Annotated in this window: 140 protein-coding genes; 35 read left to right on the forward strand and 105 right to left on the reverse strand. The window is 69.1% G+C overall.

Annotated elements, in window-relative coordinates:
• Positions 1–68: 68 nt before the first annotated feature.
• The 6 genes from AB0B96_RS26520 to AB0B96_RS26545 all read right to left on the reverse strand — a co-directional run bounded on the left by AB0B96_RS26520 (position 69) and on the right by AB0B96_RS26545 (position 7,154).
• On the reverse strand, positions 69–1,172 hold the full coding sequence (locus AB0B96_RS26520; RefSeq protein ID WP_362902791.1) for a lytic polysaccharide monooxygenase: 1,104 nt from the start codon (positions 1,170–1,172) through the stop codon (positions 69–71).
• A 460-nt stretch (positions 1,173–1,632) separates the two neighbouring features.
• The gene (locus AB0B96_RS26525) at positions 1,633–1,929 is read right to left on the reverse strand and encodes a DUF6204 family protein (protein ID WP_362902793.1); all 297 of its coding nucleotides are present in this window, start codon (positions 1,927–1,929) and stop codon (positions 1,633–1,635) included.
• A 4-nt stretch (positions 1,930–1,933) separates the two neighbouring features.
• Positions 1,934–2,572, reverse strand: coding sequence for a TetR/AcrR family transcriptional regulator (locus AB0B96_RS26530; protein ID WP_362902795.1), 639 nt, complete (start codon positions 2,570–2,572; stop codon positions 1,934–1,936).
• Positions 2,573–2,905: 333 nt separating this feature from the next.
• The gene (locus AB0B96_RS26535; protein ID WP_362902797.1) at positions 2,906–3,379 is read right to left on the reverse strand and encodes a hypothetical protein; all 474 of its coding nucleotides are present in this window, start codon (positions 3,377–3,379) and stop codon (positions 2,906–2,908) included.
• 313 nt (positions 3,380–3,692) lie between these two features.
• A complete protein-coding gene (gene rph, locus AB0B96_RS26540; protein ID WP_362902799.1) occupies positions 3,693–6,314 on the reverse strand; it encodes a rifamycin-inactivating phosphotransferase in 2,622 nt (873 codons plus the stop codon).
• Between the two features lie 171 nt (positions 6,315–6,485).
• Complete coding sequence (locus tag AB0B96_RS26545; protein WP_362902801.1) at positions 6,486–7,154, reverse strand: DUF998 domain-containing protein; 669 nt, start codon at positions 7,152–7,154, stop codon at positions 6,486–6,488.
• Positions 7,155–7,402: 248 nt separating this feature from the next.
• On the opposite strand from AB0B96_RS26545, the gene AB0B96_RS26550 reads away from it, so the two are divergent.
• Positions 7,403–7,591: a hypothetical protein gene (locus AB0B96_RS26550; protein WP_362902803.1), complete on the forward strand. Its 189-nt coding sequence runs from the start codon at positions 7,403–7,405 to the stop codon at positions 7,589–7,591.
• A gap of 74 nt (positions 7,592–7,665) precedes the next feature.
• Here AB0B96_RS26550 and AB0B96_RS26555 read toward each other — a convergent pair whose 3' ends face one another.
• A complete protein-coding gene (locus AB0B96_RS26555) occupies positions 7,666–9,795 on the reverse strand; it encodes an NACHT domain-containing protein (RefSeq protein WP_362902805.1) in 2,130 nt (709 codons plus the stop codon).
• Between the two features lie 371 nt (positions 9,796–10,166).
• On the opposite strand from AB0B96_RS26555, the gene AB0B96_RS26560 reads away from it, so the two are divergent.
• Positions 10,167–11,522, forward strand: a complete 1,356-nt coding sequence (locus AB0B96_RS26560; protein ID WP_362902807.1) for a hypothetical protein — start codon at positions 10,167–10,169, stop codon at positions 11,520–11,522.
• 153 nt (positions 11,523–11,675) lie between these two features.
• Here AB0B96_RS26560 and AB0B96_RS26565 read toward each other — a convergent pair whose 3' ends face one another.
• Positions 11,676–12,428 (reverse strand): SDR family oxidoreductase, encoded by a 753-nt coding sequence (locus AB0B96_RS26565; protein WP_362902809.1) that lies wholly within the window; start codon positions 12,426–12,428, stop codon positions 11,676–11,678.
• A 122-nt stretch (positions 12,429–12,550) separates the two neighbouring features.
• Here AB0B96_RS26565 and AB0B96_RS26570 point away from each other — a divergent pair, with 122 nt between their 5' ends.
• Together AB0B96_RS26570 and AB0B96_RS26575 are read left to right on the forward strand one after the other, a co-directional pair.
• Entirely contained in the window at positions 12,551–13,501 is a 951-nt protein-coding gene (locus AB0B96_RS26570) for an AraC family transcriptional regulator (protein ID WP_362902811.1), read from the forward strand.
• 693 nt (positions 13,502–14,194) lie between these two features.
• Positions 14,195–14,938 carry an LmbU family transcriptional regulator gene (locus tag AB0B96_RS26575; protein ID WP_362902813.1) on the forward strand — a complete coding sequence of 248 codons (744 nt, stop codon included), beginning with the start codon at positions 14,195–14,197 and terminating at the stop codon, positions 14,936–14,938.
• Positions 14,939–15,018: 80 nt separating this feature from the next.
• Here AB0B96_RS26575 and AB0B96_RS26580 read toward each other — a convergent pair whose 3' ends face one another.
• The 15 genes from AB0B96_RS26580 to AB0B96_RS26650 form a co-directional block, all read right to left on the reverse strand.
• Positions 15,019–16,494 carry a condensation domain-containing protein gene (locus tag AB0B96_RS26580; protein ID WP_362902815.1) on the reverse strand — a complete coding sequence of 492 codons (1,476 nt, stop codon included), beginning with the start codon at positions 16,492–16,494 and terminating at the stop codon, positions 15,019–15,021.
• A complete protein-coding gene (locus AB0B96_RS26585) occupies positions 16,491–16,733 on the reverse strand; it encodes a phosphopantetheine-binding protein (protein ID WP_362902817.1) in 243 nt (80 codons plus the stop codon). The genes AB0B96_RS26580 and AB0B96_RS26585 overlap by 4 nt, the downstream gene beginning before the upstream one ends.
• A gap of 63 nt (positions 16,734–16,796) precedes the next feature.
• Positions 16,797–18,563 (reverse strand): carbamoyltransferase C-terminal domain-containing protein, encoded by a 1,767-nt coding sequence (locus AB0B96_RS26590; RefSeq protein WP_362902819.1) that lies wholly within the window; start codon positions 18,561–18,563, stop codon positions 16,797–16,799.
• Positions 18,564–18,690: 127 nt separating this feature from the next.
• Positions 18,691–19,602 carry a TauD/TfdA family dioxygenase gene (locus AB0B96_RS26595; RefSeq protein ID WP_362902821.1) on the reverse strand — a complete coding sequence of 304 codons (912 nt, stop codon included), beginning with the start codon at positions 19,600–19,602 and terminating at the stop codon, positions 18,691–18,693.
• An 8-nt stretch (positions 19,603–19,610) separates the two neighbouring features.
• Positions 19,611–21,071, reverse strand: coding sequence for an AMP-binding protein (locus AB0B96_RS26600; protein WP_362902823.1), 1,461 nt, complete (start codon positions 21,069–21,071; stop codon positions 19,611–19,613).
• On the reverse strand, positions 21,068–21,997 hold the full coding sequence (locus AB0B96_RS26605) for a TauD/TfdA family dioxygenase (RefSeq protein WP_362902825.1): 930 nt from the start codon (positions 21,995–21,997) through the stop codon (positions 21,068–21,070). The genes AB0B96_RS26600 and AB0B96_RS26605 overlap by 4 nt, the downstream gene beginning before the upstream one ends.
• A complete protein-coding gene (locus AB0B96_RS26610; protein WP_362902827.1) occupies positions 21,984–23,174 on the reverse strand; it encodes a hypothetical protein in 1,191 nt (396 codons plus the stop codon). The genes AB0B96_RS26605 and AB0B96_RS26610 overlap by 14 nt, the downstream gene beginning before the upstream one ends.
• A gap of 1 nt (position 23,175) precedes the next feature.
• The gene (locus AB0B96_RS26615; protein WP_350948748.1) at positions 23,176–23,418 is read right to left on the reverse strand and encodes an acyl carrier protein; all 243 of its coding nucleotides are present in this window, start codon (positions 23,416–23,418) and stop codon (positions 23,176–23,178) included.
• Between the two features lie 5 nt (positions 23,419–23,423).
• Entirely contained in the window at positions 23,424–24,974 is a 1,551-nt protein-coding gene (locus AB0B96_RS26620) for a histidine ammonia-lyase (protein ID WP_362902830.1), read from the reverse strand.
• Positions 24,946–28,107, reverse strand: coding sequence for an AMP-binding protein (locus AB0B96_RS26625; protein WP_362902832.1), 3,162 nt, complete (start codon positions 28,105–28,107; stop codon positions 24,946–24,948). Before AB0B96_RS26625 ends, AB0B96_RS26620 begins: the two co-directional genes overlap by 29 nt.
• A complete protein-coding gene (locus AB0B96_RS26630; protein ID WP_350948751.1) occupies positions 28,073–28,291 on the reverse strand; it encodes a phosphopantetheine-binding protein in 219 nt (72 codons plus the stop codon). The genes AB0B96_RS26625 and AB0B96_RS26630 overlap by 35 nt, the downstream gene beginning before the upstream one ends.
• Positions 28,269–29,426: a hypothetical protein gene (locus tag AB0B96_RS26635; protein ID WP_362902834.1), complete on the reverse strand. Its 1,158-nt coding sequence runs from the start codon at positions 29,424–29,426 to the stop codon at positions 28,269–28,271. Before AB0B96_RS26635 ends, AB0B96_RS26630 begins: the two co-directional genes overlap by 23 nt.
• Positions 29,423–30,025 carry a class I SAM-dependent methyltransferase gene (locus AB0B96_RS26640; RefSeq protein WP_350948753.1) on the reverse strand — a complete coding sequence of 201 codons (603 nt, stop codon included), beginning with the start codon at positions 30,023–30,025 and terminating at the stop codon, positions 29,423–29,425. The genes AB0B96_RS26635 and AB0B96_RS26640 overlap by 4 nt, the downstream gene beginning before the upstream one ends.
• Before the next feature lie 294 nt (positions 30,026–30,319).
• Positions 30,320–31,009 carry a class I SAM-dependent methyltransferase gene (locus AB0B96_RS26645; protein WP_362902837.1) on the reverse strand — a complete coding sequence of 230 codons (690 nt, stop codon included), beginning with the start codon at positions 31,007–31,009 and terminating at the stop codon, positions 30,320–30,322.
• Positions 31,010–31,245: 236 nt separating this feature from the next.
• The gene (locus AB0B96_RS26650; protein ID WP_362902839.1) at positions 31,246–32,493 is read right to left on the reverse strand and encodes an MFS transporter; all 1,248 of its coding nucleotides are present in this window, start codon (positions 32,491–32,493) and stop codon (positions 31,246–31,248) included.
• A gap of 185 nt (positions 32,494–32,678) precedes the next feature.
• Here AB0B96_RS26650 and AB0B96_RS26655 point away from each other — a divergent pair, with 185 nt between their 5' ends.
• Positions 32,679–34,502 carry a condensation domain-containing protein gene (locus AB0B96_RS26655; protein ID WP_362902841.1) on the forward strand — a complete coding sequence of 608 codons (1,824 nt, stop codon included), beginning with the start codon at positions 32,679–32,681 and terminating at the stop codon, positions 34,500–34,502.
• A gap of 222 nt (positions 34,503–34,724) precedes the next feature.
• Here the strand turns inward: AB0B96_RS26655 and AB0B96_RS26660 are convergent, their stop codons facing one another.
• The 7 genes from AB0B96_RS26660 to AB0B96_RS26690 all read right to left on the reverse strand — a co-directional run bounded on the left by AB0B96_RS26660 (position 34,725) and on the right by AB0B96_RS26690 (position 39,911).
• Complete coding sequence (locus tag AB0B96_RS26660; protein ID WP_362902843.1) at positions 34,725–35,705, reverse strand: AfsR/SARP family transcriptional regulator; 981 nt, start codon at positions 35,703–35,705, stop codon at positions 34,725–34,727.
• A 12-nt stretch (positions 35,706–35,717) separates the two neighbouring features.
• Entirely contained in the window at positions 35,718–36,062 is a 345-nt protein-coding gene (locus AB0B96_RS26665; RefSeq protein ID WP_362902845.1) for a hypothetical protein, read from the reverse strand.
• Between the two features lie 685 nt (positions 36,063–36,747).
• The gene (locus AB0B96_RS26670) at positions 36,748–37,410 is read right to left on the reverse strand and encodes a hypothetical protein (RefSeq protein ID WP_362902847.1); all 663 of its coding nucleotides are present in this window, start codon (positions 37,408–37,410) and stop codon (positions 36,748–36,750) included.
• Positions 37,411–37,422: 12 nt separating this feature from the next.
• Positions 37,423–37,878, reverse strand: coding sequence for a DUF5615 family PIN-like protein (locus AB0B96_RS26675; RefSeq protein ID WP_362902849.1), 456 nt, complete (start codon positions 37,876–37,878; stop codon positions 37,423–37,425).
• Entirely contained in the window at positions 37,859–38,512 is a 654-nt protein-coding gene (locus AB0B96_RS26680; protein ID WP_362902851.1) for a DUF433 domain-containing protein, read from the reverse strand. The genes AB0B96_RS26675 and AB0B96_RS26680 overlap by 20 nt, the downstream gene beginning before the upstream one ends.
• 305 nt (positions 38,513–38,817) lie before the next feature.
• Positions 38,818–39,036: a DUF397 domain-containing protein gene (locus AB0B96_RS26685; RefSeq protein ID WP_362902853.1), complete on the reverse strand. Its 219-nt coding sequence runs from the start codon at positions 39,034–39,036 to the stop codon at positions 38,818–38,820.
• Positions 39,037–39,053: 17 nt separating this feature from the next.
• On the reverse strand, positions 39,054–39,911 hold the full coding sequence (locus AB0B96_RS26690; protein ID WP_362902855.1) for a helix-turn-helix transcriptional regulator: 858 nt from the start codon (positions 39,909–39,911) through the stop codon (positions 39,054–39,056).
• 229 nt (positions 39,912–40,140) lie between these two features.
• Between AB0B96_RS26690 and AB0B96_RS26695 the strand changes: the two genes are divergently transcribed.
• A complete protein-coding gene (locus AB0B96_RS26695; RefSeq protein ID WP_362902857.1) occupies positions 40,141–40,419 on the forward strand; it encodes a hypothetical protein in 279 nt (92 codons plus the stop codon).
• Positions 40,416–40,823 (forward strand): ATP-binding protein, encoded by a 408-nt coding sequence (locus AB0B96_RS26700; RefSeq protein ID WP_362902859.1) that lies wholly within the window; start codon positions 40,416–40,418, stop codon positions 40,821–40,823. Before AB0B96_RS26695 ends, AB0B96_RS26700 begins: the two co-directional genes overlap by 4 nt.
• A 415-nt stretch (positions 40,824–41,238) precedes the next feature.
• Here the strand turns inward: AB0B96_RS26700 and metH are convergent, their stop codons facing one another.
• A complete protein-coding gene (gene metH, locus AB0B96_RS26705) occupies positions 41,239–44,943 on the reverse strand; it encodes a methionine synthase (protein WP_362902861.1) in 3,705 nt (1,234 codons plus the stop codon).
• Positions 44,944–45,392: 449 nt separating this feature from the next.
• On the opposite strand from metH, the gene AB0B96_RS26710 reads away from it, so the two are divergent.
• Both AB0B96_RS26710 and AB0B96_RS26715 read left to right on the forward strand, forming a co-directional pair.
• Positions 45,393–46,433, forward strand: coding sequence for a hypothetical protein (locus tag AB0B96_RS26710; RefSeq protein ID WP_362902863.1), 1,041 nt, complete (start codon positions 45,393–45,395; stop codon positions 46,431–46,433).
• Positions 46,434–46,521: 88 nt separating this feature from the next.
• Positions 46,522–46,701: a hypothetical protein gene (locus AB0B96_RS26715; protein WP_362902865.1), complete on the forward strand. Its 180-nt coding sequence runs from the start codon at positions 46,522–46,524 to the stop codon at positions 46,699–46,701.
• Between the two features lie 22 nt (positions 46,702–46,723).
• On the opposite strand, the gene AB0B96_RS26720 is transcribed toward AB0B96_RS26715, so the two are convergent.
• Together AB0B96_RS26720 and AB0B96_RS26725 are read right to left on the reverse strand one after the other, a co-directional pair.
• Positions 46,724–47,887 (reverse strand): ThuA domain-containing protein, encoded by a 1,164-nt coding sequence (locus tag AB0B96_RS26720; protein WP_362902867.1) that lies wholly within the window; start codon positions 47,885–47,887, stop codon positions 46,724–46,726.
• A gap of 60 nt (positions 47,888–47,947) precedes the next feature.
• Positions 47,948–50,806: a carbohydrate-binding protein gene (locus tag AB0B96_RS26725; protein ID WP_362902869.1), complete on the reverse strand. Its 2,859-nt coding sequence runs from the start codon at positions 50,804–50,806 to the stop codon at positions 47,948–47,950.
• A 135-nt stretch (positions 50,807–50,941) separates the two neighbouring features.
• Here AB0B96_RS26725 and AB0B96_RS26730 point away from each other — a divergent pair, with 135 nt between their 5' ends.
• Entirely contained in the window at positions 50,942–51,214 is a 273-nt protein-coding gene (locus AB0B96_RS26730) for a hypothetical protein (RefSeq protein WP_362902871.1), read from the forward strand.
• 120 nt (positions 51,215–51,334) lie between these two features.
• Here the strand turns inward: AB0B96_RS26730 and AB0B96_RS26735 are convergent, their stop codons facing one another.
• The 24 genes from AB0B96_RS26735 to AB0B96_RS26850 form a co-directional block, all read right to left on the reverse strand.
• Positions 51,335–52,372: a hypothetical protein gene (locus tag AB0B96_RS26735; RefSeq protein WP_362902873.1), complete on the reverse strand. Its 1,038-nt coding sequence runs from the start codon at positions 52,370–52,372 to the stop codon at positions 51,335–51,337.
• 435 nt (positions 52,373–52,807) lie between these two features.
• Positions 52,808–53,533, reverse strand: a complete 726-nt coding sequence (locus tag AB0B96_RS26740) for a nitroreductase (RefSeq protein ID WP_362902875.1) — start codon at positions 53,531–53,533, stop codon at positions 52,808–52,810.
• A 22-nt stretch (positions 53,534–53,555) separates the two neighbouring features.
• The gene (locus AB0B96_RS26745; protein ID WP_362902877.1) at positions 53,556–54,752 is read right to left on the reverse strand and encodes an acyl-CoA dehydrogenase family protein; all 1,197 of its coding nucleotides are present in this window, start codon (positions 54,750–54,752) and stop codon (positions 53,556–53,558) included.
• A gap of 11 nt (positions 54,753–54,763) precedes the next feature.
• Positions 54,764–55,894 (reverse strand): acyl-CoA dehydrogenase family protein, encoded by a 1,131-nt coding sequence (locus tag AB0B96_RS26750; protein WP_362902879.1) that lies wholly within the window; start codon positions 55,892–55,894, stop codon positions 54,764–54,766.
• Positions 55,891–57,087 (reverse strand): acyl-CoA dehydrogenase, encoded by a 1,197-nt coding sequence (locus tag AB0B96_RS26755; protein WP_362902881.1) that lies wholly within the window; start codon positions 57,085–57,087, stop codon positions 55,891–55,893. The genes AB0B96_RS26750 and AB0B96_RS26755 overlap by 4 nt, the downstream gene beginning before the upstream one ends.
• Before the next feature lie 60 nt (positions 57,088–57,147).
• Positions 57,148–58,266, reverse strand: a complete 1,119-nt coding sequence (locus AB0B96_RS26760; RefSeq protein ID WP_362902883.1) for an acyl-CoA dehydrogenase — start codon at positions 58,264–58,266, stop codon at positions 57,148–57,150.
• Positions 58,267–58,337: 71 nt separating this feature from the next.
• Positions 58,338–59,654: an aromatic ring-hydroxylating dioxygenase subunit alpha gene (locus AB0B96_RS26765; RefSeq protein WP_362902885.1), complete on the reverse strand. Its 1,317-nt coding sequence runs from the start codon at positions 59,652–59,654 to the stop codon at positions 58,338–58,340.
• A gap of 41 nt (positions 59,655–59,695) precedes the next feature.
• A complete protein-coding gene (locus AB0B96_RS26770; RefSeq protein ID WP_362902887.1) occupies positions 59,696–60,412 on the reverse strand; it encodes a hypothetical protein in 717 nt (238 codons plus the stop codon).
• 223 nt (positions 60,413–60,635) lie between these two features.
• Entirely contained in the window at positions 60,636–61,442 is an 807-nt protein-coding gene (locus tag AB0B96_RS26775; RefSeq protein WP_362902889.1) for an SDR family oxidoreductase, read from the reverse strand.
• A complete protein-coding gene (locus AB0B96_RS26780) occupies positions 61,439–61,963 on the reverse strand; it encodes an aromatic-ring-hydroxylating dioxygenase subunit beta (protein ID WP_362902891.1) in 525 nt (174 codons plus the stop codon). The genes AB0B96_RS26775 and AB0B96_RS26780 overlap by 4 nt, the downstream gene beginning before the upstream one ends.
• 15 nt (positions 61,964–61,978) lie before the next feature.
• A complete protein-coding gene (locus AB0B96_RS26785) occupies positions 61,979–63,046 on the reverse strand; it encodes a hypothetical protein (protein ID WP_362902893.1) in 1,068 nt (355 codons plus the stop codon).
• Positions 63,047–63,180: 134 nt separating this feature from the next.
• The gene (locus tag AB0B96_RS26790; RefSeq protein ID WP_362902895.1) at positions 63,181–64,137 is read right to left on the reverse strand and encodes a hypothetical protein; all 957 of its coding nucleotides are present in this window, start codon (positions 64,135–64,137) and stop codon (positions 63,181–63,183) included.
• A 4-nt stretch (positions 64,138–64,141) separates the two neighbouring features.
• Positions 64,142–65,263, reverse strand: a complete 1,122-nt coding sequence (locus tag AB0B96_RS26795; protein ID WP_362902897.1) for a phosphotransferase — start codon at positions 65,261–65,263, stop codon at positions 64,142–64,144.
• A complete protein-coding gene (locus AB0B96_RS26800) occupies positions 65,263–66,165 on the reverse strand; it encodes an ABC transporter permease (RefSeq protein WP_362902899.1) in 903 nt (300 codons plus the stop codon). The genes AB0B96_RS26795 and AB0B96_RS26800 overlap by 1 nt, the downstream gene beginning before the upstream one ends.
• Entirely contained in the window at positions 66,162–67,004 is an 843-nt protein-coding gene (locus AB0B96_RS26805; protein ID WP_362902901.1) for an ABC transporter ATP-binding protein, read from the reverse strand. Before AB0B96_RS26805 ends, AB0B96_RS26800 begins: the two co-directional genes overlap by 4 nt.
• 3 nt (positions 67,005–67,007) lie before the next feature.
• Positions 67,008–68,003 (reverse strand): ABC transporter substrate-binding protein, encoded by a 996-nt coding sequence (locus AB0B96_RS26810; protein ID WP_362903035.1) that lies wholly within the window; start codon positions 68,001–68,003, stop codon positions 67,008–67,010.
• A gap of 399 nt (positions 68,004–68,402) precedes the next feature.
• Positions 68,403–69,383, reverse strand: a complete 981-nt coding sequence (locus AB0B96_RS26815) for a hypothetical protein (protein WP_350948786.1) — start codon at positions 69,381–69,383, stop codon at positions 68,403–68,405.
• Between the two features lie 48 nt (positions 69,384–69,431).
• Complete coding sequence (locus AB0B96_RS26820; protein ID WP_362902903.1) at positions 69,432–70,511, reverse strand: phosphotransferase; 1,080 nt, start codon at positions 70,509–70,511, stop codon at positions 69,432–69,434.
• Between the two features lie 159 nt (positions 70,512–70,670).
• Complete coding sequence (locus tag AB0B96_RS26825; protein WP_362902905.1) at positions 70,671–71,423, reverse strand: enoyl-CoA hydratase; 753 nt, start codon at positions 71,421–71,423, stop codon at positions 70,671–70,673.
• Positions 71,420–73,030, reverse strand: a complete 1,611-nt coding sequence (locus AB0B96_RS26830) for an enoyl-CoA hydratase-related protein (RefSeq protein WP_362902907.1) — start codon at positions 73,028–73,030, stop codon at positions 71,420–71,422. Before AB0B96_RS26830 ends, AB0B96_RS26825 begins: the two co-directional genes overlap by 4 nt.
• A 101-nt stretch (positions 73,031–73,131) precedes the next feature.
• A complete protein-coding gene (locus tag AB0B96_RS26835; protein ID WP_362902909.1) occupies positions 73,132–74,106 on the reverse strand; it encodes an alpha/beta hydrolase in 975 nt (324 codons plus the stop codon).
• Positions 74,107–74,225: 119 nt separating this feature from the next.
• Positions 74,226–75,410, reverse strand: coding sequence for an FAD-dependent oxidoreductase (locus AB0B96_RS26840; protein ID WP_362902911.1), 1,185 nt, complete (start codon positions 75,408–75,410; stop codon positions 74,226–74,228).
• Between the two features lie 61 nt (positions 75,411–75,471).
• On the reverse strand, positions 75,472–75,786 hold the full coding sequence (locus tag AB0B96_RS26845) for a non-heme iron oxygenase ferredoxin subunit (RefSeq protein ID WP_362902913.1): 315 nt from the start codon (positions 75,784–75,786) through the stop codon (positions 75,472–75,474).
• A gap of 125 nt (positions 75,787–75,911) precedes the next feature.
• Positions 75,912–76,715 (reverse strand): IclR family transcriptional regulator, encoded by an 804-nt coding sequence (locus tag AB0B96_RS26850; RefSeq protein WP_350948862.1) that lies wholly within the window; start codon positions 76,713–76,715, stop codon positions 75,912–75,914.
• Positions 76,716–77,024: 309 nt separating this feature from the next.
• On the opposite strand from AB0B96_RS26850, the gene AB0B96_RS26855 reads away from it, so the two are divergent.
• Both AB0B96_RS26855 and AB0B96_RS26860 read left to right on the forward strand, forming a co-directional pair.
• Positions 77,025–78,095 carry an amidohydrolase family protein gene (locus AB0B96_RS26855; RefSeq protein ID WP_362902915.1) on the forward strand — a complete coding sequence of 357 codons (1,071 nt, stop codon included), beginning with the start codon at positions 77,025–77,027 and terminating at the stop codon, positions 78,093–78,095.
• Positions 78,082–79,266, forward strand: a complete 1,185-nt coding sequence (locus AB0B96_RS26860) for an NAD(P)/FAD-dependent oxidoreductase (RefSeq protein WP_362517119.1) — start codon at positions 78,082–78,084, stop codon at positions 79,264–79,266. Before AB0B96_RS26855 ends, AB0B96_RS26860 begins: the two co-directional genes overlap by 14 nt.
• A 67-nt stretch (positions 79,267–79,333) precedes the next feature.
• Here AB0B96_RS26860 and AB0B96_RS26865 read toward each other — a convergent pair whose 3' ends face one another.
• The 3 genes from AB0B96_RS26865 to AB0B96_RS26875 are packed head-to-tail and all read right to left on the reverse strand — an operon-like array spanning position 79,334 to position 82,699.
• Positions 79,334–80,527 carry an acyl-CoA dehydrogenase family protein gene (locus AB0B96_RS26865; protein ID WP_362902917.1) on the reverse strand — a complete coding sequence of 398 codons (1,194 nt, stop codon included), beginning with the start codon at positions 80,525–80,527 and terminating at the stop codon, positions 79,334–79,336.
• A 12-nt stretch (positions 80,528–80,539) separates the two neighbouring features.
• On the reverse strand, positions 80,540–81,655 hold the full coding sequence (locus AB0B96_RS26870; protein WP_362902919.1) for an acyl-CoA dehydrogenase family protein: 1,116 nt from the start codon (positions 81,653–81,655) through the stop codon (positions 80,540–80,542).
• 39 nt (positions 81,656–81,694) lie between these two features.
• Positions 81,695–82,699 (reverse strand): LLM class flavin-dependent oxidoreductase, encoded by a 1,005-nt coding sequence (locus AB0B96_RS26875; protein WP_362902921.1) that lies wholly within the window; start codon positions 82,697–82,699, stop codon positions 81,695–81,697.
• Positions 82,700–82,993: 294 nt separating this feature from the next.
• Between AB0B96_RS26875 and AB0B96_RS26880 the strand changes: the two genes are divergently transcribed.
• Positions 82,994–83,887 carry a LysR substrate-binding domain-containing protein gene (locus AB0B96_RS26880; protein ID WP_362902923.1) on the forward strand — a complete coding sequence of 298 codons (894 nt, stop codon included), beginning with the start codon at positions 82,994–82,996 and terminating at the stop codon, positions 83,885–83,887.
• On the opposite strand, the gene AB0B96_RS26885 is transcribed toward AB0B96_RS26880, so the two are convergent.
• The 5 genes from AB0B96_RS26885 to AB0B96_RS26905 all read right to left on the reverse strand — a co-directional run bounded on the left by AB0B96_RS26885 (position 83,832) and on the right by AB0B96_RS26905 (position 89,482).
• A complete protein-coding gene (locus AB0B96_RS26885) occupies positions 83,832–84,734 on the reverse strand; it encodes a LysR family transcriptional regulator (protein WP_362902925.1) in 903 nt (300 codons plus the stop codon). The two genes, AB0B96_RS26880 and AB0B96_RS26885, sit on opposite strands and share 56 nt — an antisense overlap.
• Positions 84,735–84,784: 50 nt before the next feature.
• Positions 84,785–85,549 carry an SDR family NAD(P)-dependent oxidoreductase gene (locus tag AB0B96_RS26890; protein ID WP_362902927.1) on the reverse strand — a complete coding sequence of 255 codons (765 nt, stop codon included), beginning with the start codon at positions 85,547–85,549 and terminating at the stop codon, positions 84,785–84,787.
• Positions 85,550–85,568: 19 nt separating this feature from the next.
• Entirely contained in the window at positions 85,569–86,714 is a 1,146-nt protein-coding gene (locus AB0B96_RS26895; protein ID WP_362902929.1) for an acyl-CoA dehydrogenase family protein, read from the reverse strand.
• Positions 86,715–86,737: 23 nt separating this feature from the next.
• Positions 86,738–87,871, reverse strand: coding sequence for an acetyl-CoA C-acyltransferase (locus AB0B96_RS26900; protein ID WP_362902931.1), 1,134 nt, complete (start codon positions 87,869–87,871; stop codon positions 86,738–86,740).
• A 63-nt stretch (positions 87,872–87,934) separates the two neighbouring features.
• On the reverse strand, positions 87,935–89,482 hold the full coding sequence (locus tag AB0B96_RS26905) for an AMP-binding protein (RefSeq protein ID WP_362902933.1): 1,548 nt from the start codon (positions 89,480–89,482) through the stop codon (positions 87,935–87,937).
• Positions 89,483–89,834: 352 nt separating this feature from the next.
• Here AB0B96_RS26905 and AB0B96_RS26910 point away from each other — a divergent pair, with 352 nt between their 5' ends.
• Genes AB0B96_RS26910 through AB0B96_RS26920 form a run of 3 tightly spaced genes read left to right on the forward strand, consistent with a single transcriptional unit; the run spans position 89,835 to position 93,230 of the window.
• A complete protein-coding gene (locus tag AB0B96_RS26910; RefSeq protein ID WP_362902935.1) occupies positions 89,835–90,935 on the forward strand; it encodes an acyl-CoA dehydrogenase family protein in 1,101 nt (366 codons plus the stop codon).
• Positions 90,935–91,963 (forward strand): acyl-CoA dehydrogenase family protein, encoded by a 1,029-nt coding sequence (locus AB0B96_RS26915; RefSeq protein ID WP_362902937.1) that lies wholly within the window; start codon positions 90,935–90,937, stop codon positions 91,961–91,963. Before AB0B96_RS26910 ends, AB0B96_RS26915 begins: the two co-directional genes overlap by 1 nt.
• 10 nt (positions 91,964–91,973) lie before the next feature.
• The gene (locus AB0B96_RS26920; RefSeq protein ID WP_362902939.1) at positions 91,974–93,230 is read left to right on the forward strand and encodes an MFS transporter; all 1,257 of its coding nucleotides are present in this window, start codon (positions 91,974–91,976) and stop codon (positions 93,228–93,230) included.
• Between the two features lie 63 nt (positions 93,231–93,293).
• On the opposite strand, the gene AB0B96_RS26925 is transcribed toward AB0B96_RS26920, so the two are convergent.
• On the reverse strand, positions 93,294–94,496 hold the full coding sequence (locus AB0B96_RS26925; protein ID WP_350948808.1) for a CoA transferase: 1,203 nt from the start codon (positions 94,494–94,496) through the stop codon (positions 93,294–93,296).
• A 517-nt stretch (positions 94,497–95,013) separates the two neighbouring features.
• Here AB0B96_RS26925 and AB0B96_RS26930 point away from each other — a divergent pair.
• Positions 95,014–96,258 (forward strand): ROK family transcriptional regulator, encoded by a 1,245-nt coding sequence (locus tag AB0B96_RS26930; RefSeq protein WP_362902941.1) that lies wholly within the window; start codon positions 95,014–95,016, stop codon positions 96,256–96,258.
• Positions 96,259–96,445: 187 nt separating this feature from the next.
• Here AB0B96_RS26930 and AB0B96_RS26935 read toward each other — a convergent pair whose 3' ends face one another.
• From AB0B96_RS26935 to AB0B96_RS26950, 4 genes are all read right to left on the reverse strand, one after another.
• Positions 96,446–98,611: a prolyl oligopeptidase family serine peptidase gene (locus AB0B96_RS26935; protein WP_362902943.1), complete on the reverse strand. Its 2,166-nt coding sequence runs from the start codon at positions 98,609–98,611 to the stop codon at positions 96,446–96,448.
• Positions 98,611–100,398 (reverse strand): N-acetylglutaminylglutamine amidotransferase, encoded by a 1,788-nt coding sequence (locus AB0B96_RS26940; protein WP_362902945.1) that lies wholly within the window; start codon positions 100,396–100,398, stop codon positions 98,611–98,613. Before AB0B96_RS26940 ends, AB0B96_RS26935 begins: the two co-directional genes overlap by 1 nt.
• Before the next feature lie 79 nt (positions 100,399–100,477).
• Positions 100,478–103,015 (reverse strand): carboxylate--amine ligase/circularly permuted type 2 ATP-grasp protein, encoded by a 2,538-nt coding sequence (locus AB0B96_RS26945; RefSeq protein WP_362902947.1) that lies wholly within the window; start codon positions 103,013–103,015, stop codon positions 100,478–100,480.
• 406 nt (positions 103,016–103,421) lie between these two features.
• Positions 103,422–103,982 (reverse strand): hypothetical protein, encoded by a 561-nt coding sequence (locus AB0B96_RS26950; protein WP_362902949.1) that lies wholly within the window; start codon positions 103,980–103,982, stop codon positions 103,422–103,424.
• A gap of 287 nt (positions 103,983–104,269) precedes the next feature.
• On the opposite strand from AB0B96_RS26950, the gene AB0B96_RS26955 reads away from it, so the two are divergent.
• Entirely contained in the window at positions 104,270–104,875 is a 606-nt protein-coding gene (locus AB0B96_RS26955; protein WP_350948814.1) for a methyltransferase domain-containing protein, read from the forward strand.
• Between the two features lie 202 nt (positions 104,876–105,077).
• Here AB0B96_RS26955 and AB0B96_RS26960 read toward each other — a convergent pair whose 3' ends face one another.
• The 8 genes from AB0B96_RS26960 to AB0B96_RS26995 form a co-directional block, all read right to left on the reverse strand.
• On the reverse strand, positions 105,078–105,539 hold the full coding sequence (locus AB0B96_RS26960; protein ID WP_362902951.1) for a cupin domain-containing protein: 462 nt from the start codon (positions 105,537–105,539) through the stop codon (positions 105,078–105,080).
• Entirely contained in the window at positions 105,539–106,057 is a 519-nt protein-coding gene (locus tag AB0B96_RS26965; protein ID WP_362902953.1) for a flavin reductase family protein, read from the reverse strand. The genes AB0B96_RS26960 and AB0B96_RS26965 overlap by 1 nt, the downstream gene beginning before the upstream one ends.
• A gap of 119 nt (positions 106,058–106,176) precedes the next feature.
• Positions 106,177–107,268 (reverse strand): LLM class flavin-dependent oxidoreductase, encoded by a 1,092-nt coding sequence (locus tag AB0B96_RS26970; protein ID WP_350948817.1) that lies wholly within the window; start codon positions 107,266–107,268, stop codon positions 106,177–106,179.
• Positions 107,269–107,279: 11 nt separating this feature from the next.
• Positions 107,280–108,602 carry an oligopeptide/dipeptide ABC transporter ATP-binding protein gene (locus AB0B96_RS26975; RefSeq protein WP_362902955.1) on the reverse strand — a complete coding sequence of 441 codons (1,323 nt, stop codon included), beginning with the start codon at positions 108,600–108,602 and terminating at the stop codon, positions 107,280–107,282.
• On the reverse strand, positions 108,599–109,618 hold the full coding sequence (locus tag AB0B96_RS26980; protein WP_362902957.1) for an ABC transporter ATP-binding protein: 1,020 nt from the start codon (positions 109,616–109,618) through the stop codon (positions 108,599–108,601). The genes AB0B96_RS26975 and AB0B96_RS26980 overlap by 4 nt, the downstream gene beginning before the upstream one ends.
• The gene (locus AB0B96_RS26985) at positions 109,608–110,471 is read right to left on the reverse strand and encodes an ABC transporter permease (protein ID WP_350948820.1); all 864 of its coding nucleotides are present in this window, start codon (positions 110,469–110,471) and stop codon (positions 109,608–109,610) included. The genes AB0B96_RS26980 and AB0B96_RS26985 overlap by 11 nt, the downstream gene beginning before the upstream one ends.
• Positions 110,468–111,391, reverse strand: a complete 924-nt coding sequence (locus AB0B96_RS26990) for an ABC transporter permease (RefSeq protein WP_362902959.1) — start codon at positions 111,389–111,391, stop codon at positions 110,468–110,470. The genes AB0B96_RS26985 and AB0B96_RS26990 overlap by 4 nt, the downstream gene beginning before the upstream one ends.
• A gap of 173 nt (positions 111,392–111,564) precedes the next feature.
• Positions 111,565–113,097 (reverse strand): ABC transporter substrate-binding protein, encoded by a 1,533-nt coding sequence (locus tag AB0B96_RS26995; RefSeq protein WP_362902961.1) that lies wholly within the window; start codon positions 113,095–113,097, stop codon positions 111,565–111,567.
• A 133-nt stretch (positions 113,098–113,230) separates the two neighbouring features.
• Here AB0B96_RS26995 and AB0B96_RS27000 point away from each other — a divergent pair, with 133 nt between their 5' ends.
• The 9 genes from AB0B96_RS27000 to AB0B96_RS27040 all read left to right on the forward strand — a co-directional run bounded on the left by AB0B96_RS27000 (position 113,231) and on the right by AB0B96_RS27040 (position 122,660).
• Positions 113,231–114,034: an IclR family transcriptional regulator gene (locus AB0B96_RS27000; RefSeq protein ID WP_362767626.1), complete on the forward strand. Its 804-nt coding sequence runs from the start codon at positions 113,231–113,233 to the stop codon at positions 114,032–114,034.
• A gap of 765 nt (positions 114,035–114,799) precedes the next feature.
• A complete protein-coding gene (locus AB0B96_RS27005) occupies positions 114,800–116,389 on the forward strand; it encodes a pyridoxal-dependent decarboxylase (protein WP_362902963.1) in 1,590 nt (529 codons plus the stop codon).
• A complete protein-coding gene (locus AB0B96_RS27010; protein WP_350948825.1) occupies positions 116,386–117,927 on the forward strand; it encodes a hypothetical protein in 1,542 nt (513 codons plus the stop codon). Before AB0B96_RS27005 ends, AB0B96_RS27010 begins: the two co-directional genes overlap by 4 nt.
• Positions 117,928–117,971: 44 nt before the next feature.
• Positions 117,972–118,472 (forward strand): hypothetical protein, encoded by a 501-nt coding sequence (locus AB0B96_RS27015; protein ID WP_350948826.1) that lies wholly within the window; start codon positions 117,972–117,974, stop codon positions 118,470–118,472.
• A 25-nt stretch (positions 118,473–118,497) separates the two neighbouring features.
• A complete protein-coding gene (locus AB0B96_RS27020; protein ID WP_350948827.1) occupies positions 118,498–119,280 on the forward strand; it encodes a hypothetical protein in 783 nt (260 codons plus the stop codon).
• Between the two features lie 37 nt (positions 119,281–119,317).
• The gene (locus AB0B96_RS27025) at positions 119,318–119,785 is read left to right on the forward strand and encodes a hypothetical protein (protein ID WP_362902966.1); all 468 of its coding nucleotides are present in this window, start codon (positions 119,318–119,320) and stop codon (positions 119,783–119,785) included.
• The gene (locus tag AB0B96_RS27030) at positions 119,782–120,330 is read left to right on the forward strand and encodes a hypothetical protein (protein ID WP_362902968.1); all 549 of its coding nucleotides are present in this window, start codon (positions 119,782–119,784) and stop codon (positions 120,328–120,330) included. Before AB0B96_RS27025 ends, AB0B96_RS27030 begins: the two co-directional genes overlap by 4 nt.
• A 251-nt stretch (positions 120,331–120,581) precedes the next feature.
• Positions 120,582–121,358 carry an MBL fold metallo-hydrolase gene (locus AB0B96_RS27035; RefSeq protein ID WP_362902970.1) on the forward strand — a complete coding sequence of 259 codons (777 nt, stop codon included), beginning with the start codon at positions 120,582–120,584 and terminating at the stop codon, positions 121,356–121,358.
• Between the two features lie 243 nt (positions 121,359–121,601).
• On the forward strand, positions 121,602–122,660 hold the full coding sequence (locus AB0B96_RS27040; protein ID WP_362902972.1) for an LLM class flavin-dependent oxidoreductase: 1,059 nt from the start codon (positions 121,602–121,604) through the stop codon (positions 122,658–122,660).
• Here AB0B96_RS27040 and AB0B96_RS27045 read toward each other — a convergent pair.
• The 6 genes from AB0B96_RS27045 to AB0B96_RS27070 form a co-directional block, all read right to left on the reverse strand.
• On the reverse strand, positions 122,644–124,326 hold the full coding sequence (locus AB0B96_RS27045) for an ATP-binding cassette domain-containing protein (protein WP_362902974.1): 1,683 nt from the start codon (positions 124,324–124,326) through the stop codon (positions 122,644–122,646). The genes AB0B96_RS27040 and AB0B96_RS27045 overlap by 17 nt on opposite strands.
• Positions 124,323–125,099 carry an ABC transporter permease gene (locus tag AB0B96_RS27050; protein WP_362902976.1) on the reverse strand — a complete coding sequence of 259 codons (777 nt, stop codon included), beginning with the start codon at positions 125,097–125,099 and terminating at the stop codon, positions 124,323–124,325. Before AB0B96_RS27050 ends, AB0B96_RS27045 begins: the two co-directional genes overlap by 4 nt.
• A gap of 20 nt (positions 125,100–125,119) precedes the next feature.
• Positions 125,120–126,121 (reverse strand): ABC transporter permease, encoded by a 1,002-nt coding sequence (locus AB0B96_RS27055; RefSeq protein ID WP_362902978.1) that lies wholly within the window; start codon positions 126,119–126,121, stop codon positions 125,120–125,122.
• Positions 126,118–127,659, reverse strand: coding sequence for an ABC transporter substrate-binding protein (locus AB0B96_RS27060; RefSeq protein ID WP_362902980.1), 1,542 nt, complete (start codon positions 127,657–127,659; stop codon positions 126,118–126,120). Before AB0B96_RS27060 ends, AB0B96_RS27055 begins: the two co-directional genes overlap by 4 nt.
• 146 nt (positions 127,660–127,805) lie before the next feature.
• Complete coding sequence (locus AB0B96_RS27065; RefSeq protein ID WP_362902982.1) at positions 127,806–129,011, reverse strand: MFS transporter; 1,206 nt, start codon at positions 129,009–129,011, stop codon at positions 127,806–127,808.
• Complete coding sequence (locus AB0B96_RS27070; RefSeq protein WP_362902984.1) at positions 129,008–129,142, reverse strand: hypothetical protein; 135 nt, start codon at positions 129,140–129,142, stop codon at positions 129,008–129,010. Before AB0B96_RS27070 ends, AB0B96_RS27065 begins: the two co-directional genes overlap by 4 nt.
• 159 nt (positions 129,143–129,301) lie before the next feature.
• On the opposite strand from AB0B96_RS27070, the gene AB0B96_RS27075 reads away from it, so the two are divergent.
• Positions 129,302–130,261 (forward strand): endonuclease/exonuclease/phosphatase family protein, encoded by a 960-nt coding sequence (locus tag AB0B96_RS27075; protein WP_362902986.1) that lies wholly within the window; start codon positions 129,302–129,304, stop codon positions 130,259–130,261.
• 144 nt (positions 130,262–130,405) lie between these two features.
• Here AB0B96_RS27075 and AB0B96_RS27080 read toward each other — a convergent pair whose 3' ends face one another.
• Both AB0B96_RS27080 and AB0B96_RS27085 read right to left on the reverse strand, forming a co-directional pair.
• The gene (locus tag AB0B96_RS27080) at positions 130,406–131,665 is read right to left on the reverse strand and encodes an MFS transporter (RefSeq protein WP_362902988.1); all 1,260 of its coding nucleotides are present in this window, start codon (positions 131,663–131,665) and stop codon (positions 130,406–130,408) included.
• A 277-nt stretch (positions 131,666–131,942) separates the two neighbouring features.
• Entirely contained in the window at positions 131,943–132,749 is an 807-nt protein-coding gene (locus tag AB0B96_RS27085; protein WP_362902990.1) for a UTRA domain-containing protein, read from the reverse strand.
• A gap of 365 nt (positions 132,750–133,114) precedes the next feature.
• Here AB0B96_RS27085 and AB0B96_RS27090 point away from each other — a divergent pair, with 365 nt between their 5' ends.
• From AB0B96_RS27090 to AB0B96_RS27110, 5 genes are all read left to right on the forward strand, one after another.
• Positions 133,115–134,971, forward strand: coding sequence for an ABC transporter ATP-binding protein (locus AB0B96_RS27090; RefSeq protein WP_362902992.1), 1,857 nt, complete (start codon positions 133,115–133,117; stop codon positions 134,969–134,971).
• Positions 134,968–136,866 (forward strand): ABC transporter ATP-binding protein, encoded by a 1,899-nt coding sequence (locus AB0B96_RS27095; RefSeq protein WP_362902994.1) that lies wholly within the window; start codon positions 134,968–134,970, stop codon positions 136,864–136,866. Before AB0B96_RS27090 ends, AB0B96_RS27095 begins: the two co-directional genes overlap by 4 nt.
• 211 nt (positions 136,867–137,077) lie before the next feature.
• Complete coding sequence (locus AB0B96_RS27100; protein WP_362902996.1) at positions 137,078–137,662, forward strand: DUF305 domain-containing protein; 585 nt, start codon at positions 137,078–137,080, stop codon at positions 137,660–137,662.
• A 248-nt stretch (positions 137,663–137,910) separates the two neighbouring features.
• Positions 137,911–138,981: an S-methyl-5-thioribose-1-phosphate isomerase gene (locus AB0B96_RS27105; protein WP_362902998.1), complete on the forward strand. Its 1,071-nt coding sequence runs from the start codon at positions 137,911–137,913 to the stop codon at positions 138,979–138,981.
• Between the two features lie 169 nt (positions 138,982–139,150).
• Positions 139,151–140,578, forward strand: a complete 1,428-nt coding sequence (locus AB0B96_RS27110) for an Ig-like domain-containing protein (protein ID WP_362903000.1) — start codon at positions 139,151–139,153, stop codon at positions 140,576–140,578.
• A gap of 182 nt (positions 140,579–140,760) precedes the next feature.
• Here the strand turns inward: AB0B96_RS27110 and AB0B96_RS27115 are convergent, their stop codons facing one another.
• The 10 genes from AB0B96_RS27115 to AB0B96_RS27160 all read right to left on the reverse strand — a co-directional run bounded on the left by AB0B96_RS27115 (position 140,761) and on the right by AB0B96_RS27160 (position 152,581).
• On the reverse strand, positions 140,761–141,708 hold the full coding sequence (locus AB0B96_RS27115; RefSeq protein ID WP_362903002.1) for a sulfite exporter TauE/SafE family protein: 948 nt from the start codon (positions 141,706–141,708) through the stop codon (positions 140,761–140,763).
• Between the two features lie 127 nt (positions 141,709–141,835).
• Entirely contained in the window at positions 141,836–142,264 is a 429-nt protein-coding gene (locus tag AB0B96_RS27120; protein WP_350948842.1) for an Rrf2 family transcriptional regulator, read from the reverse strand.
• Between the two features lie 199 nt (positions 142,265–142,463).
• Positions 142,464–143,300: an aldo/keto reductase gene (locus AB0B96_RS27125; protein WP_362903005.1), complete on the reverse strand. Its 837-nt coding sequence runs from the start codon at positions 143,298–143,300 to the stop codon at positions 142,464–142,466.
• 140 nt (positions 143,301–143,440) lie between these two features.
• A complete protein-coding gene (locus AB0B96_RS27130) occupies positions 143,441–146,002 on the reverse strand; it encodes a DUF4118 domain-containing protein (protein WP_362903007.1) in 2,562 nt (853 codons plus the stop codon).
• Positions 145,999–146,853: a potassium-transporting ATPase subunit C gene (locus AB0B96_RS27135; RefSeq protein ID WP_362903009.1), complete on the reverse strand. Its 855-nt coding sequence runs from the start codon at positions 146,851–146,853 to the stop codon at positions 145,999–146,001. The genes AB0B96_RS27130 and AB0B96_RS27135 overlap by 4 nt, the downstream gene beginning before the upstream one ends.
• Complete coding sequence (gene kdpB, locus AB0B96_RS27140; RefSeq protein ID WP_362903011.1) at positions 146,854–148,983, reverse strand: potassium-transporting ATPase subunit KdpB; 2,130 nt, start codon at positions 148,981–148,983, stop codon at positions 146,854–146,856. It lies immediately after the preceding gene.
• Positions 148,984–149,036: 53 nt separating this feature from the next.
• Positions 149,037–150,698 carry a potassium-transporting ATPase subunit KdpA gene (kdpA, locus tag AB0B96_RS27145; RefSeq protein ID WP_362903013.1) on the reverse strand — a complete coding sequence of 554 codons (1,662 nt, stop codon included), beginning with the start codon at positions 150,696–150,698 and terminating at the stop codon, positions 149,037–149,039.
• Positions 150,699–150,714: 16 nt separating this feature from the next.
• Positions 150,715–150,804 (reverse strand): K(+)-transporting ATPase subunit F, encoded by a 90-nt coding sequence (gene kdpF, locus AB0B96_RS27150; protein ID WP_350948848.1) that lies wholly within the window; start codon positions 150,802–150,804, stop codon positions 150,715–150,717.
• Between the two features lie 368 nt (positions 150,805–151,172).
• Entirely contained in the window at positions 151,173–151,457 is a 285-nt protein-coding gene (locus AB0B96_RS27155; protein WP_362903015.1) for a MoaD/ThiS family protein, read from the reverse strand.
• Positions 151,458–151,465: 8 nt separating this feature from the next.
• The gene (locus AB0B96_RS27160; RefSeq protein WP_362903017.1) at positions 151,466–152,581 is read right to left on the reverse strand and encodes an exo-alpha-sialidase; all 1,116 of its coding nucleotides are present in this window, start codon (positions 152,579–152,581) and stop codon (positions 151,466–151,468) included.
• A gap of 449 nt (positions 152,582–153,030) precedes the next feature.
• Between AB0B96_RS27160 and AB0B96_RS27165 the strand changes: the two genes are divergently transcribed.
• Positions 153,031–154,185 carry a cellulose binding domain-containing protein gene (locus tag AB0B96_RS27165; protein WP_362903019.1) on the forward strand — a complete coding sequence of 385 codons (1,155 nt, stop codon included), beginning with the start codon at positions 153,031–153,033 and terminating at the stop codon, positions 154,183–154,185.
• An 81-nt stretch (positions 154,186–154,266) separates the two neighbouring features.
• Here the strand turns inward: AB0B96_RS27165 and AB0B96_RS27170 are convergent, their stop codons facing one another.
• The gene (locus tag AB0B96_RS27170) at positions 154,267–154,677 is read right to left on the reverse strand and encodes a nuclear transport factor 2 family protein (protein WP_362903021.1); all 411 of its coding nucleotides are present in this window, start codon (positions 154,675–154,677) and stop codon (positions 154,267–154,269) included.
• A 57-nt stretch (positions 154,678–154,734) separates the two neighbouring features.
• Here AB0B96_RS27170 and AB0B96_RS27175 point away from each other — a divergent pair, with 57 nt between their 5' ends.
• A complete protein-coding gene (locus AB0B96_RS27175; protein WP_362903023.1) occupies positions 154,735–155,331 on the forward strand; it encodes an ABATE domain-containing protein in 597 nt (198 codons plus the stop codon).
• 79 nt (positions 155,332–155,410) lie between these two features.
• Here AB0B96_RS27175 and AB0B96_RS27180 read toward each other — a convergent pair whose 3' ends face one another.
• From AB0B96_RS27180 to AB0B96_RS27215, 8 genes are all read right to left on the reverse strand, one after another.
• Complete coding sequence (locus AB0B96_RS27180; RefSeq protein ID WP_362903025.1) at positions 155,411–156,787, reverse strand: nucleotide pyrophosphatase/phosphodiesterase family protein; 1,377 nt, start codon at positions 156,785–156,787, stop codon at positions 155,411–155,413.
• A complete protein-coding gene (gene eboE / locus AB0B96_RS27185) occupies positions 156,784–157,911 on the reverse strand; it encodes a metabolite traffic protein EboE (RefSeq protein ID WP_350948856.1) in 1,128 nt (375 codons plus the stop codon). Before eboE ends, AB0B96_RS27180 begins: the two co-directional genes overlap by 4 nt.
• Entirely contained in the window at positions 157,911–158,765 is an 855-nt protein-coding gene (locus AB0B96_RS27190) for a TatD family hydrolase (protein ID WP_362903027.1), read from the reverse strand. Before AB0B96_RS27190 ends, eboE begins: the two co-directional genes overlap by 1 nt.
• Positions 158,765–159,376 carry an EboA domain-containing protein gene (locus tag AB0B96_RS27195; RefSeq protein ID WP_362903029.1) on the reverse strand — a complete coding sequence of 204 codons (612 nt, stop codon included), beginning with the start codon at positions 159,374–159,376 and terminating at the stop codon, positions 158,765–158,767. The genes AB0B96_RS27190 and AB0B96_RS27195 overlap by 1 nt, the downstream gene beginning before the upstream one ends.
• Entirely contained in the window at positions 159,373–160,266 is an 894-nt protein-coding gene (locus AB0B96_RS27200) for a sugar phosphate isomerase/epimerase family protein (protein ID WP_362903031.1), read from the reverse strand. Before AB0B96_RS27200 ends, AB0B96_RS27195 begins: the two co-directional genes overlap by 4 nt.
• A complete protein-coding gene (locus tag AB0B96_RS27205) occupies positions 160,263–161,156 on the reverse strand; it encodes an SCO3242 family prenyltransferase (RefSeq protein ID WP_350948859.1) in 894 nt (297 codons plus the stop codon). Before AB0B96_RS27205 ends, AB0B96_RS27200 begins: the two co-directional genes overlap by 4 nt.
• On the reverse strand, positions 161,156–162,304 hold the full coding sequence (locus AB0B96_RS27210) for an inositol-3-phosphate synthase (RefSeq protein ID WP_362903033.1): 1,149 nt from the start codon (positions 162,302–162,304) through the stop codon (positions 161,156–161,158). The genes AB0B96_RS27205 and AB0B96_RS27210 overlap by 1 nt, the downstream gene beginning before the upstream one ends.
• A gap of 473 nt (positions 162,305–162,777) precedes the next feature.
• The gene (locus AB0B96_RS27215) at positions 162,778–163,785 is read right to left on the reverse strand and encodes a sugar phosphate isomerase/epimerase family protein (protein WP_362517310.1); all 1,008 of its coding nucleotides are present in this window, start codon (positions 163,783–163,785) and stop codon (positions 162,778–162,780) included.
• Positions 163,786–163,901 lie beyond the last annotated feature (116 nt).

Below are 163,901 nucleotides of genomic sequence, written 5' to 3' on the forward strand. Positions count from 1 at the left end.
TTACGGGGCTGCGTCGGCGCGCGGCGTTGGGGGGGGGCGCCGACGTGTGCCCGCTCGGCGGGAGAGGGTCAGGTCGCCGTGCAGGTGAGGGTTGGGGCGTTACCGGAGCCGGAGCCGATGAATCCGAAGGTGGTGGAGGCGCCGGCGCCCAGCGAGCCGTTGTAGGCGGCGTTGCGGGCGGTGACCGCGGATCCGTTCGCGGTCACGGTCGCGCTCCAGGACGAGCTGATCCTCTCGCCGTTGGCGAAGGTCCAGTTCACCGTCCAGCCGGTGATCGCCCTGGAGCCGGCGGTCACGCTCACGTCGGCCTGGAAGCCACCGGACCACTGGGAGGTGACGCGGTAGGTGGCCGAGCAGCCGCCCGTACCCGGAGTCGGAGTCGGGGTGGGAGTGGGAGTGGGGGTCGGCGTGGGCGTGGGAGTGGGAGTCGGGGTCGGGTTGGGGTTCGTGCCGCCGGTGAAGTTGACGTCACTGCAGAAGTAGTACGACTGGTCGAGGTGGCTCGCCTGCCAGACGGTGTAGACGATGTGGTGACCGGTACGGCCCGGCGCGTTCACCGGGATGGCCGTGGTGGTGCCCGTCGGCCTCCTGCCCAGCTCGTTGACGAGTTCCAGGTCACTCCACTTCAGCGCCTGGGTCTTGGGGTTGAAGCCCTGTTTGGTGACGTAGACGCGGATGTAGTCCGCGCCGTGCGAGGCCTGGTCCAGCAGGTTCATCGTGAACGAGGAGGGACGGTCCACGGTCTTCCACGCGCCCACCGTGTCCATGGTCCGGTAACGGCCGTTCTCGGTCCGGCCGCCGCTGCACAGCTGTCCGTCGGGGATCGCGCCCTGGTGGTTGCCGCCGACGTTCTCGCGGAACAGCCCGTTCCAGTTCCACATCGCGTTGGGGTTGTCCTGCCATGCCTGCCAGCACATCGGGTCCTGCTGGGCCATGGCCGGGTTCTGGAAGTCACCTCCCCAGCGCTCCCAGCAGCCGTAGTTGCGCGAAGGCGGGTCGCTGATCGAGCCGTGCGCCGAGGCGGGGCCCGCCAGCACGGTGGTGAACATGAGCGCGGTCGCGAGCGCGACGGCGGCCGCGACGACCATCCGCCAGACCGGGACTCGGTGGACGGTGACGCCGTCGGACACGTGCACTTGGTCGCGCAGAAGTCGGAGCGTACGTGGCCTCATCGTGTGAAGGTCTCCTTTTGAAGGCCGGGATTTCGAATGCCGGGATGACGAGTCCTGGCGCGCCGAGTGAGGGCGGAGTCCTCACGCCAGAGGGTCACCACCGTCGCCCACCCCCCGGCCCCGGAGCAACCGTGGCGCACACTCCCCGGACGGCGACCGCCCGGGAACTGGCCATACGCTACAAAACGGATGAAAGGTTCATTTCCCACGACTTTTCCCGGAGGCGGCCCCGGTATCCGTTCCCGACGTCCGCCCGGAGGCGGCGCTCTCACCCCGTCCGCCGAAAGCGATCGGCAATCGCGACGAGCGACAAGCCCGCTGAGCGTGGACACCGTCATGACTTGCCCGAAGGCCCCGGCCCGAGGGCGCGGCCGTCAACGTAGCCGGCGATGTCACCGTCAAGCGGCAGCGCTGTTGGTTTCGTACCGGGACGTGATCCATGCCGAGGCCGGCTCGGCGGTCACATCCGACGCCCCTTGGGGCGAATCTTGATCTCGCGCATGTCGGTCACCGCGAGCTGCAGGATCTCGTGCGAATGCCCGTGCGCCTCCAGCGCGGCCATCGCGCCGAGCGCCGCCTCGTCCTGGCCGTCGTCCGGACCTGCCGGCACCTGGCAGCGGAAGGTGAAGGCCGTCATGCTTTGATCGTGGGTGAACGTCCCGGCCTCGGTGTAGGCGAGGTCGCCCGCGGCCAGGACGGCCACCCGCCCCGCGTCGTCGAGCCCGGTGAACTTCCCTCTGATCGTCACTCTGAACAACTGCTCATCCCTCTCGTACGGCATAGCCGAGCAGGCGCTCCCCCATGAGGCCCTCCGCGGCGTCGATCAGCTTCAGCACGTCCGTGGCGATGACGTCCGGCCGCTCGCCGGCCGTGGTCCGCCTGCCGATCTCCGACAGGACCATGCTGTGCAGGCTCCCAAGCTGCCAGGCGACAGCCTGCGGCACCGGGTCGCCGGACTCGGCACCGGTCTCCTGGACCAACCGATCGGCCAGCTCGGCGGTCATCTGGTGGGCAAGCCGCTCAAGCCGGGCGGTCAGCGTGGGCGCGGCTCGCATCATCTCCAGCACGCGGCCGAATCCCTCGCTCAGCCCGACCTTGCGCTCATGCCCGCTCACCTCCTGCCGCAGCCGCGCCAGGACCGCGTCGGCCGCCGACTGGCCGGGCTCACGCCCGCGCACCATGTCGGCCAGTCGCTGCGGGGATGCCTCCTCCGGGGGCAGGACGAGGTCCTCCTTGGTGTGGAAGTAGTTGTAGACGGTGTTGACCGACACCTCGGCAGCCGCAGCGATCTCGGCGATCGTGACGTTGTCGAAGCCACGCGCGACGAACAGGCCGAGGGCCACATCGGAGACACGTTGCCGGGTCTGTCGCTTCTTGCGTTCGCGCAGGCCCTCAGACATATTTGGAGCCTACTGAAAATTTGGGGTCGATTGCAATTTTGTGTCTTCCGCATCATCTTGGCGCCCAGGCCGTCAAGCCACGCCTCACGCACCTCGACGTGACGCGCGCCTGGGATCGAGCGCGAGCAGTCGGACACCGTCAAAGAAACCGTCGAACAAACCGGCAACCGGCCGCCAAGACCCCCGGCGGCCCCTCGGAGGGAGCCGCACGTGATGCCGATGATCCCGGATGCCCGCTCCGGGAAGCTCGCTCACCGGCCTGGGAGTCCTCACTCACCTCGCCCGGCTCCGGCCTGAGCGCAGACGCGCGGACTCGCCGGAACCGAATGAGATCTAGCTGAACGACACCGACCGCAGGGAGCAGTTGGTCATCCACGGGCCAGGGTTGACCGGTGCCGTGGAGCACCTCCAACTCGCGGTGATGCTGGTTGTCCCGGCGGGAATGCTGGTGTACTCGGACGTTCCGTCGAAGTCGCCATACGGGGAGTGGCCGCTGCTGCACAGGGCCCTGACCCCCATGCCTGTGGCCCCGGCGGGCAGCGCCTGGGTGAACTGGAACGCGTACGTGCCTGGAACGGTGACCAGGCCGGGGACTATCTGGGACGATCCGGTGGAGAGCCTCACGTTCAAGGGATACCAGTTGCTGACATTTCCATAGTGGTTGGAATTGGTGCACTCCACCCTGCCGTACAGTACGGCGCTGGTCGCGGCGGCGGGTTGCGCCACGCTCACGACACCCAACGCGCAGGTGACGATGAGCGCGGATCCGAGCGCCAGCCCTCGACGAAGCAGTTTCGCGGCGAGCATCTCCGTTCCTCCTTAATACTTCTGACATCGGCCACCGCGAATTCAGCATCCTCACCCGGCACGGTCAACGGTCGAGCGATTTCAACAGAGCCGCAACCATTACGGCGAGGTGATCTCGAAGTCCGAATCCATCGCCGGTCGATTCGTCGTCTTGCAGGGAAACGACCGCGCGGGAGAACGTGCAACCAGCGACGTTGATGAAATTTCCATGGACGCCGACACTGAAGGCGTATGTCTGATGTTTCGGTCCGCCGATCGCGAGTCGCGTCCGGCACCCTTGAAAGATTCAAGGGTGCCGGGACGCCGCGTCGGCTCAGTCGAGGATCTGGACGTACCCGTCGGTTCCGTGCACGCGGATCCGCTGCCCGTCCCGGATCAGCCGGGTGGCCTGCTCCACCCCCACGACGGCCGGCAGGCCGTACTCCCGCGCGATCACCGCCCCGTGCGTCATCAGGCCGCCCACCTCCGTCACCAGTCCGGCGACGGTGACGAACAGGGGGGTCCAGCCAGGGTCGGTGTAGGCGGTGACCAGGATGTCGCCCGCCTCCAGGTCGGCCCGCGCCATGTCCGTGACGACCCGGGCACGGCCTTCGACGGTCCCGGCCGAGACCGGGAGACCGGCCAGCGCGCCGGACGGGGCGTCCTCACGCCGATACCGGCCGGTGATGACCTCGCCGTCCGAGGTGAGGACCCGGGGCGGCGTGAGCGCCTCGTACGACCGGAACGCCTCCCGCCTTTCGAGAATGAGCTCGGCGTCCGCGTCGTTGGTGCGCACGACTTCCCGCAACTCAGGAAAACGAAGGAAGAAGATGTCTTCTTTCTCGCGCAGGACGCCGGAGCGGACGAGGCGGTCGGCCTCCCTCAGCAACGCCTGCTTGTAGACGAAGTAGCGGCTGACCTTGCCGTACTTGGGATACTCCCGATATCCGGCGAAGGTGCGGACGCGGTCGATCATCCGCTTGGTCTCCTCGGCCTTCCGCTCCCCGAGGGGCAGGGCGCGCAGTCGCGTCAGAAGTTCCTGCTCTTTCGCTCGTGACTGCAGGAGTCCCTGTTCGAAGTGTCGTTTGCCGGCGCCCGGCTCGAAGTTCCTGATGTTGCCGAGGATGGTGGGCACGAGCGTGGCGGGTTGCTCGCTCCAGCGCGTCCTGGTGATGTCGATCTCGCCCGTGCAGCGCATGCCGTAGTCGTCGAGGTAGCCCCGGATGGCGTCACGTGCCTCCTGCCCGCCGGCGAGCCCGGCCAGCTCGTTCAGGAAGCCGTCGCCCTCCCGGCCTTCGTCCACGACGCGCTGCAGGAACGTCACGACGTCGGCGTACGGTCTGATCGTGTCCGCCACGTCGAGGAGCGCCAGCCCCATCTCGGAGGTGACGTTGTGCGGGACGGACTGCGTGAGCGCGTCGGCCGCGTTCTTCTCCCCCAGCCACGCCTCGAGGTGGTCGTTGAGCCACCAGGCCGCCTCCATCCCCGCCATGATCACCTGAAGGCTCCGCGGATCGAACAGGATGCGCTGCAGCTCCGCGATGTCGGCCTGGATGAAGTCGAGCAGCGCCGTCCCCGACAAGAGCTGGATCTCGCTCCGCAGGGTGGCGACGGACTCCTGACTGTGTCGGATCAGCTCGGTGACGACGGCCGGATCGGTCTCGATCGGAGCGGGTGGGGCACCGGCCGGTGCGGCGACGGAGTCCTCGTCGGGAACCGAGCGGATGAAGTCGCCGCGGTCGAGGACGGTCTGCAGCGCGTCCCGGATCAGCGGGTCGGATTTCCCCAGGGTCCCGAGGATGCTCGCGCGTCCCGCGGGCGTCGCCAGGGCAGGGGCCACGTCGACGAACAACCGTCCGCCCGCCTCGGGCATCGGCCTCGGGGTCGTCATCTGCCACACGGAGAGTCCCAGCGGCTTCATCGCGTCGGTCATCATCTGCTGGTGGCCGACGGAGACGTAGAGGTGGTTGTCCTGGTCGTCGGTCTCCGGGACGGGGAACAGGGTGGTGATCGCCCGGCTCTGGACGATGTGGAAGTCGTCGCCGACCAGGCACCACTCGATGTCCTGTGGCCTGCCGAAGTGCGCTTCGATGCGCCGGCCCAGCCGCACCAGACGCACGACCTGTGCGTCCGTCAGGGCCGGCTGCGTCTGACGCCCCGGCTCGACGGGTGCCTCCTGGGTGCCGCCTGCCTGCGACGCCTGGACGAACCGCGACTTGGTCGCGACCGCCGTGGTGACGATCCGGTCGTCGCGCACCGCGTAGACGTCCCCGGCGACCAGGCCGGAGACCAGCGCCTCGCCGAGCCCCCAGCCGGCCTCCACGGTGGCGATCTTCCGGTTCGAGGTCACGGGATCGGCGGTGAAGAGGATCCCTGCCGCGTCGGGGAACACCATCCGCTGTACGACCACGGCCATCCGCACCCTGCGGTCGTCGAAGCCGTTACGGCGCCGGTAGGTCACCGCCCGCTCGGTGAACAGCGAGGCCCAGCACATTCGGATGTGCGCAAGGATCTCCGGCAGGCCCACGATGTTCAGGTACGAGTCCTGCTGGCCGGCGAAGGACGCGGTCGGCAGGTCCTCGGCCGTCGCGCTGGAACGCACCGCGCAGGATTCCTGCTCCCCGAGCCGGGCGAGCGACTCACCGATCGCCGCCACGAGATCGGCGGGAATCGTCACGCCTTCGACGACGCGGCGGATCTCGGCGCTCAGGGTGCGGATCGCCGCGTGGTCGTCCGGTTTCACGCGCGACAGCAGATCAAGCTGAGCGTTGATCGACGGTGCCTCGGCGACGACCCGCTGGAAGGCCTCCGTCGTGACGCAGAAGCCGTCCGGCACGCGAATGCCGTTGATTCGCGAGAGCTCGCCCAGGTGCGCCCCCTTTCCTCCGACGTCCGCGATATCCGTCGAGTCGATCTCCTCGAAACCCCGTACGTAACCCAATTCCGTTGCCCCCATCGTTCGTCGGGTCGGTTCGCAACGGGCAGTATGAAGTACTTTTTGATGTCTCATGAGGCGCGCGAATCTGGTACAAAATGAAAAGGGCGAGGTGCGGCGCGTCCCCAGTCCTCGGAACGCGAAGAGCCCGGCCCCCTCGCGACGCGAGAAGACCGGGTCGTACGGATCCCACTACCTGAGCGCGAGCCACCGATCCGCCGCCACCACCGCGATCCACGCCATCCCGGTGAGCGCGCCGATCGCCAGGGTCAGCGATCCGGCCGTTCCGCCCGTCATCGCCCACCCGTTGCCGAGGGCGAAGACCAGACCGCTGAGCCGCGAGGCGGCGGCGAAGCCGGGGCGGCCCGCCCGGGAGAAGTGGCGGCCCAGCACGAAGCAGGCCACGATGTACGCGGTGAACGCGATGGACCCGGCGACCATGTGCATGAGGCCGCTCGCGCTCAACGTGCCCGTCTGACCCAGCGGAGTGCCCGCGGGGAAGCCGTCGCCCGGATCCATGACGAACACCCCGGCCGCGGCCATCGCGATCCCCGCGACCAGGACCAGCCGGGGCGCCCAGGTGCCACCGGGCGTACCCCGCAGCGCGCGGCCCAGGCCGATCGCGCCGGCCACCGTCAGAACCCCGCTGACCAGGAAATTGGTGATCTGCAGCCAGCCCAGGTGACCGGTGCTCAGCATGCTCAGAGGATGACGCGTCAGATCGAAGCCCTCGCGGGTGAACACCTGCGCCAGCGACACGGCCGCGAAGAGAGGCGCGGCGGCGACGGCGCAGGTGAGCAGCACACGCGTCGCCGGGGTGGCGGAACGGGTGGCGGTGGGTCCGGGGTGCAAGGCGGTCATGACGGTTTCCTCTCTGCCGCGACGGGAATCCGTCGCCGTACTCGTTCCGCCGGTCTCACCCGGCCTCGCTGACGCGTCGAACGAGAAGGCCGGGATTCGACGCCGTCACGCCATCACACCCCTGAACTGCGCCGATGCCGATCCGACCGCATTCCCTGTCACATCGGACCGTGCCCCTGGCGGCTCCTCCCCCGATCGCAGGCGCGAACAGACGCGAAAAAGGCCACCGCCGTCATCGACGAGTCGCCGTGACCGTGGAACGCAGGTCAGGCAACCGGGCGGATCTTCCCCCCGGCCACCCGACGCAGCGTCGCCGCCAACCGGTCGCGCGCCTCGATCTGGACGGCGATGCGCTCGTCAGGGACGGCGAGGCGATCCAGCGCGATCTGAACGCCCCTGTCCGGTGGTGGTGCGGCCACCACTGGCGAAGCCGCTGATCTGGGAGGTGTCAGGTTGATCTGAACGATCCGGGGTGGGGGTGTTCGAATTCAGGTGGCATTCCCGGTGAATCTCAGCGCTGTGGCCGCGCCATCGGTGAGGGCAGGGCGGCGAGGTGGTCTTGGAGTTCGGCGTGGCGGAACTGGTAGATCGGGCCGACGGTGCGGAGCAGCCCGAGGCGGTGGGCGTCGTCGAGAAACGCCATCAGCTTGCGGGGTAGATGCTTTTTCTTGGCCAGTCGCCAGACAGCGATGGTGTAGGCCAGCCAGGCATGGTGGTTTCCCTTCGCGATCCCGAACGCGATCCCGACAGCGATCCCGATCGCGATTCCGACTGTGAGCCCGTCCGCGAGCCCGCCTGCGAGCCCACCCGCGAGCCCGAACGGGAGCCCGAACGTTATGGTTCGTAGCAGTGTCAGGGTTCTGTCGGCTTTCCAGCTCGTCAGCGGTGTGGTTGCGACCGTGGAGGACGCGGGCTGTTCCGCCCACTCCACCGCTCCGGCCGCGAACACGGCCGCGAACACGGCCGTGAGCGCAACCATGAGCCCGACCGTAAGCCCGACCGTGAGCCCGTCCGCGAGCACGACCACGAGCACGACCGCGAAGACGACCGCGAAGACGACCGTGAGCACGCCCCCGATCCCGCCCGCGAGCACGTTTCGCACGTGTTTGATGAGGTCGGCTGTTCTTCCTGGCAGATACAGGTTGGCATATCCGGGGGTCTCACTGAACCATGTACCACCCGCGAACCCGGCCGCGATACCGAACCCGAGTCCGACCGCGACACCCTCCACGATCCCGCCCGCGACTCCGACCACGAGCCCGACCGCGATACCGCTCAGAAGTCCGACTCGCCAGATGACGCGGCGGCGTTCGCTGTGAGGGATGGTGTTTTGGGCGAGGTGCCACCAGGCCAAGTCGTAGGTGTCATGGTCTTGTAGCACGCGGGCCAGGTAAGTCAGGTGCTCGCGAGCGCAGTCGGGTTTCCAGGCGATGCGGGGCCGGAAATGGTCGGCGGGGTTACGGCTGGGGAGACGGTCGTTGATGACAGCGACGACGAGACGGTCCAGCAGATGAGCCCGCAGCGTCGCGTCCTGCTGGGCCAAGGGACCGGTCAGCGGGACGGGGTCGGCGGCAGTGGTGATGTAGACGGTGCGAATCAGCCACAGTCCCAGCGCGGTTTCTGCCAGCCGACTCAGGCCTGGGCAGGAACCGTCACGCAGCGCGACCCAGATTGGGGCCCAGTCATGGCGAGGCGTCGGTGGCAGGGTGGTGCGCAGGTAGGTTTCGGCGGCGTCAGGAGTGATGGCGGCCGGGGCGATGACCGCGGTGGCGGTCAGTACATCCCCGGCCTGCCTGACCGCTTGGTCGTATTCGGTGGTGCGGCTGGTGAGAATGAACTGATCGCCGGAGGCCAGCCACCGATTCAACGCCGAGATCACCGCGATGCGGGCTTGCGGAGGAATTTCGTCCAAGCCGTCCAGGATGGGCAGGATGTGGCCGCGATCGAGCAGAGCCTTGGCGGCGCCTGTCCCGAACTGCGGGGCGGTCAGCGCCGGATAGTCCAAAGGCAGGCGCATGGCAAGCCAGTCGTGCAGCCGCGGGTGGAGGTCGATGTCCCAGCCGTTGACCGGCACCAGCACCGGCACCGGGTCGGCCGCGTCACGCCCCGGGGCCACCAGGTGCAGCAGTAGCTGGATGGCCAGGGTGGTCTTGCCACTGCCGGGTCCCCCGGTGATGACCAACCGCCGACGCCGCAACCCTTGAAAAGCATGAACCAGCTTGGGGATCTGGTCGCTGGATCCGCTGAACATCAACAGGTTCTCACCGACCAGCCGGGGATGGTCCATCACCCCGGCGTCGGTGACCAGGTGCCAGGAGATCCGGATCGGTTCGGGATCATCCAAGGACCGGATGGCCGCCTCGGTACGCCACTGCTGGAAGACCAGGCCGGTCAGCGCCTTCTTGGCCGCAGCGATGGTCTCTTCGGGGCTGGCCGGCGTCGAGGGTGAGCGGGCAAAGCGGTCGGTGAGCATCCCGTAGAGCGTCAGGGCAAGACTGCTCAGCGCGATGAACACACCGATCACACTCGCCGACTGGTCGGCCTCTTCCAGCATGTCCCGGGTGAACAGATAGAAGCCCATCGCACTCACCGTGCCGATGAACACGATGATGCCCGCCCATTTCAGAACGCGTCCCGACATAATCTCATCATTCCGTGACCGCAAGATCACATGAAGCGATACGAAGTGTGCGGGCACGGTGTGATCGGAATCGTTAGGCTGCCGTCACCCACCGTGGAACGGATTGAGACGGCGGTCGCCCCCGACATCCCCCGCACACGCCGCCGTGCTCGGGCAGCCTGCTCGGAACACGCCGGTGAACAGCGCCTCCACCGGTCGGTCGCCTCCACCGGCAGATGAACGCCCCCCGTCGACGGCGCATTGGATCAGCACCCGCCTCAAGCGTCCTCAGGATCTCGATGGCCGCTGTACGGCCTTGTCCGGATAACTCCGAACGCGTTCCCAGACGGCCTGCGCGTCGCCGATCGTCGATCCGACGAAAGGAGCACAACGTGCTGGCAATCGGCCGTACATCACGGTGGGCCGCGGGCATCGCCGTGGCACTCACACTGGTTCTGGCGTTTCCCACCGGCGCGCAGGCGGCGGTGGGCGATATCGGCTTCGTCCGGACGATCTCCTACAACGTGCCCGGAGCCGTACACATCGGCCCGGTCAACCCCCTCGACTGGGCGTCCGCGGCGACGATGCGGCCCACCGGCGACACCGTCTACGTCGTGGCCGGCGGCGACGGGGGGTCGGGCACGGCCAAACCGGCGATCTCCTCCTTCCGCCGGGCCGCAGATGACACCCTGACCTTCACCGAATGCATGGGCGGTGTCACGGGCTGCCGGCCGACGAGGGTGGGCGGCGTGGTGCTGCCCGACCGCCTGTACGCCGCCGGCTCCGTGGTGGCCGCCGGCTCCCACGTGTACGCCTCCACCCCCGCGGCGGTGGTCGGGTTCCGGACGTTGACCAACGGCGACCTCGACACCGACTTCTGCGCCTGGGACCACGACTGCGGTGGCGTCGCCGCCCTGCCCGGACTCGCCCCCTGGTCCACGGCCGACCACGCGCTGACCGCGACCGCCGACGGCCGCGACCTGTACCTGTACGCGGCGGGATCCGGCAAGGGCGCGGTCTACCACCTGCGCCACGACAACGGAACCGGCCGCCTGGCCTTCCACGGCTGCATCGGCGAGGCGATGCCCGGCTGCACCACGATCGGCCGCACCGGCGTGATGACCTCCGCGGGCGACGCGGTGCTGAGCGCCGACGGGCGCAGCCTCTACATCGTGGCCAGGAATCCCGGCTCGGTGACGCACTTCCGCCGGGACCTGGCCACCGGCTCGCTGGCAGAGACGGGCTGCCTCTCCGAGGCGGGGACGAGCGGCTGCAACGTCCCCACCACCGACGGCCTGCTCGGCATCACCAGGGGCGCCATCACCCCGGCCGGCGACAGCCTGTACGTCTCCGGCCCGGGCGGCGTCAGCCATCTGCGCCGCCTTACGGGCAACGGGGACCTCGCCTACCAGGGATGCATCGGCTTCGCCGCCGGGTGCAGGCCCACCGGCCCCCAGGGAGCGTACGTGGACGTGGCCGTCTCCGCCGACGGCGCGAGCGTCTACGGCAGCACCCAGGGCCCGTCGTTCACGTGGGGCGCGGCCACTCACCTGCGCCGCTCCTCCAACGGCGACCTCACATACGCGGGATGCGTCGGAGAAGGTCTGCCCGCCATGTGCAGGGAGATCGGGCCGACAGGCGTGATGAACCACGCCGGCCCGCTCCTCGCCCCCGACTCACGCGTGCTCTACAGCCTGGGCGTGCACTGGCGCGGGGCCTTGACCCAGCTCACGCGCCAGACCTCGTAGGCACGGCGTAGCCCCGCCGCAGCCGGCGCATTCCGGAGTCGGCGGTGAGAAGCATGGCGAGACGCTCGGCCGGGGACGCCTGGCCGAGCGTCGTTCGCGGTCGGGCAGGTGGAAAACGAACGCTTCAGATGCCACCCACCGCGTGGTGCCTGCTCAGATCTGGTTCGCGCCACCGTCGACGTGGATGTTCGCGCCGACGACGTAGCTGCTCTGCTCCGAGGCCAGGAAGGCCACGACCGCGGCGGCCTCCTCGGGCTGACCCATGCGGCCCTTGGCCACGGTCGCGGCGACATTCTCCTTGACGGCCCGGGCGGTCTCCTCGTCACCGAAAATGGCGGTGCCCCCGGGAGTCTCGATCCATGCCGGCGAGACCACGTTGACCCGGATGCCACGGCCCTTGAGCTCGTTGGACCACGTCCGCGCGAAGGACCTGACGGCCGCCTTCGACGCCGCGTACGCGCCGAACGCCTCCACTCCACGGTCGCCGGCCGTCGAACCGACCAGGACGATCGAGGCTCCGTCGTTGAGCAGCGGCAACGCCTTCTGCACGGTGAACAGCGTGCCTCGGACGTTGACCGCGAAGGTCTGGTCGAAGTGCTCCTCGGTGGTCTGCTCCAGCGTCACGAACGCACCGATCGCCGCGTTCGCCACGAGCACGTCCAAACCCCCGCCTCGCGCCCGGACCGCCTCGTAGAGCCGGTCCAGGTCCTCCGGCTTCGAGATGTCGCCGACGACCGCGGCGGCCCGATCCGCTCCGATGGTCTTGACGGCGGCCTCCAGTTCGGGCTCGCGCCGGCCGGTGACGAACACGTACGCGCCCTCGTCCGCCAGCCGTACGGCGGTGGCCAGACCGATACCGGTGCTGCCCCCGGTGACCACCGACGTCTTGCCTTCCAGCTGTCCCATGCGGGTATCTCCATCACTCTCTCGATGCCGATCCGTTCGACATCGATACTGCGAGAGATCGGGGATACCATCCATAATGCAAAATCCGGCATTCTTTACGTATCGTCCAGGAGGTGTCGCCGGTGCTCGGATTTGGGGATCCAGTGGCCGACGCGATCGGCCTGCTCCGGCCCCACACGGTGATCGGGCCCAGTCTCCGGGCCGCGGGAGAGTGGGCCTTGCGCTTCGACACGTTCCTGCACGTGCGGATCGGCGGCCTCGTACGCGGCACGTGCTGGTTGATCCTCGAAGGGCACGAGCCGGTGCTCCTGCGGGAGGGTGACACCTTCATGCTGGGCAACCCGCCGCCCTACGTGCTGGCCGGCACGCTCGACGCGAGCCCGCGCCCCGCGGAGCCGGTGTTGGCGGGTGCCGAAGACGGGTTCGTGCGGATCGGCCCGGAGTCCGAGGAGGACTTCTACCTCTGCGTCGGGCACATCGCGTTCGACGACGGGAACGCGGCCCTGCTGACCGATCTTCTGCCGCCGCTCGTGATCGTCCGCAGGGCCGATCCTCACGGCAGGCGGCTCGCGCAGCTGATCGATCTCCTCGCCACCGAGATCGGGATCGCCGCCGCCGGCGGCCCGCTGGTGCAGAACCACCTCGCACAGATCCTGCTCGTACACATGCTGCGTGCTCACGCCGGTCAGACAGACCGGCCAACCGGCTGGCTGGGTGCCCTGAACGAGGACGGCATCGGTGCCGCTCTGCGTGCCGTACACGCGGACGTGGCCCACTCCTGGAGCCTCAAGGAACTCGCCGAGATCAGCCACATGTCGCGTTCCGCGTTCGCCCAGGCCTTCAAGAACCACGTCGGGATCCCGCCGTTGGAGTACCTGATCCAATGGCGCATGAGCCTCGCGCGCGACGCCCTCGCCCGCGACACCCTGTCGATCTCCGAGCTCTCACGGGCCACGGGCTACCTGTCCGAGAGCGCGTTCAGCACCGCGTTCCGCCGCGTGGTCGGCTCATCGCCCGCACAGTTCCGGAACCAGGCCCGGCAGCCACCGTACTCGGCCGCGAACGAAAGCTGAAGCAGTCGTCCCGTGCTCAGCCGCGCCGCTCACATCGGCGACGAAGACACCGGCACACCGCCCGCCTGCCGCTGTCGAACGCCCTCTTGAACCATCTCGCCGACCTGATGCGCGGCACTCGAAGAAAATCGGCTCGCGGTGGCAGTGCCTGCAGTGCTGCGCTGTGACCAGCGGCCAGGCGACCTGGGTCACGTCTATCGGGGATGATGGCACGCGAATATCGCGTGGACGCGAGAGGAGTCCGATAAGAGCGCCGTGAGAGTGAAGAAGGACCGGCGCCATCCATGGTCGGATGTGTAAGCCAGGTGGCCGGAAGGGTCGGCTCTCGATTCATGATTACAAGGAGGGTTGAATCTCGTCGTGAGCGTCTCTGTCCGGGTCATTAACGGCATCCAGGAAAGGCCAGCCGCCGGACTTACGGTTAGCCTCAGTCGAGAGGTAGATGGTGAATTTTTGCAGCGATGGACCGGGCAAGCAGACGAAAGTGGGCAGGTCTTGAGCTTGTAGGAACTTTCACTGCCACCTGGAGCGTACAGGCTTGAATTCGATCTTGTTGACTACTTCTGCGCGCCGGCACGCGCCCTATAATTCGGCGATTGGGGTGTACTTCTTCATGGCCAACCGTGGCCATGTTTATAGGATCACGCTGCTGGCGACTCCCGCTAACTGCACCGTATTCAGGGAGGATGGGTAATGAAAGCTAAGCCAGGAGTGCCTTCGCAGTTCCTGCCCCTGCCCGCAGGTCATATCACAGCCGGTGTCGCCGTTCTGCCCTCAACAGGACTGCGCCTTGACAGTGGGATACCATTTGATAATTGGCTTGGAATTGGCCAGGGGTTGGCCGAGGCCGTGAGCAACTCGGCATGGTGCCTAGGCGACTGGCTGATTTACGGTGAAACTCGCTTCACCGGGCGTTACCGCAATGCTATCGAGCAAACCTCGCTTGATTACAAGACGCTTCGCAATTATGCGTGGGTCGCCAGGAAGTTCGCGCACGCAAGGCGAAGAGCGGGATTGAGCTTCGAGCATCACGCCGCAGTCGCCAGTCTCCCCGAACCGGAGCAGGACTATTGGCTTCGGAAGGCAGAGTTGTTTGGTTGGTCGAGGAACGACCTGCGGCGCGAGGTGCGCGCCAGCCTCGCCGCGCGCGGCGAGGACCTGGCTGACCGAGGTATCGCGGCTGGGGCAACCGCTGATGATCACGCCAGGGGTCACGATCATGCCAGGCATGAAGGTGCCGGTATCGGCGACAGCGCCATGGCCTTGAAACTGCACCTGGATGTCACCGACGATCAGCTTGCCATGATCACGGAGGCGGCCAGCAAGTCTCAGCTCTCCGTTGGAACGTGGGCGCAGCTGATGCTTGAGCAGGCCGCTCGCGCGGCTCTGGCATTCGCTTCGCGGGACCCGAACCCGGTGACGCGAGCCATCGGCTGACACTTGGCGGCGGACAGCGACACGGTGCCTGCCGGCAGCTCGGGCCTGGTGAATAACAAGTGAGGCCGCCCTGCTCCCCCTCACCAATCAAGCTGGGCGAACCGCTGAACGGCGTCGCGGTACGCCGCAGTCGCATCGGCGCGCGTATGCGAGGAGCCCTCGGAGTAGAGCAGAATGCGGATTTGCTCGCCTATCTCTTCGCTTCGATTGAAGCTGGCCTCGAACGGGAAGTCCGTGTGGGACCAGTCTTCGACCGCCTCCAGCGTGTCTAGGCCGAGCCGTAGCGCGGCGCCGGCGATGCTGTGGAAGCTGTTGAAACCAAACAGAGAAGCTGGCACTACTGCCCTGCCAACGGTGCGGGCCAATTGGGCCAGCGGAGTCCGGCCGCGCATGGTGACCTTCATCAGCTCCCGATGCGCCCGGGCAACGGCCTCCTTACCAGGTGCTGCGACGTCGATTCGCAGCGGGGCGACGTTGAGGAACATCCCCCGCGCATCCACGCCGTTCGGTACCGCGAGCCGGGTATTGACAGGGACGCCGGTCAGGATGCTCCGCCCGCCGACCAATCGCGCCTGCGCCTCAAGGTGGATCGCGAGAAGCACGGACTTCAACCCGGAGGAGGAACTCGCCGCAAGTCGGCTCAGCATCCGATTCTCCTGGCCTGCGATCTCCACCGAGTCCTGCCAGGTGTGGCAGTCGCGAGTGGTCTCGGCACTCGACTGCGTTTCCAGTCCGTCCAGGTACCGGCTCCACCACTGTGAGTCGGCGAGCGTGAGCGACTGGAAGAGCTGCTGCGCGCTATGCTCGCGGAGTCTGAAGCGGGGCGAGGCGTTCGAGGCAGATGACGTCGGCTGCTCGGGGGGCTGCCCGGTAAGTTCCGCGACGTAGCGCTCCAGGAATTCCACTAGGTTCAGATGGGTGCTCCACCCGTCAGCAATCGCATGCGGCTCGGTAAGGGTCAAGGTGATCGCCGTCTCGCTCAGGAGGTGGACCGTGATCGTCACGAGGGGCGGATCCTTCAGATCGATGGTCCGCGTGTTCTCGGCGTCAGCGAACTCGGCCAACCGTTGTTGCTGTTCACCCTCGTGGAGCCCCCGCAAGTCGCAAACTTTCACCAATGGCCGGTCGACATGGCTCAGTACGATTTGCATCGGGCGCGAGTAGCGATCCAAGTCCAGCAGCGAGCGGAACATTTCGTGCTCCCGCACCAAGCCAAGCCCTGCCGCCTCGAAGGCTGCGGGCTCCACGCGAGGTACGGTCAGACGCGAGGTCGCGACGTTGTGATAGGCCGGGACACCGATGGCGCCGCGGTCTCGGAGGGCAGCGGCCATGAGCATCCGGGTGGCCATCACGGCCTGTTGCTCGCTCATCGGGAAGGCATCCACGGCACTGGCCGGCAGCCGTCGGCGATCATCCGGCGAGACCAGACCCAGCGCGGGTATCTGCGCCCATCGGTCGTCTGGGACCTCGAATGCCTCCACCTCGCTGGCTCCGGCTGCCGCGTAGAGCGTCGCGCGGACAGACTCGGAGATGGTGTCGCGGCCCCGACCTGTCACGATCGCTCCCCCGTTGGACGTGCTCGGGCCGCGAGGGACTCGAGCTCGTCATCTTCTAGTACGTCGCGAATGGTGAGTTCGACACCCCGTGTGCGCGCGATGGCGACAAAGCGCACACACAAGATTGAGTCGCCGCCAACGGCGAAGAAGCGCGCCGAGCGGTCAGGCGGTGCATCAAGGCCGAGAAGCTCAACCCAGATGCTCCCGATCAGCTCTTGAGTTTCATCGATGGTTCTCACGGCTGCCTCCTGAGGTCCGAGAGCCTTCCTTGGCTACGGGGATCCACGGATCCGCTGGCCCTTCTATCGCGACACCAGATGGTCTCCCATGACCATCGCGTCGATGTCTATCCGAGAGAACGTCGCCACCGCGTCCTCGGGTGAGCAGACGATCGGCTCCCCGCGCGAGTTGAACGAGGTGTTGAGCAGGACCGGAATGCCGGTGATTGCCCGGAAGGCATCGATCAACCGCCAGTAGAGCTCGTTGTCCTCGCGTCGCACCACCTGGATCCGGGCAGTGCCGTCGACGTGCGTCACCGCCCCAAGTCTCGGACGCCAAGCCTCACGAACATCGACGGTTTCGATCATCCACAGATACTCGTCAGGATCGTCGATCTCGAAGCACTGCTCTGCGTACTCGTGCAAGACCGCCGGCGCGAGCGGCCGGAATTCCTCCCGTTGCTTGACCATTGAGTTGATCCGGTCCCTCATCTCGACGGTTCGTGGATCGGCGAGAATGCTACGGTTCCCCAGCGCTCGCGGGCCGTATTCCATCCGGCCCTGGAAGAGCGCGACGACCTTTCCGTCACTCAGAAGCCCAGCAACCTCAGCGACGAGGTCGTTGAGTTCGCATCGCCGCCATCGCAGGTCGGTGCGCTCCAGCGTGGCCTGGATGCGCTCGGAGGTGAATGCCGGACCGAGGTAGGGCAGCCCGATGCGCGGGCGAACCCGCTTCCTGGGCACCTCGGCGCCCTCCTCCTCCATCACCACCAGCGCCGCACCCAGCGCCGTTCCGTCGTCGCCGGCCGCTGGCTGGGCGAACTGTCGCCGGTACATCCCGCTCTTGCGGATGGCCTGGTTGACGACGCAGTTCAGGGCCACGCCGCCGGCCAGGCATAGATTCTCGCTGGACTGCTCATCCCGGTGCGCCGCCAGGAAGCCGACGACGGTCTCCTCGGTCACGGCCTGCAGCGCCGCGGCGATGTCGAGGTGACGCTGCTCAAGGTTCGCACCCGGTTCCCGGGGCGGGCCGAGAACCGAGGCGAGATGTTCCAATGACCTCTGGTAAGTAGCGCGTTCCTGTGCTGTTTCGTTCAAGTATGTTAGAGGCGTGGTGTAACGGCCGTCGTTTTGACGGACGATAAGGGTGTCGAACGCCGGACGAAGTCGCTGCGGGTCCCCGTAAGGTGCCAGCCCCATGACCTTGTACTCGTCGAAGTTCATCCAAAATCCCAAATGCATGGTAACCAGCCCGTAGACGAGTCCCACGGAGTGCAGTCCGCGCACCTGGCCGCGCAACCGCAGTCCCTGCGATCCGCCTTTGTAAAGCGACGTGCTCTCGAACTCCCCAATCCCGTCGGCGACCAGGACATCGGCAGAGCCGAAGCCGGAACAGTGCAACGCGCTAGCGGCGTGGGCCTGGTGGTGCAATATCGGGATGACCTTCAGGTCATCGCTCCAGAGTTCCCTTGGAAATGCTGCGAATAGATCGCGGTGTATGACCTCTGGCGCGTACACATGCTTGTATTCTTCGATCGCCCCTTCGGATTCGAAGTATGTCTGGTACCGGCCGAAGTCAAAGTTGTGCGCGACCGCGCTCACGTCACGCGGAGTGATGCCGGCCGCTCCGAGCACATACTCGATCGCGGCCTGCGGGAATTCTCCGGTGCCCTTGCGCCGCACGAAACGCTCCTCGGCCGCGGCGGCCACGATGCCATCCTCGGTGACGAGAGCCGCCGCCGAGTCCGCCCCCTGGGCGAGCCGATATACGCGCTCACCCAACCCCGGAAACGACCGCCGCATGTATGGCTGGCTCTGGCCCAGCCCGCTAATTCCCAGGACATACCGCACGATTGCTGATCCTCTCTTGTCGACACTGCCGGTTCGCATCGGTTTCTTCGATCTCGATGAACCTTGGGCAGGTGTTTCGTCGGCGGCTCCAGCCCGGCCGGGCCTGGCCTGGTCAGGTCAGGTCAGGTCAGGTCATCGCCACCGCGATCCGTCGCTCCCCTTCGTACGGTTCGCGTCCGTGGGCCGTCAGCATGTTGTCGATCATCAGCAGGTCGCCTTGCCGGTAGTCGAACCGTGTCGCTGCCTCACGATATTTCTCGCGGATGTGTGCGCATACCTCCGCTGGAATTTCCGCCCCGTCACCATAGACGGTGTTATTGGGAAGGCCGGACCTTCCGAAAAGCTCCTCAAGGACTCCGATGACACGCTCGGGAAGAGTTGTCCAGTGGAAGAAGGCTATGTGGTTGAACCATAGTTCATCGCCGTTTTCTGGATGGCGATGAAGAGCCACTCGATCGGCTACGGTGCGGAGAGTCCCGTCGCTGTTCCAGTGCGTTTGTATGCCGTTGTTTCCGCAGTAGAGATCCACGGCTTCGCGGCTTGTGGTTCCAAATACCTCGCTCCACGGCAGGCCGATCTGTGGATGGTAATTTCGGATGTGCCGCCAGCCGCGCCTGCGGAACTCCTCGACGAGGTCGACGTCAAGCGAGGCGGTGACCTGACGCACGTCGGCTAGTGGCGTTGCCCCGCCTGAAGTGGGCGGCCGCTGGCAGAAGAAGAAGAGCCTGCCCGGCCAGGTCGCCTGGTAAGAGTTTTCATTGTGGAAGAATATTTCCTCCTCCCGGGTGTACTCGGTCGACGTGTAGATTCCGGACTCGAGTTGCTTTCGCGGTGTGGAGCGCTCCGTATATGGCAACGGATCGCCGCCCAGTGCCTGAACCGCCTTCGCGAAGTCGGCTGTGCTTTCGAGGGGAAATCCTCGGAACAGGACACGGCCCGCTGACATCAGCCGCTCGTTGATATACCGGGACTGCTCGTCGTTCAGCCTGGCGGTCAGGTCACCGTTCAGGTCGGTTGGCGTGATCGGGGTGTCCGGCATCTTTCCTGTCACTCCCATGACGCGCTCGACTTTCCACGTTCTGTGACGTTGATCTGTGTGTTGATCCGAATGAAACGCGGCAGCGCATAGGACGGAAATGTCTGGCGCAGGTGCGCGAGAAGATCGCTTTGGGTCGTCCCGCCGTCCCGAGTCACCACGGCCGAGTGGAGGCCGTGCACCTCGTCCGCCTGGACGGCGGCGCTCACCACCCCTGGAAAGGCATTGAGGCAAGACTCAAGAGCGGCCAGGTTGATCCGAAAGCCGGCGACCTTCGCCTCCCGTCCCAGCCGGCCGACGTAGGTGTAGGTTCCGTCGTGGTCGCGCCGCACGCGATCTCCGCTGTGGTAGCTGCGCTTGCCTGCGGAACCGGGGAAAGGTCGCAACTGCCCGCGGCCATCCGCGGCGTCGTCCGAGTTCGAGGCGGTGAGGTAACCAGTCGCCACCTGCACCCCGGCGATTACCAGCTCACCCTCCTCAAGCTCGTCTCCGGCCTGGGGCGGCTGTCCCTCGATACTCAACTCCACACCTGGCGGGGCGGTCCCGATCGGAATCTCGTGACCGGTGAAGCCGGCCGGCACGGTGTAGCGGCAGCAGCCCACAGTCGCCTCGGAAGGGCCGTACTCGTTGACCACCAGCGTGTCGGGGAGGCTGTGCCGCCAGCGGGCAATACTTTGCCCGTAGAGGGCCTCACCTCCGACAACCAGGAGTGGCATCGAGCACCGGGCTCCACGCGCCTCCAGCAGCTCACACAGCATGTTGACCTGGCTTGGCGTCATCTTGACGAAACTGGAGCCCTGGAGGATGCCGGGGTCGGTGGCGACCTGAAGCGGCCAACGCAAGGGATCGAGAACCTGTACCCGTCTGCCGTTCAGGAGCGGTCCGAGGAGGCTGGTGATCGTCAGGTCGAAGCCCAGCGAGGTAAACAGCGGTGCCCCCCATCCTCGGGTGCAGTCGTACTCGCGCATCGACCAGTCGAGGTAGGCCCGCACGGCAGGCTCGGGTACGACGACTCCCTTCGGATCGCCGCTGGTGCCTGAGGTGAAGATCACGTACACGGTGTCCTGCGGGACGGTTGGTATGAGGCGGTTGGCGCCTGGATCGTTGGCCACGTCTCCAGGGCTGAACCAGACGACGCCGTCGGTCGTCCCGCCGGCGTCCCCGAGGATGAAGGCGGCACCGCACAGACGGGCGATCCTGGCGGCAGTGCGTGGCGGCACGCGGAGATCGATCGGAGCAAAGGCGGCTCCGGTCATCAGGATGGCCACGATCTGAACGAGGGCGGTCGTGCTCGGGGCCGCCTGGATAGGCACGATCGCCCCGGGTCCGGCCCCGCGTCGGCGCAAATGGATGGCGACCTCGCGTGCGTGCGAGAGTAGCTGCGCATGGGTGGTGACCGCGCCCTGCTCGATGACCGCGGCGGCGGTGGAACCGGTCAGTTCGCCGACAAGGCTGTGCGCGCGCGTGGTCACGGCCTTGCCAATTCTGCGCAGTCGACGAGGTCGCCGACGGCGACCAGCAAACGACGCACGCCCGTATAGGGGTTACGAGCGTGGCTGCGGCGCAGATTGTCAACGACTATCGTGCGGTCCGCCTTCCAGGGCACGACTTCCTCCAGGTCGGAGCAGGTTTCTACAAGTTCGTCGATGACGGCGTCGGGGATCGGCCTGCCGTCCCCGCGTCGGCACCCTTTGGGAAACTCGTGAGGCTCGTAAAGCAGACTGAGCGAATCGTGAATATCCTCGTCCAGTGCCCGAGGATGCCAGTGCAGGATTTGTGCTGTCAGCGAGGGTCGGCCGGTGGCCGGGTCGAGGATGACAGCCGGCCGCCGCTGCTCGGTGGTAAGGATGCCGCCGCGCTCATCCCACCTCCAGGTGGCGCCCTCCCGTTCGCAGGCGCGCTCGACAACGGTTGGATCAGTGGTGCGGTAGACCTGGCGCCAGTCGAGCCCGAGGTCCATCCCCAGTCGGCGAACGTAGGTGACGCCGGTGGCGAGGACGTCCTTGGCCGAGCTGCTAAGCCGCTCGTAGACGGCCGTCATGTCCGCAGTCGGTGTCTGCCCACCGTCCCCGATCTCCTGGCAGCCGAAGATGATTCGCCTGGGCCACATGCGCGCAAACGTGTTCTCGTTGTGCCACAGCAGCTTCCTGGTCCGTGAGTAGGGGGTCGGACTGTTGATCGTGCCCGTGGGGTCATCGTCGATGCTGTTGTGCTCCGGGTTGTCTTTGGCGAGCGGCCCGCAAGCCGCGGCGGCGAGTCGCTGGAAAGTCGCTACGTCCTGGCACAACCCATCGCCGTCGATGACAACCGCACCGTTACGGCGAAGGTGCTCCGCAACCGCCGTGGCGTTGGCGAGCCACCACACTTCCGGTGGGCCGTCGAGCCTAAGGTGCTGCATCGGGGGCCGCCCTTTCACCGTATGCCGCTGCCGAGATCAGGTGCTGGCGTGCCAGCTGCGCCAAACGAGCGATACCAGTGCTGTCAGCGGTGCCGCGTCGTGCGGTCACCGTCACTTCAAGGCTGGTATCGGTGACCGTCACGCCTACTGACAGCTGGTTACGTGCCACCGGCAAGCGGATGTCGACGGGCCGCAGGTGACGCAGACGACGCCGATGCCGGATGTCACGGAAATAGAACTTGCAGGGGTGACCGCCGTGGCCGGCGGCTTCGCTGACCGGGCGGATCTCCTGCCGCATGGCGGCGGCCAGCCGACGCATCACAGCCGTGTGGACGGCGGCGGCCGCGGCCGGACCGGACGTGCCGCGGTCGACGGTGGCGATTTCCAGTTGAGACAGGTGGAATCCCATCGTGTCCTGGGACGTGCCGGCCAGCGGACGGAGGTCCACGTCGATGTACGCCATGACCGTCGCCGGCTCCGACCAAGCCGCTGCGGCAGCCGCCAGGTGCCCGACTGTCCAGGCGAACGGGGTGACTCCGGCCCTCCGCGCCGCGGCCGCAAGTTGCTCCCAGACACGGTCGCCATTCGAGATCGCCAGGTGCCGTTGCAGGTCGGTCACGAGCGGGGCATGGTCTCGCGTGGCAATGCGGTGCACGGAAGGACCGCAGCCGGGATGGTGATGTCCCGCGTCGCCTGCCCCGGGTCCGGTAAGCCGGCGGTCGACCTCGGTCCAGAAGATCTCCTCGGAATGTGCGTCCCAGACGATGTGGTGGGCCAGAACGAACAGCCGCGTGGCGTTTCCCCTGCAATCGGCCTGTGCGGCCAGGTGGATCAGCGGCCCGGTCGCGAGGGGGGTCGGCAGCCCTGCCAGGTGGGAGACGACGTCCGTGCGCCGCCATTCCGCCGGGAACACAAGGACCTCCGCGGGCAGCGAAGCCGCAGGCGACTCGAGAAACTTGTGAAGTATGCCTTGCTCGTCGACCGCGAACCGTGCCAGCGCCTCGGGATGGCAGGCCAGGGCAGCGGTCATGGCGCCGGCCGCGTCGCGAAGGCTCACCTGCGACCCGGGGCATGGCTCCGCGGCCGCCAGGCACAGGTAACGCCCTCGCAGTTCGGCCGCCTGCTCCTGATACCACAGGCCGAACTCGGCTGCGGTGGCAGGCAGAACCATCGCCATCTCAGCGTCGCCTCGCTGCGATAACGCAACGCGTTATGGTGGCCAGCTGCGGAGCCTCAAAGACCTCGAGCATCGGCAGCGTGACATCGCACGCGGCTTCAACCGATCGCACCAGCCGGATGAAGGTGAAGGAGTCGGCGCCGCTTTCGAAGAGGTCGTCGTGCGGGGCCGGCTTCATCGCGGACTCCGGCGCGATATCACGCCAGCAGGCTTCAACCTCTTCCAGGACCCGTGGGTAATCCATTGGCCTCATCGACCCGCCTCTTCTCGAGCACCGGCTGCGGCGGTCTGTTCCGCGACAAGGTCGCCGGCCAGGTCGTGCCGGAGGAATTGGCGGGTTTGCTCGATGTCGCCGGCCAAGACGCGGTCGTCCTTGAGCCGGGGCACTCGTGTGCGGTAACGCTCGTGTGCGCCGCGGACCGCGGGGGAAAGGACCAGCCCGGCTTTGAGATCGGCGGCCTGGCATGCGGTCATCAACTCGATGGCCAGCACGTTCTCCAGGTTGTCCACGATCTGCCGCAGCTTCAGCACGGAGGTGCCACCCATGCTCACGTGATCTTCCTGCAGTTGGCAGGTTGGAATCGAGTCGACGCTGCCGGGGTGCGCCAGGGTCTTGGCTTCGCTTACCAGCGCCGCAGCGGAGTACTGGCTGATCATGAGCCCGGAGTTGACGCCGGGATCCTCGGTGAGGAAGTCCGGGAGACCGCGGCGTCCGGACAGTAGCTGGTAGGTCCGGCGCTCGGAGATGGCGGCAAGCTCGGTGGCGACGATGCCGAGCATGTCCGCGGCCATGGCGACCGACTCGCCGTGCAGGTTGCCGCCCATGAGCACCAGGTCGTCATCCACGAAGAACAGCGGGTTGTCGGCGGTCGTGTTGATCTCGTTGAGGATCGAGTTCTGGGCGTATGCGATGTGCTCGCGCACGGCCCCGTGGACCTGAGGAGTGCATCGGAACGAGTAGGGGTCTTGCATCGACGGTGCAGCGGAGTCCAGGGCTGCGTGGTTTCCGCCGCGGGTGTAGTGGGAGAGGTTCTTGGCGACCACCGCCCGCCACCGGTTCCCCGAATCGCGGTGGTATCGCTCGTGGAAGAACCTGTCGGCGCAACTGAATGCCTGGGTGCTGATCGCCGCGATCAGGTCGGCCGAGCGCGCGAGCTCAAGGAGGCGCCGCAGTTCGATCACCGCGACGGCCGAGATGTACTGGGTCCCGTTGGTCAGCGCGAGACCGTCCTTGGGACCGAGCTCTACCCGGCCGAGGCCCAGCTGCTCCTCGACGTCCCTGGTGTCGCACACCTGGCCGTCCAGGACGATCTGGCCGAGGCCCAGGAGGGGAAGCGCCAGGTGGGACAGGGGTGCGAGGTCTCCGCTCGCACCGACGGTGCCGCGCTCGGGTACCACGGGGTGGATGCCGTTGTTGAGCATCCTCAGCAGGCTTTCCGCGACCTCCAGGGACACGCCGGTGTAGCCGCCGCGGAAGGTCAGCAGCTTGATCAGAAGCATCATCCGGACGACTTCAACGGGAGCACCGAGCCCGATGCCGCATGCGTGGGAAAGGATGTGGCGACGCTGGAGTTCCGCTTCTTCACCGGGCCGGACGCGGACGTTGGCCAGCGCGCCGAAGCCGGAGTTGACGCCGTACAGCAACTCGGGTCTCGCGGCGAGCGAATCGACCCACTTGGACGAACGTCTGATCGCCTCGGTGACCTCATCCGCCAGGACCACTGTGTTGCCGGGATCGATCCCGGCCATCAGCTGCTCGAGTTCCCAGCGTTCATCGGGCCGAATCACGACGTTGGCCATCGCCGAACCTCCTCATTGAGAACTGTTTTGTCATGGTGGTGAGAGTGGCGTCGGCCTCAGCACACAGTGCACGTGCCATTTCACCGTCGGAGCGGCCCGTGACGACGCAGGTGATGTCCTCGGCCAGTGCGTCGGCCCGGAAGTAGCACGCGAGGGCATGGCGCGGGGGCGAGCCGATGAGCTGCGTAGCCGAACTCGCCACGCCGTCGATCTCGACAGCCGGCGCAGGCACGTGATCCTCCAGGACGACGACGACGTCGCCGACGGGTGCCCACCCTTGTCCCGGCCGTACGCTGCCGAATCCCGGGACCAGCGCGGCGAAGTCGACAGCCGCCAACAGGTCGCGGTTAACCGCTTCGATGACGCGGGTAGTGTCCTGACCGGCAGCATCGACCAGCAGGGGCACGTCGACCACGTAATTGCCGATCGAGCGGACCTCATCCGGAGTCCGTGTTGAGACCGGTGTCTCGACAACAACCTGGCCCCGGTCCAGCACCCGGCCGACCGCCCTGGCGATCAACGTGATGAGGACAGCCGCCCGGCTCACTGACAGGCGGTCCGCGAGTTCCCTGATCGGCTGCGTCGGCAGCCGCCAATCGACCACCGACGCTCCTGCGGCGGCATCGTTCGGGCGCAGCCGCTCGTCGTAAGGCTGAGCCTTCAGCCCACGCCTGACCGTGGACCAGTGCCCTGCCGCAGACTGGACGAGACGGGCATCCGGTCTTGCTGGGGGCAGCACGCACAGCGAAGACAGCGATGTCCGGCGTTCCGGTGTGCTAAGGCGGTGCTGCAGCTCCGCTACGAGCAGTCCCATGCTCACTCCGTCGCATACCAGGTGGTGGGCGATCAGATAGACGCCCACCGGTGCGGGCTCCGTGCGCGAGCGGACCAATATGGCCCGGACCAGCTGATCCGCCCCGACGTCAAACGGCTGGTACGCACTGCTGTCCACCTCCGGTTGGGGGAAGGTGTCGGCAGATGCGGAGATCTGGAGTACGTCGACCCGCGCAACGCCTGCTGCGTGCAAAACCCGTCGCGGGCGATCGCGGCCCAGGACGTACCGGACTCTCAGCTGGGCTACGTCCTTGAGCAGGTCCGACAGCGCTTGCCGGAGGCGCTGCTCGGTGATGGCCGCATGCGTGGTGAATCCCCCGACGACGTTCAGTGCACCGTCGCCAGGAAACATCTGACTCCACACCCAGATCGGCCGTTCAGTGGAGGTCAGCTCCTCACCGAGGGTTGCTGGGGCAGCGGTCGATACGGATCGCGGAGTCTGACGACGGTTGCGGTCCACCACGTCGGCGAGCCCGGCGACCGTGGGGTGGGCCAGGTAGTCACGAATCGTCAGCCTGACTCCTAGGTCGCGCTCCAGGTGAGCGCTCAGCTCGAGCGCCAGGAGGGAGTGTCCGCCGCTGGCGAAAAAGTCGGTCGAGCCGGTTATGGCCACATCGGGCAGTACCCGCTCGAACGCTGCGGCGACCGCCTTCAGCGTCGTCTCATCCGCCGTCACCTCCACCTGTTCGTCGCCCGAGTCGGCTACCTTGAGCGACCGGTAGTCGACCTTCCCGGAATGCAGGCGCGGCAGGTATGTACAGATCAACACCCGGTCGGGCAGAAGGCGGACCTCCACCGTCTCGGTGATCTGCGTCAGGACCGCGGCACGATCGAGGCGGCTGTCGGACGGCACGATCCAGACGTGGATCATCACCTGCCCGTCCGCCTCGTCGGCTCGAGCGGCCGCCTGCCCCACGGCCGGGAGCGCGTGGAGCACCGCCTCCACCTGGTCGAGATTGATCCGTACACCGCGTCGTTTCACGGTTCGATCGCGCCGTCCCGACAACCGCAGACGACCACGGTGGTCCAGATAGCCGAGATCCCCTGTCCGGAAGACCGGGACGCCATTGGGTGCCGGGAAAGCCGCAAGCGAGCCGGCCTGCTCCGATCCGTATCCGCGACATAGGTGCTCGGACTCCACCACGATCTCGCCGGGATGTTGCGCTGAGGATCCGGATTGGCCGTCCAACGGCTCGATGGACAGTGTCCGTCCTGCGATCGCTTTACCAACCGGAATGTCGCCCGAGTCGGCGTCCTCCGGGGTGATCTGGTGCCAGGTCAGCAGAATGCACTCCGAAGGGCCGTATTCATTGTGCAGTCCGACCTTGGCCCCGCAGCGCTCCGCGGCGTCGAAGACCTGCCTTGCCACCTGCGGGTCGAACCACTCGCCGCTGCACATCACCTCCGTCAGGTGCGGCGGCCACGACGCCCCGGGCCGCACCGCAGCGGACGCCACCCGCCTCAGAATCGACGGGGTGGTCTCAAAATGGGTGATGCGCGCCTCCCTCAGCCACTGAAGCACCGCGTCCCCGTCATTGCGTATGGACATCGGCGCGACAACGCCCGCCGCGCCACTGGCCAGGGCCGAGATCAGTTGGCAGTAGAGGGCGTCGTAGGTGGGGGCCGCCCACAGCGCCAGGCGGTGGCCCGGCGCGAGGCCATATCTGCCGTTGAACTCCGCGCAGTAGGACTCGATCGCCGCACGACTCATCTCGATCAGCTTCGGGTCCGCTGTCGTGCCAGAAGTCCGAACACAGTATGCCGCTGCCTGCGGTGTCCGCACCGCCATGCGTTCGCTGTGCTTGAGCACAGCCTGGTCATCCCATTGCCGGGCGGCTTTGCTCAGGTCCCGCCCGGTAACGGTGACCGGTTCATCCATCAGGTTCGCAGGCGTGGTTTCGGCGGATGGGCCGGTCAGGAGGACCACGTCGGCGGCGAACTGATCGATGAGCCGCCGCCGCACGGCGTTGCTTTCCTGGTCGTCGATGACCATGAAGGTCCGCCCCGCCCAGAGACACGCCGTGATCGACGCGCTGACCTCAATCGACGCCGTACCGACGATGGCGACCCGTTCCGCGTACCGTTGACCGAAGAACTCATCGCATGCGCAGGCAAGGGCACCGAGGTCGGCGTAAGACAAGACATCGCCCGTGCTGTCCACCAAGGCTGTCTCGGCAGCTCCACGACGGATCCGCTCATCCAAGATCGTGGCTAGCGCTGCCCGTCTGTCCGGAGCAGAGCTGATCATGATGGCTTCCCCCCGGTCACTCGGCGTTCGCCATCGTCGCCACGAATTCATTCATGCTGGCCGCAGACATCAGGTCGTTCAGTGAAACGTTGTATCCCGCCTCCCGCAGCCCTCCCAGCAGGGAAAGAATTCCCAGCGAGTCGAGACCAAGCCCGAATACGTCTACCGTCATGTCCGTCAGCTCGCGACCAGTCACTTCGCGGAACTCTTGTTCAAGAACCTTGCGCGCCCGCATCGTCAGCGTCCTTTGTCGAGTAACGCGAATTAGTCATATCGCCGCGATCACGGCTCATCGGTTCTTCCCTGCGCTCCGCGTGCCTAAAGCCGGCGTGTCGACAGTCCAGTGCATCCGTCACCGTACTTGTCTGTTGCCTGATGATCTCGGGAAAGCCGGCCATCAGTCGATGCAGTGCCGAACGGTCGTTGTTCTGCTTTGCACCGAATACCGCCACGGGCAGAGCAGAATAAAATCGAAGTACCGCACTGTATCGTTCGCTGATATGACGTTTCCACAGATCATCCCCGAGCAGCAACTGCAACCGCTCGGACATCAATTTGCTGTGCTCGAACAGCGCCCGGGGGGCATGGAGATCGAGCCCCGCATCTTCTTCGGGCGGCGTGTCCAGGAGCTCGTCCCGGTACGCTTCAAGCGCCGCTACGCCGTACAGGCGACCATCCGGCATGACCAGGCCCTGGGTAGCTCGCCCCGGATTCCCAGAAGCGAGAAAAAGCTCGAGCTCGGCAACCACAAACCGCGGGTCGAATCGGTAGGATGCCATTGCGTTGAATTTGAAGAGAATGAATGATCGCGTCCACGGCTGGTCCGCGTTCGCGCAGGATTCGTAAGCGGCGTCAAGCTCTGCCCATGAAACACGGGTGGTTTCAAATCGAATCAACTCGTCGTAACCCAGTAGATGCGCGATCCCTGCATCACTGTCTGATCCATGGACAAGAACGTCGTGATGAAAAGAACTCTCCCCGTACGTCGGTCGTCTCGGGATGAAGAACTCATCGACAAACGCGTAGATATACCAGCCGTCGAGAAGCTGTGCATGAACGAACTCGGCGAAGCTGCGCCCGATCCACCTTCGCATCCACTCACGGTCTGCCCTGATAGTGTGCAGATACGGATTGGCCGCGAAATCATAAGAATAGAAGCACAGCGACGGGGACTCTATCGGGTGTTCGTCATAGGCCAGGTGTATGAAGTTCGAGAGAATCCAGTCACGGTTCTTGGGGGCATGCGCCTCGATGATGGAGACCGGGTACGCATACGGCTGGTACGCCCGGACGCTGGGATTCGTCGTCACCGGCAAAATTGTGCGGTGACGCCGCAAATCCTCGACGTGTTCCGCCTCTACCCTGTTCACCGATATTGTCCGACTACCCATGCGCGCTCGGCCGGCCCTTGAATTCGGCTGACGGCAAGCGCGTCGGACACGTACTCGAGCGGGGTGACGATTTCATCTCGGACCGCCTCTTCCCATGCGGTCGTCGGGCCGATTCCCCACTTGAACCAGGGAATCATGTCATCGACCACGAGCGTGGCGCCTGGCTTGGCCAGCCGTCGAGCGTTCGCGATGTCCGCCTTCGCACACGAGTACTCGTGGCCTCCGTCGATGAAGACGAGATCGAAACCATCCATCGGGTCGGCTACCTGGAAGGCCGGAACCGTTTGCGTGGAATCTCCGTAGATCAGGCGATGGCGACCCGGGTAACGAGAGTCGATGAACTCCTTTGCCGACTTGACGTGGGTCTCGGTGTTGATTTCAAAGGATGTGACCTTCGCCTGGGGAGAGCTTTCGAGGAAGGCGATGCTCGAGAAGCCGATATTGAAACCTATCTCGGCTATGGAAATGGCCTTCCGGGCACGCGCCAGATACATGAGATACAGGACCTGGGACAGGCAGCTAATTCCTTCACCCAATGCGCTTCCGTGCCCTTGTGCATGCCGGAATATGTCCTCCATGAGCGAGTTAATACGTGATCGATCGCTGATTCCCGAGTCAGGGAATAGGGCAGACTTGAGTCCCGTTGGAGGCATCGACATGTCCATACGGCAATGTTGGCTTTTTAAAGCTTCCGCTGTCAACACCTCGGTGCTGCCGGCGCTGAGGAAACTTCAGAAGAGCCGTCATAGCAAGAATCCCTACCGAGGTACCCCCGGTAGGGATGGAGTGATTTATTTGCGCAGCGTCACTCGGAAATCGATCATCCGGAAGCGGACATATTACTACCGTCGCCGATCTTGGCGGTCCTTCGCTTACCGGTATTGTCCAACTGCCCACGCGCGCTCGGTCGGTCCCTGAAGCCGGCTGACGGCAAGCGCGTCGGACACGTACTCGAGTGGGGTGACGATTTCATCTCGGACCGCCTCTTCCCATGCGGTCGTCGGGCCGATTCCCCACTTGAACCAGGGAGTCATGCCATCGACCACGAGCGTGGCGCCTGGCTTGGCCAGCCGTCGAGCGTTCGCGATGTCCGCCTTCACGCACGAGTACTCGTCGCCTCCGTCGAAGAAGACGAGATCGAAACCATCCATCGGGTCGGCTACCTGGAAGGCCGGAACCGTTTGCGTGGAATCTCCGTAGATCAGGCGATGGCGACCCGGGTAACGAGAGTCGATGAACTCCTTTGCCGAGCCGGCGTAGGTCTCGGTGTTGATTTCAAAGGATGTGACCTTCGCCTGGGGAGAGCTTTCGAGGAAGGCGATGCTCGAGAAGCCGATGCTAAAACCTATCTCGGCTATGGAAATGGCCTTCCGGGCACGCGCCAGATACATGAGATACAGGACCTGGGACAGGCAGCTAACCCGGTCGTCCAATACATTTGCGCGCCCTTGCACATGCCGGAATATGTCCTCCATGAGCGATTGAATACGTGATTGATCGCTGATTCCCGAGTCGGAGAACAGGGCAGACTTGAGTCCCGTTGGAGGCATCGACATGTCCATGTCGAAATGTTGGCTTCCGAAATCTACCGCTGTCAACGCTTTGGTGATGCCAGCGCCGAGGCAGCCTCAGAAGAGCCTTCCCTCGTGACAGCAGGTCGGCTTCCGAGGTAGCGGAACGTCGCGGCATGTTTGTTGTCCTGCCCGGCAGGACAACAAATTCGCAGTTTCCGGTTGACAGCTCCCTGGCTGACTCTCGGGCAGAGGCGGGGGCGTCTTGGTCACTTCGCGGGTGCGGTCTATGCCGCCTGGCTGGTGCTGGTCGGCTGCCGGCGTTCGTCGAGCAGTGCGGTGACGGCGATCAGGCCTGCCAGCGCGATGAAGGATCCCAGGCCGATGACCCAGCGCGGGCCGAACCATTCCGCCAGCACGCCGCTTGCGAGCATGGTGACGAGCGACACCCCGGCGTAGATGGCGCCGGTCGTACCCACGATCCGGCCGCGCAGCGAGCGCGGCGTGCTGAGCAGCAGCCAGGTCTGCCCGCCCACCCAGGAGATGGTGAAGGGCAGCCCGGACACGACGAAGGCGATCAGCGCCAGCGGCAGCGACGGCCAGATCGCCAGCACCAGGATCGCGCCATTGGAGATCGCGGCGCCGAGCAGGACAGGAAGCCGGTACCCCAGTCGGCGGACCACCGTGCCGATCACCGGGCCCGCGATCACGGCCGAGACCGCGAACGCGCTGTTGACCAGGCCCATCTGCCCGGACGTGGCGCCGATCACGCCCAGCATCAGCACTGGAAACAGGGAAGACAGCGGCCCCTCCTTGATCGCGTCAAGGACTTGCAGGAGTACCAGGCCCCGGACGCGACGGCTGCGTCGAAGCATCGCCAGATACCCGTCGCCGCAGCCTTCTTCGCCTTCCTCCACCGTGCCGCCGGCGGTCGGCGTCTTCCGCCCGGAGCCCCGCAGGAGCAGGCTGAGCAGTGCGGACAGCAGCATCAGCGTCGTCACCCCGATGGCCGTCCAGCGGAATCCGGCCCATCCCATGACGAACCCACCGAGCGCCGGCCCAACCAGCCTGGTGGCATTGGAGGCGAACGAATTCAGGCCGTTGGCCTCGGCCAGGTCCTCGGCGGTGACGTAGTCGGCAATGAGCACCTGCTCGGCGGGAATGTAGAGCTGCTGCAGGACCGCCTGGGCGAACACCGCGGAGACGAGGCCAAGCGGCGAGTCGGCGAGTGCGAAGACGGCCACCAGTACCAGCACCCGCAGGAAGAGCGCGATCCGTATGATCCGCAGGGGGTTGCCCCAGCGGTCCGCGACACTCCCGGCCAGGTGCCCGAAGGCCAACCCGGCCACGGTCGGGACCGCCGCGAGCACGGCTGTCCAGATCGGCGATTGGGTGAGCTGGTAGATATGGACGCTCAAGGCGATGCCCACGCCCGATCCCACCAGCGACGAGACCAGGTTGACGACCAGCAACGTCCCGAGGTTCGGATTCCTCATCAAGAACCCGATCGGTTTGCCCCCCTTGTTGACGCTCACCTGGCCGCTCCTTTCGGAAGCATGACCACATCAGCCATACGCGAAGACATAATCGTACGTCAGTTCATGATGTCAAGGTGTGTCTCTAGCTTATTGACGATTACAGATGCCTGCGCTAGAAACAGCCAAAGGCGATGGTCGAACCATCAATTCTTGCACGCCGTGAGCGTGTGTGGAGAAGTGGTATGTCAGTCATCAAACTTACACCGCGATCTTCAGTACCCGTACATTTCTCGGCCGAGACCACCCGGCAAGGACCACTGACTATAGGTCAGCTCAACATTCTGAAGTGGATTGATGATTCCAGTTCGGTAGAGGGTCGTCCGTATCCTGTTGTAACGTGTGCTATCAGCCTGAGTGGAACGGCGAGTGTGGAGGATGTCACTGAAAGCCTTGCCATCCTGATCGCCCGCCATGAAGTGCTACGGACGTCCTTCGCCACCGGGCCGCAGCCATGTCAGCGTGTTTCCTCCGTTGGCACATTGATGGTTGACATCTATTCGCTGGAAGGCGGCCGAGCCAACCGGGTTGACGTTGAAGCCGAGCTCGCCAGGCACCTGGAGATCACAGCCCCAAGACAGCCTGATGGGCAGCGGCTGGCCGGCCAACAGTTGCGAGTCGCCCTGGCCATGAGCGCTGAAGTGGTATACGCAGGCTTCCTTGAGTTATCTCACATGGCTGTGGATAGGGCAGCCGCGCGAATCCTTGAGCATGAGCTGGCTGAACTGATAAGCGATTCTGCTGCTCGAGTCATAGGACCACCCCGTCATCAGCCTTTGGATCAGGCGGAACTCGAGCGCTCGGAGCGTGAATGTCAGAAACGTCGTAGAGCGCTGGAATACTGGAGCAGCAATCTTGCCGTAATGCCCTCGCCTCTCTACCTGACGCCTTCCGCGGGGTCCGAGCTCACGGAGGCGGACGCTGGCGACACGGTGGGCGTCTACATGTCATCACCAGCCGCTGCACTAGCCGTGCAGCGCGTGAGCGCACGCACGCGAACCAGCCGGTCCAGCTGCCTGCTCGCCGCGTTGTGCGCCGTGCTCTCAGTGCGTACCGGCTATCGCGAGATAGTCTTTCCCGTGATGCCCTCAAACCGCTTCGAGCGCCACCTTTACAACTACGTCGGTACGCTTGCTCAAACAGGCATCGCTGCTATCGATGTCGGCTCTGCGAGCTTCGATGAATTGGTAAGGCAGGCATGGCGTGGCATGCTGGAAGGTTGCATGCACAGCGTTTACGATGTCTATGAGCTCGAAAAAATCCATAACCGGATATCGCATGACCGCGGCGTCTATTTCTATTTCGAGGCCATCTACAACTGTAGTGTCATCGAAAGCGGTATACCAATGAATGAACGCGCACCATCGCCCGAGCACATGACCGCCATGCTGAGCCGGACTCAACTGCGCCATTACCCTATGCCGTACCGTCTGGGAACACCCGTCCGATTCGATGTTTCCAGGCTGGAAGGCGAGGTAGAACTGTGTGGCTGGAGTTCCGACGTTGGCCGAGTGCCGGCGGAACACCTGACATCGTTGCTGCAGGCCGTTGAGCGCCTCCTGGTAGCGGCAGCCGGCGGCAACCTCGATCACGAGGGCATAATCGATGTCCTTCAGATGGAGCCAGTCCGCCGGGACTCGAACTGGGTGAAGGCCGATGCCCAGTGGGTTGAGCTGACTGAAATCCAGAGACTTCTCGATGACGCGTTCGCACCGGCCAAGGCGCGGATTTTTTCACAGGTAGCCGGCGAACCGCTTGTGGCGTATGTCGAGGCTTCCGATTCCGTCCGTACGCCGGAACAAGCTCACGCACGGTGCATGGCCATGCTGTCCGCACACCCGTCAGCGATGACGCCGCGCTATTACGTTATATGCGAGGCGGTTTCGGTTGACGTTGACGACCCCATCGGTTGGCCGGCAGGGACAAGTGCAGGGACGGGAAGGGGCGCGGGCATCTCCCCGCTGAGCACAGCGAGCAGGGCTGACGCCGGCAGCGGGCCGAGCCTGTAGCGGCGTCCCCGGTGGCTGCGTGGGTCGGGCACGGAATCGAGGACCTCGGCCGGCGTATGCAGGTCAGCGGCTGGGTCGGTGAGGGCGACGTGCTCCAGGTGGCGGGAGAGCACATCGATCGGGGATGATGGCACGCGAACGCGGCCCCTGTTCTTGATCGACTGGCTCAGACGACCGACGATCATCAGGGGTCGCGTTTGTCATCTCCGCACTGGGGCGCCCTTACTGGGTCACCCGCCCCAGGGACGCAGCAGTCTCACCGGCCGAGAACGTAACGGCCTTGGGAAGCTGTCGGGGGATAATGGCGCCAACCTTGCCTGTAGATTCCGATCCGAGACCATTCCAGGGCGCGATTGTAAGCGAATTTTCCCGTTTCAGGATGGACTTGTGTATCCTATCAAGCTGGTCGGATGGCTCCAGGCCAAGTTCCTCTCCGAGGATGGTCCGGATTTCCTGGAATGATTCAAGGGCGTCTGCTTGCCGGGCTGACCTGTACAGAGCGAGCATGTGCAACGCTCTCAGCGGCTCGCGCAGTGGGTAAGATCTGACGAGCTCACTCAGCTCGGCTACGAGTTCGTGATGCCGATCGAGTTTGAGCTCAAGCTCGATACACTCTTCGGTGGCCCTGATTCGCTCCTCTTCAAGCCGAATCGCCATCGTTCTGACCACCCCGCTCTCGACGTCTGAGGCGACCGCCGTGCCGCGCCAAAGCGCGAGCGCGGCACGAAGCTCGGCTGCTGCATCCCTAATCTTCCCGGCAGCAGCCAGCTCCCGGCCGGAGTTGATCATCCGGCGGAATACAGCAGAGTCGAGCGACTCGGCGGGAATATGGATGGTATAGCCTACCAGGCTGGTGACGATCACATGATCGTCACCGAATTTCCGCAGCTGACGCCGCAAGGCAGATATGCAGGTCTGGATCTGGCCCTTGGCGGTGACGGGTGGATCCTCTCCCCATATCCCCTCAGTGATCCGGTTGAGCGATACGAGATTTCCTACCTGCATGAGCAGCATCGCTAATATGGTTCGCTGGCGGCCGTGCGGAAATTGTAGAGCAATTCGATCAAGTGAAACATCGAGCGAACCAAGGATCCTGAAATGCATAGTATGAAGCCTTTTCGACTTGATGGACACGAGGTGGAAAATTCCGCGTTTTGGCAGACAGTCCCGTGGTCGCCCGGCAGATCCGACGGTCCTCCCCATCGTCGCGGTCCGTCAAAGGGGCGGTGGGGCCTGCAGCAGCCGGGTCGTGTAGCCGGCCCACGCTCCGGTGTACGGATGGGCGAGCACCAGATCGAGGGTGCGGCGGGAAACCTGCTCCACCCGGTCGGGTAGCTCCCAGGCGCGGTCCGGATGCGGCAGGGGACCCATGAGGTCCGGCCGCTTCTTGACTTTCTCGTCAACCGCACGCAGCAGGAGCAGGCGCCGGCTGTGTTCGGCCTGCCGGATCCCGCGGACCGCGCGAGGCGTCGCCTGCCCGTGCGTCAGTTGATCGAAGTCGCGCCGAGGAACCTTGTGCGTTCGGAAGTCCAGGTCATCAAAAGGATCTTCTGCCTGCATGGCAAGCCTTCCTGCGTGATCGACTGCGGCGAGCCGAGGGTCAGCCAACTCCGGTTGCGTTCGAGCAGGAGGTCTTGCTTCTGGTTGGGTCCTCGGCTTCCTCAGCGACATGTGGCAGGGCCGGTCCGAGTGCGGCAAGGGGCATTCCTCGCAGTACCGTCAGTGAAACTCTATCGAGATCAAATAGCTCGCATTCGAAGGCGAGTTGGGCGTCATCGAGCGGGTTCATGTGACGAATCCCCTTTACTGGTTCCCTTTACTGGCCCGGCTGTTCGAGCGCGCCATTGACATCATGGCTCATGGTTTGCCGTTCAGGAAGGGCGCTTTTTCCCTTGCGTGGTCCGCGGTGCCTGTCAAACCCAATGAGACATCAGTTTACTTTTGTGGTTTGTGGTGAGGTATTGGCCTGAAGAGTCGTGAGTGACCTATTGATCCACACCCTGGCGGGCAGCGGCGGCGGGACGCGCCTGCCCTGGCTGCCGTCCCCGCAGGGGCGGCGCTCCCACCGCGGACATCCTCCGCATCGTGAACCGAGCCCAGCATCCGGTAGCAATGCGTAGGCATGATTTCCCATCCTGCACCAGGAGCGGCATTGCCGCTCCCCTGTCGACCACTCTGACGTTATCTACCCTTACGGAGGTGATCGCCGGTGCCGATCCGGCCGGAGGACGAGCACGTTGCCGGGTTACTCCGCCGGACGGCCGTGCTCCCAGGCTGCACCAAAAAGGAGCAGGGCATAGTCGTACATCAGTCCGGGACGCCGCGCGACGATACATGGCGAGTTACGACCGTGTTCTGCCTGTTGATAGATGGTCAGGTAGGCGACGTTGTCAGTGATGATCACGCGGTGCACGTTGGGCAAATCGTAGAACCGTAGCGAGACGTTTTCTCGATGCCGGGCGACCTCGCGCACGTAAGCGGCATTGACTCGTACTTGTTCGGCGAGCAGGCCGGAGGAGAAGCCCAGATCCACCCGGCGCATCTCCTCCTCCCGTCTGGAAAGCCACGAGTCGGAACCGAGATCGGCGTCGGGCAGGAGCACTTGCACGGATTCCAGCCGTCTACCTGCGGATTCCCAGACGGTCGCGAACCCGTCGCGTGTTAGTTCGTTTCCGCGTCCGGCGAGGACGCGCACCCAACATGCTCGGGTCAACTCGGCCGCCAGTTCCTCGGAGGCCAGACGTTGCCGCGGGATGACGCGCCGAACCCCCAGACCTGTCAGCCGAGAGAGGATCGCCACCGGCCACTGACCGGAGCGCATGGAGAAGACCCAGCCCCCCGCGACGGTGAAGCGCTCCGGGTCTGATGGAGGCTCTGGTGTGTCCCGGAGCGCTTCAGACCTGTCCATTCGGTCAAAGCGTTACTCCTGGGACGGCTTCGGCCAATACTTGGGTGGAGTGGCAGCGGGATCGACAACGCGCAGGCGACTGGCCGGGGCCGGGTCGATGCCGCGTAAGGTCACCAAGCGCTGCCCGTCCGCCTCGGTGAGGAGATTCAGGGCAGCAGGCAGTCCGGCGGCGACAGTAGCGATCGCCAGGCCGATTCCGATCATGCCGGGATGCTTGTGCGGGTATTCAATCCGGTGCAGCCCGGAGGTAGCGATCGCCTCGACCTCTCGGGGGCGCTGCATCTGCCGGGCGTCGTTGGTCAGGATGACGTGAAATCCCTCGGCCACCGCTCGGGGGTAGAGGTTTTCGTCCCGAGTCCCGGACCAGCGGTCGAGATCCAGCAGATGGACGATCTCATGCCCCAGAACGAAGGCGTTGATGGCCTGGTGGAGCGGCCGGGACACGTTCTCATCCAGCAGCAGCCTCACGTGATTCCTTGGGGGGATCGTAGCTATTGACGTAGTCGGCGAAGTCGGCGGCGTCCAGAGCCGCCGTAGGGGTGACGCTCGGGTAGTACTCGGAGATCCGCTCCGGGGGGAGCCCGTCTCTAAGGAGAGCGGCGACCTCGTCATAGGGGACGCGAGTGCCCTCGATCACCGGTACTCCGCCGCGAACCGCCGGATTCACCGTCACATGCGCGCGGGGCCGCAGCAGTGCCGGGATATATCTGCCGTCGCGGTAGAACGGCTGCAGGACATCGACCATCTCGTGGATGACCACGTTGGCTTTCCTGCGTACCAGGTCGACCGCCTGGTCGGACTCGGCCAGATAGATGCTGCTGCCGTCGGCGACCAGCGCGTACGACGAAAGGTGATCGTGCTCCTGCAAGTCGCCGCGGAGGGTGTCGAGCGCCCGCCTGATCTTCTGCAGCGAGGCGTCATTGCGCAGCTTGACGCAGGTCCGTAACGCCACCACATCGCGGAAGGAATAGAGAACGGGCCGGGTGCCGGAAATCTCCGGGATCAGCACCGCGCCACGGTTGACTCCGGCCTTGCGCCAGTGGGCGAGCTGACGGAGCGTGGCCCCCGACAGCGCCGCCGCCAGCTTCGGGTCGAACGCCATCACCCCACCCCTCCCCCACTCCGTGATCCGAGCCCTGCCCGAGACATCATCGCAAATCTCGCCTGGCAGGTCAGGCACTATGCCGCTTCGCCTCCGCCGTTTCAGAAACTTCCAGCGGAGCACGGATGTCATCCTGAGGACACCGACGCTCACCCGAGCCTGTCGGTCGATAACGCACGCCCCGAAGCCTGCCACAGGCATGTTGCCGCTCCCTCTCAGGAACGGCACTCTTCACAGTGGTGCGGCCGACAGACAGCACTTCGACAGTCCAAGCCGCGACCGTGGCCGATGCCTCGGATAGACCGTCAAGCGGCCGGATCCGCAAGGGAGCCGTCCTTGATGCCGCTGATGAAGGTTCGCCACTCAGTGGAGGCGAAAATCAGCGCCGGCCCGCTCCGGTCCTTGCTGTCACGAACACCTACACGTCCTCCGCCCAAAGAGGCCACTTCGACGCAACTACCGCCGTTTCCACCACTAAGGCTGCTCTTTCGCCAGACCGCCCGAGCTATTTCTTCGTGGGACACTTTGCCCCTTTCAGTGCTTATAGATCTTCTTTTGCGAGCTTCGCGATCATATCGATTGAATCCCGAGGATCGAGAGCTGAAGCACGCAGGTGGTCATATGCCAGGGTATATGCCTGAATCTCTTCGGTCTTCTCCAGATAGAGACTGCCGGTTATGTACTCCAGGTAGGTGACTTCACTCGGCCCCTCGGAGAAGGACAGGATGGCGAACGATCCGAGCATCGCCGCATGAGCGCCGATGACGTAGGGCAAGACCTGGACGGTCACATTCGGCTGAGCCGAAATGTCCGCGAGGTGCTGGAGCTGCTCTTTCATGACACGGGCACCACCGACGCGGCGACGCAGAGCGGCCTCGTTCACGATCGCCCAGAAGTTCATGGGCTGCTCGGATCGGGTGATGACGTCCTGTCGGGCCATGCGCAGGCTGACGTGCCGCTCTATCTCGTCGGGTGCGTCGGTCACCCGTGCCGCCCGGTAGATCGCGCGAGCGTAATCTTCGGTCTGGAGGAGCCCGTGAACGAGTTCGGGTTCGTAGTTACGAAGTGACGACGCCTCCGCTTCCAGCCCTACGTAGACCTGGAACCACTGCGGGATCACATCGCTGTAGGCATGCCACCACCCTCGCTCCTTCGCCTGTTTCGCCAGCTGGACGAGCGCGTCGTACTCGGCGCCCTCACGGAGTCCGTAGAGCTGCAACATGGCCCGGACGTCGTTGACGGAGATCCGCAGCGTCCCGCCTTCCACTTTGGTCATCCTCGATGTCGACCAGTTCAGATGATCAGCCACTTCCTCCTGCTTGAGGCCGACCGCGGTGCGGAGTTGTCGCAACTCCTGCAGCAGTCGTCGATGGCGGACGGTCGGCGAGAAGCTGGCCATGGGTCTCCCTCCAAGACACCTGTGCGATCACACATCGTAATGAATCTTTAACTGGTTGTGCGAAAGTGCTTGCAGGTTCAGATTTGCAGGTGCAGATTTAGCACGTGCTCGCTCACCGAGAGTGATGGTACGTCGCAGTCGCAGGCTTTGTAGCCCGTTCCGCGTAAGCCGCAGGCCCATCACGTCCAACGCCGAGCAGCTTCAGGACCGACGGAGGGATGACAGGAAGATGAAGATTCGTGATCTTCAAGGGTGGGGTGGTGAGTTGCTGGAGTTGGCCTGGGAGTTGAACGATCTCGGGTTCGACTCCGTGGTCCGGCTCTCGCCCGGCCGTCGGCCGAGTGTGGAGATCTTCATGTCGCCAGGGCGGTCGAGGGTCGTCACCGCGCAGCGGGGCCGCACCTCGGTGTTCACCTGGGATCGAACTTCCACCCGGACGGACCACGACCGGCAGGGCCGGAGCAGGATGCGGATGGCGGCGGAGCGGCTCTTGGAGGTTGCGCGATGAAGGCGCCGGAGCCGCTGGGCCGGGCCGACCTCCCTGCCGAGGTGGAGTCCGTCCCACTGGCCCGCCGCTACGTCCGTGACCTGCTGGACCGCATCTGCCACAAGCAGACCGACGACGCACTGCTGCTGGTCAGCGAACTCTTCACCAACGCGGTACGCCATTCCGACTCCGGCCGCCACCCCTACGGCCGGGTTTCCGTCGCCGTCGCCAACCACGATGGAACGCTCCACATCGACGTCATCGACGCCGGATCAACAGGACAGACGCCCCGAATCTGCCTGGACGTCGCCCCCGACAACGGCGGCGGACGCGGCCTCTGGCTGGTCCAGGAACTGTCCACCTCCTGGGGCTGGTACGAGACCCCGACCGGCCGGGTGGTCTGGTTCCAACTCTCCGAGACCTGACCACTGCGAAGGTCAGGTCTTTCGGTTCATCGTGGCCGCAACTCCAACCCAGGAAGGCAGATGACCACGACGCCCCAGACGCTCTCGACGGCGAGCGAGACACCTGGAAGGCCACCCAGAAATCCCCTCCCCTCGCCCGATACCCACGTGCTTCAGCAGTCGCCGGGGCGCCTTGATCCCCACCGAAGTCCGTTGTCCGCGCACTGGATTCCGCTCCAACCAGGAACCGTCCCGGTGAGCATCCCTCTACTCAGGTGGAGGCGCCGGGCCAATCCGTTGGTTATGAGATCAGCCCTTGGAAGCCTTCATGGCACGTCTAGCAGGGCAGGACGTCATGGCTTACGCGGTGGCTTCAGAGGTGAATCCCGTCGGCCGGGGCCGTCAACGACCTACGGCACCGGCCAACAGGATCAGATCACTCCGGGTCGTAGGCGAGGTTGGGCCGCAGCCAGCGCTCGACCTCCGCGAGCTCCAGGCCACGCCGCACGGCGTAGTCCTCGACCTGATCCTTGCCAAGCCGCCCCACGGTGAAGTACCGCGACGACTCATGGGCGAAGATGAGCCCGCTCACGCTCGCGGCCGGGGTCATCGCGAAGGACTCGGTCAGGCCCATGCCGAGGCGGTCGGCGTCCAGCAGGTCGAACAGCTCCCGCTTCTCGCTGTGGTCCGGGCTCGCCGGGTAGCCGAGCGCGGGGCGGATGCCGCGGAAGCGTTCGGCGTGCAGGTCCTCGATGAGGGGGTCGGCGTCCGGCTCGAACCAGCCACGCCGTGCCTGCAGGTGGATGTGCTCGGCGAACGCCTCGGCGAGGCGGTCGGCGAGGGCCTTCACCATGATCGATCGGTAGTCGTCGTTCTGGGCCTCGTAGCGGGCCGCGAGCTCCTCGGCGCCGTGGATCGCCACGGCGAACCCGCCGAGGTGGTCTCCGGCCGGGGCGATGTAGTCGGCCAGGCACCGGTTGGGCCGGCCTTCGGGCTTGGCCGTCTGCTGGCGCAGCATCGGCAGGCGAAGGCCGTGTTCGAGCACGATGTCGTCGCCCTCGGAGTGGGCGGGCCAGTAGCCGTAGGCACCCTTGGCCTGGAAGCTCCCCTCGGCGATGATCTGGTCGAGCATGGTGTTGGCGTCGTCGAAGAGCTCGCGGGCCACCGGCTGGTCGAGGATCGCCGGATACTTGCCCTTCAGCTCCCAGGCGAGGAAGAGGAACTGCCAGTCGATCATCTCCCGCAGCACGGCCAGGTCCGGCTCCACGACGCGGATGCCGGTGAAGTCGGGGACGGGCAGGTCCTCGAAGGAGACCTTCTCGGGGTTGGCGCGGGCCCGCTCGACGCTCAGCAGCGGGGTGCGCTGCTTGTTCGCGTACTGCTCGCGTAGGCGTTCCTGGTCGGCGCGGTTGCTCGCGTCCAGTGCCTCGGCGCGGTCGGCGTCCAGCAGGTCGGAGACGACGCCGACGACGCGGGAGGCGTCGAGCACGTGGACCGTGGGGTTGTCGTAGGCGGGAGCGATGCGGACCGCGGTGTGCTGACGTGAGGTCGTGGCGCCGCCGACCAGCAGGGGCAGCTTCAGCCCTCGGCGGCGCATCTCCTCGGCGACGGTGACCATCTCGTCCAGCGACGGGGTGATGAGGCCGGAGAGCCCGACGACGTCGGCTCCCTCGGCGACGGCGGTGTCCAGGATGACCGAGGCGGGGACCATCACCCCGAGGTCGACGACCTCGTAGTTGTTGCAGCCGAGCACGACGCCGACGATGTTCTTGCCGATGTCGTGGACGTCGCCCTTGACGGTGGCGAGCACCACCTTCCCCTGGCCGCGGCTGGTGTCGAGGCGCCCTTCCAGCCGCGCCTGCTCCTTCTCCGCCTCCATGAAGGGTTCGAGGTAGGCGACCGAGCGCTTCATCACCCGCGCGCTCTTGACCACCTGCGGCAGGAACATCTTGCCCGACCCGAACAGGTCGCCCACGATCTTCATTCCGTCCATGAGCGGCCCCTCGATCACCTCCAGGGGGCGTGCCCGCTGCTGCCTGGCCTCCTCGGTGTCGGCCTCGATGAAGTCGACGATGCCGTGCACGAGGGCGTACGACAGGCGTTCTTCCACCGGGGCCTCGCGCCAGGCGAGGTCCACGACGCGGCGGGTGCCGGACCCGCTCACCGTGTCGGCGAAGGCGACGAGCCGGTCGGTGGCGTCCTCACGCCGGTCGAAGATCACGTCTTCGACGAGTTCGAGCAGGTCGGCGGGGATGTCCTGGTAGACCGCGAGCTGCCCGGCGTTCACGATGCCCATGTCGAGGCCGGCGCGCACCGCGTGCAGCAGGAACGCCGAGTGCATCGCCTCGCGCACGATGTCGTTGCCTCGGAAGGAGAACGAGAGGTTGGAGATGCCGCCGCTGGTCAGCGCTCCGGGGCAGCGCTCCTTGATCAGCGGCAGGGCCTCGATGAACGCCTTGGCGTACCCGTTGTGCTCACTGATGCCGGTGGCGACGGCGAGCACGTTGGGGTCGAACACAATGTCCTCGGCGGCGAACCCGGCCTCACTCGTCAGCAGGTCGTAGGCGCGGGCGCAGATCGACACCTTGCGCTCAACGGTGTCGGCCTGTCCCTGCTCGTCGAAGGCCATGACCACCACACCGGCGCCGTAGTCGCGGATGATCCGCGCCTGCTGCAGGAACGCCTCCTCGCCCTCCTTCAGGCTGATCGAGTTGACGACGCCCTTGCCCTGCACGCACTTGAGACCGGCCTCCAGCACGCTCCACCGCGAGCTGTCGATCATGACCGGGATGCGGGCGACCTCGGGCTCGGTCGCGATCAGGTTCAGGAAGGTGGTCATCGCCTGCTCGCTGTCGAGCAGGTCGGCGTCCATGTTGACGTCGAGCAGGTTGGCGCCGCCGCGTACCTGTTCCAGCGCGACGTCGACGGCGCCCTGGTGGTCGTCGGCCTCGATGAGGCGCCGGAAGCGCGCCGAGCCGGTGACGTTGGTGCGCTCGCCGATCATGACGAACCCGGTGTCCGGGCCGATCTCGAAGGGCTCCAGGCCGCTGAAGCGGGTGCGGGCCGCGGGTTCGGCCACCTGGCGGGGCGGCAGGCCGGACACGGCGGACGCGATCTTCGCGATGTGCGCGGGTGAGGTCCCGCAGCAGCCGCCGACGACGTTGACCATTCCCGCCCTGGCGAACTCGTCGAGCAGCGCCGCGGTCTCGTCCGGGGTCTGGTCGTAGCCGCCGAACGCGTTGGGCAGGCCCGCGTTGGGGTGGCAGGCGACGTAGGTGTCGGCGAGGCGCGCGAGCTCGGCGACGTGCGGGCGCATCTCCTCGGCGCCCAGCGAGCAGTTCACGCCGACCAGGAGCGGTTCGGCGTGCCGGATCGAACTCCAGAACGCCTCGACGGTCTGTCCCGACAGCGTGCGCCCGCTCAGATCGACGATCGTCACCGAGATCCACAGCGGCAGGTGCGGGGCGACCTCGCGCGCGGCGGTGATCGCGGCCTTCACGTTGAGCGTGTCGAAGATCGTCTCGATCAGGAGCAGGTCGACCCCGCCCTCGGCGAGCGCGCTGATCTGCTCGGCGTAGGCGGCGCGGACATCGTCGAACGAGACCGCTCGGTAGGCGGGGTCCTCGACGCGCGGGGAGAGCGACAGCGTGACGTTCAGCGGGCCGATCGAACCGGCCACGAAGCGTCCGCCCGCCTCGTCGGCGGCCTGGCGGGCCAGCTGGGCGCCGCGCAGGTTCATCTCCCGCACCAGCGACTCCAGCCCGTAGTCGGCCTGGCCGATGCTGGTGGCGGTGAAGGTGTTGGTGGTGGTGATGTCCGCGCCGGCCGCGAGGTACTGGCGGTGAATGTCCAGGATGACGTCGGGGCGCGTCAGGTTCAGCAGGTCCGGGTCGCCGGTCACGTCGCGCGGATGGTCGAGTAAGCGATCGTCGCGGTAGTCGGCCGGGGTGAGCGAGGCCCCCTGCAGCATCGTGCCCCAGGCTCCGTCGAGCACCAGGATTCTTTGCCCGAGAAGCTCGCGCAGTGCCCGCGCGCGGGCCTCGGCTCCCTGGACGCCGTCCGCGGAACGCGCACCGTCACCGGATGTGTGCGAGGCGGAGTCACCCTCGTGCTCGCCGACGTGCTTCAAGGATCCGTTCATCGGTCCACCTCCCTGTTCTGGGAGGCGCCCTTACCGGAAGATCAGGGCCGAGCGTGGCGGACCCGAGCCCGTTGCAGCGCCTCTCGACCTTGAGATCAAGGGTACCGAGGGTTGAGACGAGACGCCAAACAACAGTCCACTATTTGAAAAGACCCTGCCCACATACCCTCATGAAACGCCCCGAGCGAGCGAGGACGGCCGTCAGGGGGTGTCCTCGGCCGCGCTCAGCCACACGCTGATCCCGGTCGGCGCGCCGGGGCCGTGGTCGGAGTTTCCGAAGCCGTGCGACGACGACCCACCATCCCCCCTGTATCGAACATGTGATCTAAAACTTCTGGAAACAGGTCGCGGTCAAAGTTACGATCTTGCTGTTCACCGGCCGGGCCGACCGGCCGGTTCTCCACACCTACAGGGCGCGAAGACGCCCATGACTGGATCGGAGATCAAGCTTGAGACGTGCACTGATCGCATTGGGTGTCGGTCTGAGCGTGCTGGGTTCCACCGTCGTCACACCGGCACAGGCCGCGAGCGTGGTGATGGTCCGGCTGGCCCCCACCACGACGGAGGCCCAGCAGGTCGCGAGATTCTGGTTCGCCGACGGGGCCGCCAACCTGAGGAACGCCACACCGTACGCCGTGCGGACCGCGGCCGACGGGGAACGCCTGAGCACGGACATCGTCCCGGACGGCCCCCGGTACTCCATCCCGCCGCTGGAGGGACCGGCCTCGCCGGAAGGGGGAATGCCCACCACCTCGGGCAAGGTGTTCTTCGTCGGGAGCGACCTCCAGCCGCACTGGTGCACCGGCACGGTCGTGCACACAAGGTATCGGAACGCCGTCGCGACGGCGGGTCACTGCCTGCTGGACACCGAGGCCCCGGCCGGTACGCTCGCCAACTGGGTCTTCGTCCCGGCCTACTCCGAGGGCACCGCCCCGTTCGGGCTGTACGTCGGGAAGGTTGGCTTCGTTCACCAGGACTTCGACGACGTCCGGGACTACGACCGCGACCTCGCCTTCGTCAACGTGTACCGCGGTGTTGCCTCTCCTTCCCCGGACGTGCTGACCAATGTCGGGTCGCTGGCCGACAACGTCGGCGCCCAGGGAATCCTGTTCAACCAGCCGCTCGCGCCCGCGGCCGACGTCTTCGGATACCCCGCCGGCCCCCACCCCGACGGCGACCGGCCCCACACGGGCGAGACACTCGAACGCTCGACCGGGCCGACGCTCACGATGAACGTCACCGGTCTCCCCATGGACCGGCCCGTCGGCGTGGACTCCCAGTTCACCGGTGAGGGTTCTCTCGGTTCCTCGTGGCTGACCGGCTACACGGACGACAGCCGTACCGGCTACCTCAACGGCGTCACGATCAGTGTTTCCGACACCGACGGCGACGACCGGTACGACACCGGCGTCTCGCCGTACTTCGACACCGAGTTGTGCCAGGTCTATCGGAAGGCCGAAGCCTTCTGGACCGGCGTCGTCGTCATCTAGACGGCCCCGTGCCCGCCGCGTCCGCCCGCAGGGGGCGGGCGCGGTGTCATGCTGCGGCGGGGCGCGACGGTCGGCGGCGGCCGGTCACGTGGCGCGCGGCACCGCCGAGCGCGACCGGCGGAGCGCGCTCGGCGGGATCACTCCCGCGGGGCGGGAGGTGCCGGAGACGGCGTGCCGCGAGGAGCACAGCCCCAACGTCCCGCCGGGCGTGGCCGACGGGTGCGACCACTTCCGCGAGCAGCTGACCAAGCCGATCACGGTCGTGTGAGGCACCCGCCGACCGCCGGGCACTACTTGGTGATCGTGATGGTGTCGACGTCGAACAGCGAGCCTGAGCCGCCGCTGAAGGTGAGGAACAGCGGCCCCGAACCCGTCGCGGTGAGGGTGGTGGAGACGGTCCTGAAAGTGTCCCAGCTGCCGGTGTTCGGCACGGTCACCGTGCCGAGCACCGTCCCGGTCTGCGAGCCCGCGCGCATCCGGATGGTGCCACCGGCACCGGCCGAGGAGACGCGGGCGCTGAAGGTCTTCGCCCCGGAGACGTTGACCGACGAGTATCCGACCCAGTCACCGTTTTCGATGTAGCCCACCGTCCTGCCGCCGCTCGCCGTGCCGTGGTTCGCCGGCTGCACACCGAAGTTGGAGGTGTAGGACTCCCCCTCGACCGTGATGCTGGTGCCGGAGGTCCTCGGGCTGCAGTCGGCCGTCACCTGCCCGGCCACGTACCTGATGCCGCCGAGCAGCAGGGTACGGAAGGCCGATTCCGCGTAGGACTGGATGGTGTGCCCCAGGCCTGTGTAGAACGAGCGGCCCGAACCCTGCGTGCGGCACCAGGTGATGGGGTGGTCGCCGCTCATGCTGCCGCCGCTGTAGCTGCCCTCGTCGAGGTTCTGCAGGACGCGCACGTTGGAACGGGGGTTGGTGCCGTAGTTGTACCACTCGTCGCTGCGGCTCCAGGTGGCGCCGAGGTGGGAGGTGGCCGGGTGCGTGTTGTCCTCGGTCCTCACGGTGGCCTGCTGGATCGCAGGGTGGCTGCTGAACCAGGCGCCCACCAGCTGGCCGTAGTAGGCCCAGCCGTACTCGGTGTCGGCCGCCGCGTGGATGCCGAGGTAGCCGCCGCCGCCGTTGATGTAGCTCTCGAACGCGCTCTGCTGGGTGTTGTTGAGGACGTCACCGGTGGTGCTGAGGAAGATCACGGCCTCGTACGTGGCCAGGTTGGCCGTGGTGAAGGCTCCCGCGTCCTCGGTCGCGGTGACGGTGAAGCCGTTGGCCGTACCCAGATCCCTGATGGTCTGGATGCCGGTCGGGATGGAGTCGTGCCGGAATCCGGCCGTCTTGGAGAAGACCAGCACGTCGAACGGGGCGGCGGCCTGGGCCGCGCCGGGGACGAGCACGGTCGCTGCCGCCGTGAGGGCCGCCGCGGCTACCGCGAGCCCGCGTGCGATGAGACTACGCATCGCTGTCCTTTCGGGTACGTGAGAATCCCCGGCGCGGCGAAGTGCCGCGCCGGGAATTCGTCACTTGGTGATCGTGATGGTGTCGACGTCGAACAGTGAGCCGGAGCCACCGGTGAAGGTGAGGAAGATCGCCCCTGAGCCCGTCCCGGTGAGGGTGGTGGTGACGTTCTGGTAGGTCTCCCAGCCACCGGTGACCGGTACCGCCACCGAGCCGAGGATCGTCCCGGTCTGCGAACCGGCGCGGATCTGGATGGTGCCGCCAGAACCCGCCGAGGAGATGCGCGCGGTGAAGGTCTTCGCCCCGGACGCGCTCAGCGTGCTGTAGCCGGCCCAGTCGCCGTTTTCGATGTGGCCCATCGTGTTTCCGCCACTGGCTCCGGCGTGGGCGACCGACTGCACACCGGAGCTGGAGGTGTAGGCCTCCCCCTCCACCGTGGTGCTGGTACCGCTGCTACCGGTGTTCAGGGTGAAGGCGTCCAGGTCGAAGAGGTTGCCCTGGCCCGTCGCGCCCTTGAAGACGAGGAACAGCGTGGTGGTGCCCGAGGGAACGTTGCTCAGGTTGGCCGAGACGTCCCTGAAGGTGTCCCAGCCGCCGGTGACCGGCACGGTGACCGTGCCCAGGAGCGTGCCGGTGGCCGATCCCGCCCTCACCTCGAGCGTTCCGCCGGCACCGCCGGAGGAGACGCGGGCGGTGATGGAGGTCGCGTTGCCGAGCGCGTACGGCGTGAAGGAGATCCAGTCGCCGTTGTCGATGAACCCCGCGGTCTTGCCGCCCTCGGCCGTGGCGTGGTCGGCGAGCTGGACGCCGGACTGGGCGCCGAAGTGCTCGGCCTGACGGTGGCGAGGCTGCAGGGTGCGCGTGCTCTCGGTGGTCAGGCCGGCCTTGTCGGTGTAGCTGGCGACGAAGACGCCGTAGATGTTCGCGGCGCTGTCGTGCTCACCGTCGGTGGGGACCGCGACGCTTCCCGAGCAGCCGGTCCTGCTGGTGATCTGGTGCGCGTGGCTGTCGTGGCCGAGCAGGTAGGTGACCGTGACCTTGCTGCAGTCGATGGTCCCGTCCTCGGGGTCGCTCACGTTGACCTGGAAGGGCACCGTGTCACCGAAGGAGAACAGCTGCCCGTTGACGGGCTGGGCGAAGTTCACCGTGGGCGCGGTGTTGCCGACCGTGATGGTGACGTTGGCGGTGCCGGTCAGCCCGCCGGGGTCCCGCACGGTCAGTGTGGCGGTGTAGGTGCCGTTGGTCGTGTAGGTGTAGGTGGGGTTGGCCGCGGTGGAGGTGGCCCCGTTGCCGAAGTTCCAGGAGTAGGTGAGCGCGCCGCCCTCGGGGTCGGAGCTGCCGGCCGAGGAGAAGGTGACGGCGAGCGGCGCGGCCCCGGAGGTCTTGTTCGCGGCGGCCCTCGCGATCGGGTTGCGGTTGCCGCCCCCGATGTACTCGATGCGGTAGAGGGCCTGGTTGCCCGAGCCGGTGCCGTAGTCGAGCACGTACAGGGCGCCGTCGGGGCCGAAGGACATGTCCATGACCTGGGTGCCGGTCCACGGGAAGGCGGAGATCTCGCCGGGCGCCCCCGAGGAGGTGACCTCGATCGCCTTGATCCAGCGGCGGCCGTACTCGCCGGCGAAGAACCGTCCGTTGAGCGTCTGGGGGAACTTGACGCTTGAGTTCAGGTTCGCGTCGTAGCGGTAGACCGGGCCGCCCATCGGCGACTCGGAGCCGCTGCCGAACTCCGGCGGCGATCCGGCGTCGCCGCCGTAGCGAATCCAGCTGGGCTTGGCCGCGGGCAGGGTGGTCAGACCGGTATTGCGGAACGAGTTGTTCGTCGGGCCTCCGGTGCAGTTGTACTTCGCCTGGGAGGGGCCGGACGGGAAGGTGTACTCGTTGTAGGTCTCGGCGGTGGTGTTGGTGCCGGTGCAGTACGGCCAGCCGTAGTTGCCCGGGGCGGTGATGCGGTTGAACTCCACCTGGCCGGACGGGCCGCGGCTGGAGTTGCTGCTGCCGGCGTCCGGCCCGTAGTCGCCCAGGTAGACGATGCCGGTGGCCTTGTCGACCGACATGCGGAACGGGTTGCGCAGGCCCATCGCGTAGATCTCGGGCCGGGTCTTGGCCGTGCCCGGAGGGAACAGGTTTCCGCTGGGGATGGTGTAGGTCCCGTCGGCCTGCGGCTTGATGCGGAGCACCTTGCCGCGCAGGTCGTTGGTGTTGGCCGAGGAGCGCTGGGCGTCGAACTGCGGGTTGCGGTCGGTGCGCTCGTCGATGGGGGCGTAGGAGTTCGACTCGAACGGGTTGGTGTCGTCGCCCGTGGTCAGGTACAGGTTGCCCGCCGCGTCGAAGTCGATGTCACCGCCCACGTGGCAGCACTGGCCACGGTCGTTCGCCACCTGCAGGACGACCTTCTCGCTCGCCATGTCCAGGGTGTTGTCGGTTTTGAGGGTGAACCTGGAGAGATTCAGGTGCCCCTTCCACTGGTCGAAGGTCGCCGCGCTGCCGGTGGTGGGCGCGTCACCGCTCGGGGTGCTCAGCCTGGGCGAGTAGTACACGTACACGTAGCGGTTGGTGGCGAAGGCGGGGTCGGCCGCGATGCCCTGCAGCCCCTCCTCGTCGTGCGTGTAGACGTTGAGCTTGCCGGCCGTCGCGGTGCTCCCGGCCGCGGTCGTACGGCGGATCGTGCCGTCACGCGCCGTGTGCAGGACCGACCTGTCGGGCAGCACCGTCAGCGACATCGCCTCGCCCAGCGAGCCGGAGCCCCTGGCCAGGGCGACCTGCTGATAGTCGGAGGCCGGGATGTCGATCATCGCGCGGGCCGCCGCGCCGGTGGCCGATCCGGTGACCGCCTGGGCCGTCGATCCGGTGGCCGCGACGCCGGTGGTGATGAGCAGGACTGCGGTCAGCAGCCTGGCCCACGGCCGAGGGCGTGGGGACATGGAGGGTCCTTTCCTGACTTGGGGGGACAGTCAGGCAAGGCGCGCGCCGCCGCGCTTATGCCGCCGGCGGCGTTGTCATGCGCTGCCGGTGATACCAGGGTTCGTGCGGTGGTGCGGTGATACCGGGTTCGTGCGGTGGTGCGCGCGTTCTCGGAGGGTGCCGTCTCCGAGAACGGAACCGTGAAAACCAACGATGCCGCGACAACCAACAATCTGGTTTTTCGCGACCCGCTGCACGAGTTACAGATTTTTAACACGCCGGAAATTGCCTGTAAACCCCCTGTCAAGGCTTCCCAGGTCAGGCGCACCAACGCGGAAACGCCCGAACCTCCCCCCTTCTATGCGGCGGATCCTTCGATGAGATCGGGGCTGCGAGCCGACGTGACGATCACCCGGTGCTCAGGGTGAAAACATATTCGTGCCCGTTTTCCTCGCGTGCCGCATCGTCGCGGGTCAGCGTTCTTGTCCGACCCGGCCCGGCGGTTAATCATCACTCCGCGTCAACCGAAGTCACCCACGGAAAGCGGGTCAACGCAAGCCGTTTCTGTTTCTGTAGTCGTTCCATACCTGTACGCAGTAGGCGTGGCGCCAGTCCGTGGAGGACAGATGACGGCAGGCGTAGCCGGCGCTGATGCCGCCCCCGGACGACGGCCTGCTCCTGGAGGCCGAGGGTGGCGGCGACCCGGTGGCCGGTGCCCCCGTCCGGCCCGCCCGGGGCTGCGCCTCGTCCTCCCGCGCCTCGGAGCGCGACCGTCCCGCCGTCCCACCGGCGTCCCTCGCTCGGCGCCCGGCGCTTCCGTCCCCTCGCCCGCCGCTCGCGTTCCCCCGTCCCGCACCGGCCTTCGACGCGGCCCCGCGCCCGCTCTCCTGCCGCGCGCCTTCTTTCGCCCGCCCCGTCTCCGCCCCGGCGGCGGCCCGCGCGGAATCGCCCTCGCGGTGCCGTGCGTGCCGCTCGGCCGGCTTCTTGGCGGCTCCTGCCCGCTCCACCCGCTCGATCCACTCGTTTTCGATGTCTCTGTCAGAGGAGAGGGCGCGTTCCGCCGGAAGCGTCCCCGCCGGGGCACGGCCCGGGACCTTCCCGTCCCCGCCGGCCCTACCGCCCCCCTCATGGCCCGATCCCTTCCCTCCCCCGTGAGCCCTTCCTTTGCGGGCCTTCGCGTCCGCTTCCTTTCCGCCTTCGGGAGCCCTCCCCGTCCCCGGCGGGACCTTCGCGTCCACCCCGGGGGCTCGCGAGGCGGTGATCACCATGTCGTGCCCCCGGAGAACGCCCTCCCCGGAAGACGCGGGCGACGTGCCCGCGGTGGGAACGCCGTCCCACGGGGACCATCCCGACGACCAGACACCGACCCCCGCCGCGGCGAGGAATCCCGCGATCAGCGCGGGCCTCAGGAGTTGGTCGCGCGACAGACGCGACCACGGCCGCCGCCACGGGCTGGGAGGCGGGGGCATGGAGAACGGCCTGCTGTCGAGGTATGTCCGGGAGTCGCGGACCGGTGAACGGGGGGCGAGGCCACCGCTCTCCCCGTCCCACTCGTCCTTGCGGTGCCGCGCGGGCCCGCGCGGCACCGTCGCCTCTTCCCACTCCGGCCACTCCGGCGGCTCAGGAGGAGAGGGCGGCCCTACGGGCGCCCGGGACCCTGGAGGCCGTACGGGGCGCGGAGGCTGGGCCGGCTCCGGCGGCTCAGGGAGATCCGGGACTCCGATGGCACTCGGCGCCTCTGGAGCGTGCGACGGCTCGGAAGGCGGCTGCCCGGCGGACGGCGACGGCTGCCGGGGCGGCGGATCGCCGTACGGCATGCGCCCTCGCGGTCTCGCCGTGAGGCCGTGACCGTGAGTCCGATCATGCTCATCGTGCATCTCGCCTCCCGTCCCGCGCTTCGCCCTCCCACCCTGGCAAAATCACACACTGTATGCGGCCCATGACAGTACGGTCTTACCGATCCGTTATCAGCAGCAGGCCGCAAAGACAAAGAAAAGCGATGAAAGACCGACCCTCCACAGTCACCGGTCGCGCCGGTCGACCACGTTCGTCGGTTCCTCTCGGCCGGTGCGGAAAAGGTTCGCCGGGTGCTCCTCGTCGGCGTAGCCGAAGGAGACACCGCAGACGATCATCCGGTCGTCGGGAATCCGGAAGTGCGCGCGCACGGTATCGGAGTGCATCGCGATCGCGCCCTGCGCGACCGCCGCGATCCCCAGGCTCTCGGCGGCCAGCAGGAGCATGGATACGTACGCGCCGCAGTCGACGTAGCCGTAGGGACCGAGTGACCGCTCCGATGTGATCACTGCGACATGGGGCGCGCCGAAGAAGCGGAAGTTCTCCATGCCCTGGCGCCTTCGCGCCTCGAAGTCCTTCCGGTCGATCCCCAGGCTCTCGTAGAGCCCGTGGCCCGCCTCCCGCCGTCGTATCCGGTAAACGCCCCGGTACTCCTGCGGTTGTGGAATGTCCGAACTGCCGTCACGAGTCGAGGCCGCCTCGTACAGCACGGTACGGAACCGCTCGGTCGCCTCACCACTGGTGAGGATCACCTGCCATGGCTGGGAGTTGCACCAGGAGGCGGTGCGCTGGGCGAGGGCGAACATCCGCTCGATCAGCTCCGGCGGCACCTGCTCGGAACGGAAGGCCCGGTGGCTGTGGCGTCCGGCCAGGATCCGCTCCAGCACGTCGTCGAGTCGAGCGGGCTCCCCGCCCTCCGCCGACACACCACGCTCCCCCTCGTTGACATTCATGGCCCGCAACTCAACCCGACTCCTATCCGGCCTGCTTCGCCAGTTCCTTGCCGACAACCATGCGCTGGATCTGCCCGGTGCCCTCGAAGATGTCCAGGATCTTCAAGTCCCGGTACCACTTCTCCAGCAGCAGGTCCGTACTGGCCCCGTCCGGGCCGAGGATCTGCATGCAGCGGCGGACGACGCGTTCGGCGGTGTCCGGCGAGAACGCCTTCGCCGCGGAGGCCTCCAGCCTGTTCGGCAGGCCCTGCCCGCGCATCCACTGGGCGCGGCGGCACATCCGGCGGCCCCGTTCCAGCGCCGCCGACATGGCGTCGAGATCGTCCTGGATCGCCGACCAGCGGTGCGGCCTGTAGCCGTGCCGCTGTTCCCTCAGCACCTCGACGGTGACGTCCAGGGCGGCCTGGGCGATGCCGATGGCCATGCTGCCGACGTTGGGGCGGTTGTTGTTGAGCACGCTGAGCGCGCCCAGCCGCCCACCGCCCGCGGTGTCGTCGGCACCGGGGACATAGCCGAGCCGGTTCTCCAGCGGGATCCGGCAGTCGTCGAAGCCGAGCTGCGAGGTCTCCCAGGAACGCAGGCCGAGCTTGTCCTCGTTGGCCCGGATGATCTCGAAGCCGGGGGTGCCTCGCTCGACGACGAACGCCTCCGACGCGGCGGCGCCGCGCGCGGGGTCCGTCGTGGCGAACGCGACGACGAAGTCGGCGGAGGCACCGTGACTGCAGAAGATCTTCTGGCCCTTGAGCACCCAGGTGTCACCGTCACGAACGGCCCGTGTCTGGATCATGCTGGTGTCCGAGCCGAACTGCGGCTCGGTGAGCGCGAAACCGGTCGTGCCACCACCGCTGATGATCGGTTCGTACCAGCGCTTCGACTGTTCCTCGGTGCCGAGCAACCGCACCACGATGTGGGCGATGCCGCCGCCCATGCAGTGCATGGCCCAGATGTCGCCGTAGTTCAGCATCTCGTACTGCACGAGGCCACGCATCAGCTCCCCGTCGGGGAAGGTGGGCAGATCCTCGGGGTGATCGGCGGCACCGGCCGGAGCGGTGTTCTTCGACAGTGGCACCGGGCAGGAGTCGATGATCTCCTTCCAGTTCGCGGGTGGCTCGTGGTCGGTGTCGGCCTTGCGGGCGTGCGGGCGCACCATCCCCACCGACCACTCGCGCAGTTCTCGCTCGTAGCGCCGCAGCTCCGGGCTGAGCTCCAGATTCACCATGTGTGGCTCCCTCAGACGGCCGGTGCGAACCGGGTGAAACGTGGATCACAGTCGATCGTCGACAGCAGGGCGGTGCAGCGGTACCAGAGCTCGACCGGGTGGTCGGTGAGGAACCCGTGCCCGCCGAGGATCTGGATCGCGTCGCGGGTCGCCGTCGTCGCCGCCGCGTGGCATTCGGCGACGATGCGGCCGACCTCGTCGGCGAGCCGGTCGTCGTCGAACCCGTCGAGTGCCGTCGCGATGCTCCACAGACCCAGCCGGGCCGCGTCGAGCTGCATGTGGTTGTCGGCGAGGGTGAACGACACCCCCTGGAAGGAGATGATCGGCCGGCCGAACGCGACGCGTTCGGTGGCATAACGGGTGGCGTACTCGCGAGCCCGGGTCGCCCCGCCCAGCGCGACGGCGGCCGGGAGCAGCCGGGTCCGCGCGACCGCCTGGGCGAGGGTGACACCGTCGGCCTCGTCGCGCAGCAGCGCGTCGGCGTCGACGGTGACGTCGAATCGGATTCGGGTCAGCCCGGCACTGGACATCGCCAGATGGCCCTGGGCCGGCGCGCTCGCCACCTCGATGTCGGCGAGTGCGACGACAGCGGCCCGCAACACGTTCTGTTCGGGGTCACGGCCCACCACGATCACATGATCGGCCCCGCCGCCCAGGGCGACGGCGACCTTCTCGCCGCGTACCAGGTAGCGGCCGTCGGTCATCCGGGTGATCTCTGTGTCATAGGCGCGCGGAGAGGGCTCGAAGCGTTCGTAGAGCGCCACCGCCGGCGCGGCGGCCGAGCCAGCGGCGGCCCCTGGCAGGAAGCACCGCCGTTGCCCGGCGGTGCCGAGCAGGCTGAGCAGCAGCGCTCCGCCGCCGGTGAACACCTCCGCGCCGACGATCGACGGATCGCCGTGAGCCAGTGTCTCGACGCCGATCAGCTGGGTGTGGGTGTCGGGGACACCACCGCCACCGAACTCGCTGTCGACGACGCAGGTGAAGCCCATGTCGCGCAGGTGCCCGGCCACATCGGCGGGCACCTGCCCGGTCGTGTCGACCTCGCGGGCGACCGCGTCGAGCCGGCCGAGCGCGAGGCCGCGCGCGGCCTGCCGCATGGCGACGACCTCGTCGGGCAGGGTCAGATCGAACGACGCGCTCACCGGCCCGCTCCCCCGCGCAGCAGCATCTGCGACACGCTGCGACGCTGGACCTGACCGGGGCCGAGCATGGCGTCGGTCATCTTGATGTCGCGGTACCACTTCTCCAACAGGTGCCGCTCGGAGGCGCCTTCCGCGCCGACGAGCTGAAGGCAGCGAAGGACGATCGACTCGGCGAGTTTCGGTGTGACGGCCTTGGCCTCACAGGCCGTCACGGCGGCGTTCTCGCCCCTGTCCTTGAGCCAGGCGGACTTCAGCGCCAGGCGCACGACGTCGTCGAGGGTGTCGTGCATCTCGGCGAAGTCGGCGCGGATGCGCGTGAGCCGCGCCGGGGAGTACTCCTCGGCGCGCTCGTCGATCCACTGCTCGGTGAAGCCCAGGCAGCCTCGGGCGATGCTGGTGCCCCAGACGGCGCAGGTAGCCCGGTTCTTCGAGAAGACACCGAGGGCGGCGGCGACGCCGGGGGCCTCAGGACCGCCGACGCAACGGTCGAACGGGATGCGGATGTCATGCAGTTCGAACGTCGCGTTCCGGATGAACCGGAACCCGATCTTGTCTTCCTTGTCGGTGGTGACGTCGAACTTCGCTATGTCGTCCCTGTCGAGGATGAACGCGCGGACCCCGGCACTGCCGGCCTCCGGGTTGATCGTGGCGAGCAGCACGATCCACTCGCATTCGAGCAGGTTGGAGATGAAGACCTTCTTGCCGTTGAGCACCCACTCGTCGCCGTCGCGCACGGCGGTGGTCTGGATGCCGGCCAGGTCGGTGCCGCTCTGGTCCTCGGTCATGGCGATGGCGGTGAGCACGTGCTCGCCGGTGCACCACTTCTCGACCTGCTCGGGCGTGCCGATGAGGTTGATGAAGTCCTCGGAGACGGTGCCGCCGTGCAGCATCTGCCAGGCCCACGAGTCGCCCTGCGACAGCGGTTCGGTCATGAAGACCGACAACACGTTGGGGCCGAACTCGATGTCGGTCTTCAGGGTGTGGGCCCGGTCGACGTACTCGTCGTCTCGCAGGGTGGCGAAACCGACGGGGGCCACGTCGAGCGGACAGGCCTCGATGACCTCGGGCACGTCGGGGTAGATCTCGTTGGTGTCGGCTTCGCGCGCGTACGGGCGGACGACGTCGAGCGACCAGCGGCGGGTCAGCTCGACGAGTTCGACGGTCTTCTGAGAGGGTTTGAGGGAGATCGCCATCGCTGAATTCCTTTGCTCCGCAGGGGTCGGTGGTCGCTTCGCCGGTCGAGAGGAGGAACCTCAGGCCGCTTCGATGACGGGGACGTTGTGGTGGAGCACGTCGAAGTCGACGGCCGAGAGCACACCGGCGTCCCGGTAGCGGGCCTCGGCGAGAAACTGCTGGCTCAGGCCGCGCCAGCCCATCGTGTTGCAGGCGATTCGGGCGGCCTGGGTGCCGGCGGCGCAGGCGGCGGCGACGGCACGGCCGACGCGGCGTTCCAGTACGGCTCCGGTGTCGAACTCGGCGAGCCGGGAGGCGAGGTCCCAGATCTGCAGCCGGGCCCGGCTGAGCGCGATGCCCGCGTCGACCAGCGGGAACATGACGCCCTGGTTGCGGCCGAGGGCGGCACCGCGCACCTTGCGCCCGGACACCCACTCGGCGGTGGTGTCGACCGCGGCCTGGCCCAGTCCGATGGAGACGGCGGGGACGAGCAGGCGCTGCGTGTTGAACGCGCGCAGCACGGTGAACTCCTCGGCGCTCGCACCGATCCGAGCGGTGGCGGGCACCGTCGCGCCGTCGACGCGCACGGCGGCGGAGGCGACCAGGCCGAGGGCGAGCTTGCCCTCCTTGCGGTCGTCGCGTTCGACCTGCACACCGGCTGCCTCGACGAGGAAGGCGGCGGAGGCGTCGTCGTCGGTGCGGCCCGCGAGCAGGACGGCGGAGGCGTCGGCGCCGTGCGACACCGGGTCCTTGCGGCCGGTCAGCGACCATCGGTCGCCCTGCCGTTCCGCGCGCAGCCGGTACTCGGACGGGGCCCGGCCGTAGCCCTCGTACAGACCGAGGGCCACGTCACCGAAGGCCCGCAGGGCGCCGACGCGCTCGACGGCGGCGCTGTCGCCGAGGGCCGCGGCGAGCAGCTGCGCCTGGGCGGCACCGATGATCTCCAGTGCGGTTCCGGCGTCGGCGATGGCGAGTTCCTCGGCGACGAGAACGAGGCCGACCGGGTCCAGCAGCACGGAGCTGCCGTCGGCGACGGCCTCCGGCGTCGCCCCGGCGGCACGGCTCAGGTCGGTCCTCAGATCGGCGGGGAGCCTCCCGGTACGGTTGACCTCTCGGGCCATCTCTCTGATCCGGGGGCGGAAGCTGCGTAGTTCCTCCACCGCGCTCTGCTGGGCGGCGGTGGGTGAAAGATCGAACATCGGCGTTTCACATCCTTCGATGACGCGGGGGGGATAGTTCGGAGGTCGGGCGGGTGTCCTCGGGATCGAGGTCAGGAGGTGGGGCTGGCCTCCAGATCCGCGCGCAGGATGGATCGGCCCGAGTAGTGTGGCGCCAGCGGGGCGTGCTCCTCCGGAGGGAGTCGCTCACCGGTGACGAGCCGGTTCCACTGCCGCCACCAGGTGCGCATCTGCAGCTCGTCGGAGCCGGACGGGTCGGGCTTCGCCATGCCTCGGGAGATGTCCGACCAGGACAGTTCCTGGAAGGCGGCGAAACCTCGCTGGCAGGCTTCCAGGGCTTCGACGTCGTCAGGGGTGGCGAGGCCGCCCGGCCCCCAGAACGTCAGATAGTTGTCGAGCCGCTGACGCCTGAGGTCGTCGCCCTCCTCCGGCGGGATCAGCTCCCAGCCGGTGACCTCCATGTGGTCCGGTGCCAGTGGGTCGATCTTGCGGATCACGACGCCCATGGTCAGGTCGATGACCACCAGGTTCGGGAAGATCACCAAGTTGCGGGCGCCCTCCATCCGGTCGACCCAGGCGTCGCCGTGGATCTGGCGCAGCCGCCCGAGCCGCTCGGCCTTCTCCCGCCGGCCCTCCTCCGACAGCGGCCGGCCGAACGTGTCGAGGGCGGAGACGGCCCCGGCGATGACGGCGTGGCCGTTGCCCAGGTCGATCGCCGAGGACTTGCCCAGTGCCGAGCCGTCGAGGCTGCCCCGGGCGGCCTTGACCATCTCGAAGTAGCGCTGGTGGGCGGTGACCGCGTGGTAGCCGTCGTAGCTGTTCTCGACGAGCAGCTTCCAGTTGGCCCGGACCGAATACTCGTGGGTGCCCTCGATCACCTGCATGCCGACCTCGGACTGGTCACAGATCAGGTCCAGGTATTCGGCGGCACCGGCCAGGTAGGTTTTCAGGTCGACGATGTCGGGGTCGAAGGAGACGAAGACGAACCCGCGGTAGGAGTCGATCCTCGGGGCCGCGGTGAGCGACGGGCGTTCGAAGTCGGGGCCGTAGGACTGGTCGCCGGGCAGCGACACCATCTCACCGGAGATCGAGAACGCCCAGCCGTGGTAGAAGCACGTCATGAATCGGGCGTTGCCCTTCGGCTCCCGGCAGAGCAGGGCACCGCGGTGCGGGCACGAGTTGATCCAGACCTTGATCTCACCCTTGTTGTTCCTGGCGAAGATCAGCGGCCGCCCACCGACCGAACGGGTCTTGAAGTCGTTCGGCTTGGACAGCTCGGACTCGTGACCGACGTACAACCAGGTGTGGTTGAAGATCTTCTCCTTCTCGAGCCTGAAGACCTCCGTGTCCACCATCACCGACCGGTGGACCCTGAATCGCGGTTTGGTCCGGTCATCGTCGATGTACATGGAAACTCGATTCTCCAATCGTGCTCCGGGCTCGGCGGCGGTCATTCGTTCGCCTGCCGCCGCGCCCATGCCATAGCGAGCTCGGTGGGTCGCGGGACGACCCGGAGGTTCAGCCACTCCATCGCCCTCTGCCAGGAGTCGAAGGAGGCCGCGTGATCGACCGCGTCGCGATCGTCGAGGTGCGGCCACGCCGACCCGTCCGCGTAGCCGACCACCCGCGTGTACACCGGAGCGTCCGCGCGCAGCCTGCGCCGCAGATCGGCCAGCGCGCCGGCGGCCTGTGTCGCGGTGCCGGTGAACAGTCCCAGCCAGGGGACGCGCATGACCGCGGGCCGGTCGAGCAGATGGAGCGCGTGAGCGGCGACATCGGCTGCCGCCGACGAGATGCTGACGACGGCGCCGAGGTCGAACCCGAAGGCCGCGGTGAGGGCCACTCGCGCGCCGGTGCCGTAGCCCAGGACCCCGACCTGCTGGTGTTCCCAGCCGCGCTCGGCGAGAACATCGAGCAACGCGCCGATGTCCGCGCGGTGATCCCGCTCCGTTGTGTCGCCGTCGATCTCGGCGACCAGCGGTTCGTACCCCTGCATGAGCAGGTCGTTGGCGACGGCCTCACTGTCCGGGCCGAGGTCGCCCGCATCGCACAGGACCAGCGCGGCGCCCCGGAGGGCACCGCCCAGATGGATCTGTTCGGCCCGGATGGTCCGGGTCCCGACGACGACCGTACGTCGCGCCGGCTTGATCCGGATCAAGGCGTCCACCTTCGAGGCACTCCTTCGCTCACTCTCCCGGCAGCGGCGGGAAGATCTCGCTGACGTCGTCGGAGAACGGCGACGACGTCACTCTCGCAGTGCGCGGCGTCCCGTTCCATCTACCGTCTCAGCGGCCGGAACTCTGCGGCGAACCGGTGTCCGCCCCCAGTCCGAACGGGGCGCGGCGCCCGGCAGGTGCCAAGATCCTCACGGTCCGGCACCGGCGCGTGACCTAGGCGCCGTGCGGGTTCCAGGGCCAGTACTTGGCCGTGGCGCCCGCGTCGACGGTGATGTTCGTTCCGTTGATCATGGCGGACTCGTCCGAGGCCAGGAAGACCACCGTCGGCACGTAGTCATCGGGCACCGGAAGCCGATGCCACGGCATCAGGCCCGCGAAATCCATCGTGTAGTCGCGGGCCGAGGTCGCCTTGATCTTCGCCGTCCTCTCGATGCTGACCGGGTCGACCGGTTTGGTCGCCGTCGGGGTGAAGGCGTTCACCCGGATGCGGTGCTCGGCCAGTTCCATCGCCGCCGACCGGGTGAAGTTGATCAGACCGCTCTTGCCGGTCGAGTACCCGATGTTGCCCGGCTGCCCCTGCCATGCCGCCGTCGACAGCACGTTGACGACGCTGCCCGGCGAACCGGCCGCGATCATCGCCTTCGCGGCGGCGCGGGTGAACAGGAAGGCGCCGGAGAGAATGACGTCCAACTGACGCCGGTACTGCTCGATCGGCATCGTCAGGATGCCTTTCTGGTTGAACAGAACGGCGTTGTTGACGAGGATGTCGATCCCGCCCCAGTTCGAGACCGCCAGGGCGACGGCTTCCTCGCTGTGCGCCGGGTCGGTGACGTCGCCGGCCACGGCCAGCGCCTGCCCCCCGGCCTCGACGATGCTCTTCGCGCACGCCTCGGCGGTGGCCGCCGACAGATCCGTGCAGACGACCTTGGCGCCCTCGGCCGCCAGCCCGCGGGCCAGCGCGCCGCCGATGTTCGGGCTGGCACCGGTCACGATCGCGATACGTCCCGCCAACCTGTTCACAGGATGATGCTCACCTTTCCCTGCGGGCGCAGCGTGTCGAGGTCCAGGATCGCCCGTCGCTCGATGAAGACGAAGCCGTGCTCGGCGTCGCGGCGCAGCATGTGCCGGTACCGGCCGACGTAGGTGTCGAACACCCCCGGGCGCGTGCGATAGATCGCGAAGTTGGCGTGCACCGTCAGCCGGTCGTCGCCCTCGTCGACGGCCCGGATGTTGGTGATCAGCCGCCGCGTCTTCGAATGCGGGTACTCGGCGTGCGCCGACCGGGTCAGCAGCGAGTTCACCCGCTGCTCCAGCAGGAACCGGTCGTCCTGCACCAGGAACAGGTGCCGGCTCGGATCTCCGTCCGGCAGGTCGGTTGAGGGCACCAGGTAACGGCATTCGAGGGCGAACCGCCCGAGCCACTCGTGCAACCGCCATTCGTCGAGCAGATCGGCGTCCTGGAACAGGTACCGCTCCACCGCGCGCAGCTCCGCGTCGGAGACCGGGGCAGCGGCCGGCCTCACGGCTGTCGTCTCAGTCATGGGATCTTCCTCCGCTCAGCGGTAGACGGCGAATGCCTTGTTGGAGTTGAAGACCTCGGTGGTGACGAATTCGCTCCACCGCAGCTCCAGTCCCAGTTCCGACATGGCCCCGAGCAGGCAGAACCAGTTCAGCATCTCGTGCTGGCCCGCCGCGACGACCTCGCCGGTGGTGGCCGCGCGCCAGGTGTCGTAGTCGCCCGCCACCATGGCCTCGTAGAGCCGCAGGTCGGCCTCGGTGTCCGGACGCAGGTGCCAGTCCTTGTCGTTGAGGAAGGCGTGCGACCAGCTCGACGAGGCGACCAGCGCCACTCGCCGACCGCCGGCGCGCACGGACCGGCCGACGGCCCGGCCCAGCTCGAAGCAGCGCAGCGGCGACGGCCCCGGCGGGTCCAGGTCCTCACCGGCGTTGATGTCGGCGAAGCGGGCGATGCCGCCCTGGCGGGCGATGACGTGCTCGCCGTAGCAGTTCACCGCGATCGGCACGATCGGGTACGGGAACTCCTTGCCGACGTTGTCCCAGTCGAGGAAGAGCTGGGTGTTGGCGAAGGCGTGCGGGAAGTTGATCCCGCTGCGTTTCTCGTACGAGTAGGCGATGTCGAAACCCGAGTTGATCACGTCGGTGACGAGCCGCTTGGCGAAGTCCGGCCGGCCCCGCATGACGAAGCTCTGGCCCTCGTCGGGCAGGCCCCACGCGTTCGGATGGTTGCGCTTGCGGAGCAGCGCCAGCGGGTCCACGACGGTGTCCTGGTAGGCCAGCACGCAGAACGACGGGACGACCTCCTCGCGGAAGTTCTCGTACTGGTCGTCGCCCCAGACCACCATCACGTCCGGCTGGAACTCGTCGAGCTCGGCCCGGATGCGGTCGAAGCCGGCGCGCAGCGCCTCACGGTGCCCCTGCGCCGCGGCGGCACCGGCGTCGTCGCCCCATTCACGCCGCGCCTGCTCGGACCAGTTCTCCGGATCCTTGCGGTCGGCCGGGATGTCGGGGTCCTTCAGCGTTCCGCGAAGCAGGCTCGCCATGTTCGCGTTGTCCGTGGCCACCATCGGGTAGTGGGTCATGCCCAGACCGATCACGTCTGCCATGTTGAATCCTCTGCGAGTCGGGAACGCGGACCGCCCGGTTCGCGTACGGACGGCGGGTTGTCACGTGGGGCCATGCTCCGGGGTTCCCCGGCAGCAGACCACTTCACGTTCTGGTGTCCGGAACCCATCGAGGGTCAGGGCCTGATCGGCACGTACTGGACCGTGCCGAACCCCACAGACGCGTCGGAGTGCACCTCGGCCAGGAAGTTGACCAGGCCGCGGGTGCTGCCCTGGAAGGTCTTCTTACGCCCGGCCGGAACGTGTACGCCGCGTGGATGGGTGAAGCGGCGCACGACTCCGTCGCCGACGGCGATGGAGTCGGCCGCGGTGAAGGCCGGCCTGGACCCGACGGCGTTCGTGCGGACCCGGTAGTCCGGGAGCACGTGCACGATGCCGGTCTCGTCGGCTTCGATGAAGTAGCTGCGCCAAACCCCGTCGTAGAGGGCACAGCTGGAGGCGACGAAGCGCCGGGCGCCGTCGAAGACCATCGGCGTCCAGAAGATGTCGTCGATCCTGATGTCGCGCGGACCCCACGTGTGATCACGCACCAGCAGCCCCGACGCCTCGGTGACCGTGTCACCGCTGAACAGCCTGCCGGTCCATTCGGCGCCGGCCTGGTAGTGGTTCGCGACGAACCAGATGCCCATCTCGCGGGCGCCCGGATCGTCGGCGAACAACTTGGCGGCGAGTTCGGAGACGAAGACCGGGTGGTGCCGGGTCGTCAACTCCACGTCGAAGCCGAATGGCACGTCGCCGTCCTGGGTGAAGTACCAGCCGTCGGCGTCCGGCCCGACGAAGCCGCGGCCTTCGTAGCGCAGCCGCCATCGCCGGAACGGTTCGACGACCTCCACGGTGAGCCCGGGTGAGGCGAAACAGTCCTCACCGGAGCTGTGCGTGGTGGTGGTCGTGGAAACGCCGCCGACGGTCACCCCCGCGCGTACGTCCAGGGTCCCGTCCCGGGCGACGTGCTGCAGGTGCAGGCTGAGGCCCTCGGTCAGCGCGGCGTTGCCGCCGTAGAACGCGTAGTTCTCCTGCCAGGAGCCCTCGCCGGGAACGTGCGCGAACTCGTCGGCACCGGTCAACTCCGCCACCACCTCACACCCCCTTCACGTTGATCTCGTCGATCAACGTGATCGAATCGTGGTCGAGCAGGGTCTGGCCGAGTCGCCGCACGAGGCCGGCGGCGCGGTGGCGGGCCCGCGGGTTGTCCGTCTTCAGCGAGCCGCAGACGACCACCCCGTAGGAGAAGAACAGCAGCGTCGCGAGCCGGTGCTCGTGCCAGGCCTGTTCCAGGCCGTAGGTGACCCCGTGCCGGCCGAGGGCGGCGCTGTAGACGCCGAGCAGATCCTGCTCGTGGCGTCGCCGGACCTCGGTGTCCATGCAGTGGGTGACCAGGTACGACACGTCCTGGATGCCCTTGGCCCGCATGATGCCCTGCCAGTCGAGGGCGACGAACGCGTCCGGGTGTCCCGGCGGGCCGAACATGAGGTTGTCGAGCCGGAAGTCGCCGTGCACGATGGTGGCGTCCTCCGACAGCCAGGTCTGCAGCGACCGCAGGGCTGCCAGATATTCGTCACGCATGCCGCGCAGCCGCTCCGGCAGCAGGTCGCCGAAGTCGGCGATCATCGTGGCCCAGCCGCTCTCGACCTTCGCCGCGATCGACGGCCCGTGGCTCGCGTCGTGCCGGGCGAACGTCCGATGCAGCACCGGGTCCTGGGTGCGCCAATAGCGCGCGTGCAGCGCGGCCACCGACTCCAGGGCGAGGGCGGCCTGCTCCACGGTGCACCCGGCGACGTCGTCGCCGGGGATGTGATGCGGGAAGTCCTCCATGACCAGGACGAACCGGGCCCCGTCGTCGTCGATCTCCCGGTGGTGGCACCGAGGTGAGCGCAACGGGCTGTCGTCGCCGATGGTCTCGTAGAAGCGGAACTCCCGCTTGTACGTCGACATCTCGACGGCCATCTCGATGCGCTTGGGCAACGAGCTGGAGAGCTTGACGATGACACTGTCCGGCCCGGTGCCCGACTCGGACGGGCCGTAGTCGAGGTGCACCCGCGCCACCTGGGACATCTCACCGACGCCCTCCCCCAGGGGTTGGATACGCACACCGGTCGGCGGCGAGGCCACCCCCTCGGCGGCGAGGATCGGGGAAAGCCAGCCGACCGTGACATCGGCGACGGTCGCCGGCGAGAGGGCGGCGTCGTTCTTGAGGTTCATCAGACGTACCTCCATCGCAACAGCACCCGCTCCAGCACGCTGATCACCGCGTTGAGTATCAGCGCCATGACGATGAGCACGAGGATCGCGGCCACCATCGCGGACGGCTGGAAAGCGTTGCTGGACTTCTGGATGAGCGTGCCCAGCCCGTCCTGGGCGGCCATCATCTCGCCGACCACGGCCCCGAGGAACGCGTACGGCACCGAGATCCGCATGCTGGTCACCACCCAGACCAGGCTGGACGGAATCGTGACGCGCCGCAGGATGAGCATCCGCGAGGCGCCCAGCATCTTCAACGCGTTCACGAGGTGCTGGTCGACCTCACGGACACCCTGGTAGGTGTTGTTGAAGACGAGGAAGAAGACCAGCAGGGCGGCGACGGCGACCTTCGACGCCTCACCGATGCCGAACCACATGATCAGCATCGGCGCGAGCGCCAGCTTCGGGATCGTGTTCGCCGCCATGACCAGCGGCCGCAGGATGTCGCCGAGGATGTTGCTGAGGCCCAGCGCGAAACCGGCCAGGACGCCCAGGGAACAACCGATCGCGAAACCGTACAGCGTCTCGCGCAGGGTGATGATGGTGTTCGTGAGCAGCGTGCCGTCCTCGACCCACCCGACGAACGCGGCCCACGCCTCACCGGGACGGCCGACGTAGAACTCGTCGACGATGGCGAGCCCTTCACCGGGACGACCGGCGAAGACCTGCCAGGCCAGGATGAGCAGTGCCAGGACCCCGATGTTTCCGGCGCCGACGACCAAGGCGCGCGGCGTGATCCGTTCCCGCACCCGGGTGCCGATCGTACGGCGCTGTGAAAGCTTGCCGGGCTCCGCGACCGGCGGCCGGCCGGCGGGCGCCCGCGCCGGTTCCGCCTCCTCGGCCGGCGCGACTCTGCCTTTCATTCGTCCTCCTGAGCCGTGTGGTCCATCCGGTTCCACAGGTCCTGCCACAGCTCGCCGAAGCCCGGGTCGGTACGGAGCGACGTGAGGTCGCGCGGCCGGGGCAGGTTCACCTCGGTGCGGTAGACGATCCGGCCGGGACGCGCCGCGAAGACGACGATCTCGTCGGCGAGCAGCAGAGCCTCGTCCAGGTCGTGGGTGACGAAGACGATCGTCTTGTCACCGGCGCTCCAGGTCTCCAGCAGCTGCGTCTGGAGGCGCTGGCGCATCTGTGCGTCGAGCGCGCCGTACGGCTCGTCCATCAGGATCAGTGACGGCTCGTAGGCGAGCGTACGGGCCAGCAGCACCCGCTTGCGCATGCCGCCGGAGAGCTGCGACGGGTAGAGGGTACGGAAACCTTCCAGGCCGACGCTCTCCAGTGCCCGCTCGACGCGTGCCTTGCGCTCGGCCTTGCCGTAGCCGCGTACCCGCAGCGCCAGTTCGATGTTCGACTCGACGGTCGACCACGGGAGCAGGGTGTCGTGCTGGGTGATGTACCCGGCACCGGTGTTGACGCCGCCCAGTTCCCTGCCGTCGAAGTACACCTGGCCCTCGGTCTGGCGCAGGAGCCCCGCGAAGACGTTGAGCAGCGTCGACTTGCCGCAGCCACTGGGCCCGACGAAGCATACGAACCGCCCGCGCCGGATACCGAGGCTGACGTTCGACAGCGCCTGCACTTCGTTCTTGCCTCGTTTGCCGAATTTGACGGAGACGTTCTCGGCGCGGAGGAAGTTCTCGTCCCCGCCGGCGCCCGATGTCTGGGCGCCGGCGGTGGTGGTCTGCCGCGTTCCGGTGAAGGACATCTCCTATTCCGTCCAAACACCGTCGGCGAAGGTGAGGGTCGACGGCTTGTCGCTGGAGATTTCGTAGATCGCCTTGTTCTTCTCGAAGTAGTTCTCGGTCATCTTGGCGTCTCCCTCGTAGTTCGCCTTGACCATCTCGAACGACTCCTTGACCGACGCCGCGTCGTTCTTCGGCGAGAACGTCAGATACGCCTCAGCGGCCTTGGAGGGGTCGCCGGCGAGCAGCTGACGGGCCTCGTTGAGCGAGGCGAGGAACTTCTTGACCGTCTCGCGGTTCTGCTCGACCCACGGACCGGCCGCCATGTAGGCGATGTTGCCCGCGTCCCAGGCACCGGTCTCGGCATAGTCCGCCGGGCCGAGCCAGATCGCGCCGTAGTCGTTCTTGACCGGATTGAGGCCACCGGGCAGGCCGGTGTAGATCGCGTCGACGCGCTTGGCCTTCAGACCGGAGTCCAGGCCGGCGGGCGAGCCCAGGGCGACGAAGCTGTTCTCACCGAACGGAACCTTGTAGTGCAGCAGCAGCGCCCGCAGCGACGCCTCACTACCGGGACCGCGGGAGGCGACGCCGAACTTGGCGCCCTCAAGCGCCTTGATGCGCTCCTCGACCGAAGACGCCTGGGTGACCCCCTTGGCCTCCTGCGCCTTGACGAAGTCGCTGTTGACGAGCAGGACGCCGTTCTGGGTGTTCGACGCCCGGGCGACGGCGACGACGTCACGATCGCTCGCGGTGCCGAAGAAGAGCGCGGAGATCGCCCCGCCGACGATGTCGGTGTCACCCGTGACGGCCGCCTGCACCTGGGTGCCCGAGTTCGCGATATAGGGGAGGAACTCGACGTTCAGCCCGTTCTTCTCGAAGTAGCCGGCGCTCTTGGCGGTGATCACGTCGGCGAAACCGGTGGTGTCCGCGGCGAGCAGCAGCCGGACCTTGGTTTCACCGGCGGCACCGGCCGCACCGGTGGCAACCTCGTCATCGGAGCCGCCACAGGCCGCCAGGGTCACGACGGCCAACAGACCGGCCGTGAGGATTGCTGAGACTCTCTTACGCTTGAACATCCGCTGCCTCACATTTGGAATCGGGGAGCTTCTCACCGCTTCGCGCGGCCCTGCCCCGAGTCGCGTACTGACTTGGATTTCCGAACCTCGCCCCAGGTTCTTTGTCGCCTCTCGGAGGTCGACGGGACCGCGCTGCGCGAGCGCCCCCTGGACCACTTGGGGGGACACTAAGATGACCGAATACGCACAGCCACCAGAAGTTCCGAGCACTGGAACATCGGCGTCACCGGCCCGACACAGCCTCTTGACCGGGGCTGACGTGTCAGAGGGCAGCCTGCTACCACGCCCGGGAAACCTCTCCTCCGGATCGCGGAAACACCACGGGCGCAGCTCTGAGCGCGCAGGTCAGCGCACCGCGCCGGAACCCGATGCCTTGATGATCGACGCGGTCGACACCGGGGCCGTCTGGAACGAGCCGATGCCCGCGGAATCGCCCGAGCGCACGTGCCCGACGTGGTCGACCAGGCCCCAGTTCGGCAGGCCGTTGACGTCCCAGTTACGGGGGGCGCCCATCACCCGGACGACGTCGATGTCGAAGCGGGTCACCCGCTCGTCGCGCACCGCGAGCGAACTGGCGTCGGTGAACACCTCGCCGTGGGCGGTGTTCTGCCGCACGAGATAGTCGGTGTAGACGTTGACGACCTGGTCGTCGACGGCTTCGGCGGCGAAGCTGTACCAGGTGTCCTCATAGCGCTTGGTCAGCGCGGTGAGGAAGCGCCGCCCGCCGTCGAGCACGACCGGCGTCCAGTATCCGGCGTTGCTGCGGAAGCGGCGTTGGCCCCACGAGTGGTCACGCCACATCAGGCCGCTCGCCTCGATCTTCCGGCCGCCGCTCCACACCGTGCCCTTCCACACCGAGCCGACCTCGTAGTGCTCGGCGACGGTGAAGATGTTGGTCGGGTCGACCGGGAACAGCTCGGTGGTGATCGGCCGCCAAGAGATCGGCGCACAACGGGTGCCGATCTCGATGTCGAAGCCGAACGGGGAGTCCCCCGCCCCGGAGCAGAGCCAGCCGGACTCGTCCAGACCGACCCGGCCACGGCCGTCATAACCGAGTCGCATCTTCTCGAACGGCACGGCGATGTCGACGTCGAAGCCGTCGGCGCCAAAAGCACTGCTGCCCGCCTGCTGCCTGACCGTCGAGGTCAGCACGCCGTCGACACACGAGGCGGCGCGCACGTCCACGAGACCTTCGGCCGGGATGTGCTGGAGATGCAGGTAGACCCCGTTGCCGAACGCCTCGTCCCAGCCGTGGAACAGGTAGTTCTCCTGCCAGGCCTCACTTTGGGGGGGTTCGTGGATCGACTCGTCGGCGGGAAGCAGCATGGATGGTCCTTCGGTTCGTGGTGAGTGGTTCTGCCGTGCTGGGAGCGCTCAGAGCAGATCCCAGACCTTCCAGTCGTCCATCGCCGTCAACGCGCGGTCGACCAGTCCCTTCTTGCGCGCGATGGCACGCGGGTCCTTGTTGTTCATGCCCCCGGTGATACCGACGACGATGGAGAAGATGAACAGCATGGCGAGGCGGTAGTGCTCCTCGGCCTCGTCACGGCGGTAGTCGACCCCGGCGTCGTTGAGGGTGCGTACGTAAAGGTCGATCAGCTCGCTCTCGGCGGCGCGCCGGTCGTTCGTGGTCATGCTGTGGGTGACCAGGTAGGCGACGTCCTGGACGCCGCGGCCGACGACACTGCCCTGCCAGTCGAGCAGGACCACCGGATCGGGCCGGCCGGATCGGCCGAACAGCAGGTTGTCCATGCGCAGGTCGCCGTGGACGAAGGTGACCGGTTGCCGCGCCATCAGACGCAGCAACCGGGGGAAGGCCTGGACGTACGCCTGCTCGTAGGCGCGGACCTGGTCACCGAACTGCGCCTCATGATTGGCGATCATGTTCGGCCAACCCTGGATGACGGCCCGGTGGCGGTTGGCGGCGAAGACGCCGTCGTGGCGAGGGACCCACGCCAGTTCGGGGCCATCGGTGCGGTTCCAGAACGCGGCGTGGACCTTGGCGACCTCGGCCACCGCCAGAGCCGCCTCCCCTGGCGTGCAGCCGCGCACCTCGTCGCCGGGAATATGGTCGGAGAAGTCCTCCAGGACCAGGCAGTAGCGGGCGCTGTCGTCATCGACGGCGGCGAGGTAGGCGTGGGGCACCCGGGCCGGCACATGCGCGGCGAGTTCCCGGTAGAAGCGCACCTCGCGCTCGTAGAGCCGGATGCTCCGGGCCCGCTCGCGGTGGTGCTCGTTGTCGGTGGCGAACTTGGCGATGAGGCTCGCGGGTCCGGCCCGGTCTCCGTCGGCGTAGCCGAGGCCGACACGGACGAGGGTTCCCATCTCGCCGACCCCGGACTTCAGGGGGGTCGTCTCGAACGCCACCGGCGCCGCTGCGTCCGGATGGTGCTCGCGGAGCAGCTCGGCCAGCCAGGGCAGAGTGATCTCCGACGAGGTACGGGGGAACGCCATGTCATCTCCTCGTAACGTGCTGCCGGGTGGCTCCCGGTCAGGGTGCGGGCAGTGCGTGCCAGGCCTCAAGCCACCGTTCCGGTTCCCGGAACGGATCCGCGAAGACCGGTGAGCGCGGTGGTCTCACTCATCCGGTGCTCCCCGCGTCGTCTCAGCCGGTTATTTCAGGAAGTCCGCCATGTACTCCTGGAAGCGGGGCTTGGTCACGGCCGACGCCTGTGCCCACGACTCGAACTCCAGCACCGTGTCCAGATCCGCGGCCTGCGACATCTGGACGGCCCGCTTCAGGTCCCGCACCAGCGCGGGGTCACGCCGCGCGTAAAGCCGGGCCAGGCTCGTCGCCTCGGCCAGCGGATCGTCCGCGAGCCGGGTCGCCAGGCCCGTCTCGTACGCCTGCCCGGCGTCGAGCACCTCCGCGCCCAGCAGTGCGCACATCGCCCGCCCGGTCCCCATCCTGCGGGTCAGGAACCAGCTCGACCCGCCACCCGGGTGCAGCCCGATCTCGGCGAAGGTCAGCGCGAACTTCGCCCGTGGGCCGGCTATCACGATGTCGCAGGCCAGGGCGATGTTCACGCCCGCGCCTACCGCCACCCCGCCTACCGCCGCGATCGTGGGGATCGTCAGATCCTTGATACCGAGGAACGACGCGTACACCCGCTTGAGGTCCTCGCGGATCTCCGCCGGTCTCCGGTCGATGTCTCCGAACATGGTGTTCAGGTCGGCGCCGGCGCAGAACGCCTTGCCCGCGCCGCTCACCACCAGCGCGCGGGCCTCGTCGTCGGCGGCCACCGTCCGGACCGCCTCCGCGATCTCCCGCAGCATCGGCAGGTTGAGGGCGTTGCGCCGCTGCGGCGCGTCGAGCATCAGGTGCCGGATCGGGCCGTCGGCCGTGAGCTTCGTGAACTCGGTCATCGTTCTTCTTCCTTCTCTCTGCTTCTCTGTCGGGCGTCCGCCGACCAGCGGCCGGCGCCTCCCGTCCAGGCGGGAACACCTCCGGCGCGTACCGAGGCCACGTCCAGGTCGTCGGCGTGGCGCAGCACACCCTCATCACACAGCCTCACCGCCGCGGCCACCGCCGCGTCGACGAAACGCCTGCCCAGACCTGCCACCTCCTCGGTCACCACCGGCTCTCGCGCGAAGGGGGCGGCGGTCAGCGGCGCGGGCCGCAGTCCCGCCACGACCAGCGCCCGCTCGATCACGGCCGGGTCGGCCCCGGCACGGCGCGCCTCGTCGGCGGCGGCCCTCACGGCCTCCGCGACGCGACCTCCGAACCCCTCGCGCTCCCCGTCGGCCAGCGGCACCGCCAGTGCTCCGGTGCGCGCGAGCCGCGCGACGACGTCGTCGACCGGTTCGTCCGCGGCCGCGTACTCGATGACGTATCCGCCGTCGCCCAGCCGGTCCGGGGCTATCCAGAGCACCGGATCACCGGCGGGCGGCTCGACGCCCGGCTCGGCGACGGTGAACACGACGTTGCCCTCCTCGGCGCGCAGCCGGGACAGCCCTGCGGCGTCAGCGTCGCTGACGACGGCCAGCGACGCGATTCCGCCGGTGGCGAGTGTCCGGCGGCCCACCGGCCCGGTGACCACCAGCACCGGTGTGCGGGCCGGCGCGTTCCCGGCAGCCTCACGCAGCCGCGATCGGGTCCGGACCGTGTCGAAGAAGGCCACCGCGATGGTCGCCCGCGCCGCGTCGGAGACGACGAGGCCGGCCAGTCCCTCGCTCTCGGCACGCAGGGCCGTGTCGACGTCGGCACTCGCCGCGATCGCCGCGACCTCGCGGATGGTGGCGACGGCGGGGGCGAGGTCGCGCGCCGGTTGCAGCACGACCGGGTCCTCACCGGCCTCGTCACCGAACGCCGCCGGTCGGCCCCGGTCCCACGGCTGGGCCGCGTCGGGGTTGGCCAGAATCCAGGCGCGGGCCTTCTCCAGCGCCTCGGCGCGCGAGGTGGCGAGGTCGTCGATCAGGCCGAGTCCGTGAGCCTGGCGGGCGTTCAGCCTGGTGCCGCCGACCAGCAGTCGCAGGGCGCGCGGCAGGCCGATCAGCCGGGTGGTACGGGTGATGCCGCCACCCCCCGGTAGCAGCCCCAGCGTCACCTCGGGCAGTCCCACCATCACCTCGGTGGAGTCCAGCGCGATCCGGTGGTGGCAGACCAGGGCGAGTTCCAGGCCACCGCCGAAGGCACCGCCCTCGACGAGCGCGACGACGGGGCGTCCCAGCCTCTCCAGCCGTCGCATCCGGGACTTGCGCAGTTCGAGATCGTCGAGGAACGCCTGCCGGTCGGCGGGGCCGATCCCGACGAGCCGTTTGAGGTCGCCACCGGCGAGGAAGCCTTTCTTGGCGGAGGTGAGCACGACCCCGATGACGGTGTCGCGTTCGGCCTCCAACCGGTCGATCACGGCCGCGAACGACCGGATGAACAGCTCGTTGAGGGTGTTGACCCTCTGATGTGGGTCGTCCATGGTGAGCGTGACCACACCCTGGTCGTCGCGCTCCCAGCGGATCGCGGTCTCGGCGGTCAAACCGCTGCGCTCCTTCCCGTGCTGACTCTGAGGTGAAACACCGGCCGGATCGCCGGACGGACCGCTGGACGGGCTTGATCTCGCCGCCCGCGGTCCGGATCTCAGGACTGCTCGACGAGCGACGCGATCTCGGGGCGGTTCTTCGAGATCCCGGCCGCGTCCGCGGTGGCGCGGGTGATCCGGCCGTCCCGGAGAAACTCCAAGAACAGCGGGTTGAACAGATCTGGGCGGTCGGTCTGCCCCTGGTGACCGCACTCTTCCGGATAGAAGAACTGGATGTTCGGCAGGACCTTCTCCTGCTCATAACCCCACTCGACGGGGGTGAGCACGTCCTCGGTGCCATAAAGGTAGACACCGGGGATGGTCAGCCGGTCAAGGCGGCCCCGGGTGGTGAGCCTCGCGGCGATGTTCTGGTCCTGCCACGGGATACGCCGGCCGTACTGCAACACGCTCGGCCAGAGCCGGGCGTGCGCCTCACGGTGCCGTTCCGCGGCGGCGTGGCGCATCTTCAGCAGGTCGTCGCTGATCGCCGCCTCGCGGTGGATGATCGCCCCCATGAGGGCGCGCATGCCCTCCTCGGTACCGTCGTACTTGGGGATCGCGACCTTCGCCGAGGGCTTGACGGCGTCATCGGGCACCACATCGCCGACGTCGCCGGCGATCAGCGCGAAGCTGACGACTTTCTCCGGGTGCGCGACCAGGTAGTTGACCGTGTTCATGCACCCCATCGAGTTTCCCGCGAGGTGGAACCGGTCGAGGCAGAGCGCTTGGACGAACTCGTGGACGAAGTCGACGTGACTCTCCAGGCCGGTGGGCCGGTGCTCCTCGCGGGTGTCGGACAGCCCGAAACCCGGCATGTCGGGACAGTAGACCCGAAATCCATTCTCGCCGAGGAACGGCGCCATGAACCGCCAGCCCGCGGTGCCGGAGGAGCCCGGCAGACCTCCGTGCAGCAGGACCACGGCAGGACCGGTGGTGCCGGAGGTCATGTAGTGCGCCCGTGCGCCACTGGCCAGCCGTACCCAGCGGCTGTGCATGCCGGGAACCTCGATGATGCCTTCCTCTGTCAGTGCCATCTCGTTGTCTCCTCTCGGTTGCCCGTCGCGTGATCCGCCGCCTCGCAGGGGGTGGGAACGCGCGTGCGACATGGTGGGGCGCCGCCGATCGCCGGTCGGCGAGGCGATGCGGGTCGGTGTCAGAAGGGTGCGTCGAGCGCGTCGAGCGGTGTGCGCGCCATGACGGCGCGGCGTAACCTCATCAGCAGCCGGGGATCGTCGACGACGACGGCCGCCACGACCGTGCCGTCCTCGTCGGCGTAGACGGCCGCGACCTGGTGGTCGTCGGCGGCGGTACGCACCCGCACCGCTCGTCCGAGGCCGGGTCGGCCGACGATCTGGATCCGATGGCCGTACTGGTCGGACCAGACGTACGGCGGCCGCACACGGGGCGCGGGAGCACCGGTGACCGCCGCCGCGACGATCTCGGCGTGCTCGTTGGCGTTGGTCCAGTGTTCGATGCGCATCTCGACGCCGTACATCGGGTGCGGCCACCGGGCGACGTCACCGGCGGCGTAGACGCCGTCGAAGCCACGGACCCGCAGCCGCTCGTCGCAGACGACGCCGTCGTCGACGGGCAGCCCCGACGTGGCGAGCCAGCCGGTGGCCGGGGTCGCGCCGACGCCGACGACGACGAGGTCGGCCGGCAGGGTCCGGCCGTCGGCGAGGGTCACCCCGGTCACCCGGCCGGTGCCCTCGAAGCGTTCGACCTGCGTTCCGGTCAGCAGGGTGACGCCGTTGGCCTCGTGCAGGCCGCCCAGCAGCGCCCCGACCCGCGCGCCGAGCAGATGGGCGAGCGGCACGGGCTGAGCCTCGACGACGGTCACGTCGGCGCCGTGCGACCTCGCCGCGGAGGCGAACTCGGCCCCGATGAATCCGGCCCCGATCGCCACCACGTGCCGGGCCGCGGGCAGCGCGGCGCGCACGGCGAGGGCGTCCTCGACGGTGCGCATGGTGTGCACGCCGATCAGTCCCTCGGCACCGGGCAGCGTTCGCGGGGAGACACCGGTGGCGATCACCAGGATGTCGTAGCCCAGTTCCTCGCCGGTGTCGGTGACGACGACGCGGGCCACCGGATCAAGCGCCACCGCGCGTACCCCGACGCGCAGGTCGACGCCGAGGGCGTCGAGTTCCTCGGCGCCGAGCAGGGGAACCGGGGCGCCGTCGGTCTCCGGCAGGATCATGTCCTTGGATACGGGGGGCTTGTCGTACGGAAGGTACGGTTCGGCCCCCACGATGGTGACGGGGCCGGCGAATCCGGACTTGCGAAGGCTTTGTGCGGTTCGCACTCCGGCGATCGACGCCCCGACGATCAGGATTCCCATGGCGGACATCGTCGTGCAGGGCACGATGGCCGGGAAGTGCCGGTGCCAGCCACCGGAACCCTCAGCACTGGACGTAGACCTTGCCGTCCTCGACCTGGACCTCGTAGGTCTTCAGGCCGATGGTCGCGGGCAGGCACAGCGCCGCACCGGTGCGGATGTCGAAGCGGGCCATGTGCAGCGGGCAGACGATCTCGGCGCCTTCGAGGTCGGAGTCCTCGCCGAGCGACCATCTGTCGTGCGTGCAGACGTCGTGGGTGGCGTAGAACTCGCCGTCCTCGGTGCGGTAGATCGCGATGGGCTCCTCCCCCGCGCCTTTCCACGTCATGGACGTCCCCGGCTCCAGGTCATCGACACCACAGGCCAAACGCCATTCCATCAGTCCCCCTTGTCGCCGCTCACGGTCTACTACGCCGCCGATTGTCGGGCACCATGGGTGCCGACTCCGACAGCGTGTCCCGGCAACCGGAACATCCGTGCCGAAGAACCCCGTCCGGGGGTGCTTCAGTAGTCGCGGGGGAACCAGTGTGAGTGACCGTTGGCCAGACCCATGCGGCAGGCCGCGGCGATCCGGGCGGTGGTCTGCCGCAACGCGCCCTCGACCTTGAAGTCGAGCCGGGTGGCCGAGTCGTAGGCGACCGATACGGCGGCGACGGCGGCGTCCTGGACGATGACGGGAACGGCCATGCAGGCGACACCGGCCTGCGACTCGTTCGATTCGTGCGCGCTCTTCTCGGCTCGGATCTTACGGAGCTCGACGAGCAGTTCGTCGATCGTGGCGACCGACGCGGGCGTCAGCCGCGGCAGCGGCGAGGGGAGGAACGCCTCGAGATCCTCGAAGTTCTCCCACGCGAGCATCGCCTTACCGATCGCGGTGCAGTTCGCGGGCAGTCGCGCGCCGACCCGGGAAACGGTGACCGGTGAGTTCGCGGACGCGAACTTCTCCAGATAGACGACGTCGAACTGGCGCAGCACGGCGAGGTGCACGGTCAGCCCGGTCCACCGGTGCAGTGCCGCGAGGAACGGCATCGCCTTGTCCCGCATGCTGCCGGCCGGCGTGATCACACCCATCTCGAAGAGGCCAAGGCCGATCTTGTAGCCGCGCCGGTGCTGTTCGATGGCGCCCAGGTCGATGAGGCGGGCGATGATGCGGTGCACCGTGGATTTCGGCAATCCGGCCGCACGCGCGAGTTCACTCAAGGTCATTACTCGGTCGTCGGCACTGAAAGCCCGGAGAATATCGAATGCCTTGGTGAGAATGGAAGGGGAATCCCCATCGACGGGATCCACCGATTCGAATTCCGCCATCGGCACCCCCGTCGAGCTTGATCCGGCCTGGTAGAGCTACGCCGAGACCCTTTTTCCACAAAAATCCCGCATTGTTTCCTGCATGTTTCGTGGAGGATAACACAGTCACAGCGGATCTTGCGGAGAGTGTGACGCACGTTACCCGGCCCCGGGGAGATTCCGGTGGTTGGAACAAATCTCCGCAACCGATTTCCGGATGCCCTAACATGCCCGGATGTAAATGGATCAATCAGCAGTGCGACCCTCGGGAGCCGAACCGTCTCCCGGCGACGACCATCGCCTGCTCGCGCCCGCAGCGGAGGAGGCACCATGGGGCAGGAACGCCGGCCTACTGTCGACGTCCACGCGCACTTCCTCCCGGGGCACCTGCCGGGCTGGCCGGACGAGACCGCGGGCCCCCGGTGGCCACGCCTTCGGACCGGCGACACCGAAGGTCAGATCCTGATCGGCGACTCGCTCTTCCGGCGCGTACGCCCCAGCCTCTGGGACGTCACCGAACGCCTGCGCGAACTCGACGAGGCCGGCATCGACCACCAGGTCATCTCCCCCGTACCTGTCACCCTCGTCTACGACGCCGAGCCGGAACCCGCGGCCCGTTACGCCCGCGCCCTCAACGAGGCCCTCGCCCAGACCGCCGGGGCCTCCGACGGGCGGCTCACCGCCTGGGGCACCGTACCGTTGCAGGATCCCGCCGCCGCCGTCAGGGAACTCGAACACCTCTCCGGCACGCTCGGACTGACCGGTGTCGAGATCGGCACCACCGTCAACGGCCTCGAACTCGACGACGAGGCGCTGACCCCCTTCTTCGCGGCGGCCGAAGCCACCGACACCATCGTGTTCGTCCACCCGATGGACGGCGGCGGCGGCGCCATCCGCCGACGCGGTCAGCCCTACGACTTCGGCCTCGGCATGCTCACCGACACGGCGATGGCCGCCGGAGCGCTCATCTTCGGCGGGGTCATGCAGCGCTTCCCCAGGCTGCGGGTGATGCTCTCGCACGGTGGCGGCACCCTGCCCTGGGCCTGGCCCCGGCTGGCCAGGGGCGCCCGCCTCGGCGACGTCGACCACACCATCGACCTGGCCGCCACCATCCGCCGGTTCTGGGTCGACTCGCTCACCTTCGATCCCGGGCACCTGCGTCTGATCATCGACCGGTTCGGTGCCGACCGGGTGATGACCGGCACCGACCACCCGTTCATCACCCGCCAGATCCATACCGCGACCGAAGACATCGAGACGGCCCGTCGCGACGGGACCATCACCGACGACGAGTCAGGCGCGCTGCGCTCGGCGAACGCGGTGGCCCTGCTCACCGGGCGGAGCGGTGATCCCTCAACAGCGGACTCGACAGTGGAGAAGGAACGCGATGACGCGCGATGACGTGACCGTAGTCGGCGGTGGCCCGATCGGGCTGCTCGCCGCACTCGGCCTGGCACAGGCCGGCATCCCCGTGACCGTCCTGGAAGCCGCGAGCAACGTCGTCCGAGCCCCCCGTGCGATGATCATCCACTGGTCGGTCCTCGACGGCCTCGACCGGCTGGGCATCCTCGACGACGTACTGAGCGCCGGCCTCGTCCAGGACTCCTGGTCACTGCGGGTCACCGCCACCGGCGAGACGTTCCGGTTCGACCTCGGGGTCCTCGGCGACGAGGTGAACCGGCCCTTCAACCTGCACCTGGAACAGGACCGGCTGGCCGAGATCCTGCTCAGGCATGCCACCAAGCTGCCCAATGTCACCGTGCACTGGGGTAGCCGGGCCACCGAGGTGACCCTCGACGAGCACGGCGCCACCATCGTCGCGGGCGGCCCCGAGGGGAATCTGCGACACCGCACCTCCTGGGTCATCGGGGCGGACGGCGCCCACAGTGTCGTCCGGCGCGGCATGGGCCTCGGCTTCCCCGGCATGACCTGGCCGGAAAGCTTCGTCGCCACCAACATCACCTACGACTTCGCCGGCCTCGGTGTCCAGCGCTGCACCGGCATGATCGACCCGGTCGACGGCGCGCTCGTCGCCGAGATCGACGGTGAGGGCCTGTGGCGCTACACCTACGCCGAATCGCTGCGCCTGCCCGTGGAGGAGATCGCGCAGCGGATTCCCGCGGCACTGAAACGGGCACTGCCCGGCGGTGACGACATCGAGGTGCACGCCTGGTCGGCGTTCCGTATGCACGAACGGGTCGCCGACCGCTTCCGCGTCGGCCGGGGCATACTGGTGGGCGATGCCGCCCACGTCACCAACCCGTCGTCGGCGGTCGGCTTCGCCGGCGGGTTCTTCGACGTGTGGACGCTGATCGAGACGTTGACCCGGGTGATCATCGACGCCGACGACCCGGCCGTGCTGGACCGCTACTCACAGCTGCGCCGCCAGGCGTTCACCGAGCACGCCTCACCGCTGTCGTCGGAGTTCAAGCAGTTCGTTTTCAACATGGACGATCCACGACGGCTCGACCGGGAGGTGCAACGGTTCCGGCGCGTCGTCGGCGATCGGGACCTGCTGCGCCGCTTCCTGAAGGCCGGCTATGACACGAAGACCCCGACGTTGAAGAACTGACCGGCGCGACAACGCGAATCGGCCGGTTCCCCAGGGCGGGGAACCGGCCGATTCGCGTTGCGCCGGGTCAGCCCCGAGCCCTCTTGGCGAAATCCTTGGCCACGATGACGCGCTGGATCTGACCCGTGCCCTCGAAGATGTCCAGGATCTTCAGGTCGCGGTACCACTTCTCCAGCAGCAGTTCGGTGCTGGTGCCCTCCGGCCCGAGCAGCTGCATGCAGCGCCGCACCACCCGCTCGGACGTGGGCGGGCCGAACGCCTTCGCCATCGATGCCTCGACGCGGTTCTGCAGGTCGTGCTGCCGCATCCACTGGGCGTACCGGTTCAGGTGCCGGTTACGCGTGAGGGCCGCGGCCATGCCCTCCAGCTCGCGCTGGATCAGCGACCAGCGGTCGGCGCGGAAGCCCAGCCGCTGCTCGTGCAGCAGCTCACCGGTCAGGTCGAGGGCGGCCTGCGCCACCGTCGTCGACAAGGCGGAGACGTTGGGCCGGTTCTGGTTCAGTACCGACAGCGCACTGAGGCGGGCGCCACCGGCGCCGTTCGTGCCGGCCGACGGGTCGTGGCCGAGCCGGTTCTCCAACGGCACGACGCAGTCCTCGAATCCGATCTGGGTGGTCTCCCACGCCCGCAGACCCAGCTTGTCCTCGTTCTCCTTGAGGATCACCAGGCCGGGGGTGCCCCTTTCGATGACGAACGCCTCGGCCGAGGCGATGCCCTTCTCGGAATCGGTGACGGCGAACGCCACCACGTACTCGGCGGACGCGGCGTGGCTGCAGAAGATCTTCGAACCGTTGATGACCCACGAGTCGCCGTCACGGACGGCCCTGGTCGCCAGCCCGCTGGTGTCGGAGCCCGCGCCCGGCTCGGAGAGACCGAACCCGGTGACGCCGCCACCGCGCACCACCGGCTCGTACCAGCGGTCGATCTGTTCCGGCGTGCCGAGCAGGCTGACGACGACGTGGCCGATGCCGCCGCTCACGTAGCTCTGCGCCCACGTGTCGCCGTAGTTGAGGCCCTCGTACTGGGCCATCACCCGCATCAGCTCACCGTCGGGGAACTTCGGCAGGTCGTTGTCGCGGCCTTTGGCGACGTGCTTACTGATCTTCACCGGGCAGGTCTCGAAGATCTCCCGGTAGTTCGCGGGCGGCCGATGGTCGGTGTCGGCCTGGCGCGCGTGCGGCCGGATCCGGGCCACCGACCATTCCTTGAGCTCGCGCTCGTAGCGCTGCAGCTCCGGGCTGAATTCAAAGGCGAGCGTCACTGTGGTTACCTCTCAGACCGCGGGCGCGAAGCTCGCGAAATACGGGTCGGCGTCCAGGGTCGACAGCAGCGCGGCAGCGCGGTACCACAGCTCCGTCGGGTGGTCGGTGAGGAATCCGTGGCCACCGAGCACCTGGATGGCGTTGCGGGTCGCCTCGGTCGCCGCGGCGTGCGTCTCGTTGACGATCCGGCCGACGTCGGCGAGTGCCTTCTCGCGCCCCTGGTCAAGCCCGTTCGCCACCGACAGCAGGCCCAGCCGGGCCGCGTCGAGCCGCATCTGGTCGTCGACGAGGGTGAAGGAGATTCCCTGGAAGTCGAAGATCGGCCTGCCGAACGCGATGCGCTCCGTCGCGTACTTCGTGGCGTACTCCCGGGCCCGGTTCGCGCCACCGAGCGCCACCGCCGGCGCCAGCAGCCGAGTCCGGGCGACGGCGAACGCGAGTGACCGCGCGTCGGCGTCCACGCCGCCGAGCAGGTCGTCCGCCGCGACGAGCACATCGAGGTGGACCCTGGACAGTCGCGCCGCGCTCAGCGCGATGTGCGAGGTGCCGGAGACACGCTTCGTGTCGACGCCCTCCCGGTCGAGGCCGACGACGGCGGCGCGCAGACCGCCCTGCGAGTCCACCCCGACGACGAGCAGTTCGGTGACACCGTCGAGCAGCGCCACCGCGTACTTGGTGCCGCGCACCCGCCAGCCGTCGCCTTCGGCGGTGATGGTGGTGTCGTACTCCTCGGGCGGCAGGCCGTGGCGCTCGTAGAGGGCCGGGGCGGGCGCCGGACGCGCCCCGTCCGCGACCCCGGCGAGCCAGCGGTTCCGCTGCTCCCCGGTACCGGCGGCGTCGATGATCAACGTGGAGCCACCGGCCAGGACGGCGGTACCCACGATGCCCGGGTCGCCGTAGGCGAGGTTCTCGACGGCGCGCAGCTGCGTGACCGCGTTCGGAGTGCCGCCGAGATGCTCGGCCACCGGGGCGGTGAAGCCGAAGTCTCGCAGCCGGCGCCAGAGCCCCTCCGCGATGACGCCGGTCCTGTCCACCTCACGTGCCGCCTGGTCCACGGGGCCGAGTGCCAGCCGACGCGCCGTCTCGGCGATGAGCTGGTCCTCGGCGGACGAGGAAAGAACAAACATGGAGCACCTTTCTTCAAGCGGAGACCGGCCGACGGCTGCTCACCGCACGTTCGGCAGGACCTTCTCGGTGAACAGCTTCAAACCGGCGTTCACCACCTCGCGGTCGCCGTCGCGGGCGCCCATCAGCACCACCACCCGGTCAAGTCCGGCGGCCTTGAGCGCCTGGAGGCGGTCGACACACGCCTGTGGTGGCCCGGCCACGGCGAAGCGGTCGATGAACTCGGGCTCCAGCACCGTGCCGTGTCCGCTGACACTGCTCGCGTGGTGGATCCGGTCATACGCCTCGGCGGCCCGCCGATACTGCTCCTGGAGCGCGGGATCCTCGGTGGCGAACCGCGCGGTGGCGGAGAAGCGGGCGATGGTCAGCACCGCGCCGGCCAGCATCGAACGGGCCGCTTCGACGTCGTAGCCGGTCATCACGTTGATGTAGGCGCCGAAGGTGAGGTCGGCGGGATCCTTGCCCGCCTCGGCGCGGCTCTGCCGGGCCCAGGCGATCGCGGCGGCGATCCGCTCCGGGTCGGCGCCGAGGGCGAACATGATGCCGTCGGCCTCACGAGCGGCCATCGCGATGGCCTTGGGGCCGCTGGCGGCCACGTCGACACGCACCGGCGGCAGCGTCGACCTGCCGATCCACTCCGAGCGGCTCTCGAAGCCGTCGAGGTCGACGATCTCGTCGCGCAGGTAACCGCGTACCTGGCGCACATACGTACCGAAGTCAGCGAGCTTCGCGGGCTTGCGGTTGATGTAGGTCAGCGACGAGTCACCGCGGCCGATGCCGAGCACGGCCCGGCCGCCGGAGGCCTCGTGGACCGACTGCACCGCCGCCGCCATCACCGACGGGTGACGGGTCACCGGGTTGGAGATACCCGGGGCCACCAGCAGCCGTTCGGTGGCCTCCGCGGCCAGCGCCATGCCGACGAAAACGTCACCGGTGAGGCACTGGGTGTCGCCGAAGGCCAGACCGTCCCAGCCCGCGTCCTCGGCCCGTTTGGCCATCCGGCCGGTACGACCTGGAATGGGAAAATTGACCTGCCAGATCTCCATCGCAACGCCCTTGCTCTTTCGGCGCCCGCAAACACATGCACGGCACGGGCCGGCCGGGAACGTCGACATGGCGTTTCCCGGCGGCCGGACTGGTGACTCGAATGCAAACTAGTTGCCGACGTAGCGGGGCCGTGTTTCTGTTCCAACGACTGGAACGGATTCTCCTGTCGCGCTTCCGGCCAGATGGCGCGCTGTTTTCTGAATCGCACGGCTCCGGTCGCCGCCGGACGGAACTCGGCGACGCCGACGGGATGCCGACGGGATTCAGGCCCCGGGCGACAGTAGGGTGTCAGCGTGGATCTCCGGCTCATAGAGTATTTCATCGCCGTCGTCGATCACGGTGGGGTCACTCGGGCCGCGCAGGCGCTCTACATCGCGCAACCGTCGCTGTCACAGGCGATCCGCACCCTGGAACGCCGGCTCGGCGTGCAACTGTTCGACCGGACCGGACGGCAACTGCGGCTGACCCACGAGGGAGAGGCGTTCACGGTATCGGCGCGCCGGATCCTCGCCGACGTGGTCCGGGCCCGGCAGCGGGTGGCGGCGGTACGGGAGTTGCGCAGCGGACGCCTCGACATGGCCGCGCTCTCCACCCTCGCCGTCGAACCACTGCCCCGGCTGGTCAGCGCGTTCAACCGGGAGCATCCCGGAGTGCTGGTCAGTGTCAGCGACCCGGGCAGTCCGGCCGGGGTGGTGTCCATGGTCCGCCAGGGAGGCGTCGAGCTGGGACTCTCCGAACTGCCGGTGCGCAGCGACACGCTGCGGTCCATGGAGCTGTTCACCCAGGAGATCTGCCTGGTGCTGCCACCCGCGCTGGCACAACGGCTGCCCGATCCGGTGCCGGTGGCCCACATCGCCGAGATCCCGCTCGTCCTTGAGGGGGCGGCGGGACCCAACCGGGCGGCGGCACACGCCGTACCGGCCGGGGTGACGTTACAGGTCGTGGTGGAGTGCGTCCACCGGCAGGCCATCTGGGCGCTGGTGGCCAACGGCGCCGGGGCGACCCTGCTGCCGCGCCAGGTGGCCGAACAGGAGGTCACCGGAGTCGTGGTGCGCTCGACGACGCCGCGTCTGGAGCGTCCGGTGGGCCTGGTGTTCCGGCCGGGAGCGCTGTCACCCGCCGCGCAGGCGTTCATCGACTGTGTGCGGCGGCTGTATCCGCCACCTGCTCCCGTACCAGCTCGATGAAGGCCCGTCCGACCGGCGACAGCGCCTCCGGGTCGAACAGCAGCCCGTAGGGGCGACTGAAACAAGGGTCGACCGCCCGGACCACCGCCCCACGGGCGGCGGCGGCTTCGGCCGTGGATCGTTCCATGAAGGTTCCGCCGAGCCCGGCCAGCACGAACGCGAGCCGGGCCTCCCGGTGCGCGATGATCGCGGCGGGCCGGCGCAACCGCCCCGCCGCGGTCACCGCGCGTTCGATCTCGGTCGCCCAGGAGCTGCCCGGCGGCACGACGATCAGGGGTACGTCGGGTAACTGGGCCCTCGGCAGCGGATCGGCCCGCGACACCTCGGTGCCGGGCGGGAAGACCGCCCAGAACTCCTGCACACCCAGCGGCAAGGTGTCCAACCCACCGGTCGCCGTGGGCAGATAGCAGACGACGATCTCGCAATGCCCGTCGACGATCAGCGATGCGGCGGCCTCCTCGTCCTGCAGGTCACCGATGCGGATGTGCACCCGGGGACTACGTTCCCGGAACCGGCCGATCAGTTCGGCGAGCGACCCGGCCGACAAGGTGGCGTACGCGACGATGTCGAGCCGCCCGCGCAGCCGGCCCGCCGCGTCGACCACAGAGCTCTCGGCCGCGACGACGTCGCGCAGGATCTGCCGGGCAGGGCCGACCAGGGAGTGCCCTGCCGAGGTCAGCACCATGCCCCGGCCGATGCGGTGGAACAGTTCGGTGCCGAGCTCGCGTTCGAGGCCGCGGATCGACTGGGAGATCGTCGGCTGGGACAGGTGCAGGCTCTCCGCGGCGGCGTTGATGCCCTGATGGTCGACGACCGCGAGGAAGTACTCAAGGTTATGCAGGTCCACTCCGAGAACCCTACTGTCCGGCACGCGCCCCACCACGGTGAGCCGGCACGTCAGCGGGGTGCCATCCGGATGGCACCGTCGAGGCGGATGGTCTCCCCGTTGAGGTAGCCGTTCTCCAAAATGGTGGCGGCGAGCTGCCCGAACTCGTCGGTGCGACCCAGCCGGGCCGGGTTCGGCACGGTGGCCTCCAGCGACTTCTTGACGTCGTCGCGCAACCGGGCCAGCAGCGGTGTGTCCATGATGCCCGGGGCGATGGTGCAGACCCGGATAGCGCGGCCGGCCAGGTCGCGGGCGGCGACGATGGTCATGCCGACGATGCCGGCCTTCGACGCGGTGTAGGGGATCTGGCCGATCTGACCTTCGAACGCCGCCACCGAGGCGGTCATCACGATCGCGCCGCGCTCACCGTCGACGACCTCCTGGCGGGCGATGCGCTCCGCGCCAAGGCGCAACGCGTTGAACGAGCCGATCAGGTTGAGCCTGATCGTCCATTCGAAGTCCTCCAGGCTGCCGGGGCGGCCCTCCCTGTCGATGACGCGCACCTTGCGGGACGCCCCGGCGCAGTGCACGAGCCCGCGCAGCCCGCCGCGCGCGTCAGCGACGTCGAGGGCGGCGGCGAACGACTCCGGGTCGGTCACGTCGCCCGGCGCGAAGTGCGCCCGCTCCCCCAGCTCCTTGGCGACGGCGGCCCCGTCGGAGGTGGGCAGGTCGATGACGGTGACCGTCCCGCCGGCGGCGATCAGCCGGCGGGCGGTGGCCAGGCCGAGGCCGGACGCCCCCCCGGTGACGGCCGTGTTGAGTCCATCGAGATTCAATGTCTTCCCCTTGTGACCGTCAGAGCCCGAACGACTTCGCGATGATCGTCTTGAGTACCTCGGTGGTGCCGCCGTAGATGCGGGTGACCCGGGCGTCGGCGTAGAGCCGGGCGATCGGGTACTCGCGCATGTAGCCGTATCCGCCGTGCAGTTGAAGGCAGCGGTCGACGACACGGGACTGCATCTCGGTGCAGAAGATCTTGATCTTGGCGGCGTCGACGGAGCCGAGCTCGCCCGCCTCGTGCTCCGCCAGGCCCTTCTCCAGCAGTGCCCGGCCCGCCTCGATCTCCACCGCGCATGACGCGAGCTCGAACTTCGTGTTCTGGAACGACGCCACCGGCACACCGAACGCCTTGCGGTTCGCCACGTACTCCAGCGCTGCCGCCAAAGCCGCCTCCGCCGCGCCCTGCGCGGCGACGGCGATACCGAGACGCTCCTGCGGCAGGTTGCCGGTCAGGTAGCCGAAGGCCCCGCCCTCCTCACCGAGCAGGTTCGCCGCCGGCACCCGGACGTCGTCGAAGAACAACTCGGCGGTGTCCTGCGTGCGCAGACCCACCTTGTCGAGGTTGCGGCCCCGGGTGAAGCCCGCCATCTCCTTCTCGACCACCAGCAGCGACAACCCGTCGCGACGTCCGCCGCCCTGGCCGGTGCGTGCCACCACCACGACCAGATCGGCGTGGATACCGCCGGTGATGAACGTCTTCACCCCGTTGAGCACCCAGTGCTCACCGTCGAGCCGCGCGGTGGTGGCGATACCGGCCAGGTCCGAACCCGTTCCCGGCTCGGTCATCGCGATCGCCGTCATCAGCTCGCCGGACGCCATGCCGGGCAGCCAGCGCCGCCTCTGCTCCTCGTTCGCGTACGACAGGAAGTACGGCAGCACGACGTTCATGTGCACGGCCAGGCCGCCCAGGTTCACGTACGCGCGCTGGGTCTCCTCCATCCAGACCGCCGAGAACAGGAAGCTGTCCTGCCCGCCCCCGCCGTACTCCTCCGGGATCTGGACACCGAGCACGCCCAGCTCACCCAGCCTGTGGAAGATGTCTCTGGGAACGATCTTCGCCTCATCCCAGTCGAGATAGTGCGGCACGACCTCCCGGTTGAGGAACTCACGCGCCGTCGCGCGAAACGCCTCGTGATCGGAGCCGTACAGGGTGCTCTTCATCGTCTCGTCTCTTCCAGCGCCGTCTACAGCAGTTCGAGGATCGTGGCATTCGCCAGGCCGCCGGCCTCGCACATCGTCTGCAGGCCGTAACGGATGCCGTTGTCACGCATGTGGTGCACCATCCGGGTCATCAGCACCCCGCCGGAGGCGCCCAGCGGGTGCCCGACCGCGATCGCCCCGCCCAGCGGGTTCAGCCGCTCGGTCCTCGCCCCGGTCTCGGCCTGCCAGGCCAGCGGCACCGGCGCGAACGCCTCGTTGACCTCGAAGACGCCGATGTCGTCAATGCTCAGGCCCGCCCGGCGCAGCGCCTTCGCGGTCGCCTCGATCGGCGCGGTCAGCATCATCACCGGGTCGTCGCCGGCCAGCGCCACCGTGTGGATCCGGGCGATCGGCCGCAGACCTCGCGCCGCCGCCAGCTCACCGGTGGTGATCAGCAACGCCGCCGCCGCGTCGGAGATCTGCGACGAGTTACCGGCGGTGATCACACCATCCTCGCGGAACACGGTGCGCAGCCCGGACAGCACCTCGGTGGTGCTGCCCCGGCGCACCCCCTCGTCGGCGGTGAGCAGCCCGTTCACCGAAACGAGCTGCGCGTCGAGGGCTCCCGCGTCGATCGCCGTCGCGGCCAGCCGGTGCGAACGCACCGAGTATTCGTCGAGCCGGGCGCGCGACAGCTTCCACTTCTGGGCCACCAGCTCCGCGCCGATGCCCTGGTTGAAACCGCCGACGCCGTAGCGTTCCAGCACCGACTCCGGGTACTGCTGCCCGTCTTGCACGTTGGAGCCCATCGGTACCCGGCTCATCGACTCGACGCCACCGGCGATCGCGATGTCGTAGTGCCCGGCGATCACCGACGCCGCCGCGAAGTGCACGGCCTGCTGTCCCGAGCCGCAGCGCCGGTCGACGGTGGTGCCCGGGATCGACTCGGGCCACCCGGCGCTGAGCACCGACACCCGCCCGATGTTGCCGGACTGCTCGCTCACCTGCGTCACGCAGCCCCACACCACGTCGTCGATCTCGGCGGGTTCAAGGCCGTTGCGCTCGGCGATCGCACGCAGCACGCACGCCGACAGATCACCCGGATGCAGGCCGACCAGAGCACCGTTGCGCTTACCGACCGGCGTACGGGCCGCGTCGACGATCACCGCGTCTCTCATGGTTCTTCCCTTACGATCGTGGCCTCGCGGCGGTCGACGGTGTGGTGCGACTCGTCACTCATCTCACTCATCGGCGAGGAACGTCTCTCGCACCTCGCTGCGCCGCAGCTTGCCGGCACCGTTGCGGGGCAGCTCCCCACGGAACTCGAAAGCCTTGGGCACCTTGTATCCGGCCAGCACGGCTCGGCAGTGCTCGGTGAGCTCCTCTGCGAGCGCGTCGCCGGCCCGCGTACCGGGCTCGGGCTGTACGACGGCGACGACCCGCTGCCCCCAGTCGGGGTCGGGCACGCCGATGACCGCGACGTCGGCGACGGCCGGGTGGGTGATCAACGCCACCTCGATCTCGGCGGGGTAGACGTTCACTCCGCCGGAGAGGATCAGGTCGACGCGCCGGTCGACGATGTACAGCCAGCCGTCGGCGTCCAGGTAACCCAGATCACCGGCGGAGAAGAACCCGTCACGCATCGCCGAGGCGGTCTTGTCCGGATCGTTGTGGTACTCGAACGGCACCGGCGGCATGAAGTACACGTTGCCGATCTCTCCGGTGGGCAACTCGACGCCGTCGGCGTCCAGGATCCGCAGCCGCATTCCCGGCAGGGGATGTCCCACGCTCCCCGGCTTGCTCAGCCACTCCTCGGAGTTCAGCGCGGCCGCCGATCCCTCGGTGGTGCCGTAGAACTCACAGACGACCGGCCCGAACCAGGCGATGGCGGCCCGCTTGACCTCCGGCGGGCACGACGCTCCGGAGAGCACCATGGCACGCATACTGGACACGTCGTAGCGAGCGCGGACCTCCTCGGGCAACCGCAGCAGCCGATGCACGACCGTCGGCACGGTGAACGTCACCGACACCCGATGCCGCTCGATGAGGGCGAGGATCTTCTCCGGACGAGGGCGCTCGGCGACCACGACGGTGTGCCCGAACTGCAGGGCCATGAACGAGAACGTGCCCGGTCCCGCGTGGTACAGCGGGCCGGCCGCCAGGTGTACCTCACGGCCGGGACGGATCCCGAGGCGCCCCATGAATCCGAGGGTGAACGCCGACACGGCGGGTGCCCTCCCCGGCAACCCCTTGCGGACGCCCTTGGGACGGCCGGTGGTGCCGGAGGTGTAGCCCATGTACTCACCGGCGATCGGATCTTCCAGCGGCGCCGTCGAATACCCGGCCAGCAGTGCCTCGTAGTCGACCCAGCCGGGAGTACCGCCGACGGAGATGCGCCGCCGCGGATCCAGGTCCACCTCGGCGAGGGCCGGCGCGACGACGTCGATCAGTGACGCGTCGAGGACGACGGCACCGGCGCCGCTGTCCCGCAGGATGTAGGCGATCTCCGCCGCGGTGAAATGGTGGCTGACCGGGGTGAAGTAAAGCCCGACCTGGAAGGTGGCCAGCCGCAACTCGTAGTACGCACGCCGGTTGGGCAGCATCGCCACAACACACTCTCCGGGCCGCAGGCCGCTCTCCCGCAGTGCCCGGGACAGCTGGTTGACCCGCCGCGCCAGCTCGCCGAAGGTCATCGACGTGCCGTCGGTGTCGATGACGGCGACACGATCCGGATCGGCGGCGGCGACGGCGGCGAAACCGACGGGGGCGGCTGCGGTGCTGCTCGACATGCCTGACACTTCCCTTCCGCCGAAGGCGCACAGACCTTGACGTCTCTCCAGCCGACCATCCTCGACAGCAGTTCACGGCACGAGCCACCGGAACGTCAAAGAGCAACCGTCGAACATTCGGATAGGCGCCGCCTATGGCGTCGAAGAACGCGGACGTATTCGGCGCTCTCATAGGTCGCTCCTATCCGATTGTTTGCGAGAACGTCTTTGTCACCCGGATAAACGGTGTGCTGTAGTCGGCGGCGACGCGCTTTGAGGATCCTCACGCGTTTTTCACGAAAAAACTGCCACCGATCAGGGAGGCACGGTGCTCGGCAATCTTGTCCCTCCGGCTCTGGAGGAGACGTCAGAGATGACGGCTCTCCGCCTTGAGGTTCGAAGTTTCCTCCGAGAGATCGCTCAGAAAGGCGTTTTCACCCCCGGGGTGGACACCTGGCTCACCGGCTGGGACGAGGACTTCAGCCGAACGCTGGCCGCCCACGGCTGGATCGGCATGACCATCCCTACCGAGTACGGCGGCCGGGGCCGCACCCATCTGGAACGGTTCGTCGTCACCGAGGAGCTGCTCGCCGCGGGCGCCCCGGTCGCGGCGCACTGGATCGCCGACCGGCAGATCGCGCCGTCACTGCTCGCGTTCGGTACCGAGGAGCAAAAACAGCGCTACCTTCCGAAGATCGCCGCCGGCGAGGCGTACTTCGGTATCGGGATGAGCGAACCCGACTCGGGCTCGGACCTGGCCAGCGTACGAACCAGGGCGGTCAGGGTCGACGGCGGCTGGCAGATCACCGGCAACAAGGTGTGGACATCGAACGCGCACCGCTCACACGCCTTCTTCGTACTGGCCCGCTCCGCCCCGCAGGACCCGAAGAACCGTCACCAGGGGTTGAGCCAGTTCATCGTCGACCTGCGTTCGCCGGGTGTCGACATCCGGCCGATCGTGTCGATGGGCGGTTCACACCACTTCAACGAGGTCTTCCTCCAAGACGTGCTGGTCACCGACGAGTCGGTGCTCGGCACCATCGGTGAGGGCTGGAAGCAGGTCAACCACGAACTCGGCTTCGAACGCAGCGGCCCGGAGCGACTGCTCTCGACCTACCAGCTGTTCACCGAGGTCATCGACGGGATGCGCGACGGCTCACTACGCCGCGACGCGAACCTGGGACGGCTCTTCGCCCGGCTCACCGGGTTGCACCGCATGTCGCTGGCGGTGGCGGGCGCCCTGCAACGGGACGAGCCCGCGGACACGGCGGCGGCGCTGGTGAAACTACTCGGCACGACGACCGAGGGCGACCTGGCGGAGTTCGCCGACCTGATCTCGGACGACACACTGGGCGCCGAACGCTACGAGCGACTACTGCGCGAGAGCCTGATCCAACGGCCCGGTTTCACACTGCGCGGCGGCACGAACGAGGTACTGCGCGGCGTGATCGCCCGCGGATTGGGGATGCGCTGATGTCCGGCCACGACAACGCCGAACTACTCGACATGATGCGGCAGGTCTTCAAGGATCACACGCGGACCGCCGGTCCACGGACCACCGAGCGCACCTTCAACGCCGAGCTGTGGAACACCCTGGAATCGCTGGGCCTGACCCGGCTGACCGGCCGCGAGTCCGACTCCGGCAGCGGCGCGGGCTGGCCGGAGGCGGCGGCACTGCTCGCCACCGCCGCCGAACACGCCGCGACGGTGCCGCTGGCCGAACACGATCTGCTGGCCGGCTGGCTGCTGGAGACGGCCGGGCTCCCCGTCGACAACGCTCTGCGCTCGGCGTGCGTGCTGAACGCCGACGGGACGGCCACCGCCGTGCCCTGGGCTCGCCACGTGCGGTCGCTGGTGGTGCTCTGGTCCGACGGCGGCACCTGGTACGCCGCGGACGTGGCACTTGCCGAGGTCTCCCTGCGTCCCGGGCGCAACCTCGCCGGGGAACCCCGCGACCATGTCACGGTGGCCACGGACCGGCTCGCCGGGGTTCCGATCGCCGACGAGGTCGTCGCCGAGTTCCGGCTGCGAGGAGCACTGGCACGTACGGTGCAGATGTGCGGCGCGATGGAGAAGATCCTCGAACTGTGCGTCGAGCACACCACGCAACGGGTGCAGTTCGGACGCCCGCTGGCGAAACTGCAGGCGGTGCAGCAGCTCGTCAGCGATCTCGCCGCGGAGACGTCGCTGGCACGGGCGGCGACCGACGCCGCCGTGCGGGTCGCGACGAAGTCGCTGCTGACCGACGAGGCCCTGTTCGCGGTGGCGGTGGCGCGCTCCTGCGTCGGACACGCGGCGTCGGTGGTGGTGCGCAACTCCCACCAGGTGCACGGGGCGATCGGCACGACCGCGGAACACGATCTCCACCTGTTCACCACCCGGCTTCTGGCATGGCGCTCCGAGTTCGGGGCGGTACGTCACTGGGATGACTGGCTGACCGATGCCGCCCTCACCGGCGGCACCGGCGGTACGTGGGCGCTGCTGACCGCTGTCGCGGAGTAGGCGGAACACGGTGTCCACGGCGAAACTACACGGCACGGCACGCCCCCGGGGCTCCTACCGGCTGATGTTCGACGCGCGCTACGGAGTGTACTTCTGGACCAACACGTGCGCCGCGACCGGACTGTGGATCTTCAGTATCGTCACCGCGATCCTGGCGTACGAACTGACCGACTCCGCCTCCGTCGTCGCCCTGGTGGTCGTGGCACAGAACGTCCCGCAGATCTTCTCACTGCTGAGCGGCAAACTCGCCGACCGCCGGCATCTCGGCCGGCTCATCGCGCTGGGCCGGCTGGTGTCGGCGGTCGGGCCGCTGACGATGGCGATCTGGCTGTGGGCGTTCGATCCGGTCGGCAGCGTCGAGGGCACCGTCTTGATGTGCGTCTCGGCGGCGCTGATGGGCTTCGGTCTGGTGCTCGTCGGCCCGGCCAGTCAGACGATGATCCCGCTGCTGATCCGCCCCGGCGAGATGCCGGCGGCGATGGCGTTGAGTAGCGTGCCGATGACGTTGTCCCGGGCGATCGGGCCGGCGGCGGGCGCGTTCCTGGCCCTGCATCTGGGACCGGTGGCGGCACTGCTGGTGGCCGCGGCGGGATACCTCATCCACGCTGTCGCGGTCCTGACACTGCGGGTGCGGCGGGCCACCACACCCGTCGGTACCGATACCGACGACCTGTCGGTGACCGCGTCGCTGCGCTATGTCCGCGACCATGCGCCGTTGCCGGCGTTGCTGCTGGCGGTGGCGGCGATCGGGGTCGCCGCGGAACCGTCGGTGACCCTGTCCCCGACGATCGCCGCCGACCTCGGTGGCGGCTCCGCGCTGGCGGGCTGGCTGACGTCCGGCTTCGGCATCGGTGCCTGCGTGGGTTTCCTGCTGTTCGGGGTGATCCGCCGCTGGGTCAGCATGCAACGTCTCACCGGTGCCAGCATGCTGCTGATGGCGGTGGGGCTGCTCGCGCTCGCGGTCGCCTGGATCCCGCCGGTGGCGCTGGGGGCGTTCGGACTCAGCGGTATCGGCATGACCCTCGCCTTCATCTGCGTCACGACGCTGATCCAGGAGAAGGCGTCGGACTCGGTCCGGGGCCGGGTGATGGCGCTGTGGTTCCTCGCCTTCCTCGGTGTACGCCCGATAGCCACCACCGCCACCGGGGTACTCGCCGACACGGCGGGACTGCCGACGTCACTGATCGTGGCCGCCGTCGTCATCGCAGGCGCCGCTTACCTGTGCCGACCGGCGGTGCTCGGCCCGGACTCCTCCCCGGCCGCCTGATCCGGCCCTCGTACACCGGCGCAGCGCAGGCGGCTCCGGCGTGCCGCCGTGATCACGCGGACGTTACCGCGGCTCGCCCGGGTTGAGCACGCCCGCCTCGATCAGTTCGGCGATGCGCTCCTCGCTGTAGCCGCTGCCGCGCAACAGATCAGGACCGTCGCCCCCCAAGGGGCGCAGTTCCAGCGTCGGATCGGCCGGGGTGTCACTGAACCGGACCGGCGGGCGCGGCGAACGCACCTCACCACCGACCGGATGTGTCCACTGACGCAGCAGACCGACCTGCTCGACGTGTTCGTTGCGCACCACCTGAGAGGTCTCCAACACCGGCCCACAGGGCACCCCCGCGTCGTTCATGCGCTTGATGAAGTCCTCCTTGGGAAACTTCAGCGCCTCCTCGCGGACGATCGTTTCGAGCGCGTCGAGATTCTCACGCTTGATCATTTCGCTCTGCGTGGCGAACCGCGGGTCGGTGCGCAGGTCGGACCGGTTGACGGCGTCGAGCAGACCGAGCCGCTGCTTCAGGGCGATGGCCATGTAGACGACGAAGCCGTCGGCGACCTCGGTGAGCCGCAGCGTCTTGACCCCCATCCGGCCGGCCTCGAAGTCGCCGACGAACGTTTGGTCCGCCATGCCCTCGGGCCACAGGAAGTAGACGGCCGAGTCGAGCATCGGAATCTCCAGCCGCTGCCCCAGACCGGTGCGCTCGCGCGCGTAGAGGGCCGCGCTGATGGCGTTGGCGGCGAACAGCGAAGTGATCTTGTCGACGATCATGTTGTGGATGACGTCCGGCGGCCCGCCGGCGGCCGGCCGCTGCAGGGCGATCATGCCGGCCAGCCCCTGGATCACCGGATCGAACGCGGGCATGTCCCGGTACGGGCCGCTCTCCCCGAAGCCGGTGATCTCGGCGACGACGACCCGCGGGTTGCGAGCGTGGATCGCCTCGTAGTCCAGGCCCATCGCCGTCAGCACACCCGGCCGGAAGTTCGCGACCACCGCGTCCGAATCGGCGATCAGCGTGAGTGCGGCCTCGCGCCCCTCGGGCGAACGAAGATCCAGGGCGATGGACTTCTTACCCCGGTTCGTGTTGATGAAGAAGGCCTCCACACCGTTACGGCTCGGCTGCCCGATCCGGCGGTCGAAGCTGCCGTTGACATCCTCGATCTTGATGACTTCCGCGCCGAGGTCGCCCAGTATGAGAGCTCCGAACGGCGCCGACGCGACCCGGCCGAGGTCGATGACCCTGACGCCTTCCAAAGGACCTGACATATGTGACTGTTCCCTTCCCTCCGTACCGACGCCGCCCGGTGGACCGGTCTTCCTTTCCAGCTTGGTGGTATGTCACCGCATGGTCAGGAATCGGTGAAGTCCGAAGGCCCGCGCCCGACGAACGCGCGAGCGCCTTTCTTCGCGTTCCGGCCGGCCCACACGATCGACGAGTGCCTGCACCGCGTCGCCGGTCGTCACGTCCGGACACTAATGTGGCTGTCCGCACCGCACTCCTCACAGTTCCGACAGTCGGAACACCTCCGTACGCCCTGGCGTTCTTCATCAGCCCACACCCTTTACGATGTAGATTCATAATCCGTGATCGCGAGATCCGGCACCTTCCGAACGGCGAGCCCGAGGCGCCGGCCAGGAGTGACGGAAAACGCTTCCGCAGCCATCGGCCGGGGTTCCCCCGGTGTGACAGGATCTATCGCAGTGCCTCAGGTCGGCGTGGCAATCCTGTCCCGCCGTCGTGGCGCACCACGTTGGCAAGCCCTCAGTCGTCAGGATTCCCACGATGCTGAAAGCCGGTCGCTCCCAGGAGGAGATTCGCCGGCACAACCTTGGCGTTCTGCTCCGGCACGTCCACCTGGGCGGCCCGCTCTCCCGCACGGCACTGGCCGACCGGATGGGCCTGAACCGCAGCACGATCATGGGGCTGACCGGGGACCTCGCCTCGGCGGGCCTGGTCCGCGAGGAACTCCCCAAGGACACCGGCAAGGCGGGCCGGCCGTCGCTGGTGGTCCGCCCGGAGTCCGGCCGGTTCCACGTGATGGCCTTCGACGTGCGCGTGGACCGGCTGGTCGCCGCCAGGGTCGGGCTGGGCGGAACGATCCTGGACCGCAGGGAGGCGGTCCGGCCCCGCGCCGGGGCCGACCTCGACGACGTGGTCGGCACCCTCGCCGCCTTCGCCCGCGAGATAGACCGCGAGGCACCCTCGGACTCGGTGTGCGTCGGGGTCGGCGCCGCCTACTGCGGCATGATCAGGCCCGGTGACGGGATGGTGCGTTTCGGGCCGAACATGGGCTGGGTGGACCAGGCCTTCGGCACCGAACTCGGTCTCAGGCTCGGACTCGGGCTCCCGGTGGCGGTCGGCAACGAGGCTCACCTGGGCGCGCTGGCCGAGCTCGAACGCGGGGTGGGCGTCGGCTTCCAGAACCTGGTCTACCTGCACGGGGACGTCGGCGTGGGCGGCGGGATCATCGTCGGCGGCAAGCTGCTCGACGGTGACGGCGGGTACGGCTGCGAGCTCGGGCACATGATGGTGAACCCGTACAACGGGCGGCCCTGCGGGTGCGGCTCGCGCGGCTGCCTTGAGGCGGAGGTCGGCGAGCAGGCCCTGATCGACGCCGCCGGCCGCTCCTCCGAGCTCACCGGCCGCGAGGGCGTACGGGCGGTGGTGGAGGCCGCCGACCGAGGGGACCCCGCGGCCACGGAGGCGCTGCTCCGGATCGGCGACTGGCTCGGCATCGGGGTGGCGAACCTGATCAACCTCTTCAACCCCGGCCTGGTGATCTTCGGCGGGATGTTGCGCGAGGTCTACCCGGGCGCGGCGGCCCAGGTGCACAGGCGGGTGGAGGCGAACGTGCTGGTGATCTCCCGGGAGAGGGTGCGGCTGCGCGTCTCGGCTCTCGGGGACGACGCCACCCTGGTCGGCGCGGCCGAACTCGCCTTCTCCGAGCTCCTCGCCAACCCCCTGGAGGTGCTCGCCACAAGGACCGGCCGGACCGAGACGGAGGCGGCGCCCCCCACGCCGCGGTGACCGGCCTCACGCCCAGCTAAGACCGGCGTCGGGCCCCTCCCCACATGGGCGCGATCATCCCCCTCGTGGTCTCACGCCCAGGTGAGACCGGTGTCGGGCCTCACGCCGGGTCGGGGGCCGCCAGGTGCCAACGGCCTCCCTCGCCACGGTGACCGGCCTCGCTCCGGGGTGCCGGAGTGAGGCGGCCTCACTCCGAATCGGGGACCGCGAGGTGCCATCTGAGCCATTCGACGACGTTCTTGACGAAGGTCACCCGGTTCGGGATCTGCCGGATCTCGTGCCCCTCGTCCTCGAACAGCAGCAGCTCGCAGGGCACCTGACGGGCCCGCGCCGCCTGGAGCACCTGCTCGGCCTCGTACAGGGGGACGTTGGTGTCCTGGGCACCGTGCACGACCAGCAGCGGAGCGGCGAGCCGGTCGAAGGAGTGCAGGGGTGACAGGGCCCGCAGCAGCTCGCGGTCGGTGACGGGGTGGCCGTACTCGCTGACCGCCGCCGCGGCGATCCACGGCTCGGTCCGCTCGTAGAAGGTCTCGAAGTCGGCCATGCCGCAGACGTCGACTCCGGCGCGGAAGAGGCGCGGGTGGGTGACGAGGGCGGCCAGCGTGAGATAGCCCCCGTAGGAGCGGCCCATGCAGGCGATCCTGGCCGGGTCGGCGATGCCCGCCCGCGCCAGTTCCAGGGCGCAGTCGGCGACGTCGTTGATCGCGTCGAAGCGGAGGGCGTGGTTGTCGGCGTTGCGGAAGGCCCGGCCGAAACCCGACGAGCCGCGGATGTTCGCCGCGAACACCCCGATCCCGGCGGCCAGCAGATTCTGGAACAGCGGGTTGAAGGTGGGTCTTTCCTGGCTCTCGGGGCCGCCGTGCAGGTAGACGACGAAGGGCGCGGGGCCGGGGACGCCGGGGACACGGTAGAGCCAGCCGGTCAGCTCCATGCCGTCGCCCGCCTGGAAGCGCATCAGCTCCGCGCCGGCCGCCTCGGGGATCCGGTCCGATCCCGCGATCCGCCGGTAGCCGCCCACCTCCAGGTCGCAGAGCAGCACGTGGGAGGGGTGGCCGGGCCCTTCGGCGGCCAGGACGGCGAGGCTGCCGTCCAGGGACACCCTGATCGAGGACACCACCTCGGCGGGCAGGGGCGGGAGCGGACGCGTCCGGCCGGTGTCCAGCTCGATCACCTCCAGCCCCGAGCGGCCGGAGTCGTTCCACACCAGCACCGCGCGGCGGCCGTCGGAGCTCAGCGCGAACTGGTCCAGCTCGGCGTCCGAGCGCTCGGCCAGCACGACGCCCACCCCGTCCTCGCCCACCGCGACCAGCGCGGCCCGGTCGCGGCCGACGTCGGACAGCAGGTAGGCGGTGCTCCCGTCGGGAGAGAGGATGCCGTAGTCGGTGGTGCCGGTCAGCCCGGCCAGCAACGGCAGCTCCCCGTGGCCCGGCAGGTCACCGGCGGCCTCGTCGGGAAGGCTCGCGGGCAGGCCGGGCGGGACATCTTCGAGATGGCCCGCGGGAAGATCGACGCGAATCCCGGCCGGAGGGTCGGCGGGCAGGCCGGGCGAGAGATCGGAGAGATCTTCGGTGGACAGGTCGAGGTGAATCCCGGCGGGAAGGTCGGCGGAGAGGTCACCGGACGGGTCCGCGGCGAGATCCCCGGGATGGGACAGGCCGGGCACGAGGGCGCCGGGCCCCGCGGGATCGCCGGCGAGGGCGGGAGGGTGGCCCGTGGGGTCGCCGGCGAGAGCCGGAAGATCGGCCACGTACATCCGGCGCACGCCGCGCGGGCCGCGCCGCAGCAGCATCCGCCGGTGGTCACGGCTCACCGCGGCCGGGTGCATGAGCGCCCCCGCCGCGATCACCTCCCGGCTTCCCGAGCCCGCGTCGATCAGCACCGCGTCCGTACGGCCGGAGGAGGAGACCTCCGCGACGAGGAGGACCTCCCCCTGGCCCGTCCAGCGCACGAACGACGCCGACCCGCCCTCGGGCGCGGCCAGCGGGCGCAGGTCGCCGCCGTCGGCCCTCACCGTCCAGACCTGCGTGTGCTCCCCGCCGCCGGGCACGACGAGGACGGCGAGCCGCCGGGCGTCGGGGGACCAGCTCACGTCGGCGACGGGCTCGGCCCCCGTGTCGATCGGCCAGGCGCCTCGGTCTTCCTGGTGGAGATCCAGGAGATCCTCGAGCTCTCCCGGAGGCCACGCCTCCAGGTCTCTTCCGAGGGGCTGGATCCAGACCCTCGGCGAGCCGTCCCTGTCGCCGATGAAGGCGACGGCGCTCAGGTCGGGCGCCAGGGCGGGCGCCCGGCAGCTCCAGGCGGTCAGGCCCGTGCCCATCGAGGGGCGGGAACGGGCGCCGAGAATTTCGGTCATCAAACTCCTTGTGCCTGCAACCACAGCTCCAGGAGTCCGAGTTGCCACAACGCGTTCGCACCCAGGGTAGTGCGGTGTTCGTCCGGAGCCGCCAGCAACTTGTCGACATATGGCTGGTCGAACAGGCCGCGGGCCCTCGCCGCGGGGCCGGTCAGCGCCTCCCTGACGAGTTCCAGATACGGGCCGTGGATGTGCCTGATGGCCGGGACCGGAAAGTACCCCTTGGGCCGGTCGATGATCTCGGCGGGCAGCAGCTTGCGCGCGGCGCCCTTCAGGATGCCCTTGCCGCCGGAGGCGAGCTTGAGCTCGGGCGGGCAGGCCGCCGCCAGCTCGACGAGTTCGTGGTCGAGGAACGGGGTCCTGGCCTCAAGCCCGAAGGCCATGGTCATGTTGTCCACGCGCTTGACCGGGTCGTCGACGAGCATGACGTTCGTGTCCAGGCGCAGCGCCGCGTCGAGCGCGGTGTCCGCGCCTGGCCTGGCGAGGTGGCGGCGGACGAAGTCGCCGCTGACGTCCTCGTCCAGCAGGTAGTCGGGGGACAGGATCCCGGCCAGCTCCGCGTGCGAGCGGTCGAAGAACTCCCTCTCGTAGACGGCGGCGGCGTCCTCGCGCGACACGCCGGCGAGCGGCGGATACCAGCTGTAGCCGGCGAACACCTCGTCGGCGCCCTGGCCTGACTGGACGACCTTGACGTGCTTGGAGACCTCCTCCGACAGCAGGTGGAAGGCGACGCAGTCGTGGCTCACCATCGGCTCGCTCATGGCGAGCACCGCGTGCTCCAGGGCGGGCAGCATGCGGGTGTCGTCGATGAGGATGCGCTGGTGATCGGTGCCGAACTCCCTGGCGACCAGGTCGGAGTAGACGAACTCGTCCCCCCGCTCCCCTCCCGCCGACGGGAACCCGATGCTGAAGGTCGCGAGGCCCGCCTGACCCTCCTCGGCCAGCAGCGCGACGATCAGGCTGGAGTCCAGGCCTCCCGACAGCAGCACGCCCACGGGCACGTCCGCGACCATGCGCCTGCGTACGGCCGTCCGCAGCTGGTCGAGCACGGCCTCGCACCACTCGTCCGGGGTGAGCCCGACGTACTCGGGCAGGGCCGAGCGGGTGTGGAGCGGCTGCCAGTAGAGGTGGTCGGTGACGGTGCCGTCGGGTTCGACGGTGCGCACCGTGGCCGGGGGGAGCTTGCGCACTCCGGCGAGGATGGTGCGCTCGGCGGGCACCACCGAGTGGAACGTCATGTAGTGGTGCAGGGCGACCCGGTCGATGCCGGTGTCCACCCCGCCCCCGGCGAGCAGCGCGGGCAGCGACGAGGCGAAACGCAGCCGCCTCGCGTCCTGGGTGACGTACAGCGGTTTTATCCCCAGCCGGTCTCTGCCGAGGGTGAGCCTGCCGGTGTCGCGCTCGGCGACCGCGAAGGCGAACATGCCCCTGAAGCGGTCGACGCAGCCACTCCCCCAGCGGTGGAAGGACTTCACCAGCACCTCGGTGTCGGAGGTGGAGAAGAAGCGGTAGCCCAGACCCTCCAGCTCGCGCCGTAACTCACGGTAGTTGTACAGGCATCCGTTGAAGACTCCCGTCAGGCCGAGGTCGCTGTCCACCATCGGCTGGGCACCCCGGTCCGACAGATCGATGATCCTCAGGCGCCGGTGGCCGAGGGCGACCGGCCCCAGCGACCACAGGCCGGCCCCGTCGGGGCCCCTGTCGTGCATCACATCGTTCATCCGGGCCACTGCGGCGACGTCCGCCGGGCGGCCGTCGAACCGGAGCTCACCGCTCAAACCACACATCGAAACCCCCCGGTGACCGGCTCACGCCGGAACTCACCGCTCAGATCGCACATCTCACGCCTCGGGCTCACGCCTGAGCTCATCGCTCAAGCCCCACCTCGACGTCCCCACTCGGCAGCCAGGTGTCCTTGGAACCACCCCCCTGGGAGGAGTTGACGATCATGCTGCCGGCCGGGGCGACGCGGGTCAGCGCGGTCGGCGGCACCTTCGCGGTCTCGCCGAAGCAGACGAAGGCCCGAAGGTCGACAACGCGCGGGCTCAACCGGTCTCCGTCGAAGGTCGGGTGCGTCGACAACCGGACCGTCTCCTGGGCGACCCACCCCTCGGGGGCGGCGAGGATCGTCTTCCTGACCTGTTCGAGCTCGTCGGCGGAGGCGTCGGGGCCGACGACCACGCCCTGCCCGCCGAACCCGTCCACCGGCTTGACGACCAGCTCGGCCAGCCGGTCGAGCACCTGCTCGCGGTCCGCGGCGTCACGGCACAGGTAGGTGGGGACGTTGTCGATGAGGGGTCGCTCGCCGAGGTAGTACTCGATGATGCGCGGCACGTACCGGTACAGGCACTTGTCGTCGGCCACGCCGTTGCCCGGCGCGTTGGCCAGGACGAGCGCGGAACGCTCGACGGCGTCCATGATCTCCAGCCCGAGGCGCCCGCCGAGCAGCGCGCTCTCCTCGATCCTGCGGTAGAGCACCTCGATCCTGCGCCCGTCGATCTCCAGATGACCGTTCTTGAAGGACAGGTCGGCCGGTACGGCGAGGACCACTCCCAGTTCCTCGGCGAGCATCCTGTGCTCGTAGTAGGCGGAGTCCTCGGGTCCCGCCGAGACGACGGCGAGGGCCGACGGGTCACCGGAGCCCGCCGCGAGCAGTGCCTCCCGCAGGATCCGCAGGCCCGCGCCCGGGTCGGCGACCTCCTCGCCGGGGGCGAGTTCCGGCATCAGCTCGTTGATCAGCCGCCTGTTGGTCACGGCGTATCCGAGCCCGGAGGGCACCCGGAGGTTGTCCTCGAGCACCGCCCAGCGGCCGACGTTGTCGCGGACCAGGTCCAGTCCGGCCACGGCGCAGCGTACGGTGCCCTGCGGCACCCTGCGGCCCGGCCTGCGGTAGCCGGGGGACTCGTCGACCACCCACGCGGGGATCGTGCCGTCCCTGATGATCTCGCGTCCCTCGTAGACGTCGTGCAGGAACGCCTCCAGCGCGCGCACCCGCTGCGGCAGCGCCCGCTGGATCCCCGTCCACTCGCCGGGCGGGACGAGCCGGGGAACCATGTCGAACGGGTAGATCCGGCTCTCGCCGCCTCCCTCGACCTGGAAGGTCATGCCGTTGTCGCGCTGGTAGGCGTCGCGCCTGCCCTCCCTCTCGCGCAGTCCCTCGACGCCCAGGCGGTCGAGGACCCGCAGCACCGGCTGGTAGGACTCGCGCACCGTGCCCTCGATGATCGCCTCGTCGCCCGGGGCCTCGTAGCCGTCGAGGAGACTGGTGTGCATCCTCGGCGTCGGCCCGCCGAAGGCGGTCTCCCACTCCTCCGATCGCGTCTCGGCGATGACGAGGTCGACCACGTCGGACAACTGGCCGCCGCGGGCGTACGCCTGCCGCTGGCGGGCCGCCGAACTCCCCCTGGCGAGTGACTCCGTGGCCAGGGAGGTGACGAGCTCCCAGTCGCCGTACTGCTCCAGCTGCGGGCGCAGGCTGTTCACCATCCGCCGGATCACCTCGGCGGCCGGTCGCGGGGTGCCTTCGACCGGGTCGACGAGGTCACCCTCCAGCCCGGAGCGCGAGGCCCGCCACGACGCGGCGCGGACCATCTCCAGGCGGACCGTGCGCTCGGGGCCGTTCTGCGCCGCGTCCAGCTCCCTGGCCACCAGGGCCCTGAACAGTCCGGCGATCAGCACGATGTCACCCACGCGGGGGCAGGCGTCGCAGACCCGCAGTTCGATGGTGGGCAGGTGCGCCGAGGGCCGGATGTCGAAGTAGATCATGCCGGGGTCGGTGATCACTCCGGAGGCGACGAGGTCTCGCACCACCTGGTCGTACTCGGCGGCCGACTCGAACCTGGGGACGGGGCCGGCGGTGGGCCAGCGCTGCCACAGCAGCGGGCGGTAGCTGGCATACCCGGTGTCGGACCCCAGCCAGTACGGCGAGCTGGAGCTGAGGGCGAGCAACGGGGGCAGCCACGGGGCGAGGCGATGGGCGACGGCCACGGCCAGGTCACGGTCCTCGACGTCGGCGTGGAACTGCGTCCCGCAGATCAGCTGCTCGCGGGTGAGCAGCTGGTAGTCGGCGAGCATCTGCTCGTAGCGGGGGTCAGGGGAGATCTTCAGCGCCTCCAGATCCACCATCGGTACGCTGCCCGCCGCCACGATTCCCAGGCCGAGTCCGTCCGCCGCCTGGATCACCGTGCGGCGTAGCGCGGTCAGGTCGTGCCCGAGGTCCTCCAGGTGCATGAAGGGTCTGCTGTTGGCCTCGACCACGGAACGCTGCAGCTCATGGGTGAAGCGTTCGGCCGGCAGCTGTTCCAGCAGGACACCGGCCCGTGGGACCAGGTGCCGGGTGTCGACATCGACGACGTGGAACTCCTCTTCGACGCCGACCGCGATCGGCCCCGCCAGACCCGCCATTGCCTCATCACCCCTGAACTACGCCGGTTAATGCGTTTTTTGTTCTTTGCCCGAAAAAGGGAGTTTCGCACTTCACCGCACACTTTGGGCGAAAGTGAAACTGTGCGCCCGCTCCCCCGCGATCGGGACACACCCGCTTCCCCTCCGGCGGGAAGACTCACCTGTTTCCGCGGAAAGATCTCACCGGAGTTTCGAACAAAGCACCGTCGGCGACCGGCCACGGTGAGAGTCCGCCCAATCCGTCCAATCCCTCCAAGGGGGCCTCCTTCAAGAGGCTCCGCCCAAGGCGGTCCCTTCCAAGCGCCCGTGTCCAAAGGGCTCCGTCTCAAAGGCTCCCTGCGCGAGCGGGGTACGGCCCTGTCCGGCCCGGCTCGATGACCGGAGACGACCGGGAAGTCCCCGGAACCTACGCCGGTGGCGACCCGGCCGGAGAATCCCCGTCTCCTGACGGCCCGGCGTCCGGTCGCTCCCGCACGGGAGAGGCCCCGGACCGATCCGGCGGCCCGAGCGGACCCTCGCGATCGGACGGGCCCGCGGGCGGCTCGACCTCTTCCAGCCGTGACTCGATCATACGCGGCGGCCTGGACGCGCCCTCCGGCGGCGTTCCGAACGTGTCGGGAAACGCGTGAACCCCGAGCGCCTCCGGCCGATCGCCCGACGGGTCGGGCGGATCGAGAAGCTGCCGTACGGGCGGGCTGTCGAGGAACGTGGAGACCGCGTCGACCACCCCCTCCCCCAGCGGACGGAACGCGTCGACCACGGCCTGGGCGGGTGGGCCGAGACGGGCTCCGACCTCCTGAATGAAGTCTTCCAGCACCTGCGGCAGCGGCGGCACCGGCAGGCCGAGCTGGGGCTTCGGCCGCGCCTTCTCCGGCGGTGTCCAGCGCATCGAGTCGTCGCTCATCGCGAGCCATTCGTCGACCGCACCGTCGATGGAGTCGAGCACGTGATCGGAATCGTCTGGCATGGCGGCTCCCCTCATGACCGGGATCCGATAAGACGACGGTACCTCGCCCCGCCTTCCCGGGGCAGAGGAGGGTCGCGATCGTCACCGACGGTGAACCACACCGCCGCCGGAACGTCCGTTTCCTTCGCCAGGCGGACCGGCACCTGTACGGCGACCGTACGGCGGTGGAACCCCGATCATCGAAGCCCGTTATCTGGCATAACCCCCTCAACAGGGGGAATAAGCTGTCGATGCTCTCTCAAAATCGTCCTGCCGGTAGTGACACGTTCACATTCCTCGGTGCGATCATGCGTAATCCCCACCAGCTGGGGGCGATCGCTCCCAGTTCGAAGGCCGTCGCACGCCTGGCGGCTTCGATCGTTCCCACAACCCCCGGAGCCACGGTCGTCGAACTCGGCGCCGGCGGCGGAGTGATCAGCGACGCGATCCGCGACCGTCTCCCCGTGGGAGGGCGGCAGCTCGCCATAGAGCTCAACGAGGGCATGGTGCACCACCTGCGGCGCAGCAGGCCCTGGCTGGAAGTGATCTGCGGGGACGCGGGTGACCTCGGCAAGATACTGCGGGAGGCCGGTCTGTCCCACGCCGACGCGATCGTCTCCTCGCTCCCCTGGACCCTGTTCGAGGAGGCCCAGCAGAAACGCGTTCTGGAGGAGATCGCGGCCTGTCTCGCCCCCGGCGGCGCCTTCAGCACGATCACGACGCTGACCGTGATGCCGTTCCAGCGTTCCCGGCACTTCCGCGGCCTCATGAACAGCACGTTCACCACCGTCGACGCCCTGGGGCCGATCTGGCGCAACGTACCTCCCGCCCTGGTGTACGCCGGGGTCGTGGCGGACGACCGGCTGGCCGGGGATGCGGCCGGCGGCCTGGCGGCCGGGGACACCGGCGGGTGAACGGCCGGTCGGACACCGCCCGGCGCCTCGGACACGCCCGCGATCTTTTCACCACCGGCGCACCCTCCGCGCCGGTGGGCGAGAAGCGACCGGCCTGGACGCCGCCCGGCGTTCCGGGCGACGGGCACGCGATGACCTCGCGATGATCCCCCAGTGACTTCCCGTTGACCTCACGGTGACGGTGGCCCGCGACGGGCCGCCGTCACCGTGAGGTCAGAACCGGTCCCGTCCAGGTGAGATCGTCCAGGTTGACCACGATGGCGTCCTGGGTGCTGCGGGCGATGACCACGATCGCCTCCAGGTCGGGGTCGGGATTCTCCTCCCGGTGGGGGACGAAAGGCGGCACGAAGATGTAGTCGCCGGGTTCGGTGTCGATGCGCACCTCGACGGGCTCCTCCCCCTCGATGTCGGCGAAGACGAACGAGGGGTGGCCGCTGACGACGTAAATGGCGGTCTCGGACTCGCCGTGGTGGTGGTTCGCCGAGGCGGTGGCGGGCGCCACGTGGGTCTGCCCCATCCACAGACGGCTGGAGCCGACGGTGGTTCCGCTGATGGCCGCGCGGCGGCGCATACCGCCGGTCTGGGCGGTCTCGGAGGTGAGACCGCCGGGCGCGATGTGGTGCAGGCGGCGGTGGAAGGGGTCTTCGGGAAGGACGATCGGCATCAGTCACTCCTGGCTCGGTCGGAAGGGTGCGGCGCGAGCGCGCCGAAACCTCCATCGTGGTACAGCAGCGGAGGGTGGGCGGGGTCGGTGTGCCCCTCCACGACCCTGCCGACGACCAGCCGATGGTCCCCCGCGATGAACCGCTCCTGGGTGCGGCAGAGCAGCCACGCGGCCACCCCGTACAGCAGGGGTTCCCCTCCGGGGAGGGGTTCCCAGCGATCCCGGTCGGCGAACCTGTCGGCGCCCTTCCTGGCGAACAGCTCCGCCACGTCCCGCTGGCCTCCGGCGAGGATGTGGACGACGAACGCGTCCGCGTCCCGGATCGCCGGCCAGCTCGACGAGCCGACCGAGATGCCGAACGACAGCAGCGGCGGATCGAGCGACATCGAGGTCAGCGAGGTCGCGGTGAAACCGGCGGGACCCGGGGCAGTGACGACGGCGACCCCGGCGGCGTGCCTGCGGAAGGCGGACAGGAAGACATCGCGCGGCTGCCCGCCGCCGACCGCCTCGGCGCTCATCGTGCCACCACCTCCTGTGCCGTGTCCCTGATGATCGGTTCGCCGCGAGTGTCCGGCCCTGCCGGGCCGGAGGCGCCCAGGTTCCTCGGGTCCGGCGCCCCTGGCCGCGCGTGTCGCGCTCACGCGCCCACGCCCGCGGGTTCGCGCCGCTCGGCCCCCTGCCGCAGCAGCGGCACCAGCTCGTCACCCCAGCGCACGACGTCGTCCACCGGGTCGAAGCCGCGGATGAGGAAGGTCGTGACGCCGAGGTCGTGGTACTTCAGCAGCGCCTCGGCGACCTGCTCGGCGGTGCCGACCACGGCCGTGGAGTTGCCGCCGGGACCGATCAGGTTGGTCACGCCGTACCAGAGCCGCTCGTCGTGCACCTCCCGCTCGGCGCCCTGCTCCTGGAGCCTGGCGGCTCCGACGGAGGTCGATTCGCTCTTCCCCTTGCTCCAGCCGAGTCCGCCGCCGGAGACGCGCGCGGCGGTCGCGGCCCTGATCCGCTCGGCCCGCTCCCACGCCTCGGCCTCGGTCGCGGCGACGATCGGCCGGGTGGACAGGCTGAAGGTGATCTCCCGGCCGTGCCTGGCCGCCTCCTGCCTGACGCGCCGGATCCGCTCGGCGGTCTCGGCCAGCGGCTCGCCCCACAGCATGTAGACGTCGGCGTGCTCGGCCCCGGTCTGGACGGCCGCCGGGGAGGCCCCGCCGAAGTAGAGCGGAATGTCGGCCCTGACCGAGCTGTAGGCGCCCTCGAACCGGTAGAACTCACCCTCGTGATCGAACGGCTCGGCCGAGGTGAGCGTACGGCGCAGCACGGACATGAACTCGCCGGTACGCCGGTAGCGGCCACCGTGGTCGAGGAAGTCGCCGTCGCGGCGCTGGTCGGCCTCGTCGCCGCCGGTGATGTGGTGGATGGCGACCCTGCCTCCCCCGGTGAGCTGGTCGAGAGTGGCGAGCTTCCTCGCCACCACCGTCGGGGCGACGAAGCCGGGCCGGTGCGCGATCAGCACGCGCAGCCGCTCGGTGGCGTGCAGCACCGACGCGGCGACGGCGAACCCGTCGGGCGAGGACGAGCCGTAGCCGATCAGCACCCGGTCGAACCCGGCGGCCTCGTGGGCGCGGGCGAACGTGGCCAGGTAGGGAACGTCGATGGGCGGGCCGTCGACGAAGGAACCGTGGGTCTCTGAGAAGTCCTTCGTACCGACCATGCCGAGAATCTCGATGGACATGCGTGTACTCCTTAGCGGGCGACGAAGCGGGGAACGGAACCGGAGGCCGGATCGGGGACGGGAGCGGAGGCGAGGTTCGGTGCGGGACCGGGACCGCTCGCGGACCCGCGGAAGGAAACGGAGCCGGGAGCAGGGCTTTCTGGAACAAGGCTTTCGGAAAGAGGGCTTTCGAGGACGGAGCCGCGGCCGGGAACGGTCACGGCCACCGGGACGGGATCGGGGGCGGGCGTCGACGCGGCGGCCCGTGCGGGCCAGGTGCCGGTGTGGTGGCAGGCGACCGCGCGCCCGCCCCTGACGACCGGTTCGGGAACGACCGCGCAGGCCTCGGTGGCGAACGGGCAGCGGTGGGCGAAGACGCAGCCGCCGGTGGCGCCGCCCGCGCCGGCCACGCCTGTGGGCGCCGCCCGCAGCCTCTCCAGGCTGTGGCGGACGGCACCGGCCACGCGTGGGGCCGAGGCGACGAGCAGCGCGGTGTAGGGGTGGCGGGGGTCGTCGAAGACCTCGCCGATCGGGCCCTCCTCGACGATCCGGCCCCGGTAGAGGACCGCGACCCGGTCGGCGACGCCCGCCAGGGAGCTGAGGTCGTGGGAGATGACGACGACACCGGCGCCGAGCCTGCCGCGCAGGTCGTCCAGGAGGCGCAGGATGTGGTTGCGGTTGGAGGCGTCCAGCGCGCTGACCGGCTCGTCGCAGATCAGCAGCGACGGCTCCGCGACGATCGCGCGGGCGATCGAGACGCGCTGCCGCTGCCCGCCGGAGATCTGGCCGGGCGTCCTGGCCGCGAGGGCGGGGTCCAGGCCGACCAGCTCCAGTGCCGCCCGCACCCTGGCCGCGCGTTCGGCCGGGGGCACGCGCCGCACGGCCAGCCCTTCGCCGACGACGGTTCCCACGCTGTGGTCGGGGTCGAGCGAGCGGAGCGGGTCCTGGAAGACGAACCGCACCTTTCCCGTACGGCGATGCGCCCGCAACGCCCTGCCTCTCAGCGAGGAGATCTCGACCCCCTCCACCTCGACCGAACCTGAGTCGGGGCCGACCAGGCCGACGACGGTCCTGGCCAGGGTCGTCTTGCCCGAGCCGGTCTCCCCCACGATCCCGAGGATCTCCCCGGCCCTGACGGTGAGGTCGACCTCGCTGAGGATCCGCACGGCAGGTCTGCCGAGTGACACGTTCAGGCCTCGCACGGCCAGCAGTGGCGTCCCCGCCGGGGCGGTGCGGGAGGTGGCCGCTGAGCCGTCCGCGGTCGCCCTACCCGTCGCGGAGGTGCTCGCGGGACCGGCCGCGGTCGCGGGAGTCCACCCGGGACCGGTCACCGGGGTGCTCTCGGGGCCGCTCACAGGTCGCTCCCCCGCGCTCCGGCGCCGACGCTCACCGCGTCGCGCCCCACCGGCTCCTGGCGCAGCAGGCAGCGGACCTCGCGCCCACCGGGGTGGGCGGTGAGGGGAACGGGAGCCGCCGAGCATGCCTCCTCGGCGAAGGAGCAGCGGCCGGCGAAGCGGCAGCCCGGCAGCGAGGCGCCCGCGGGCGGCGGCTGGCCGGGGATGACCTCCAGCGTCCGTCTGCCCCAGTCTCCGGCCGAGGCGACCCGCAGCAGAGCCTCGGTGTAGGGGTGCCCCGGACTGTCCAGGACCTCTCTCGCCGGCCCCGACTCGACGATCTCGCCGCCGTAGAAGACGACGATCCGGTCGCAGAGCGCCGCGATGACCGCCAGGTCGTGGGAGACGCAGACGATCGACAGGCCGCGCTCGGCGCGCAGCCGGGCGAGGAGTTCGAGCACCTCGGCCTGGACGGTCACGTCGAGGGCGGTGGTGGCCTCGTCGGCGATCAGCAGTTCGGGATCGCAGGAGACGGCGACGGCGATGAGGACGCGCTGGAGCATGCCGCCGGACAGCTCGTGCGGGTACTGGCCGTGGACCCGGGCCGGATCGTGCAGGCCCATCGCGCCCAGCAGTTCCACGGCGCGCTCGCGGGCGGCGCGCCGCCGCAGGCCGAGTTTGACCCGCAGCACCTCGGCGAGCTGGTCGCCGACCGGCAGGGACGGGTTCAGGTAGGAGGCGGGGTCCTGGAAGACCGCACCGATCCTGCTCCCGCGGATCCCGAGCCACTGCCTGCGGCTCGCCCCCGTCAGGTCGTGGCCGCCGAACTCGATCTCGCCGGAGCTCACCGAGCAGCCGGGGGCGAGGGCGCCGAGGACCGCACGGCAGGTGAGGGTCTTGCCGCTGCCCGACTCGCCGACCAGGCCGACGGCCTCGCCGGGGGCGACCTCGAAGGAGACCCCGCGCACGGCCTCGGCCCGGCCTCCGGAGACGGTCACGCGCAGGTCGCGCACGCTCAACAGCGCTTCAGCGGGCATGGACTTCCTCGCTCTCGTCGATACGGTGACTGTCGGTGTGCAGGCCGGTCGTGTCGCGTACGGCGTCGGCCAGGGCGTTGAGCGCGCCGACGGTCAGCATGATCACGACGGCGGGCGCGAGCGGGGCGAGCGGCCGCTGGTGGAGGTAACCCAGGTCGCTGGCGAGCATCCCGCCCCAGGTGGGGGCGGGGGGTTCGACACCGATGCCGAGGAAGGCGAGGGAGGAGACCACCAGCAGCGCCGCGGCGGACGCCCCCGCCGCGGTCACCGCGACCGTCGGCAGCACCTTGCCCGCGATGTGGGTGCGTAGGATCCGGGAGCGGGACGCGCCGAGCAGTTCGGCCGCCTCGACGTACTGTGCGCGGGTGAAACCCAGCGCCGCCGTACGGGTGACCCGGTAGAACACCGGCGCGAGCAGCAGTCCGATGGCGGCCATCGCCTGGTGCGGGCCGTTGCCGAGGATCCCGGCGACGGCGATGGCGAAGATGACGAACGGCAGCGTGAGCAGCGCGTCCACCAGCCGCATCGTCGTCCACTCGAAGACCTTGCCGAAGAACACCGAGGCGAGGCCGGGGATCGCCCCCAGGAGCAGCCCGATGGCGACCGCCTCCGCCGCCGCGGCGATCGAGAGACCGGTCCCGGCGAGCAGCCGGCTGAGCACGTCGCGGCCGAGGTAGTCGGTGCCCAGGAGGTGCTCTCCCGACGGCCCGAGCAGGCGCAGCCGGGGGTTCTGCGCGAGCGGGTCGTGCGGAGCGAGCAGGTCGCCGAACACCGCGACGAGGAGCACGACGGTGAGGATCGTCACGGACAGCTTGACGGAGGGCAGCCGCCACGCCCTGCGGAAGGAGCTCATCGCGCACCCCGCAGCCTGGCGACGGCCGCGTTGACGGTGACGTTGGAGACGAGCACCAGCGCGATGGTGGTGAGCAGCGCGCCCTGGATCACCGGCACGTCGTGCTTGAGCGCCGCCTCGCCGGTGAGCTGGCCGAGACCCGGCAGGGCGAAGACCGCCTCGGTGACCACCGCGCCGCCGATCAGGCGTGGGATGTGCATCCCGAGTACGGTGAGCGCCGGGCCCGCGGCGTTGCGCAACGCGTGCCGGAACAGCACCCGCCGCGCCGGGAGCCCGCGGACCACCGCGCCGGTCACGTAGTTCTCCCGCAGGGCGGCCACCAGGCCGGTACGGAGCTGCCTGGCGAGGTCGGCGGCGGCGTCGAGGCTGAGCGCGATCGCCGGGAGGGTTATCAGCCTCAGCCACTGGACGGGATCCTGGGTGAGCGGCACGTACCCGCCCGAGGGGAACACCGGGACGATCACGGCGAAGACCACGATCAGTCCGATGCCGACGACGAACGCGGGCAGGGTGGAGGCGACCGCGCAGACGGCGGTCACGATCCGGTCGAACCTGCCGCCGTTGCTCACCGCCGCGCCGACGCCGGCCGCGCCTCCGGCGAGGATCGCGATGAGCACCGCGAGGCCGGTGATCGACAGGTCGACGGGCAGGCGCTGCGCGATGCTCTCGGCGACCGGGAGCTGGGTGAACCAGGAGCGGCCCAGGTCTCCGGTGAGCGCGTTGCCCAGCCAGGTGACGTACTGCTCCAGGAAGGGGCGGTCGAGCCCGAACTCGTGGCTCATCCTGGCGATGTCCTCGGGGGTCGCGGTCTCTCCCAGCACCGCCGCCGCCGGATTGGCGTCGCCCAGCGCGCCCAGCCCGTAGGTGATGAAGGTGGAGACGAGCGCCACGACCACCAGGGCGGCCGATCCGCGCGCCACCGCGCGCCACCGGGCGGTCCCCGCGCTCCGGCGGACCCGGGAGGGTCTTGCCGAGGGCGCGGTCATGACGGGCCGGCCGACCTCTTCGTCCCCTCCGCCCTTCCTGGCTCCCCCGGTTTCCCTGTCTTCCCCCGCTCCCCGCGCGGACGCGGGGGCGCGTGATCCCAGCGCGGTCACGGGTTCGTCACCCGTACGCCGTCGAAGCGCTGCACCGCGAGGTTGGTGGGAAGCTCGGAGACCCTGGGGCTGCGGGCGAAGATGCGCGGTGTGGAGAACAGCCAGACGTTGGGCAGTTCCCTGACCCCGATGGCGACCGCGTCCTGGACGGTCTTGGCGTAGCCGGGATCGTCCGGCGGCGTGACGCGGACCCTGTCGAACTGCTCCAGCAGCGCCTTGGGGGTGTTGCGGCCGGGGTTCATCAGGCCCTCCGGCCCGTAGACGACGCCGAGCGCCTGCAGCGGTGACTCTCGGCCGACGAAGGCGTCGGGGGCGAGGGCCACGTTGTGCTGGACGTAGACGAGCTGGGTGTGCTGCGCCGGGGCGATGAGTTTGATCGTGGTCCTGATGCCCGCGGCCTTGAGCTGCTCCTGGACCTGCTCGGGCAGGCCCTCGGGGTCGGCGGTGGTCAGCGGGACGTCGATGCCGTCGGGGAACCCCGCCTCGGCGAGCAGCTTCCTGGCCTTGGCGGGGTCGTGCGGGTAGAGGTTCTCCAGCTCGGGGTTGTAGCCGAGGTGGCCCTTGGGGAACGGCTGCGTGTTCACCTCGCCGACGCCGAATCCCGAGGTCTCCAGCAGCGCCTCACGGTCGACCGCGTACTTCAGCGCCTCGGTGACCTTGGGGTTGTCGAACGGCGCGATCTTGTTGTTGACGTCCAGGACCCGGACCATGAGCGACGGGATGAGGTCGACCTTCAGCCCGGCCGCCTTGGCCGCGTCGATCTGGGCGGCGGGCAGTATCGCGACGTCGAACTGGCCGGACTGGAGTCCGGCGACGACGGTGGCGGGCTCGGAGACGGTCTTCAGCTCGAACTTGGCCAGGTGGATGTTCGCGACGTCGTAGTAGGACGGGTTGCGGTCCAGGTTGGCGTGCGAGCCGGGAACGAGCTGGGTGAGGGTGAAGGGTCCCGCGCCCGCGGGCTTGGCGCTGACGGCCTTGGCGTCCGCCTCGAAGGCCCGGGGGTTGACGATCATCCCGGTCTTTCCCGCGAGCAGGTTGGGGATCTGGTGGTCGGGCCGGTCGAGCAGGATCCCGAACTCGGTCGGCGAGACGACCTCGACGTCCTTCACCCCGCGCAGCTGGGAGGCGATGAGCGAGTCCTTCTGGTCCCGGCCGCGCAGGAGGTTCTTGCGTACGGCCTCGGCGTCGAGCGGGGAGCCGTCGGAGAAGGTCAGCCCGGTCCTGAGGGTGAAGGTGACCCTCTTGCCGCCGTCGGTGTACTTCCAGGCGGTGGCCAGGCCGGGGACGGCGTCGCCCCTGTCGTCCAGGCGGGTGACGGCGCTGTAGACGAGGGACAGGGCGTTGACGTCGTTACCGGCGCTGGAGGTGACGGGATCCCACGTTGTGGGAAGACTCCAGCCCCATTTGAGGGTGCCTCCCTCCGCGCCGGAGGCGGTGCCCACCGACTGGGTGCCGCCGCCACAGGCGGTCAACGCGAGAACGACCGAGATGAGCAGGGCCAGTGGTCGCAGAAGCCGACGGACAGGCATGACGGGGGTCCTCTCAGGGGAACGAGCCAGATCCCACATGGCAAGATCTTCATTCCACATAGTAGTAATTCCCTAAAAACCCGTCAAGAGTGTAGGAAATAGCTCTCCGCCCTAAGCTGGAACGGTGGACCCGATGAAGCCGAAGCTTGAAGACGCCGCCCGCAGGGGCACCCAGGCGATCGAACGCGCCATCGCGGTGCTGCGCGCGTTCGAGCGGTCGACGACGCTCTCCCCCACCGAGGTGGCGCAGCGGCTTCACCTGCCGGTCAGCACCGCCCATCGCATCGTCCGCGCCCTGCACGCGGCGGGCATGCTCGGCCAGGATCCGGTGACCGAGCGCTACCACCTCGGGATCACCACCGCCACGCTGGGCCGCCTCGCCCTGGAACGCCTCGGCGCGACCACGATGCTCCCCGAACTCGAGGCCCTGCGCGACCTGACCGGGGAGGCCGTCAACCTGGGGGTACGCATCGGCGACGAGGTGGCCGTGCTGCTCCAGGTCCCCTCACGACAGCCGCTCCGCTACGAGCAGGAGCCCGGCCAGCGCAACCCGATCCACGTGTGCGCGATGGGCAAGGCCCTGCTCGCCTTCGGGGATCCGAGGGTGGGCATGGAGGAGCCCTTCGCCCGCTACACCGACACCACGATCACCACCCGGGCCGGCCTGGAGACCGAACTCGACCGCATACGCGCCCGGGGTGCGGCCGTCAACTTCGAGGAGCGCGTCGCCGGGGTCCGGGCCGTGGCCGTCCCGGTCCGCGACGGCCACGGCAACGTGCTGGCCGCGCTCGCCATCCAGGGCCCGGCGGTACGGCTGGGTGACGACCGGCTCCCGGAGCTGACCGCCCGGCTCACCGCCACCGCCCGACGACTCGGCTCCTTCGGCCACGACCTCCAGGTCCCCGCACCCGCGCACGCCTCCGCGAGCGGCTCGTGAACACCCCGCACGCCTCCTTTCGCGGCTCGTGAAACGCCTCCCGGGTTTCCCCGCGCCCGCCTGCCGCGTCTTTCCGCCGGGTCACGGGTGCGCGGCGGGGCGTCGAGGTGACGGCCCCGGGGCCGTACGGCATGAGCCCACCCGGCACGGCACAACACGACGCGACACGGCCCACGGCGGCGAATGTCGCGAATGCCGAGTTTAATGAAATTTAATGAGAAAAAACCCATAAGAAGTAAAACAACCGAGACTCGCCGACCATCTCCTCACACCGATCACCACACGCGTTAACCGTGGCCGCAATCTGCCACTCCACCTGCATCCGAGGTCTTGCGCCCCTGCCGTGAACAATGATTAGGTCACTTACATGAAGGGCGTGCCAACATATACGGCGATTGAAATTCAAGGCGAATTAGCCGTGACTCGTCCACGACGACCCTCCTCCGGACCCTGATCGCCAGACCGACCTCAACCACCCGCCCAAGGGTGGCGAGGCATTCTCGTACCATCTTCCACCATCACTCATCGACACCCCTCGATATTGGACCGTTCCATACACCGGGAACGGCCGGTGACGGCATGAATGCCGCCTAGCGTCCCCCGACGTCGAGGACCTCTTTCTCGATCGACGCATCACCGAAGACCACGCGTTTATTCGCGAGAACCCTCACGTGATCGCCGGGAGTTCGATTCACCGTCTCCGAGCTCCCATTCAGGCACGAACATTTGGGAGTTCTCGACCTCGGGTCATTTGGAGGCCCCTCCATGACGAGTTCGCTTTCCGATGTCCAGAGTTCCTTTCCCGAGCCGAAGGCTCCCGAGCCGGCGACCGGCGAAGGCTCCCGTTCAGCCATGCCGGGCCTCACCGCGGCCTTCGACCCCGAGCGTTTCCACGACGGCGCCATGGACATCGTCGGCCGTCTGACGACGTATCTGGGCGACCGGTCGGTCCGGGGACTCGACCTCCTCGATCCCGCGGTGCTGCTGAAGACCGCGCGCGAGCTGATGACCCGGGAACGGCGGCGCATCGCCGACTTCGACGCCGAGCGGGTGAACCAGATCGTCGACCTGTACACGGGGACCGGCATCCCCGTCTACTCACCCGGCTACATGGGACGGCAGTTCTCCGGCGTGGTGCCGCTGGCCAGCCTCATCGACCTGGTCGGCTCGGTGGTCAACCAGCCCTCCTCCTTCTACGAGGCCGGGCAGCTCCCCAGCGTCGCCGAGCGGCTCATGGCCGAGGAGCTCAACGGGTTCATCGGCTGGGACCGTGACCGGTTCGCCATGGTGACGACCTCGGGGGGCTCCCTCGCCAACCTGACCGCGCTGCTCGCCGCCCGCAACCGCGCCTTCCCGCAGATCTGGACCCGCGGCGTGGGCGCCCTGCCCGGTCCCCCGGCCATCGCGGTCAGCGAGGAGGCCCACTACAGCGTGACCCGGGCGGCAGGAGTCCTCGGCATCGGAGAAGGACAGATCATCCGTCTCCCCGTCGATCAGGCCGGGCGGATCCGCCCGGAGCTGGCCGGCCCGGCGCTGGACGAGGCCTACCGGCGCGGCCTGCGGCCGTTCTGCCTGGTGGCCTCGGCCGGGACCACCTCGGTGGGCGCCTTCGACCCGCTGGAGGAGCTCGCCGCCGTGGCGCGCCGGCACGGGCTCTGGCTCCACGTGGACGGGGCGCACGGGGCGAGCCTGCTGCTGTCGGACCGGCACAGGCACCGGCTGCGCGGCATCGAGCAGGCCGACTCCCTGACCTGGGACGCCCACAAGATGCTGTTCATGCCGTCGCCGTGCACGCTGCTCTTCTACCGTGACGGCGCGGCGGCGCGCGGCGCGTTCCGGCAGCGGGCCAGCTACGTCTTCGACGAGGAGCCCGACGTCTACAGCGCCTACGACAGCGCGGACAAGAACCTCGAGTGCACGAAACGCCCGATGATCATGCCGCTCTGGACGGTCTGGTCGGTCTACGGCCCGGCGCTGTTCGCACAGCGGATCGACCAGCTGTGCGAGGTGACCCGGCAGGCCCACCGGATGCTCGCCGCCGAACCGGACTTCGCCGTGGCACACGAGCCGGAGTCCAACATCCTGTGCTTCCGATATCTGCCGGACGACCTGGAACCGGCGATCGCGCATCGGCTGCAACTGGAGATCCGCAACCGGATCCGGGGCGGCGGGCGCTTCTTCATCTCCAAGGTCGACATCGACAAGGTGGCGGCGCTGCGCGTGGTGGTGATGAACCACCTGATCGACGCGGGCCACCTGACCATGCTCATCGACGAGATCAGGGACATCGGGCAACGGGTGCTGCGTACGAGCGCCACGACCCGCGACGACCAGCGGAACAGGAGCCATTCATGACCATGACGGATGTGGACCTCGCCACCTCGGCGGAGCTGGCGGCACGACTGATCCCCGAGGAGGAGCTGCGGCCCCGCTCGGTGGACGACGTCATCGGGCTGCCGTCGTTCGCGGGCAAGCTGGAGGAGTGCGGGCGGCTCACCGGAGCCCCGTACTGCGAGTCCCCGCTCGACCTGCAGAACGCGCTGGTGTTCCGCCGGCTTCAGCAGCTCGTCGGCATCGCCCTGCTCAACCCGCTGTGGCGCGAGCGGCTGCACTACTTCGGGATCCGCGACGCCCCCGCCGACATGTCCGAGTGGGAGCGGATCCCCCTCTCGGACAAGACCGTGCAGCGTGACATGTTCATGGGCGCGCGGGCCGGGATGGTCGTGCCGCTCGACCGCGGCGGGTTCGAGGTGGTGGCCAGCGGCGGCACCGGTGACGGCATGCCCCTGGAGATCGTGTACTCCCTGCGGGAGCTGCGCGACACCTACCGCATCTCCGGGGCGTTCATGGGCGCCTACCAGCTCGGCCGCTATCTGCGCGGTCCCGCGCCGCGCTGGCTGTTCACCACGCTGGCCGACTACCAGATGTGGAGCAGCGGGACCATGGTCGGCGGCGTCCTGTCCCACGTCCCCGAGGTCAACTACATCGGTGCGGGCCCGGTGAGCGCGCCGGTGCTGGAGCACATGTTCTCCTACCCTGGTCACAAGGCGCTGATGGGCATCACCGCGGGCATCGCGCTCCTGCCCGAGCTGGGCGCGGGTCTGTCCCCGCAGGCCAGGGCGAGCTTCCGGGTCGCGATGTACGGCAGCGGCTCCCTGCCCCAGCGCAAGCGCGACGAGTTGCAGGCGTTCTTCCCCAACGTGTCGATCCTCAGCTACTTCGCCGCGACCCAGGCCGAGTGCGTCGGGCTTCAGCTCGACCACGCCTCGCCGGCGCTCTCCGCCGTGCCGGGACTACACCTGGTGGAGATCGTGGACGAGCACGGCCGGGCCGTCGCCGAGGGCGAGGAGGGCGAGCTGGTCGTCACCCGGCTGCACTCCGACGAGACGCCGCTGCTGCGGCTCAAGCTCGGCGACCGGATGATCCGCCGCCCCGCCCTGAACGGGCCGGGGCTGCGCACCGAGCGGTTCGAGTTCGCCGGGCGCACCGCCGACGTGCTGCACCTCAACGACAGCCAGTACTCGGCGACGCTCGCGTACGCGGCCCTGCGCGCGCGGCTGCGCTCGACGACCGGTGTCGACCTGGACCTGGTCGCGCACGAGGTCCAGTTCCACAACCACCGCGAGGACCGGACCCTCACCCTGCTGGTCGCGGTGGACGACGCCGAGGGGACGGCCGCCGCCGTCGAGCACGCCCTCGGCCCGAGCGGGACGCGGCAGCTGTTCACCCAGGCTCTGCCGAGCTCCCTGTCGCTCTTCAACGACCGGGAGGCGACCGCGGCGGCGATCGAGCAGACCGGATACGGGTTCCGGCTGGTGTTCGTGCCCCGCTCCTCACCACAGATCGAGCGGACCACCGTCGGCAAGACGCCGCTGGTCAGGGACCGGGGCTGAGTGGTGGCCCGCAGACCCGAATCACATCCGACAAGGGAGGATCGATGCAAGACAGGATCAGCATCGTCGTGATGGTCGACGCCGTCGGGGCGTTGTCCGACCGGACGCTGCACAACGGCAATATCTCGCTCGTCGACGACAGCGCGGCGGGAAGCAGGCACAAGGGGACCCCCGACCTCGTCACGGTGGTCGCCCCGGGGCAGATCGTCCAGTGGACGCCCATCCACGTGGACGTGCAGACGCCGGTCGAGATCCAGGCCATCGAGTTCCTGTCCGGTGCCCCGGCCGCGCCCGCGGCCGGCCAGGCCGCGTCACCGCACCCGGTGGGCCACTCCGCCGTTCCGGCACCCGGTGTCGTGTCCGGGGCGGCGGTCGACGCCATGGGCTCCAACGGATACGAGAACCACGACCTGCTGGTGTGGGAGGGCGTCGTGCCCTACGACATGACGCCCGGTGTCCCGTACCGCTACCGGCTCTCCGTCAGGCTCCACGAAGGACCCAACAGCGTGTTGTCCATCGACTCGCCCGCGCTGCTGCGCGTGTGAGCCACGTTTCGCGAAAGGCGGTCTCATGGCCCAGCAACACGGGATCATCGTGCTCTTCGACGTCGAGAACGCGCTCAAGACGCGGTCGCTCAACGGCAACACGTACTGGTTCGACAACATGAAGCTGTTCGGCTCGACCGGGGTGGGCACCGAGCAGTTGGTGACGATCGTGCCCGGCACCCATTTCCTCGACGGGTCGCAGGCGACCGAGCAGGTGCTCAACTGGTTGCCCGCGGCGCTGGGTTCGATCCCGCCGACGGTGCCGCGCAACTACCTCGCCGAGCAGGAACGCGCCGACGACCAGCGCACGCTGAACGAGCTCGCCTCGCTCAACGCCGAGGGTGGCGTGAGCGAGGGCGATCTCAAGCGGCTGCAGCGGCGGGTCGGCAAGCACGCGGAAAAGCGCGGTGGCGGGCGCGGTCTCACCGACGCCAAGCTGCTGGACGTCACCGGCAAGACCACCAGCGGCTCCGGCGCCTACAACTACCCGGCCCCGGTGATCACCGACATCACCGGCCAGGCCGTGAGCGAGAAGATCATGTATCCGGCCCAGTACGGGTCCCCCGACATGATCTACGACGGCTGGTACTGGGCCGCGACCGTGGACACGAGCCGGCCCGGGGTCTATCCGTACACGATGCACATCCAGCTGCACGAGCTGGTCGAGCGGGGCGGCGAGATGGTCTGGGAGTCCGTGGACCTGACCTGCGAGTCCAGCCTCAAGATCATCAACGATCCGAAGCGTAACGGGTTCACCGGTGCCGGACTGGGCGTGCTCCCCCTGCCACCCGTCCCCGCCGCCGGCTGACCCGTCCGAATCGGAACACCTTCGAGCGGAGGAACGCATGCCCCCGAGGAACAAGCAGCAGGAAAGCCGGACCGCCAAGCCCACCCGGCCCGTGACGATCACCGCGGTGGTCGACCCCGTGGCCGCGCTGGCGTCGGAGAACCTCGACGACAACCTCTACTTCTACGACACCAACAAGACCGCGGGATCCACCGGTTTCGGCACCCCCGCGCTGCACAGCCGGGTGCGCAAGGGCGACACCCTGCTGTGGAACGTGATCCCGCTGGAGTGCGAGACCTACGTCTCCCTCGCCGGCATCGAGATCGACCCGCGGGTCGCCGAACCCACGCAGAAGGTGTATCCCGGCACCGACATCGTGTTCTGGACCGCCGAGGTGAAGCAGGACCTCACCGAACCGGTCCCGTACCGGCTCTCGTTCCTGCTCGGCACCGTCAGCACGCCGTTCACCGCCACCGCCCGACCGGCCCTGGCCGGTCCTGTCACCGAGGAAAAGGAGGGCCGATGAGCCAGGCGTACGCGGCCACCGACTTCACCGATCGTGGCCAGCTCAACTCCGTCCAGCTGAACGTGGTGACCCTCGTCGACATGGAGAGGGCCGCCGCGACGAAGTCCCTGGACGGTTGCCTCTACATGATGGACAACAGCGTCGGCGGGGTCGGGCAGGGCACCGACCACCTGGAGACCATCTGCAAGCAGGGGCAGGTGGTCAACTGGATCATCCGCCCCATCGACATGCACCGCCGCGCGGACGGCACCTGGCCGCCGATGCCGAAGATCAACAACTTGGTCTTCCTCGACATCGAGAAGGGTGACGAGGACGACGTCGCCGAACGCCGGATCATGACCGAGCTCAAGGTCTACGGCGCCCCCGACCGGATGCGCGACCAGTACACCGCCGTCTACTACTACTGGGCCGGGGCGGTGATGAGCGAGGCCCGGCCGGGCCTCTACCGCTACCGGTTCGTCCTGGAGCTGGAGAAGGAGCACGGCACCGACAAGCTGTACCTGAACTCGCCTCGCTACCCCGCCCTGCGGGTCCTGCCCGTCTGACCGTCCCGAGGGGTCGTGAGCGCGACGTGACCCCGTGAGAGCACCGGAGAGCGCAGGCGGGAGGTCATGGTCGCCGGGCGGCGGCCATGACCGGCGGGTGCGGGACACGCGAGATCCTCGCGGCCTTTCCTACTGGGAAGGCCGTCCTCTGGGAGATACGCTCGATCGGAGATCGGCCCGTGTCCCGTTCGGCCCGCGTGATCGAGGCTGTGATCAAGACGATGCCCGGCCGTGCGACGAACGGAGCCGCCATGACGACCACCATCACCGTGATCGGCGGTCCCACGGCCCTGCTGGAGCTCGGCGGGCTGCGCATTCTCACCGATCCGACCTTCGATCCGCCGGGTGACCACCCCGTCGGGCCGCTCACGCTCACCAAGACCGTCGGCCCGGCTCTCTCCCCCGCCGACGTCGGCCGGGTGGACCTGGTGCTGCTCAGTCACGACCAGCATCCCGACAACCTGGACAGGCTGGGCCGTCAGGTGATGTCCGCGGCGCCGCTGACCTTGAGCACACCCGAGGCCGCCGAGCGCACCGGGGTCACCCCGCTGCGCCCCTGGCAGCACCACGATGTCGGCCGCCTCCGCGTCACCGCCGTTCCCGCCCTGCACGGCCCGCCGGGATGCGAGCCCTTCGTCGGTCAGGTCACCGGCTTCGTGCTCACCGGCGACGGGCTGCCCACCGTCTACGTCAGCGGGGACAACGCCTCGCTGGAGTGCGTGGAGCTCATCGCCGGACGGTTTCCCGCCGTCGACGTCGCCCTGCTGTTCGGCGGCGCCGTCCGCACGCCCATGATCGACGACCGGCTCACCCTGAACGCCACCGAGATGGTGACCGCCGCGCGCCTGCTGGAGGCCCGGCAGGTCGTGCCGCTCCACGTCGAGGGCTGGACCCACTTCACCGAGAACCGGGCGGACGTGCTCGCCGCCTTCTCCGAGGCCGGTCTCGGCCACCTGCTCGTCTCCCCCGCCCCCGGACGACCGGTCCCGCTGGGCCTGCCCGAGGGACGATCATCCCGGGTGCGGTAGGCGATCCCGCGGTGCGATGAGACGAACCGGTCGGCAGTGCCCGGCGCCTCACCCGACGGCGACGCCACGACGAACCGACCCGCGGACCCCGACAGCTCACCCAACGGCAGGCCACGACGAGCCGTCCGCGGAGCCGGACAGCTCGCCCAACGGCGACGCCACGGCGAGCCGACCGGCGGAACCCGGCGGCGATGCCGGATGACCGGCAGAAATAAACCTCCGCCTCGCCCGGTTGCCGCCTACATGGCTGATGACGACATCCGCGGGACGGCCCGCGGCTCTTCCGAGGTGCCCCTGTCGATCCTGGAACTGGCGACCGTCGGTTCCGGCGTGACACCCACCGAGACCCTGCGAGCGAGCACCGAGCTGGCCAGGCGTGCGGAGGAGTGGGGCTATCACCGGATCTGGGTGGCCGAGCACCACGGCATGCCGTCTGTGGCCAGTTCCTCGCCCGCCGTGTTGATCGCCCATCTCGCCGCCGCGACCAGGAGCATCCGCCTGGGGTCCGGCGGTGTCATGCTGCCCAACCACGCCCCGCTCGTCGTCGCCGAGCAGTTCGGCACTCTGCACGCGCTACACCCGGGCCGCATCGACCTCGGGCTCGGCCGGGCCCCAGGCACCGACCCCGCCACGGCGAGGGCCCTGCGCGGGCGGCACGGCCTGGACGCCGACGACTTCCCCGAGCAGCTGGCCGAGCTGACGGCCTTCCTGGACGGCGCGTTCCCGCACGGCCACCCTCTGGAGCGGGTCGTCGCGGTGCCCCGCTCCCCCGAGTCGGGCCGCCCGCCGATCTGGCTGCTCGGTTCCAGCGGCTTCAGCGCGCGGCTCGCCGGGAGGCTCGGCCTGCCGTTCGCGTTCGCGCACCACTTCAGCGGCGAGAACACCATCCCCGCCCTGGACCTGTACCGGTCGTCCTTCGAACCCTCCGCCGTCCTCGACCGGCCGTACGCGATGATCGGCGTCTCCGCGGTCGCCGCCGACACCCCGGAGCAGGCGCTGCGCCTGGCCCGCTCCGGCGGGCTGTCCATGCTGCGGCTGCGGCGCGGCGCCCCGCAGCCGATCCCCACGCCCGAGGAGGCGGAGAACCACCCGTACAGCCCGATGGAGCGCGACTTCCTCGACGACTATCTGTCCAAGCTGGTGCTGGGGGACGCCGCCGGAGTACGGCAGGGGCTGGAGGATCTTCGCAAGCGCACCGAGGCCGACGAGTTGATGATCACCACGATGATCCACGACTCCGCCGCCCGGATCCGCTCCTACGAGCTCATCGCGCAGGCGTACGACCTCACCGGCGGCTCCTGACCGGGCGTCCACTGGCTCCGTCGCGGCCCGATGGAGCGAGCAGACCTCGGGTCAGCGGGTGCCGGGGCCGCTCCAGAACGCGGGTGACGGTGCCCTCCTCCACGACCCTCCCCCCTGCTAGGACCATGACATGGTCCGCCATCCGCGCGACGACACCCATGTCGTGGCTGATCAGCATGAGGGTGAGCCCGGACTCGCGGCGCAGTTCGCCGAGCAGGTCGAGCACCTCTGCCTGGGTGATCGTGTCCAGCCCCGAGGTGATCTCGTCGCAGACGAGGACACTCGGGGAGGCGAGCAGCGCGCGGGCGAGCGCCGCGCGCTGGAGCTCGCCACCCGACAGCGCGGAGGGTCCGCGGACCGCCGAGGTGGCGCCGAGCCCGACGCGTTCGAGCATCTCCAGCGCCGCGCCACGCGCCGCGTCGGGTCTCAGACCGCGCAACCGCACGGCGGTGCGGCTCACCTGGTCGGCCACCGTCCGGTTCGGATCGAAGGAGGCGTGCGCGTCCTGGAACACATACTGCACGCGCGCCACCTCCTGCCGCGATCGCCGCGCCAGTGACCCCGCCAACGGCCTCCCGTCGAGCAGCACCGCTCCCCGCGCGGGCTCGTGCAGCCCCGCGACACAACGCGCGAGGGTCGTCTTCCCGCTTCCCGAACGTCCGACCAACGCCAGGCACCGTCCGGCCGCCATCCGTAGCGACACATCGTGGAGCACGGTCACCGAGCGGTGCCTCGCCGTCAGGCCCACGACGTCGAGCCTGGCCGGCCCCGGCACGACCTCCCGTGGCGACGCGGCCTTCCGGGAATGCGAGCCCACCTCGCCGGAGAACGGGAACTCTCCGCCATCGGTGAGAGCGCCGGTCCCGCCGGTGGACGAACCCGTCTCGCGAGCGAATACCTCCTCTGCCAGGCCATTGGACGAACCGATCTCATCGGGGGACGGGGGCGCCGCGCCGGACGGTGGGATCACCGGCAGCCGGGCAGCCAGCAGACGCCGGGTGTGGTCGTGCCGGGGCCGACAGAGCACCTCCCCCGCCGGACCGCTTTCCACCACCCTGCCCGCGCGCAGCACGACGACGTGGTGGGCGAGAGCGCGCACGACGTCCAGGTCGTGGCTGAGCAGGACCAGGGCGATACCCCGCCGTACGAGGTCGGCCAGTTCGTCCACGATTTCCCTCCTGGTGATGGCGTCCTGACCGGTGGTGGGCTCGTCCGCCACGATCACCGACGGCGCCGTCAGCAGCGTCTGGGCGAGCACCAGGCGTTGCTGCTGCCCTCCGGAGAGCTCGTGCGGGTAGCGGCACGCCGTCTCGCCGTCGGCGGGCAGGTCGACGCGGCGGAGCGCGGACGAGATCCGGTCCGTCACGGATCCGTCCGGCGCGTGCCTTCCGGCGATCTCGCGCAGCACCGCCCCGACGCGGCGGACCGGGTTGAGGGCGGACGCGGGGTGCTGCGGCAGGTAACCCACCGTTCCGGCCACCTCAACCGTCCCCGACAGGACCACCCCGGGCGCGTGCTCACCGAGCAACGCCCGCCCGATGGTGGTCTTGCCGCTGCCCGAGGCCCCGACCAGGGCGAGCACCCGGCCGGGCGCGAGTTCGAAGGAGACGCCGTCGACCAGCGTGCCACCCCCGGCCTCGGCGCGCAGTCCCGTAACGCGAATCACGTGGCCTCCCCCCTGCTACGCCGTGTCCCGTCGAAGAGCAGGTTCAGCCCGACGGACAGCGCCACGATCAACAGCGCGGGGACGAGCACGCCCCACGGCTGGAGGAACATGCCGGTCCGGTTACGGTCGACCATCACCGCCCAGTCGTCGGCGTCGGGAGAGACGCCGACACCCAGGAAACTCGCCGTCGCGACAAGATAGATCGCACCGACGACTCGGACGCCCAGGTCGGCCAGGAGGGTACGGAGCATCGACCGGCCCACGTAGCCGAACGCCCTGCGCCACCAGCTCTCCCCCTGAAGCCGCATCGCCTCCATCGCGGGCCTGGCGGCGATCTCCAGGGCCGCCGCGCGGGAGATCCTGGCGACCTCCGGCAGGCCGATCAGCGCGACCACGGCGACAAGGGTGAGGGGCCCCGGCGGGGCGACAGCGGCGAGCAGGATGAGCATCAGCAGCGAGGGGATGGCCAGCAGCAGGTCCAGGGGCCGCATCAGCAACTCGTCCAGCCACCGTCGCCGGGTCATCGCGGTCAGCAGTCCCAGCGGCGTGCCCACCAGGAAGGTCAGGGCGGTGGCCGCCAGGGCGACCATCACGACCGTACGGCCACCGAGAAGCACCTGCCGCCACACGTCCCGGCCGACGAAGTCGGTGCCCAGGAAGGAGCCGGAGCCGAACGAGGCACCGCGGGGAACCGGCTCGCCCGCGAACCACGGACCGGCGAGGGCGATCAACAGCGGTACGCACAGCAGCACCCCGCCCAGTCCCCACCTCATCACCGGCCCCACCCCCCGCCTCATGTGGCACCTGCCGCACGCGGAGCGAGACGGAACGCGACGATGTCCGCGGCGAGGTTCACGGCCACGGTGGTGGCCGCGAAGACCAGGGCGAGCCCCTGGATCACCGGGATGTCGCGGGCGGAGACCGCGCTCACCAGGGAGGTACCGAGGCCGGGGATGACGAACACCGCCTCCACGGTGATCACGCCGCCGAGCAGCCAGTCGGTGGTCCTCGCGAGCTGCTGCACGGCCGGCGCGACCGCGTTGGGCAGGGCGTGTGCCACGACCACTCTCCGGCCGGAGAGCCCGAGCCTACGGGCGTGGCGGACGTACTCGGAGTTCAGGGCGTCGATCATCCCGGCTCTGACCAGCCTGCTGATCGAGCAGATCGGCCGGGCGAGCAGGACCAGGAGGGGAAGCACCAGCACGGCCGGCTGCGCGAGCAGGTTCGGGCCGACGCCCACCGCGGTGGGCGGGAACCAGCCGAGCCGCAGAGCGAACAGTGCGACCAGCAGTACGGCGAGGGCGAACTCCGGCACCGAGTACAGGGCGACGCCGGCCGAGGTGAGAACCCGGTCGAGCAACCGGCCCTCGCGGATCGCGGCGACGACGCCCGCGGCCACCGCCAACGGCACCAGGAGCAGCAGGGTGATCGCGGCGAGTTGGAGTGTCGGCCCGCCCGCGTCGGTGAGGAACCCGGTGACCGGGCGGCCGGCCGTCAGGGACGTCCCGAGGTCACCGTGGAACAGGCCGAGCAGCCATTCGGCGTAGCGGGCCGGCGCGGGCCGGTCGAGTCCCAACTCCTGGCGGAACCGCTCGATCCGCGCCGGGTCGGGTGTGTCCCCGGCCAGCACCACGGCGGCGTCCCCCGGCAGCGCCTCGGTGAGGGCGAACACCAGCGCGGTGACCGCCACGATCTGCGCCAGACCGAGCAGCAGGCGCCGCGCGGCGTACCTGGGCAGGCTCACCCGGCCCTCCGAGCGGGGCCGGGAGGGCTGCGTGGATCGGAGACGCGTCAAGCCAGCCACACCTTGTCGAAGCGGGCCCAGTCGAGGGTGTTGGCCGGGGCGTCGGCGACACCGCCCACACCCGGCACGGTCGCGACGAGCCAGTCTGCGAAGCCCCAGACGAGGTAGCCGCCCTCGGCATGCTGGACGCGCTGCATCTCGGCGTACACGTCGCGGCGCGCCTTCTCGTCGGCGAGCGAGACGGCCTTGGCGTAGAGCGCGTCGAACTCCGGTCGCTTCCACTTGGTGATGTTGGTGGTGGACGTGCTGAGCAGGCGCTGTGCGAAGTGGGACTCGATGGGCATCGCGCCGGACCGGAAGCAGCACAGAGTGCCCCTGTCGAGGACGTCCTTCCAGTAGGTGTCCCTGTCGCCCACCGCGACCTCGACGTCGAGACCGGCCTGGCGCATCTGGTCGGCGAAGACGCTCGACGACTCGACGAAGCCACTGGCCGCCGCCGAGGTGTCGAGCCGCACCTTCACCCCCTTCGCGCCGGCCTTCTCCACCAGCCACCTGGCCTTCTCCAGATCGCGGGCACGCTGCGGGATCTCCTCGGCGTAGTACTGGTAGCCCTTGCCGAAGAGGTCGTTGCCGACCTGTCCGGCGCCGGCCAGCACGGTGTCGACCAGTTCCCTGCGGTCTGCCAGCAGGAACATCGCCTCGCGCAGGTTCCGGTCGTCGAAGGGAGGACGGTCCAGCTTCATGGCGAACGCCTGCATGCCACTGTTGGTGAGCCGGGTGACGGTCAGGCGGTCGTTACCCCGGTAGGTCCTGGCGGTGGTCGCGGTGATGTCGTGGGCGTAGTCGGCCTGCCCGCCCAGCAGGGCGTTGACCCGGGCCGACTCCTCGTTGGCGATGAGGTACTGCAACTCATCGACGTGCGGGGGGCCCTCCCAGTAGTCGGGGTTGCGCTTGAGCAGCAGGGAGCGACCGGGTTCGAAGGAGCCGAAGACGAACGGGCCGGACCCGACCGGCCTGGTGAAGTCCTCGGCGCCCTCAGGCACGACAAACACGCCGAAAGCGGCCAGCACGTTGGGGAACTCGGCGAACGACTGTCTGAGCGCGAACTCGACCGTACGGTCGTCGACGGCCCTGCTGTCGGCCAGGTCGATGACCGCCAGGGTGGCCCTGGCACGGAAGGCGCGCGCGGGGTCGGCGATCCTGGCGTAACTGTGGAGGACGTCGGCGGCGCGCACCGGCCTGCCGTCGTGGAAGGTCGCCCGGCGCAGGGTGATCCGCCACCTGGTGAGGTCGGCGGAGGGCTCCCAGCGTTCGGCGAGACGCGGCACGACCGACAGGTCGGGGCCGTAGTCGGCGAGCTTGTCGAACAGCGCCTTGGAGCGGGACGCCTCGACGAACAGGTTGGACATATGCGGGTCCAGGGTCTCCTGGGCCCCACCCCCGGCGAACGCGACGCGCAGCCGGCCTCCCGCGCGAGGCTTGCCCCCGGCGACGATCTCGGCGGCGGGTGCGGTGCCGCACCCGGCGATCAGGGCGGCGGACAGCCCTGTGGCGGTGCCGAGGAAACCACGGCGGTTCAGGGATTGCATGGAGGGGAGGTCCTTTCATTGGTCGGGAGGTTGCGCGACAGACCAGGGGGCGGCGTCGCGGCCGATGTCGAGCAGCCGGGCCCCACCGCCGAGACGACGGGCGAAATCAGACGGACGTGAGGTGGTCGAGGTCGGGGAGCCGCAGCTCATACGGGTCGCGGCCGCGGCCCCCGTGTCGGGGAGTTCTCCGCCGGCGCCGCCGTCTCCGGTACGCCGGCGCGACGCACCGCGAGCGCGGAGCCAAGCCCGAGCGCGGCGCACAGCGGCCAGGCGAGCCAGCCCGCGGTGTCGCCCGCCCAGCCCACGACGACGTTGCCCACCGCGGCGACCAGGCCCGAGGCGAGATAGAACATCCCGAAATAGGTGCCGATGATGCCCTCCCTGCCATAGGCGGGGATCAGTTCCAGCACGAACGGCTGCGCGATCATCACGCCCAGGGCCAGTCCGAACGCGGCGAACAACACCGGGATCAGGCCCGGCAGCAGCGGGGCGAGAAAGGCCGCCCCCATCACCGCCAGACCGAACGCGATGGCGGTGTCCCGGCGGAGACGGCCCCCCAGCCACCGGGTGACCCGCACCTGCAGCAGGAGGGTGGCGACCGTGGAGACCAGGAACAGCGCCGCCACCGAGGCCGCGGAGCCGGTGACCTCCTCGGCCCGCATCGGCAGGATCAGGTAGAGCTGGTTCTGCAGGGCGAACATCCCGCTCAGCGCCAGCGTGAAGGCGAGAAAGCGGCGGTTGGCCAGGCACTCCCGCCAGTCGGCGAGCACCGACCTCTCGCCGGACGGTACGGGCCGCGCCGGTAGCGTCAGCGCCTGCGCCACCGTGAGCCCGGCGAAGATCAGTGCCGCGGCGACGGCTGCCACCCGGAAGTCGACCAGCAGCAGCACACCGCCCAGTAGCGGGCCGAGCAGCGCGCCGACGCTGGCGAACACGTTGAACAGGGAGAACGCCTCCGCGCGGCGATCGCCCGCCTCGACGGCCAGGTAGGAGCGGACCGCAGGGTTGAACAGCGCCCCGGCCAGCCCTGACAGGACCGAGGCGGCGAGCAGCACGGGGAGCGAGCCGCCGATCGCGAAGAGGCCGAAGCCGACGGCACGCAGGGCGCACCCCGCGATGATGACCGTGCGGGCGCCGAGCCGGTCTGAGGCCGTGCCGCCGACCAGGAACAGGCCCTGCTGGCTGAGGTTGCGCACGCCGAGCACCACTCCGACGGCTGCGGCCGACATCCCCAGGTTCCCGGCGAGGTAGCTCGCGAGGTAAGGGATCAGCAGGTAGAAGCCGGTGTTGACGCCCATCTGGTTGACCAGCAGGAGCCGCACGGACAGTGGAAAGGACTGGAACGCTCTCATGTCGCCGGTCGCACGCCGAGGCCGAAAAGGCCAGAGGTGTCCTCGCCACCGAGACCGGTCCAGGGAACGCGCTCCAGCAGTAGGTGGCCGTCGCGGTCGCCCCGGCTCTCGACCATCGGCAAATGCCCCAAGACCATCTCCTTCGCCACGAACTCAACAGAAGGAATGATAATGACTTTCATTTTCTTTGCAATCCGGCAGGGCTGAACGGCTGTGGTTCTGTGCATCTGCGCCGGTAAAGACCTCAATCTCCACCGAAACTGCACAGAAGGCCGTTACGCTCCGGGGGCATGATCAGATCGAGATGGGTGAGCCTGCTGGTCTGGCCGGCGGTGCTGCCCTTCGCGGCCTGGGCGTTACTCAGGGCCGGCGGCTGGACCCCGGTCTGGCAGTGGGTCGCCCTGGTGGCGTTCACGCCGTACGTGGCGGCGGCCTCGGTGATCCCGCTGCTCCTCGCCCTGGGCCTGCGCCGCTGGGCGGCCGCGGCCCTCGCGCTGGTCACGAGCGCGACGCTGGCGACGATCGTGCTCCCCCGCCACTTCGGCGACGACGACCAGCCCGCGGCCGACGGAGGTCGGCTCCGGGTGCTCGCCGCGAACCTCGCCGTCGGCGCGGGCGACACCGAGGCCCTGATGAGGCTGGTGGGCTCCCTCGGCCCCGACGTACTCGCCCTCCAGGAGGTCACCCCGGCCGCGCGCGACCGTCTGGAGGCGGCCGGGCTGCGCCGTCGCATGCCCCACGTCGTGGACCGCGCGGTCGACGGGGTGGGGGGCTCGGGCATCTACTCCAGGCACCCCCTCAGCGAGAAACCGCTGATCGCGCTGGGCGGGTTCCGGCAGGCGCGAGGGGTGATCCAGCACCCGAGCGGCCACGAGATCGAGGTCGTCTCGGTCCACCCCTGCGCGCCCCGGTACGGCGGCAGGGTGCCGTGCTGGGAACAGGGACTGCGGGCGCTGCCCAGGGCGGGCGGCGAGCTGCGGGTGCTCGCCGGAGACTTCAACGCCACCCTCGACCACCGGCCGGTACGCGATCTGCTCGACAGCGGTTACCGCGACGTGGCCGACGTCACCGGGAACGGCCTGACGCCCACCTGGCCGCGGCAGGGCTGGAACGTCCCCGGTGTGACGATCGACCACGTGCTCGCCGACTCACGCATGGCGATCAGGACCTTCGGCGTCCACCACCTCCCGCACACCGATCATCGTCCGGTCTTCGCCGAGCTTGGCCTGCCCCGCTTCACCAAGCGCTGACCCCGGCCCGGCAGGCCGGGGCCCGGCCGGTACCGGCACGCGGCCCGATCCTCACCGGCGAGGATCGCCGGTCCCGGCCGATCGGCGGAGACCGGCCCGCCCCATGGATGCCGATCCCGGCCGATCCGCCAGGAGCGGCCCGCCTCATGGACCACCGAGCGGGGACCGGGTGGTCGCGGCCCTCCTCGAACGAGACCCGCCGAGGAACAGGAGCAGGGCGAGGACGGCGTACGGCACCGCGGCGGCGGTGAAGATCGCGGCATGGCCGACGAGCGCCGAGGCCGCGGCGTACGCGCCGTAGGCGAGGACGGCGCCCAGTTCCGTACCCAGCCCGGCCAGCGAGGTCACGGTGGCGCGTGCCGGGCCCGTGATGCTCTCCTGAAGCCGCACGTCGGCCAGCACGGTCGCCATCTGGAAGACGCAGAAGGCCGTCGCGAGGGCGACGAACCCCACCGCGACGCCGCTGAACGCGCCCGCGCCGAGCGCGAGCGCCCCGAACGCGAGAAGCGCGGCGAACTCCCGGTCGGTGAGGCTCCGCCCGGCCGCCGCGAGCACGCCACCGGCCGCGACACCCACGGAGACCAGAAGCACCAGGAGCGGCACGACGTGCGTGGTGACGCCGGTGCCGACCGCGAGCAGCGGGGTGTACTCCTCCAGCGAACCCCACAGGGCCGTCACCGCCGGTACCAGCAGCAGCGCCCGGCGCGTCGGCCGGTCGGCGCGCGCCGCCCGCAGCCCCTCGCGCAGGATCGCGGCGTAGCCACCGGCCGGCGTCTCCTCCCCACCGGCCTCCTCGCGTTCCTCCCCGGGGCGTACGCGACGCTCGGGAAAGGCGAGCGCGGCCACCGCGGCGAGCACGCACGCCAGGACACTGCCCGCGGCGACCAGCGGGTAGCCGCCGACGGCGAACACCGGGGCGGCCACGGCCATGGACAGCATGACGGCACCCGTGCCGATCGCGCGGGCACGGCCGATGACCGCGGCGTAACGGCCGGTCGCGCCCAGGCGGTCGAGTTCGGTGTAGACCAGAGCCTCCAGCGCGCCCGACTGCAGCGCTCCCGAGGCACCCCACAGCACGAAGCCCGCGGCGAACACCCAGTAGGAGGGGGCCGCGACCCACAGGAGGAAACCGGCCGCGGCGAGCAATGGTGCCAGGGCGAGCAGCGCGCGCCGCGAGACGGCGTCGGCCCACACCCCCGAGGGGACCTCCAGCACGACGGAGGTGACCGACCAGATCGCCAGGAGCGAGGAGATCTCGGCGGTCGACAGACCCGTGTCGACGAACAGCAGCGCGTAGAACGGGTAGAACAGGACGAACTCATCAAGGAAGGTGTAGACGTAGAGCGTCGCGGCGAGGCGCTTCGCACGTCCTTCGGGCGCACGGAGAAAAGAAGAAGTGGTCATGAGGTCCTTCTCGCGAGGGCTGGCGGACTTCGGGATGCTCGGCATCTCCGGAGGTCCACGGCAGCTCGCGCCGGACCGACCGATCGTTCAGGATCAATGTCGCCAGGTCATGTCACAGACCATACAGTCGCCCAGCCCGCTGTGGCCTCCCCTTTTTTCCTCTTCAGGACGAAGCGTCACTCGGCCGTGGAGGCGGCGTCGCGAGCACGGCGGGCGGGTCCGTCTCGCCTCCGCCTTTCGGGTGCGCGGGTGTGTGCGGGAAACCCGGCGGGGCCGGTCAGAACTCGTCGTGCCCGGAGACCTGGCCGATCGGGAAGACGTGCCTGCTCGCGGCGCAGACGGTCTCCAGGACGTGGACGGGGACGTCCTCGTCGGAGTAGCCGGTGCGAAGGATGTGGACGACCCACTCCCCCGGTTCGAGCTCCAGGGTCTCGTACTCGAAGGAGGTCGGCGGGCGGGCCGTCAGGCTCTCCTCGGCGCGGCCGAAGGTGTGGCCGAGGGCGATCAGCGCCGCCTGCAGTGACGGCTTCACGAACCCCGGCTCGGCGAGGCGGGTGCCCCCGAACAGGTCCGTCCGGAAGTAGCTGGTGGCGACGCGCACCGGGATCCCGTCGGCGGTCATCATCTTCCTGCGGGCGATCACCTCGGCACCGGGTTCGACGCGCAGGCGCGCGGCCACGTGTTCACCGGCCGGTTCCGGTCCCACGTAGAGCATTCTGCGGCCGGGCGTGACGCCCTGCCTTTCCGCCTCGGCGAGGAACAGGGACGCCGAGCCTCGATCGGCGGGGTCGGTGGGCAGCGCCCGCCGCACCACGACCTTCGGCTCACGGACCGTGGGCTCCTCGGGGACCCGCGCCGCCGGCCCCTTCCTCATCTGGGAGATGCGGCCGGGGGACACGCCCAGGCGCGCCGCTATCTCCTCCAGGCTCATCCCGGAGTCACGGGCCTCGGCGATCGCCTGACGGCGCATCTTCGCCGCCTCCGCGACGAGTCCCTGCTCTTCGGTCATGAGGCGGCTCAGAACCCGCGCGCGCTCGATGGGGTCGCTCAGCCCGGAAACGTCGTGCAGCGTCTTCAGGTCCATCGGGGGCCGCCTCCTCGCGCTCGACACCACCGGGAATTTTAGCCCCCCTATTTTGGCGCGGTGACACTGCCTCGCGCACCGGAAAGGCTGTCGGACCCGCCCGTTCACTCCGAGGAGGGGGTTCACGGTCAATGGGCATTCTGGCCCGGTGGTTACACCATGCCGACCGTCAAATCAGTTGCCGACGCCGCGGCCGGGTGCGGAAACTGGATGGTCGCCCGCGTCACGCGGGTGGCGGTGATCCGACGGGGCGCCACCTGGAGCGGTGGTACGGGAGACCGGTTGGGAGGGATGGCGCTCCGGCCTGCCCTGCCCCGGACGGCTCTCACCTCGTCAGAACACCGTGAGGAGCGTGCCGCCTGCCGATGCCCCCTGACACCGGAAACACCTCAGCCAGTACCAACAACACCGACAATACCGACAACACTCACGCCTCCGCCACCAACCCGGCATCCCTGACTTCGCGCCCCCTCCCCTCGCGCCGCGCCGGGGCGGGCTCCCTGTGGCGACTGAAGTCCTACCTCCGCCCGTACGTCGGCCGCCTTGTCGCCATCTGGGTGCTGTCCCTCACCGCGGTCGCGATCGGCATCGCCATCCCGCTGATCGGCAGAGAGATCATCGACGGTCCCGTCGCCCGCGGCGAGGCGGGGGCCGTGCCACCCCTCGCACTGCTCGCCTGCGCGCTGGGCGTGATCGAGGCACTGCTCGTCTTCCTGAGGCGGTGGCTGCTGGCCGCCGCCGTCCTCGGCCTGGAGACCAGTCTCCGCGACGACATCTACCGCCACCTCCAGCGGCTGCCGATGGGGTTCCACTCCTCCTGGCAGTCGGGCCAGCTGCTCTCCCGGGTGACGACCGACCTGTCGACGATCCGGCGTTTCCTCGGCTTCGGCCTGCTCTTCCTCGTCCTCACCACCGTCCAGATCGCGACGGTGACCGGGCTGCTGCTCCACATGTACTGGCCGCTCGGGCTGCTGGTCGTCGCCTCGGCGGTGCCGATCATGGTCACCACCCTGCGCTTCGAACGCGAGTACATCACCATCTCCCGGCGGGTCCAGGACGAGCAGGGCGACCTCGCCACGGTCGTCGAGGAGTCCGCGGCCGGCATCCGCACGATCAAGGCGTTCGGCCGCGGCCCGTACGTCTCCGGAATCTTCGAGAAAGGGGCGTTGAAGGTCTACGGGACCTCGATGGAGAAGGTCCGCCTGTCGGCCAGGTTCTTCACCTTCCTTGAGGTGATCCCGAACATCACCCTCGCGCTCGTGCTGCTGCTCGGTGCCCTGGCGGTCGGCTCCGGCACGCTGACGCTGGGCACGCTGGTGGCCTTCGCCACCCTGATGCTGCAACTGGTCTGGCCCGTCTCCGCGCTCGGCTTCATCCTCACGATGGGCCAGGAGGCGATGACCGCGGCGGACCGGGTGATGGAGGTGCTCGACACCGAACCGGAGATCGTCGGAGGCACCGCCGTGATCGAACGGCCCCGAGGACACCTGCGCTTCGAGGGAGCGGGGTTCACCTTCCCCGGTGACGGGAAACCCGTGCTCCACGACGTCTGGCTGGAGGTGCGTCCGGGAGAGACGCTCGCGGTCGTGGGCGCGACGGGGTCGGGCAAGACCACGCTGACCTCCCTGGTGCCACGGCTGCACGACGTCGGCACCGGCCGGGTCACGATCGACGGGGTCGACGTCCGCGACCTGCCGCTGCCCACACTGCGCTCGATGGTCGCCACCGCCTTCGAGGAACCGACGCTGTTCTCGATGAGCGTCAGGGAGAACCTCACGCTGGGACGGCACGACGCGAGTGAGGAGGAGATCGAGCAGGCACTGCGGATCGCCCAGGCCGGGTTCGTCCACACACTGCCGTGGGGGCTGGAGACCAGGATCGGCGAGCAGGGCATGTCCCTGTCCGGCGGCCAGCGCCAGCGGCTCGCACTGGCACGCGCGGTGCTCAGCCGTCCCAGGATTCTCGTGCTGGACGACACGCTGTCGGCCCTCGACGTCGAGACCGAGGCCCTGGTGGAGGAGGCGCTCCGGCACGTGCTGCGCGAGGCGACCGGGATCGTCGTCGCCCACCGGGCCTCCACCGTACTCCTCGCCGACAGGGTGGCCCTGCTGCTCGACGGCACGATCGCGCACGTCGGCGAGCACCACGAACTCATGGCGAGCGTGCCCGAGTACCGCGCGCTGCTGTCGGCCGCCCCGGACACCGAGGAGGCGCGGCTGTGAGCGTGACCGAACCCTCCACCCATCCCTCGGTCAAGCCTTCCGGTGCCGAGAACGCGAACGGGTCCCGGGAGTGGCGGGGCGTCGCGGCCGAGAACCAGGAGGAGCTGTCGGCGCAGGTGTCGTTCCTGCTGCGCGACAGGTCCAGGCGGCTGCTGGGCGACCTGCTGCGCCCGTACCGCGGGAGGCTCGTCCTGCTCGTCGTCATCATCGTGACCTGCAACGCCGCCTCGCTCTCCATCCCCTACCTGGTCAAGGTGGGCATCGACGCGGGCATCCCGCCGATGCTGGCGGGCGCGGGGCCGCGAACGCTGGTGACGGTCGTCGTGGCGATCCTGGCGGCGGCGGCCGTCCAGCTGGTGACCCGGCGGATATTCCTCAGGATGGCCGGGCACATCGGCCAGAGCATCCTGCTGGAACTGCGGCGGCGGGTGTTCGTCCACTTCCAGAGGCTGTCGCTCTCGTTTCACGAGGACTACACCTCGGGCCGGGTCGTCTCCCGGCTCACCTCCGACATCGACGCCATCTCCGAGATGCTGCAGTCGGGTTTCGACGACCTCGTCACCGCCGTGCTGACACTGGTCGGCACGGCGGTCCTGCTGCTCGTCCTGGACGTCCACCTCGGCGTGGTCGCGCTGCTGCCGCTGCCGGTCCTGATGCTGTTCACCGGCTGGTTCCGGCGGCAGTCGAGCATCGTCTACCGCAGGACGCGGGAGACCGTGGCGCTGGTGATCGTCCACTTCGTGGAGTCGATGGCCGGCATGCGCGCGGTCCAGGCGTTCCGCGGGGAGCCGCGCAACCAGGCGATCTTCTCCCAGCTGAACGCCGACTACCGCGACGCCAACCGGCGGAGCATGCACCTGGTCGCGATCTTCTCTCCGGGCGTCAAGCTCATCGGGAACGTGACGATCGCGGCCGTCCTGCTCTACGGGGGCACGCTCGCGATCCAGGGCGAGGTCACGGTGGGAGTGCTGGCCGCCTTCCTGCTCTACCTGCGCCAGTTCTACGAGCCGATGCAGGAGATCTCGCAGTTCTATAACACGTTCCAGTCGGCCGGTGCGGGGCTGGAGAAGCTCTCCGGCGTGCTGCAGGAGCACCCCATGGTGGCCGAGCCCGCTGACCCGGCGGCGCTGGAGCGGCCACGCGGGAGGATCGAGTTCCAGGGCGTGGAGTTCTCCTACCTGGACGGCACCCCCGTGCTGCCCCGGCTGGATCTGGTGGTCCCCGCCGGGCAGACCGTGGCGCTCGTCGGCACCACGGGGGCGGGCAAGACCACGCTGGCGAAGCTGGCCTCCAGGTTCTACGACCCCGTCGCGGGGCGGGTGCTGCTGGACGGGGTCGACCTGCGCGACCTCGGCGAGCAGACGCGGCACGCCGCGGTGGTCCTGGTCACCCAGGAGAACTTCCTGTTCAGCGGGTCGGTGGCGGACAACATCAGGTTCGGCCGACCCGGCGCGAGCATGGCGGACATCGTGGCGGCGGCCCGCTCGATCGGTGCCGACACGTTCGTCTCCGCGCTCCCCGACGGGTACGACACCCAGGTCGGCAAGCACGGCGGCCGGCTGTCGGCCGGGCAGCGGCAGCTGGTGGCGTTCGCCAGGGCGTTCCTCGCCGACCCGGCGGTGCTGATCCTCGACGAGGCGACGTCCAGCCTGGACGTCGCCGGCGAGCGGCTGGTGCAGCGGGCGATGCGGACGATCCTGGCGGACCGGACGGCCCTGATCATCGCGCACCGCCTGTCGACCGTCGAGATCGCCGACCGGGTGCTGGTGATGGAGGGCGGCAGGATCACCGAGGACGGTCCGCCCGGCGAGCTCGTCGAGCGGGCGGGCCGCTACGCCGACCTGCACCGCGCCTGGCTCGACAGCGTCTCCGACCACCGCGACGCCCCCGGCTGACCCACCGGCGGCGGGGAGGGCTCACACTCCCGAACCGCCTTCCCTCGCTCCCCGATCCCGGAATTCCGTGCCCCGCCCGCAGAACCGGCGTCCGGAATTCCGGGCACACGATTTCCGGCGAACCCTGAACCGCGGGAAGGGGACCCGCGTATCTCAGGGCGGAACGGCACGAATGATCCTTCCCACCCGCAGGAAAGGGGCAGTGATTTCGATGAGCACCCGGCGGTCGCGCAAGCGACGGTCTCTGACCGCCTCCTTGCTGGTCTCCGCCATGCTGGCCGCCGGGTGCTCGTCAGCGGCCATGACCGCCGAAACCCCCGTCCAGGCGGTGGGACTCGCCGGCGATCGGGCCGACGCGGACGTCCGTTTCTCCCAGGAGATGATTCCCCACCACCGGCAGACGATCCAGCTCGCCGACCTGGTGACCGGCCGGAGCGAGAACCCGTACGTGAACGACCTCGCCGCGAAGATCAAGAAAAAGGAGGCGGCCGACATCGACCTGATGTCGGGCTGGCTGCGGTCGTGGGAGGTCGAGGTACCGCCGGAGGGCGACCACTCCGCGCACGACATGCCGGGCATGCTGTCGGCCACCCAGATCGCCTCCCTGGAGAAACGGTCCGGCGCCGCCTTCGACAAGCTGTGGCTGAGCGTACTGGGCAAGCACCTCAACAGCGGTGTCCAGATGGCCCAGGTCGCGATCGCGCTGGGCAGGCACCGGCCCACCACCCTCCTGGCGGAGAAGATGGTCACCGAGCAGCGCGCCCAGATCGCCGAGATCGGCGAGAAGCTCGCCTGACCCGTCTCCGGCTTCCGCCGAATCAACTTCCGGTCGACTCGGTGTCCCTCTGACCTCGTCTCCGGGTCCGCTCGGGCTCTTCGTTCCTTCAAAGCGGCGGGTTGTCCGCCCTCCGTGGGTACACAGCCTCCCAAAAAGGGCATAAGCGCGAGGCGCAACCGGGTCGCGGTGGCGGCGGTGACGCCGAGCGGCGTCCGGTGTGGCGAGCAGAACGGCGGCAGACCGCCCGATCCCCCGCTGGAGGTCTCATGAGCACGACCCGAAGGCGCCCTGTCCTCGCGGACTCCGTCCGGATCACCGAGGACGCCGTGGAGATCCTCGACCGCCGGGTCTATCCCTTCGAGCACCGCTGGGTGCGCTGTGCCACCAGCGAGGACGTCGCGGTGGCCATCGAGCGGATGGTCACCCAGAGCACCGGCCCCTCGTTCGCGGCGACCGCCGGAATGACACTGGCCGCCCGCGAGGCGCGGGGCGAGCCGCCGGGCCGGGCCGCGGCGCGGCTGCGCGAGGCGGGCGACCGGCTGATCGCGACCCGGCCCACGAACAACCACATCCGCGACGCCGTGGAGGCCGTCCTCGCCGCCACGGTGAACGGGCCACTGCCGCAGGCCTGCGGGGACGAGCTGGTGGAGGCCGTGACCCGGGCGGCGTCCGAGCACGACGCGGCCTACCTGGCGAGCAGCGCGGCCATGGGCAGGCACGCGGCCGCGCTGCTCGACGACGGCGCCCGCGTCCTCACCCACTGCTGGGCGGACGCCTACCTGATAGCCACCGTCGAGGCCGCTCAGGAGGCGGGCAAGCGGCTGGAGTTCATCTGCACCGAGACCCGGCCCTACCTGCAGGGGGCACGGCTGACCGCGCCGACACTCGTGGAGATGGGCTACCGGCCCACCCTCATCACCGACGGGATGGTCGCCTCGGTACTGTCCGACGGGCTCGCCGACGTGGCGCTGACCGCGGCGGACCGGGTGACGATGGACGGGCACGTGGTGAACAAGGTCGGCACCCTCGGGGTGGCGCTCGCCGCCCGCGCCTTCGACGTCCCGTACTACGTGGTGATCCCGGCACCCGATCCGCGGGCACCGGGTATCGGCGACGTCGTCATCGAACGGCGGAACGGCGACGAGGTCCTGCACGTTCTGGGGACGCGCACCGCGGGCGAGGGCGTGACCGGCCACTATCCCGCCTTCGACGCCACCCCGCCGCACCTGGTGACGAGAATCGTGACCGAGAACGGCGCCTACCCCGCCGAGCGCGTGTCGGAGCACTTCGGCCCTCCGGGGCGTCCGCCGGCGGACGCCCCGGCCCACCCGCTGTAGCCGTTCCGGCCCGGGGTGCGGTCCGGTCCGCGGTGCCGACGCCGTACGCCGGACGCGACACGGAAGCCACGTGAACACCTAACGCGGCAGATCGACCACAGAGAGTAGTGTGCGCTGTGAAGTTGATCTACGAGGACATCCCTCACGACAGAACGGGAGTTCGACGTTGGTGTCACAACGATCCAGATCCGCGCTCACCGCGTTGGCCTGCGCCCTGCTGGCGCTGCTGGCCCTACCGGGGACACCCGCGACGGCCGACACCGGTGCGCACGCCACCGCCACCGCGCGCCAGGACGTCAAACGAGCCGCCGCGCCGTGCGTCCGGCAGGGACAGGCGACCTACCCCGTGGACTACTACTGGAAGAACGCGCTCGGCATGAGGCTGGGCAGCGGGTCGGTCCCGGTCGTCACCTCCCCGCCCCTGTGGGGCGGACAGATCGCACCGGGCGGCATCTTCACCCTCACACTGGCGCACCGCACGGCCCAGTGGCCGCTGCTGGTCAGCCGCTACACCACCACCTGGGATCTGTCGTCGCTGCTCGCTTACGCCGACGTCATCGGCGAGTCGGGGACCGGCACCATCAGTGGCACCACCCTGACGATCGCCTCCTCGGGGACCAAGACCGACCCGCCCGCGAAGGTGATCACCTTCCAGGTGAGGCAGGGCACCGCGGGGGGAGCGATGACCATCCGGCCGACCGGGATCAGCAGCGTCATCGCCGCGCCGGGCCAGCTCGGGAACAACACACCCGCCCCCCCGATCCAGATCGCCACCGGGCAGTCCATCTCACCCACCAGGGCCACCGACGACACCGCCACCACCGGCCAGGGCACGGCCGTCAGCATTCCCGTCCTGACCAACGACACCGCGACCTCACCGACGATCAGCGGCGTCACCCAGCCCGCCAACGGCACCGCGACGATCTCCGGTGGCACCGTGGTCTACACACCCGCGGCGAACCTCGGTGGCACCGACACCTTCACCTACACCATCACCACCGCCTGCGGAACCAGCACCGCCACGGTCACGGTCACGGTCACCTGCGCCTACACACCGGTCAGCCTGGTCAACGGAGGCTTCGAGGCTCCGCCCGTGGCCACGGTCGACTGGTCCATCTCCGACGCCTCCGTCAACCCTGCCGTCGGCTGGCGCACCACCGCCACCGACAACAAGCTGGAGTTCTGGCCCGGCGGCGCGAGCGGGATCCCGGCCGCCGAGGGCCGGCAGTTCGCCGAGCTCAACGCCAACCAGGTCTCCACCCTCTATCAGGACCTGCCCACCGTTCCGGGAACACCGATGACCTGGTCGCTCTATCATCGGGGTCGTCTCGGTACCGACGTGATGCGGGTGCTCATCGGCGCACCGGGCGCGACCGTGGCCCAGGTCCCCGCCGGGGCCTCCTCCCCGGACATCTCCGACGACAACACCGCCTGGCGCCAGTACACCGGGACGTACGTCGTCCCTCCCGGACAGACCACCACACGATTCGCCTTCGAGTCGGTGTCGGCCGCGGGAGGCTCCCCGACGGCCGGCAACTTCCTGGACGGCGTGGTGTTCCAGACGCCGCCCTGCCTGCCCATGACCAAGAGCCCGTGAAGGCGGGCGGCGTCCGGGGACACGTACCGCGAACAGACCGGCCGCCCCGCCCCTCTCGGAGTCCTGACCGTCGCGCGCGACCTCAGGACGAGGACCGGGCGGGCGCAAACGCGTGAAGGCCCCTCTCGCTTCGTGCGAGAGGGGCCTTCACGCGTGCGGTGCGCCGGAGGGCGCCGCCGGGGTCAGCTCGCGGTGCCCGCGGTCTCCTGCTCCGCGGCGCGGCGCTTCTTCTCCTCCTCCTCGATCGCCTCGACCGTCTCGTTGTCCCGGTCACGGCGGTACTCACGGACCGAGTAGGCGATGGCGGCGGCCCACAGGACGGCGATGGCGATGTAGGCGGCGGACTGGACGCCGCCGGAGGCGTCGATCCAGTCGCTGCGCAGCAGGGTCCTGATGTTGGTCAGGACGATGATGCCGCCGACGGCGGAGCCCAGGATGCGCGGCGGGATGTGACGGACGAGCCAGGCTGCGATGGGAGCCGCGATGACGCCGCCGATCAGCAGGACGGCGACCCAGGAGAAGTCGATGTTCTCGGAGCCGATGCCGACGAAGAAGCCGACGCTGGCGGCGATGGCGACCAGGAACTCGCTGGCGTCGATGGAACCGATCACCTTGCGCGGCGCCAGGCGGCCGCTGGCGAGGATCGCCGGGGTGCCGACGGGGCCCCAGCCGCCACCACCGGTGGCGTCGACGAACCCGGCGACCAGGCCGAGGGGGGCGAGGAAGCGCTTGCGGAGCGGCTTGCCCAGGTTGCCGCGCGGGAGGCCGAAGGCCGTGAAGCGGATCAGGACGTAGACACCCAGCGTGAGCAGGATGATCGACATGATCGGAGCCGCGACCTCGGTGGAGAGGCCGGACAGGAAGGTGGCTCCCACGAACGCGCCGATCGCGCCGGGAACACCGATCTTGGCGACGACTTTCCAGTCGATGTTGTTGAAGCGCCAGTGGGAGATGCCGGAGGCGAGGGTGGTGCCGATCTCGGCGAGGTGGACGGTGGCCGAGGCGGCGGCGGGGTTGGTACCTATGGCCAGGAGCAGAGTCGTCGAGGTGACACCGTAGGCCATGCCGAGGCTTCCGTCGACGAGCTGCGCCGCGAAGCCGACCAGGCCCAAGAGGATGAGCGCACGCACAACGCCCCCCTTCCTATTTTTCCCACTCTGTTGATAGGAATTATGGTGAATGAAGGCCAAGGCGACGTCAAGTCACGTTTCAAGCAAGGCGTCTCAAAGGATGGGAATCTTCGTCCCACGCACGGGGTCACCCCCTGCGCCGACCGCCGGTCCGGGTCGCCGGCGTCAGGAGGGCCGCCAGGCTGACGGTGTCGACGATGGCGCTTATCGAGGTCTCGATGTTCAGCCACACGGTTCGCAGTCGCGCCGCCTCTCCGAAGTAGGCGACGTCACCGGCCGGCACTCCCCTCACCGAGGTCAGTTCGCCGCCGACCGCGCGCAGCACGTCCCCGACCGAGATGTCGACGGGCGGCCGGGCGAGCGTGAAGCCGCCCTCGTGCCCCCGCTGGGCGAAGACGAGATCGGCGCGGCGCAGATCGGTCAGGATGCCGCGCAGGAAACTCGCCGGGATCTCCTGCGCCTGGGCCATCGTCTCCGACTTGACCGGGTCGGGATCGCTCAGCGCGATGACCAGCATCGCTCTTATGGCGTAGTCGCTCCGAGCCGTGACGTGCATCCGAAAGTCCCCCCGACAGTGCGCCTCTGCCTCCGGCCGCCGACCTCATACGGGCTGGTCTCGATTAAATCTACTATCTCTACAGGTTAACCGTGAAATATTCTCGTGGCTGTGCGAGACCCGGTCGCCGCGGGCGGCGACACCTGACCGGCGGGCGAGGGGTCAGCGAGGCGGTGAGGTTCGCCGAGGTCCGATGAGGTCAGCCGTCGGCCGCGTCCGAGTCGATCGCGGCGGCCTCACCCCGGTCGAGGGCGGACAGCTCGGCGACCTCCTCGGAGGTGAGGGTGAAGTGGAAGATGTCGGCGTTGCCCCTTATCCGGTCGGAACTGGACGACTTCGGCACGGTGATCAGCCCGAGTTCGATGTGCCAGCGCAGCACGATCTGGGCGGGGGTCCTGCCGTGCCGCTCGGCGACGGCCGTGACGACCGGATGCTCCAGCAGGTCGCCCCCTCGCCCGATGGGACTCCAGGACTGGGTGACGATCCCGTGCTCGGCGTTGTAGGCCCGGGGCTCGTCGCGAGTGAGGAACGGGTTGAGCTGGATCTGGTTCACGTCGGGCACCACGCCGGTCTCGGCCAGCAGCCGCTCGATGTGGGCCGGTTTGAAGTTCGACACGCCGATCGCCCGCACGCGGCCGTCCCTCAGCAGCTTGACCATGCCCTTCCACGCCTCCACGTAGCGATCCTTGCGCGGCCGCGGCCAGTGGATCAGGTAGAGGTCGGCGTAGTCGAGGCCGAGCCGGTCCAGGCTGGCCTGGTATGCCTCCTGCGCGGCGTCGTATCCGTGCCACTCGTCGTGCAGCTTGGTGGTGACGAACAACTCCTCCCTCGGCACGCCGGAGGCCCGCAGCCCACGCCCCACCCCGGTCTCGTTGTAGTAAGCGTGGGCGGTGTCCACCAGCCGGTAGCCCGTCTCGACGGCGGCGGCGACCGCGATCTCCGCCTCCGCGTCCGACATGGGCCAGGTTCCCAGGCCGACCTGCGGGATGTCCGCGCCGTTGACCAGTTTCACCGTTGGAATGTCCAGAACAGTCATGATTGACAGCCTTCCACGCAGCCCCCTACCGACTGTCACCGGGGCGCGGCGGGGAGTTCGGGTGCGAGTCCTATCGGCCCAGTACGCGGAGACGCCGGAAAACAGCCCTCGAGCCTCGTTCCACTGCGGTGGGGCACGAGTCACCGTCGTTCCTCCGGAGGGCGCGGTCGCGAGGGGGAGGAAACCGGAAGTGTCAGGATCATGGTGAGACCGCCGCCCGGTGTCTCCTCAGGCAGCAGGGTGCCGGCCATCGCCTCGGCGAGCCCTCGGGAGAGCGCGAGCCCCAGGCCGACGCCGGTGTGGTTGTCGCGGTCCCCGAGCCGCTGGAAGGGCATGAAGACTTGGTCGTAGGCGTCACGCGGGATGCCCGCCCCCCGGTCGACGACGCGGAGCTCCACGTGGTCGCCGTACTCGCCGGCCGTGACGAGGACGTTTCGGCCCTCGGGACTGTGGCGGACGGCGTTGGACATGAGATTGACCAGGATTCGTTCCAGCAGCACCTGGTCGGCGACGACCTCGGGCAGATCGTCGGAGAGGTCCACCTCGATCCGCCGGGACAGCGGGCCGAGGTCGTCGACGGCGCGTGGCACGACGTCCTCGAACGCGGTCGGCTCCAGTGCCAGCCCGAGCACTCCCGCCTGCAGGCGGCTCATGTCGAGCAGGTTGGTGACCAGGCGGTCCAGCTTGACCAGGGATTCGTCCGCCGTGGCGAGCAACTCCCGCCTGTCCTCGGCGGACCAGTCGACGCCGGTGTTGCGCAGGCTCTCCACGGCGGCCTTCGCCGAGGCGAGCGGGGTGCGCAGGTCGTGGCTGACCGCGGCGAGCAGCGCGGTGCGCATCCTGTCGGCCTCGGCGAGCGGCCTGACCCGCTCCGCCTCCCGCGCCAGCCGGTCCTGCCGCAGCGCCACCCCCGCCTCTGCGGCGAACGCCTCCAGCAGCCGCCGGTCGGACGCCTCCAGCAGCCTGCCCCGGATGGCCAGGACGAGCCGTTCGTCGACGACGACGTCGGTGTCCGCGACTCCCGGGCAGGTACAGGGCGCGTCACCGGCGGTGGCCACGATCCGCCACGCCTCGGGGTCGGACTGGTCGTCGGGTCCCTGCTCGCCGACGCGTTCCAGCATGGTGACCGAGGCCAGCGCGAAGGTCTCCCTCAGGCGGGCGAGCAGCGAGGCGAGCGCGTGCTCGCCTCGGAGCACGTGTCCGGCCAGGGTGGAGAGGACCTCCGCCTCGGCGCGGGCGCGGGCCGCCTCCCGGGTACGGCGGGCGGCGACGTCCACGACCGCGCTCACCATGACGGCCACCAGCACGTAGACGCTCAGCGCGAACAGGTTCTCCGGGGCTGCGACGGTGAGGCGATCGACGGGCGCGGTGAAGAAGTAGTTGAGCAGCAGGAAGCCCAGCACGGCGGCGGTGACGGCCGGCCACATGCCGCCGACCAGGGCGACCACGACCACCATGAGCAGGAAGAGCAGTATGTCGCTCGGCAGGTTCACGGCGCCGTGGAAGGGCCGCAGTGCCAGTGTCAGGAGCGGCAGCCCGAGAACCGCGAGGAGCCAGCCCGCCACCCGGCGGGTGCGGGTCAGCGCGGCCCGTGACGGAGCGCGGGCACGCGCCCTTTTCACCTCGTCGTGAGTGATCATGTGAACGTCGATGGACCCGGAGCGCGCGGTCGTGGTCACCCCGACCCCCCGCGAGAGGATCTGGGCGAACCGGCCACGCCGGGACGCCCCCAGCACCAGCTGGGTGGCGTTCACACCGCGCGCGAAGTCCAGCAGTGCGGTCGGTACGTCGTCGCCGACGACCTGGTGGTAGGTGCCGCCCAGGTCCTCCACCAGGGTGCGCTGACGGGCCGTGCTCGCGGGGTCGGCTCCGGCCAGGCCGTCGGAGCGTGTGACGTGCACGGCCAGCAGGTCGGCCCCCTGGCCCCTGCCCGCGACCCTGGCGGCCCGCCGTATCAGCGCGTCGCCCTCCGGGCCACCGGTCAGCGCGACCACGACGCGCTCGCGCGCCTCCCAGGTGCCCGCGATGCCGTGCTCGGCGCGGTAGCGGTCGAGCTGCTCGTCGACCTTGTCCGCCACCCACAGCAGCGCCAGCTCACGCAACGCGGTCAGGTTGCCGGCCCTGAAGTAGTTCGACAGTGCCGCGTCGACCTTCTCCGGGGCGTACACGTTGCCGTGCGCCATCCGCCGCCGCAGCGCCTCCGGGTCCATGTCCACCAGCTCCACCTGGTCCGCGCGGCGCACCACCTCATCAGGCACCGTCTCGCGCTGGGCCACCCCGGTGATCTCCTTGACCACGTCGTTGAGCGACTCCAGGTGCTGGATGTTGACGGTGGAGATGACGTCGATGCCCGCCTCCAGGATCTCCTCGATGTCCTGCCAGCGTTTGGCGTTGCGCGAGCCCGGCACGTTGGTGTGGGCCAGCTCGTCGATCAGGGCTACCCTGGGCCTCCTGGCGATGACGCCGTCCACGTCGAGCTCGGTGAACACGCTGTCGCGGTGGACCATGCTCTTGCGCGGGATTGTCTCCAGGCCGTCGAGCAGCTCGGCGGTGCGGGGACGGTCGTGGGTCTCGACGAGGCCCACGACGACGTCGGTGCCCCTCGCGAGGCGGCGGTGCCCCTCGCAGAGCATCATGTACGTCTTGCCGACACCCGGGGCCGCCCCGAGATAGACGCGCAGCCGCCCTCGCCCCCTGCTCATCGGTCGAGGGCCAGGTTGAGCTCGAGGACGTTCACCGCCGGTTCGCCCATGAAGCCGAGGGGACGGCCGGTGGTGTTCTCCATGATCAGTCCCCTCACCGTCTCCACGGGCAGGCCGCGCTCCCTGGCCACCCGGGGTGCCTGAAGGTCGGCGTACGCGACGGAGATGTGCGGGTCGAGGCCGGAACCACTGGCGGTGACCGCGTCGGCGGGCACCACGGCCCTCGCCGTGCCGCGGACCGGGACGGTGCGCCCGGCCGCGTAGTCCTCGCCCGGCCTGCCGCACTCGACCCTCACACCACGATACTCGGCGACGAACGGGCTCGCGGGACAGGCCTGGTTCACGCTCACGACCCGGGAGGGGATGCCCGCGACGGGAAAGACCTTCAGCACGGCGCCCACCCCGTCGGGCGCGCAGTACGGCCGGGCGCCACTGACCCCCTCCAGCTCCCCGACGGCCCTGGAGCGGGCGCAGACCTGGGTGAGCAGGCTCCGCCTGCCGTCGGCGCCGTTCGTCCCGGGGACGGGCAGGACGTCCACGACATCCTCGGGCCCGAGGTTGCTCGCGGCGGTGGAGAGCATGTCGTAGCCGGCACCGGCCACCGACGGCCTGCTCTGGAAGTAGCGGCCGACCGGTCTGCCGTCGGCGCCGGTGAAGCTCTGGCCGACGATCGCGCTTCCCACGTCCTTTCCGTCCTTCTGGACGAGGGAGCCGTTGGCGCCGGCGTGGAACACCGTCTGGGCGATGCCGGTGACCACGAGCGGGTAGAAGGCCCCGGTGACGAGGGTGAGGACGAGCAGCGCGCGGAGCGCGGCAAGATGCCGGAGGATCCAGCTGGGCAGGCGTTCCATTTAAGACATCCCCGGAAGAAACTGGACGATCAGATCTATCAACTTGATGCCGACGAAGGGCACGACGATCCCGCCCAGACCGTAGACGTAGAGGTTGCGGCTGAGCAGCCTCGACGCGCTGGAGGGGCGGTAGCGCACACCGCGCAGGGCGAGCGGTATCAGCGCCACGATGACGACCGCGTTGAAGACGACCGCGGACAGGATCGCCGACTGCGGACTGGACAGGCGCATGACGTTCAGCGCGTCCAGGCCCGGGTAGACCGCCGCGAACATCGCGGGAATGATCGCGAAGTACTTGGCGACGTCATTCGCGATCGAGAAGGTCGTCAGCGCGCCGCGGGTGATGAGCAGTTGCTTGCCGATCTCGACGATCTCGATGAGCTTGGTCGGGTTGGAGTCGAGATCGACCATGTTGCCGGCCTCCTTCGCGGCCGAGGTGCCGGTGTTCATCGCCACCCCGACGTCGGCCTGAGCGAGCGCGGGCGCGTCGTTGGTGCCGTCTCCGGTCATCGCGACCAGCCTGCCGCCCTCCTGCTCCGATCTGATCAGGGCGAGCTTGTCCTCGGGCGTGGCCTCGGCGAGGAAGTCGTCCACACCCGCCTCGCCGGCGATCGCCCTCGCCGTCAGCGGGTTGTCGCCCGTGATCATGACGGTGCGGATGCCCATCCTGCGCATCTCGTCGAAGCGTTCGCGCATGCCCTGCTTGACGACGTCCTTGAGATGGACGACCCCCAGGACCCGCGCCCTGCCCACTGCGTCCCCAGTGCCCCCGGCGCCCCCGACGTTCCCGGTGCCCCCGGCCTCCCACGTGACCTCCCCGACGACCAGCGGGGTGCCGCCGGAGCCGGAGACCGCGTCGACGATGCCGCCGACCTCGTCGGTGGGGTGACCGCCGTGCTCGCGTACCCATTTCATGACGGCGGTGGCGGAACCCTTTCGGATCCGGCGACGGTCGAGGTCGACCCCGCTCATCCGGGTCTGCGCGGTGAACCCGATCCACTCCGCACCCGCCAGCTCTCCCGGCCCGCGCTCCCTCAGGCCGTACGCCTGCTTGGCGTAGACCACGATGGAACGGCCCTCTGGGGTCTCGTCGGCGAGACTGGCCAGCTGCGCGGCCGCGGCCAGCTCGTCGGCGGAGACCCCGGGGGCGGTGAGGAACTCCGACGCCTGCCGGTTGCCCAGCGTGATGGTGCCGGTCTTGTCCAGCAGCAGGGTGTTGACGTCTCCCGCGGCCTCGACCGCGCGGCCGCTCATCGCGAGAACGTTGCGCTGCACGAGCCGGTCCATGCCGGCGATGCCGATCGCCGAGAGCAGCGCCCCGATGGTGGTCGGAATGAGGCACACCAGCAGCGCGACCAGCACGACACCGGTGACACCGTCCCCGGTGAGGGCGAGCGAGTCAGGTACGCCGGGATTCTGGGCCTTGGCGTAGATCGCCAGCGGCTGCATGGTCGCGGTCGCGACCAGGAAGATGATCGTCAGGGCCGCGAGCAGGATGTTGAGGGCGATCTCGTTGGGCGTCTTCTGCCTGTCGGCGCCCTCGACCAGGGCGATCATCCGGTCGATGAAGCTCTCGCCGGGCCGCTGGGTGATCTGGACGACGATCCGGTCGCTCAACACCTTCGTGCCGCCGGTCACCGCCGACCTGTCGCCGCCGGACTCGCGGATGACCGGGGCGGACTCACCGGTGATGGCCGACTCGTCCACCGAGGCGATGCCGTCGACCACGTCGCCGTCACCGGGGATGATCTCCCCCGCCTCCACGACGACGAAATCACCCCGCAGCAGTTCGGAGGCTCCGACGACGTCCCAGCCGGTGGAGTCGCGTCCGCGCAGCCGCCGCGCCGTGGTGTCGCGCTTGGCGGCGCGCAGCGTGGCCGCCTGGGCCTTGCCGCGCCCCTCGGCGACCGCCTCGGCCAGGTTGGCGAAGATCACCGTGAGCCAGAGCCAGACCACGGTGGCCCAGGCGAAGAACGACGGGGTGAGCACGGCGAGCACCGTGGTGAAGGCCGCGCCGGCCTCGACGATCAGCATCACCGGGTTGCGCCAGAGCGTGGCCGGGTTGAGCTTCCTGACCGCCTCCGGAAGCGAGGTGAGCAGTTGCCGGGGATCGAGGAGGCCGCCGCCCACCTTTCCCTCCCCTGGTGCGGGGGCGGGGCCCCGCACTTCGAGCGTCCGGGGCGTCACTGGATTCCCTCCGCGAGCGGGCCGAGCGCCAGGGCCGGCAGGAAGGTCAGCGCGACAAGGATCACCGTCACGCCGACGGCCATGCCGACGAACTGCGGGCGGTGCGTGGGCAGCGTGCCCGCGGAGACGGGCACCGGTGCCTGCCCCGCCAGGGATCCGGCCAGGGCGAGAACGAAGACGATCGGCAGGAAGCGGCCGAAGGCCATGCACAGGCCGAGGGTGACGTCGTACCACGGCGTGTTGGCGCTGAGGCCGCCGAAGGCGGAGCCGTTGTTGTTGGAAGCGCTGGTGAAGGCGTACAGCACCTCGGAGAAACCGTGCGGGCCGCCGTTGAGCATGCTCGCCCGCCGCTCGGCCGAGCCCATCGCCAGCGCCGTGCCGGTCAGCACGAGCAGCGGCGTGACCAGGAAGTACATCGCGGCGAACTTGATCTCGCGGGAGCCGATCCTCTTGCCCAGGTATTCGGGGGTGCGGCCGACCATGAGGCCGGCCACGAAAACCGTGATCACCGCGAGGACGAGCATGCCGTACAGTCCCGCGCCCGCGCCGCCGGGGGCGACCTCGCCGAGCATCATGTTGAACATCGTGAGCATGCCGCCGAGCGCGGTGAACGAGTCGTGGGAGGAGTTGACCGCTCCGGTGGAGGTGAGCGTGGTGGCCGCGGCGAAGGTGGCGGAGTCGGGCACGCCGAAGCGCACCTCCTTGCCCTCCATCGCCGCGCCCACCGCCTGCGGGACCGTGCCGCCGTGGGCGGTCTCCAGCGCGGTCAGCAGCGCGACGCTCGCCAGCGCGAGCGTCCCCATGATCGCGACGATCGCGTGGCCCTGCCGGGGGTCGCCGACCATGCGGCCGAACGTGCGGGGCAGCGCGAACGGGATCAGCAGGATCACGAAGATCTCGAACCAGTTGGTCCAGGCGGTGGCGTTCTCGAACGGGTGGGCCGAGTTCGTGTTGTAGAACCCGCCGCCGTTGTTGCCCAGCTCCTTGATGATCTCCTGACCGGCCACCGGACCACCGGTGATCGTCTGGGTGCCGCCGGTCAGGGTGGTCACCTCATGTGGGGAGGTGAAGTTCTGGATCAGGCCACCCGCCAGCAGCACGACCGCGCCGACGAGGGCGAGCGGCAGCAGGACGCGGACGACGCCGCGGACCAGGTCCACCCAGAAGTTGCCGATCTCCTCGGTCCTCCTGCGGGCGAAGCCGCGAACCAGCGCGATCGCCACCGCCATGCCCACCGAGGCGGACACGAAGTTCTGCACCGCCAGACCGGACATCTGCACCAGGTAGCCCATCGTCGACTCACCCGGGTAGGCCTGCCAGTTGGTGTTGGTGACGAAGCTGACGGCGGTGTTCCAGGCGACGTGGTCGGGCACCGGAGCGAGCCCCAGCGACAGGAACAACCTGTCCTGCAGCCGCTGCAGACCGTAGAGGAACAGGACGGATGTCACCGAGAACGCCAGCAGGGCTCGGGCGTAGACGCCCCACCTCTGCTCGACGTCCGGCCGGACACCCACGAGCCGGTAGATCACGCGTTCGGCGGCGAGATGTCTCGTACCGGTGTAGACGCGGTACATGTGGTCGCCCAGCGGCCGGTGGACCAGCGCGAGGGCGGCGACGAGGGATCCGATGAACCAGATCCCCGCCGTGGTCGAGGACATCAGGAGCGCTCCCTCATCAGAAGCGCTCCGGGAAGAGCAGGGCCGCGACCATGAAGACCACCAGGGCGGCGACCACGACCAGACCCACGGCGTTGACGGCGCTCACAACCGTTCCACCGCTCTGACGGCCAGCCCGAGGATCGCGAAGACCGCGATCGTCAGGGCGACGAAGATGACGTCAGCCATCCCCACTCCTCGCATCCGGGGTTTGTCCGCCATCACCCGACGGGTGAGGCATACGCAAGGAAACCGCCGTTTTCCGCGCTTCCCGCGCGTCTTGACGGGTTCCATACGCCCCGGTGCCAAGACTTGACGCCTTCCCTACGCGAGCCCCGGGCCACCTCCCGGACGAACGCGTCCCCTGTCTCGCGTGCGGCCCGCCGGCCCCCGGCACGTGGAGCCGAGCGTCCGCTCCGTGCAGCCACCCTCGATACCGCGACCACAGGGGAGGCGGACCACCCTCCTCCCCCGCGCCTACCCGCCCGCCATCGCCCCCACGACCATGAACGGCTCGGCGCCCGTCGCGACCGGCTCGGGCAGCGGGGTGTCCGGCGGCTCATGGGACAGGTCCAGCTCGCAGGCGAAGAACCGTACGAAGGGGCGGCGCCGCTGCGTGACGTGGTCGCGGATCGTCCCGCGCAACATCGGGTAGCGGGCCTCAAGCGCGTCGAGGACCGAACGCTGCGTCACCTGCCCCTGAACATGGAGCTCCACCTCGCCTTCCGTGCTCGCGAGGTTGCGCAGATGCGCCGGGAGCACGACGCGGATCATGGCAGCGTCTGGACTTCGACGGACAGCACGGCCGGCAGGTCCCTGGCGATGGGCGTCCAGTTGTCGCCGGAGTCGGCCGAGGCGTACACCTGCCCGCCGGTGGTGCCGAAGTAGACGCCGCACGAGTCCAGCGAGTCGACGGCCATCGCGTCCCGCAGCACGTTGACGTAGCAGTGGCTCTGCGGCAGACCCCTGGTGAGCGGCTCCCACTCGTTTCCGCCCGTCCGGCTGCGGTAGACGCGCAGCCTTCCCTCCGGCGGGTAGTGCTCCGAGTCGCTCTTGATCGGGACGACGTAGACGGTGTCCGGCTCGTGCGCGTGGACGGCGATCGGGAACCCGAAGTCGCTGGGCAGGTCGCCGCTGATCTCATGCCACGACTCACCGGCGTCGTCGCTGCGCATCACGTCCCAGTGTTTTTGCATGAAGAGCACGTCAGGACGCGAAGGGTGCATCGCGATGTGGTGGACGCAGTGGCCGACCTCGGCGTCCTGGTCGGGAATGCCCTCCGAGCTCAGCCCCCGGTTCTTCGGCTGCCAGCTCTTGCCGGCGTCGTCGGTCCTGAACACGCCCGCGGCCGAGATCGCCACGGTGATACGCCCGGGATCGCGCGGGTCCGCGACGACCGTGTGCAGGCACATCCCACCGGCACCCGGCTGCCAGGAGGGCCCCGAGCGATGCTCGCGCAACCCGGGCAGCTCCTGCCAGCTCTGCCCGCCGTCGGCCGAACGGAACAGGGCGGCGTCCTCGACACCCGCGTACACCGTGTCCGGGTCGGTGAGCGACGGCTCCAGGTGCCAGACCCGGGTGAACTCCCACGGGTGCGGCGTGCCGTCGTACCACTGGTGGGTGCCGGGGACGCCGTCGTACTGGAATTGGTTGCCGACCGGCTCCCAGGTCGCGCCGCCGTCGTCGGACCGCTGGATCAGCTGCCCGAACCAGCCGCCGGACTGCGACATGTAGAGGCGGGAGGGGTCTGCGGGGGATCCCGTGAGGTGATAGATTTCCCAGCCCCCGAAGTGGGGGCCGCTGATGTCCCACCGCTCGCGTCTGCCGTCCGACGTCAGGATGAACGCGCCCTTGCGCGTGCCGACCAGCACTCGTACACCACTCACCGGGGCTCCTTTCCGATCCCGGCGCCGACCCGTGCCGGCACCGCGCCACACTCCCGATCGTCCGGCCGGGCTCGGAGTCGACTCCGCTCGCGACACACCCGCCACGGTCGTGGGCACCGACGCTACGACAGCCCACTGACAAAACCGCCGCCGACACTCGCCGGAACGGCAGGCAGGGGCCACGAACGACGAATAACCGCCGCTGGTGGCCTGTCTCCGAACGTTGACCGGGTATCGCAGCCGGGTGACCGCTTCTCTTCAGGTCTGGTTTCCCCAGCAAGGTCGTGTGACGGCCCACTGGCCGCCCTCGCCCACACCCTCACCTCGGTTCGTCCGACAGACCGGGCCGAAGACCGAGGCGCACCGGACCGGACCGCTTTACGGGATGCCGGAAGTGGTTCACAATCCCTGCGGGGGGTCACACGCCGACGCGATCCGATAGGGGCATCATGCAATCCGGCAGGCGATCCCTGGGGGCGGTCCTCCTCACCCTCGGACTTCTCACCCTGGCCTTACTCATCGCGGCACCGACGATCGGCCCGGCCGGAGAGACGGCCCTGGCCGCCGCCCCGGCGAGAAACGCCCCGAATTCCGCCGTTCCGGCAGGGGCGGCCGACGACACCACGCCACCGACACGTCCCACCGGAACGCGGCCCTGCCCGGTTCCGGGCATCCCCACCTCGACCGGTTACGCCTCCATCTGCTGGAATCCCTCGACGGACGACACGGGGGTCGCCGGCTACGACCTGTACCGCCTGGGGGTCGACGGCTTCGTCCTCGTCGCCACCACGACCGGCACGGTCGGCGGCTTCTCGGGCGAACTGAACCGCTTGTACACGATGTACGTCGTGGCCAGGGACTCGGCGGGGAACATCAGCCCGCCCTCCGCTCTGATCACGGTGTCCGCGACGGTCGGCATGACGCCGAGCGCCTCGCCGAGCCCTCCGCCGGGCGACCGCGTGCCCCCGTCCAAGCCGACCGGCCTGAACGAACCCTGTCCGTGGGACTACCGGGGCGTCGCGTTCTGCTGGCAGCCGTCGAGCGACAACGTGGCGGTGACAGCGTACGACGTCTACCGCGAGACCGCGACGGGATATGTCAAGGTCGGCACGACCACCCATCCCTCGTACCAGAGCTCCGGCGAATCCGGCCTGGTCATCGGGGAGCGCTACACCTACGTCGTGGTCGCCAGGGACGCGGCCGGCAACCTCAGCGTTCCGTCGGATCCGCTGTCGGCCCTCGCCAGGGGCGGTCTCCCCTCCCCCACCCCCAGCCCGTTGCCTCCGTCGTGCACGGTGTCGTACCACGCGACGACGTGGGGTTCCGGGCTGAGCGCGCAGATCACCGTGCGCAACGTCGGCACGACCGCCTTCGACGGCTGGAGGCTGACGATCGACTACCCGACATCGGCCGTACGCCTCGTCTCCGGCTGGTCCGCGGGCTGGACCCAGACCGGCTCACGGCTCACCGCCACGAGCGAGAACTGGAACAGGGTCATCCCCGCGGGCTCGACGGCACAGGTCGGATTCGTCGCCTCCCACAGCGGTCCCGCGCCCACCCCCGTGCGCTTCAGCCTCGACGGAAGGGACTGCGGCGTCGGCTGACCGCCTCCGAGCGGCGTCTTCGCGTGGACCGCGCCCCACGCGAAGACGCCGCTCGTCGGCATCTCCGGACAGGAACGTGTCTCAGCCGGTGGGGGCCGGGCTGATCTGGAACAGGGCGGCCCGCCACTCGCCGTCGCGGCGGGTCAGCGCGGTGGTGGCGAAGACCCTCATGGTCTGCTTTTCGGTGCCGCCGACGAGCACGTCGATCTCCACGGTGACGGTGTGCGTCGCGCTGCCGTCACCCAGGACGATCACCCGGTGGTCGCTCAGATCCGTACGCGTGTACGGGTTGCGGTTCTCGGCGAACCCCTTCAGGATCGCCTCCCGGTCGTCGACGATCCCCCACTGCGACACGCTCAGCGGTGCCTCGGTGAGGAGGTGGTCGTAGAACTCCGCGTCGCCGTTCCTGTTCGCCTCCCAGGCCCGCTCGGACAGTTCGATCAGCTCACGCTCGATCGACCCACGTTCGGCCTGCTCACGCTCGGGGCTCATCGCCGCACTCCCTCCCACTGACACCTGTTTAACCGGTGTCAGTGTTACACTCGACCCATGAACCTGGCAAACGTGATGGAGCTCGGCTCCCTCGGCGGGCAGCGCTTCAGGTTCGACGCCGGCACGCTGTGCCTGGAGCTTCTCGTCACCGGAGGCGAGGGCGGGCTCGCGAAGTGGGAGCGGCTGCACACACCCGACGACCTCGCCGCCTGGATACCGCTCTCCAGGGCGGGCCTCGGCGACCTCGTCCAGGTCTCCGCCGACGACCTCGCCGCGGTCCTCCGCCTGCGCGCCGCCCTCCAGCGACTCGCCGCGACCGCCGCCTCGGGTTCGCGCGCCTTCGCGGAGGCCGACCTCGCCACGCTGAACGAGGCCGCCGCGGCGCCGCCGCCCATCCCGGTCATCGGCCCCGGCCTGAAGCGTTCCTGGGCCCTGCCCGTCACCGGGACGCAGTTCCTCTCCGCTGCGGCCCGCGACGCCGTCGAGGTGTTCGGCGGGCCGGCCCTCGACCGGATCAGGGTGTGCGACGGCGAGCGCTGCCCGCTGCTCTTTCTCGACACCTCCCGTCCGGGGGCGCGACGCTGGTGCTCGATGGACCGCTGCGGCAACCGCCACAAGCTCCGCACCCGCCGTGACCGCCGTCCCGCGAGCTGACGGGAAAGGCGGGAAGGTGGAAAGCGCCGCCCGCCCGGGGGGTGTAAGGCACAGGCGGGCGGCGCCGTCTAGGTGCCGCTCAGCGCAGGGAGAGCTGGAGCAGCAGGTCCTTGACCTCGGTGGCGGCGATCCGGTCGCTGGCCACGGACGGATCCGAGCAGAGCAGCACCGGGCCGTCGAGGGGGTTGTCGGGCAGACGACCGTGCGAGCCTCGGATGGCACGGGCGCCCGTGTCGAGGCCGACGACGTTCATCGTGTAGCGCATGCCGGTCTTCTTGCGCAGCAGCGCCATGGCGGCGCGGCGCTTGGCGGCTCCGGGATCCGCGGGGTCGAAGAACAGCTCCGCCGGGTCGTAGCCGGGCTTGCGGTGGATCTCGACCAGGTTGGCGAAGTCGGGGGCGCGGGTGTCGTCGAGCCAGTAGTAGTAGGTGAACCACGCGTCGGGCTCGGAGACGAGGACGAGTTCCCCCGCCCGGGGGTGCGCCAGCCCGTTCCTCGCCTTGCCCTCCTCGTCGAGCACCTCGGCGACTCCGGGCAGGCCCGCGCAGAGCTTGGCCACGGCCGGGATGTCGGCGGGGTCGGCCACGTAGACGTGGGCCACCTGGTGGTCGGCGACGGCGAACGCCCGGGAGGTCCAGGGGTCGAGATACTCCATGCCGTCCTGGGTGTAGACCTCGAGCAGGCCCTCGGTCCGCAGCATCCGGTTGATGTCGACCGGGCGGGAGACGTCGGTGATGCCGTACTCCGACAGTGCCACCACGGTGGTCCCGCGCGCGGCGGCGGCGTCCAGCAGAGGGGCGAGCACGGTGTCGAGCTCGGAGGCGGCCGCGGCCGAGCGCGGGTCGGACGGGCCGAACCTCTGCAGGTCGTAGTCCAGGTGCGGCACGTACGCCAGGGTCAGGTCGGGGTTGTGGTCCTTCATGATCTGCTCGGTGGCGCGGCAGATCCAGGTGGAGGAGGCGATCCCCGCGCCCGGCCCCCAGTAGGTGAACAGCGGGAAGGTGCCCAGCTTGCCGGTTAGCTCCTCGTGCAGGCCCGGCGGGTAGGTGTAGCAGTCGGGGTCCTTGCGCCCGTCGGCACGGTAGATGGGCCGGGGGGTGACCGTCCAGTCGACGTCGGCACCCATCGCGTACCACCAGCACACGTTGGCCACGGTGAAGCCCGGCCGCTCGCGGCGGGCGGCGTGCCACAGCTTGTCCCCGCCGACCAGCGCGTTGTGCTGGCGCCACAGGAACACCTCGCCGAGTTCGCGGAAGTACCAGCCGTTGCCGACGACGCCGTGCTCGGTGGGCGCGACGCCGGTGAGGAAGGTCGACTGGGCCGAGCAGGTGACGGCGGGAAGTACGGTGCCGAGTTCGGCCTGGAAGCCGCCGTCGGCGACGGCGCGCAGCCTCGGCATGTGCGCCAGCAGCCTCGGGGTCAGTCCCACCACGTCGAGGACGAGCAACGATGTCATGCTTTCACTCCCAGATCGCGCATCGCGGCGCGGGCGAAGTCAAGCTCGTCGGCGATGCCCGCGGCGAGCCGGTCGGGGGTCTGCGGGCGCAGCGCGGGCGGCAGTACCCCCCAGGTGTAGGTTTCCACGTCGAAGTGGTCGCAGAGCGGCTCGGGACCGCCGACCAGCTCCGCGAGGGCCTCGCGGAGCACCGGCACGGTGGTGCCGAGCGGTGCCTGCGGCGCGACGTGCAGGGGCACGTGGTAGTGGACCCGCCACGGTCCTGGCAGCTTCCGCTCGAACGCCTCGTCGAGGTCGTCGGCCTCGTCGCCGGCCGCGTTGCGGGTCTGGTGCAGGAAGCGCGGCTCGACGTACTCGCGCAGGGTCTCCGGGTCGTCGCTCTCCAGTGCCGCGGAGACCTGGACCTTGACGACGGGCAGTCCGGCCTCGGCGTACCGGCGCAGCGCGTCGGCGGGCCGCTCCCAGGCGCACGCCAGGTGGGCGAGGTCCAGGCAGATGCCGAGCCGGTCGGTGTCGACACCGGACAGCGCGCGTACGGCCTGGTCGGTGGTCTCCACCACGCAGCCGGGCTCGGGTTCGAACGCCACCCGGATGACACGGCCGGTGGCGGACTCGACGGCGGCGAGCCCGGTGGCGAGCTCGTCGAGCCTGCGCGTGGCGAGGCGGGACATGTCCTCGTCCCACGGGTCGCGCCAGGCGAGCGGGAGCGTGGAGATCGACCCCCTCGCGGCGTCGTCCGGCAGGAGGGCGGCCAGGACGCGTGCCAGGTCGAGGGTGTAGGTGAGCCGTTCCGGAGTGGTCCAGTCGGGGTGGTAGACCGCCTGCTTGACCACCGGGTCCTGGAACGAGCGGTAGGGGAAGCCGTTGAGCGTCACGACCTCCAGTCCCCGCGCGTCCAGCTCACGGCGGAACCCGGCCAGCAGCCCGGGGTCGGCGGCGAGCGCGGCGGCGACGGGCGCGGCCAGCCAGAGCCCGAGCCCGAGCACGTCGGCGCCGAGGCGGGCACGGATCGGCACCGCGTAGGTGTCGAGCTGCCCGACGATGCCGCCGAGGTCCTCCGCCGGGTGCACGTTGGTGCAGTAGCTCAGGTGCAACGCCCGCCCACCGGGGTGAAGCAGCCGCATCAAGACCCTCCGCGCTTGATGGAGCTGCCCTCGAAGGTCGCCTCCCGCGCCCCGGCGACCTCGGAAAGGTCCAGGCGTCCCGACTGGCCGTAGAACTCCACGGGGTTGCGCCAGAGCACCCGGTCGACGTCGTCCTCGCTGAACCCGGCCGCCAGCATCGCCCTTCCGGTCTCCAGGGTGAGCAGCGGGTCGGACACGCCCCAGTCGGCGGCGGAGTTGACCAGCACCCGCTCCAGGCCGTGCTCGCGCAGGATCTCCACCATGCGGGGCGGCGACATCTTGGTCTCGGGGTAGATGGAGAAGCCCATCCAGCAGCCCGAGTCGTGCACGATTCCCGCGGTGACCTCGTTGAGGTGGTCGACGGCGACCCGTCCGGGCTCGATGCCCGAGGCGGCGACGACGTCGAGTGTGCGCCGGGTGCCGGCGGCCTTGTCGCGGTGCGGGGTGTGCACGAGCGCGGGCAGCTCGTGGTCGACGGCCATCGCGAGCTGCCGTTCGAAGGCGTCGTCCTCCTCGGGGGTCATCGAGTCGTAGCCGATCTCGCCGACCGCGACGACCCGGTCCTTCTCCAGGTAGCGCGGGAGCAGGTCGAGCACGGGCCGGCAGCGCGGGTCCCCCGCCTCCTTGGGGTTCAGCGCGATGGTGGCGTGGTGCGCGATGCCGAACTGCCCCGCACGGTACGGCTCCCAGCCGATCAGCGAGTCGAAGTAGTCGGTGAACGAGCCGGGGTTGGTACGGGGCTGGCCCAGCCAGAAGGCGGGCTCCACGATGGCGAGCACCCCGGCGGCGGCCATTCTGGCGTAGTCGTCGGTGGTGCGTGACGTCATGTGGATGTGCGGGTCGAAGATCCGCATCATGCCTCCTTCTCGCTGGTCAGACGGTCGAGCAGTGCGGTCGCGTCCGCGGGGACGTCGCGTCCGGCGGCGGTGCGTTCCTCGGCGAACGCGGCCAGCATCCCGGCCAGCTCGGCGTCGGCCCGCTCCTCCAGCCGGTCCACGGCGGCGAGCGGCACGCCCATGAACACGCACTTGAGTACCGCCTGCCGCCACATGGTCTGGTCGAGGTGGCGGGCGTACGGGCCGAGTGCGGCGGCCACGAGGCGGGTGTCGTTGGTGCGGATCGCGTCGAGCAGCAGTGGTACCGCCTCCGCACCGACGGGCAGCATCGGCAGGGCCTTGAGGACGGCGCGCTTCTCGTCGGCGTCGCCGTACCGGTAGAGGTCGGCGGCCTGCCCGGCCACCTCCTCCGGCGGGAGCGCGGCGAGCAGGACGGCCCTCGCCGCCTCGTCGGCACTCCAGCCGGGCGCGTCCGGCAACGGCGCCCGTCCGGCGCGACGGCCCGCGGCGGCGAAGTGCCGGGTGACACTCCCCGGTTTGGCGGCGACGCTCGCGCGCGCGTCGGCGAGCCACTCCTGGCCGAGCGCCGCCAGCAGGCTGTCCGTCTGGTTACTGGGTTCGGAGGTCATGCGTTCGTCCCTTCGGCGGCGGTGCGCAGGAAGCTCAGGGATCGGGCGGCCACCTGGGGGGCGGCGTGCGAGTGGCGGGGCAGCTCGACCGCGACCAGGCCCCGGTAGCCGCAGCCGGCGAGGGCACGCAGCACGGGCGGGAAGTCGATCTCCCCCTCGCCGAACTCCAGGTGCTCGTGCACCCCTCGGCGCATGTCGTCGATCTGCACGTTGACCAGGTGCGCGGCGACGGCCGTGACACAGTCGGGGACCGGATCCGGTTCGAGGCAGCGGCAGTGGCCGATGTCCAGCGTGATGCCGAACCCCGGCGGTTCGCCGAGTTCGGCGTGCAGCTTGCGCCATCCGGCGATCGTCTCGACGAGCATGCCGGGCTCGGGCTCGAAGCCCAGCGGCACACCGGCGGCGGAGGCCGTCTCGGCGAGCCGGGCGCAGCCGTCGACGAGCCTGGCCCAGGCCGTGGCCTCGTCGACCGTCTCCGGGCGCACACCCGCCCAGAACGACACTGCCTCGGCTCCCAGGTCGGCACCTATCGCGACCGCCCGGTTCAGGAAGTCCAGGCGCTTCTCGCGCTCGTCGTGCAGCAGCGTGGGGGCGTGCTTGTGCCAGGGGTCCAGCAGGTAGCGGGCGCCGGTCTCGACGACCACGCCGAGGCCGAGATCGCGCAGCAGGTCGGCCGCGGCCGCGACCCTGCGGGCCAGCCCTTCCTCGTAGGGGTCCAGGTGGTCGTGGTCGAGCGTGAGGGCGACCCCCTGGTAGCCGAGGTCCGCGATGACCCGCAGCGCGTCGTCCAGCCGGTGGTTGGCGAACCCGTTGGTGCCGTAGCCGAACCTCAGCCCGGCGCTCGTCTCGGTGCCTGTCTCAGCGCTCGTCTCGGTGCCATCGGGGCTCATGTGGGAGAGACCTTCCTGGCGAGGGCCCGGCCGAGCGGGACGGCCGCCGCGACCGCGATCCCCTCACGGGTGGCGCCGCTGCGGGCGACGAGCGCGCCCTGCAGGGCGGGCAGCGCGACGATGCCGGTGCCGACGGCGGCCCGCAACCGGGAGGCCGAGGGCTCGGCGACCGCCTGAGCCTGGGACATGCCGAACCTGGCGGCGTACCAGCCGGTCAGTCCCGCCTGCACGGCCCGCACCACCCGCGCCGCACGCGCGCTCTGCGGAGTGGGCGAGGCGTCGCCGCGTCCCAGGGCGGTGGCCACGGCGAGCGCGACGGTGCCGGCCAGGGTCGCCGCGGGCAGGCTCCGGTCCGAGCCGGACACCTCGGCGCGCGACAGCGCGGTGAGCAGGTAGGTGTGGGCGGCGACGGTGAGCGCCGAGGGCAGCGCGTCGGCGACGCTCCGTCCCGGGGTCGCACCCAGCAGCACGTCGAGGCCTCGGCAGAGCGCCATCACCAGCGGTCCCGCCGCCGTGTTCTTGGCCACCAGGTCGTACGACCACACGGCGGCGGCGAGCGGGACGGCGACCGCCAGGGCTCGGCGACCGCCGGAGAGCCCGGCCGCCGCCAGGCCCGCGGCGGTGAGCCCCGCGGCCACGCCGAGCGCGGCGCCCGGCGACACGCGGCCCGAGGGGATCGGCCGCTCCGGGCGTTCCTCCGCGTCCAGGTGACGGTCGGCCCAGTCGTTGGCGGCCATTCCCGCCCAGTACAGGCAGACCGAGGAGCACGCCAGCCCGAGGGTCCTACCGCCCAGCACCTGGCCGGCGGCGGCTCCCGCGACGACGTCACCGGGAACGGAGAGGGCGGCGGGGGCGCGCACGAGCTCCGCGAGGTCGCGCGGCGACGGCATCAGACCCGCTCCCCTTCGCCGAGGGTGTCGGCGAACGCGAGCAGCACCCGCCACTGGTCGGCCAGCGCGTGCGGCGCCTCGCCGAGCGGGTCCTTGAAGAAGAAGGCCAGCTCGCCCAGCGGCCCGGTGCGGCCAAGGCGGTGCGCCGCCGCCGTGAGCCTCGCCAGGTCCAGAATCAGCGGCGCGGCGAGGGCGGAGTCGCAGCCGTGCCAGCTGAACTCCATGCGCATGGACGTCCCCAGGAACCCCTCGAAGGTGACCAGGTCCCAGGCGGTCTTGAAGTCGCCGATGTCCTCCACGTACTCGATGCGGGTCTCGCCCTGCGGGGTGTAGCCGAGCGTCTCGCCCAGCACCCGCTGCTTGCTGGCGGCCTTGGCGGCGTTGGCCGCGGGGTCGGCGAGGTTGGCGCCGTCTCCCCCGCCGAGGAGGTTCATCCCCGACCAGGTGCGAACCCGGAGATTGCGCTGGGCGAACATCGGGGCGAGCACCGACTTGACGAGTGTCTCGCCGGTCTTGCCGTCGTGACCCCCGTACGGCAGCCCCATCAGGTCGGCGAGCCGGTCCAGGGCGGGCAGCCTTGCGCCCGTCGAGGGGGTGAAGTCCAGGTAGGGGCAGCCCGCACGGAAGGCGGCGTACGCCATCAGGGCGCTGGGCGGCAGCAGGTTCCTGGAGGCCGCCAGCTCGGACTCCAGCAGCTCCAGGTCGGCGTGGGCCGGACGCGGCTCGGGGGCGGGCTCGGTGGTCGAGACGTTGATGACGACGACCCGTTCCAGACCGTGCCGCAGCCGGAACTCGGTGATGTCGGCGCCGATCAGCTCCGCGGTCGCGGCCTGGTTCTCGGCGGCCGGCACCTGCCTCAGGTTCTCCTCGACCCTGGCGAGCTCGTCGCGCAGGGGTTCGAGCAGCCTGGCCGGTACGATCCCCGCTCCGGCCAGCGCGGCCGCCTTCTTCTCCAGCGGGGTCGGCACGATGTCGTGCCCGCCGAACACCAGGTCTCCCAGCCCTGGCAGTCCTGCGCCTCGGAACTGGGGGAGCTCCGTGACGCAGCCCGTCGGCTGGGCGAGACCGGCGCGTACCGCCAGCGCTCCGATGACGCTCGTGACGGCGACGGAGCCTCGTGCTCCTACCAGCCACACTCCCGTACGCATCTGGCCTCCTGTGGTGAGTCGACTCCTGGGGGATGACGGTTTTCATCCGCCCGGCCGGGGCCGGGCGGCGCCGGTGGCATCCGTCGCGGCCGTCCGGTCGGAGGGGATGTCATCGGCGGGTACTACGTGGTCGTTAGAACGAAGGAGACGACCCCGCGACGGGCCGAACCTGACGGTCCGACCCGCTTGTGCAAGGAATCGTACGTTATGCGGATATTACGGATATATGCCTCAGGGCCATGTGTTTCCGCCAGACCAGCTCAACTCATGAAAACAACTCATGAAATTAAGTCAGGGATTCCTGTCAGAGACATCGGCCGAGGACCCGGGCCGAGAATTACGGCCCGAGCTCCTGTCCGATTCCTGTTCCTCAGAGTTCCGGCCGGGGCTTCCCGTTGCCAAGCCCTCGGCCGGAGGATCCTCCCGGTCGGAAGGCCCCAGGCTCTCGGTCCCGAGACCTGGGGCCGGCCGACTCAGTCGGAGGAGAAAGCGGCGTCGAAGGCGGTGGAGGGCGGGGTGATGGAGTTCAGCTTGCGGATGATCTCCAGGGCGTCGGGGGCGCCGTCCAGACGGTCCATCCCCGCGTCCTCCCACTCGATGGAGATCGGCCCGTTGTAGCCGATCGCGTTGAGGGCTCGGAAGCAGTCCTCCCAGGGCACGTCGCCGCGTCCGGTGGAGACGAAGTCCCAGCCGCGACGCAGGTCCGCCCAGGGCAGGTGGGAGGCGAGCCGGCCGCGGCGGCCGTCGCCGGTACGGACCTTGGCGTCCTTGCAGTCGACGTGGTAGATGCGGTCGGCGAAGTCCAGGATGAAGGCGACCGGGTCGATCTCCTGCCAGACCATGTGGGAGGGGTCCCAGTTGAGGCCGAACGCGGGGCGGTGGCCGATGGCCTCCAGGGTGCGCACGGTGGTGTGGTAGTCGTAGGCGATCTCGCTGGGGTGGACCTCGTGGGCGAAGCGGACGCCGACCTCGTCGAAGACGTCGAGGATGGGGTTCCAGCGGTCGGCGAAGTCGGCGTAGCCGTCTTCGATCATCTGGGGCGGGACCGGGGGGAACATGGCCACGGTGTGCCAGATGGAGGAGCCGGTGAAGCCGACCACGGTGTCGACGCCGAGCTTGGCGGCGGCGCGGGCGGTGTTCTTGATCTCCTCGGCCGCGTTGCGGCGGACCTGCTCGGGATCGCCGTTGCCCCAGATGCGGGCGGGCAGGATGCCCTGGTGGCGAGCGTCGATGGGGCTGTCGCAGACGGCCTGGCCGACGAGATGGTTGGAGATGGTGTAGACGCTCAGGTTGTGCTTGGCGAGCATCTCCTGCTTACGGGGGATGTAGTCGTCGTCGCTGAGGGCTTTGTCGACCTCGAAGTGGTCGCCCCAGCAGGCGATCTCCAAGCCGTCGTATCCCCAGCCCGAGGCGAGACGACAGACCTCCTCGAACGGCAGGTCGGCCCACTGGCCGGTGAACAATGTGATGGGCCTGCTCATATTCCCTCCACAGATGTAAGGCGGCTCTGGTCGTCGGCGCTGCGTTCGACCGCGGCCAGCACGCGCTGGACGTTCAACCCGTCGTCGAACGACGGAGCCGGAGCGACACCAGAGGT

Source organism: Streptosporangium sp. NPDC049046, from assembly GCF_040649155.1.
Classification (GTDB): Bacteria; Actinomycetota; Actinomycetes; order Streptosporangiales; family Streptosporangiaceae; genus Streptosporangium.

Coding starts and splice junctions, on each gene's coding strand:
- AB0B96_RS27165 (WP_362903019.1), top strand. CDS start 153,031: ATGCAATCCGGCAGGCGATCCCTGGGGGCGGTCCTCCTCACCCTCGGA.
- AB0B96_RS27210 (WP_362903033.1), bottom strand. CDS start 162,304: ATGCGTACGGGAGTGTGGCTGGTAGGAGCACGAGGCTCCGTCGCCGTC.
- AB0B96_RS26610 (WP_362902827.1), bottom strand. CDS start 23,174: ATGGCGATGGTTCTGCCTGCCACCGCAGCCGAGTTCGGCCTGTGGTAT.
- AB0B96_RS26620 (WP_362902830.1), bottom strand. CDS start 24,974: ATGGCCAACGTCGTGATTCGGCCCGATGAACGCTGGGAACTCGAGCAG.
- AB0B96_RS26690 (WP_362902855.1), bottom strand. CDS start 39,911: ATGGCCAGCTTCTCGCCGACCGTCCGCCATCGACGACTGCTGCAGGAG.
- AB0B96_RS27080 (WP_362902988.1), bottom strand. CDS start 131,665: ATGACCACTTCTTCTTTTCTCCGTGCGCCCGAAGGACGTGCGAAGCGC.
- AB0B96_RS27020 (WP_350948827.1), top strand. CDS start 118,498: ATGGCCCAGCAACACGGGATCATCGTGCTCTTCGACGTCGAGAACGCG.
- AB0B96_RS26985 (WP_350948820.1), bottom strand. CDS start 110,471: ATGAGCTCCTTCCGCAGGGCGTGGCGGCTGCCCTCCGTCAAGCTGTCC.
- AB0B96_RS26630 (WP_350948751.1), bottom strand. CDS start 28,291: ATGCGGGCGCGCAAGGTTCTTGAACAAGAGTTCCGCGAAGTGACTGGT.
- AB0B96_RS26930 (WP_362902941.1), top strand. CDS start 95,014: ATGCTGAAAGCCGGTCGCTCCCAGGAGGAGATTCGCCGGCACAACCTT.
- AB0B96_RS26845 (WP_362902913.1), bottom strand. CDS start 75,786: ATGGAATGGCGTTTGGCCTGTGGTGTCGATGACCTGGAGCCGGGGACG.
- AB0B96_RS26645 (WP_362902837.1), bottom strand. CDS start 31,009: ATGGACATGTCGATGCCTCCAACGGGACTCAAGTCTGCCCTGTTCTCC.
- AB0B96_RS26615 (WP_350948748.1), bottom strand. CDS start 23,418: ATGGATTACCCACGGGTCCTGGAAGAGGTTGAAGCCTGCTGGCGTGAT.
- AB0B96_RS26980 (WP_362902957.1), bottom strand. CDS start 109,618: ATGCCCGCTGAAGCGCTGTTGAGCGTGCGCGACCTGCGCGTGACCGTC.
- AB0B96_RS27100 (WP_362902996.1), top strand. CDS start 137,078: ATGAGCACCCGGCGGTCGCGCAAGCGACGGTCTCTGACCGCCTCCTTG.
- AB0B96_RS26565 (WP_362902809.1), bottom strand. CDS start 12,428: ATGGGACAGCTGGAAGGCAAGACGTCGGTGGTCACCGGGGGCAGCACC.
- AB0B96_RS26605 (WP_362902825.1), bottom strand. CDS start 21,997: ATGCAGCACCTTAGGCTCGACGGCCCACCGGAAGTGTGGTGGCTCGCC.
- AB0B96_RS26720 (WP_362902867.1), bottom strand. CDS start 47,887: ATGCGTAGTCTCATCGCACGCGGGCTCGCGGTAGCCGCGGCGGCCCTC.
- AB0B96_RS26820 (WP_362902903.1), bottom strand. CDS start 70,511: ATGGCGTTCCCCCGTACCTCGTCGGAGATCACTCTGCCCTGGCTGGCC.
- AB0B96_RS26875 (WP_362902921.1), bottom strand. CDS start 82,699: ATGGAGATCTGGCAGGTCAATTTTCCCATTCCAGGTCGTACCGGCCGG.
- AB0B96_RS26955 (WP_350948814.1), top strand. CDS start 104,270: ATGCGTAATCCCCACCAGCTGGGGGCGATCGCTCCCAGTTCGAAGGCC.
- AB0B96_RS26660 (WP_362902843.1), bottom strand. CDS start 35,705: ATGGGGAGGACCGTCGGATCTGCCGGGCGACCACGGGACTGTCTGCCA.
- AB0B96_RS26695 (WP_362902857.1), top strand. CDS start 40,141: ATGAAGATTCGTGATCTTCAAGGGTGGGGTGGTGAGTTGCTGGAGTTG.
- AB0B96_RS26835 (WP_362902909.1), bottom strand. CDS start 74,106: ATGGCACTGACAGAGGAAGGCATCATCGAGGTTCCCGGCATGCACAGC.
- AB0B96_RS26940 (WP_362902945.1), bottom strand. CDS start 100,398: ATGTGTGGTTTGAGCGGTGAGCTCCGGTTCGACGGCCGCCCGGCGGAC.
- AB0B96_RS26535 (WP_362902797.1), bottom strand. CDS start 3,379: ATGCTCGCCGCGAAACTGCTTCGTCGAGGGCTGGCGCTCGGATCCGCG.
- AB0B96_RS26665 (WP_362902845.1), bottom strand. CDS start 36,062: ATGCAGGCAGAAGATCCTTTTGATGACCTGGACTTCCGAACGCACAAG.
- AB0B96_RS27135 (WP_362903009.1), bottom strand. CDS start 146,853: ATGGAACGCCTGCCCAGCTGGATCCTCCGGCATCTTGCCGCGCTCCGC.
- AB0B96_RS27005 (WP_362902963.1), top strand. CDS start 114,800: ATGACGAGTTCGCTTTCCGATGTCCAGAGTTCCTTTCCCGAGCCGAAG.
- AB0B96_RS26895 (WP_362902929.1), bottom strand. CDS start 86,714: ATGAAGAGCACCCTGTACGGCTCCGATCACGAGGCGTTTCGCGCGACG.
- AB0B96_RS26755 (WP_362902881.1), bottom strand. CDS start 57,087: ATGGCGATCTCCCTCAAACCCTCTCAGAAGACCGTCGAACTCGTCGAG.
- AB0B96_RS26935 (WP_362902943.1), bottom strand. CDS start 98,611: ATGACCGAAATTCTCGGCGCCCGTTCCCGCCCCTCGATGGGCACGGGC.
- AB0B96_RS26970 (WP_350948817.1), bottom strand. CDS start 107,268: ATGTCCATCGAGATTCTCGGCATGGTCGGTACGAAGGACTTCTCAGAG.
- AB0B96_RS26785 (WP_362902893.1), bottom strand. CDS start 63,046: ATGGCAGACGTGATCGGTCTGGGCATGACCCACTACCCGATGGTGGCC.
- AB0B96_RS27000 (WP_362767626.1), top strand. CDS start 113,231: ATGAAGCCGAAGCTTGAAGACGCCGCCCGCAGGGGCACCCAGGCGATC.
- AB0B96_RS27130 (WP_362903007.1), bottom strand. CDS start 146,002: ATGAGCAGGGGGCGAGGGCGGCTGCGCGTCTATCTCGGGGCGGCCCCG.
- AB0B96_RS26795 (WP_362902897.1), bottom strand. CDS start 65,263: ATGAACCTCAAGAACGACGCCGCCCTCTCGCCGGCGACCGTCGCCGAT.
- rph (WP_362902799.1), bottom strand. CDS start 6,314: ATGGGGGCAACGGAATTGGGTTACGTACGGGGTTTCGAGGAGATCGAC.
- AB0B96_RS27030 (WP_362902968.1), top strand. CDS start 119,782: ATGAGCCAGGCGTACGCGGCCACCGACTTCACCGATCGTGGCCAGCTC.
- AB0B96_RS26760 (WP_362902883.1), bottom strand. CDS start 58,266: ATGTTCGATCTTTCACCCACCGCCGCCCAGCAGAGCGCGGTGGAGGAA.
- AB0B96_RS26655 (WP_362902841.1), top strand. CDS start 32,679: ATGTCAGTCATCAAACTTACACCGCGATCTTCAGTACCCGTACATTTC.
- AB0B96_RS26625 (WP_362902832.1), bottom strand. CDS start 28,107: ATGAATTCGTGGCGACGATGGCGAACGCCGAGTGACCGGGGGGAAGCC.
- AB0B96_RS27075 (WP_362902986.1), top strand. CDS start 129,302: ATGATCAGATCGAGATGGGTGAGCCTGCTGGTCTGGCCGGCGGTGCTG.
- AB0B96_RS27170 (WP_362903021.1), bottom strand. CDS start 154,677: ATGAGCCCCGAGCGTGAGCAGGCCGAACGTGGGTCGATCGAGCGTGAG.
- AB0B96_RS27065 (WP_362902982.1), bottom strand. CDS start 129,011: ATGAGAGCGTTCCAGTCCTTTCCACTGTCCGTGCGGCTCCTGCTGGTC.
- AB0B96_RS27090 (WP_362902992.1), top strand. CDS start 133,115: ATGCCCCCTGACACCGGAAACACCTCAGCCAGTACCAACAACACCGAC.
- AB0B96_RS26840 (WP_362902911.1), bottom strand. CDS start 75,410: ATGGGAATCCTGATCGTCGGGGCGTCGATCGCCGGAGTGCGAACCGCA.
- AB0B96_RS26915 (WP_362902937.1), top strand. CDS start 90,935: ATGTCCGGCCACGACAACGCCGAACTACTCGACATGATGCGGCAGGTC.
- AB0B96_RS27085 (WP_362902990.1), bottom strand. CDS start 132,749: ATGGACCTGAAGACGCTGCACGACGTTTCCGGGCTGAGCGACCCCATC.
- AB0B96_RS26995 (WP_362902961.1), bottom strand. CDS start 113,097: ATGCCTGTCCGTCGGCTTCTGCGACCACTGGCCCTGCTCATCTCGGTC.
- AB0B96_RS26860 (WP_362517119.1), top strand. CDS start 78,082: ATGACGCGCGATGACGTGACCGTAGTCGGCGGTGGCCCGATCGGGCTG.
- AB0B96_RS27060 (WP_362902980.1), bottom strand. CDS start 127,659: ATGCAATCCCTGAACCGCCGTGGTTTCCTCGGCACCGCCACAGGGCTG.
- AB0B96_RS27040 (WP_362902972.1), top strand. CDS start 121,602: ATGGCTGATGACGACATCCGCGGGACGGCCCGCGGCTCTTCCGAGGTG.
- metH (WP_362902861.1), bottom strand. CDS start 44,943: ATGAACGGATCCTTGAAGCACGTCGGCGAGCACGAGGGTGACTCCGCC.
- AB0B96_RS26965 (WP_362902953.1), bottom strand. CDS start 106,057: ATGAGCGCCGAGGCGGTCGGCGGCGGGCAGCCGCGCGATGTCTTCCTG.
- AB0B96_RS27025 (WP_362902966.1), top strand. CDS start 119,318: ATGCCCCCGAGGAACAAGCAGCAGGAAAGCCGGACCGCCAAGCCCACC.
- AB0B96_RS27125 (WP_362903005.1), bottom strand. CDS start 143,300: ATGACTGTTCTGGACATTCCAACGGTGAAACTGGTCAACGGCGCGGAC.
- AB0B96_RS26945 (WP_362902947.1), bottom strand. CDS start 103,015: ATGGCGGGTCTGGCGGGGCCGATCGCGGTCGGCGTCGAAGAGGAGTTC.
- AB0B96_RS27195 (WP_362903029.1), bottom strand. CDS start 159,376: ATGACCTCCGAACCCAGTAACCAGACGGACAGCCTGCTGGCGGCGCTC.
- AB0B96_RS26960 (WP_362902951.1), bottom strand. CDS start 105,539: ATGCCGATCGTCCTTCCCGAAGACCCCTTCCACCGCCGCCTGCACCAC.
- AB0B96_RS27015 (WP_350948826.1), top strand. CDS start 117,972: ATGCAAGACAGGATCAGCATCGTCGTGATGGTCGACGCCGTCGGGGCG.
- AB0B96_RS26925 (WP_350948808.1), bottom strand. CDS start 94,496: ATGTCAGGTCCTTTGGAAGGCGTCAGGGTCATCGACCTCGGCCGGGTC.
- AB0B96_RS26800 (WP_362902899.1), bottom strand. CDS start 66,165: ATGAAAGGCAGAGTCGCGCCGGCCGAGGAGGCGGAACCGGCGCGGGCG.
- AB0B96_RS27205 (WP_350948859.1), bottom strand. CDS start 161,156: ATGCCGTCGCCGCGCGACCTCGCGGAGCTCGTGCGCGCCCCCGCCGCC.
- AB0B96_RS27175 (WP_362903023.1), top strand. CDS start 154,735: ATGAACCTGGCAAACGTGATGGAGCTCGGCTCCCTCGGCGGGCAGCGC.
- AB0B96_RS26595 (WP_362902821.1), bottom strand. CDS start 19,602: ATGCCGGACACCCCGATCACGCCAACCGACCTGAACGGTGACCTGACC.
- AB0B96_RS26545 (WP_362902801.1), bottom strand. CDS start 7,154: ATGACCGCCTTGCACCCCGGACCCACCGCCACCCGTTCCGCCACCCCG.
- AB0B96_RS26700 (WP_362902859.1), top strand. CDS start 40,416: ATGAAGGCGCCGGAGCCGCTGGGCCGGGCCGACCTCCCTGCCGAGGTG.
- AB0B96_RS27180 (WP_362903025.1), bottom strand. CDS start 156,787: ATGACATCGTTGCTCGTCCTCGACGTGGTGGGACTGACCCCGAGGCTG.
- AB0B96_RS26855 (WP_362902915.1), top strand. CDS start 77,025: ATGGGGCAGGAACGCCGGCCTACTGTCGACGTCCACGCGCACTTCCTC.
- AB0B96_RS26555 (WP_362902805.1), bottom strand. CDS start 9,795: ATGTCGGGACGCGTTCTGAAATGGGCGGGCATCATCGTGTTCATCGGC.
- AB0B96_RS26900 (WP_362902931.1), bottom strand. CDS start 87,871: ATGAGAGACGCGGTGATCGTCGACGCGGCCCGTACGCCGGTCGGTAAG.
- AB0B96_RS27105 (WP_362902998.1), top strand. CDS start 137,911: ATGAGCACGACCCGAAGGCGCCCTGTCCTCGCGGACTCCGTCCGGATC.
- AB0B96_RS26805 (WP_362902901.1), bottom strand. CDS start 67,004: ATGTCCTTCACCGGAACGCGGCAGACCACCACCGCCGGCGCCCAGACA.
- AB0B96_RS26905 (WP_362902933.1), bottom strand. CDS start 89,482: ATGTCGAGCAGCACCGCAGCCGCCCCCGTCGGTTTCGCCGCCGTCGCC.
- AB0B96_RS27190 (WP_362903027.1), bottom strand. CDS start 158,765: ATGCGGATCTTCGACCCGCACATCCACATGACGTCACGCACCACCGAC.
- AB0B96_RS26670 (WP_362902847.1), bottom strand. CDS start 37,410: ATGGACAGGTCTGAAGCGCTCCGGGACACACCAGAGCCTCCATCAGAC.
- AB0B96_RS27035 (WP_362902970.1), top strand. CDS start 120,582: ATGACGACCACCATCACCGTGATCGGCGGTCCCACGGCCCTGCTGGAG.
- AB0B96_RS26815 (WP_350948786.1), bottom strand. CDS start 69,383: ATGCTGCTTCCCGCCGACGAGTCGATCCACGAACCCCCCCAAAGTGAG.
- AB0B96_RS26765 (WP_362902885.1), bottom strand. CDS start 59,654: ATGTACATCGACGATGACCGGACCAAACCGCGATTCAGGGTCCACCGG.
- AB0B96_RS26950 (WP_362902949.1), bottom strand. CDS start 103,982: ATGCCAGACGATTCCGATCACGTGCTCGACTCCATCGACGGTGCGGTC.
- eboE (WP_350948856.1), bottom strand. CDS start 157,911: ATGCGGCTGCTTCACCCCGGTGGGCGGGCGTTGCACCTGAGCTACTGC.
- AB0B96_RS26725 (WP_362902869.1), bottom strand. CDS start 50,806: ATGTCCCCACGCCCTCGGCCGTGGGCCAGGCTGCTGACCGCAGTCCTG.
- AB0B96_RS26575 (WP_362902813.1), top strand. CDS start 14,195: ATGAAAGCTAAGCCAGGAGTGCCTTCGCAGTTCCTGCCCCTGCCCGCA.
- AB0B96_RS26910 (WP_362902935.1), top strand. CDS start 89,835: ATGACGGCTCTCCGCCTTGAGGTTCGAAGTTTCCTCCGAGAGATCGCT.
- AB0B96_RS26745 (WP_362902877.1), bottom strand. CDS start 54,752: ATGGTGAATCTGGAGCTCAGCCCGGAGCTGCGGCGCTACGAGCGAGAA.
- AB0B96_RS26680 (WP_362902851.1), bottom strand. CDS start 38,512: ATGGCGTTCGACCCGAAGCTGGCGGCGGCGCTGTCGGGGGCCACGCTC.
- AB0B96_RS27120 (WP_350948842.1), bottom strand. CDS start 142,264: ATGCACGTCACGGCTCGGAGCGACTACGCCATAAGAGCGATGCTGGTC.
- AB0B96_RS26850 (WP_350948862.1), bottom strand. CDS start 76,715: ATGGCGGAATTCGAATCGGTGGATCCCGTCGATGGGGATTCCCCTTCC.
- AB0B96_RS26740 (WP_362902875.1), bottom strand. CDS start 53,533: ATGAATGTCAACGAGGGGGAGCGTGGTGTGTCGGCGGAGGGCGGGGAG.
- AB0B96_RS26870 (WP_362902919.1), bottom strand. CDS start 81,655: ATGTTTGTTCTTTCCTCGTCCGCCGAGGACCAGCTCATCGCCGAGACG.
- AB0B96_RS27050 (WP_362902976.1), bottom strand. CDS start 125,099: ATGAGGTGGGGACTGGGCGGGGTGCTGCTGTGCGTACCGCTGTTGATC.
- AB0B96_RS26825 (WP_362902905.1), bottom strand. CDS start 71,423: ATGACCGAGTTCACGAAGCTCACGGCCGACGGCCCGATCCGGCACCTG.
- AB0B96_RS26640 (WP_350948753.1), bottom strand. CDS start 30,025: ATGGAGGACATATTCCGGCATGCACAAGGGCACGGAAGCGCATTGGGT.
- kdpA (WP_362903013.1), bottom strand. CDS start 150,698: ATGTCCTCGACCACGGCGGGGATCTGGTTCATCGGATCCCTCGTCGCC.
- AB0B96_RS26780 (WP_362902891.1), bottom strand. CDS start 61,963: ATGACTGAGACGACAGCCGTGAGGCCGGCCGCTGCCCCGGTCTCCGAC.
- AB0B96_RS27200 (WP_362903031.1), bottom strand. CDS start 160,266: ATGAGCCCCGATGGCACCGAGACGAGCGCTGAGACAGGCACCGAGACG.
- AB0B96_RS26520 (WP_362902791.1), bottom strand. CDS start 1,172: ATGAGGCCACGTACGCTCCGACTTCTGCGCGACCAAGTGCACGTGTCC.
- AB0B96_RS27215 (WP_362517310.1), bottom strand. CDS start 163,785: ATGAGCAGGCCCATCACATTGTTCACCGGCCAGTGGGCCGACCTGCCG.
- AB0B96_RS26530 (WP_362902795.1), bottom strand. CDS start 2,572: ATGTCTGAGGGCCTGCGCGAACGCAAGAAGCGACAGACCCGGCAACGT.
- AB0B96_RS27010 (WP_350948825.1), top strand. CDS start 116,386: ATGACCATGACGGATGTGGACCTCGCCACCTCGGCGGAGCTGGCGGCA.